The sequence below is a fragment of the Ochrobactrum sp. SSR genome, from assembly GCF_030067775.1.
Lineage (GTDB): Bacteria > Pseudomonadota > Alphaproteobacteria > Rhizobiales > Rhizobiaceae > Brucella > Brucella teleogrylli.
Map to the genome: position 1 here is coordinate 285,928 of NZ_CP125969.1, position 226,844 is coordinate 512,771.

Sequence of the window (226,844 nt, forward strand, 5' to 3'; positions counted from 1 at the left end):
CGCGAAACGCCGGCCTCGTTTGCAATCAGATCGATGCTGGCGCCCTGAAACCCGTCGCGCGAGAAAACACGCGCCGCAGAACACAGGATGAAATCGCGCTTCATGCACTGCCCAGGCTTCATGGCGGCAGTGTTTGCAGCGGCATTCAGCCCTTTTCCGGTGGTGCTACGCTTCACCGGCGGGGCGGCCATTTCGATTATGTCAGTAGGTTTCATAAGCCCAACATAAGATGACTTGACGTTTTGGACAATGGTGTCTAATTTGACATCAATGTCAAATTCCTTTTGGCATTTCGTCTAGACAAGAGACTGTGACAGTCATTTCAGAAGTCTGGTTTGCCCGTTTAAGCGCGTATATCCCGGATATCATCTGAAAAGCCATAGCAGTTACATAGAGTTATTCAATCCAGTACCGGTTTTGCGAGCCCAGCGATCCACCCTCCCAAGCGAAGTTGGCGATCCGAAACCGGTGCGGGCACCTCACGAAACATTGATGAAAGCGCGTCTCCCATGGCTTCGAGTCTTGTGCGCAATGCGATTGTTCTTGGTCTTCTTTCCGCCGTCGGTCCCTTCGCGATCGACATGTATCTCCCTGCCTTGCCGACGATTGCCGCCGACCTCCATGCGGAAACCGGCGCGGTGCAGATGAGTCTGCTTGCCTTCTTCATCGCCTTGGCGATTGCCCAACTTTTCTGTGGGCCTCTGTCGGACATGGTCGGGCGCAAAGTCCCGCTTTACGGTGGGCTGATTCTGTTCGCCATCGGCAGCGTCGGCTCCGCGCTGGCGACCAACATTGATGTGCTGGTGCTGTTTCGCTTCCTGCAGGGGTTGGGTGCTGCGGCGGGCATGGTGATTCCGCGCGCTGTGGTGCGTGATCTGCATACCGGCGTCGAAGCGGCGCGGCTGATGTCGCTGTTGATGCTGGTCTTCTCCATTTCGCCGATTCTGGCGCCTCTCACGGGCTCGGTCATTATCAGCTTCTTTGGCTGGCGCGGCGTGTTCTGGGCTGTTCTGGTCGCGGCGATTATCGGCCTTGTGCTGCTTGCGACGGCCCAACAGGAAACGCGAACGCGTGAAGCGCGGCTTGAAAGCAGCGTTGGGAGCGCGCTGCGCGGCTATGGCCGCTTGCTCAAGGACCGCTATTTCCTAGGGCTGGTTTTCGTCGGCGGCTTTGGCATTGCCTCGTTCTTCGTTTATCTGGCCAATTCATCCTTCGTGCTCATCGATCACTACGGTCTGACCCCGAACGAATATGCGCTGGCTTTCTCGGCCAATGCGGTGTCGTTCTTCGGCGTTTCCCAGCTGAATGGTTGGCTGGGTGCGCGATTCGGGCTGCGCCGTGTAATGCGCTTTGCCGTATCCGGTTTCGCTGCCGCCATGCTCGCTATGTTCGCAGCCGTACTGATGGGGCATCAATCGCTCTGGCTGATCGCAAGTTTCCTGTTCGTCGGTTACGGCTTCCTCGGGCTGGTTATACCGACCACGGCGGTTCTGGCGCTGGAAGATTATGGCGCGATTGCCGGTACGGCTTCGGCGCTGATGGGAACGCTGCATTTTGTGATTGGCGGTCTGGCGATTGGCATTACCGGTTCGTTCTTCGACGGAACGGCTGTGCCTATGGTCGGCGGAATCGCCGGTTGTGCGCTGACCGCATTCGTGCTGACGCAGATCGTTCTCTCCCGCAAAGCGAGCGATCTCGATACGGAAGCAGCAGCAGCCTGAATTGAAGAGGGAAAGTGGAGGCTTCTGTTGCCAGGTGCCTCCGAACCCCGCCTTAAGGTGCTAACCCTAAGGGCTTTAGAGTGGGTTTCCCGCACCGCCATTAGGCAGCGAGAGCATAACCCTGAGCTTTGTTGTCATTTGCAACTACTCAATTGACCCGATAACGGTGGTATCATGCCGAGTAAAAGAGCGATCTTTACACCCTTGTCGATCCTATTTCGCCCCCGCCACAGCACAGACCAATCATAGAGCCTGTGTTCTGGTGGAGGCGCCGGGTACCGCCCCCGGGTCCAATGGGTTTATTACACCGTCCGTTTATCACCATAGCTGGCTTGCGCCAGCGAGACGTATATAGGCGCGGTCGATCCATATTGGAAGAGGGGCGGTTATATTTGTCAGGGGCAAATTTACTCCTGAATTTTCTGAAATATGAATAGGGCAGCTCGTTTCGTCGCTTCGGGAAGCGAAGCAACTTCAAGCGTTTCATGCTCGGTATGTGCGCCCGAACCCCATGGCCCCAATCCGTCAATGCCCGCTTTTACATAAGGCGTGATATAGGAAATATCCGCGCCGCCACGCTCATCAGGGGCTACAGCCTTCAGCGCAGGGCCGCCAAGTTGCTGCGATATGGCGCTATATTGCAAGAGCAACGCATAATTGGCGTTGGTTGCTGGCATTGCTGGCATGATATCCTGAAACTCGACCTTGCTGTGTGTCCCGGAAAGCGGCTGCGCTGTGATCTTTTGCAGGGAGGCTTCAATCGCGTCACGTTCATCCTTCGTCATGAAGCGCAGATCGCCATGCGCCAGTGCATTGGGCGGAACGATGGTCTTGCGCCCGCTGGCGGTCCCGGTTCCCTGATCAATATCCTCGTGGACCTGCTGCCCGCCGAGGAGAAGCCCTACATTCATGGTGATATCGGGCGTTTTCGTTAGTTCCATACGCAATGCATCAATCACTCTGGCTATTTCATAAACAGCGCCAAAGCCGACATTGGGCTGGAAAATCTGCGAGGAATGTGCGGCATTTCCGGTGGCGGTCAGAAACCACTCGGACAGGCCGCGTCTGGAGACGACCAGTTCATCGGGGGCAAGTGCAAATTCAAACCCCAGCGCGATATCGCTTTGTTTCGCGGCGTCCATCAGAACTTTCCGGGAGAGGCTCGTCGGTCGCGCCGCCAGTTCCTCGTCGCCGGTCATGACGATTGTGATATTCGCATTTTTGAGCGCATCGGCGTTTTTAAGCGCCTTCATCGTATAGAGAATGGTGACCAGCCCGCCCTTGTCATCGATGACGCCGGGGCCGCTTGCCTGTTTTCCGTCATGAGAAAGGGTGAAGTGCTGGAACTTGCTTGTTGGCGGAAACACCGTATCCAGATGCGCGATCAGGAGAATGCGCGTCTTCGCGTTTCCGGTATGTCGGGCGACCAGTGTGCCCGCATGTTTCAAGTCTGCCGGAAGATCATGCCATCGAACATCAAAGCCAAGCGCTTCGAATTCCGGTTTCAGAAGATTCCCGATCTGTTTCACGCCGTCGGCGTTTGCGGTTCCACTGTTGATATTGACCAGTTTTTCAAGGAGCAACAGCTGCTCATTTTTATGATCTTGAATATAACCCGCAATATCTTTCTGCGAAATGTCCGCTGATGCCGAATAGGCATGAGCTGGATAAAGAAAAATATGCAATGCAGTGATAATAGATAAGGATCGAAACATAATAAAACCTGTCGTAAAATTGGAAGTAGATTTCAAATTTTTATCAAATAGGCGTTATATGCGTGAAGAAATTTTTATACCGAGATTATGTTAAGTTAGATTTTGTTCTTTGCAGGACAAAAGCTCATTCTCATGGGTTGTTTCTCATAATTGCCGTTGACAGCTTGCTCTCACTGGTCAATCTTGGTCGCATATATATTGGAAAGGCTGGAGTTTTCTTCCGGTCTATCCGGAATTGCGGTTTAGACTGGGCGGTGTGCCCCACTGAAGGAGAGCCGATATATGAGTGAATACCTCGCAGATGTCCGTCGCTACGATGCCGCCGCCGATGAAGCGGTTGTCGAGAAGATCGTCAAGCATCTGGGCATTGCGCTACGCAATCGCGACTCCTCGCTCGTTTCGGCGACCGATCCGGAAGAACTGAAGCGTGTGCGCGACAGCTGGGTTGGCAAGAAGCTCGGCGTGACCGATGCCGCCAAGGCAGAAGAAGTGGTGAACCACGTCGCCGAAGTCATGAAGGGCGACCGCAACAAGCACCGCGTGACCTTCTATTATCTGGTGGCAAAGCAGCTCGGCAAACTCGGCGATCTCTGATCGGTGCATATTGCCTGTGGAATTCGAACCCCGGTGCCCCGCGCCGGGGTTTTTCCTTATAGTAGGGTCGAAACGAATCGATCTCGAAAAACCCTATCCGGGAACATCCCATGCGCACCTATCTCGATCTTCTCCAGCATGTGCTCGACAACGGCACCGATCGCGGCGACCGCACGGGAACGGGCACGCGCTCGGTTTTCGGCTATCAGATGCGCTTCAATCTGGAGGAGGGCTTTCCGGTCCTGACCACCAAGAAGCTGCATCTGCGCTCGATCATCTATGAGCTGTTGTGGTTTCTGAAGGGCGATACCAATATTGCCTATCTCAAGGAAAACGGCGTTTCGATCTGGGATGAATGGGCGGATGATAAGGGCGATCTCGGCCCAGTTTACGGCTATCAGTGGCGCTCCTGGCCAGCGCCGGATGGTCGCCATATCGACCAGATCGCCAATCTCATGAAGATGTTGCATGGCAATCCGAATTCCCGCCGCCTGATCGTATCAGCCTGGAACCCGGCGCTGGTCGATGAAATGGCGCTGCCGCCATGCCATTGCCTGTTCCAGTTCTATGTCGCAGACGGAAAACTGTCCTGCCAGCTCTATCAGCGCTCGGCGGATATTTTCCTTGGCGTGCCGTTCAACATCGCTTCCTACGCGCTTTTGACCATGATGATCGCGCAGGTGGCGGGCCTCAAGCCCGGCGAATTCATCCATACGCTGGGTGACGCGCATATTTATTCCAACCATTTCGAGCAGGCGCGGCTGCAATTGACGCGCACGCCGAAAAAGCTGCCGGTCATGCGCATCAATCCGGATGTGAAGGACCTGTTTGCCTTCCGTTACGAGGATTTTGCGCTGGAAGGCTATGAAGCCGATCCGACGATCAAGGCGCCGATTGCGGTATGAGTGAGAGCGTGAACACGGATAAGCCGGTCGTTTCGATTATCGTGGCTGCAGCCGAGAATGGCGTGATCGGGCGCGACAACGATATGCCATGGCGGCTTTCGACGGATTTGAAGCGCTTCAAGGCGCTGACGCTCGGCAAGCCGGTCATCATGGGGCGTCGCACATGGGAGTCGATCGGGCGACCCTTGCCGGGACGACCGAACATCGTCGTGACCCGCGATGCGAATTTTCAGGCTGAAGGCGTACATATCGTCGGCTCGCTGGAAGAGGGCATTGCGCTTGGGCGCAAGCTTGCCGAAGAGCTCGGCGCTGGCGAGGTCTGCATCATTGGCGGCGGCAAGATTTATGCGCAGGCTTTGCCACTGGCGGACCGCGTGCATCTGACGCGGGTTCTGGCGGCAATCGATGGGGACACACATTTCCCGGAGATTAAGTCTGATGGGTGGCGTCTGGTCTCGTCGGAAGACGTGCCAGCCGGCGATAAAGACAGCCATCCGACCCGCTATATGGTTTACGAAAAGCGTGTTGCGTAAAGCATAACATAGGAATTTTATTGCGCTTCCGTTGAAAGCGCGCCTCCCGATGCCTATAAAACGGTAACATTAGTTGATGACGGGGGTTTGCGCCTTGCTTTCCCGTCTTCCGGGAGCATCTCCGTTAAAAGCGCTGAGGCGTTTTTTGCCGGAGATGCGGGAAACAGAAGCTTAGAGGTGAGGATGCCCTGGAGCAATCAGAATGGCGGCGGCGGCCCATGGGGTGGCGGCGGCGGTGACAACAATAATAACAACAATAATAATGGCCCCTGGGGACAGGGCCCGAAGGGCCCGCGCGGGGGCGGCCAGAATACGCCACCTGATCTCGAGGATATTTTGCGCAAAGGCCAGGATCGCCTGAAGCAGGTGTTCCCCGGCGGCGGTGGTCGCAGCGGCGGCAATCGCCCGATCTATTTCCTGATCGGCGCGGCCTTGCTCGGCTTCTGGGTTTTCCAGTCCGTCTATACAGTACAGCCGGATGAACTGGCGGTTGAACTTCGTTTCGGCAAGCCGAAGGCTGAAGTTTCCGAACCTGGCTTGCATTTCCATTGGTGGCCGATTGAAACCTATGAAAAGGCGCAAATCGTCGAAAAGCAGATCAATATCGGCGCTCAGGGTTCCCGTACTGCGACGCAGGGTCTGATGCTGACCGGCGACCAGAACATCGTGAATGTCCAGTTCTCGGTTCTCTATCGCGTTTCTGATCCGCGCGCTTACCTGTTCAATGTCGACAGCCCGGATGCGATGGTGCAGCAGGTTTCGGAAAGCGCGATGCGTGAAATCGTCGGTCGCCGCCCGGCGCAGGACGTTTTCCGCGACAATCGTGCCGAGATTGCGCAAAGCGTGCGCGCTATCGTGCAGCAGACACTCGACACCTACCAGGCCGGTATTCAGGTCAATGCCGTGTCGATTGAAGACGCATCGCCGCCGCGTGAAGTGGCCGACGCCTTCGACGAAGTGCAGCGCGCCGAACAGGACGAGGATCGATTCATCGAGGAATCGAACCAGTATTCCAACCAGAAACTCGGTCAGGCCCGCGGTGAAGCCGCTCAGCTTCGCGAAGAAGCGGCAGCCTATAAGAACCGCGTCGTTCAGGACGCCGAAGGTGAAGCGCAGCGTTTCAGCTCGGTTCTCGGCCAGTATGAAAAAGCCCCGGAAGTGACCCGTAACCGTCTCTTCCTCGAAACCATGGAACAGGTGCTTAAAAGCACCAAGAAAGTCATTGTGGAACCAGGAAAGGACGTCGTGCCCTATCTGCCGCTGAACGAATTGATGCGCCAGCAACCGCGCGCAGGCGCAACTCCGGGTGCAACCGTGACCACGACCCCCTCGACCGGCGGAGGTGCACAGTAATGGCTCAGAACAGACTTCCGATCATTGCCGGCATTATCGCTGTCCTCGCCTTCCTGCTTTATTCCGCGACGTTCATCGTTTCGGAGCGCCAGCAGGCAATCGTTCTTCGTTTCGGTCAGATCGTCAGCGTGAAGACCGAGCCTGGCATCTACTTCAAGTTGCCATTCGGCTTCCTTGACGCCGATACGGTGCAGATGATCGATGACCGTTTGCTGCGTTTCGATCTGGACGACATCCGCGTTCAGGTTTCGGGCGGCAAGTTCTATGACGTCGATGCGTTCCTCGTCTATCGCATCACCGATGCCCGCAAGTTCCGTGAAACGGTTTCGGGCAGCACGCTCCTTGCCGAACAGCGCTTGCGCACCCGTCTCGATGCATCGCTGCGTGGTGTCTATGGTCAGCGTGGTTTTGAAGCCGCTCTTTCTGAAGAGCGCGGCGACATGATGCGTGAAGTGCGCGATCAGCTTCGTCCTGATGCGACTTCGCTCGGCCTGACCATCCAGGACGTGCGTATCCGCCGTACCGATCTGACGGCAGAAGTCTCGCAGCAGACCTATGAGCGCATGAAGGCGGAACGTCTGGCGGAAGCCGAGCGTCTGCGTGCCCGTGGCCGTGAAGCCGCCCAGCGTATCCGCGCCGTGGCCGACCGTCAGGTTGTGGAAACGATTGCCGAAGCGCGCAAGGAATCGGAAATCCTTCGCGGTGAGGGCGATGCGCAGCGCAGTGAAATCTACGCAGCCTCCGCATCGAAGGATCCGGGCTTCTTCGCCTTCTATCGTTCGATGGCCGCTTATCGCGAAGCGCTCGAAACGCCGGATACGACGCTGGTTCTCTCGCCGGATTCGGAGTTCTTCAAGTTCTTCCGTGATGCTGGCGGCAAGCTGGCAACGCCTTCGCAGTAAAGTGCGGGAACAGCTCTCATGAGCGATTTTCTAGCCGCCGTAGGACTTCTCTTCGTTATCGAGGGGCTGCTCTACGGCGGCTTTCCTTTTTTCGCCAAGAAGCTCGCCCGGGAGGCGAGCGAAGCACCGGAAGGCATGTTGCGCATTGCCGGTATAGCGGCGCTTGCCATCGGCGTCGGCATCGTCTGGCTTGTCAGGGGATAAGCACCTCTGGTTCCGTTATTTATGGCCCTCTGCCTATACGGGGCCGTAAACAGGCCTTAATTTGCGGCGATCTAACCTTTAGGTTATTTGCGTAGATATTCAGGATCGGAGCAGAGCTTTATGGCAATCGTACCGAAGGCGGGATTCGCTCGCACCCTATTCGCAACCGTGGCAATGGGCGCGCTGGCTGTCACCGGAACGCTGACGGTCGCAACGCCGCCTGCCTTTGCTCAGGACGCTCCCGTGAAAGGCATTCAGGGGCCGGGTTCTGTCGCTGATCTCGCAGAAGGGCTGCTGGATGCGGTGGTGAATATCTCCACCTCGCAGACCGTGAAAGACGATGGCGGCGAGGGCGATGGCCCCGTTCCGATGCCGAAAGTGCCGGAAGGCTCACCGTTTCAGGAATATTTCAAAGACTTCTTCAACAACAAGGACGGCGAACAGAGCGACGAGTCGCGCAAGGTGCAGTCGCTTGGATCGGGCTTCGTCATCGATGCCGAAAAGGGCTTCATCGTCACCAACAATCACGTCATTGCGGATGCCGACGAGATTGAAGTCAATTTCAACGACGGCACCAAGCTGAAAGCCGAGCTGGTCGGCAAGGATATCAAGACCGATCTGGCTGTCCTGAAAGTCGATCCGGCCAAGCACAAGCTCAAGGCCGTGCAGTTTGGCAATTCCGACAAGGCGCGTATTGGCGACTGGGTTCTGGCCATCGGCAATCCGTTCGGGCTTGGCGGAACCGTGACCGCCGGGATCATTTCGGCGCGCAAGCGCGATATCAATTCCGGCCCCTATGACGATTTCATCCAGACGGATGCTGCCATCAATCGCGGCAATTCGGGCGGCCCGCTATTCGACATGAGCGGCCAGGTGATCGGCATCAACACGGCGATTATTTCGCCGTCCGGCGGCTCCATCGGCATCGGCTTTGCCATTCCGGCTGAAATGGCAGTCGGCGTGATCAACCAGCTGAAGGAATTCGGCGAGGTCAAGCGCGGCTGGCTCGGCGTTCGCATCCAGCCGGTGACGCAGGATATTGCCGACAGTCTTGGTTTGAAAGAACCGAAGGGCGCGCTGATTGCCGGGCTGATCGAGAATTCCGGCGTGGACAATACGGCGCTGAAGGCTGGCGATGTGGTTATCCGCTATGAAGGCAAGCCAGTGGATACCGCCCGCGATCTGCCCCGCCTCGTGGCCGAAAGCGCGGTCGGCAAGGATGTGGAAATCGTCGTTGTCCGTGACGGTGCGGAACAGACCGTCAAGGTGAAGCTCGGTCGTCTTGTTGAAGACGACAAGAGCACTGAAGCTGCTACCGAAGATCAGGCGCCGGTTCCGGATGGAGCGGAGGGTGAGGATGGTGAGGAAGCGCCAGCTACCCCGAAGCAGGAGCAGAAGAGCGAAGCCACCGGCCCGTCCGTGCTCGGCATGAGGCTTTCTGCGCTCAACGACGATGTGCGTGGCGAGTTCGGGATTGCCGAAGACGTGCAGGGCGTGGCGATCCTCTATGTCGCTCCGGGTTCGGCTGCGGGCGACAAGCGCGTTGAAACCGGCGATGTCATCGTCGATATCAACCAGGTCACGGTCAAGGCGCCCGAAGACGTAAAGAAGCGCATTGATGCGCTGCGACGGGAAGGGCGCAAGAATGCGCTGTTCATGCTGGCGTCGCGCTCTGGCGAACTGCGTTTTGTGACGGTTCGGATCGACTGAACGCCTGTGCGAAATGAACCTGGAACGGCGCTGCGGATCATCCCGCAGTGCCGTTTTCATTTGCGATTTGAATCAAATAGCGGCAAGTGCTGAGAACGAGATTCAATGCCCGATTGGGTGGTGGAGTGGTGCGGGTTTGGAAACTGTCGATATTGTCGTGATAGGCGCGGGCGCAGCCGGGATGATGTGCGCCATCGAAGCAGCCAAGCGCGGTCGTTCCGTGCTGGTTGTCGATCATGCCAGGACGGCAGGTGAGAAAATCCGTATCTCCGGGGGCGGGCGGTGCAACTTCACCAATATCCACGCCAGCCCGAAAAACTATCTGTCGCGCAATCCGCATTTCTGCATCTCCGCTTTGAGCCGCTATACGCAGCGCGATTTCATCGCATTGGTCGAGAGGCATCGCATTGCCTATCATGAAAAGACGCTTGGCCAGCTTTTCTGCGATGGGTCGGCAACGCAGATCATCGACATGCTGCTTGGCGAGATGAAGCGCCACGGCGCGCGGTTGAAAACCTCCTGCGGTGTCGAGAGTATAGCCAGAATACTAGGAGAAGGGTTTGAGCTGCGGCTGATGGAAGGCGGCATCCGCACGACAGTCAGATGCCGTTCCGTGGTGGTCGCCTGCGGTGGCAAATCTATCCCCAAGATGGGCGCAACCGGCTTCGGCTACGACATCGCCGAGCAGTTCGGCTTGCGGCTGGTCGAGACACGCCCGGCGCTGGTCCCGCTGACTTTTGAACCGAATACGCTGGAACGGTTGAAGCCGCTGGCCGGTATCGCCGTCGATGCGGTGGTGGCCTGCGGCAAGACGAGTTTTGCCGAGGCCATGCTGTTCACGCATCGCGGCATCAGTGGTCCATCGATTTTGCAGATATCGTCCTACTGGAAAGAGGGCGATGAAATCCGCATCAGCATGTTGCCCGGTACGGATCTGTTCGAAGCCTTGCGTGCGCAGCGCACGACAAATGGAAAGCAGGCCCTGCAGACAGCACTCGGCCTGTACCTTCCGAAGAAACTTGCACAGACAATCGCCGAGGAAAACGGTGCCAGCGGGCATCTCGCCGATATGTCCGACAAGCTTTTTCGGCGTGTGGAAGCTGCCGTCAACGACTGGCGCATCAAGCCCGCCGGATCGGAAGGCTATCGCACGGCGGAAGTGACGCTGGGCGGTGTCGATACACGCGATCTCGATTCGCGCACCATGGAGGCCAAGTCGGTGCCCGGCCTCTATTTCATTGGCGAAGTGGTCGATGTCACCGGCTGGCTCGGTGGCTATAATTTCCAGTGGGCATGGTCTTCTGGCTGGTGCGCCGGTCAGGTCGCATGAGCGCGATAAACGACGTGGCGTTTCAGTTGGGGCGTTTCGTCCGGTACGCGCGGATGATCGAAATCACTTGAAGGATCGCGCACCATGCCAATGCGCTGCATGACGTTCGTGGAGCGATCATTGTTGTGTACGGCGAAAGAAACCACCTCAGACAGGCCCAGAGAACCGAAGGCGTAGTCAAGAAGAGCTTTGGCGGCTTCGGTCACAAAGCCCTTTCCCCAGAAAGGGCGGGCTAGTCGCCAGCCGATTTCCACTGTTCCATCCGGCAAATGCGGCTCAAGATTGGTGCGGGCAAGACCGGCAAAGCCGATGCATTCACCGCTTGTCTTTTCTTCGAGAGCATAGAAACCAAGGCCGGTTTTCGAAATCATGGTGCGCAGCCGGGTGAAAAGTTCGTCCGACTGTTGCCGGTCGTGCCGGAACGGGAAGAAATGCATGACATCTTCGTCGGAATTGATCGTGTGAAAGAGGTCGCGGTCGCGATCCTCCCAATTTCGAATGATGAGCCTTGGCGTTTCCAGAATGATCATTCGACGAAATCCGTTATCCTGTAACCCTGAATGTAGAGAAGTGCAGTCAGGTCGCCATGGTCGATGCGAACCTTGGCTTGCGCTGCCACCGCCGGTTTGGCGTGCAGGGCAACGCCGGTTCCCGCCAGCTGGATCATGCCGAGATCGTTGGCGCCGTCGCCGACCGCAATCGCATCCTCGGGCGTCAGCCCAAGACGGTCTGCAATTTCTTCCAGCCGTTCCACCTTGGCTTCGCGACCAAGAATCGGTTCCGCGACAACGCCGGTCAGCTTGGCGCCATCATCCAGAAGGAGATTGGCGCGGTCTTCATTGAAGCCGATCATTTCGGCAATACGGTGGGTGAAAGACGTGAAACCGCCCGAGACGAGCGCGGTATAGGCGCCATGCTTGCGCATGGTGCGCACCAGTTCCGGCCCGCCGGGGGTGAGTGTGATGCGGGTGGCGATCACCTTGTCGATAACCTGAAGCGGCAAGCCTTTCAGAAGGGCAACGCGCTCGCGCAAGGCTGGTTCAAAGGCGATTTCACCATTCATAGCTCGGGCGGTGATAGCGGCCACATGGTCGCGCAAGCCTGCCTCTTCGGCCAGTTCATCAATGCATTCCTGCTGGATCATGGTGGAATCCATGTCGGCGATCAGGATTTTCTTGCGGCGACGATCCTGCTCCTGCACAACCACGTCGACGGGTGCGCCATCCAGCGTAGCGCGCAGCGCAGCGTCAGCTTCTTCGGCGCTCAAGCCGATTGGCAGGGGGATATCGCAGGCAATACCATCTGCAAGCCAGTAAAGTCCTGTTGCATTCACTGCCGCTGACGCTTTAATCCCGAGCGACGGAACAAGAGCGGCCTTGGCCGGGTTGGCGATCAAAGTGGCAATGAGCGAAGCGGATGCGGACATGAGGGAGCGATTCCTGCGATGAGTGAGGAGGCGATCAAGAATGCCATCCTGATAGCTGGCCCGACGGCCAGCGGCAAGTCGGCACTTGCTGTTCATATGGCAAGGGAGACTGGCGGCTTTATCGTAAACACCGATTCCATGCAGGTTTATGACGTGCTCGATCTGCTGACGGCGCGTCCCGGCGCAGACGATCTGGCTTCCGCCGAGCATCATCTCTACGGTCATGTTTCGCCGTCTGTGTCCTATTCCACCGGCAAATGGTTTGCCGATGTGGCATCCCTTCTGGCGCAGCCCAAGCTTGAAGGACGGACGCCGATTTTCGTCGGCGGAACCGGGCTTTATTTTCGCGCTCTGCTGGGCGGCTTGTCACAAATGCCGGAAGTTGCGCCCGATGTGCGCAATCATTGGCGCGCCCGCATGGAAACAGAAGGTGCTGAAACCCTGCATCGGGCGCTGTCGGAACGCGATCCGCAAATGGCCGCGACGCTTCAGGCGACCGATAGCCAGCGCATCGTACGGGCGCTGGAGGTGATCGAAAGCACCGGAAAATCCTTGAGCGAGTGGCAGCAAAACAAGGGCCATGTGCTGGTGGATGACCAGTCGGCTCGGAAAATTGTGCTTTTGCCGGAACGGGGCTGGCTTTCCGAACGTATCGCGCGGCGCTTCGCACTGATGTGGAACAATGGCGCAATTGACGAAGTGAAGGCGCTGCTGTCTTTGCAGCTTGATCCGGCGCTGCCCGCGATGAAGGCCATCGGCGTTCGGGAAATCACCGCTTTTCTTGATGGCGCCATGACCGAAGACGAGGCCATTGAACGATCCGTCATTGCAACGCGGCAATATGCCAAGCGCCAGTCGACCTGGTTTCGCAATCAGCTGGATGCAAGCTGGAATTTTTTAAGTAATTCTGATGAAGCACTACTTCAATTAACGTCACCGAAATAACTAGCAGGCTATCTTCTGACAGGAGAGGCGGGCGCGAAACATGCGGTTTCATAAATCGGAGCGGGCATTTTTCATTCTGATTATTTTAATGTGCGGGATAGGCATTTTGCTTTATCGCGTGCATGTCGATTTGGGCTTGCTTGAAGCGACCTCTCTTGATGCCTCCGCTGCCGAAATCGCAACTTCTCTCGGGCGGCTCAATCATGCGGCGATCTGGGTTCTCATTGCCTCCATCGTCTGCGGGCTTTTGCTGATCTATCCGCAAATCCGCACCGAGGCGCTGGATCGCGGCAAATTGCAGATCATCACGCAGGATTTGTCCGAACGGTCGCAGACGCTCGAACATGCCGCGCTCACCGACAGCCTCACCGGCATGCAGAACCGTCGTTATTTCGACGAAGCGTTGAAGGAATATCTAGTCCAGTTCGACCGTATCCAGCGGCCCGTCGGCCTGATGATTATCGATCTGGATCACTTCAAGGCGGTCAACGACAACCACGGACACGATATTGGCGACGTGGTGTTGCAGGAAGTCGCGCGCTGCCTGCGTGATTATACGCGATATCACGATGTGGTTGCGCGGCTTGGCGGCGAAGAATTTGCAGTACTCGCTCCCAATATGGATGCAGAGTTGATGATCAAGCTCGCCAATCGTATCCGAAAGGCCATTGCCGGGCTGGAAATCGATCTCGGCGATGTGAAGCTGACGGTCACCGTCAGTATCGGGCTTGCGGTCTGGGACCGGCGCGAAACGTCAAAGGACCTTTATCGTCGCGCTGACAAGATGCTCTATGCCGCCAAGAATATGGGGCGCAATCGCGTCTGCGCCTGATGCCGGGTGGTTAAAGGCGTCCCGTCAGCTCTCATAATCCTTGCGGAAATTGCGCACCAGATCGCCTAGCTTCTTCATGCTTTGGGCTGTCTCGCTGTTATGCGAGACGATGGGAGCAGGTCTTTCCGTTGCAAGTGGCGCTGCCGCGACGGTTGTAAGCCTGCTGATCGTCGAAGGCTTTTTCAATAGATCGCTGTCGTCGGTCGGCTTTTCCGGCGCGCCGGGATGCGCGTTGTTTTCGAACGAACGCAGCCGGTCCACGATACGATCCAGCGCGATTCTGTCATCGACCTGCAAGGATGATGTCAAGCTTTCGGCTTTGCGCCGCCCGGGCAGCTGATGCGCTGGAACCGTTTCGAAGGTCAGCCGCATCGGTGTCGAAAACGCTTCGCCGAAGGCAATGGCTTCGCGATTGGCAATCGACGAGAGGAAACCGGCCATGCTGCGCGCACCGCCGCGCAGCGCGCCCTTGATGATTTCCTGATCGCGCTCATTGCCGAGACGCATCGCGAAGATCGAATTGCACTGCGAAAGAATGGTGGCGTCCAGCTCGCCGGGGCGCTGGCTGATCACGCCGAGATAAGAGCCGTATTTGCGCCCTTCCTTGGCGATGCGGGCAATCGCCTGCCGCGTCGGCCAGAAGCCAGCATCCTTGTCGGCTGGAATATAACGGTGCGCTTCCTCGCAGATGACGAGGGTTTGCAGGCTGCCTTCGCTCGACATGGCGATGTCGAAGGAGAGGCGGCACAGAACCGAAGCAACGGCATTCACCACTTCGGACGGGAGGCCCGCAAGCTGGAAGGTGCAGATCGGCTTGCCATTATGCGGAATGCGGAAAATGCGCGCGATAGCCTGACGCATGGTTTCCGGCCCGCCGGTGACGGCAAACATGAAGCGGAAACGCGGATCGCTGGCGATCGACTCCAGTCTTGCTTTCAGGTTGCGCAGATAGGGGCGCTCCGCCTTGCTGTCGAGAAGGCCGATCCTGTCATCGATCAGCGTCAGGAGATCACGCAGGCGATAGGCAATCGGCGTATCGACGCTGACCGTCCTGTCCGAAAGCTTGCGCCGCAGGCTGTGGCGTCCGCCGGTTTCGCTGTCACTGGTTTTTTCGCGCGCAAGCTGCACGAGGTCGCGCAATATGTCGTATTCCGTCGGCTCCGGCGTGCGGCCGCGAAAAATAACATCGGCAAATTCGTCCAGTCGCAGCATCCAGAACGGCAATTCGATATTGGTCTGGTCCACTGCAATGGCGAGGTCTGGAAACGCGCCCGCAAATTCATTGTGCGGGTCGAGGATCAGGATGCGCAAATCGGGCCGTTGCAAGACGATGCGGCGCAAGAGCAGCATGACGGCGCTGGATTTGCCCACGCCCGTGGTGCCGACAACGGCAAAGTGGCGCGAGATGAGGTCTTCAACCGAAACATAGGCCGGGACGGAGGCGTCCTGGGTCAGCGCGCCGATGGGTACGCTTGTCTGGCCCATCTGGGCATAGACTGCGGAAAGGTCGGAGGCGCGGATACGGTGGGCGATGGCGCCGGGATAGGGATATCTGGAAATGCCGCCGCTGAACGACATATGGCCATCGGGTTCGCCGCGCACTTCGCCCAAAAAATTCGACATGGACATGGACGATGTTGTCGCCGCCGCGCGTCCAGGCATTATCGGGCACGGTGACATTGTGGACGAGGCCAACCAGGCGGTTGCCGCCCGACTGGATGGAGATCAACTGACCGACGGTCCAGTAGTCATCGGACGCAGTGGAGGAGGGGCCGGACAAAGCCGCAATGATGGCGCGCTCGCCGTCGCACTGGATGACATGACCTTCCGTGCGGTTGCGCTGTACAAAGCCGCGGCCCTTCATCTCGGCACTGCCGTCAATATCCCCGCCCGTGTTCATTTCGCCAACTTTCATAAGAGCTATCTGATGAAGCTAGCAAATCCGGGTTGAAATAAAGTTATCGAGAGGGTGGGGTGAATCTTAAGAAAATATCACAGGGCTCGTATTTATGCGTTGACGGCTTCTTTTCAGGCGATTAGTGTCCCGCCCCATGAACACGTTTATTATTCTTGTGGTACGGGCGCGCATGGGCAGGATGGTGTAACCATCCGGCGAAAGCTCCCATGCGCGAAAGACAGGCTCCCTCGGGGGCCTTTTTTATTATCCAAAAAAGCCCGATGCGGCTAAATCTGACACCGAAATACAGACTAGACGGGAAGAGAACGATGACTGCAGGTAAACAAGAGGCGGAAGCGACCGCCGCAGGATCTCAGGAAACAAGCCATCCACGCGAGATGACCGGCGCGGAAATGGTTATTCAGGCCATGATCGATCAGGGCGTGGAGAGCATTTTCGGTTATCCGGGCGGCGCAGTGCTTCCGATCTATGACGAACTGTTCCAGCAGGACAAGATTCAGCACATTCTCGTGCGTCACGAACAGGGCGCAGGCCATGCCGCCGAAGGCTATGCCCGCTCCACCGGCAAGGTCGGTGTGCTGCTGGTGACATCCGGCCCCGGCGCAACCAATGCGGTCACCCCGCTTCAGGATGCGCTGATGGATTCCATCCCGCTCGTCTGCATTTCTGGTCAGGTCCCGACCTCGTTGATCGGTTCCGATGCCTTTCAGGAAGCCGATACGGTTGGCATCACACGCCCCTGCACCAAGCACAACTGGCTGGTGAAGGACGTCAACGACCTGTCGCGCATTCTGCATGAAGCCTTCCATGTTGCATCCACGGGCCGTCCGGGTCCGGTTCTGGTCGATATTCCGAAGGATATCCAGTTTGCCAAGGGCATATACACGCCGCCGCAGACCACGCCGCGCACCACCTACCGTCCGGTTCTCGACGGCAATGCGCAGGCAATCTCCGACGCCGTCCGTCTGCTCGCCACGGCCAAGAAGCCCGTCATCTATTCCGGCGGTGGCGTGATCAATTCCGGCCCGGCAGCTTCCCGTCTGCTGCGCGAGCTGGTTGAACTCGGCAACTTCCCGATCACCTCGACCCTGATGGGCCTCGGCGCCTATCCGGCATCGGGCAAGAACTGGCTCGGCATGCTGGGCATGCACGGCACTTACGAAGCGAACATGACCATGCATGATTGCGATGTCATGCTGTGCGTTGGCGCGCGCTTCGACGACCGTATCACCGGTCGCCTCAATGCCTTCTCGCCGAATTCGAAGAAGATTCATATCGATATCGATCCGTCTTCGATCAACAAGAATGTCCGCGTGGATGTGCCGATCATCGGCGATGTTGCGCATGTTCTGGAAGATATGGTTCGCCAGTTCCGCGCTTCCGAAAAGAAGCCGGAAAAGAAGGCCATCGCCGCCTGGTGGGAGCAGATCGACCGCTGGCGCGCCCGCAATTCGCTGGCCTATACGCCGAACAAGGACGTCATCATGCCGCAATATGCCATTGAGCGGCTGTATGAACTGACCAAGGATCGCAAAACCTACATCACCACCGAAGTCGGCCAGCACCAGATGTGGGCGGCACAGTTCTATGGCTTCGAAGAACCGAACCGCTGGCTGACCTCGGGTGGCCTCGGCACGATGGGCTATGGCCTGCCTGCCGCGCTCGGTGTGCAGATTGCGCATCCGGATGCGCTGGTTATAGACATTGCCGGGGACGCATCGATCCAGATGTGCATTCAGGAAATGTCGGCAGCGATCCAGCACAATGCGCCGATCAAGATCTTCATCCTGAACAACCAGTATATGGGCATGGTGCGCCAGTGGCAGCAATTGCTGCATGGCAACCGCCTGTCGCATTCCTATACGGAGGCGATGCCGGATTTCGTCAAGCTGGCAGAAGCCTATGGCGCGCACGGCATTCGCTGCGAAAAGCCGGGCGATCTCGACGCCGCCATTCAGGAAATGATCGACATCGACAAGCCGGTCATCTTCGACTGCCGCGTTGCCAATCTGGCGAACTGCTTCCCGATGATTCCGTCCGGCAAGGCGCATAATGAAATGCTGTTGCCCGACGAAGCCACCGACGAAGCCGTCGCCAATGCCATCGACGCCAAGGGCCGCGCGCTCGTCTGATCCGGAGGATTTGAAATCATGAATGCACAGAACCTAGCTTCCGGATCGGCCTACTTCATCGCAGCCGAAACCCAGACCCCGGAAACCCATACGCTTGCCGTCCTCGTCGATAACGAGCCAGGTGTCCTTGCCCGCGTGATCGGATTGTTTTCCGGTCGCGGCTATAACATTGAAAGCCTGACGGTTTCGGAAACCGAGCACGAAAAGCACCTTTCGCGTATTACCATTGTGACGCGTGGTACACCGCACGTGCTTGACCAGATCCGCCACCAGCTGGCGCGCATCGTTCCGGTTCACCGCGTGGTTGATCTCAGCCACCGTGCGAGCGAACTCGGGCATGATCGCCCGATCGAGCGCGAGCTGGCGCTGGTGAAAGTGGCTGGCAAGGGTGAAGCCCGCGCCGAAACGCTGCGTCTCGCCGATGCGTTCAAGGCCAAGGTGGTCGATGCGACGACCGATCACTTCATTCTGGAAATCACCGGCAAGACCGCGAAGATCGACCAGTTCATCTCGATTATGAAGCCGCTTGGCCTCGTGGAAATCTGCCGCACCGGCGTGGCGGCGATGAACCGGGGTCCTGAAGGCATGTAAGTCGTGTTTCTCTGCCAAGAGCAGGGATCGATACAATAAGGCTCCAAACCGGCACAATGTTTCGATTGTGCCGGTTTTTTTATTGAGCTAATTTGTGCGGGTAAGAGCCTCACTCAAAAAGCGGCATGTGGGGGCGAAAATGGCGATTTTCGAGTACCGGAGCGGAGCGTACTTTTGGGTACGTGAGCACCGGAATGGAGAAAATTGCCATTTGCAGCCACACAGGGCGACTTTTGGAGCAGGCTCTAAATCGGGTTCATCACATGTCTGTCGAAGTATTTTTGGCGCTGATCGCCTTCGCTTTTGTGTCTTCCATCACACCGGGGCCGAACAATCTAATGCTGCTGGCATCGGGGGTTAATTTTGGCTTTCGGCGCACGATCCCGCATATGCTGGGTATCGGTGTCGGGTTTTTCGGCCTGCTTCTGGCAGTTGGCTTCGGTCTTGGCGTGCTGCTTGAAACGGTGCCTGCCTTCTACACCAGCCTGAAATTCGCGGGCGGCGCTTACATGCTCTATCTGGCATGGAAAATCGCAATGTCGCGTTCGATCGGTGAAGCGAAGGGTACTGGTGATGGCAAGCCGATGACGTTCATGCAGGCGGCAGCCTTCCAGTGGGTCAATCCCAAGGCGTGGGTGATGGCCGTCACCGGCATTGCCACCTATGCCACGCATGACAATTACTATCTGGCCGTTTCGCTGGTGAGCGTTGCCTTCGCGCTGGTCAACCTGCCGAGCGTTTCGGTCTGGGCAGGCTTTGGCATGTTGCTGCGCAACTGGCTGGATGATCCGGTGCATCTCAAATGGTTCAATATCTTTATGGCCTTGCTGCTGATCGCGAGCCTCTGGCCGATGCTGAAGTAGCTCAATCGGAGCATCAAAATGCGTGCACTTCCTACCTATGACGATGTGGTTTCCGCCGCCGGACAGATCGAGGGCCATGCGCTTCGCACGCCGGTTCTGACCTCTGCGGCGCTCGATGCCGAGACCGGCGCACAATTCTTTTTCAAGGCCGAAAATCTTCAGCGCATCGGTGCGTTCAAGTTTCGCGGCGCGTTCAATGCGCTTACCCGTTTCAGCGATGAGCAAAAGAAGCGCGGCGTGATTGCATTTTCATCGGGCAATCATGCGCAGGCGGTGGCCTTGTCGGCAAAGCTGCTTGGCATTTCCGCCACCATATTGATGCCGGAAGATGCGCCGCAGTCGAAGCTGGAAGCAACGCGCGGCTATGGCGCCAATGTCATCACCTTCAATCGGTATAAGGATGACCGTGACGCCCTGACGAACCGTCTGGCGGAGGAGGGCGGTCTCACCCTGATTCCACCCTATAACCACCCGCATATCATTGCCGGGCAGGGCACGGCGACCAAGGAGTTGATCGAGGAAGTGGGGCCGCTTGACGCGCTGTTCGTCTGCGTCGGCGGCGGCGGGTTGATTGCCGGATCGGCGCTGGCCGCCAAGGCGCTTTCGCCCGATTGCGCCGTTTATGGCGTCGAGCCGGAAGCAGGGAATGATGTCCAGCAATCCTTGCGGGCGGGCAAAATTGTGCGCATCGACACGCCGCAGACGCTGGCCGATGGCGCGCAGACGCAGGCGCCGGGCGACCTGACCTTTGCCATCATCCGCGAGAAGGTCACGGATGTTCTGGCCGTTAGCGATCAGGCCCTTGTCGACGGCATGAAGTTCTTTGCTCGTCAGATGAAATTGGTGGTCGAGCCGACGGGTTGTCTGGCTTTCGCCGGTGCCCGCCAGATGGCGGATCAACTGCGCGGAAAGCGCGTCGGTGTCATCGTCAGCGGCGGCAATGTCGACCTCTCCCGCTATACGGCTCTGCTTAATACGGCTGTTTGATCACGGTTTGATCTTGTTTTCAGGTCGCGAATCCTGTCTGAAAGAGCCATGCAGTTTTCACCGGAACAGGATCAGGCGCTCAAGGCCGTCGGACAATGGCTGAAAGAGGGGCGTAGTCCCATTTTCAGGCTGTTCGGTTATGCCGGAACGGGCAAGACGACACTGGCGCGCTATTTCGCGGAACATGTCGATGGCGATGTGCAGTTTGCCGCCTTTACCGGCAAGGCCGCGCAGGTTTTGCGGTCCAAGGGCGCCAGCAATGCGCGCACGCTGCATTCGCTGATCTATCGTCCGCGTGGCGAGGAAGCCGTTGAGGACGAGACGACAGGCAAGACGTCCATCGCGCCGACATTCTCGCTCAATCGGCAAAGCCCGGTCGCCAAGGCGGCGATGATCGTGGTGGATGAGTGTTCGATGGTGGACGAGGCGCTTGGGCGCGATCTCATGAGCTTCGGAACGCCAATCCTCGTGTTGGGCGATCCGGGCCAGTTGCCGCCGATTTCCGGCGGTGGGTTCTTTACCGAGCATGAGCCGAACTATCTGCTCACCGAAATTCACCGTCAGGCGCAGGACAATCCGATTATCCGCATGGCGCTTGACGTGCGCGAAGGGCGCGAGCTGCCCTATGGTGATCACGGTGCGGCAAAGGTCATCAGCAAGAACGAAGTCAATCAGGACATGGTTCTGAAGGCCGATCAGGTGCTTGTCGGCACCAATCGCACGCGGCGGCGTTATAACCAGCGCCTGCGCGAGCTGAAGGGCTTTACGGCGGATTATCCGCAGGCGGGTGACAAGCTGGTCTGCCTGCGCAACGATCCGGCCAAGGGCCTGCTCAACGGGTCGCTTTGGAAGGTCATGACCTCCTCCAAGGAAACCGTGAAGCCCGGGATCAATCTGCTGGTTGCGCCGGAAGACGATGATCGCGGCGTTGCCAAGATCAAGCTTTTGAAGGCGCAGTTCGAGGACCCGGATAGCGAAATTCCGTGGCAGACCAAGAAGCGTTACGACGACTTCGACTATGGCTATGCCCTGACGGTGCACAAGGCTCAAGGTTCGCAGTGGGATGATGTGGTATTGTTCGATGAAAGCTATGCTTTTCGCGATACGCGCGAGCGCTGGCTCTATACGGCCATTACCCGTGCAGCAGAACGCCTGACGATTGTAAAATAATCAGCTTTCAATTGGTTTGGCGCTCAGCCACTCCCATGCGTCCTGTTCTTCGTCGGCTTCGAAGGAGCGCATTTCTATCGAGAGGAAGGGCTGCATCAGGGTGATGCTGGCCTGTATCCATAATGGACCGCCTACAATCGCATAGCGGCGCAGATGCTTGAGCGATTTTGAGCGCATTGAAAGCATGCTTTCGGAAAAAGCCGCGGTCCAGTCCACGCCCTCATAGCCGGTCAGGCGGATCAGCAGATCAATCTCGTCATATTGCTCATAGGCTGCGTCGAGCAGCCCATAAAGGTTCTCCAGCGATGAATCGTCCAAATGCCCTTCAATGGCAAAGGCGAATACATCATTCCGGTCCGTGGGAATGCGGCGGACGACGGGGATGTCCTCATTGCGCATCATCGGTCTCCAAGCGTCTTCTATGACCAATCGTCAATTCGTGCCCCTGTCAGGACAGGATTCAAACGTCCAAACCGGGCGAAAGGTTGCGGATTGTTGTTCCAAATTCGGCAAGGAATAGCTTGGCCTATGCTCCAAAGACGGGAAACGGCAACATTTGGGGATGGGTCATCAGGTGCGACGGGAAAACACTCACACTTTCCTGCGGCGGGCGATATAAGAGCCTGACTCAAAAAGCGGCATGTGTGTGCGAAAATGGAGAAAATCGGCATTTGCGGCCACACAGGACGGCTTTTGGAACAGGCTCTAAAGCGAAAACCGATCATGGGAGAAATGCCTCCATGCCTGCGAAATTATCTGTCAATCTCAATGCCATCGCCATGCTACGTAACCGTCGCGATCTGCCCTGGCCGAGCGTCACCGGTCTCGGGCGAATTGCACTCGCGGCGGGGGCGGCAGGATTGACGGTGCATCCGCGCCCGGACCAGCGCCACATCCGCTTTTCCGATCTTGGCGATATTCGTGCATTGATCGATGATGAATTTCCGCAGGCCGAATTCAATATTGAAGGCTTTCCAAGCGAGGCCTTCCTCGATCTGGTAGAAAAGCACCAGCCGGAACAGGTGACGCTGGTGCCGGATGATCCGACACAGGCCACTTCCGACCACGGCTGGGATTTCCTGTCCAAGGCCGATTATCTGGCGCCCATCGTGGCGCGGTTGAAGAAGGGCGGCATGCGCGTTTCGCTGTTCGCCGATCCCGATCCGCTGGGTTATGAAAAGGCCAAGGCCATCGGCGCTGACCGGTTGGAATTCTATACCGGTCCTTATGGCGCGACCTATGACGATCCGGCAGCGGCAGCGCGCGAGCTGGACCGTGTTGGCAAGGCCTCGGATGCCGCAACGGCGCTCGGTCTTGAAATCAATGCCGGTCACGATCTGACGGTCGAAAATCTCCCGGCACTGGTCAAACGCATTCCACAATTGAAAGAAGTTTCCATCGGACATGGATTGACGGCGGACGCTTTGACGTATGGTATGGCGGCGACAGTGGGACGTTTTAACGCTGCTTTGGCTGGGTAATTGGCACGTTCAATGCGCAAAATGCATAGCTTTGACCTGAGCTTTGCGAAAAGCGCATTTGTGCCAAAGCTCAACAAGCTATAGGCGTCCGCGGCTGGTTCATCCGCGTCAGGAGCGCGCAGGGACGTATGAGGGAAGCATTGATACGGTTTTCCGAAATCCGCATTCCACATCGAAGTGCCCCGGCGTGCTTTGCCTTCGGGGCATCATCGGAGCAGCGCGTATGCACCGCTCGGTTCGGTGATGATGTTTGAACCGGATTGGGGCAAAGATGCGGCACGGTTGTTGCAATCCGCAATCTTTTGCGGGTGTACCTGTGAGTGGACTCCACACAATATGATTTCCAGCCAGAATGATTTCAGGATGTTGCGAGGTGTCGGCAAATGAGCGACGAGCTGAACGGCCAGAACGCGCAATCGCAATCCTCCGCGCCGGATGCGGCGGTCACGCCGCTTGTTGGCAGTGTTGGCGCTGAAACCGGATATATCGGCGAAGAAAACGATCATCATAGCGACAGCATGAAGACGCTGGTCTTGGGCGCGCTCGGTGTGGTCTATGGCGATATCGGCACCAGCCCGATCTACGCTTTTCGTGAGGCGCTGCACACGGCGGCCTCTGACGGCGTCCTGTCGCGCCCGGACATTCTTGGCGTCGTCTCGCTGATATTCTGGGCGCTGACGCTGGTTGTCACGATCAAATATGTTCTGTTCGTGCTGCGGGCCGATAATAACGGCGAAGGCGGCATCCTATCGCTGATGGCGCTGGTGCGCGGCGCTCTGAAAGGACGTCCCAATCTCATTCTGGCCGTCGGTATATGCGGCGCAGCGCTGTTCTTTGGCGATGCCGTGATTACGCCTGCCATTTCCGTGCTTTCCGCGATGGAAGGCCTGGAAATCGTCGCGCCCAGCCTCACGCCTTTCGTGGTGCCCATTACGGTCGTCATCCTTGTGACGCTGTTTTCGGTACAAAAGCTCGGCACCGGCAAGGTTGCCATCGTATTCGGGCCGATCATGGCGATCTGGTTTCTGGCGCTGGGCGCGTCGGGCCTCTGGCACATATTCGACGATCCAACCGTCATTTATGCGCTCAATCCCTATTATGCAGTGCGCTTTCTGGCCATTAGCCCCGGTATTGCCTTCATCACCGTTGGCGCGGTTTTCCTCGCCATGACGGGTGCCGAAGCGCTCTATGCCGATCTTGGCCATTTCGGGCGCAAGCCCATCGTGCGCGCCTGGCTGTGGATCGTGTTTCCATGTCTGGTGCTGAATTATTTTGGACAGGCCGCCTTCATCCTGTCGCATGGCGAAGCAGCGGCATTGCCGTTCTTCCAGATGCTGCCGAATTTCGCGCTGCTGCCGATGGTGCTGCTGGCGACGGCAGCAACAGTGATCGCCAGTCAGGCCGTTATCACCGGTGCCTTTTCCGTGGCGCGGCAGGCGGTGCAGCTCAACATTCTGCCACGCCTTGAAATTCAGCACACGTCGGAGAAGCTGCACGGGCAGATCTATATCCCGCGTGTCAATCTGCTGCTCGGCCTGACCGTGGTCATTCTGGTGCTGGGCTTTGAGAAGTCGACCAATCTGGCCGCAGCCTATGGTATCGCAGTGACCGGCAACATGCTGGTGACGACCGTGCTGCTCTATATTGTCATGACGCGGATCTGGAATTGGCAGGTCAGTCGTGCGCTGCCTTTGATGCTCGGTTTCCTGCTGATCGACATCATGTTCTTCAGCGCCAACATCATCAAGGTGCATGAAGGCGGTTGGGCTTCTATCGGCATTGCCGCAGTGCTTGTGCTCATCATGTGGACATGGGTGCGCGGCACCCGGCACCTGTTCCTCAAGACACGCAAGGGCGAAGTGCCGCTCGATCTCATCGTCGAGCAGATGGCCAAGCGCCCGCCAACGATTGTGCCGGGAACGGCTGTCTTCCTGACGGGCGACCCGAAAAGTGCGCCAACCGCGCTGATGCACAGTCTGAAGCATTATAAGGTGCTCCATCAGAACAATGTCATCCTGACCGTCGTGACCGCTTCGAAGCCGTGGGTCTCCAGCGCAGACCGCGCGCGTGTCTCGCAATATAACGAGCGCTTTATGCAGGTGACGCTGAAGTTCGGCTATATGCAGCAGCCGAATATTCCGCGCGCGCTTGGCCTTTGCCGCAAGCTTGGCTGGAAGTTCGACATCATGACGACCTCGTTCTTCCTGTCGCGCCGTTCGCTCAAGGCTTCGGTGCATTCCGGCATGCCTCTGTGGCAGGACAAGCTGTTTATCCTGTTGGCGCGCACGGCGTCGGACGCGACCGAATATTTCCAGATCCCAACCGGACGCGTGGTAGAAATCGGTACGCAGGTGAATATCTGATCGGGAATTCGCTTTAACAGACCGTGTTTTATCAGGGCGTTATCTGAGAATTTGATTCCGGATGGCGCCCTAATTGTTTGTTTTTCCTACTATTTTTGCGCAAGTACATAGTTCAATCGCGCTATCGGCAAAGGCATCTTTAGTACACGCCTTACCATCCGAATTTTTCAAAAATCTCGCTTGACCGCCTATGCGGCAAGGGCTAATAGAATGGGAACCGTACCGTACGGTACAAGAGGAGGAAGTGCCCCGTGACTGATGGTAGCGACGAATTGCAGGCTCAAAAGCAGCAGGCTCTTTCGCCGCGTCAGAACGATGTTCTGGAGCAGGCGTTGCGCCTTCTTGTCGAAGGCGGAGACCGCGCTTTGACGACGGCGAGCATTGCGCGTGCCGCCAATTGCTCCAAGGAAAGCCTCTATAAATGGTTTGGCGACCGTGACGGTCTTCTGACGGCGATGGTTCGCTGGCAGGCCTCCAAGGTTCGCGTTGTGCCGCTGGCGCGCGAGAAGCTTGACGCGGAATCGCTGTTTTCAAGCCTGGAACACTTTGCCCGCGACTGGCTGCTGGTGCTTTCGGGCCGCACGTCGATCGCGCTTAACCGTCTGGCTGTCAGCCATGCGGCATCGGGCAAGTCGGCGCTGGGCGATATCGTTCTCTCCAACGGGCCGGTGGCCATGGCCAAGCGCCTGAAGCCGATCCTTGAAATGGGGATGGAAGCCAAGCTGCTGGCTTTCGACGATATCGATGAAGCATTTCGCACGTTCTTCGGGCTCGTCGTCCGGGACATGCAAATCCGGTTGCTGTTGGGCGACCGGCTGGAACTGACTGACGACGTGGTCATCCGGGACGCCCGGCGCGCCACAAAGCAGTTTTTCGCTCTGTACGGGGCTTAGTCACATCGGCTGACGCAAGAAGGCCAGAGAATAAACTGAAACGAAGGGAATAGGAAATGCGCGTTTATTACGACCGGGATGCAGACGTTAACCTGATCAAGTCGAAGAATGTGGTTATCGTCGGCTACGGCAGCCAGGGCCGAGCCCATGCGCTGAACCTGAAGGATTCCGGTGCTGCCAATGTGCGCGTCGCCCTTCGAGAAGGTTCCGCAACCGTCAAGAAGGCGGAAGCAGACGGCTTTCAGGTGATGAACGTTGCTGATGCCGCCAAGTGGGCCGACCTCATGATGATGGCGACTCCGGATGAACTCCAGGCCGACATCTACCGCGACCACATCCACAGCAACCTGCGCGACGGCGCTGCGATTGCTTTCGCACACGGCCTCAATGTTCATTTCGGCCTCATCGAGCCGAAGAAGTCGGTCGACGTCGTCATGATCGCACCGAAGGGCCCAGGCCACACGGTTCGCGGCGAATACCAGAAGGGCGGCGGCGTGCCTTGCCTGATCGCCATCCATCAGGATGCATCGGGCAATGCCCATGACCTCGCTCTGTCCTACGCTTCGGGCGTTGGCGGCGGCCGTTCGGGCGTCATCGAAACCACCTTCAAGGAAGAGTGCGAAACCGATCTGTTCGGTGAGCAGGCTGTTCTCTGCGGCGGCGTGGTTGAGCTGATCCGCACCGGTTTCGAAGTTCTGGTTGAAGCCGGTTATGCGCCGGAAATGGCCTATTTCGAATGCCTGCACGAAATGAAGCTCATCGTGGATCTGATCTACGAAGGCGGCATCGCCAACATGAACTACTCGATCTCGAACACCGCTGAATGGGGCGAATACGTCACCGGTCCGCGCATCATCACTGCCGAAACCAAGGAAGAAATGAAGCGCGTTCTGAAAGACATTCAGACCGGCAAGTTCACTTCCGATTGGATGCAAGAATATCGTGCAGGCGCTGCTCGCTTCAAGGGCATCCGCCGCAACAACGATGCGCACCAGATCGAAGAAGTTGGCGAAAAGCTCCGCGCCATGATGCCATGGATTGCCGCCAACAAGCTGGTGGATAAGGCTCGCAACTAAAAATCAGCGATATTTAGGTTCTGGCTGTCTGCAAATGGCACTTCCTTCCGCTTCCGGTGCTCATGTACCTTTAAGTACATTCCGCTCCGGTTCTCAGAAAGCACCAGTTTCGACGGACCAGAACCAAAATCTCATCTGATTTTGGGAGCTTCCACGACGAGCAAAAAAAGGGGGCGTTTCATACGCCCCTTCATTACTTGGCGCTGGATGGTGGGATTGATCGCGATTAAGCCGCGAACGAAAAGAACCAAAACTCTGCGTCAGCTTTCCGTTTCATGCACTTCGACGGCCAAAAGAATTTCGAATAGCTTTATTCCATAGAAGCATGGGAAAAGCTGTTCTCGTTGGTCTAAAATTGCGCTAGAGCTTCGCCCTATTAGCTGGGGTTTGAGGAGATCTGGCTAATACGAATTCCATCAGATGGATGGTTAAGTCTAATTGAGGAGATTTCCCGTGTTGGACTGGGAAAATGTTTTTGCAACGCGCTCCAAACGCATGCGCGCATCGGAAATCCGCGAACTTTTGAAGCTTCTGGAACGTCCGGACATCATTTCATTTGCCGGTGGCATTCCCGATCCGGCGCTGTTTCCGCATGACGCCTTTCAGGCTGCCTACAAGGAAACCCTGACGGGTGCGGAAGCCAATGCCGCGCTGCAATATTCGGTATCGGAAGGCTATAAGCCGCTGCGCACCTGGCTTGTCGGCGAACTGGCCAAGATCGGCATTCCCTGCACCGAGGACAATGTTTTCATCACCTCCGGTTCGCAGCAGGCGCTCGATTATCTCGGCAAGCTGTTCATTTCGCCCAATGATACCGCGCTGGTGACTGCGCCGACCTATCTCGGCGCCTTGCAGGCATTCAATGCCTATGAGCCGACCTATGACACGCTGGCGATCAAGGGCAACCGCACGCCTGAATCCTATGTGCAGGCCGCTGAAAAGGCTGGCGGCAAGGTGAAGTTCAGCTATCTTTCTGCCGATTTCGCCAATCCGACCGGCGAGACCGTCGATCTGGCTGGCCGTCAAAAGCTTCTGGCAGAAGCCGATGAGCTGAATATCCCGATCATTGAAGACGCAGCCTATCAGTATCTGCGCTACAATGGCGAAGCCATCCCGCCGATCCTTTCGCTCGACATCGCCCGCAATGGCGGCGACATCGAAAAGACCCGCACCATCTATTGCGGCTCGTTCTCGAAGACCCTCGCACCGGGGCTGCGCGTCGGCTACGTGGTTGCCTCGAAGGATGTTATCCGCAAGCTCGTTCTCATGAAGCAGGCGGCGGACCTTCATTCCTCGACCATCAACCAGATCGCGATCTATCATGTCGCGACGCATGGCTTCGATGCACAGGTCGCCAAGGTCGCCAAGGTCTACAAGCATCGCCGTGACCGCATGCTGGAAGCCCTTGCCAAATATATGCCGGAAGGCACCAGCTGGACCAAGCCTGAAGGCGGCATGTTCATCTGGGTCACGGTGCCGGAAGGCATGGATGGCGCGCAGCTGCTTGCATCGTCCATTGAGACTGAAAAGGTCGCTTTCGTTCCCGGCAAGGCGTTCTTTGCCGATGCCACCGGCGCGAACACGCTGCGCCTTAGCTATTCTTGCGCCAATGACGAAATGATCGATGAAGGCATCATGCGGCTTGGCCGCCTGATCCGCACGCACAGCAAGTCTGCTGCTGCATAAGAACTGGGAACAAAAAGCAAAGGCCGGGAAATTTCCCGGCCTTTCTTTATTGAAATGGCGAGTTGCAGCTGGTGCGCGGCCCGGCGAGGGGCTGATAGGTATCATCGGAGCTGCGATAGCTGCGATAGCGGTTTGAGCACCACTGCATGTGATTGACGCTCGGCCCGAAGCGCTTAACCTGCGGGCGGGTGGATGGGCGCACGTCCAACGGCTCGCCGTTCTTGTAACGCAACACACCCTGACCGGAGATATAGTTTTCGCTGTTGCGGCAGGTGACGGAGCCGTAGCATCCCGGCGAATTCGGGCCGGGTCGATTGGTATTCGAATTGGGATTGACGACTGGCGGTCTGGTCGGCTGCAACGATGGCAGATAGGGCGTTTTGCGCAGTTCGACCGCCACGGCGGGCGCAGCGAAGCCAACGGCAAACAGACTGGAAATCATCGCTGCGCACAGGGTTTTCTTGAGCATTACGACTATTGCCTTTCATGTATGGGAGGCGGGCATTCGCTGTCGTCATACACTTAATATGGGTGTTTCATCTTCCAAAATCATCCGTTCGGGGAAAATTCCCGGCGCGGCCAAGAAGTCCTTGCCAATCGCGATGCAACTGGCGAGATTGCTCGCACATGTTTACGATAGCCACATTCAATGTCGAGAATCTGATGCGCCGGTTCGATTTTTCGGGCTTCCGCAATGAATTGCATCAGGACCGCAGCCTGCAATTGTTCGAAATCGGTGACGAGGCGCAATACCGTCTGCTGGAGCAGGCGCGTGCTGTCGCCCATGCCGACGACACAAGGCAGATGACGGCGCTCGCAATCGCCGAAACGCGCGCCGACATACTGTGCCTGCAGGAAGTCGATAATCTGGCCGCGCTCAACGCCTTCGAATATGGCTATCTTTTCAAGATGATCGGCCATGGCTACCGGCACAAACATCTGATCGACGGCAATGACAGCCGGGGCATCGACGTGGCCGTCATGATCCGGGACACGACCCGCGACGGCCAGCCTATAGAGGTGGACGAGGTCACGAGCCACGCGCATCTGACCTATAATGATTTCGGCCTGTACGAGCCTGTTCTGGCAGAACTTGGCATTGAGCCGCATGACCGCATTTTCAAGCGGGATTGTTTGAATGTGGATTTGCGTATTGCGGGCAAGCCGCTCTCGCTTTTCGTGACGCATCTCAAATCCATGACCGGCGCGCGCAACGGCTTTGACGGGCGCACCGCTTCATCCCCGGTTCGCAAAGCCGAGGCGAAGGCGATCCGCCGCATCATCGAAGACAAGTTCGGACCGGCCAAGGCTGCCAATCGGCGCTGGCTGATCTGTGGCGATTTCAACGATTATCGCGAGCGCATCGTCATTGGTGGCGATGAATGGAACGGCTATGACTTCACGCCCGTTCAGGAAGAGGACAGCGCGCTCGATGTGCTGCTTGGCGATGGTTTTGCCGTCAATCTCGTGGAGCGCCGCCCGATCATGGATCGCTGGACGTTGTATCATACGCGCGGACCACAGGAGCGACATCTTTGTCAGCTTGATTACATCCTGGCGTCACCATCATTTGCTTTGAAAAACGAAAGCGCGGTGCCGCAGATTGTCCGGCGCGGCCAGCCATGGCGCACGGTGTTTCCACGGGATCAGCAGGTGGAGCGCTATCCGCGCACGGGCTGGGATCGGCCCAAGGCCAGTGATCATTGCCCGGTCGCCGTGACGCTGAATATTGTCTGAGAGGCAGGATAGAACCACGATGGATCATGTGCGGGAAAATACGGTTCATGTCATCGATGATGCCGATGTCCGTGTCGTTCCAGGGCCGCTTGAATATACGCAGCAGCATCAGCAGATAATTGCGCTGAACTGGAAGCGTGAGCAGGCCGCAAAGCCAGCTTTGTTCGATGGCGAAATCTTTTTGGCGCCGGAAGCGCGGCTGGCCGATGGTGTCTTGAAGGCGGGTTTCAAGCGCAGCAGCTTTGCGACGCTGATGCATTGGCGCAACGACCCGGAGCCAGTTCGTCCATGGCATATCTTCGGCGTGGGCGTCATTGTTTCATGCGAGGGACATCTGATTGCGGCCCGTATGGGCATGCAGAATGCCGGTGGGGGGCGCATCTATTTTCCGGCAGGCTCAATCGACGATAACGACATTGTAGACGGGCGGGTGGACTACGTCGCCAATATGCAGCGCGAGGTGCGTGAAGAAACCGGTCTCAATCTGGCCGACGCTGAGGGCGAGGTGCAGCTCAATCTGGTGACTGGCAATCGCAGCATCGCGCTGTTCCGCCGCTATCGCTTCGATGCGCCGTCGCGGGAGCTGGTTTCCGGCATCGAAAATTTCGTATCTGCGCAGGCTGAGCCGGAACTGGCCGAGATTATCCCGATCAAGGCAGCGGGCATGATGGGCGATGCCACACCGTCTTATGTTCGTGCTTTTGCCGACTGGCATTTCAGACAGTGAACAAATAAGCCAGACTGGCAGTGACAGGGCCGATAAATTGGCTATGCTCGCACAGAATTCTATTAAGATGATGGTTGAATATAAAGACACTGATCATAGTTTCCAGAAAAGTGTCGAGGGGAGATTGAGGGATGAGCGAAGCCGCTGTTTCCGGCCGTTTCTATGAGGTTTTCGACGTTTTTGCCGAGAAAGCTCTGGCCGGAAATCCTTTGGCCGTCGTCCATGACTGCGAAGGGCTGAACGATGCCCGCATGCAGGCCATCGCCCGCGAGTTCAATCTTTCCGAGACGGTTTTCATTTTTCCGCCTTCCAATCCCGCCCATGAGGCTGCGGTTCGGATTTTCACGCCCGATTACGAATTGCCTTTTGCCGGTCATCCGACGGTGGGCGCCGCCGTTTCGCTGGCGCGCCGTCGCAACACCGGCGATGAGGCCGACCGGCTTGTCGCGCTGGAAGAAAAGGTGGGCATTGTGCGCTGTGGCGTCATTCTGGGTGACAACAGCGCCTTTGCCGAATTCGATCTTCCGCGCTTGCCGGAAAAGATCGACATACGCATCGAGAAAGAAGAAGCAGCCGCCGCCATCGGGCTTGGAACGCATGAGATAGGCTTCGAGAATCATGTGCCCGGCATCTGGAGCGCGGGAACGCCTTATCTTCTCGTGCCGGTTCACAATCTCATCGCTGCGGCCAAGGTGTCGATCGATCCGGTCTATGTCACGGAGAACCTGCCACATGTCGATGGGCGTCCGCTGCCGATCTATGTCTATTGCCGCGAGACGATTCTGTTCAACAGCAATTATCATGCCCGTATGTTCGTGACCGGGGCGAATGTCTATGAAGACCCGGCGACGGGTTCGGCGGCTGCAGCCTTTGCCGGAATGATCCAGCAGAACGATAAGCCGATGGACGGCAGTTCGCAATGGTGGATCGAGCAGGGCATGGAAATGGGGCGTCCGTCGCTCATCCGTCTTGAACTCGACGTCAACGGGCAGAAGCTGACCGGCGCGCGCATTGGTGGAACGGCGGTCAAGATCGCCGAGGGGCGGCTTTTCATCTGACGCAAATCCTTTCGTCTCCTTGATCTCTGTCAAGGCAAGCTCACCGCCCTATGTATTAGGAGTATGGGGAAGCTTTTTCAGGAGACGATACGCCATGTTGATCAAGGAAATGTCGGACTACGATCTTCGGGACATGATTCAGAATTCGCATATGGGGCGGCTGGCTTATATTCTGGATGACCGCCCGGTTATTGTGCCGATGAGTTTCCGCTTCAATGGCGGGTCGCTTTATTCCTTCACGACCGATGGGCAGAAGACCGAAGCGATGCGCAAGAACAATGCTGTCTGCATCCTCTTCGACCACATTCTATCCCGCACCGAATGGAAAACCGTGGTGCTGCACGGTCGCTATCGTGAGATCGCGCGGGAAGACGAGAAGGCGGCCATCGTCAGTATCATGTCTGCTGAGCCGACTTGGTGGGAACCGGCCTATACCAAGACCATCACCAAGGAAGGCGACACCCGCAAGCTGGAGCCGGTTTTCTTCCGGGTGGATATTGAGAGCGCCAGCGGTCATCAAACAAGCTGATCGCCGCGACTTCGATCATCCTTCACTTATCGAACGACAAGCACCGGAATCGTGCTGCGGGTAACGACTTCATAGGTCTGGCTGCCGAGCAGCAGGCCCTTGAAACCGCGCCGTCCGTTGGATGCCATGACGATCAAATCGCTGCCCAGTTCGGTCGCGGATCCGATGATGGCTGTTGCCGGGTGCTGCTCGACCACATGCAGCGTGTGGACTTCGCAGCCAGCCTCGACTGCCAGTTCGCGCGCGCGTATCAGTGTCGTATCGGCGAAATCCTTCCATTCCTGTTCGAAACGTTCGATGAAAGCCGGACTGTCGGTCCAACCGCCGGGCAGGCCGGACACGGAATAAGGTGCGGTGACCGTCACAACCGTAACCTTGGCCCCAACGGCCTTGGCCAGCTGGAATGCATGCACGAGACCACGCTCGGCGAATTCCGATCCATCGGTCGTGGCGATAATATTCTTGTACATGTTTCCTCGCTTCTCCAGATTCTGCTTTAAGCTAACGCCTATAAGAACCATATCCAAGCCTTGGCCGCATTGTTTGCGGCTGGAAATGCAAAATCAAAAGCGGAATGCCCATGCCTCTCGACATATCGCCGCCCATATCACCCCATTGCGATGCGTTTCAGGCAAGCTGGATCGCCACGGTTCTCAATCTCGACTGGCCATCGCGGGCGTCAACGAAAATCGAAAATGACGATGAACGCATCCGGCGGCAAAAACAGGAGCTGGCGAACCTCTTCAACGAGGCGTCGGAACACGGAATCAATGCGGTGGTGTTTCAGGTGTCGCCAGCAGCGGATGCATTCTATGCGTCATCCTATCTGCCGTGGTCGTCCTATCTGACCGGGACGCTCGGCAAAAACCCCGGCTTTGATCCGTTGCAGTTTGCCATTGAGCAGGCGCACAAGCGCGGCATCGAACTGCATGCCTGGCTCAATCCCTATCGGGTTTCGATGGACGTCAAGGCATCCACGCGCAAGGAATTGAAGAACTCGTCCAAGGATCCGCCGCCGAGCGTCTACAAGACGCATCCAAGCTGGGTCGGCGTGTCGGCGGATCGCTATGTTCTCGATCCCGGCATTCCCGCCGTTCGCCAATGGGTGACGAACATCACCGCCGAGGTCGTGCAGAAATACAATGTCGATGGAATCCAGTTCGACGATTATTTCTATTATGAAACCGCGTCCTCGCCTCTCGATGACGACAAGACCTATGCGCGTTTCGGTACACGCTTTGCCAGCAAATATGACTGGCGACGTTACAATACCTATACTTTGGTTCAGGAAATTTCCGACAAGATCAAGTCGATCAAGCCGAATGTGCGCTTTGGCATCAGCCCCGGTGGGGTCTGGCGCAACAAGGCCGACGATCCGCTAGGGTCTGCCACGCGCGCGGGCAAGACGAATTATGACGGCGATTTCGCCGATACGAGACGCTGGGTCAAGGACGGCCTGATCGATTATATCGCGCCGCAGGTTTACTGGTCGTTCGGACGCAAGGCCGTGTCCTACGACACGATCGTCAAATGGTGGGCGGATACGGTGCGCGGCACCAAGACTGATCTTTACATCGGCATGGCGCTTTATCGCGCCGGAACCGCAACCGCGTCGGAGCCGGGCTGGCAGGCAGGTGGCGGCTTAAGCGAGATCAAGCGCCAGCTGGAACTGAACCAGTCGCTGCCGGAAGTGAAGGGCAGCATCCTGTTTCGACAGGGATTTCTGTCCGACCCAAAACTGAAGAACGTATCGGATTATTTGAAGAAGACGTGGGGCAAGTGCGGCCAGAAATAGCGCGTTTCACCGCGCATCTTTGATCCTGATCAAAGTGCGCTTCCCGCAGAGTTGCTAATGCTTCTGCCGTTGCTGGTTTCCACCAGAATCGGCGACCGGGATGTCCGGCCCTAAATGGCATCCCGGCCTTCATCAAATCTGTCGAGCGCATACCAGCGCGATCTTTCGTAACGCCGTTTTCGACAGCCAGCGGGTGCTGTCGGCGTTGCCCTCTATTTCACCAAATCGGCACCCGCGCTTCTCGTCGGTCGAGTATTTTGAAGAAATTGCCAGTATTTTAGCGTCTATTGATCAAGGTCAAAGCGATTGAAATTCGCGGCCTATAAGCAGGGCCGCAACGGCATTTACTTTATCCCGCGTTTATTAGCATTCGCTGGTTGTCAACCTGTGCAGTTGTTCCATATCCTCAACCATATGGTTCTCCGATGACTATCGAGCGGGGCGGTGGGATTGCGAACAGCCCGACAATGGGGATCGCCTGCCAATGCCTTGAACTAACTCGGGAATAATGCCGGCATTGTCGTAGATATTGCAAAAAGGGTGTTTCGCATGAGTTCCAACCGCAAGCAATGGATTGTGGCTGCAGTGGTGGTGGCGCTGGCTGCTGGTGGTTACTATGCCTGGAAGGCGCTGAACGGCAGCGGATTGCCCGATGGGATTGCCTCGGGCAATGGCCGTATCGAAGCAACCGAGATCGATATTTCGACCAAGAGCCCCGGTCGTATCCGCGAAATACTTGCCAATGAGGGTTCATTCGTCAAACAGGGCGATATCCTTGCGCGCATGGATACCGATCAGCTGGAAAGCCAGCGCGCACAGGCGGAAGCGCAATTGCGCCGGGCGCAGATCGGCATCGAGACGGCGCAGAGCCTCGTCATACAGCGACAGGCGGAATTTGCCGCCAATCAGGCGACGGTCGCCCAGCGCAATGCGCAACTCGATGCGGCACAGCGGCGTCTGGCACGTTCGCAGGCGTTGACCCAATCGCGAACCGTCTCCGAACAGGTTCTCGATGATGACCGCGCCAGTGCGCAAGGCGCGCAGGCAGCGGTCGAGGCTGCCAAGGCGCAGCTTGCGGCAAGCGACGCGGCCATCAATGCCGCCAAGGCGCAGGTTGTCGATGCCGAGGCATCGGTGGAAGCCGCCAAGGCGGCGATTGCCAGCATCATGGCGGATATCAACGACGCAACGCTGGTCGCGCCAACGGCGGGGCGGGTGCAATATCGTGTTGCCCAGCCCGGCGAAGTCCTTTCGGCTGGCGGTCGCGTTCTCAACCTCGTTGACCTTGGCGATGTCTATATGACGTTTTTCCTGCCGACCGCGCAGGCCGGTCGTGTCGCAATCGGCGCCGAAGCCCGCATCGTGCTGGATGCTGCGCCGCAATATGTCATTCCAGCCACGATTTCCTTCGTGGCCGATGTGGCGCAGTTCACGCCGAAGACGGTTGAAACCGAGGAGGAACGCCAGAAGCTGATGTTCCGCGTCAAGGCAAAGATTTCGCCGGAACTGCTTCAGAAATATATCCAGCAGGTGAAGACCGGGCTACCGGGCATGGCCTATGTGAAGCTTGACCCCGCTGCTGAATGGCCGAAGAACCTCGCGGAAACCGTAAAATGAGTGACGCTTCGGTCCAGTCTGAGGCGGGAGGCGACAGTTTTGTCGTTCGCGCAAAGGGCGTAAAATTGTCCTATGGCGCTGCGCAGGCGCTGCGCGATGTTGATCTCGATATCCCCGCAGGGCGCATGATCGGCCTGATCGGTCCCGACGGCGTCGGCAAATCGAGCCTGCTGTCGCTGGTTTCAGGCGCGCGCAGCATGCAGGAAGGCCACATTGAGGTGCTGGGCGGCGATATTGCCGATCGGAAGCATCGCGAATCTGCCTATCCGCGCATCGCCTATATGCCGCAAGGTCTTGGCAAGAACCTTTATCCGACGCTCTCGGTTTTCGAGAATATTGATTTTTTCGGACGGTTGTTCGGCCATGACAGGCAGGAGCGGGAGCGACGCATTGCCGATCTTCTGGCGCGCACTGGCATGTCACCCTTTGCGGATCGCCCGGCAGGCAAGCTCTCGGGCGGCATGAAACAGAAGACGAGCCTCTGCTGTTCGCTGATCCACGATCCTGATCTGCTGATCCTCGATGAACCGACCACTGGCGTCGATCCCCTGTCGCGCCGGCAGTTCTGGGAACTGATCGACGATATCCGCAAGGACCGTCCGGGGATGAGTGTCATCGTCGCGACCGCCTATATGGAGGAAGCGGAGCGTTTTGACTGGCTTGTCGCGATGAATGACGGGCAGATATTGGCAACGGGCACGCCGCGGGAGCTTCTCGAACGCACTAAAACGCCCAATCTCGATGCGGCCTTCATCGCTTTGCTGCCGGAGGAATTGCGGCAGGGGCACAAGGAAATCGTCATTCCGCCGCGCGCGCCGGGTGCCGATGCCGAGATCGCCATTGAAGCCGAACATGTCACGGTTCGGTTCGGCAATTTCACGGCGGTCGATAATGTGAGCTTCCGCATTCCACGCGGCGAAATTTTCGGGTTCCTCGGTTCGAATGGCTGCGGCAAATCCACCACCATGAAGGTGCTGACCGGCCTTCTGCCCGCCAGCGACGGCATTGCACGGTTGTTCGGGCGCGAGGTCGATCCGAAGGATATCGATATCAGGCGGCGCGTCGGCTACATGTCGCAGGCCTTTTCGCTTTATTCCGAGCTGACGGTTCTCCAGAATCTGGAACTGCATGCCAAGCTTTTCGGCATGGAGCCGGAACTGACCGCGCGGCGCATCAAGGAACTTTCCGAGCGTTTCGATCTGTCCGGAGTGATGGACGAATTGCCGGATTCCATGCCGCTTGGTATTCGCCAGCGCCTGTCTTTGGCGGTGGCGCTGATTCATTCGCCGGATATTCTCATTCTCGATGAGCCGACTTCCGGTGTGGACCCGGTGGCGCGTGATGCTTTCTGGGAAATTCTGGCCGACCTGTCGCGCAAGGATAATGTGACGATTTTCGTCTCGACCCACTTCATGAATGAAGCGGAGTTGTGCGACCGCATTTCATTGATGCATGCGGGCAAGGTGCTGATCAGCGACACGCCGAAAGCGATCACGGCAAGCCGCAATGCGGCGACCTTGGAAGAAGCCTTTATCGCCTATCTGACCGAAGCCATCGGCGAGACGCCGCAACCGGCAGCACCTGTTACGGAAGAGGCACCAGCGCCGGTTCAGGCTGCCGTCAGTCCTCCCAAGCCTCAACCGAGTTGGCTTCCCAATCCGCGCCGCATGCTGGCTTATACACGGCGCGAGGCGCTGGAATTGAAGCGCGATCCAATCCGCGCGACACTCGCCATTCTTGGTACGGTGATTTTGATGTTTGTGATCGGTTACGGCATCAATCTCAATGTCGAAAACCTGACATTTGCGGTTCTGGACCGCGACGATACGACGGTCAGCCGCGATTATACGCAGCAGATTGCCGGGTCGCGCTATTTCACTGAAATGCCGCCGATTACCGATTATGACGATCTCGACCGGCGGATGCGCAACGGCGAGATTAGCCTTGCCATCGAGATACCGCCACGTTTCGGCGCAAATATCGCGCATGGGCGGCCTGTCGAGGTGGCGGCCTGGATCGACGGTGCCATGCCCACCCGCGCTGAAACGGTGCGCGGCTATGTGCAAGGCATGCATGCCAACTGGCTGACGCAAAAGGCGCGCGAGCTTTATGGCAATGCGGCGACGGTCGGCAATTTCAATCTGGAAATTCGCTATCGCTACAATCCCGATGTCCAGAGTCTGGTGGCGATGGTTCCAGCAGTCATTCCAATGCTGCTTTTGATGATCCCGGCCATGCTCGCGGTTTTGAGCGTGGTGCGCGAAAAGGAGCTGGGCTCTATCATCAATTTCTATGTGACGCCGGTGACCAAATTCGAGTTCCTGTTCGGCAAGCAATTGCCCTATATCGCACTCGCCTTCCTCAACTTCCTGATGCTGACAGCCTTTGCTGTCTTCATCTTCCGGGTGCCGTTTACCGGCAGTTTCCTCACCTATGCAGCGGCGGCGCTGCTCTATGTCATCATCGCGACCGGCATGGGTCTGGTGCTTTCCACCTTCATGAGCAGCCAGATTGCCGCCATTTTCGGGACGGCCTTGCTGACACTCATTCCGGCGGTGCAATATTCCGGCATCATCGATCCGGTTTCGTCATTGCAGGGTGCGGGCGCATTCATCGGCAAGATTTACCCGACGACCTATTTCGTGACCATCTCGCGCGGGGTTTTCTCCAAGGCGCTTGATTTTGGCGATCTTGCCGGGTCGTTCATACCCTTGCTGATCGCCATTCCGGTGCTGATGGTGCTGGCCATTCTCCTTCTCAAGAAACAGGCGGGCTGAGATGCGGATAGCCAATATATTCCAGCTCGGTATCAAGGAATTGCGCGGTCTCGCCCGCGATCCTATGCTTCTGCTGCTGATCGTCTATGCGTTTACGCTTGCGGTCTATACCTCTGCCCGGGCCCAGCCCGAAAATCTCAGCAATGCGGCTATCGCGATTGTCGATGAAGACCAATCGCCGGTCTCAAACCGTATCACCTCGGCTTTCTACCCGCCTTATTTCGTGCCGCCCAAACTCATTTCTTCCTACGAGATGGACAGCCGCATGGATGAAGGGCTCGACACTTTCGCGCTGAACATTCCGCCGAATTTTCAGCGCGATCTGCTGGCCGGGCGCTCGCCGACCATCCAGCTCAATGTGGATGCAACTCGCATGAGTCAGGCCTTTACGGGCGGTGGCTATGTTCAGTCCATCGTCTCCAGTGAGGTGAACGAGTTCCTGAACCGTTATCGCGGCACGGCGGATACGAAGGTCGATCTCAATTTGCGATCCCGCTTCAATCAGGATCTGAACAAGAGCTGGTTTGGCGCGATCAACAATGTCATTTCGTCGGTCACCATGCTGTCGATCATCCTGACGGGTGCTGCGCTGATCCGCGAGCGCGAGCATGGCACCATCGAGCATTTGCTCGTCATGCCGGTGACGCCGGTTGAAATCATGGTCAGCAAGGTCTGGTCCATGGGGCTGGTCGTGCTGGTCGCTTCGGCCTTTGCGCTGATCTTTGTAGTGCAAGGTCTGCTAGCGGTGCCGATTTATGGATCGGTTCTGCTGTTTCTGGCTGGCGCCGCATTGCAGCTTTTCGCAACCACCAGCCTCGGCATTTTTCTGGCAACGGTTGCAGGCTCCATGCCGCAGTTCGGCATGTTGCTGATGCTGGTGCTAATGCCGTTGCAGGTGCTTTCCGGCGGCATGACGCCACGGGAAAGCATGCCGGACATCATCCAGAACATCATGCTGGTAGCTCCAAACACGCATTTCGTCATATTGGCGCAGGCGATCCTGTTCCGAGGGGCAGGGATCGGCGTGGTATGGCCGCAATTTCTGGCCCTGATCGTCATCGGTTCGGTGCTGTTTTACTTCGCGCTGCAACGCTTCCGGGCATTCCTGCGATAGAGCGGTGGGAACCGCTCTATCCATTCGTTTTGACGCATTATCCTGCGCATCGGAGCGGGATCAGAAATCAGTCCATTGAACCGATTTCCCCGCGTAGGCGCTGCGCACTTTGGCTGGAAATGCTCTAACCAAAGATGTTTGAAAACAATGCCCTGAATCGCTTCGTTGAGAATGCGATTCAGGGGAGCGCGCTTTTTGGCGCATTGCGAATCCGCCTCGGCCTTGCTAGGGCTCGTTTCAGGAAACGGTTTCGCTGTAAAAGGCGGATGAAAAGGGAACGCGGTGAGGCCATCTGGCCAATTCTGCGACTGCCCCCGCAACTGTAACCGGAGAGCTATCTTCCACAATCGCTCAGGCGATCAAGCCACTGAGAGCAGTTTTTGCACTCGGGAAGGCGGAAGAACAGCGGCGACCCGGAAGTCAGGAGACCTGCCGCATCCGGTCACCTAGTTTCGACGCGGGGCGTGTCGGGGCGCGGCTTTCCGTAGCGGTGACATTGGACAAATGTTGCCGCCGGAACGGGAAAAGGGTATCCCCCATTTCTTCGACCTGCGGTCAGGCGATATCGCCTTGCAGGAGACGATACAGGTGCATATTCCAAAATTATCCATTTTGCTGACGGCTGCTTTTGCGGCTGCAAATCCGCTTGCCGCATCGGCCCAAACCGCCAGCGGCGCGGGCGATGCCAATGCAAGCGTGGTTCTCGATACGATTGTTGTCACGCCGCTTCGTCGCGCAACGTCGTTGCAGCGATCCACCTCGTCGGTAACGGTCATCGACACGGCTGAAATCGAGCGTTCGGCGGCCCCCGATCTGCAATCACTGCTGAAATCCTATAGCGGGGTTTCGATCAAGGCGAATGGCGGGCAGGGGTCGAAGTCGGACATCTATATGCGCGGCATGTCGTCCAAGCAGACGGTCGTACTAGTCAATGGCGTCCGCACGGCATCGGCTACGGACGGAACCACGGCGCTGGCCAATATACCGCTGACGTCCATCGAGCGCATCGAGATCGCCAAGGGCGGCCATTCGGCCCAATATGGTGCGGATGCGATGGGCGGCGTCATCAACATCATCACCAAGCAGGGCGGGGCTTGTGGCGAGCGCTCATGGTGCGGCAGCCTGTCCACGGGCGTCACCCATCCCTGGGGCGGCTATGCTTCCGGTTCGGTGCAAGGGCAGAGCGCTGCGGGTGTCGATTATGCCTTTGGTGCGGCGATCACCGGCACCGAGGGCTATGATTTCACCAGCCCCGATGCGTGGGGACACGAACCGGACCGGGATGGTTTCCTGCAAGGCTCGCTCAACTTCTCGCTCGGAAAAGATTTTGACTGGGGCAGGATCTATGCGGACGGGCTTTTGAGCCGGGGCCGCAATCAGTATGATTCCGAATATCCGTCCGCCGATCAGGGCTACAGCACAGCCTTTTCTGGCAAGATCGGCACGCGGATCGATCACGCGGATGACTGGTCTTCGACAGTCGAGTTCAGCTCGGGCATCGATAGCAGCCGTGATTTCCGCAAGGGCGTCTCCGGCTCCGACCGTTATGAAACCAAGCGCTACGGCGTTTTCGCGTCCACCGAGAAAAGTTTCGAAACGGGCAAGGCAAAGCATGTCGTGACCGGCGGTGTCGAAGCCTATCGCGAGACGATCGATTCCACCGTCGCCTATGACGAGACGGGGCGCAATCTGGCGGCGGTGTTCGGGCAGTATTCGCTGGAATATGAAGCGCTGCGCGTCGATGGCGGTGTGCGTTACGACCACAACCAGCAATTCGGCGACGTGACGACATACAATATTGGTGCGAGCTATGAGATTGTACCCGACCTCGTTGTGCGGTCGTCCTATGCGACCGGATTTCGTGCGCCGACATTCAACGAGCTTTATTATCCCGGTTTCGCCAATCCCGATCTGCAGCCGGAAAAGTCACGCTCCTATGAAGTGGGGCTGAACTGGCAGATTTCGGCGGCGACCAGCCTTGATCTTGCGCTTTATCGCAATGAATTGCGCGATGCGATCATGAGTACCGCGCCTTCTTATCTGCCCTATAATGTGGCGCGCGCTCAGGTGACAGGTTTCGAGGCGACGCTGGCGCATCGCTTCGATGACCAATGGGGCGTGAAGGGGGTGCTGGACTTCAAGCGACCCATCGATGAAGAAAACGACACCGATCTTGCCTATCGCGAACGTTTCAAGGCGACCGCCGAAGTGAACTATACGCCGTTCGAAGGTCTCGACCTGACGGGCCGCGTCTTCTATGGCGGTTCGCGCTATGCCGATGCCGCAAATACGCGGAAGCTCGGCAGCTATGTGACCGCCGATTTCGTGGCGCTTTATGCCGTCGACAAGCAGTCAAAGCTGAAGTTCTCGGTCGAGAACATCTTTGACAAGGACTACCAGACGACCTCCGGTTATATTGCGCCGGGCCGTACCTTCAACATCGGTCTGACGCGGAATTTCTGAGGGTTTATCGACGGATGACGAGAGCGACGATCCTTGGCGCAAACTGGCTTATGGCGCTGGCAGCCATGGTTTCGGTCGCTCTTTCTTCTGCCAAGGCTGCACCGCCACAGCGCGTGGTGTCGATCAATGTCTGCACCGATCAACTGGCCATGCTTCTGGCCGCGCCGGGACAGTTGCGGTCGGTTTCCCGTCTGTCGCGCGATCCGCAGCTTTCCGTGCTGGCTGTGCAGGCGGCGACAATACCGGTTAATCGGGCTGAAGCAGAGGAGATTTTCCTCATGAAGCCCGATCTGGTGCTGGCGGGCACATTTTCATCGCAGGTGACGGTCGATCTTCTGCGCAGGCTTGGCCTGCATGTGGAACAGTTCACGCCTGCGCGCTCGTTTGACGATATCGAAGCGCATCTAAGGCGGATGGGCGCGTTGCTTGGACGCGAAGAACAGGCGGAAGCGCTGGTCGCCTCCATGCGATCTAGACTTGCGGCAATAGAAAAGCCGCAGCAACGCAAGACCGTCGCGCTTTATTTCGCCAATAGTTACACATCCGGGCGCGGCACATTGATTGACGAGGCGGTCAAGCGGGCAGGGCTGGACAATATCGCCGACCGCGCTGGCGTGAACGGACCTGCGGCGCTACCTCTCGAAATGCTGGTGATGGAAAAGCCAGATATGCTGGTCCTCAGTGCAAGCGAGCGCGCACCGGGGCTGGCTTTCCAGAATTTCCGGCATCCGGCTTTGCAGGCGCTGGAGCGCGAGGCGAAAGCAATGACGCTTCCCGATAATCTGACCGTTTGCGGCGGGCCGTTCAGTGTTGAGGCGGTGGAAAAACTTGGCGAGGCGGCGCGTGACTGAAAACACTCGTTTCGTGCTTTTGCTCGTCAGCCTTACCGTGCTTGTGGCGGTCCTTTTCGCGTGGTCGCTGCTGACCGGGCCAGCCAATATTGCGGTGAGCGACAGTCTCCGGGCGCTGTTCAGCGGCGAGGGCGATGCCATCGTGCTGGTGATGCGTGAGATCCGCCTGCCGCGCGCCTTGCTGGCTTTGCTGATCGGCGCGTCGCTGGGGCTTTCTGGGGCGGCCCTGCAAGGCTATCTGCGAAACCCGCTGGCAGAACCCGGATTGCTCGGCGTCAGCGCTTCGGCTTCGCTTGGCGCAGTCATCGCCATTTATACCGGGCTGTCGCTGCTGTTTCCCTTGGCCCTGCCTTTGCTGGCGCTGGCCGGTGCATTCGCATCGGTCTTTCTCGTCAAGCTTCTGGCCGGGCGCAATGCCGGAACATTGGCGGTCATTCTGGCCGGTGTCGCGGTGACCAGCCTAGCCGGAGCGCTGACTGCTCTGGCGCTCAACCTTTCGCCCAACCCCTTCGCAGCGATGGAAATCGTGTTCTGGATGCTCGGCTCGCTGGCAGACCGCTCGATGACCCATGTGATGCTGGTGGTTCCGTTCATCATCATTGGCTGGATCATGCTTCTGTCGCTGGGGCGGGCGCTCGACAGCCTGACGCTCGGTGCCGATGCAGCGGCCAGCATGGGTGTCAGTCTGGCCCGCGCGCAGCTTCTGGCCGTGTTGGGCACAGCGCTTTGTGTCGGTGCTTCGACGGCAGTGGCGGGCGCTATCGGATTTGTCGGTCTTGTGGTGCCGCATCTGCTGCGACCGCTGGTCGGGGCGCGACCATCGCGGCTGCTTGTCGCGAGTAGCTTGGGCGGTGCGGCTTTGCTGCTTGCTGCCGATATAGTGGTGCGGGTCGCCATGCCGGGACGGGAACTGAAGCTCGGCGTCGTCACGGCCCTGATCGGCGCGCCATTCTTCCTGTGGCTGGTGTTCAAATATCGCAGGCAACTCGTATGACGGTGCTCTCGGTTCAAAATATCAGCGTGTCGCTGGGCGGGAAAACCGTGCTGGATCGCGTCAGCTTCGATGCAGGCCCCGGCGAGTTCATCGGCCTGATCGGACCCAATGGCGCAGGCAAAACCACGCTTTTGAAAGCAATGCTCGGCCTTGTTCGGGCAGATGGCGCGGTTTCACTCGATGGACGAGGAATAGCCAATTTCAACGCCCGCGACAAAGCTGGTGCGGTTGCCTATCTGCCGCAGGAGCGCGATGTCGCCTGGCCGGTTTCCGCGCATATGCTGGTGTCATTGGGACGGTCGGCGCTGAAGCCAAGCTTTGCTTCGCTGGACGCTGGCGATGAAGCGCTGATCCGTTCGGCGATGCAGCGCATGGATGTGGAAGCCTTTGCCGAGCGGCCAGCCAACGCGCTTTCCGGCGGTGAACTGGCGCGGGTGCTGATCGCCCGCGTTCTGGCGCAGGATACGCCTGTGATCCTCGCCGACGAGCCGGTCGCCGGGCTTGATCCGTCGCATCAACTGGCCTTGATGGAAAACTTTGCCGCAATTGCGCAGGAAGGCCGAACGGTGATCGCCTCGCTGCATGAGCTTGGCCTTGCGGCACAATATTGCACGCGGCTGATCATTCTCGAGAACGGGCGTCTTGCGGCGGATGGCCCGCCGCAGGACGTGCTGACGCCGGAGCGGCTGCGGCAGGTTTACGGGATCGAGGCGCATATCCTGCATATCGACGGGCAGTTCATCGTGCAGCCGAAGTCCCGCGCTTAAACTCTGCGCCACTGGCGTTCCCGCGCCGAACCGTAGATCGTTTCCAGCGTCTTTTGCACTTCATAACCTTCACGGAAATCGGCATGTCCGGTTTTATGGCCAGCAATAGCCAGCAGGAAGTCGCGCACTTCGATGGTCTTGAGGTCGTTGAAACCGATCTGGTGTCCCGCCGCCACGCAGAACGAACCATAGGGTTCGTGGTCGGGACCGGCAAAAATCTTGCGAAAACCCTGCTGGCCTTTTTTGTCGGCATGAAGAAACAGGTCCAACTCGTTGAACCGCTCCTGCGTGAAAAAGATCGCGCCTTTCGAGCCGGAGATTTCGAAGTCATGCTGCATTTTGCGCCCGCTGGCGATCCAGCTTGCTTCCAGCGTCCCGGTCGCCCCATTGGAAAAACTGATCATGGCATGGCAGACATCGTCCACTTCAACCGGCTTGCTTTGTGAAGGATCGGCGCTGTCCGGGCGCTCGCGAATGGCGGTGACGGTCTTGCCCATGACTTCGGCAATCGGGCCGACCAGATAGCGCGCGGCAGCGATGATGTGGCTACCTATATCGGCAAGGGCACCGCCGCCGCCAGCCGGGTCCAGTCGCCATGTCCATGGAATGCGCGCATCGGCCATGAAATCTTCCGCATGGATGCCGCGAAAGTTCCGGACCTCTCCAATTTCACCGCTGTCTATAATGTCTTTCGCCAGCCGGATCATCGGGTTCTTGAGATAGTTGAAACCAACGGCTGTCTGGACACCTTTCTTCTCCGCCGCGAGCGTCATTTCCAGACAATCGGCTGCGCTGGGGGCAAGTGGCTTTTCGCAATAAACATGCTTGCCTGCTTCAATCGCCGCCAGCGCCATTTCCTTGTGAAATCGGTTGGGCGTGGTGATATCGATAAGGTTGATTGTCGGATCGGCAATCAGGTCGCACCAGTTGCCGGTCGCATGGGCAAAGCCCAGTTGTCTTGCGGCTTTCTCAGCGGTTGTTTCATCGATATCGGCCAGCGTGTGCAACTCGACCTGCAAAGGCAGGTCGAAGATGCGATTGACGTTGGCAAGCGCCAGCGCATGGGTCTTGCCCATAAAGCCGGACCCGATCAGACCTGTAACGACTGCCATGCCTTCCTCCCAAGCGCTGACACCATACATGCTGGCAAAGTTCTGCCCGCAATACGCATCATCCAGTCGGAAAATATGCGTTTCGGGGAGAGCTTATCCGATTGACATGGGCTAGCAGAAATGGAATTATAATTCCACGAGAATTTTCTAATGATTGTTTCATTCTATTGAATAGCCGAAGTCGCTTTATTTGCGGGTCATGACTTGGAGGAAGTCACCGTGATGATACCGACAAGGCTGAAAATCGAGAAAACCGGCGGGGAGCGTCGGACAATGGGAGGAGTGAACATGAAATCTCTTTTGAAATCGGCAGTCGCTGGCGCGGCCCTCATGGCTGCGTCATTCGCTGCACATGCGGCTGACATCAATATCGTTGTCGTCAGCCATGGTCAGGCATCGGACCCGTTCTGGTCCGTGGTGAAGAATGGTGTGGCGGAAGCTGCCAAGGATACGGGTGCCAAGGTTGACTATCGCGCGCCGGAAACCTTCGACATGGTGCAAATGGGCCAGCTTATCGATGCGGCCATCAACCAGAAGCCGCAAGGTATCGTCGTATCGATCCCGGATGCCGATGCGCTCGGGCCGTCGATCCAGCGCGCCGTCGCCGCTGGTATTCCGGTCATATCGATGAACTCCGGTTCCGATGCTTCCAAGAAACTCGGCGCGCTGCTGCATGTCGGTCAGGATGAATTCGATGCGGGCAAGGTCGCCGGCGAAGCCTTGAAAGAGGCCGGCGGCAAGAAAGGTATCTGTGTCAATCAGGAAGTGGGCAATGTCTCGCTTGACCAGCGTTGCGCCGGTTTCAAGGAAGGCTTCGGTGACGTGACCGTTCTGCCGACCTCCACTGATCCGGCGGAAAATGAAGCCAAGGTGCGCGCGGCGCTCGCCTCCGACACAGCGGTCGATACGATCCTGACCCTTAACGCGACGCTTGCCGGTGAGCCTGCCGTGAAGGCGGCAGCAGAAAGTGGCCGCAGCGGCATTCATGTTGCAACCTTCGATATGTCGGCAGGCTTCCTTGAAGCCGTCGAGAAGGGGCAGGCAGACTTCGCCATCGACCAGCAGCAGTTCCTGCAAGGTTATCTGCCGGTTTCGTTCCTGGCGCTCAATGCGAAATATGGCCTGATGCCCGGCGGCAATGTGCCTTCCGGCCCGAACCTGATCACCAAGGACAAGGCTGCCCAAGTAGTCGAGCTTTCCGCCAAGGGCATCCGTTAGAACCGGCAATATTTCGGCTCTGGCGGCCTGCAAATGGCACTGTTTTGCGCTTCCGGTGCTCATGTACCCAAAAGTACACTGCGCTCCGGTTCTCAAACCGCACCATTTTCGGCTCGTCAGAGCCAAAATTTCCTCCGGTTCTAAAAACACTTTCCATGACCCGCCCATAGCGATGGGCGGGAACGGGTGGTTGCACCCGAAGCTCGACAGCTGGGCATGAAGCAGCTGCGATGAGGCCTCAGGAGAAAATCATGAGCGAACCCATGTCCGAACCGAAGCCCGCGACGATTGCGGAGCAGCGAGACGAACGGCTGAAAACGGCAAGTCCGATCCAGCGGCTGCTCAGTCGCCCCGAACTTGGTGCGGTTTCCGGGCTCATTCTCATCACGGCTTTCTTCCTGACTACGGCCAACCCGGCAATGTTCACGGCGGCGGGCATCATGAATTTCATGGCGCCTGCATCGCAACTTGGTATTCTCGCGGTCGCCGCCGCGTTGCTGATGATCGGCGGTGAATTCGACCTTTCCATCGGCTCGATGGTGGCGTTTGCCGGTCTGATTTTTGCTGCGGCGCTTGTCGTCTGGCAATTGCCGCTTGGAGTGGCGATCATTATCACGCTTGTCTTTGCGGCGCTCGTCGGAACGGTCAATGCGCAGATCGTGATCAGGAGCGGCTTGCCGTCCTTCATCGTGACGCTGGCTTTTCTGTTTATCCTGCGTGGCCTGTCGCTTGTCGGCCTCAAATGGGCAACCGGCGGCGCGACGCAGCTTCGCGGCGTCAAGGAAGCAGTCGGCAACAGCGCGCTTGCGGGCTTGTTTTCAGGCGATGCGTTTCAGGGGCTGTTCGCCTGGATGGCCGAGCGCGACCTGATTGCCAAGTTCCCGAATGGCGAACCGACCGTAAAAGGCGTTCCCGTCGAGGTGCTATGGTTTGTCGGTGTGGCGCTGATCGCCACCTATGTTCTGGTGCGCACCCGCTTCGGCAACTGGATTTTCGCAGCGGGCGGCGATGCGCTGGCGGCGCGAAATTCCGGCGTTCCCGTGCGCCGCGTCAAGACCACACTCTTCATATGCACGGCCATGGCCGCAGCGCTGGTCGCCATTCTCACCGTGCTCGATGCCGGATCGACCGATGCGCGGCGCGGTTTCCAGAAGGAGTTTGAAGCGATCATCGCGGCTGTCATCGGCGGGTGCCTGCTGACAGGCGGTTATGGTTCGGCCATTGGTGCTTTCTTTGGCGCAATCATTTTCGGCATGGTGCTGATCGGCCTGACCTACACGCAGATCGATCAGGACTGGTATCTCGTCTTCCTCGGCGGAATGCTGCTGATCGCCGTTCTCTTCAATAATTTCATTCGCAAGCGCGCCACGGGCGAGCGCTGAGCCGGGAGGTTGCCATGACAATGACAACGACGATGCCGACGATTGAAATCCGTAATCTTGTCAAACATTTCGGGCCGGTTATTGCACTGAATGGCGTTTCGTTGAGCGTCGAGCCGGGGCAGGTTCATTGCCTGCTGGGCGACAATGGCGCGGGCAAATCAACGCTGATCAAGACGCTGTCCGGCGTGCACAAGCCGACGAGCGGTGACTTCCTTGTTGAAGGCAAACAGGTTGCGTTCAATAGCCCGCGCGATGCACTCGACCACGGGATCGCGACCGTCTATCAGGATCTGGCGATGATCCCGCTCATGTCGGTGATGCGGAACTTCTTTCTGGGTCGCGAGCCGACCAAGGGGGTTGGCCCGCTGCGCTGGTTCGACACGCAGTTTGCTGAAGACGTGACCCGTGAGGAAATGCGCCGGATCGGCATCGATGTGCGCGATCCACAGCAGGCCGTGGGCACGCTGTCCGGTGGCGAACGACAATGTGTGGCCATTGCCCGCGCTGTTTATTTCGGGGCGAAGATATTGATCCTCGATGAGCCGACCTCCGCGCTCGGTGTTCGCCAGACCGCGATGGTTCTCAAATATATCAATCAGGTGCGCGCGCGGGGTCTGGGTGTGATCTTCATCACGCACAATGTTCGCCATGCCCATGCGGTGGGCGACAAATTCACCGTGCTTAATCGCGGTGTGACGCTTGGCACCCGCACCAAGAGCGAAGTCGATATGGATGAATTGCAGAGCCTGATGGCTGGCGGTCAGGAATTGTCCGACCTGTCAGCCGAATTGGGCGGCAGGGTTTGATCGGGTCTCGGAGTTTGCGATGAGCGAGCAATTGAAAGGCAAGGTTGCTGTCATTACCGGCAGTACACAAGGGCTGGGTGCGGCCACGGCAAAGCTGTTTGCAGAACGTGGCGCCGCCGGTCTGGTTATCTGCGGACGGTCCGTGGAAAAGGGACGGGCGCAGGTCGATCTGCTGGAGAAGATCGACGCGCGCGCGGTCTTCGTTCAGGCCGATCTGGAAAATGTCGAGGATTGCAGAAAGATTTTAGCCGAGGCTGACCGGGCTTTCGGACGTCTCGATATTCTGGTCAATGCGGCGGGACTAACCGACCGCGGAACTATACTGGATACCTCGCCGGAGCTTTTCGATCGGCTGTTTGCTGTCAATACCAGAGCGCCTTTCTTTCTTATTCAGGAGGCCATCAAGCTTTTCCGGCGCGATGGCGTGGAGGGCGCGATTGTCAACATTTCCTCTATGTCGTCGATGGGCGGGCAACCATTCATCGCCGCTTATTGCGCCTCCAAGGGCGCGCTCGACACGTTGACCCGCAATGTTGCCTATTCGGTGCTGCGCAACCGTATCCGCGTCAACTGCCTGAATATCGGCTGGATGGCGACGGACGGTGAAGATCGCATCCAGCGCGAATTTCATGGTGCGCCTGCCAACTGGCTCGATGACGCCGCCAGAGCGCAACCCTTTGGGCGCCTGATCGATCCTGCGGAAGTTGCGCGCGCAATTGCGTTCCTGGCTTCGGAAGAATCGGGGCTGATGACCGGAGCAATCGTCAATTTCGATCAGTCGATCTGGGGCGCCTACGATGGTTCTCCGCACCCACAAGCACCGCTCTGAGTTGCATTACTGTGGCGTTTCTAACGCGATCTACTGAAAAACCACCTGTTTTATTGGGAGTATGCCGAAAAATCAGGCAGCAATCGCCATTCCTGCTTGCGCGCACAATTACAGGTAGTTAGAGCACCTTATTGCCTGTTTGATTCAGGCAGGGTGCTCTAAGCTGTTGTTTTAGCCGTGTTTCTGTAGACCATGATTTTCCGTTTGGTTGCATGATCCTTAGGCTGCGACGGCGGGCACCGACAACCGTTTCAATTGCGCTGAAAGGACGAATATCGTGGAGCAGGCAAAGAACGGGACCGGCAAGGGTGGACGCAAGGCGCTTTGGGCCGCCGTTGCGGTCATCGCGATAGCTGCCGCTGGTCTGTCCGGATACAAGATCACGCTTCAGAACACCATCACGTCACAACTGGAAAAGCGTGGCGGCAAGGCTGCTTCCGTCGAAGCCGATTTCCTTGGGCGCATTCATCTGCGCGACGTGACGCTGCCGCTCAAGAACGGTTCTGATGTGCGCATAGGCTCGATCGAAGGCCGTCCGAAATTCCTGTTTCTGACCGGTATGCTAGATGCATCCGACATCAACACGCAGGTCGCCAATTACAAGATCTCCATTCCCCATGTGAAGATCGACGATGCGAGCTTTGATATTTCCACATTGCGCGAAACCTTTGGCAACAGCCAGCTGACCTTGCCGGAGCGCGTCGGTCGCTTCTCGGCCAAGAGCGTCGTCGCACCGGAAATCAATCTGGTTCAGACCATTGCGGGCAACGAGCAGAAAATCGTCTACAAGGACGTGAAGCTCAATGACATCCAGCAAGGCCACGTCGCCAGTTTTTCCGCCGCAAATACGACCTTTGAGTTTGCGTTCGACGCGCCCAAAGAGGACGGCGAAACAGTCCGCGACCAGATGCAGGGCTCAATCGGCCAGACGGAAGGCAAGGACATTGACGGTGTTTATCTGACGCGCCTTTATACGGAAAAGGCCGGACCGGACGACAAGGACGCCAAGCCGGTTTATGGCCCGTTCTCTGCCAAGAATATCGTCATGAAAAGCAGCGAAGCGAGCTTCGGCTACGACGAAATTCGCAGCAATGGTTTCAGCATGCGCATGCCTGCCGAACCGCTTCTGGAAACGGTTCAGAAACTCGAGGCGGTGAAGAACCCCGACGACCTGACGCCCGCAGAACAGCGCGAATTCTTCCTGCGCGTGCTGTCGATCGTCGATATGATTGGCAAGGGCGACATGGAGATGCTCGGCCTCAAGATCGAGCCCGCCGACGGCACCAAGGGCAAGGGCGACATTGCTCAGATTTCGATTGCGTTCGACACCAGCAAGGTGGACGCCACCGTGAAGGGCGTCAATATCGGCAACGGCACCGACTATATGAAAGTCGATGAAGTTTCCATGCAGGGCTTTTCCTGGGCACCGACTATGGAAGCCTTGAAGAAGTTCGCCGCGCTTAGCGATGAAGAGGCCGAAAACTTCCCCTTTACAACGCTTTTGCCTGAATTCGGCACCACGCGCGTTTCCGGTGTCGATGCTGATCTGCCTTATGAACCGGAAGCGGTTGATGATGTGACCGGCGCTGACGAAACCACAGACGATGCGACCGATCAGGAAACCGTCGATGCGGCGGGCGATGATGCAGCCGCCGCGACGGACGATCAGGGTGTCGATATCGCGGGTCCGGCACAGGATTCCACGGAAGAGCCTGCGACCGAAGGCGAAGAGGCGCAGCCGGAAGCTGCTGAAGAAGCAACGGTTCCAGCAGTTCCAGAGCGCATAAAATTCTCCATGAAGAATTACGAAGTCGCGCTCACCAAGCCGCAGAACGGTATCCCGTCCGATATTCGCGTAAGCTATGAGGATATGACGCTTCCGGTTCCGCATGGCAGTGACCAGATTTACGATCACCTGCGCAAGCTTGGCTATGACACGGTGACGATCTCCTCCAACATGGCGATGAACTGGGATGAAGCGAACCAGAATCTCGTCATTTCGGATATTTCCGTCAGCGGCAAGGACATGGGCCGCGTTTCGGTCAATGGCCTGATGGGCGGCTTCACCAAGGAGTTCTTCTCGGGCGACAAGGTGATGACGCAGGTTGCCGCTCTTGGCCTCAAGGCGCGTGAAGTGAAGGTGAAGGTTGAGGAAAAGGGCCTGCTCGCCAAGGCGCTCAAGCTTTATGGGGAAGAAAACGGCATGACGGAGGACGAAGTACGCAGCAACTTCTCCCTGATCGCCGCCGCCTTCCTGCAGGAACTGGCGACTGATCAGCCGAAGCTACAGGACGCGGTTACCGCATTCTCAAACTTCCTCGCCAAGCCGAATATTTTCGAGCTGACGGTCACGTCGAAGGCGGAGAAGGGCATTGGCGCGCTGGATATGATCGCGGCGTCGCAGGACCCGCTGTCGCTGCTCGACAAGGTGAATATCGAAGCCAAGGCCGAGTAAGCCATCTCTCCGGAACCATCGAGAAAAAACGCCGGCTGCATCGCAGCCGGCGTTTGCATATGGACCGCCGTTTGAATAGATTTTCGCATCGAAAACGCCTCCAATCTGGAATCAGACACTATGCTGAAAAATATCAATCCGTTGCTGACCGGCTCGCTCCTCTCCATTCTCGCAGATATGGGGCATGGAGACGATCTCGTCATCGTGGACGCAAACTACCCGGCGCAGGCTTCCGGCGTGCCCGTGCTGGATTTTCCGGGCATCAGCGCCACGGCCATGGCCGAAGCCGTGTTGTCGGTTCTGCCGCTCGATGATTTTGTCGACATGCCAGCGGCTGTCATGCAGGCGCCGAACGAGACGCCAGCCATCTATGGCGAGTTTGAAGAGGTCATCGCTGTGGCCGAGGGGCGCAAGATCGCCGTCGATCCGGTGGAACGCTTTGCGTTCTACGCCCGCGCCACCGAAGCTTTCGCTGTGATCCGCACCGGCGAGCGCCGGCTTTACGGCAATATCATTTTCAAGAAGGGCGTTATCCGCTCCTGATCGTCGAAGACGAACCAATAAAAAGCCCGGGCCGTTGCGCCCGGGCTTTTGTTTCAGGAATTATTCCTGCGGCTTTTCATTCTGGCCCTTCATTGGACCGTGGGAGCCTTTTTCGCCGCCCTTATGGTGCTGTCCCATGCCGTGACGGCCTCCATGTGGACCTTTGCCACGGCGGTCCATATGGGCAGCGCGCATTTCGCTGCGGTCGAGCTTGCCGTCTTCGTTACGATCCAGCGCGGCGAATTCCTTCTTGCGCTGGTTTTCGATGGCCGTCAGGGTGATGTTACCGTCGCCCTTGACGTCGAGACGACGTTCCAGGCGGTCGGCTTCGCGCTTCACGAAACGCTTGAGCGCCAGCGCTTCAATTTCATCGCGAGACAGGGTGCCGTCGCCATTGGTGTCGGCGGCCTTGAGCTCTTCCATGCGGGAAAACTTTTCCAGATCGATTGGCCCGCGCTTGGTCTTGACGTCCTTATCCTGTGTAGCAGCCGCTTCCGTTGCTGGCTTTGGTGTATTCGCGTTGCTGCTTTCTTGTGCCAGTACAGGACCAGCAAGCATAGTCGATGCGATTACAGCGAGAAGTGCGGTTCTATATTTCATGGTTGCTTGACTCCATTACTCTTTACAGGGCGCCGTCAATTGGCGTGTGAGTAATGTGTGTCTTTTTAGATGAACCGCATATGAATGGGCCAATTAATTATATTTAATGAAACTGTAATGTACTCGCGACACGGTGTACGAGGTTGCAGCGAATGCGGACATATCCAGATGAACGATGAGGTTTATGAGGGGAAGATAATCGAAATTTTGATGCGATCGCAGGATCACTTCGTCGCCGTTCGTTACGGTGTCAATCAGCGGAAGCGTTTGTTTTCAAAAGAGAAAATGGTGGGTGATGTAGGGATCGAACCTACGACCCGCTGATTAAGAGTCAGCTGCTCTACCAACTGAGCTAATCACCCACTCGCTTTGCCGAGGCAGCGGCCCCGGTGAAGTGAGCGGGTGTATACCGGTCGATTTTCCAGCTGTCTACCCTCCAATAGAAAAATTTCGAAAAAAACTTGCGTCTTTGTGCAAAAGCCCGGAAATGCGGTGTTTTGGAAAATCCGGCTTTGCACCTTTTCCGGGAATATCGATCATTCATCCGCCAAAGTTGCGATTGCTTGAGCGAATCCCGAAGAATCGAATGCAAAAAGAATCTTGTTTTGATTCATTTTTTTGCTCTTCCAGCGTTGTAAGCGCGCCTGGCCGACTCCATATTCGCGAAATACTGGATTCGTGCTTGCGGATGTGTCCGCGCGGGAGGCGAAACAGGTTACGGCATCGGGGCGTATGCAAACGCTTCAAATGTCGCAGCCATGTCATCATTTTTTGATGCTTGTCTGAGAAGTTAGAGCATATAAATGTCTTGATCAGCGGATATTAAGTCCTCGATCAAAAATCTTCGCTGATCGATCAGCAAAACAAGCTCGAGCAAGGCGCGTCATGCACCGGATAGCCTTTGCGGAGAAAACCGAGGCGGGTAAACCGCTTCAAGATCCGGTTCGCGGCATTTGAGGAAAGCATGGAAAGCATTATCAGCGATCTCGGGCAGTTCATTTCCGATCATCGGGCATGGGCCGGACCTATTGTTGGTATCATTGCCTTCGGCGAATCTCTCGCGATCATTGGAATGTTCATTCCCGCCACCCCGATAATGATTGCCATTGGCGGCCTTGTCGGCGCTGGAATCATCGAGCCGCTGCCGGTTATTATCGGCGCCATCATCGGCGCGGTAATCGGCGATATCATCTCCTATTTCCTCGGCTGGTGGCTGGGCCGTAACATCATTCACAAATGGCCTCTCAATAAACATCGCAGCGGTGTGGCGCGTGCGCGCCTGCTGTTCCGCCGCTATGGCTTTTCTGCCGTCTTCCTCGGTCGTTTTTTCGGGCCGGTTCGCTGCACGGTGCCAATGGTCGCGGGCATGATGTCGATGGACCAGACGCGCTTCCAGACTGCAAACGTGCTGTCGGCACTGGTTTGGGCGCCGCTGATGTTCCTGCCCGGCTGGCTGGCTGGACGTGGCGCGGGCATCTTCGCCAAGATGGATGGCGACCATATGTTCTGGTTCGCCATCGGAATCACCGTGCTGACTCTGATCGTCACGGTCATCGGTGTGCGTTTCTTCAAGGCGCGTCCGCGCCGCGAGCGCAAATCGCGTCGGGTGCAAGTGTCGCCCGCCGAATAGGAATGAGGCAGACGCACTTGCCTGACCGGCGATCGTCTGCATAATAAGAGTGAAGCTGGCAGCGGATCGAAGCTTTTGCCTGCCAGCCTTTTGAATATATTGCGAACAACAACCGTATGTTTCGTATGGCAATTGGTGCCCGAGGTCGGCGAGAAAGCCGATACAGCGCCCTATAAAAGGTTCATCGCGCTTAATGCCCGACGACAGTTCTGACGATTCGTCTTACCGAAGTACCGGTTCCCTCGCGGGAACCTTTCACTTCATAGGCCTGAAGCCTCTCTCCGCCGCTTGTGGATTTTTTCGGCTGGATCGCGATTTTGCGTTCCGGCCCGAAAGCGTTTGCGCCGGTATCTCTGAATTCCGCTTTTTCTGACCCGTTTGGACGCTGTCTTTTTGATTCAGGTCAGCGATCTAAACATTTGTTTGTACTCACATATTGCCCGAAAATAGTCTTCGGGTTGTGTTCTAAAGGAGCCGACATATCATGGACTGGTCCATGGACTGGATTGCCGACCCCAATGCCTGGATAGGTTTGGTGACATTGGTGGTGCTTGAGATCGTTCTCGGCATCGACAATCTCGTCTTTATCGCCATTCTGGCCGATAAATTGCCCCCGCATCAGCGCAATCGCGCCCGCGTCATCGGTCTCGCTCTGGCGCTTCTCATGCGCCTTGTCCTGCTTGCATCGATTTCGTGGATTGTGACGCTGCGCGAACCGCTGATCGAAGTGATGGATATGTCGTTCTCCGGACGTGACATCATCATGTTGATCGGTGGTCTGTTCCTGCTGGCCAAGGGCACGATGGAACTGCACGAACGCCTGGAAGGCGCGCATGGTGCGAAAACCTCCCGTGTCGTCCATGCCGTGTTCTGGCAGGTCATTGTCCAGATTGTCGTCCTCGATGCGGTGTTCTCGCTGGATAGCGTGATTACGGCTGTCGGCATGGTGCAGCATCTGCCGGTGATGATGATCGCCGTCATTATCGCAATCGGCGTCATGATGCTGGCTTCCAAGCCGCTGATGGACTTCGTCAACAAGCATCCGACGGTGGTTATCCTCTGCCTTGGCTTCCTGATGATGATCGGTTTCAGCCTCGTGGTGGAAGGCTTTGGTTTTCACATTCCGAAGGGCTATCTCTATGCGGCCATCGGCTTCTCGGTGTTGATCGAAGCGGCCAATCAGGTCTCGCGCCGCAATCGTGAAAAGCTGGTGACGACCAACGATCTGCGTGAGCGGACGGCGGGCGCGGTTCTGCGCCTGCTCGGCGGCGGGCGCGGCGAGAATCCGCTTTCCGATACTGTTGACGTGATCGCCCAGCAGACAGCTGCCAATGACGTCTTCCTTCCGGAAGAAAAGGAAATGATCCGTGGCGTTCTGGATCTGGCGGATCGCCCGGTGCGTTCGATCATGTCACCGCGCAATGAAATCGAATGGCTCGACATCGATGAAAGCGAAGAGGATTTGCATGAAGCGATTCGCAAGCTTTCGCACTCGCGCGTTGTTGTTGCCCGCCGTCAGGTCGACGAATTTGTCGGCGTCGCTTCGGTTCGCGATCTGCTGCTCGACATGACGGACAAAAAGTCCATCGATTGGGATCAGGTCGTCAAGCAGCCGCTTGTCGTACACGAAAGCGCCAATGTGTTGCGTGTGATGGAGCAGCTGCGTGTCTCACCGGTGCAGCTTGCCGTCGTGGTCGATGAGCATGGCTCATTCGAAGGCGTCGTTACGCCGACCGACGTGCTGGAAGCGATTGCCGGGGAATTTCCCGATGAAGACGAGGAAGCATCTGTTGCCGAATCGGACGGGCAGGGCGGTTATATCGTCGACGGCTTTGTTGATATTCGCCGCCTGAGTGGTCTTCTGGAGCGCGATCTGGTGGATGACAGCGACCGCTATACGACGCTGGCTGGCTACGTGCTCTGGCACCTTGGCCACCTGCCGCTGGGCGGTGAAAGCTTCGTCGCGGATGGCTTCGAATTCAGGATCGACGCCATGAAGGGGCGCAATGTGGACAAGGTCCATATCAAGCCCGTCAATGACTACGAGGTGTAAGCTGGTATGATTTTGCGGGCGGCGGCTTGTCGCTCGCAAAATATTTCACTCTGTTAACTCCGATAAAATAAGTCGGTTATTGACATCTGCGCGGAAGCCTTCAAAATTAACCCATCGTTCATTGTTACGGCGAAAGCGTGTCTGGATTGAAGACGTGCTTTAAGGTCGGAAGCTTTGAGATGGGGACGCGACAACGCGGATAGGAGGCCTGGTTTAATGCAGAACTTGCAGGTGCTGACCACCGGAGTGAAAAACGCCTTCTTGGGCATTCCTGCGTTTTTGGCGCAGCCATGGCGGGAAATGAAATTGAGCGCTGAAGAAATCGCAGCGCGTCGGCGCAGCCGGTTGGAGCGCAGTGAGCATAATTTTCTGTGGTGCTGGCAGCATCGCGGTTTCTGGTAAGATTTTACGCAGAATAAAATATGGGCCGGGGGCGAAAGTCTCCGGCTTTTTTGTTGTGCTGTTTCTGATTTTTGACGCTTGAAGGAATAATTTTCTAACGCGCTTAGGCCGCTTGGGCGCATGTTCCAAGGACTCCGCAGAAAGTAGTTTATTGATTTAAATCAATGATTTAGGTTGATTTTGAATCACCTTTCGGTAGATTTTCTTTCCAAGTTCAATCGTCTGTATGAACGCTTTGCAGGTGCAGGGCGGTGGGGATGGGTCTAATGCGAAAAATTTTTCTCTATGCGGCTGTCGCGCTCGGTCTGGGCGCAGCGCCGGTCAAGGCTGAAGAGCCGAAGGAAATCCTGAACGTTTCCTACGATATCGCCCGCGAGCTTTATGAGCAGGTCAACAAGGCGTTCATCGCCGACTGGAAGACGAAGACCGGTGATGAGCTGACCGTCAACCAGTCGCATGCCGGTTCGTCCAAGCAGGCCCGCTCCATTCTGGAAGGCCTTGAAGCCGATGTGGTGACTTTCAATCAGGTGACCGATGTGCAGGTTCTGCACGACAAGGGCGATCTGATTCCGGCGGACTGGCAGAAGCGCCTGCCGAACAATTCGTCGCCTTATTACTCGTTTCCGGCGTTTCTGGTGCGTGCGGGCAACCCGAAAAACATCAAGAACTGGGATGATCTGGCCCGCGACGATGTGAAGGTGGTTTTCCCGAATCCGAAGACCTCGGGCAATGCGCGCTATACCTATCTGGCGGCGACCGCCTATGCGAAGGAAGCCTTCAACAACGATGACGCCAAGGTGCGTGAATTCGTCGGCAAGATCTTCAAGAATGTACCGGTTTTCGACACGGGCGGTCGTGGCGCGACGACGACCTTTGCCGAGCGCGGTATCGGCGATGTGCTTGTTACATTTGAAGCGGAAACCCGTGGCACGCAAAAGCAGCTCGGTGCGGATAAATACGACGTTGTCGTTCCGCAAGTCAGCCTTTTGGCCGAATTCCCGGTCACGGTCGTAGACAAGGTGGTGGACAAGCGCGGCTCGCGCAAGATCGCGCAAGCCTATCTGAACTATCTCTATGCGCCGGAAGGTCAGGAGATTCTCGCGCAGAACTTCAACCGCGTGCATAACAAGGCGGTCATCGAAAAGCATAAGGATATCTATCCCGATGTGCGTCTCGTGACGGTCGAGGATGTCTTCGGCGGCTGGGACAAGTTGCAGAAAGAGCATTTTGCCGAAGGCGGCGTGCTTGATCAGCTCTTCACCAAGAAGTAAGCGGTTATTTAGCTCATATGCAGGAGCGTGCGGCGACGTGCGCTCCTGCCGTCATATGGAATGATTCAGTGTCGCTTCTCAGCATGAAACGCAATTCGGTGTTGCCGGGGTTCGGTCTGACCCTCGGCTGCACTTTGTTTTATCTGACGGTTATCGTGGCTCTGCCATTGCTTGCCATGATCATGAAGACTGCGAGCCTCGGCTGGAGCGATTTCTGGTCCATCGTCACCTCCGACCGCGCGCTGGCCACCTATCGCATCACGCTCGGCACTGCGGCACTGGCAACCGTGTTCAATGGTCTGTTCGGGCTGCTGCTGGCATGGGTTCTGACGCGATATGAGTTTCCCGGCAAGCGTCTGATGGATGCGGCCGTCGATCTGCCTTTTGCGCTGCCCACGGCAATTGCGGGTCTGGCACTGGTGACGGTCTTTGCACAGAACGGCTGGTTCGGCCAGTTTCTGGAACCGCTCGGCATCAAGGTCGCCTATGCGCCGCTCGGTATTTCCATCGCCATGGCGTTCACCAGCATTCCCTTTGTCATCCGCACGGTGCAGCCGGTGCTGGAAGATATGAGCGCCGATGTCGAGGAAGCCGCGCGCAGCCTCGGCGCAAAGCCATGGCAGATTTTCGCCCATATCATCTGGCCGACGATCTTCCCGGCCTTTCTAGCGGGCGCATCGCTGTCGTTTGCGCGCAGCCTCGGCGAGTTCGGTTCCATTGTTTTCATTTCCGGCAATCTGCCATTCGAAACGGAAGTGACATCGCTTCTGATCTTCATCCGGCTCGACGAATATGATTATCCAGCAGCGGCAGCGCTGGCCTTCGTCATGCTGGTTACAGCATTCCTGATGCTGCTCATCACCAATCTCATTCAGGCAAGGCAGCTTCGTTATGCAGAGCGCTAGTGTGGCGCGCAACGCGCCGGGGGCCGTTCGCAGCCTGTTGATCTGGCTGGCCAGCATTCTGTCCATCCTGTGCATCGGCGCGCCGCTGGCGGTCATTTTCGCTTATGCGTTCAGCAAGGGCGCGGGCGCGTTCTTTGGCGAAATCCTGAAGCCCGATACGCTGCATGCGATCTGGCTGACTGTGCTGGTCGCCATCGTGGTCGTGCCGATCAATATGGCGTTCGGCGTCTGTGTCGCCTGGCTGGTGACGAAGTTTCGTTTTCCGGGACGCAGGCTGCTGATTACCTTTGTCGAGATTCCCTTCTCCGTCTCGCCGATTGTGGCGGGCGTGACCTATCTCTTCCTCTATGGCTCGCAGGGCCTGCTCGGACCTTTGCTTGAAAGCTATGATCTGAAGATCATGTTCACGGTCCCGGCGATCTTTCTGGTTAGTCTGTTCGTGACCTCGCCCTTCGTGGCGCGGGAATTGATACCGCTGATGGAAGTGCAAGGCAGCGACGAGGAAGAAGCGGCGATGACGCTCGGCGCCAATGGCTGGCAGACATTCTTCTATGTCACGCTTCCCAATATCAAATGGGCGCTGCTCTATGGTGCGGTGTTGTGCAATGCGCGTGTGATGGGCGAATTTGGCGCGACCTCGGTGGTTTCCGGCGCTATTCGCGGCAAGACGAACACTTTGCCGTTGCAGGTGGAGCTACTGTTCAATGACTATAATGTCGCCGGCGCCTTTGCTGCGGCTTCCACACTCGCATTGATTGCCGTTCTGACGCTGGTTTTGAAATTCCTGCTGGAGCGCAAGCAACACGCTTGATGCCGTGCGTCCGAAAGGACGCACGGCGCGCGAGCGGTCAGGCGGCCAGTTGGGCAGCTTGGGAGGATGCTGCTGTTTGTGGCTCCCTTTGCAGGGAAGAGGCGAGAATGACGCCTTCCGGCCAGCGGCTGAACCCGCTCGCGACATTGATGTGACCGGCATGGCCAAGGTCGACGAAGCCCGAACCCCAGACATTCGCCAATGCCTCTGCCTTGGCAAAGCGCATATAATCGTCATTGCGGCTGGCGACGACGATGGACGGGAAACCCAGCTCATGGCGCGGCAACGGCGCGAAGCTCTGGAAGCGGTTGTCCCTGGAGGCCATGGTTTCCGCATCAGCCGGGGCGACCAGAAGTGCGCCTGCTACGTGGGCAGCAGCCGGACGGCTTGCCAGATGGGCAACCAGCACACAGCCGAGGCTATGGGCAACCAGAACCGCGCCGGGATTTTCGGCCAGTTTTGCTTCGAGCGCATGCATCCAGTCGGATAGCACTGGATAATGCCAGTCGTCCTGTTCAACCAGTAATGCTGACGGATCGTCATGCAACCATTGGCGCTGCCAGTGGCCTGCTTCCGATCCCTTGTAGCCGGGGATGATAAGTGTCGCAGGCATGCGTTGTTTCCTTTTCAAGCAATTGCAGCAAAAGTGCAAAGCGGTTTTGCGTTCGCAATTGCGATAGAGATCAGAGCCTTGGGAGGGCTTTTCTGTTTCGCTTTTCGTCCCGATATCGAGGCGACTTGCGAAGCAGTTTCCAAAATAAGCCCTGAAACCCGCAACTTTAAGGAAAAGGAATTCAAATTCAGGCGGATAAGTGAAAATTATTCTCCGCCTGAATGGGGTCTCACTTATTATGCTTTTCGTTCCAGCGCAGCAGGAACTGCGATTTCTCGAAAACCAGCACCACCACCAGCGACATGGCGAAGGGGATCAGGAGATAGAGCAGGCGGAACACAATCAGTGCTGCCAGCACATCCGCCTGATGCATATCCGGCAGGCCGGTCAGGAAAACCAGTTCAAGCACGCCAAGGCCGCCCGGCGCGTGCGAGATAAGCGCTGCCGAGAAGGAGACGAGGAAAATGCCGAGCACGATCAGGAAGCCCGGATTGCCCGCTTCCGGCAGCGCGAAATAGATGATGCCCGCAGCGCCGATCAGCTCCAGCGGGGCCACGATCAATTGCTGCACGACAACCGACATGCGCGGATATTCCAGTCGGAACTTGCCGATCTGTAGCGGACGCAGCTGCATCCAGCTGCCGAAGACATAGAGCAGCACGAAGGCCAGCATGATCACGGCAATGACCATGGCCACGGTGGGTGTCAGATCTTCGTTGAAGCGCATGAGGACATGCGGCTCAAGCAGCAGCACGACACTTGATGTGATGATGACACCGAGAATGAATGTGAATGAGCAAAACGCGATGAGAACAGCAATCTCGCTGCCGGGCATGCCTTGCGAGGAATAGGCGCGGTAGCGAACAACAGCGCCGGAGACGACCGATGCGCCGATATTGTGCGACAGGGCATAGGTGGTGAAGGAGCAGAGCGCGATGAAAAGCCAGGAAATCTTGCGTCGCAAATGGAGAAGCGCGATACGGTCGTAACCGGCAAGCGAGCTATAGGCGAGAAGGGCTGCCGCCGCTGCCAGTACCCAGTGATGTGCGCGAATGGCGTAGAGGCTGTCCAGAACATCGTCGAGCGATATGCTGCGAAGTTCCCGATAGAGAAGCCAGACTGAAACGCCCACAGCACAGACACCGATGACTGGCCAGATATAATCCTTTGCTTTCATTAACCGATTACCGCCCCTTCAATTTTCATCTGTGTTCCCCCTTATATAGCCTGTGCTTCGCCATCAGCGGCAGTCACAGAACTGTCGTCCTGTGCCTGAATATGCCGCTGTGGCTGCCGGGCAGAAGCATTGCCGCCCGTATTCGAAACGTCTGCGCCGATTGCCTTGGCCATTGCCTTTGCAATTTCCTCTTCGCCAAGAATGACGGCGGTTGCACCAAGATCGGTCAGATATTGTGCTTCGGCCTGCGAACTGGCCTGCGCGACGATGTGAATATCCGAGTTGGCCGCATGGGCCAGAGCGGTTGCGCGTCCTGCCTCGAAGGCATTCGGAATCGCAATGACCAGATTTTTGGCAAGCCCCGGATTCGCCGCATTCAATATTTCGGTATCGGAGGCATTGCCCGCAATAGCTTCGATGCCTTTTTCCCGCAAAGCGGTGCAGATTTTCGGCGAGTCATCGATGACGAGGAACGGCATCGCATGTTCCTGCAAACTGGTGGCCAGCCTGCTGCCGATATGTCCGTAGCCAGCAATGATCGTGTGGCCGGTCAGAAGCGTGTGAGGCAATGGTTCCGGTTCGGAAACATCGATGGCTGCGCTGCCCGTTGGTTCGTTTGCTGCTTCGCTTGCGCTGCGCTTTTCGATCCAGGGCCGCATCCGTTCCGCGACGATGAACATCACCGGATTGAGGAAGATGGAAAGGATTGCGCCAGCGAGAATCAGATCGCGTCCGGCGGGTGGCAATAGATTGAGGCTGACGCCAAGCCCGGCGAGAATGAACGAGAATTCGCCGATCTGCGCCAGACTTGCCGAAATCGTTAGCGCCGTGCTGACCGGGCGGCGGAAGGCCCGGACGATAAAGAAGGCCGCTACGGATTTGCCGATCAGGATGATCGCAAGCGTGGCCAGAAGGGGCAAGGGGTCTTTCAAAAGGCTCATCGGGTCGAACAACATGCCGACCGAAATGAAGAACAGCACTGCGAAGGCGTCGCGCAAGGGCAGGGATTCTTCAGCTGCGCGGTGACTAAGCTCGGATTCGCTCATCACCATACCGGCGAAGAATGCGCCGAGTGCGAAGGACACGCCGAAGAGATGCGCCGCGCCGAAAGCCACACCGAGCGCAATGGCCAGAACGCCAAGACGAAACAATTCGCGCGAGCCGGTCTGTGCGACGACGTTGAGAAGCCAGGGAATGACCTTGCGCCCGACCACCAGCATCAGGGCGACGAACAGAACCACCTTGGCGATGGTCAGGAGAATGATGCCGCCAATGCCGAGGCCAAGCCAGGCCGCAAGCGGGTCGCTTGCTGCGGCACTGGTCGCGCGTCCCGTGACACTGGCGACGGCGGGCAGCAGGACCAGCGCCATCACCATGGCGAGATCTTCAACGATCAGCCAGCCGACGGCAATGCGGCCGCGTTCGGTGTCGATCAGGCGGCGCTCCTGCATGGCACGCAACAGAACGACGGTACTGGCGGTGGATAGCGCAAGGCCGAAGACCATGCCTGCTTCAACGTCCCAACCGAGCGCAAGGCCAAGGCCGGTGCCAAGGGCGGCCGCGGTGGCGATTTGCGCCAACGCGCCCGGAACGGCGATGGCTTTAACGGATAGCAGGTCTTTCAGGGAAAAATGCAGACCGACGCCGAACATCAGCAGGATGACGCCGATTTCGGCGAGCTGCAAAATGAGGTCCTGATCGGCAACGAAACCGGGTGTGTGCGGACCGGCAATAACGCCAGCCAGAAGATAGCCAACCAGTGGAGAGATTTTGAGGCGGGTGGCTACAGCACCGAAGATGAAGGCAAGGCATAACCCGATGACGATTGTCGCTATCAAAGGCGTGTCATGGGGCATAGGGTGCCGTTTCCCTCTGTTTTAGCATGTCCTTGTCCCAAAATCGGTTTCCACTTTCGGGGAACATGCTTCTGTCAATTCATTGTGGGAGCCGGGCAAGACGGAAATCCTGCCCGGCGATTGGATTACTTCTGCGCGATGGCCTTTTCTTCAGCAGGCTTGTGAGCCTCCTTGTGGTGCTGCCACCAGTCGCCCAGCAGAAGCAGGATCGGCGCTGCGATGAAGATCGACGACGACGTCGCAATGACGATACCGAACAGCATCGGCACGGCGAAATTATGGACGGCGCTGCCGCCCCAGATCGCCATCGGGAACATACAGAGGAATGTCACCAGCGATGTGTAGATACAGCGCACGAGCACCTGATTGATACTCATGTCGATGATCTCGCGCAGCGGCTTCGACTTGTAGAGGCGCATGTTTTCACGCATGCGGTCATAGACAACCACCTTGTCGTTCACCGAATAGCCGATGATCGTCAGGAGAGCAGCGATTGCCGTCAGGTTGAAATCGAGCTGCATCAGCGCGAAGAAGCCGACGATCTTGGTCGTATCCAGCACAAGGGTTATGATCGCGCCGAGCGCGAAGAACCACTCGAACCGCCACCAGAGATAGACCAGCATGCCGAGTGCGGAGAGCACGACCGCTATGAAGCCGGAACGCGCCAGTTCGCCGGAGACTTTCGGTCCCACGACTTCTGTTCGTTCGATCTTCACGCCCGGATCAAGCTCGGTAACGGCTTCGCGCATCTTGTTGACAGCAACCGTCTGCGCTTCCTCGCCACCATCCTGACGCTGGATGCGGATGAGCACTTCATTCGGGCTGCCTGCGCTCTGGAGCGCCACTTCACCCAGTTCCAGCGAACCGAGCTTGGCGCGAAGCTGCGCAAGGTCGGCGGGCTGCGACGTGGTGATTTCGGCCTGGATACCGCCCTTGAAGTCGATGCCGTAATTGAGGCCCGGCTTGAAGAACAGCACAATCGAGGCAATCGACAGCACGATGGACACGCCGATACCGGCGAAGCGCGCGTTCATGAAGCGGTAGTTGGTGCCTTCCGGCGCAAACTTCAGGATCGGCTCGATATGCAGAACCTTCAGCTTGCGACGACGCACGAACCAGCCCATCGCCATGCGCACGAGCGTCACGTCGGTGAACATCGAAATCGCGATGCCGAGCATCATGGTGATGGCGAAGCCGCGAACCGGGCCTGTGCCGAACATGAACAGAAGCAGCGTCGAGATCAGCGAGGTGACGTTAGAGTCGACGATGGTTGCAAAGGCGCTGTGGAAGCCCTTGTCGAGCGCCGCCATCGCGCCGAGGCCTTTACGCGTTTCTTCGCGGATACGTTCGTTGATGAGAATATTCGCATCGACCGCGATACCGATACCTAGAATAATACCGGCGATACCGGGCAGGGTCAGCGTGGCCCCGATGAGGCTCAACGCGGAGAAGGTCAGCAATGTGTGCAGAAGAAGCGCCACATTGGCGATCATGCCCCAGAGGCCGTAAAGCAGAACGATGAACACGGCCACCAGCGCGAAGCCGATGATGCCGGTGACAAGGCCCATCTTGATGGCGTCGCCGCCAAGGTCGGGACCGACGGTGCGTTCTTCAATGACAGTCAGCGGCGCGGGCAGGGCGCCTGCGCGCAGCAGGGCGGACAGAACGACAGTGTCCTGAACGGTGAAGCTGCCGCTGATCTGGCCCGAACCGCCGGTGATCGGCTCACGAATAACCGGTGCGCTCAAGACCTTGCCGTCGAGAACGATGGCGAAAGGACGGTTCACGTTCTTCGTGGTGATATCGGCGAACTGACGTGCGCCAAGGCTGTCGAAACGGAAGGAAACGATCGGCTCATTGGTGCGCTGGTCGAAACCGGCGCGGGCATCGGTCAGGCGTTCACCCGAGAGCGCGATCTGGTCTTCGATCGGATATTTGATATTCGCATCCTTGGAATCCGGCATGATCGTCACGCCCGGAGGCGGCGTATCGTTCGGATTGACATCGGCGACCATGTGGAAGCTCATCTTCGCCGTGCTTCCGAGAAGCTGGCGAAGCTGAGCCGGGTCCTGGAGGCCCGGAAGCTGAACCACGATACGGTCGGAACCGACGCGCTGGATCGACGGTTCGGCAACGCCGACCTGGTCAACGCGCTGGCGGATGATTTCGAGGCTCTGCTGCAGTGCTGCGTCGAGGCGGTAATTGAAGCCCGCTTCGGTCAGCGTCAGGCGGACCTGATTATCGGTCGAGTTGACGTCGATATCATTGATCGCCGTGCCGAAACCGCTGGTGTTGACCTGCGAGATGAGCGTGCGAAGCGCCGTTTCCGCCTTGGCGCGCTGGTCGGCATCGGGAATTGCCACGATGACGGCATCGCCCACGGCGCGGATCGACTGCGGCTGGATGCGCTCAGCGCGCAGCTTGCTGCGGGCATCGTCCAGCAGCGCACGCAGGCGGTCCTTTTTAAGGCCGGCTGCGTCCACTTCCAGCACGAGATAGGAGCCGCCGCGCAGGTCGAGACCGAGCGTCACCTGACGCTTCGGGAACCAGGATGGCATCGCATCCAGCTGTTTTTGTGTGAAGAAGTTGGGCAAGGCGATGATAAGCCCGATCACGACGATCAGGCTGTACAGCGCTACGACCCATTTCGAAGTACGCATGGATTGTGGTTCCGAGTCTGCGCGTCATCTCAAAATCCCGACAGGCTGACCGGAATGGAAAGCCACAATCTGTGTGGGGGCGGATGACGCTGTTTTACGTAAAAGTGTTGGGGACTGGAGAAAGCCAGTCTTCCGATGGTGCCTATTATGCGCTTACAGGAGGTGCGCGGGCAAAACCAAAATATTGCTGGGCAGCCGTAAAATGCTGAAAATCGCGCCCGGCCTCTGCAGATTTCGCATTGGCAAAGGGATGACCGGCTCGGGCAACGGCGAGTGCCGTGTCACCACCCAGCGGAAAAGCTGCTTTGATTTTCGCGGCCATGGCTTCGACGAGAATGGCGCGCATGGGCTGCGGTGCGGGTGCCGATTGCTGCCGGACAGGAGCTGTCGGCGTGCTTTCAGCCTGTCTGGCGGCAAGCATTTTATGAAGGCTGCGAGATGTATCGTCGCCAGTCTTGTCGTTCAGTGCAGAGAAGTCCACGGCGAACAATAGTGCTGCAAAAGACAGCACGCATGCCATCAACAGCATGAAACCATGCTGTCTATGCTGCCCTGTGCTGTTCATGCCTATCATAAAACTGCCCAGACTTTCGTTAGAGTCTCGCTCAGGATTCGAGCCAGTTTCTGCACTGTTCACGAATCCTCATTAGCCATTTGTGCCGGTGCGAACAAGGAAATACTGGCGTTTTGCCGTGGTTTCATTGTCGCCTCGCAACAAGTGGCGGGCGAAAAGCACCGTTCATGCCATTGGGGAGCACGTGGGATTCTCTCTTGCAACCTGCCTTGCTTCCGTTCTACGGCGCTTTATGTTGAAACAGTGATCTTCATAACGGCAGATTTGAAATTGGCCCATTTATCGACGTTTCGGTTCGTTGCATTTTCTCTTTTGATTGGCGCGCTTTCGTTGGGCAGCATAGCGCCCGCCAGCGCACAGGATAACAAGCCGCAAGCGCAGCAGGCTCCTGCCAGTCAAGCGCCTGCCAGCCAGTCGAACGATGGTGCTCAGGCAGCGCCGGAAGATGGCGACCAATCTCAGCCGCCGGTATCGGCCATCGTGCAGCAGCAAAAGCCGATCATTGACGATCTGAAGCAGCAGGCCGACAAGCTCAAAGAACAGCTGCAGAAAGCTGAAAACAGCGACGAAGCGCTGGCAAACCTGAAGCTTCAGTTCGACGCACTGTCCAAAAAGCTTCTTGATGCGGGTGTCGCCTTTCGTCCACGACTGACCGAGATCAATACGCGTCTGGAGCAGCTTGGCCCCGCGCCATCGGGCGATGCGACAGAGCCGGGTATCGTGACGGATGAGCGCAAGCGCCTCACCGCCGAAAAGGCGCTGATTAACGCGATGATCGGCGACACGGAAGATACCTCGCTCAGCGTCAACCAGATGTCGGCGAAGATCGGCGATCTGCGTCGCGACCTTTTTGCGAAGACGCTGTCGCAACGCGTCAATCTCGATACCGCGCTCGGCACGGAGGTCGCTTCAGCGGCGAATAATCAGGTCATATCGCTGTGGCGCATCATCCAGTCCTGGTGGCGCTTCGTCGTCACCTTCAAGCTAAACTCGTTCCTGGCAGCAGCATTTTTCGCATTCGTCGGTGCGCTGGTGATCCAGCTCGGTGCGCGGCGTTTGCTTGGTACGCTATATCAACGAGACCCGACCATCGAGTCGCCGTCCTACCTTAGCCGCCTTCTGGTCGCCTTCTGGTCCACGGTCATTCCGTCTGCAGCACTCGGCGTCTTTCTGGCGACGACCTATTTTTTCCTGAACTATTTCAATGTTCTAAGAACGGACGTTGCGTCGATATTGGAATCGCTGTTCATCGTCCTCGGTCTCGTCTTCTTCATTCATCGTCTGGCCGCTGCCTGTATCAGTCCCGACATGCCGCAATGGCGCCTCGTACCGGTCGCGCCGCGTCCGGGGCGGATTCTGGGCTTGCTGATAACCGCGACAGCGCTGACGACGGGCGTCGATTCTTTTATCGGTACCGTCAACAAGCTACTGTCGTCGCCCTTGTCGCTCACCATGGCCCAAAGCCTGCTGGCGACTGTCATGGTGGGCATTCTCATTCTGGCAATCGCCTTCCTGAAACCCGTAGTGCGGCGGGATGACGAGCGCGTGCGGTCATGGCCGCGTCTCTTCAAGATATTTCTGATCATATTGGGATTGCTGCCCATTCTGGCCGCCCTCTTCGGCTATATCGGCATGGCGCGCTTTCTGTCACAGCAGATCGTCGTGACCGGCGCTTTTCTGGTGACGATGTATCTGGGCTTCCTGACGGGGCGCGCCATTTCCGAAGAACAGGCATTTGCGTCAAGCAAGGTCGGCGCGAGCTTGCGCGAGCGTTTCCACTTTGACGATGCGACGCTCGACCAGCTGGGGCTTGTCGCAGGCATTCTCATCAATCTAGTCGTAGCACTGATCGGCATTCCGCTGGTGCTGATGCAGCTCGGCTTCCAGTGGGCCGAGCTGAAAAATGCATTCTTCAAACTGATGACCGGCTTTGAAATCGGCAATATGTCGGTTTCGCTGATGGGGCTGCTCACCGGCATTTTGCTGTTCGTCATCGGCTATCTGCTGACGCGCTGGTTCCAGAACTGGCTCGACAACAGCGTCATGGCGAGGGGCCGCGTCGATTCCGGCGTGCGCAATTCCATCCGCACGGTGATCGGTTATGTCGGTCTCTGTCTCGCCGCCCTGATGGGCGTCTCGGCGGCCGGGTTCAATATGTCCAATCTGGCGCTGATCGCCGGTGGTCTTTCACTTGGTATCGGTTTTGGTCTCCAGAACATCGTCCAGAATTTCGTTTCCGGTCTCATTCTTCTGGCGGAACGCCCGTTCAAGGTCGGTGACTGGGTGGAAGCAGGCACGGTCAGCGGCATCGTCAAGAAGATCAGTGTGCGCGCAACGGAAGTGGAAACCTTCCAAAAGCAATCGATCATTGTGCCGAATTCGACGCTCATCAACGGCAATGTCGGCAACTGGACGCATCGCAACAAGCTTGGCCGCATCGATATCAATGTTCAGGCTTCCTATACGGAAGACCCGCGCCGTGTGCACACGCTGTTGCTGGATATCGTGCGCGGCCATCCGTCCATTCTCAAGAATCCAGAACCGTTCGTCGCTTTCCAGAGCATGACCGATTCACTGATGGTGTTCGACATCTATGCGCATGTCGCAGACATCACTGCGACCGGCGGCATCAAGAACGAGTTGCGGTTCCAGATCGTGGAGCGCTTCCACGAAGAGGGGCTGCATCTGTCGTCGTCTTCGACCGATCTCGTGCTGGGGCTGCCGGAAATCGAAAAACTTTCCGAGATCATGCAAAAGGCGCCGACAGCGTCGCCAAAGAAGAAGGTGCGCGAAGAGAAGGCAAAGGCAACGGACGACAACGACGATAAAGCGTGATCACGCCTCGTTCAGTTGCAGTTCAGTTTTGTCCTTTTATAAAAGAGCTACGAACGGCGGGTCGTTCATCGAGGATGGAAGCAAGGCTTGCTTCCATCAGGGTTGTAGAAGCGGGAGCGGTGGAAACACCGAAACGATATGAACGTAATTCAGATCAACAAGTTTGCTACGATCGGTCTTGGCGCAGTCGTCATGCTTGCCGCTTCCATGGGCGGTTCTTACGCCGCCAAGATTTCCAACAAGGACAGCGCCGCGCAGACGATCGTGGTCACCGAAGGTGCTTCAAAGCGCGAGATGGTTGTGGCGCCGGGCGACACTGTCGATTTCTGCGCCGCAGGCTGCTTCGTCACTTTTCCGAACGGCGACCGCGAAGCGCTGACCGGTGATGAGACGATCACCATCACCGGCGGCAAGGCGACGCTGAAATAAGTCTGCCGCATTATTGAATTGAAAAAGCCGGGCGTTGTGCCCGGCTTTTTTGTTGGCCTCACCGCTGGCTCAACTGCGCGGCTTGAGGTTTTCCGGGTCGTAAAGCGGCTTATAGCCAACAGACGCTACCTCGACCGGATAGGTTTCGCCGAAATATTCGACGGTCAGCTTGCGGCCTTCCTGACAATGGCTCCATGGCAGATAAGCAAGCGCGATATTCTTGCCGATGGTCGGGCCGAAAGCGACCGACGAGGTGAACGAGCGGCGGCCCAGTTCATCGACCAGCGTTTCGCCGGTTTCCGGCTCCATGACCGGCATGATGCCGACCGGGAAACGGGCGACGCCCTTCGAATCGATATTGTCGGTCATGACCAGCGTGCAGAGCATAGCGGGCTGATGTTCCCGGGCGCGATATTCGACATGTTTGGCCTTGCCCCGGAAATCGGCCTCCTTGACCTTCGGGCGCGCCAGATCTGCTTCAAGGAGATTATACTCGGTCAGCAGGTCGGCGTTCTGAAGGCGCAGGCTTTTCTCCATGCGGCGGGTATTGGCATAGGTTTCGACACCCACGGCAATCGTGCCGGTGGAGCGCAGCGCATCCCAGACGGCGAGGCCATCTTCATAGCGCATATGCAATTCCCAGCCCTGTTCACCAACATAGGAAATGCGGAAGGCGGTCACGTCCTTGCCCGCAATCCTGATCGGCTTGATCGCCGCAAACGGGAAGTTTTCGGCATTGAGACCGTCAGGATTCTCAACGACTTTCTTGAGATTTTCGCGGGCATTCGGGCCCCAGATGCCGATGGTGACATATTTCTCCGTCACATCGGTGATGGTGACGTCAAAGCCCTTATCCTCGGCCACGCGGCGCATGTAATGGAAATCGCGGGGGCCAGCATCGGCACCGTTGATCATGCGGATGCGGTCCGCCATGCGTATTGCCGTGAAATCGGCGCGCACCATGCCTTCATCGTCGAGGAAATGCGTATAGATGCCCTTGCCGATATTGGCGTCGCCGCCGATCTTGGCCGCACAAAGCCATTCCATCAGCTCGACATGGTCCGGGCCTTCAATGTCAACAATCGCGAAATGTGAAAGATTGATGATGCCGCAATTTTCGGTCAGTTCGAGATGCTCGGCATTGGAAACGCGCCAGAAATGGCGGTTGTCCCATTCATTTTCACGCACGGGTACGCGGTCGCCGTATTTTTCCAGCAGGTGTTCATTGGCGGCATAGCCATGCGCACGCTCCCAGCCGCCGAGTTCCATGAAATAGCCGCCAAGCTCCACTTCGCGTTCATAGAAGGGTGAACGGCGGATATTGCGGCCCTTGGAGAAAGGCTCACGGGGATGCACCGCCGGGTTATAAACCTTCATTGCCGTTTCGGTGCAGCGATCCCAGATGAACTGTTCGGTCATCTGGTGCGGATAGAAACGGGAATAGTCGATGGCGTGATGGTCGATGGATGTGCGGCCATCGGTCATCCAGTCGGCAATAAGCTTGCCCATGCCGGGGCCGTCCTTGACCCAGATGGCCACCGCATACCAGAGGCCGCGCACCTTCTGGCTTTCACCCATGGATGGGCCGCCATCGGTGGTGACTTGCAGGAAACCGTTGAAGGAATGGCTTTCATTATAGCCAAGCTCGCCGAGGATCGGGGTCAACTCGATGGCGCGTTCGAGCGGTTCCAGAACCTGTTCCATATCGAGGTCGCGCTGCGATGGCGAAAGGCGCGCTTCGTGCTTTTCCAGAAGATCACGCGGGTGGCAGAGGCGCGGATTGGTCTCTTCGTAATAGCCCCATTCGATCTGGCCACCTTCGGCGGTCTTCGGATCGCCGGTGTCGCGCATATAGGCCGAATTGCCCTGATCGCGCATCAACGGCCAGCCGATTTCCTTGCCGGTGCCTTCGAATTCATTATAAGGACCAAAGAATGTCAGCGGATGGTCAATCGGCATGACAGGCAGATCTTCACCGACCATTTCGGCAATCAAACGTCCCCAGAGGCCAGCGCAGATCACCACATAATCGGCTTCAATCGTGCCGCGATGGGTGACAACACCCTTGATGCGACCGTTTTCGACCAGCAGCGACTGGGCGGGTGTATTGGCAAAGCTCTTCAACTTGCCAGCGGCTTCCGCCTGATCGATCAGTTTGCCAGCAACCGTCTGCGAACGTGGGATGACCAGACCGGCATCCGGGTCCCACAGGCCGCCCTGAACCATGCTTTCTTCGATCAGCGGAAATTTTTCCTTGATCTCTGCCGGTTCCATCAGGCGGGCGCGGGTGCCAAACGCCTTGCCCGATGCGACCTTGCGCTTGATTTCATCCATGCGGCCATCGTCGCCCACACGCGCAACTTCAATTCCGCCGACGCGGGCGTAGTGCCCCATCTTCTCGTAGAAATCGATGGAATAAAGCGTGGTCCAGCAGGAGAGGAAATCGTGGCTGGTTGCATAGCAGAAATCCGACGCGTGGGCTGTCGAGCCGATATCGGTCGGAATGCCCGACTTGTCGATGCCGACGATGTCGTCCCAGCCCCGTTCGATCAGGTGGTGCACGACGGATGCCCCGACGATGCCGCCGAGCCCGACGATTACGACCTTCGCCTTCTTAGGAAACTCTGCCATTTTATGTGACCCTGGTTGGTATTTGACAGAACCATAATCGCTGACGGGGCAGGATATTTGCCTTTATACGACATATTCGCTGCCTGACACGACTGCGTCTGCCACCGGGCAAAGCCGGGGTTATTCGCAACAAGCCTGTTCTGCAAGCGACATGCCGGTACGAGCGTCACCCGATCTTGCGAAACTGATTCCGAAAGACGCTTTACGATACTGATTTTCTTAGTCTTTTACACGAGGATCGGACTGCTTCATCCAGCGGGCATTCGATCTGTCGCAATGATCCAGCCTATGCTGCGATGAGCATTTTGCGATCTGCGCGTTCCTGCTGCGGCGAGCGTCCATAGAGTTCGCGATAGCATTTGGAAAAATGCGACGCGGAAACGAAGCCACAGGCCACCGCCACTTCCACCACCGGCATGGACGATTGCAAAAGCAGGTGCCGTGCTCGGTCGAGGCGGATTTCCAGATAATAGCGGGCGGGAGAGCGCCCCATTTCCTGCCGGAACAGACGCTCGACCTGACGGCGCGACAGGCCGATGGTATGGGCGACATTGATCAGCGCCTGCGGCTCGGAGAGGTTGGCCTCCATCATCTCGATGATCGTTAGAACTTTCGAGTTCTGGATGCCAAGGCGCGCGCGCAGCGGCAGACGCTGCCGGTCTTGCGGGCTGCGGACGCGGTCGGTCAGCGCCTGCTCGCAGATTTTGTTGACCAGATTGGCGTCGAAATCATCGCCGATGAGCTTCAGCATCATGTCGAGCGAGGCTGTTCCGCCTGCGCAGGTGTAGATATTGCTGTCGAACTCGAACAGGTCGGCATAGACTTCCGCCTTCGGAAACGCCTCGGCAAAGCCCGGCAGGTTTTCCCAATGAATGGCGCAACGCTTGCCGGAAAGGAGGCCGGCTGCCGCAAGGATATGCGCGCCGGTGCACAGGCCGCCGACCGCGACGCCGCGGTTATATTCTTCGCGCAGCCAGGCGAAGACCGACTTGTTGCGGAATTCCTCGACATAGACGCCGGAACAGACGAACACCATGGACGGGCGCTGCTCGCGTTGCAGATAGCGTCGTTCGTCTTCCAGCGAGGCATTGGCGGCGCAAACCACGCCGTTCGATGCCGTTACTGGCTGGCCATCCGCCGACGTCAGACGCCAGCGATAGGCTTCGTAACCGAGCATGCGATTGGCGATGCGTAACGGCTCGATGGCGGTCGCAAACGCGATCATCGAGAAGTTCGGCACCAGAAAAAAGACAATAGACCGCTTAACCGATGAAGCCTGGTTCATAACCGGACCGTTCCCACTTTATGAAGCACGCGCTGCGGTTCCCGACGCGGCGATGCTTCCGTCTCCGTCACGACTGCGGGGCCTGTTTTTGCCCCGCTTTTTTGCCGGTCGCTATCAGACCGGCGATCCCGGCATCATTGCCCGCAAACACTAGGGGAGAGCAATGACGCAAACGGGACAGTGCTTTATTGAGACACAGAACGGTTAGGTTGCAAAGTGCGGCTAAATGCCTGCCGCGAGAAGGTATTTTCATGTCGTGAAAATGAGGGCGAGACAGGCTCGCCCTCATTGGAAAAGAGATGTTTGTCGCAAATCAACCGTTGTGGAGCGTGTTGGCACGCGTGGGTTGGCTCGGTCGGGTCATCGGAAGGCGGTCATCGATTGCGGGCCAGCCGATGTCCTGCCGAATATGTTCCGGCAAATTCTGGATCGAGAGGCGCGTGCGTGCAATTTTGCGGTCGAGCATCCACTGTTCGATCTGGCTTCTTATTTCAGAGTGGGCCTGACGCAGCCATGTAAAGATCGAAGGCGATTCCGACGTCGCTGAACGACGGTCGCGGGCTGCTGTCTGGCTTAGGGCTTGGCCCATAGTTTGGCATTGTGCGGTCATTTTCGGTCTCCTCGGGGCGAGAATGGATTGGTTTGAATGCCTGCTGCAGCGGGATGGGTGTTTTCGATGTGCTTAATGTGCGCTGTGCTTGACGTTCAATCAAACGAAATATAAAAAAGGCTTAAGATCAGAAAATTTGATTTATCATCACCGGAGTTCCGTCATGACAGCGCCCGTCCAGCATCCTTTGCCAATGCTCGATATCGATGTCCTTCGCACCTTTGTGGCGATTGCGGACACCGGCAGTTTTTCATCCGCAGCCAATGCGGTGTTTCGCACGCCATCGGCCGTATCGATGCAGATCAAGAAACTTGAAGAGCAGATCGGCGTCGCCGTGTTTGACCGCGATGCCCGTTCGGTGACACTCACCAGCGATGGCGAAGTTCTGCTCGGTTTTGCGCGTCGCCTTCTGGCGCTCAACCGTGAAGCGGTTTCGAAATTTGTCGCGCCGACTGTCACCGGCGTGGTGCGGCTGGGCTCGCCCGACGATATCGGCGAATGTGTTTTGCCGCTCGTCTTGAAGCGTTTTGCCGAAACCCATCCCGGTGTGACCGTCGATGTGGTGATCGATCAGAGCAGCAATCTGCGCAAGCGCCTGGATGAACGGCGTCTCGATGTAACGCTGGTGAACATGTCGCATACGGTGCCCGGCAAGGGGGACACGGAAGTTCTGCTCGATGAGGAACTCGTCTGGGCCGGGGCGAAATGTGGAACGGCTTATCGTCGCGATCCGCTGCCGCTTTCCATCTGGGAAGAGGGCTGCGCCTGGCGCGGCAATGCTCTGGAAGCGCTTGAAAGCTCGGGGCGTCCCTATCGCATCGCTTATATGAGTTCGCATTCTACCGGGCAGCGCGCCGCCATCATGGCCGATCTCGCCATCGCGCCTTTCGCGAAGACCTTGCTTGGCGAAGGCATTGTCGCGCTGGGTTCGGAACATGGCCTGCCGGAACTGGGGCGCTATCAGCTTGGCATGATCATAAAGCCGGAAGCCGGACCACATATCCATGCAGTGGCGGAGAACTTGCGCAATGTGTTCGAAGCTTATCGTCGGACGGGCCGCTTCGAGACTTTTCGTTCTTGCTGATACATCTCACAAGAACTTGTGGGTCTAAGTAATCCCGTCTCTTGTCAGGCCGAAATGTTGCGCTAGATTTCCTCTATGACAGCCGGATGAAACGGCTTCATCGCCAGCTGACAGAGGCGGGGTCCGGGGTGGGCCGATGGAATGCTGGCACGATACAAGCATGTGTGCCCATTGGTTTGGGCTGTAACGACATCCTTATTCGGAGAGACCGCTATGAAACTGACCCGCCTTGTCCCGGTTGCTATTGTTCTCTGTGCCTTCACACTGGCTTCTTGCGCCAATACGGTTCGCGGCGTCGGACGCGATGTAAAAGGCACTGCAAATGCCGTTCAGGAAACGGTTGAATAAGGTTTTAAGCAAAAGGCCCGGGATATGCTCCCGGGCCTTTTTCGCGACGCGCATTATTGCGCGTTGACCAGAAAATAACCCACCTGCATCTGCATATCCGGGCGTGTTTTATAAGCGATGCTCGTCGTGAAGATGCCCGTCGTCGGCAGCGCGATATCGGCATTCGCCAGAAGATTCGCAATGTGGGCGTTGGGCGTAGCGTCGCCAAACCACATGACCAGAATTGGCGCTGTGATTTGCTTGGCCCCATCGGGCGTTTCCGGGTGGACAACTTTCAGCGACGGATCGAAGAGCCGGAAATTGCCCGGTATCTGCGCATTATCGGCCACGATGGTCCTGAAATGTCCGTGGCTGCTGATTTCCGTATAAAGCTGACGATAATCCAGCTGACCGTAGGGCGGCATGCTGGAGCCGTAGACCAGATAATAGGACAGGACCGGCGGAACCAGCAGCGCAACCAGCGCGCCCATTGCTGCATATTCGATGACTGGGCGCTTGCCGATACGGAAGCGCTCCAGACGAAATGCCAGCACAGCCGGCAACAGAAACAGCACTGGCTGAAGCCAGCGGTCCTTGACGTCATTGGCGCCGGTAGCAACGACGCCGACGAAAACCACGAGCAAGCCGACAAGCACGAGGCGACGCATGAATGTCTCGCCGGGCGTGTAGGGCGTGGTTGGCTTTGTGCGCTTTTTGTAATGGATCAGCGCGATGATAGCCGCGATTGCCAGGGCGAGCACAGAGAACAGGAAGGCCGCTTCCACGAAGCTTTCAATGCCGTTCAGCCGGTCGAAGATCGGATTGCCCGATGCGCCCATCTGCAACTTGCCGGAACGGGCGATGACGCTCGATTTGTGCGCGAACATCCATGTTGCCGTCGGGCCGACACAGATCGCGAAGGCAAGCAGGGTGACAGCCGAAAGTTTCGACAGCAGCACAGTTCGATATTCGGGCACTGAAAGCCCAGTTATGATCACCATGATGAGGAAGAACGACGCGTTGAACTTGCCCAGAAGTGCAGCGGTCATGGCAACGCCAAGAAGGGCAGCCGAAATAACGCTGCGCTTGCGCATATGCCAGGCAAAGGCAAGGAAGGTCCATCCGCAACCCGCCGTGCCAGCCACCGAATGGGTCAAGGCGCGCTGCGATTCCCAGCCGATTTGCGGAATGAGAAACAGGCCGAGCATGCTGGCCGAGGCCACGGCGCGCGAAAACCCTAAAAGCCGCATCGCGCCAAAGACGCTGAGGAACAGGCTTGCCAGCATGCCGAACTTCACGATTTGAAGCGTCAGCATCGACGTGCCCAGCACGGAGGCGGCAAGATTGGTCGTCCAGGTATAGAGTGGTGGCTGCGAACCGCCATAACCCCAGTCGAGATAGCCTATATTGGCGAGCTGTTCCGCGTCATCGAGCCCGGCACCGTTGGAGATATAAGTCACCAGAACGGCCTGAAGCACGAAATAGCACACTATAAAAAGAACGGCCCAAGGCAGTCCCAATATTTCTTTGTCTGCGGTAGACGCGGTTTGTCTTAATGCGGTCAAGCTTGAAGTCCCGATGCTGAACGAAATGCCCGGATGGGCGCAAACAGGCTGCTACATGTCACAGGATTATGTTCGGATTTCAATCCGGGTAGCGCCAATCAATCGAAATATGAGGACAATATTTGATAAAATTTTCGTTTACGGCAAAAACCGCGCTGCCTTTCGGCGCACGGTTTTGCCAACTACGCATGGCAATCTCACCGGACTAAACGCTGGTGAGAGATACATAAAGCTCCGGTACGCAATACCAGATCCGGAGCATCGAGAGAGGCTCAGCCTGTCTCGAGCTCCTTTTTATCCGAACATCGTTACCGTACGGTTAGCAGACGATTAAGCAAATCTAAACATTGCCTTTTTTGGGCAAGTTTTTCACGGATGTGATGTTTTTTTACTTGGCGTCGGATTTTGCCCGCAAATGATTGATGATGCCGGAGAAATCTTCGCCACCATGACCTTCACCGTCGAAAAGCGCGTAAATCGCTTCGGCATGGGCACCAAGCGGCGTTTCCGCGCCCGCACTTTTCGCCGCTTCCTGCGATAGCTTGAGGTCTTTCAACATGAGTGCTGCGGCAAAGCCCGGTTTGTAGTCGCGATTGGCGGGGGAGGTCGGCACCGGCCCCGGGACAGGGCAATAAGTGGTGAGCGACCAGCATTGGCCCGACGAGGTTGAGGCCACGTCGAAAAGCGCCTGATGCGAAAGGCCGAGCTTTTCGGCCAGCACGAAGGCCTCGCTGACGCCGATCATCGAAATGCCGAGAATCATATTGTTGCAGATCTTGGCGGCCTGTCCGGCTCCATCGCCGCCGCAATGCACAATCTTGCCAGCCATTGGCTTGAGGATCGGTTCGCCACGCTCGAAGGCCTTGTCGCTGCCGCCCGCCATGAAAGTGAGTGTGCCTGCGGCTGCACCGCCGGTGCCGCCCGAAACCGGCGCATCGATGGAGAGGTGACCGTGGCTGGCAGCGAGAGCATGCGCCTTGCGTGCTGAATCGACGTCAATCGTGGAGCAATCAATGAAAAGCGAGTCTTTACGGGCCGTAGGCGCGATTTCCTCATAAACGGCGAGAACATGCTTGCCTGCGGGCAGCATGGTTATAACTGCGTCTACGTCGGCCACGGCTTCCACCGCGCTCGCGGCGATCTGCAATCCATTGGCGCGGGCTTCTTCAAGATGCTGCGGCAACAGATCGAAGCCGCGCACCGTATGTCCGGCCTTGACCAGATTTGCCGCCATCGGGCCGCCCATATTGCCGAGGCCGATGAATGCGATAGTGGCCATGATAAACTCCTCCGTATAAGTGCTGTTCAGCGCCCGATCATATGCCTTGCAATGATCACGCGCATGATTTCGTTGGTGCCTTCCAGAATCTGGTGCACGCGCAGGTCGCGAACCAGCTTTTCGATCCCATAATCGTGAAGGTAACCATAACCGCCAAAAAGCTGCAGCGCTTCATTGGCGACATTGAAGCCCGTGTCGGTCACAAACCGCTTGGCCATCGCCGACCATTTGCCAGCATCGTGGGTTTTGCGGTCGAGCTTGCTGGCGGCGGCATAAAGCAGCAGGCGCGCTGCCGAAAGTTCCGTCTCCATGTCCGCAAGGCGAAACTGCAGGGCCTGAAAACGGTCGATCGTTTGTCCGAAGGCTCTGCGTTCACCGCAATATTCCAGCGCCTTGTCGAGCGCGGATTGCGCGCCACCAAGCGAACAGGCACCTATATTCAGACGCCCGCCGTCAAGACCCGCCATGGCGATCTTGAAGCCGGTGCCTTCATTGCCAAGCCGATTTTCCACCGGCACGCGGCAGTTGTCGAAAATGACGGTTCGCGTCGGCTGACAGTTCCAGCCCATCTTGTATTCATTGGCGCCAAACGACAGGCCGGGTGCATCTTTCGGCACAATGAGGGTGGAAATACCCTTCGGACCGTCCTCGCCGGTACGCACCATGGTGACGTAGATGTCAGTCTCTCCGGCGCCGGAAATAAACTGCTTGGCGCCGTTGATGACATATTGATCGCCGTCCCGCGTCGCACGGGTGCGAAGGGCGGCGGCGTCCGAGCCGGACCCCGGTTCGGTCAGGCAGTAGCTGGCAAGCCAGTCCATCGCTGTCAGCTTGGGCAGAAACTGCTGTCGTTGCGCTTCGTTGCCGAATGTGTCGATCATCCACGCAGCCATGTTGTGGATTGAAACAAAGGCCGAGAATGACGGGCAGGCCGCTGCGAGCGCTTCGAAAATAAGCACTGCATCCATGCGTTTCAGCGCTGATCCGCCAACATCTTCGCGGACGTAAATGCCGCCCATGCCGAGCGATCCGGTCTCGCGGAGTGCATCAACCGGGAAATGCTTGTCGCGGTCCCATTGCAGCGCGTGGGGTGCAATCCGGTCGCTGGCGAAGCCGCGCGCCATTTCCTGAATGGCAAGCTGTTCTTCATTCAGCTCGAACTGGTTTTGTTCGGCAGCATCCATGGTTTCCTCCCTCAGCTTTGAAAGTTGAGTACCACTCCTCTGTTGTGGACTAGAGCATAAGACCGGATGGCTGCCAACGCTCTATTGGAATAATCTTGCTCACATTTGTAATAAACTGATGCGCATTTTTGCATAGAAGGTGTGTCGTTGAACGCTTCGGATGTGCTGTAAAGCATAGGCTGCGACCCAGATTGCCATGGCTTGCCGTTTCGGCTACGCAGGTCCTATGGTACGGGCAATTATGTTTCAGGGAACGGGGTCTGATGTCGGCAAGAGCGTGCTTGTCGCTGGGCTCTGTCGTGTGGCGCGCAATCGCGGATTGAAGGTCCGCCCGTTCAAGCCTCAGAACATGTCGAACAACGCTGCTGTCAGTGACGACGGCGGCGAAATCGGTCGTGCCCAATGGTTGCAGGCACTGGCGTCGGGCGTGCCATCCTCGGTGCATATGAACCCGGTTTTGCTTAAACCTCAGACAGATATGGGCAGCCAGATCGTGGTGCAGGGTCAGGTGCGTGGCGAGGCACGCGGGCGCTATTATCAGGAATTGAAGCCGCAGTTGATGGCGTCGGTGATGGAGTCCTTTTCCATCGTCAGTGAAGGCGCTGATCTCGTGCTGATCGAAGGTGCGGGGTCGCCCGCGGAAATCAACCTTCGGGCGGGCGACATTGCGAATATGGGTTTCGCAACGCAGGCAGATGTGCCGGTGGTGCTGGTCGGCGACATTGATCGGGGCGGGGTGATCGCCTCTCTGGTCGGAACCCATACAATTTTGTCGGACGAAGACCGCGCCATGGTGCGCGGTTTCATCATCAACAAGTTTCGTGGTGATATTTCTCTGTTCGATGACGGGCTGGAAGCAATCGAACGCTTCACCGGCTGGCGCTCGTTCGGTGTGGTTCCGTGGCTAAAGGCGGTTTCCAGATTGCCTGCCGAGGATTCGGTGGTTCTGGAGCGCGCCGTGCGCAGTGCTGACAAGGCGCTAAAAGTTGCGGTGCCGATGTTGCCGCGCATCGCCAATTTTGACGATCTGGACCCGCTGAAAGCCGAGCCTGCGGTGGAGGTGGTCATGGTGCCGCCCGGTACGTCTCTTCCGCCCGATGCCGGGCTGGTTGTACTGCCGGGAACGAAATCCACGATCACCGATCTGCTGGCTTTCCGTGAAAACGGTTGGGATCGCGATCTGGTACAGCACGTGAAGCGGGGCGGACATGTGCTGGGTATCTGCGGCGGGTTTCAGATGCTGGGGCGCAGCATCCATGACCCGCACGGTATCGAAGGGCAGGTGCGCGAAGCAGAAGGGCTGGGGCTGCTCGACATCGAGACGGTCATGGAGCCGGAAAAAGTCGTCCGCAATGTGAAGGCGACTTCGCTGCTCTATGATGCGCCGCTCGAGGGATATGAAATTCATGTTGGCCGCACGACAGGTGCGGATATGTTCAGGCCTTTCGCGCGCATCGAAAATCATGATGACGGTGCGATATCTGCCGATGGCCGCATCATGGGCACTTATTTACATGGTGTTTTCGGTGCGGATCGTTTTCGGCAGCAATTTCTCGCAGCGCTAGGTGTTGAGGGCGGAATAGGCAATTACCGCCTGAGCGTCGAAGCGGCGCTGGATGAACTGGCGGAAGGGCTGGAAGCCTGTCTCGATATCGATGCGTTGTTTTCGCTGATCTGACACAACTGTACTCGTTCAGTCTCGATAGTTTCACGTATCAGGGCTATTTTTTGGTCTGATATGACAATAAATCTTAATTATATATAAATTTCAGATAATTCTAATATACTGTATCGTATAAAAATTTATACTGGCATTTTTACCATCTCGTTTCATTCAAAATATATTTAAAATTATAATGAGGCTATTTTGATATTGAGGTTTTTATATCAAAATCATCATATTGTTTTTCGCCGTCATCTCTACGTATATTCACTCTTGGCGGTCAATGCATTGTTCATTGTTTCGCCTCAGGTCGATTTGATTACCAGCCGATATTTTTTCAAACACGGGGATTTTTCCGCGTCGAATTCACCGGCTTGGGTCGCCCTTAGGGATTTCCACCGTGTCAGTCAGTGTTGGTTGCTGGCTGCAATGCTGGTTTTGATCGGTTTCTACGCGTTGTGGCGGCGCCCCATCCTTTCTATCGCCCCTCACAAGGTGCTTTATGTGCTTCTGACCTTTGCGCTTGGCCCAGGCATCGTAACGCAAAGCCTGAAGTTGCTGATCGGAAGAGCGCGGCCACGACATCTGCTGGAATTTGGCGGCTCAATGAATTTTACACCGGCCTGGCAGATGGCTGCGACATGTAGCAAAAACTGCTCATTTCCGTCGGGAGAGGGCGCTGCTGCGGCTGCGATGCTGTCGCTTTTAATATTCGTTCCTGAACGCTGGCGCGTTATGTCCGCCGCGATTTTCATTCCAATCCTCATGCTGATTTCCATGAACCGTGTTTTCATGGGCGCGCATTTTCTATCGGATGTGGTGATCGCATGGAGTTTGGTGGTGGGCGTGATGTTGTGGCTCTGGCCCAGGATCAATGCCAAGGCGGAGACCATCGACCGCTGGGTTCGGCGCAAGGGGCAATTTCTGCGCCCTCGCGCTGATTGACGGCCTATCAGCAAAGGCTTAATGTCCGCGCATGTGACAGGTTTTCGCCGGACGAATCTGGTGAAACCAAGAGGGAATGCGAAGGACGGACCCAATCAGGGCGTTTCTATCGCAGCCGACCCCGCGACTGTAGAGCGGAGAGGAATGAAGCCAAGCCGGGCAACCGGCAGCCACTGGAACATCACGTTCCGGGAAGGCGGTGACATTACCGACGACCCGCGAGCCAGGAGACCTGCCTGTTGCAGAAGGGTATTTTACCCGCGCCCCATGGGAGGTTTTTCCCTGCTGCCTGCACGGAGGTTGTCATGGCTGCACGTATGAATAATTCTGTCTCCGCTACTATTCCCCTGCCTTTGGCTGCGCGCCTCGGTACGGCGGTGGTCTCCCTGCTTCTCGGCGCGTTTCTTATCTATGGCGTTGGCATTGCGCATTCGGATGCGCTGCACGATTCAGCGCATGATACCCGCCATTCTTACGGTTTTCCCTGCCATTGATGCTTTGCATCGACATTGTGAGCCGCGCCCTTGGCCGGTTTGCATGGGGAAATGACCATATGTCTGTTTTTCTAGGAAGCTGACATTGCAGAGCGTCGGATAGCGTTTGCTACCGACGGGCTTTGCAGCTGGGGAATTGAAATGTTGATCCGTTATCTCTTGGCCACGCTTGCTGCGGGCCTTCTGGCAGGGCTTCTGGTGACGCCTGCCATGTATCTCAAAACCGTGCCGCTGATCATTCAGGCGGAAGTTTACGAAGAGGCGGGCGGCGGCCATAGCCACGGACCGGCGGAAGCCGCGCCGCATGAACACGCCGCTGAGACGCCTGCCCATGACCATGCGGCAACTGCCGCGCCGGAGGAAGAAGGAGCCGGAGCAGAACTGCCTTTCGGTCGCCTTGGCAATACAATCCTCGCCAATCTTGTTGCGGGTGCCGGTTTTGCACTGCTGCTTGGCGGTATCGCGCTGCTGATTGGTCGCCCGATCACCGTGCAGAACGGGCTTTACTGGGGCATGGCCGGTTTCTTTGCGGTGGCATTCTTGCCTGCGCTCGGTCTGTCGCCGGAACTGCCAGCCATGCCTGCCGACGATCTTGCAGAGCGCCAGCTTTGGTGGATTTCGACGGTTGTTCTCAGCGGCGTCGGCCTTTATCTCATCGTGCTGCGCGGAGAAATCTGGGCAAAACTGCTCGGCCTCATCGCCATTATTGCGCCGCATCTCTATGGCGCGCCGCATCCTGAGGATATTGCGTCGCCTATTCCGTCGCTGCTTGCGTCGCAATATGCGGTCGCCTCGCTGGCGACGAACCTGTTCATGTGGGCGGTGATTGGTCTGGCGCTTGGCTGGTTCATCCAGCATTACGCCTCATCGGAACTGGAAGGCTGAAAGCATGGCTCTGCCCGGAAAAATAACCTTTGTTCTTGGCGGAGCCCGTTCAGGCAAATCGTCCTATGCCGAAAAACTGGTTGAAGCCTCCGGGCTTCAGCCGGTCTATCTGGCGACTGGTCGGGCCTTCGACGGAGAAATGGAAAGTCGCATCGCGGTGCATCGCGACCGGCGCGGCACGCAATGGCAAACAGTCGAAGAGCCGTTCGAGCTGAAGGGCGCGCTTTTGCAACAGGCACAATCGTCCAGATTTGTGCTGGTTGACTGCCTGACCTTGTGGGTCACCAATCTCATGATGGCCGAACGCGACATTGCTGCGGAAGGGCGTGATCTGGTGACCGCGCTTTCTGAGCTGGGCGGGCCGGTTGTTTTCGTCTCCAACGAGGTGGGTCTTGGCATCGTGCCGGAAAACCGCATGGCGCGGGAATTTCGCGATCATGCAGGCTTTTTGCATCAGGCCATCGCTGCGGCGGCAGACGAAGTTTATTTCATGGCGGCGGGCTTGCCGCTCAAGATGAAGGGATAATTTTATGCAGGGCCAAAAGATACCGGCGACCGTGATTACCGGGTTTCTCGGATCGGGGAAGACCACGATGATCCGCAATCTGCTTGAAAACGCCAATGGCAAGCGCATTGCGCTGATCATCAATGAATTTGGCGATCTTGGTGTCGATGGCGGTATTCTGAAAGGTTGCGGCATCGAAACCTGCCGCGAGGAAGATGTGATCGAACTCAACAATGGCTGCATTTGCTGCACCGTTGCGGACGATTTCATCCCGACCATGACCAAGCTGCTCGACCGCGCGGATCGCCCGGATCACATCGTCATCGAGACCTCCGGCCTCGCTTTGCCACAGCCGCTTGTGGCTGCCTTCAACTGGCCGGAAATCAAGACGCAGGTGACTGTGGATGGTGTGGTCACGGTGATCGATGCCGCCGCTGTCGCCGAAGGCCGCTTCGCTGATGATCATGACAAGGTGGATGCGCAGCGCGCCGCCGATGAATCACTGGACCATGAAAGCCCGCTGGAAGAGCTGTTTGAAGATCAGATTCATGCGGCCGACTTGATCGTGCTCAACAAGGCCGACCTGATCGATGCCTCAAGCCTCGATAGCGTGAAGGCGGATGTTGCCGAGCGCTCGTCGCGCCGCGTCAACATGGTGCCTGCAAGCTTCGGCAAGCTTGGCGCTGATGTGCTGCTTGGTCTTGGCGTTGGTACGGAAGACGATATCGCCAACCGCAAGTCGCATCATGAAATTCATCATGCCGATGGTCACGAGCATGATCATGATGAATTCGAGAGCTTTGTGGTCGAGGCCGGTTCCGTGTCGGACCCGAAGGCTTTTGCCGAAGAGCTGAAGACCATCATCGCCGACCATGATGTTCTGCGCCTCAAGGGCTTTGTCGATGTGCCCGGCAAGCCGATGCGTCTAGTGGTGCAGGCTGTCGGCCCGCGTATCGAGCATTACTTCGACCGCCCATGGGGCAAGGATGAAGCCCGTTCGACGCGTCTCGTTGTCATCGGCCTGCATGAGATCGATGAAACCGCCATTACCAAGGCCGTGAAAGACGCAGTTTTGTAATGCATCTTCTGCTTGCCCAGAAAGGAACGATCAGCGACGGCAATGAGGCCGTCGATCTCGGCCAGACGCCCGGTGACATTCTGTTCCTTTCCGCCGCCGACACGGAGCTGGCCAGTCTTGCGCAGGCGCACCGCGCTGAGCCAAACGGGCCAAGCCTGCGGCTCGCCAGTTTTCTGAGCCTGACGCATCCTATGTCCGTCGATGCTTATGTCGAGCGGACGGTGCGTCATGCAAAGCTGATTGTCGTGCGCATTATCGGCGGTGAAACCTACTGGCCCTATGGGCTGGAAGCACTTCATGCCTGCGCTGTGAACAACGGCGTCAAGATCGCGGTGCTTCCGGGCGACGACAAGCCGGATCATGGGTTGGATCGCTTTTCGACGGTTGCAAACGCTGACCGTGACGCGTTGTGGCGCTATCTGATTGAGGGCGGCGCTTCCAACATGCGCGCTTTCCTCGATTATTGCGCCGCGCTGATCCACGGCGGCGAAAAGCCAGCCGAAGCCGCGCCACTGCTCAAGGCGGGGCTTTGGTGGCCGGGCGAGGCGGTGGTTTCGCTCGATCTCATCAGCAGTCGTTGGATCGAGAATGCACCCGTTGCGGCAATCGTCTTCTATCGCGCGCTGGTGCAAAGCGGCCAGACTCAGCCGGTTGAAGCACTAATTACGGGTTTGCAGGCGGAAGGCATCAACCCGCTGCCTCTGTTCGTCTCCAGCCTCAAGGACCGGCTGTCCGCTGCCGTGGTGGACGGTGTTTTCGAAGATTGCGCGCCGGATATCGTGCTGAACGCGACCGGCTTTGCCATTTCGTCGCCAGGTGCTGAGCGCAAGCCGACGGTACTCGACAAGCGCGGCAACATGGTTTTGCAGGTGATTTTTTCGGGCACGCCAAAGGCGGTCTGGCAGGCATCGCAGCAGGGACTGCTGGCCCGCGATCTCGCCATGAATGTTGCCTTGCCGGAAGTGGACGGGCGCGTCCTGTCGCGTGCGGTTTCGTTCAAATCGGCGCGGCAGTTCGATGCGGCGGTGGAGGCGAATATCGTCACCCATGAGCCCGATGAAAACCGCGTGACTTTTGTTGCGAAACTCGCGGCGAACTGGGTCCGACTGAAGCGGAAGAAGGCCGGGGAACGCCGTGTGGCGTTAATCCTCGCCAACTATCCCAACCGTGACGGGCGGCTTGGCAACGGTGTCGGTCTGGATACGCCTGCCGGAACGGTTGAGACGCTCAGGGCCATGGCCGATGCGGGCTATCAGACTGGCGAAGTGCCTGCTGATGGCGATGCGCTGATGCAGCTTTTGATGGCAGGGCCGACCAATGCCGCGCGCGATGGGCGCGAGATTCGCGAAACCATTTCGCTCAATCAATACAACGACTTTTTCAAAAAGCTTCCCAATGCGATTCAGGCGGAAATCACCGCCCGCTGGGGCGAGCCGGAAAGCGATCCATTCTACGACCGGGAACGCATTGCTTTTGCGCTGCCGCTGATGCGGCTTGGCGAAACGCTGACCGGCATTCAGCCCGCCCGCGGCTACAATATCGATCCGAAGGAAAGCTATCATTCGCCGGATCTGGTGCCGCCACATGGCTATATCGCATTCTATGCTTATTTGCGCGCCGTGGCGAATGTCGATGCCATTGTTCATATGGGCAAGCACGGCAATCTCGAATGGCTTCCGGGCAAGGCGCTGGCGCTGTCGGAACACTGCTATCCGGAAGCTGTGTTCGGGCCCACGCCGCATATCTATCCGTTTATCGTCAACGATCCGGGCGAGGGCACACAAGCGAAGCGCCGTGCGGGTGCGGTGATTATCGATCACCTGACGCCGCCTTTGACCCGCGCCGAAAGCTACGGCCCGCTGAAAGATCTCGAAGCGCTGGTCGATGAATATTACGAAGCCTCGGGCGTCGATCCACGCCGTTTGTTGCGGCTCAAGGGGCAGATTCTCGATCTGGTGCGCGATATCGGCCTCGACCGCGATGCGGGCATTCACGACCATGACGATGAAGATATGGCGCTGCAAAAGCTCGACGCCTATCTCTGCGATTTGAAGGAAATGCAGATCCGCGACGGGCTGCATATTTTCGGGCAAGCGCCTCAAGCGCGGCTTTTGACCGATCTTCTGGTGGCGCTGGCCCGTGTTCCGCGTGGTGTGCCGGTTTCGCTTGGCGGGAGTGCCGGTGACCAGAGCTTGCAGCGCGCCATTGCGGCTGATGCGGGGCTGGATGAAGGTTTCGATCCGCTGGATTGCAACATGGCCGATCCGTGGACAGGGCCGAAGCCGGAATTGCTGGCCGAGGTTAGTCCGGCGACTTGGCGCATCACGGGCGATACGGTGGAACGTATTGAACTTCTGGCAGCAAAGCTTGTCTCGGGCGAGCAGGCTTGTCCGCAAGACTGGCAACAGACGGGTGCCGTGTTGCAAGCGATCGTCGATCATCTGCGCCCCAGCGTTCTTGCCTGTGGCCCCGCAGAAATCGAAGGACTGTTGGCTGCGCTCGATGGGTGCTTCGTGCCGCCGGGACCATCCGGCGCGCCAACGCGCGGACGGCCCGATGTCTTGCCAACAGGGCGTAATTTCTTCTCGACTGACAGTCGTGCGGTGCCAACACCTGCCGCGTGGGAACTCGGACGCAAATCGGCGGAACTGTTGGTTACCCGCTATACGCAAGACCATGGCGAATGGCCGACCTCCTTCGGTCTCACGGCTTGGGGCACATCCAATATGCGCACTGGCGGCGACGACATTGCGCAGGCGCTGGCGCTGATCGGCGTCAAGCCGGTCTGGGATATGGCCTCGCGGCGCGTCACCGGCTACGAAATCGTGCCGCCCGCTATGCTTGGGCGTCCGCGTGTGGACGTGACCTTGCGCATATCGGGCTTTTTCCGTGATGCGTTTCCCGAACAAGATCGCCTTGTTCGACAAGGCCGTGCGTGCGGTGGGAGCGCTCGCCGAAGACGCGGAAGACAATCCGATTGCGGCGCGCATGGCGGCAGAGCAGGTGCGTCTTGTGGCCAGTGGAGTCGATGAAAAAGACGGCGCAACGCCGTGCAGGCTATCGCGTGTTCGGCTCGAAGCCCGGTGCCTATGGCGCTGGATTGCAGGCGCTGATCGACGAAAACGGTTGGGTTGGGCGCAACGATCTGGCGGAAGCCTGGCTTGTCTGGGGCGGCTATGCCTATGGCGCGGGCGAGGAGGGGCAGGCAGAGCGTGGCCTTCTCGAAGAGCGCCTGCGTTCGGTGCAGGCCGTCGTGCAGAATCAGGACAATCGCGAGCATGATCTTCTCGACAGCGACGACTATTACCAGTTCGAAGGCGGTATGGCCGCGACGGTGGAAAACCTGACCGGTGCCATGCCAACGGTTTATCACAACGATCATTCGCGACCGGAAAAGCCGGTGATCCGCACGCTTGAGGAAGAGCTTTCGCGGGTGGTGCGCGGACGCGCCTCAAACCCGAAATGGATCGCGGGCGTGATGCGCCACGGCTATAAGGGGGCGGCGGAAATCGCAGCGACGGTCGATTATCTGTTCGCCTTTGCGGCGACCACCGGAAAAGTCGGGAACCATCATTTCGAGGCGGTCTATCAGGCCTATATCGCCGACAAGGCGGTGCATGATTTCATGGCTGAAAAGAACCCGGCAGCGCTGGCGGAAACCGCCGCGAAGCTGAACGATGCCATCGAGCGCGGTTTCTGGACGCCGCGTTCGAATTCAGCGCGGTTCATATTGGAAAATCTTCAGAAGTTGAATCCGGAAAGGGCGACAAATGGCTGAGAAATCTGAAAAACTTCTGTCGATGACGGAAGAAGAGCTGAATGCGCGCCATGCCGACAAGATGCGCAAGAAGAAGGCCGCGCGCGACAAGATACAAGCCACCAAGACCGAGGAAAAGGGTCTTGTGATTGTCCATACCGGCAAGGGCAAGGGCAAATCCACTGCCGGTTTTGGCATGGTGTTCCGCGCGCTCGGTCACGGTATGAAGATCGGCGTTGTGCAGTTCGTCAAAGGATCGTGGGACACCGGCGAACGCTGGGTTCTGGAAAAATTTCCCGATCAGGTGACGATTTCGGCACTGGGCGAAGGCTTTACCTGGGAGACGCAGGATCGCAGCCGCGATATTGCCATGGCGCGTGGCGCATGGGAGCAGGCCAAGGCCATGATCATGGACGAAGAGATCGACATGGTGCTTTGCGACGAACTGAATATTGTTCTGCGCTATGATTATCTGCCCGTGGAAGAGATCATCGAAGTGCTGAAAGCCAAGCCGGAAATGAAGCACGTCATCGTGACTGGTCGGAACGCAAAAGATGAGCTGATAGAGGTGGCCGACCTTGTCACGGAGATGGAAATGATCAAGCATCCGTTCCGTTCGGGCGTGAAAGCCCAGAAGGGGATAGAGTTCTGATCATGTTAGCAAGCTGGCAGTTCTGGGCGTTGATGTCGGCGGTATTCGCCGCGCTGACCGCGATTTTCGCAAAGGTCGGCATTCAGGGCATCAATTCGGACTTTGCAACACTGGTCCGCACCTTTGTTATTATCGGCGCGCTGTGCCTGTTTCTGACGATCACCGGCCAATGGCAAAGGCCGGGTGAGATTTCTGCCAGGTCGTGGCTGTTTCTCGTCCTGTCCGGTCTGGCGACTGGCGCGTCCTGGCTTGCCTATTTCCGCGCCTTGCAAATTGGCGATGCGGCGCGCGTCGCGCCGGTCGACAAGCTTTCGGTGGTGCTTGTTGCGCTGTTCGGCGCTGTGTTTCTCGGTGAGCGCATGTCGACTATCAACTGGTTCGGCATCGTGCTGATCGGCTGTGGCGTGGTGCTGGTGGCGCTACGGGTTTAGAACCCAACCCATTGCCGGAGCGGATTGGTCGGGTCCATCAGAAGGCGCACAGCCAGAGCGAGGCTGACCACGATCAACAGCGGCTTGATCATGCGCGATCCAACCTTCATCGCCAGACTTGCGCCAATCTGCGCGCCGATGAACTGCGCAATGCCCATGCAGATACCGATTTTCCAGTTGATGACGCCGACAGCCGCAAAAGTCGCAAAGCCGCCGACATTGGAGGCGCAGTTCAAAAGCTTCGTATGGGCTGTCGCTTTCAGCACGCCGTAGCCCGCCAGCGCCACGAAAGCCAGCATGAAAAACGATCCGGTGCCCGGACCGAACACGCCGTCATAAAAGCCGATCAGCGGCACGATGGTCATGCCGAACAGGAACGGGCCGATGCGGCGGGAACGGTCGATATCGCCGATATTTGGTTTCAGCGCGAAATAAAGGGCGATTGCCATCAACAGCAGCGGCAGCGCGGCGCGCATGATTGCGACCGGCAGAACTGTTGCGAGCAGTGCGCCGAAAACCGAACCGACGAGTGAAGCAAGCGCTTCCTGCCATTGCTCGCGAATGTTCACGTAACCCTTGCGGGCATAGGCGATTGTCGCCGAAGACGAGCCGAACAGACCCTGCAACTTGTTGGTGCCAAGCGCTTCCACCGGAGGAATGCCCGCAAGCAGCAAGGCGGGAATGGTAATCATGCCGCCACCGCCGGCAATGGAATCGATGATGCCAGCGATGAACGCGGCAGCCGTCAGGAGCAGGGTGAGTGTATCGAAGAATTCTAGCATGGAGAGGGTCCGGGAACTGATGTCGCAACATAACGTTGTTTTCCCGATCCGCCAGCATTAATGATGTGCTTCTAACCACGAACCCGGAGGGGCGCCTATGAGCGAAAGCATCTTCGACCGCATTAGCGCATTTTTGAACAAGAAGAGTGCCGTGCAGCGTGTTGCCGATGATCCGGCGCTGGCTTCCGAATTGCTCCTGCTTCTGCACGTTGTGTTCGCCGATGGCGACCAGCATCCGGCGGAAATTGCTGCCTTCAAGGAAATCGCCTTCAAGAATTTCGGCATCGCGGCGGAAGATATTCCGGAAGTGGCCGAATATCTGAAGGATTTCGCTTACGAAACCACCACCAAGCAGGCCGCCAACATGCTGGCCGAAATGGCGCCCGAACGGCGTCTGTCGTTGTTGCGCGATCTGATGACGATTGCCTGCGCCGATAATCGCATCGATAAATCGGAAACGGTGCTGATCCAGCGTGTTGCCGATGTGCTGGGCATCAAGCGCGAGGAATTGCAGCAGGCGCAACGGGGCTCGCCCTGTGGGGCGTGAGGCGCGGCTTGCCGTTCTGGGGATGGGCAGTTCTTCAGGGGCGACGCTTGGCGAACTGATGGCGCTTGCGGGCACTGTCCTATCCCAGTGTGGTCTGCGCAAACCCGATATGATCGCGACACTGGCATCGAAAGCCGGTGATTCCGTTTGGGCGGAACTTGCCGCTCATTACGATTGTGCTTTGCGCTTCTTCGAGGCGGGGCGTCTGGAAGAAGAAACGCCGCGTCTCGTCAATCCTTCCGAAGCAGTGTTCCGGACTGTCGGATGCCATGGCGTGGCGGAAGCTGCCGCGCTTGCCGGGGCGGGGCCGACGGCAAAGCTCGTCGTTCACAAGACCGGCCTGCTGCACGCCACCGCTGCGCTGGCTGTGGCGGGACAAGAAAACAGGTAAGACAAGTGACCGTTCATTTCATTGGCGCCGGTCCGGGCGCGGCAGATCTCATCACTGTGCGCGGCCTGCGGCTGATCGAAAAATGCCCTGTGTGTATTTATGCAGGATCGCTGGTGCCAAAAGATGTGGTTGCTTCCGCTCCCGCCGATGCGCGCCTCGTCGACAGCTCATCCATGACGCTCGATGAAATCATCGCGGAAATGGCGGCAGCCCACGCGAAGGGGCAGGATGTCGCCCGCGTTCATTCCGGTGATCCGTCAATTTACGGCGCGGTCGCCGAACAGATGCGCAGGCTCGACGCGCTGGGCATTCCATATGATGTGACACCGGGCGTTCCCGCTTTTGTCGCCGCCGCCGCCGCGATGAAACAAGAACTGACGATCCCGGAAGTCAACCAGACGATCATTCTCACCCGCACGTCGATGAAATCCTCGGCGATGCCGGAGGGGGAAGACCTCGCCACGCTTGGTCGTTCCGGGGCCACCTTGGTCATTCATCTGTCGATCCGCAATCTTGGCAAGATCGAACGCGAACTGACGCCGCTTTATGGTGCGGATTGCCCGGTTGTGGTGGCTTATCGCGTCGGTTGGCCGGATGAACTCATCCTGCGCGGCACGCTGTCGGATATTGCCGGAAAGATCGAAGCAGCCGATTTGAAGCGGACCGCGATGATTTTTGTCGGGCGCGGGCTCGATCCGAAGAATTTTCGGGATTCGGCGCTCTATCACGAAGCGCACAGCCATGCGGCGCGCTCAAAATCCGAAGTGTAAGCGAATAAGCCGGATTGTTTCTTCCACTGTCTCCGTGACATGTTCAGCCATGACCGGAGGGCGGGCGATCATCATGACGGGCAAAGCGAGATCGCGCGCGGCCCTGATCTTGGCATAAGATGTGTCGCCACCGGAATTGCGACAGACAATCAGCCCGATGCGCTTTTCCGTCAGAAATTGCGTTTCCTGCGCGTGAGTGCCCGGTCTGGCCAGAACAATTTCACACGTCTTTGGTAAGGGCGCGTCGGTCGGGTCGATCATGCGCATGATGAAATGCGCGTCGGCACGGGTTGCGAAAGGCGCGATATGCTGACGCCCGAGCGCGAGGAACACGCGTTCGCCCGCCGGGATCAGTCTTGCAGCTTCTTCTTCATTGGCCACAGTGATCCACTGGTCGCCATTCTGCTGCACCCATTGCGAGCGCTCAAGCCGGAGCAGGGACGTGCCGGTCAATGCGGTTGCCGTCACCGCATTTTGAGAAATGCGCGCGGCATAGGGATGCGTGGCATCAATGACGTAGTCGATTTTCTCAGCCGTGATATAGGCGGCAAGACCGTCAGCGCCGCCGAAACCGCCGCTGCGCACCGGACCGGGCAGAGGTGCCGGATTGGCGGTGCGCCCCGCAAGAGAGGTCATGACTGCAACCGGCCAGGTCGAAAGCTCCTGCGCCAGCTGTGCAGCTTCCGTTGTGCCGCCCAGAATGAGAACCTTGGGTTTAGACACGGGCAAGGATTGTTCCCGCCCGGTCAGTCACGATGATTTCCACATCGACAGGTGCGCCACGGAGAGTCGCGAGCGCGGTTTCCTTCGCCTTGACGGCAATCGGCGTGGCGATATCGATGCCGATTGCCTTTGTCATATCAAGCACTTCCTTGGCGGTGTTCGCAAAGAGAATCCGGTCCTTGAGGTTTCCCGGTGCGCCAGCCTGTTCGGCGATCTCTGCCAGAAAGCTCATGTCCACCTGACTGCGTGCCGAATGCAGGTCGAGCGCACCCTGCGCCAGCTTGGTGAGCTTGGCGAAGCCGCCTGCGATCGTCAGCCTGTCGATCGGGTGATCGCGCAGATATTTAAGCACGCCGCCTGCAAAATCTCCCATATCGAGAATGGCGAAATCCGGCAGATCGTAGATCGCCTGCGCGGCATCTTCCGATGTCGATCCCGTCGCGCCAAGCACATGCCTTTGGCCTGCCGCCCGCGCCACATCGATACCGCGATGAATGGAGTGAATCCAGGCAGAGCATGAGAAGGGATGCACGACGCCGGTGGTGCCGAGGATGGAAATGCCGCCGACAATGCCAAGACGCGGGTTCCACGTCTTCTTGGCGATTTCCTCGCCGTCGGGCACAGAAATGGTGATGACGAGATCGGCAGGGAGGCCGTATTCGGCGCAGATTTCCTCGCAGATTTCGGTCATCATGCGGCGCGGAACGGGGTTGATCGCGGCTTCGCCCGGTGGAATGGGCAGTCCGGCCCGCGTCACGGTGCCAACACCTTCGCCAGCGCGAAAGACCACGCCGGTTCCGGGTGGAGCGGGAAAGACGGTGGAAATGATCGTCGCGCCATGGGTGACATCGGGGTCGTCGCCCGCATCCTTGACGATACCCGCCATGGCGTAACCTTCGCCAAGTCCTTCATAGGCCAGCTGGAAATAGGGCACTTCCCCCTTCGGCAGGATGATTCCAACCGGGTCGGGAAATTCGCCGGTAATAAGCGCCGTCAGCGCCGCCTTGGTGGCAGCGGTTGCGCACGCGCCCGTGGTCCAGCCACGTCTAAGCTCGCTTTTTCCAAGCTTTTTATTGGGGTCTGCGGTTTCGTCACTCATGGATGCCTTATAAAGTATCTGATAGCAGTGCCGCCAGATTTATTAATGGTTGAAGCGAATGAGCGGAATCGGATCGACGACAGAACGGGGCATTGCCCTGCCAGCGATGGAGCCGGGCCATGTCTGGCTGGTTGGCGCCGGGCCGGGCGACCCGGGTTTGCTGACGCTCCATGCCGTCAATGCGCTGCAACAGGCGGATGTCATCGTCTATGACGCGCTGGTGGACGAAGCCTGTTTGTCTCTGAAAAACGAACAGGCGGTGCTGGAATATGCGGGCAAGCGGGGCGGCAAGCCGTCGCCCAAGCAGCGCGATATTTCACTTCGGCTTGTGGAACTGGCGCGGCAGGGCAAGAAAGTCCTGCGCCTCAAGGGCGGCGATCCTTTTGTTTTCGGTCGTGGAGCGGAAGAAGCGCTGACGCTGGTGGAACATGGCGTGCCGTTTCGCATCGTTCCCGGTATCACGGCGGGGATCGGCGGACTGGCCTATGCGGGCATTGCCGCCACGCATCGCGATATCAACCAGTCGGTGACGTTCCTGACCGGACACGATGCGACGGGATTGCTGCCCGACCGCATTAATTGGAATGGCATCGCAAAATCGTCACCGGTTATTGTCATGTATATGGCGATGAAACATATCGATCTCATCACGGCGCGGCTGATCGCTGCCGGACGTTCGCCAGACGAACCGGTCGCTTTTGTCTGCAATGCCAGCCTGCCAGAACAGACCGTTCTCGAAACGACGCTGGCGCGCGCGGCCAGCGATGTTGAGGCTGCGGGGCTCAAGCCGCCTGCCATCGTGGTGGTGGGAGAGGTGGTCCGGTTGCGCGGTGGTCTCGATTGGATCGCCGCCGCACAAGGCCGCCAGCTCGTCAGCGATCCCTTGGATATCAGACGCGGAGGCGAAAGCGCATGAAGGGTTTTATGATCGCCGCGCCCTCGTCCGGTTCGGGCAAGACGACGGTAACGCTTGGTTTGTTGCGCGCCCTGAAGCGGGCCGATGTGGCGCTTGCGCCAGTCAAGACGGGACCAGATTATATCGATCCCGCCTATCACAAGGCGGCAAGTGGCGTGGAATGCTTCAATCTCGATCCATGGGCGATGCGCATGGAACTGATCAGCGCCCTGTCGGCACGGATGACCGAAGGTGGAAAGGTGCTGATCGCCGAGGGCATGATGGGTCTCTTCGATGGCGCGCTGGACGGGCAGGGCTCTTCCGCCGATCTGGCAAGGCTGCTCGATTTGCCGGTGGTGCTGGTGGTGGATTGCGCGAAACAGTCCCATTCCATCGCAGCTTTGGTTTCCGGTTTCAGCCGGTTCCGCAAGGATGTTTTCGTTGCGGGAGTTCTGCTTAATCGTGTCGGCAGTGCGCGCCATGAGGCCATGTTGCGTGATGCCCTGAAGCCGCTCGGCATTCCCGTTTTGGGTGCATTGCCGCGCGATGCAGCGCTGGCTTTGCCGGAACGCCATCTGGGGCTTGTGCAGGCGGGCGAACATGCCGATCTCGAACGCTTTCTCGATCACGCCGCCGATAGGATTGAGGCGCATGTCGATCTTGCTGCTCTGCAGCGCATCTGGTCGGCACCGAAACGCTTCGATCCGATGGCCAACGTGCCGCGTCTTCTGCCGCTCGGCAGTCGCATTGCGGTTGCGTGTGATGATGCTTTCGCCTTTGCCTATACGCATCTTTTCGAGGGCTGGCGCAGGCGCGGGGCGGAAATTTCCTTCTTCTCGCCTCTGGCTGATGAAACCCCGTCGCCAGACGCCGATGCGGTCTATCTGCCGGGCGGCTATCCTGAACTCCATGCGGAACGGCTTGTCGCCGCGCAGAATTTCCAGAACGGTATCAGGGCTGCGGCAGCGCGCGGCGTGACGATCTATGGCGAGTGCGGCGGCTATATGGTGCTGGGCGAGACGCTGGAAGATGCCAGCGGCAAACAGCATCCAATGCTGGGTCTTTTGCCGCTGGAAACCAGTTTTTCCAAACGCAAGCTGCATCTGGGCTATCGCGTTCTGGAGCCATTGAGCGGGTCGCCCTGGCAGGTGCCGCTGAAAGGCCACGAATTTCATTATGCCAGCACCACGCACGAAGGCGCGGCGGACAGGCTGTTTAAAGTCCGCGATGCAGCGGGGGTTGATGTGGGCGATGCCGGGCTGCGGGTCGGATCGGTCGCTGGTTCCTTCATGCATGTCATCGATTTTTCCGGAGACCGTGCGTGACATCCAGCATTGAACATGGCGGCGCGCTCGACAAGGCGATTGCGCGTTTTGGCGGCACATCGGGCGATTGGCTCGACCTTTCGACCGGGATCAATCCCGAGCACTATCCCTTGCCGTTCATTTCAGCCGAGGTCTGGAACCGCTTGCCGGATGAAGGTCTGCTGCGCCAGACGCTTGAACTTGCACGAAACTATTATCGCATACCGGCAGGCGCACCTATCGTTGCCGCACCCGGCACGCAAGCGCTGATCCAGATTATTCCGACTCTGGCGCAACCTGCGACGGTCGCCGTTTTGACGCCGACTTATCAGGAACATGCGGCTTCATTCGCCGCCTCTGGCTGGCAGGTCGCGGAATGTGCTGGCATTGCCGATATTCCCGACAGTGCGACGGTTGCGGTCATCGTCAATCCCAACAATCCCGACGGAAGGGTAATTGCTGCAGATGAGCTGCGCGCTCTGGCCCGGACTTTGGGCGCGAGAGGTGGTTTTCTGGTGGTGGATGAGGCTTTTGCCGATCCGCATCCCGAAGTCAGCGTCGCGGCGCTGGCCTCCGACGAGCCTCTGATCGTACTGAAATCCTTCGGCAAGTTTTTCGGCCTGGCTGGCGTGCGTCTGGGGTTTGCCGTCGCGCAGGCTCGAATCGTCGACACGATCACGCGGCGCTTGGGTCCTTGGGCCGTGCCGGGACCGGCGCTTGTCATCGCTTCCGACGCTTTCGCGGGTGGCGAGACATTGCAGGCGTTTCGCAGGCGGATAGACATTCGGCGTCGGGAACTTTCCGATGTGCTTGCGCGATGCGGATTGTGGGAAGTCGGCGGCACCGCGCTGTTCTCGTTGGTCGCGCACGACAATGCGCACGGATTGCACGGGGCATTGTGCGAAAACCATATTCTCGTCCGCAAATTCGCCTATGCTCCGCATTGGTTGCGCATCGGCCTTGCCAATGACGATGCAGATCTTGCGCGTCTGGAACATGCGCTCATTCAATGTCTCGGAAAAGCAGCTTGAAAAAGTGATTCATGAATCTCGGTTAAATCCATGGAAATAAAGCTGATTATCCTGTCGCTGGCGCTCATCCTCGACCGCGTCGTCGGTGATCCGCCGCAGCTGTGGCACAGGCTGCCGCATCCGGTGGTGCTGTTCGGCAAGGCAATTTCCTGGGGTGAGAAGCGTTTCAACGACCGCACGCTGCCGGACGCGGTCCTGCGCCGGAACGGTATGTGGCTGACCATCGCGCTGGTCGCGGCCTGTATTCTGCTGGGGCTGGCGATCGAAAGCCTGCTGCCCTTTGCGGGCTCTGCCGGGGCCGTGGCGGAAATTCTCATCGTGGCGGTGCTTCTGGCGCAAAAGAGCCTCGCCGATCATGTCGGGGCGGTTGCGCGCGGGCTGCGCGACGCGGGCATCGACGGCGGGCGCAAGGCGGTTTCGATGATCGTCGGGCGCAATCCCGAGCAGCTGAGCGAAGGCGGTGTCAGTCGAGCGGCCATTGAAAGTCTGGCGGAAAACGCCTCGGACGGCATTGTTGCTCCGGCATTCTGGTTTCTTGTTGGCGGTCTGCCGGGACTGTTCGCCTACAAGATGATCAATACCGCCGATTCGATGATCGGCCATCTCAATGATCGCTATCGACACTTCGGGCGTTTCGCTGCAAAGCTGGACGATGTTGCCAATTATATTCCGGCGCGCTTGACTGGCCTTCTGGCCGCGCTTGCAACTGCACCGACCCGGAGCAGGGGAGCAGCAAAGGCAGCGTTTTCGGTCATGCGCAGCGATGCGCGCCTGCATCGTTCGCCCAATGCGGGCTGGCCGGAATCCGCTTTTGCCGGTGCGCTTGATCTGGCGCTCGCCGGTCCGCGTCAATATGGCGAAGAGAAAGTGGAAGGGCCGATGCTCAATGCATCGGGCAAGCGCGAAGCCAACGCGGCCGATATCGACGCGGCGCTGGACCTTTTCTGGGCGACGATGAGCCTGCTGACTAGCCTCGTTATCGTCGCAAGCCTCGCCGGACTTATCTATCGGCTGGTATGAAGCGCGAACCCTCGTAGCGCTGCAAGCGGTTCGGATTGTCTGTCCGCATGCCGTTGCCGTCGAACTTGATCGTGCCAAGCACCGTTTCGAAGGATGTATGGCGCAGCGTGTCGAGCACTGGCTGCTTTTGCTCATCGGCTTTGCTGACGGCATCGGCGGCGATCTGCACCGTTGCATAGCCGGTGATCGCATAGGCTTCGACAAAACGACCCGCCTGATGAAGCGCGTCGATTGCCGGTTTCGCGGTTGGCAAATCCTGCGGCTTCAGCGGCGCGGTCATCAATGTGCCTTCGCTCAAGCGTTGTGCGCCGGGTGCGGCGTCCAGCAGGCTGCTGCCTGCAATGACCAGCGGATAATTGAGCGAAGCAGCACTTGCGCCAATCGCGGCAATGTCGTCGCGTTCGCCGCCGACGTAGACATGGGTGGCGCCAGCGCGCTTAAGGCGGGCAACCAGCGCGTTTTGGTTTTCCAACCCGGGGCGATAGGTATCGGTGAAAACCGGCTGTAGCTGCTGCTCTTTCAAGCTGGCAAGAACCCGGCTTGCGCGCTCACGGCCTTCAATGGTGCCATCATCGATCACCGCGAAGGGCTGGGCGCGCCACAGACTGCCGAGAAAACTCGCCGTCGCCTGCGTTTCCTTTTCCAGTCCCGTGCTCAGGCGGAACACCGGCAGGGGCGTTGCGGCGCGGCGCTCGACAAGGGTTTGTTCGCTGACGCCGGATATGATCACCGGAATGTTGCGTTCGGCCAGAAGCGGGGCTGCGGCTTCGAGAGATTCGGCGCAGAGAAAGCCCGATGCGATGCGGACATTTTGCGCAATGAAGCGTTCTGCCGCCTCCTTGCCACCTTCCGCGTCGCAACGGTCATCGAAAATGACCAAGTCTGTGCTTCGTGTTTCGGCAGCCGCACGCGCGCCCTGCGCAAGCTGGTTGCCCAAGGGGGCGAAAGTGCCCGTCAAAGGTGCCGCCAGACCGATCCGGATGTTATCCGCATACGCCAATCCCGATCCTGCCAGCAACAGCATGGCAAGGCTTGTCAGAGTGGCAATGGGAAGCTTCCCAGACTCAATCACGTTATCGGTCTTCTTTATACAATTCGTGGCAATGTGATCGAAAAGTGGGTAGCGGTTTCCGCGCCTTTGTGCAATGCCCGTAATCTATGCCAGTATTTCGGCTAAATATTACGGTCGGCAACGGATCGATTCTGACGTGCAAACGATAAATAACATCATCTCCAGTGCGGCATCTGTGGAGCCCAAGGCTTACCGCGATGCCATGAGCCACTATGCAGGCGCGGTGCAAATCGTGACGACCGATGGCCCGGCAGGACGGCGCGGCCTGACATTGACGGCGGCCTGTTCGGTATCCGACGCTCCCGCGACAGTTCTGATCTGCCTTCAGAAGGTTCATGAAGACAATCGCCTGTTCATCGAAAACGGTGTCTTCGCAATCAACACGCTGGCTGGAACACATCAGCAACTGGCCGATGCCTTTTCCGGGCGCATCGGGTTGACACAGGATGAGCGCTTCGAACTGGCGACGTGGGACAGGCTTGCCACCGGCGCGCCGGTGCTGAGCGATGCGCTGGCGGCTTTCGACTGCCGGGTTGTCAGCATTCAGGATCATTCGACGCATCATGTGCTGTTTGGCGAAGTGATCGGCCTGCGGTCCAATGCCGATGCATCTGCGCTCATCTATCTGAACCGGCGCTATCACACGCTCGAATTGTGATCGGCTGACTGGAGGGGAGGAGGCAGAATGAAAATGCGATTGAACGCAACAGCGCAGGCTGGACTTGGGGGCATGGCAGCGCTGCTGTTGTCGGTGTCCGTAGCTTGGGCACAAGGGCCACTGCCGCCTTTCAAGGATGATGCCTTCGCCTATCCCGGCGTGTTGAGCAGCGCCGATGGCGGCGACTATAAAATCATTGATTACAACGAGATGCGCGACATCAATGGTCGCGATAGCGTGCCGGAAAAGCGCGTCAAGGACAGCTATGTCTCGCTGAAAGCGCGCGCCTATCAAAAGGATGTCACCTTTCAGACCGCGGCGGGGCCTGTGAAGGCCATGGTCGCTGGCAAGCAGCAGGGGGCATCCTTCATCGTAATCTATCTGCACGGTCGCGGCGGTAATCGCTTGCAGGGGATGAATGATTTCACCTTTGGCGGCAATTTCAACCGCGTCAAGAATTTGGCCGCGCTGAATGGCGGTCTCTATGTCACGCCGGATTTCAAGGATTTCGCGACTACGGGCGAAGCGCAGATTGCGGGGCTGATCGAGGCCTTGAAGGCGTCGTCGCCTTCCGCACCGCTGATCCTGTCCTGCGGTTCGCAGGGTGGTTCGCTTTGCTGGCGCATCGCGTCCAATGAAAAGGCTGGCGGAGAGCTTGCCGGGCTCATTCTGTTGGGTTCGCTGTGGGACGACGGTTTCTTCACATCGGCGACATTCAAGCGGCGTGTGCCGGTCTTCTTCGGACATGGCAGCCGCGATCCGGTTTTCGCTATTGACCGGCAGGAAGCTTTCTATGGGGAAATTCGCAAACGCGCGCCGGGCTATCCGGTACAGTTCCGGCGGTTCGAGTCCGGCAATCACGGTACGCCCATCCGCATGACCGACTGGCGGGAGATGGTAAACTGGATTCTCGCAAAACAGTGACGACAGTTTTGTGGATGCGAATCGAAATTCCGGCTCTGTGGCGTTCCTGCCACTCGACAATCGGCTAAAACCGAATAGTTATCGAAATTAAAATTTTACCTATCCAGCAGACCTAATGAGGAAGACCATTATGTACGGACGAGTCCGCACCGGAGCCCGTTTCCTTGCAATCGCCATGTTGGCCCCGCTTGCTGCCGCCTGTACGACGACCGCGCCGGTTGCCATCACCCCCGGCAAGACCGATTCCCCGGTGCCAGCGGCCAGCTCCTCGCTGCCAAGCTTCATTCCGACTCCGGTTAAGACGGTCGACTATTCCCTGGCGCAGCCTTGCATCACTGCCGCCGCCAACAAGTATTTCCTGCCGGAACGCGTGATCAGCGCTGTCGATTCCCGTCCGGGCGCCAATGGCGGTACGGATGTGGACCTGAAGGTCGATCTGCGCACCGCAGTCTGCCAGCTGACCGCCAAGGGCGGCGTGCGCGCGGTTATCGACACTTCGCCGAAGAGCGCCGATCAGGTTGCCGCTGAAGCTGCTGCCGCCAAGGCCGACGCAGCCGCAGCTGTCGCGCCGAAGAAGGCCAAGGCAAAGAAGAACTGATTCATTAAACTTAAATAAGTTACGAAAAAGGCAGGGATTTCCCTGCCTTTTTGTTTGATCATTTGTCCGGCTTTACGCCGTACCAGCGTGGCGTATAGACCCATTCGCCGCCTGTTGCGCGGTCAAACCGTTGCGTATGAGACGAGCCGACGATCACCACCGTGCGCATATCCACATCGTCGGGCGTCAATTGCCCAAGCGTGGTGACGCGCATTGTCTCCGCCGGTCTGCCGATATCGCGGCCTAGCACAACCGGCGTTTGCGGTGCGCGATGCTGGCGCAGAATTTCCAGCGCACGGCCCAGCTGATGCGGGCGGGCTTTGGAAATAGGATTGTAAAAAGCCATGGCGAGATCAGCTTCTGCGGCCAGCGCCAGCCGCTTTTCGATCACGTCCCATGGTTTCAGATTATCGGACAGCGAGAGAATGCAGAAATCATGGCCGAGCGGTGCACCGCTGCGGGACGCTGCTGCCATCGCAGCCGAGATGCCCGGCTGAATGACCAGTTCCACACCATGCCATGCAGGGTTGTCGGTTTCGTGCAGCGCCTCGACCACGGCAGCCGCCATGGCGAAAACGCCGGGATCGCCAGACGAAACCATCGCCACCGTGCGGCCTGAGGCGGCCAGTTCGAAGGCATGGCGCGCGCGCTGCATTTCCTCGCGATTATCGGTCATATGCACGGTCTGACCGGCATGAAACGGCCCGGCCATGTGCACATAAGTCTCGTAGCCGAGAATATCTTCGGCCTGTTCGAGTTCGCGCTGCACGGCGGGCGTCATCAGATCCCGTGATCCGGGGCCAAGCCCGACCACGACCAGCTTTCCGCGTTTGCGCCCAATCCGCAGCACGTCAGCAGGGGCAGGAGCGACGGCCAGCACGAGGCCGCCCGCTTCGATCAACCGCAGCGGCTGCTCGACTGAAAGATGAGCAAGTGAAAGCGCAGTGTCAGCCGACGGCACAAAGCGTAGCTCTGCGCCGAGTGCGCCTGCCGCTTCATGGATTTGCTGCACAGCGCAGTGACGTTCATGGGCCAGCAGCAGCGCGAGCGATGATCGTGCGAGGCCCGTTTCGTCGAACGCCCGTGTCATTGCTTCCGCAAGATCGTCGGTCGGCTGGTCGATGGCGACGGCCACGACCTGCGGATGATAGATGAGTTCATCCGGCAGCGGCGTGCGCTTTTCTGGCGTGATGCTGACGGTGAGCCTGCCATCGTCGGCGAAAGGCAGCTTCGACGTCTGTAGCCAGCGGGAACGTCCGTTGAGGCGCAGTTTCGCACCTGCCAGAAGATCGGACGTGAAGGCTTTCGCCGCATCCGGATTGGCGAGCGTCAGTTCCGCTGGCGGGTGCAGGAGATTGATTCCGAAGCGCAATTCGCCGGAGGTAGTGATCGCCGGGGCGATTTCAAGTGCGGCGGCGATGGTTCGCGCCATGTCATTGACGCCGGACAGCCCGCCAAGAAGCGGCACTACGGCGCTGCCGTCTTCGGCAATCACCAGAACGGGCGGCTCTATGCGCTTGTTCTGCAAAAGAGGCGCCAGTGCGCGGATGACAATACCGGCGGCGCAGAGCGCTACGACCGGTCGGCCTTCTTCATAGAGGGCGCGTATGGTGTCGCCGAAATGGGCAAATGTCCTGTCGGCACCCGTGACGCGATCCTGAAGTCCAAGCACCTCGGCCTGATCGAGCACGGCGGCAATGCGGCGTGCTGTTACGGTCGCCGCTTCCGCCAACACAACGATAGCCGGCTTCATGCGCCGTTCCATTTCTGGCCGGGAACAAGGATGATCGAGAAATAGGGGCAATCGCTGCCGCTGACGTCCGACAGCGGCACGATGCGCTGATTGGCCATGGTGGCGCGCTCGACATAAAGCGCGCGGTCCATCAGGCTAAGATCGGTCAGCACATCGCGAACCTTGTCGAGATTCTTGCCGAGTTTCATGATGGCGGCGGCACCAGTATCGGCCAGCCTGCGCTTCAATTCGCCGGCTTCCATGACGCCGGAAAGGATCGACAATGTCTGGTTGCGATAGACAAGCGGCGCGCCAAGCACAGCCGAAGCGCCGAGCACCGAACAGACGCCCGGAACCACTGTGGTTTCATAGCTTTCAGCCAACCGGTCATGAATATACATGAACGAGCCATAGAAGAACGGGTCGCCTTCCGCGATCACGGCCACATCCTGTCCCTGATCGAGATATCCGGCGATTGTCGTGGTGATCTCGCCGTAAAAATCGCTGACGATCTGCTCATAATCCATGTGCGCGGGCAGTTTTTCCGTAGTCACCGGATAGATGAGCGGCACCAGAACCTGTTCCGGCGAGAGATAGTCCTCAACAATGGTAAGGGCATTGCCCTTCTTGCCCTTGGCAGCGTGATAGGCCACCACCGGCGCTGATTTTAGCAGCCGAAGCGCCTTCAGTGTGATGAGTTCAGGATCGCCGGGGCCGACACCCAGACCGAAAAGCTTGCCTTTTGTCGTCATTATTCGCGCTCCGAAGCCAGAGCATTGACCGCCGCCGCGGTCATGGCACTGCCGCCGCGTCGTCCGCGCACGATGACATAGGGCACGCCGCGACTATTGGCGGCGAGTTCGTCCTTCGATTCCGCCGCACCGACAAAGCCGACCGGCATGCCGATGATAAGCGCTGGCTTTGGCGCACCGGCATCCAGCATTTCGAAAAGCCGGAAGAGGGCGGTTGGGGCATTGCCGATGGCGACGATGCTTCCTTCGAGATGCGGCAACCACAAATCGAGCGCGGCGGCAGAACGGGTGTTGCCGATTTTCTTCGCCAGTTCAGGAACGGAAGGGTCGTTCAGCGTGCAGATGACCGGGTTGTCGGCAGGCAGGCGCGAGCGGGTGATACCTTCGGCAACCATGCGTGCATCGCAGAGAATCGGTGCGCCTTTGGCAAGCGCCTGTTTGCCAGCCAGACCTGCACCTTCCGAAAAAGCGATGTCGCTCACTACATCCACCATGCCTGAAGCATGGATGACGCGCACGGCGAGTTTTTCGAGATCGGCAGGGATGCGGCTCAGATCCGCCTCGGCGCGGATGATGGCGAAGGAGCGGTCATAGATGGCCTGCCCGTCGCGAATGTAATCAATCATGGTTTCCGCTCTGGTGAGTTGAGAAGGCGCGCGGCAGCGTCAATAGTCACGTCAGTCGCCAATAGCCGCCCGAAACGGGATGGTCCAGCCTTGTCTGCAAAAAAGACATCGTAGCGGCCCGGAGCGCGCGCCAGAAGCGTGTGCGGAAGCGGCGCAAGCGCGGCGCAGGACTTGGCGCAGCCAGTGAGATGGACCGCGTCCGGGCTATCGACGTCAAGGAGCGAGGCCAGTTCTCTCGCGTCGGTCTGTGTGTCGGAGAGGGCAGAGGCGCAACCCTTTGACCCGGTACAACTGCGCAGTCGTGATTGCGGTGCCTGCGCATCGGTCGCAAGGCCGAGCGTATGCAATTGCCGGAGAACTTTGTCGCAATGTGCTGCATCGACATTTGGCAGGATCACGCCCAGCCAAGGCGTCAGGCGGATTTCCCCGCCGCTGACCTTTTGTGAAAGGGCACCGAGTGCCCGCAGTTGCGTCGTATCGAGCCGCCCCAGAAGCGGCATGGCGCCGATGTAGAGCCGTCCGTCAACCTGAACGTGGGCTCCCAGATGGGCGCATGGGCGGGGTTGCCGCCGTTGCCAATTGGCAGCGGAATCGACCGGAAACGGAAGGCTGGCAATCAGTTCTTTCAAAAACTCTTCGACAGCAAGGGTTTCGAAGAGTTGCTTCATTCGCGCCGCGCCTTTGGAGTGGGCAAGAAATAATCGCAGCGCTGCTTCTATAAAGGGCAGCGCATCATCGATTTCCACGCTTCCCAATGCGGTTCCATCGGGCGACGAAGCAAAGCCGAAAGCAAAAATACGACCGTCATCTGTTGCGGATAGCCAAATGTCACCCGGATGAGCAATCATGGCGCAAGCTTCGCCGCCATCGATCTGGAACGAGAATTTTGGCGACAGCGCATGATGGTCGGCGTTGTTCTCAAGCGCTGCCAGCAATTGCCGCGCTAGCGGCGTGACATCGCAAGCTTGATCGCGGTCTATACCGGATGTGGGGCTGACCATGACGTTGCGAATGTCATCCGCAGCGGGGTTATCGGCACCAAAACCTGCTTGATAAAGTGCTGTGACTGCTTGTTCCCAGTTCTCAGGCGCGATGGCGCGCAGCTGGATATTGGAGCGAATCGAAAGTTCCACAGCGCCGGGACCGAATTTTTCGGCAATCTCGGCCAGCGCAAAAGCCTGATCGGCGGTGAGCCGTCCGAGCGGCAGTTTGATGCGCGCAATGGCACCGTCGAGCGCCATAACCATGCGCGACAGGCCCGGACAGGCATTTCGCCTGTCAAACGGTTCGATCTTTGTCGCGGTGGTCTGCTGGTTCAACATGATTGCCTTATACGCCGCCCGTGCCGGGCCGGAAAGTAGGAACCGCCTTTGGGACTTGCGCTTGTCACCGTCGCACCCTACGAACGAAGAAAACGGAGCAAAGAGCATGGCTTGCTGGCTGACGGTCATCGGCATCGGCGAAGACGGTTTGAATGGGCTTGGCGAGACTGCGCGGCAGGCCCTTGCTTCGGCTGATTTGATTTTTGGTGGCAAGCGGCATTTGGGGCTCATCGGTGAAACACCCGGTGCCCGGCAGATTGCATGGCCTTCGCCCTTCGATGATGCTTTTCCGATGATTGCTGCCGAGCGCGGCAAGTCAGTCGTGGTTCTGGCCAGCGGCGATCCGATGCATTACGGCATGGGCGCTTCGCTGACCCGGCATTTTTCTCCGGATGAAATGCTTGTCTTGCCTTATCCGTCGTCATTTTCGCTGGCTGCGGCGCGTGTGGGCTGGTCGCTGCAGGACGTGTGTTGCCTCAGCGTGCACGGGCGTCCGCTGGACGTGCTGGCAAAGCATATTCTGCCCGGCATCAAATTGCTGATCCTCAGCAATGACGGCACCACGCCTGAAAAAATCGCAACGATGCTGGCGGCACGCGGTTTTGGATCAAGCCGCATCGATGTGCTGGAACATCTGGGTGGCCCCAAAGAAACGCATAAGCGCGGTATTGCAGGTGCATGGACAGTTCCCGCCGGTGCCGATCTGAATGTCGTCGCCGTGGAATGCATTGCAGAGCCGGATGCGAAAATTCTTCCCAGCGTGATAGGCCTGCCTGATGAAGCCTTCGAAAATGATGGTCAACTGACGAAGCGCGATATTCGCGCCGTGACACTGTCGCGGCTGGCGCCGCTGCCTGGCGAAATTCTGTGGGATGTCGGCGCGGGGTGCGGCTCCATCGGTATCGAGTGGATGCGCACCCATGCTTCCTGTCGTGCCATCGCCATCGAGGCGCATGAAGAGCGGCAAGGCATGATCGCCCGCAATCGCGATGCGCTGGGCGTACCCGGTTTGCAGATCGTTTCCGGTGAAGCGCCGGGCGCTCTCGCAGGACTGGAAACGCCGGACGCGATTTTCATCGGTGGCGGCGTCACGGATGAAGGCGTGTTGCAAGCCTGTTGGGATGCACTGAAACCCGGCGGACGGCTGGTTGCGAATGCCGTGACCTTGCAAAGCGAAATGCAGCTTTTCGGCTGGCGGCAGCGCTTTGGCGGAGAACTCGTGCGGCTTTCCGTGGCACAAGCCGGTGCGCTTGGCTCGTTCGATGTATGGCGGCAGGCACTGCCTGTCACGCTATATTGCGCGATCAAAGACAAATGATGACTTGAATTGTCATCTTATATTCGGGTAAGGCTGACGCATCATTTCATCCGATGGAGGATGGGTCGTGTCCGAACTCAACGCCAATACCCGTTTCACGCTGACCAATGCTGGTCACATCGTCAATCAACTGCTCGATCATTTCGTCGAACATGCTGATGTGCAGCGTGACGAGACGCATGCGAAACTCGTTTTGAGCTTCGGTCAGGCCGATGTTCAATGGGATAACGAGACGGTCAGCGTCGATGTCAAAAGCGATGATGAGACCGGCCTTGCCTATATGAAATATTCCATCGCTGAGCATGTGCTGGAATTTCTGGAGAAGGGCAGCCCCACGCCGAAAATCATCTGGCAGGGCGATGGCGCGGCGGGACTGCCGCTGCCTTACTTCCGCGAAATGCAGGTGGTGGCGGTGTCCAATGTCACGCCGCATATGCGTCGCGTGCGCCTGAAAGGCGACAACCTCCAGCGGTTTTCGCATACCGGGCTGCATATCCGCCTTCTGTTCCCGCCAAAGGGGCTGGCAAAGCCACAATGGCCGGTGACGGGTGAGGACGGGCGTCCGGCATGGCCGGAAGGCGATGCCAAGCTTGCAACCCGTGTCTATACCATCCGCAATATCGATCCTGAAGCGGGCTGGGTCGATATCGACATGGTTGTGCATGGTGATGATTGCGACGCTCCGGGTTCGGGTTGGGCGCTTAACGCCAAGCCGGGCGATATTGTCGGCATGACTGGTCCGGGCGGTGGCGATGCAGGCGATGCCAAATGGTATCTGCTCGCAGGCGACGAAACCGCGCTGCCCGCCATCGGGCGCATTCTCGAACGACTGCCTGAAGATGCAAAGGCCGTTGTGCGCATTGAAATCGGCGATCAGGCCGAGGAACAGAAGCTTGTCTCGCGTGCAGATCTCGATGTGCAATGGCTGAACCGCAATGGCGCCGAAGCTGGCACCACCACGCTGTTGCAGGATGCGGTGCGCGCGGTCGAACTGCCGGAAGGCGAGGAAGACATTTATGTCTGGGCGGGTTGCGAGTTCAATGCCTTCCGCAATATTCGCAGCTATATGCGCAAGGAGCGTAACGTTCCGAAGAATCGCCAGCTGATTGTCGCCTATTGGCGGCGCGGCCAGGACGGGGACAATGCCCGCAAAGCTTCTGAGGAATAAAAAAGGGGACCGAAAGGTCCCCTTTTTGTTGTGTCATGCGGCTGGTTTCAGCGCCGGAAACCTTCACTCGCGCGCATCAGGTTTTTGGTATAGTCGGCGTGAATATTGCCGGTGACGAGATCGCCAGCCTGTAATTGTTCAACCACTTCGCCGTTGCGCATCACTGCAAGGCGGTCGCACATATGGGTGACGACACCAAGATCGTGGCTCACCATGATGAAGGTGAGGTTGCGGTCACGGCGAACCTGTTCAAGCAGGTTCAGCACTTCCGCCTGTACCGATGCGTCGAGCGCCGAAGTTGGTTCGTCGAGCAGCAGAATGCTCGGTTCCACGATCAATGCGCGGGCAATGGCGATGCGCTGGCGCTGACCGCCCGAAAGCTGGTGCGGATAGCGGAAGCGGAAGCCCGAGCCGAGCCCCACTTCATCCAATGCGCGCACGATGCGCTGTTCGGCATCGCCGACACCATGAATGGCGAGCGGTTCCAGCAAAAGCCGGTCCATCGTCTGGCGCGGATGCAGGGAGCCATAAGGGTCCTGAAACACCATCTGCACCTTGCGATAGAAGGCCTTGTCGCGTGGTGTCTTGAGAGGTGCGCCGTCGATACGGATTTCGCCATCGTCAATCGGCGCAAGCCCCGCGACTGCGCGCAGAAGTGTGGACTTGCCCGAACCGGATTCGCCGACGAGACCATAGGATTCGCCCTGCGCCACATGGACGCTGACCGACTTCAACGCATGGAAATGGTCGAAATAGACATCAATATTGTCGACGCTCAGTGCTGGTGCCGTACTCATAGCTTCCAGGCCTCCTCACGCTGCAAGGTGGGCAGAGGATGGCGGTCGGCTCCGATTTTCGGCATGCAGTTCAGCAATCCTTGCGTATAGGGATGTTTCGCATTGGCAAGATCCTTGGCCGCGATCTCTTCGACGATGCGGCCCGCATACATCACGATGACGCGGTCGCAGAAGGACGAAACAAGGCGCAGGTCATGGCTGACGAAGATCAGCCCCATGCCGCGTTCGGCCACCAGCTTGTCGAGAATGCCCAGCACTTCGAGCTGCACCGTCACGTCGAGCGCCGAAGTCGGTTCGTCGGCAATCAGCAGTTCCGGCTCGGCCACGAGCATCATGGCGATCATCACGCGCTGGCCCATCCCGCCCGAAACCTCGTGCGGATAGAGTTTCATGACGCGTTCCGGATCGCGGATCTGCACCGCTTCCAGCATGGCCATCGAGCGCGTGCGAATTTCTCCGCTGCTGTATTTGCCGTGTGCTTTCAGCGTTTCGGCAATCTGCTTGCCGATGGTCATCACAGGATTGAGCGAATATTTCGGGTCCTGCAACACCATGGCGATGCGGCCGCCGCGTAAGGAGCGGCGTTCACGGGCCGAAATGTTGAGGAGATCGATGCCGTCGAAATTAAGCGTCTTGGCCGTAATCTGCGCGTGGAGTGGCGTCAGACCCATGATGGCGCGCCCGGTCTGGGACTTGCCTGAACCGGATTCGCCAACGATGCCAAGGCGTTCGCGGCCCAGCTCAAAGCTGACACCACGGACAGCCTCGATGGCCCCCGTGCGCGTCGGGAAGGTGACGCGCAGGTCTTCTACTGTCAGAAGCGGCTTCATTGGTTGTTACCCCGCGGATCAAGCGCATCGCGCAGACCATCGCCCAGCAGGTTGAAGCCGAGGCTGACGATCAGGATCGCAATGCCGGGCATGGCGGCAACCCACCATTGGTCGAGGATGAAACGGCGACCCGATGCGATCATCGCGCCCCATTCCGGCAGTGGCGGCTGTGCGCCGAGGCCGAGGAAGCCCAGGCCCGCTGCCGTTAGAATGATGCCCGCCATGTCGAGTGTCACACGGACGATCAGCGACGAGGTGCAAAGCGGCATGATGTGGCGCACGACAATGCGGATCGGCGAAGCACCCATCAGGCGGACCGCCGAAATATAGTCGGAATTGCGCACCGTCAGCGTTTCGGCGCGCGCGATGCGCGCATAAGGCGGCCATGAGGTGATCGCGATGGCGATGATGGCGTTTTCGATGCCCGGTCCCAGCGCCGCCACGAAGGCAAGCGCCAGAATGAGTTTCGGGAAGGCCAGGAAGATGTCGGTGATGCGCATCAGCACGGCATCGACCCAGCCGCCCGCATAACCGGCCACTGTGCCGACCAGCAGGCCGATTGGGGCCGCAATGATCGCAACCAGCAGCACGACATAGAGCGTCAGGCGGGAACCGTGAATGAGGCGCGAAAGAATATCGCGACCCTGATCGTCGGTGCCGAGCAGATAGCCGGGGCTTCCCGGCGGCAGCAGGCGGGCATTGGCCAGATCGCCGACAACCGGCGAATGCGGCGCCAGCACATCGGCGAGCGCTGCAACGACCAGCAGTCCGATGATGATCAGGAGGCCGAGAACGGCCAGCTTGTTGGCGGTGAACCGCCGCCAGACCATATAGGCGCGACCGAGGCGGGCCTGCGTACGTGACTGGGGCCGCTCGGTAAGCAGCCATTCACGCCAAGAGAGGTTGGAATTATCTGTCATTTGGCTCATCGTGCGCGCGTCCTTGGATCGAGAAGCCGATAGAGAAGATCGGACACGAGGTTGAGCGCGATAAAGACCGACCCGATAACAATGGTGCCACCGAGAACGGCATTCATATCAGCGTTTTGTAGCGAATTGGTGATGTAGAGACCAAGGCCCGGCCAGGAGAAGATGGTTTCGGTCAGAACCGAACCTTCCAGAAGCCCGGCATAGGAAAGCGCAATCACGGTCACCAGCGGCACGGCGGCATTGCGCAAAGCGTGGCCCCAGATGATGCGGGTTTCCGAAATGCCCTTGGCGCGCGCCGCGACGATATATTCCTGATCAAGCTCGTTGAGCATGAAGGAACGCGTCATGCGGCTGATATAGGCAAGCGAGAAATAGCCAAGCAGTGCCGATGGCAGGATAAGGTGGGAGACAATATCCTTGAGGGCTGGCCAGTCGCGCTGAAGGATCGCGTCGATCAGGTAGAAGCCGGTGATCGGCGTGAACGTGTATTCGAATGTAATGTCGATGCGTCCGGGACCGGAGGTCCAGCCGAGACGGGCATAGAAGATCAGCAGCGCAAGCATGCCGAGCCAGAAGATCGGCACGGAGTAACCGACAAGGCCGATAACGCGCACGATCTGGTCAATGATGCTGCCGCGTTTGACGGCTGCGAGCACGCCGAGCGGAATGCCGAACACGGCGCCGATGATCGTGCCGAGTGTGGCCAGTTCCATCGTGGCCGGGAATACGCGGCGAATGTCGGTCATGACCGGATTGGTCGTGAGCACCGAAGTGCCGAAATCGCCTTGCAGCACGCCTTTCACGTAAAGAAAGAACTGCTGGTAATAGGGCAAATTGAAGCCCATTTCCTCGCGCACGCGGGCGACGACATGCGCAGGCGCGCGGTCGCCGACGATGGCCAGCACAGGGTCAATCGGCACGACGCGACCGATGAAGAATGTTACGGCCAAAAGGCCCAGATAGGTCGTGACGACGATGACCAGAAAACTGGCTATCGACGCGGCAAGGGCCGATGAACGCCGCGGCGCTCGCCTAACCTTTTTGGTGGTTTCAGTGTTACTCAATGTTTTGACCGCTTCCGATGATGAGTGCGTTCAGAACAGGGTCCGGTCTGACGCTCGATCATCTTTGCTTGAAAAAAGCTCTGGAGCGGCTTTCCTTTTTGATTCAGAAAACCGCTCCATCTCCTTGTTTTAAAGCCGGTTAGGCACATTCATGCGCCGAGGCTTGGCCGACTATTCCTTGGTGATGTTTACCAGCGGATTGGAGTCGAAGGTCGGGCCGAGCTTGTAACCCTTCACATTGCCCGCGATACCGGCTGTTTCGATCTGCTGGAACAGCATCACGAACGGGCTCTGGTCGAGCGCTTCCTGCTGAAGCTTCTTGTAGATCTCGGCGCGCTTTTCGTTGTCGCGTTCCAGAAGAGCAGACTGCGTCTGCTTGGTCAGCTCAGGAATGTCCCAGGCGTTGCGCCACGCAAGCGTCTTGTTGGCGGCGTCGTCCTTATTATCCGGATTGCTCGTGAAAGCTTCGGCATTGGAATTCGGATCCCAATAGTCCATGCCCCACTGGCCGATATACATGTCGTGGTTACGCGCACGATATTTGGTCAGGGTCTGCTTGCCATCGCCCGGGATGATTTCGATCTTCACGCCAGCCTGAGCAGCGCTCTGCTGGAAGGATTCGGCAATGCCGGTCACCGGCTGCGTGTTGCGCACGTCGAAGGTCACGGAAAGACCGTCCTTCAGACCTGCCTTGGCGAGAAGTTCCTTCGCCTTTGCAACGTCGTATTTGTAGGGTGCAGCATCGAGCGCGCCCAGAACGCCCTTAGCCTGATAGGTCTGGCGGATTTCGCCAATGCCTTTGATGAGGGTCGAACCGATTGCATCATAATCGACCAGATATTTGAACGCTTCGCGAACTTCCGGCTTGGCTAGGTTCTCGTTCTTCTGGTTGAGGCTGATATAGTAGACCGTACCCTTCGCGGCGCTGGTCGTCGTCAGCTTGTCGTTTTTCTGAACGGCTTCGTAGTCGCCGGGTTCCAGATTACGCGCCACATCGACGTCACCCGATTCAAGCATCAGGCGCTGTGTCGCGCTTTCCTTGACGTGACGATAGAAAACGCGCTTCAGCTTGGCCTTTTCGCCGTAATAATTGTCGTTGCGTTCCAGAATGACGACTTCATTGGCGCGCCATTCACGGATGGCGAACGGACCGGAGCCTGCCGACTTGGTCTTCAGCCATGCATTGGCATAGTCGGTGTCGTATTTGTAGTCGTCGGTCGGTGTGACCTTTGCGGCATGCTCTTCGAGAAGCTTCTTGTCGACGACTGCGGCGACGGTCGCGGTCAGGCAGTTCAGCACGAAGCTTGGTGCGTATGGCTTGTCCACGGTGAAGACGAAAGTCGTGTCGTCTACGGCTTTCGCCTTTTCGTTGACATTATCCTTGGTCAGGCCGAACTGGGTCAGGATGAAGGCCGGGCTCTTGTCCAGACGCACGGCGCGTTCGAAGGAATAAGCCACGTCAGCAGAGGTAATCGGGTTGCCGGAAGCGAACTTGATGTCCTTTTTCAGCTTGAACGTGTAGGTCAGGCCGTCGTCGGAAACGGTCCAGCTTTCCGCCACGCCCGGCACGACTTTCGACGTGTCGTTGATGTCGAGGCGAACGAGCATGTCATAGGCATTACCGATGAATTCAGCCGGGCTGAGTTCGAAGGATTCTGCCGGGTCGAGCGTGATGGTGTCATCAATCGCCCATGCCTGGACGAGCGTGTCGGCTGGCGTGGCCGACAGGGCCGGATTGGCAGCCATAACGGCAGCAAGTGCTGCACCAGCGGCGAGGATGCGAAAACGTCCGAAATGCATCATGATTGAGTTCCCTTTCTGTATTTTTGTTGGGATTTTGTTGAATTGTATTTGTATCTCAGGCTTCGTGCCATGCCTGTTTCAGAACCCTGATCCAGTTGTCCCGGCAAAGCTTCGCCAGTTCCTCATCGTTATATCCGGCCTCTCGCAAGGCCGTGACGAGGTTCTGCGTTCCGGCGGCATCGGAGATTTCGGCTGGGATGGTCGCGCCGTCATAATCGGAACCGAGCGCCACGCAGTCGATCCCCATGCGGTCAACCATGTAATCGATGTGGCGAACCATATCGGACATCGGCGTGTTGGCATCTTCCTTGCCATCGGCGCGCAGCATGGTGGTGGCGTAGTTGAGACCCGCAAGCCCCTTGCTTTCGCGGATGGCATCCAGCTGCTTGTCCGTCAGATTCCGGGCCACGGGCGTCAGGGCATGGGCATTGGAGTGGCTGGCGATCAGCGGCTGGTCGCTGAGTTCAGCCACATCCCAGAAGCCTTGCTCGGTGATATGGGCGAGATCGATCAGAATACCCTTGCGGTTGCACGCCTTGACGAGACGCTTGCCCGCTTCCGTGAGACCGGGACCGGTATCCGGGTTCATCGGGTAAGAGAAGGGCACGCCGTGACCGAAAATATTGTTGCGGCTCCACACAGGGCCAAGCGAACGCAGGCCAAGCGCGTAGAAGACATCGAGCGCGGCAAGATCGGCGTCAATCGCCTCGCAGCCTTCCATGTGCAGAACGGCGGCAAAGGTGTCGCTGTTCAGCGTTTCATCGAGCTCGCGGCCATTGCGGCACAGTTTCCACGCGCCAGCTTCTTCAAGGCGGAGTGCGATGGATGCGATTTCGATGGCGATGTCGAGGGAAGGAGGGCGCTTGAGCGGCGGAGAAAGCGGCGTGTCGTAATGGCCATTGGCGTCGGGTTTGCCAAGTTCGATATGATGGCCGGACGGCACATAGATGGCGCAAATGCCGCCAGCGAGACCGCCTTTGCGGGAGCGCGGCGCATCAATGTGGCCGGTTTGCGTTCCGTCGATGAATTCCCGGATGGGATCGTCGCCGTTTCTGGAGTTTTCCCAGAGCCTCAGAAGGACATCGTTATGCCCATCGAAAACACGCTGCATGCTATCTTCCTGGCTGAGTGATAAAGCGTTGTTTTAGCACTCGATTAAATAAAATCACGCAACGGGAAGAATTTGTATCGGCATATTTGCATAAAATTTAAACACAATAGCCACGCGCCTAATCCCCAATCGCACATCCCTATAAGATAGGAGCCGGTGCCGGAGTCAAGAGATACGAAAGCGGACGAACTCTTTTGAAAGCAAAGAAATCGGTGCAAAAAGAAAGGGCTACGGTTGACCCGCAGCCCTTGTGCAAAAATGGAATTGCCTTATGCAGAAACGGTATAGGGCTTATATCGCTTTAGAAGCGATAGTTCAGACCGGCCTTGATGGCGTGGTTCTTGAGGTTGTTGCGCTGCGAAACGCCGTTGACCTCAGACTTCACGTCGCCGAAACGCTGGAAGTCGTATTCAGCCTTCACCGAAAGCGGGCCGGTCAGGGCCTGTTCGACGCCAGCACCAACCAGCGCGCCGCCTTCCCAGCCTGGACCTGACGTGGTGTTGTCCTTCGCCTTGAAGCGCGTTGCGCCATAGCCGAGAGTGCCATAAACCAGCGTCTTGTCGAAGGCGTAACCGGCTTTGACCTTGGCATTGGTGTTCCAAGACTGCTGGAGGCTGCCGCCATTACCGATGCGGTGTTCGGCTTCCGCGAAATTGGCTTCGACTTCACCGCCAACGACGAAATTGCCGCTCTGGATGTTCTTACCGGCGACAACGCCACCGAGCACACCAGCGCGATTCTGTAAACGGGCCGGGGATCTTCGAGGACGATGCACCGACCTGTGCGCCGACATAATTGCCGGACCAGTCGTGCGGGCCTTCGGCAACCGGCTCGTTGTAGGAATAATCGTTCGAACCCATCATATCGGCAGCGAATGCCGGGGCTGCGATGGCCATGATGCTGGCGCTGAGCGCCACTGCGGTAAAGGTACGCTTCAACATTTTATACTCCGTTTTCCCATCCGGAACGCTGATGGAAAATATGCAAGATCTGTTTGGCAAAGACGGGCCTTCCCGTCTTCGGTTCGGTTGCCTTCTGTTGGGTGATTGTGACTAAATTTAAGAAAATTCGAGCGAATTCCACCCGTCGCACAGCCATTCTTCGCACTATGCTTAACAAGTGGTAACGATCTCCAACAGGCCAGCCCTGACGGCTTCACATCAGGTTCTGCTTTCTGAAGCTGATGCATTTTTCCTTGCCGACAATGATGTGGTCGTGCACCGCGATTTTCAAAGGTTTGGCAGCCGCAATCAACGCATGTGTCATCTCGATGTCGGGTCGCGACGGCGATGGATCGCCTGAAGGGTGATTGTGGACGAGAATGATCGCCGTTGCCGCAAGCTCCAGCGCCCGGTGAACCACTTCCCGTATATAGACCGGCGTATGGTCGACCGTGCCTCGCTGCTGTACCTCATCGGCAATGAGCCGATTCTTCTTGTCCAGAAACAGAATGCGGAATTGTTCGCGTGTCTCATGCGCCATGGCGGCAGCGCAGTAGTCGATCACCTTTTCCCAGACTGTGAAAACCTCGCGCTTCATAACCTTGCTGCGCGCACTGCGTTTGTAAACGGCTTCTATGATCTTGAGGTCGCGCGCCACGGAGGGGCCCGCGCCCGGTACTTCGGCGATGAGCGTTTCGGAAGCGCCGAGCACTTCCGCAAGCGTGCCGAAGCGGGTCAGCAAGGCCTTTGCGATGGGTTTGGTATCCGCACGCGGGATAACGCGAAAGAGCAGGAGTTCAAGCAGTTCATAATCGGCAAGCGCATCGGGCGCGGTCTGAAAGCGTTGCTTCAGGCGATCCCGGTGGCCGACGTGATGCGGCTGCTTCGCCACTTTCGGCGTCAGCTGGAGCGTGTCGCTGAAACCGGGAATGTTGTAGCTCCCCGGTCTATCCGTCTTCCTTGTCATTCTGTTTAAACCCCCGCAAAAACAGATGAGACTATAGTTTCAGTTTTATCGCATTGATGCCGGGCCAAACATATTGGCCGGTGACAATGTGAATATTTCGCAGCCGTCCTTGGTAACGCCAACCGTATGTTCATACTGGGCGGTCAGCGAGCGGTCACGCGTCACGGCAGTCCAGCCGTCCGCCAGCACTTTTACATGCGGCTTGCCGAGATTGATCATCGGCTCAATGGTGAAGATCATGCCTTCCTTGATTTCCACGCCTTCGTTCGGCGTGCCGTAATGAAGGATATTCGGCGCGTCGTGGAAAAGCTGACCAACGCCATGGCCGCAGAAATCACGCACCACGGAGCAGCGCTCGCCTTCGGCATAGGTCTGGATTGCAGCGCCGATAGCGCCGGTCTTCACGCCCGGCTTGACGACCGCAATGCCGCGCAACAGGCTTTCATAGGTGACTTCCAACAGACGTTCGGCAGCGCGCTTGATCTCGCCCACCGCATACATACGGCTGGAATCGCCATGCCAGCCGTCGAGCAGATAGGTCACGTCGATATTGACGATATCGCCTTCGCGCAGTGGCTTGTCGTTCGGGATGCCATGGCAGACAACGTGGTTGATCGACGTGCAGGTCGATTTGGTATAGCCACGATAGTTGAGCGTCGCCGGGAAGGCGCCTTGATCCATGCCGAATTCGAAAACGAAGCGGTCGATTTCATTGGTGGTCACGCCGGGCTTCACGATGTCGTTCAGCGCATCGAGGCAGCGTGCGGTCAGGTTGCACACCTTGCGCATCGCCTCGAAGGCGTCCGGGCCATAAAGCCTGATCTGGCCGGTATATTTCATGGGGGCGCTTGTCGCTTCGATATAAGTTACCATTACTAGATCCGTCTTTGTCTATTCAATTGGCACCAGCTCGGTGGCGACAATGCTTTTGTCCGTTATGTGGCATCGAACGGCCCATGCCTCAACCCCGGATGCGACGGCGCGCTCAAAAGCGCGTGCATATACAGGGTCGAGATCGCCGGAAATGCTGAATTTGCTGCAATCGCTTCGCTGGATAATAAACAACATCACACCACGATGACCAGCGGCAACACTGTCGGCCAGCTCATTGAGATGTTTTGTCCCGCGCGCGGTCACCGTATCGGGAAATTCCGCAAGGCCAGCCGTGCGGGTGAAGTGCACGTTTTTGACTTCCACGTAGGCGCGGGGCAGGGCACCTTCGTCGAGCAGAATGTCGATGCGGGAATTCTGTCCGTATTTCTGCTCACGCTTGAGGCTGGCATAGCCGCCGAGGCTCGGAATGAGACCGGCGAGTATCGCCTCTTCGGCGATTCTGTTCGGCAACCCGGTGTTGACGCCGACCAAAGTGCCGTCAGCTTCGATGATCTGCAGCGTGTGGGCATATTTGCGGTGGGGCGCATCGGAAACGCTGAGCCAGGCGCGAGAGCCGGGCGTCGTCAGGCCGAGCATGGAGCCGGTATTGGGCACTGCCGCCGTAATGAAGCGGCCATCGTCGAGCGTTACGTCTGCGAGAAATCTTTTATAGCGGCGTTCGAGCCTGCCGGAGACAAGGGGTGTTGGGAATAACATAAAGCTTTCTGAACAGTTTGGACGGAATGGCGAAATGTTTGTCCGCCTAACGCCGCAAAAAGTCAAAAGCACAATCGTTGCTTGTTATCGCTCGTTTCAGAAAAGAGCCTTGATAACATCTGCCCAGCTCAGATCCGCACCAAGCGCCATTGCTGCGGCGACAAAGCCTGCACCGAGAAAGGTGAGGGTGGTTCTGGTTTCGCTGGTCATCATATCTTTCCCCATCAAATCGGTCGCTTGAAGTTGTGAGGAATGTCGCGGGTGAATGAGCCCGGAATGTGATGCGATAATGGCTATTCCGGGCATTTTGCAGGCAATTTGCGGATAAGGTAAATGGCGGCTCTTAGGCCTGCGTCTGCTGCCAGTTGAACACCAGTTCCTCGCGGAAGGCAAAGCGGACGATGTGATTGACCACGACGTCCTGAAGCCGGTCGAGATTTTCGGCTGAGGTCTTCACGGTGGTGGTCAGTTTTTCCGCATCGGCGTCGAGAATCACCAGCCGGTCGTCGCCGAGATCGATCTGGCCGTGTTCGGGTGTGAATTCGACGGCAAACTTATGCGCCCAGTGTTTGCAGAGCTGCTGCAGATAACGGCTGGCATGGGCGGTGGGAACGATGGCTGTAGCTTGCGACATACGCAGTAATTTCCCTTTGAATTGCGAAATGGGTGCAGCTGCGCGTAGCAACATACTGGGAGAACGACCAGTATTAATTCCATCAATTTTTCGGGAAAAGAAAACCCAGCAAGTGGTACGCCCAAGGGGAATCGAACCCCTGTCTGCGCCGTGAAAGGGCGCTGTCCTAACCGCTAGACGATGGGCGCCTGCTGGTGTGGGGCGCTTATAGTCAGGATAATTCAGACATGCAAGCCCCTTTTTTCAGCATCTGTGAAATAAATTCAGATGGTGCAAAACGGCGCGCGAAGGACCGCTCTCGGAGCGCTAAAGCTTTGATATGTCGGGAAAAAGAAAAACCAGCAAGTGGTACGCCCAAGGGGAATCGAACCCCTGTCTGCGCCGTGAAAGGGCGCTGTCCTAACCGCTAGACGATGGGCGCCTGTTGCTGGTGTGAGTGGGCTTATATTCAGGTCGATGCTGACTCGCAACCCCCTAAAATCAGTTTTCTGAAAAAAGTCGCATAAGCACCTATTCCGTAGGACGCAGCCTGTGGATTTCCAGGCTATGGCTTTGAAATCGATGACAAAAAGAAAGGCTGGCTCCAATGGGGCCAGCCTGTTCATTCAAGAGAATTGGGGCGCAGAGGTTCAGATCAGCCCTTGCATTTCCAGTTCCAGTCGCGTTCCGGCCCGATATCCACATGGACGGATGACGTATGGCAATAGGTGCCGACGCCGCCGCGTCCCGGCATTGATCGCGCAAAGCGGGCCATTTCCCACTTGGAAACACCATCGATCTGAATATCGGCTGCGGCACAGATCATATGGAGCGATTTGCGTGCGCCGTTGACCTTGCGGTTATAGGACGGGCTGCGATAGCCAGACGTCACCATGACCGGGCGGCGGAAGTGCCGTTCCATGGTCTTCAGCATGGCGACGAGCTGTGGCTTGAGGCAGGCAACATCCACGGTCTGGCGCTGCACCTTCAGGCCGTTCGGCGCGAGCCGGGCGAGGCCGGGCGCCGAAGCAAGCGTGACATTGGGAGAATCATCATATTCGTTCGCATCAATGTCGGTGTCGTCATAGAGACTATTGCGATGCTTGATCTCGATGCCGCCATTCGCGCGCACACCTGGCAATGTATAATTATACTCATGCTTCACGGCAGGCGAGACAGGCTTTGCCATCGCCAGCTTCTTGTTCTCGGTACGGTCGGAACGTGAATTGGCCGATTCGTCGGAGAAAAGCCGCGAGATGCTGCCCTGCGATGCGGTCGGGCGCTGAGGTGTCGCATAGGCATTGGCATTCTTCGGTGTGCCGAAAAGCGAAGCGACCTGAACCGGCTTTTCCGGCTGGGCCGGTTTGGCGGCTTCCGGCTCGTTCGCCTTCGCGACTTCAACGGCAGGCGCTTCGGCCTCGGTTGCAGGCTTTGCTTCAGCGGTCTCAGCCTTGGGCTTCTCGGCGCTGGCCGTTGCGGCTGGCTGTTCGGTCGCTTCGGCTGGCTTCGATCTGCTGGAACCACTTCCGCCAAACAAGCCGAACAGCGAATTGCTCTTCTTTTCCGGTGCCGCCGCTGCCACTTGGGTTGGCTGCGCTTCGGTTGCCGCGTTTTCCGCAGTTGCGGTCGCGGCTGCATTTTTCGCATTCTCTTTGGCCGGGGAGGCGGCAGATGTAGCGCTAGGATTGGCCGCCGTTGCAGCGGCTGCGACCTGTTTGGCCTCGCCGGGCTTTTCTTCCGTCTTTGTCTCTGCGGTCTTTGCTTCTGCGCCAGCTTCGGCGGCGACAGTCTGGTCGGCAGCACTTTGCAGCGTCTCGGTCAGCATCGAGCCATTGGCCGTCATCTGCAGTGGCTTGCCGTCAGGACCGGTCCCCGTCGATGTACAGGACGACACCAGAAGCGCGAGCAAAGCCACGCTGCCTGAAAGTAGTCGGCCGGTTGTCCGGTGCGCAGAAGGTACAAATTTCAATAGTCCGCTCCAGCTCGATTTCCCTGACCAGTTTGGCGAACCGGACGTGTCCGAACCCACCTGGTTTCGGGAGATCGGCTCTCCCGTGTGGGTGGAACCAATCACAAAAGTGATTTCTCCCACAGTCCCCTGTCAAAGCCCAATAGAAGCTTAGGGAAACAAACTCCATTATATCAATGCGTTAAAGTGGCTTTCCCAGTTTCTCAGTGAGCCAATTTTAGCAGTGTGCAAATCACCTGATCTGCAATTGTTGCCAATTTTTAAGTTTTTTATGCCGTGAAGGCAACTATCGAAGTGCATTTTATACGACAGGCACTATGCATTATTCCGTGGGGTTAAGGATTAACCCGTTAGTAACGAAATATTACTTTGTGTAATCTTTTGAGGATCAGAGCGCTGCTCCTATCGAAATAAGCGGCTTCGGCAGGCCAAATGTCGGAATTGGGCCAATCGCTTGTTGACATAATGCATCGACTTGGTGCTATCCCTTCGGAAGTATATTCTGTCGCGACTTGTGCGGCAGCCTCAACGGCAGAACCGGGATCAGACATATGACCAAGAGCACGCGGCAGATCGCCCATCTCATGCTGGCATTAACCGCCGCAGCGATGCTCACTGCCTGTGCCGGTGGGAAGGAATTTCAGGGCGTTCCGCAGGAAGGCGCATTGCGCACCGGCGTCTATCCGACATTCGGTCGTATGCCGAAGGCTGCAACCGAGCAGATCACACCGGAAGAAAAGCAGCAGATGACTGCAAAACTCGATTCCGATCGCACGCGTCTTGCGGCATCGAGAACGTCTGGCGGCGGTTTTACCCCCGCACAGGCTGAGGCCATGCGCAAGCAAGCGCAGGCTGAATCGGAAGCTACCCTGAAGCAGATCGAATCCGGGGAAGAATAAGCCCTTCATCGGCACGGAAGGCCACGTTCGAAACGGCGCGGCAAGAAGTCTCGACCCGATCTCGATAACAGGTGTATAGCTCCACCCACGGCGCAATAATGCGTCCTATCGTTAACTCTCCTTTTGGAACAGGATCATGTCGGAAGAATTCCATAAAGTCCGTCGCTTGCCCCCTTATGTCTTTGAACAGGTCAATCGCCTGAAGGCATCGGCGCGAGCGGGCGGGGCCGACATCATCGATCTTGGGATGGGAAATCCCGATCTGCCGACGCCGCAGAATATCGTCGACAAGCTGTGCGAGGCTGTTCAGGACCCGCGCGCGCATCGTTATTCCTCGTCGAAGGGCATTCCGGGGCTGCGCCGTGCGCAGGCGCAATATTATGCCCGCCGTTTCGGCGTGAAGCTCAACCCGGACACGCAGGTTGTCGCCACGCTTGGCTCCAAGGAAGGCTTCGCCAACATGGCGCAGGCCATCACGGCGCCGGGCGATGTGGTGCTTTGCCCGGACCCGACCTATCCGATCCATTCCTTCGGCTTCATCATGTCGGGCGGCGTGATCCGTTCAATTCAGGCCAAGCCGGATGACAACTTCATCCCGGCACTGGAGCGGGGCGTGAAGCACTCGATTCCAAAGCCGATTGCGCTGATCCTCAATTTCCCGTCCAATCCGACGGCTTATGTGGCAACGCTCGACTTCTATAAGGATGTCGTGGCCTTTGCGCGCAAGCATGACATCGTCATCCTGTCGGATCTGGCCTATTCGGAAATCTATTTTGACGGCAATCCGCCCCCGTCCGTACTCGAAGTGCCGGGCGCCATGGATGTTGCGGTCGAGTTCACCTCCATGTCGAAGACATTCTCGATGCCGGGCTGGCGCATGGGCTTTGCGGTCGGCAATGAACGCCTGATTGCTGCTCTGACGCGTGTGAAATCCTACCTCGATTACGGCGCATTCACGCCGATCCAGGTGGCGGCAACCGCTGCGCTTAACGGCGACGGTTCCGACATTGCCTATGTTCGCGATGTGTATAAGCAGCGCCGCGATGTGCTGGTTGAAAGCTTCAGCCGTGCAGGCTGGGATGTTCCGCCACCAGCAGCGACGATGTTCGCCTGGGTGCCGATCCCGGAACGCTTCCGCGCTCTTGGCTCGCTCGAATTCTCCAAGCTACTGGTGGAAATGGCCGATGTGGCCGTTGCTCCGGGCATTGGCTTTGGCGAGCACGGCGATGATTATGTGCGTATCGCTCTGGTCGAAAACGAACATCGCATTCGTCAGGCAGCGCGCAACATCAAGCGTTTCCTCGCCACCAAGGACGAAAACCTGCACAATGTGATCCCGCTGGAAGGCCGCCGCTAAGCGCCATTCCGGGTTCTTCCTTTCTGGCCGTGACAAGCGCGCGGCCAGAACTCCCACCTACCAAAAATCCACTACATCCACACAATCAGAGTCAGAAGGTCGATATAATGAGTGATGCATTGCGGATCGGCGTTGCGGGGCTTGGCACCGTTGGCGCTTCAGTGTTGCGTATCCTGCGTGACAAGTCCGAAATGCTCACCCGCCAATGCGGTAAGCCGGTGACTATTACCGCCGTCAGCGCCCGAGATCGCTCGCGTGACCGTGGCGTTGACCTGAACGGTATCGACTGGTTCGACGATCCAGTTGAACTGGCCAAGTCTGCCGATATCGACGTTTATGTCGAGCTTATCGGTGGTGATGATGGCCCGGCCAAGGCTTCTGTTGAAGCCGCTTTGCGCGCTGGTCGTCATGTCGTGACCGCCAACAAGGCGCTTCTGGCACGCCATGGCGTCGCTCTGGCGAAAATCGCCGAAGACAAGGGCGTTCTTCTCAACTTCGAAGCGGCGGTCGCCGGTGGCATTCCGGTCATCAAGGCGATGCGTGAGTCGCTGACCGGTAATACGGTTTCGCGCGTCTATGGCATCATGAACGGCACTTGCAACTACATCCTGACCCGGATGTGGGAAGAGGGCATTTCGTTCGAGGCCTGCCTGAAAGACGCGCAGCGTTTGGGCTATGCCGAAGCCGACCCGACTTTCGATATCGAAGGCAACGACACGGCGCACAAGCTTGCGCTGTTGACCAGCCTTGCCTTTGGTACGCAGATTGCTGCCGACGATATTTATCTTGAAGGCATCAGCAATATTTCGCTCGCCGATATTCGCGCCGCCGATGAACTGGGTTACCGCATCAAGCTTCTGGGGGTGGCGCAGAAGACCGATACCGGCATTGAGCAGCGCGTGCATCCGACCATGGTTCCAACCTCGTCGGTGATTGCGCAGGTGCATGGCGTGACCAATGCGGTTGCCATCGAGACCGATCTTCTGGGCGAACTTCTTCTGTCTGGTCCGGGTGCGGGCGGCAATGCGACGGCGTCCGCAGTCATCGGCGATATCGCGGATATCGCCAAGAGCCGTCCGGGCTTCCAGCATGGTCCTGTTTTCGGCACGCCTGCCAAGGCCTTGCAGCCTTATAAGCGCGCCAAGATGCGCAAGCATGCGGGCGGTTATTTTATTCGTCTGACGGTTCTTGACCGCATCGGCGCCTTTGCCGGTATCGCCAAGCGCATGGCCGAAAACGACATTTCGCTTGAGTCGATCGTGCAGCGTCCGCCGATGGGCGACATGCAGCAGGAAGGCATCAAGACTGTCATCCTCGTCACGCATGAGACGACGGAAGCAGCCGTCAAGAAAGCGCTGGAAGCGATCCTCAAGGACGACCATCTGGTGGATAAGCCGCAGATGATACGTATCGAGCGCGCAGGCTAAATCGAGTGTCGCGCTGTGCGATCTGCCATGATTATTCGTGGCCGATTGCACCATGATGTTGCGCAGGCCAGTTCACGCCCGGCCATGACATGCAACGAAGCGTGTAGTCCTTAAATCGATTAAGCAATTGAGCGCACATAGTTTTTAGCTTTCGGGCTCTTGCAGGGCACCGGGGACTTTGACAAAAGGTTCGCATACTGTCGCTATAAACGCGGCACGGCGCCCCTTGTGGCGCATCAACGCAATTCGAATTCAGGACTTGTTCAAATGGCCAACACCGCAGAGCAGCACCCCCACGGACTGGATCGCATTCTCACACTGGAACTGGTCCGTGTAGCCGAACGCGCAGCAGTGGCAGCAGCGCGGCTGCGGGGGCGTGGTGACGAGATGGCTGCCGATCAGGCTGCTGTTGACGCCATGCGTCAGGAACTGAACCGTCTGCCGATTTCCGGCACTGTGGTGATCGGCGAAGGCGAGCGCGACGAAGCGCCAATGCTCTATATCGGTGAAGAAGTCGGCACCAAGCAGGGGCCGGATGTCGATATCGCGCTCGATCCGCTGGAAGGCACGACGATCTGCGCGAAGAACCTGCCGAACTCGCTGGCGGTCATCGCCATCGCCGAGAAGGGCAATCTGCTTTATGCGCCCGACGTCTACATGGAAAAGATCGCCGTTGGCCCGGGCTATCCGAAGGGCGTTGTCGATCTCGACGCCAGCGCAACGGAAAACATCAACTCCATCGCCAAGGCGAAGGGTGTAAAGCCGCATGAAATCACGGCTTGCATCATGGACCGCCCGCGCCACGCACGCCTGATCGAAGAAGTGCGCGCGACAGGCGCTGCAATCCGCCTGATTGGCGACGGCGACGTTGCAGGCGTGATGCACACGACCAATCCGGATGAAACCGGCATCGACATTTATATCGGCATCGGCGGCGCACCGGAAGGCGTGCTGGCTGCGGCAGCTCTGCGCTGCATCGGCGGCCAGATGCAGGGCCGTCTCCAGTTGAACACGGACGAGAAAGTCGCCCGTGCGCTGAAGATGGGCATCTCGGATCCCAAAAAGGTCTACACGATGGAAGAAATGGCCAAAGGCGACGTGCTCTTCGCCGCCACCGGCGTGACGGACGGCAACATGCTTTCTGGCGTGAAATTCGCCCGTGATTACATCCAAACGCATACTATCGTGATGCGCTCGAGCTCGCAGACCGTGCGCGAAATCAAGGCTCGCCATCAGGATCTGTCGAAGTTCTAGAGCATTTCCAGCAAAAGTGCGAAGCGGTTTTGCGTCGGATAATGCGATAAAATAAAGAACCCAATCGCGTCGAACATCACGACGAACCGGCAAATCCCGAAAAGCCCCGCGCTTTTCGGGATTTCTGTTTATGGAGCCTTGCGCAGATGCTTTGGCCAAAGATTTGTCATTTTGATCGCGACTGTGTTCAATCACCTTTGATGAAAAAATGGAGTGGGCATGACCGAAACGCCGAACAAGCTACGGATCGCGGTACTCTTTGGCGGGCGTTCCGCCGAGCATGAGGTGTCGGTTCTTTCCGCAACAAATGTCATGACTGCGTTGGATCCCGCGAAATATGAAGCCATTCCGATCTATGTCACCCATGAGGGGCAATGGCTTTTGGCGAGTTTTGCAGGCGGCAAGCTGGAACGGCCCGAACACGGTACTGAAGTGTCATTGCTGCCGGGCGGCAAGGGACGCGCTGTTGCGCTGCCCGAAAACGGTTTGCCTTATGAACTGGCGCGGATCGATATCGTCTTCCCGGTCTTGCACGGGCTTCACGGCGAGGATGGCAGCGTGCAGGGGCTGACCGAAGTGGCGCGTGTGCCGATGGCGGGTTGCGGTATCTGTGGTTCAGCCAATGCGCTCGACAAGGATATTGCCAAGCGCCTGCTGTCCGAAGCGGGCATCCCGGTGGCGCGCGCCATGACGATTACGCGCGACACGGTTCCATCCTTCGATGTGCTGATCGAAGCACTCGGCCTGCCGATCTTCATCAAGCCCGCGCGCCAGGGGTCATCTGTCGGTGTCAGTAAGGTTCAGACAGAAGCCGATTATCAAAAGGCGCTGGCGGAAGGTTTCAGGCACGACGCCAAGCTTCTGGCGGAAGAGTTCATACAAGGCCGCGAAATCGAATGCGCAGTGCTGGAGGACGAGAATCACGGCCTGTTCGTGTCGCGAACGGGCGAGATAGTCCCGGCAGAAAGCCACGGTTTTTATAGCTATGATGCCAAATATATTGATGAAGACGGTGCGGCGCTGAAAGTCCCGGCAGAGTTGCCGGCGGATATCGAGACCGAACTTCAGGCGGTCGCGGCGCGGGCGTTTCGAGCGCTCGGTTGTGACAGCATGGCGCGTGTCGATTTCTTCGTGACGCCGGACATGCGGTATTTGATCAATGAGCTGAATACCATACCGGGCTTCACCAATATCAGCATGTATTCGAAAGTCATGGCGGTGAGTGGCGTCAGCTATCCCGAGGTCATTGACCGGCTCGTGGCGCACGGACTGGCCCGGGCAGCGCGCGACAATTAAGGTTGGGCACGGCTGATAAATTGCGGGCGGCATTGCAAAGATGCCGCCTTTTGTGTCTTTAAGAGTTTATGACGACAGAGCGCCTTTTCCTTGGAATAAAACAATCTGCAACCGGCCAGAAATGGGTGGATCGACTGGGCTTGCGCGAGATCCAACACCGCGCTTGCCATTGCCCAGCATCACGGCATTTCCGATCTGGTGGCGCGGGTTCTGGCGGGGCGGGGCGTAACGGTGGAAGGCGCGCCGGAATTCGTTGATCCCACACTGCGCAATCTCATGCCCGACCCGGCCACGTTGACCGATATGGAGAGCGCGGCAGGCCGCATTGCCGATGCCATCGAGCGCCGCGAGACCGTTGCGATCTTCGGCGACTATGACGTGGATGGTGCCTGTTCATCGGCGCTGATGGCGCGTTTTCTGAAGCATTACGGCATCCAGCATTCGATCTATATTCCTGACCGGATTTTCGAGGGTTACGGCCCAAATCCCGATGCCATGCGCGAGTTGGTTTCCAAAGGCGCGAGCCTGATCGTCACCGTGGACTGCGGCACGAACAGCGTGCCCTCAATCAGTGCAGCCAAACAGGCTGGGGCGGATGTGGTCGTGCTCGATCACCATCAGGTGGGCGGCGATCTGCCGGAAGATGCGGTGGCCATCGTCAACCCGAACCGCGAAGACGATATTTCGCAACAGGGCCATCTTTGCGCTGCGGGCGTTGTGTTCCTGACGCTGGTACAGGTCACCAAGATATTGCGCGAGCGCGGCAAAGGTGCTGCACCTGATCTGTTGTCGCTGCTTGATCTCGTCGCGCTGGCAACGATCTGCGATGTGGTGCCGCTGCAAGGCGTCAATCGCGCCTTCGTCGTCAAAGGTTTGCTGGTTGCGCGAGCGCAGAGCAATGCCGGATTGGCGGCGCTTGCGCGGGTGTCCCGTATCGGCGAGCCGATCAATGTCTTCCATCTTGGCTATCTCATCGGTCCGCGCATCAATGCGGGCGGTCGCATTGGCGATGCCGGACTGGGCGCAAGGCTGTTGACGCTCGACGATCCATCGATGGCAGATCGCATCGCCATCGAACTCGACCGGCTCAATCAGGAACGTCAGGCGATGGAAGCGGAAATGCTTCTGGAAGCCGAAGCGGAAGCATCGCTTGAGATTTCCGGCGGTGCAGGCGCTTCGGTGATCGTGACGGCCAGTGAACGCTGGCACCCGGGCATCGTTGGCCTGCTGGCATCGCGATTGAAGGAAAAGGCACGGCGACCTGCCTTCGCTATCGCTTTCAATGCCAATGGCGTCGGCTCCGGTTCGGGGCGCTCGATCAGCGGTCTGGACCTTGGCAGACTGGTGCGCGGCGCGATGGAGCGCGGGCTGCTTGTCAAGGGCGGTGGCCACGCCATGGCGGCCGGCATCACCATTGAACGGGCCAAGCTTGGCGCGCTTCGTGCCTATCTGGAAGACGAATCCGCCCATATCGTTGCGCGTCTCCGTGAAAATCAGAGCCTTTCCATCGATGGCGCGCTTGCCGCTTCCGGCGCGACTGTTTCGCTTTATGAAGCCTTGCAGAAGGCCGGACCTTACGGTTCCGCCCATCCGCAGCCAACTTTGGCCCTACCGCATCATGTGCTGGCCGATGTGCGTGGTGTCGGTCGCGACCATGTGCGCGTCGTCTTACGCGGCGCCGATGGCAAGCGGGTCAATGCCATTGCGTTTCGTGTGGCGGAAGGCGATCTCGGGCGCTTTCTGTTCAACAATATCGGGCAGAGCGTTCATGTGGTCGGCAACCTGTCGCTCAACCATTGGAACGGTTCGGTCTCGCCGCAAATCCAGATTCTGGATGCGGCAAAGCCGCTTTGACCGCATTTGAAATTTCTCGATTTTTTTTGAGTTCACGCCCTTGTGAAGAACGGGGGGCAATTCCCATATGTGCAATGATTTAAACATTCAGTCATGTCTCTAAATGGGAGTAAACAATGCCGGGTTTCGGAAACCGCCTGACAAAACTGACCGCCGCGATGGTTCTGGGCCTGATCGCCTCATTCGCCGCTGTCGATTTCGCCGAGGCTCGCCGTGCAGGCGGAGGCGGTTTTGGCAGCCGTGGGGCGCGTACCTATCAGGCGCCTGCGCCGACGCGCACCGCACCGAATAATGCAGCACCAATTGAACGTTCAATGACGCCGAATACCGGCGCAACGCAGACGACCCGTCCTGCCGCCGCTGGCGCGCAGAATGCGGCTCCGGCACGTGCGGGTGGCATGTTTGGCAATTTCGGTCGCTCCATGTTGGGCGGCCTGCTCGTTGGCGGTCTGATCGGTATGATGCTCGGTAACGGCCTCGGTGGTCTCGCTGGCATGTTCGGTCTTCTGTTGCAGGTGGGCGTGATTGCGCTGATCGCAATGTTCGTCATGCGCATGTTTGCCAATCGTCGTCAGGGCGCGACCGCAACGGCAGGCGCTGGCAATGCCAACGCTCAGCCTTTTGGTTCAGCGCAGCCTTTCGGCGCAGCCAAGAGCGCCGCGCCACAGCAGGCTGGCAACTTCGGCGGTCGCACGCCTTCGGTCAATCCATTCGGCGCGGGCGCCAAGCAGGCTGAAGAGCCGGTGGCTCAGGCTGTTGAAGATGAACCGATGGATGTCGGACAGGAAGAGCTTGATCGTTTCGAGCAGATGCTTTCGGAAATCCAGAGTGCCTATGGCCGCGAGGATTACGCAGCGCTCCGCAAGCTGACCACGCCGGAAGCCATGTCCTATCTGGCGGAAGAACTGGGTGAAATTGCTTCCAGCGGTATGCGCAACGAAGTGAAGGACGTGAAGCTGCTTCAGGGCGATGTTTCGGAAGCCTGGCGTGAAGGCAATGTCGAATATGCCACCGTGGCGATCCGCTACTCCGCAATCGACCTCATGCTTGACCGCAACACGGGCGCGGTTGTCGAAGGCAACCCGAACGAGCCGGTCGAAAGCACCGAAATCTGGACCTTCACCCGCGTTGACGGCGGAGATTGGCTGCTCGCAGCCATTCAGGGAACGGAATAAGCGTTCTAATCAAAAAAAAGCCCGGTCGCGAGACCGGGCTTTTTTCGTTTAAGCATTTCTCGCGAAACTGCGAAGCGGTTTTCGCGCAGGATAATGCGTGCAAGCAGAGTGTTTTACCAGCTGCCGACATTCTCGGCGGAAGCCCATGGCTCCTGCGGTGCGAGGCGCTCGCCCTTCTGGATCAGTTCGATGGATATGCCATCCGGCGACTTGATGAAAGCCATGTGGCCGTCGCGTGGTGGGCGGTTGATGGTGATTCCGGCATCCTGCAGCTTCTGACAGGTGGCGTAGATATCGTCCACTTCATAGGCGAGGTGGCCGAAATTGCGCCCGCCCGTATAGGCTTCCTGATCCCAGTTATAGGTCAGTTCGATGGTCGGTGCGCGCTCTGACTTGGCGCGTTCAGCATCGCCCGGAGCGGCAAGAAAGATCAGCGTGTAGCGCCCTTTTTCGTTTTCGATGCGACGGGTTTCTTCAAGGCCGAATTTATTCACGTAGAAATCGAGTGATTCGTCGATGTCGCGGATTCGAACCATCGTGTGCAAATAGCGCATTTTATTCTCCTGAAGCATTTCCAGCATGTGGCGAAGCGTTTGGGGCTCGCGAAGGGATATAGCAAATAGCGGGCGCTTTTCCACTTTCCTCTTTGGGTTTTGATTTCTGGTAAGGTGCAGTCACGCGCAATGTCGGCAAAAAACATCAATTGGGGAATTGCCCTCGAGCGTCGTTGCCATATGTCCCGAAATGAAGCCGGTTTCGAGGCTTTGCGGCAGGTGCGCTAACCATGGAAACACAAAGTCTGTGATGATCTCGGGGGAGAACAAAAGTTTAGGCTTGCCGCCTCCGGTTAAGGAAGTGTTATTCTTTGGACAAGAATCAGCTTTGAATCGCAACGGAAGAATAGAGGAGGGGCGAACGCATGGCGGACAAGTCTGTGTCGAATGACCAGTTTCACAGCCAGCACGCCTCGGAAGAGCTGGGCGATATCATTGAAATATCGGGCCATATCAAATGGTTCGACGTGGCCAAGGGCTACGGTTTCATTGTGCCGGATCAGCCGGGCCTGAACGATATCCTGCTTCATGTGACGTCGCTTCGTCGCGATGGCTTCCAGACGGCGCTGGAAGGCGCACGTATCGTCTGCGAAGTTCGCAATGGCGATCGCGGCCTGCAATGTTTCCGTGTTCTCTCGATGGACACATCCACAGCGGTTCATCCGGCGCAGATGCCGCCGCAGCGCACCCATGTGACGGTTACCCCGTCGAGCGGCCTTGAGCGTGTCATCGTCAAGTGGTTCAACCGTACCAAGGGCTTCGGCTTTCTCACCCGCGGTGAGGGCACCGAGGATATTTTCATCCATATGGAAACGCTGCGCCGTTTCGGCATGATGGAACTGCGCCCGGGTCAGGTTGTGCTTATTCGCTTCGGCACGGGCGACAAGGGCCTGATGGCTGCTGAAATTCACCCAGATATCGGCACGGCTATCCCGGTTTCGCACTGATTTACATCAAATTGAGCATGTCATCCCACAGTGAAATCCTTTGGGAGCGGCTATGTGTGGAGACAATCCACATCGCCCTGTGAACTGCCCTTGACGTTCTCGGTCAAAAGGCGGTGAGGGGTGGGTCTTCGTCTCTTGTCCCCATTATACCGCGTTGATAATCTCCCCGCCCGAATTGCAGGTTTTTGGCGTGGGTTGAGTATGGCTCGATTATTTTTTGTTATCGCATTTTTATTTGGAGCTTTTGGCGCGCAGGCGCAGGAAAAGCAGCCGATGCGGCTGCCGGTGGATGCCGCGCCGCTGACCTTCATTACGGCCAAGGGCAATAAACTCCCCTTCGCACTGGAAGTGGCGGATTCTGACGATGCGCGTGTGCGCGGGCTGATGTGGCGCACCGATTTTCCCAAGGACCGCGCGATGATCTTCATCTTCGGTGAGATGCGCCGCGTCATGATGTGGATGCAGAACACCCCGCTGCCGCTCGACATGGTTTTCCTTGACGAGAAGGGCCGTGTCACGGCAATCCATGAAAATGCGGTGCCCTATTCGGAAGATATCATTTCATCCGAGGTTCCCGCAGCCTTTGTTGTCGAGCTTCTGGCCGGTACGGTAAAGCGCACGGGCATCAAGAAGGGCGACAGAGCTGTCCATCGCGTGATATGCGGCGCGTGTCGATCCTGAAATCGCGCCGAACACCGCCGACGGAACAATCATAAGGAATAAACAGTTGAGTGCCCTCGATATCGAATATTTCGACCATGACGGCTTGCGTCTTGCATATCGTCAGGATGGAGAAGGCGATCCGATCCTGCTGATCCACGGCTTTGCGTCGTCGAGCCTTGTCAATTGGGTTTCGCCCGGCTGGTTCCGGACTCTGACCGAGGCAGGCTATCGCGTTATCGCCATCGACGATCGCGGACATGGGTTTTCGGCCAAAAGCCACAACGCGGATGATTATACGCCGACCAAGATGGCAGGCGATGCAGCAGCGCTGCTCGATCATCTGGGCATCGAAAAGGCGCATGTGATGGGCTATTCGATGGGCGCGCGGATCACCGCTTTTCTGGCTATCGAGCATCCCGAGCGGGTTCACAGCGCAATCTTTGGCGGATTGGGCATCGGCATGGTCACCGGCGCTGGCGACTGGGAGCCGATCGGCGAGGCGCTTCTGGCCGAAGATCCGACGACGATCACCCATCCGCGCGGGCAGATGTTCCGCAAATTCGCCGACCAGACCAAGAGCGACCGCATCGCGCTGGCCGCCTGTGTGATCACCTCGAAGGAACTGGTTCCGGCGGAAGCCATTGCGCGCATCATGCAGCCGGTGCTGGTTGCCGTCGGCACGACCGACGACATTGCCGGTAATCCGCAGGAACTGGCGGATTTGCTGCCGAACGGTCAGGCGCTCGATATTCCGGGGCGCGACCACATGCTGGCTGTCGGCGACAAGGTCTACAAGAAGGCGGTTCTGGAGTTTCTCGCGGAAAATCCGCTCTGATCTTCCTTTGAGGCCTGTGTCAATTTCTGCGGTGTCAAGGCAAAGCATTTTCAGTTATGCTGCGCGCCGAACTCGTATTGCGGCGCGGAGCCATGCCGGAAATTCGGCTTTCGTCTGGCCTGCGCGGTGCAAAACCGGAGTATATCTATGTCTATTCGCTCAACTGCTAAAGTGAATGCCAGCCTTGGGCAAGTTGATCCAATCTGGCACTCGGTCCGCGCTGAAGCGGAGGAAGCCGCCAAGTCCGATCCCGTGCTTGGAGCCTTTCTTTACGCGACTATCCTTAATCAGCCGAGCCTTGAAGATGCGGTCATGCACCGCATCGCGGAACGCCTCGGTCATGCCGATTTGAGCGCCGATATTCTGCGCCAGACATTCGATGTGATGCTGGACGCCAATCCGGAATGGTCGCAGACTGTTCGCGTGGATATTCAGGCCGTTTACGACCGCGACCCGGCCTATAGCCGTTTCATGGACCCGATCCTCTACCTGAAAGGCTTTCATGCAATCCAGACGCACCGTCTGGCGCATTGGCTCTATCATCAGGGCCGCCGGGATTTTGCCTTTTATCTCCAGAGCCGTTCGTCTTCGATCTTCCAGACCGACATTCACCCGGCAGCGCAATTGGGCAGCGGGCTTTTCCTCGATCACGCGACCGGGCTGGTCGTCGGCGAGACCGCGGTGATCGAAGACAATGTGTCGATCCTGCATGGCGTCACGCTCGGCGGCACCGGCAAGTCGAGCGGTGATCGTCATCCCAAGATTCGCCATGGCGTTCTAATCGGCGCGGGCGCGAAGATTCTCGGCAATATCGAAGTGGGGCATTGCTCGAAGGTCGCGGCGGGTTCTGTCGTCGTCAAGCCTGTACCGAATAATGTCACGGTTGCCGGTGTTCCTGCCAAGATCATCGGTGATACGGGCTGCGCTGAACCGTCCCGCGTCATGGACCAGTTGCTGGGCGACGGCGTGCTGGGTGACGGCATTTAATCGCGCAAACGCCGAATGCACAGAATCCGGGCCGCTTGCTGGTTTTTCTCCGCGAGCGGCCTATATTTTGTCGAAAGCGGTGGTTAGGCGCTAAAACCCCGAGGGACTACTCCCCCAGGGGTTTACATCACAAAAGCCCGGGTGCAATAAACCGGCTTGAATTCAATATCAGGAGAAGCCGGTTGAAACCCGAAGAACTAAAAAAAAACTGGACGCCTATTTCAAACGGACCTTCAACAATCAGGGCCTTCAGGTGAAGGCGCGCCCGCGCAAGAACGACTCGGCCGAGCTTTATATTGACGACGAGTTTTTGGGCCTGATCTACAAGGATGAGGACGAAGGCGAACTGTCCTACAATTTCTCGATGGCTATTCTCGACGTCGATCTCTAAGGCGCGGCTTGGGAAAAATCGCGAGATTTTTCGAGAGTTGTCCATGATGATCCGTCACAGCCCGACGATCTGACGCCCTTTCCGCTTTGCGGAGAGGGCGTTTTGTTTAGTCATTCCCCAACAAGTGCCCGGTTGCGAACTGTCGCATGGCTTCATCGAGTGTTTTCCACTCGGCCAGCATATCGCGGGGAAAACGATAGAGAATCTGCAGCCCTTTTCCAAACTGGATATCGCGCTCGCAGGCGTTGAAATTTTCCGCTGATGCATCGCTCATGCAACGGGCGACGAAGGCCGGATTACCGCTTGCGATATCGGAGAGGACCAGTTCTTCTCCGGTATAACCACTGCCTTCCAGAAACCGGTGGACCATCAGTCCTCCCGGGAGAGATTCACCCTCCGGATCGATCAGCGCAGCATAGATCGGCAGATAGCGTCCGCTCATGTCGCGGGACATGGTGCGCTCTTCAATCGACATGAATAGCAATTGGCGCTTCGGCGTGAGCAGATTGAAGATTGCCCGGTCTGCTTCCGTATAGCCGGTCAGTCCGGGCCAGCGCGCGTAGAGATCGAGGCGCGTTGTCAGACCGTCCCGCCGCTGATTGGAAAAGCGGATCATATTGGCTGGCATTGACAGGACATTGTTGCCGATCAGCACTTTATAGAGATGCGTGCTGTCGGAATGGCCGCCGCGCGCGATCATTGGGCCAAGCAGGCGACCACCAATATTGATCGCAACGGAAGCCACAACAAGCACGACAACAACCAGCAAGATGCGGACGAAGAGCCGATTGCCATCTTTTGTCGTGGTAGTTTCGATTGCGCTGTCCATTGGCGGGAAGGCCATGCTGATGATATTGCAGCGATTATTGGTCTTTTATGGTTAACGGAGGGTGAAGCCGCGCTTGTCCCTCATCCAAAAAAAGCTTAGCTCTTTTCATAAAGACATTCTGATGGAGGAGCCCACATGCCGATATATGCTTATAACGGACACAAGCCGCAATTCGCAGACCGCGCCAGCAACTGGATTGCACCGGATGCGACACTGATCGGCAAGGTCGTCGTGGGCGAAAATGTGGGCTTCTGGTTCGGCGCCGTCCTGCGCGGCGATAATGAGGTGATTGCCATCGGCGACGACACCAATGTGCAGGAACTTTGCGTCATGCATACCGATATCGGCTATCCGCTGACGATTGGCGCGGGCTGCACCATCGGCCATCGGGCGATCCTGCATGGCTGCACCATCGGTGAGAACACCCTGATCGGCATGGGAGCCATTGTGCTCAATGGCGCGAAGATCGGCAAGAACTGCCTTATCGGAGCCGGGGCTCTGGTGACGGAGGGCAAGGAAATTCCGGACAACTCGCTGGTTGTCGGCTCGCCAGCGCGCGTTTTGCGTGGACTGGACGAGGTTGCGGTGGAAAAGCTGAAGCAATCCGCCAAGCATTATGTGGAGAAGGGGCATTCCTTCATGCGCGGCATGGAACCGGCCTGACGGTTTGATATTTAAAAAGGACGGGGCCAGAGGGAGACTGGCGACCCGTCCTTTGAACTTCATCGGTGTCTGATCAGTTTTTGATGCTGCCGACGAGAATGTCGCGGTCATCCTTGATCGAAACCCAACTGCCGCTGTTCGCGGTCGACTGACGCTTCAGGTAGGTGTAGTCGGTCTTGTTCCAGGCCAGAACGCGCTCATCGAGATTGTCGAGAATGAAATCGCCGCGGTCGGTGCGAAGCGTCAGGACGGCGTGGCCATCGCCATTCGGCTGGCGAACGACGGTGAACAGAAGCGTGTTGGCAGGAATGCCAAGCGCCATCAGTTCGCGCTGCTTTTCCAGCATGTAGTCGTCGCAGTCGCCGGCGGTTACCGGATATTCCCAATATTCTTCGCGACCCCAGACTTCCATGTCGGTGGCTGGCTTGATTCGCGTGTTCACGCTGTCATTGACGGCAATGATCTGCTGCCAGAGCTTCGGCGTCAGCTTGAGAGCATTGGTGTTGCGGCTGACGATCTTGCACTCAGCCGGGTAGCGCTCGCAAAATTCATAATGCCCGATTGGCTGCGAGGTGCGTTCGCCGGTGCTCATCCATGGCGATTTTGATGCCGGGTTCGCTGCTTGCGCCAGTCCGACGCCGAGCAGCAGAAGGATCGCTGCGATGATGGTTTGCTTGGTCATTCTTTTATCTCCCTGTTGGAGATCAAAATGACCGGGACAATTTGAAGGCGCGCAAATTTGAGCGCGAAAATGCGAGTCAAATTCGATTAAAACTGCGCGGAATATTGAAAGTTTTTGTAAAGAAAGCGGCCAATTCAGCCCGAAAACGCGGGTTTTCGCGATATTTTACTGTTTATACCCGCGCGGGCGGTTTGCCAATCCGTAACCTTGACGCGCGTTCATCTTTTCAGCCGTACAAAGTTTAGCTGAAAAGACTGTCGAGCGTCGTGCTGGTCTGGATTGTGGCGAACTCGATGGCGAAACCGTCTGCGAAATGGCGCACGACCCGTCCGCGGATCGGCCCAAGCAGGACGCCGCTCTTGATCGCCGGTTTGACATCGCATTCGATAGCCGCGCCCGAAAGCGACAAGTCGGCGATGCGGCAGAGCAATTGGGTGCCATCCGGGAAGGTGACATTCTGATGCGACTTGCGCGGAACGACACGCTCATGGCGGCGATCTTCCGGCAGCGAGAGTTCATGCCGATTGGCAAGCCATGTCAGCTGCGCCGAAAGCTTGTCCTTCTTGGTCGCGGTATTGGTGAGGAGAAGATGAAAGCCTTCCGCCGAAATCTGGTAGGCCGTACCTTCGATGCGCCCGACATGATCGATATAGGCAATGATACGCTCGCCATTACGCGGCGTGGCGATACCGGTCATCAAGGCAGTGCCGGGCGACATGCGCTTCAGGACACAAGGATACTCGTTGCGATTTTCGAGCATATAGCGACCGTTGAGATCAACGTTCACGGCATTGAAATTATCCTGCCGCCCGCTGTTTGCAGGTGATGCCGCCGCGAATCCCCTCATTGAAGCTGGCCCATCTCAGTCTTTCGCCAATAAGCTGTTATTTATATTATACTTAAAGCAGTTCGGCGCAAAAGAGAAACGCGATTTCAAGCTTTGCCGCCATTGATGACGCGCAGATGCGGCGCCTTGCGCATGGGTGGTGTTGCCAATCGGGTTTCCGTCCACTGACGGGTGCGATTCGATGCATTGACCGTAAAGATCGCCGCCTTTACCGCTTCGTCGGCAAGCGCCACATCCGGTGCAATCGGCTCGATGTGATTGAGATGGCCGAGCACCAGAGGGTCGGCACCCGCCCAGGTCACATTGTCCAGAACGGCGATGCTGCCCATCAGGCCCAAGCGACCGTTGCTCGCTTCTAAGGGCGCGAGCAGCATTTCAAAGCTGAGACTGCGGCCCGAAAGGCTGATTCCATCATGCAGGCTAAGTGCGGGGATCTGCATTGCGCTGACATTCTGCGCCAGTTCGCTGAGGGCAGGGCGGTCGCGCTCCGGCCACAGGGATAAAAGGCGCACACCTTTCAACTCGCGACCGAACAGGGTGCAGATTCGTGTACCGCCAAGACGAAAGACAAGTTCGCCATTTTCATCGGCTTCTACGAAAAAAGATCGGACAAATGCCGTCCAAGCCGACGCGGTTCGATATCGGTCCGCTGCGGCGCTTGAAAGCCGTGCTCCAGATCGTCATTGCGATCAAAGGCCAGTCGCTGCCATTCGCTGAATATCGCGATCGTGCTGCGGTGTTTCATCGTGCGCCGTTCGTTTGATTCTGGGTGAATTGGGACTGTTGATCGATTTCGAAGCGCCGTGGCTCCGTCTCACGACCATTAAAATAGTATTAACGGCGCGGATGCCAGCTTAACCCTTTCTTCATCCACGGCGCTCAGCTGTTAAGGTTAACGGCAAGTAACTGTTGCAATGGCAAGAGCACAGGCGTTTGATGAACACATCAGATGAAGCCGTTGTCTTGATTTGTGTTTTTCTGAGATCCAGTCGTTAATTTTGCGGATCTCGCTGGTTCGCATCAGGGCCGGTGGTTGACCTCCACTGGCCTTTATTTTTAACGATTTCTATCTTATCAAATGTTGGTTTCGCCACGGGAACGGTCCGAGCGGGCCGATTTTCGTTTCCGGGCCTCATTGGCCCCATCGCGGTTTCGCAATCTGGAAAGCAGTGTTCATGGTCCTTCCGCAACCGGAAATGCAGGATAATCGCGGTCGTTCCGGCGGAAGTGAGCCGATCTTCAATATTCCAGGCGTGGTGATCGCGCTGATCGGCATCTGCGTGGCGGTCTATGTTTATGAGAACTACCTGATCAGCGAGCAGCAGAACTATGAGTTCATGCTGAACTTCTCACTGATCCCGGCGCGGTTCTCAATGGCTGGCGGTTTTTCTGACCCGGCAGGCCTGTTCACTTTGATCAGCTATTCCTTCATGCATGGCGGTATCGAGCATATCGTGGTCAATATGATCTGGCTCGCCGCCTTCGGCTCTCCGCTCGCCGGGCGAATCGGAACCGCGCGCATGATCATTTTCTGGATTTTCACGGCGATCATCGCCGGATTGACCCATTACGCGATTTATCCGGATAGCGTGACGCCGCTGGTTGGAGCATCGGGCGCGATTTCCGGCATGATGGGTGCTTCGGCGCGCTATGGGTTCAGGCGCGTGAATGCTGGACGACGCGCGGAATTTGCCGGTCCTGTGCTGCCGGTCGGCTTAACGCTGACGCTGAAACCGGTCATCACCTTCGTTGGCGTCTGGTTCGTGATCAATATCATCACCGGCATTTACACGACCGGCGGGGCTGATCTGTCGGGCATCGCCTGGGAAGCACATATTGGCGGTTTTATCGCCGGTTTCTTCGGGATTTCGCTGCTGGATCGTCCGCGCAGCTATGACGCGGTTCTAAGGCGTTAGAAGAGTTACCTCCCAGTTTTATGGTACTTGCTAATCGGGCAATCAAAGCGCACCATCATGGAACGCGGCGGGAGGAGCTGCGTTCTGTTTTCAGGTGTTTGAGCGCCTGAAACAGCGAATGCTAAATCTTTGGAGGGACTTGGCATGACAGTAAGATCGATTCTCGAACATAAGGGCAGAGACGTTGTCGTCATCGCACCTGCCGACACGCTTTCCCACGCCGTCGCCATGTTGAACCAACACAAGATCGGCGCTCTGGTGGTTTGCGACGAGGCCGGTCATATCAAAGGCATTCTTTCCGAACGCGACGTGGTCCGGGCGCTGTCCCTCAAGGAAAGCGGCGCGATGGCCATGCCGGTTGCCGAGGTCATGACCGCAAAAGTGCAGGTCTGCCGGGAACATCACACGATCAATCAGGTCATGGAAATCATGACGCGTAGCCGTTTCAGACATATGCCGGTTGAAGAACACGGCAAGCTTGTCGGAATCATCTCCATCGGTGACGTCGTGAAACGGCAGATCGAAGATGTGGAACGCGAAGCCGAAGAAATTCGCACCTATATTGCGACCGCTTGAATCAGTTCGTTCGCAAACTCCATGCGCCGGTCGGGATTGCCGATACGGCGCATGAAAACCGAATCAACGATTGCGCAGATAACGCTCCGCCGCATAAAGCGAAATCGCTGCGGCGTTTGAGACGTTCAGCGATTTGATTTCGCCGGGCATGTCGAGGCGGGCAAGCGCGGTCACTGTTTCCCGCGTCTTCTGGCGCAGGCCTTTGCCTTCCGCGCCGAGAACCAGTGCGATTCGTCCACCGGCAAGCGCTGCTTCCATTTCCTGCGGGCCTTCCGAGATCAAGGCCGATGGTCTGGAAACCCAGAGCGTGTAGCTCTTCAATCGCTTCGGCGAGGTTTCTGACCTCAATATGTGGAATCATTTCCAGCGCGCCGGAGGCAGCCTTGGCCAGAACGCCAGTTTCCTGCGGACTGTGGCGGCTGGTTGTGATCAGCGCACCCGCGCCAAAAGCCACAGCAGAGCGCATGATGGCGCCGACATTATGCGGATCGGTTACCTGATCGAGCACCAGCAAAAGCGGGCTTTCCCGCAATTCAGAGAGTTTCTTGGCGCGCAGCGGCTCGGCTTCGATCATCACGCCCTGATGCACGGCGTCGGAACCGGTTTCCTTGTCGATATCCTTCGGGTCGACAATCTCGACCGGGAAGGGGAGCAGATCGGCTTCTCCGATTTCAAGCCGCGCAAAACCATTGCGCGTCGCGCGCATACGCAGAATCCTGCGGGCAGGGTTTTCAACGGCTGCGCGCACCGTATGCAGCCCGTAAAGGCGCACGGTGCCATCCGCGACGGCGCTGGCTGAAATAGACGGGCGCTGTGGTCTGTGCGGTGCCTTGCCTTCTGCGAGGGCCTTCTGGTCGCGATGCTGGCGGCGCAGGCGCGCATAATGTGTATCTTTAGGGGTGCGGGGCGTGTTTTGATCGGTCATGGCGCGCTTATAACTCTTATAGGAGAGGGAAGATAGCTGTTTGCCCTGTAAATGCTATCAGGCTGTTATGGCTGCCTATTAAGAGGCGAAAGCCCGCATATCCCGATTTTTCCGCATGTCGGAATGCATGGGCGAGCCCGGTCTTCCGGAATGCTTTGGCCAAACTGTGGATAGGCATGCATTCTTTTCGCTTTTACCCTGTTGACAGGGGAAGCGCTTATCGTCATAAGGCCCCCCGTGGAGCGACGGCGCGGCCAACAGCCAACCGACTGCTTCACGAAAATGCCTAGTTACTCGACTCTGCTGATAGTGATATTAGGAGGAATGCCCGAGCGGTTAAAGGGGACGGACTGTAAATCCGTTGGCTAAGCCTACGTTGGTTCAAATCCAACTTCCTCCACCACTGTCGGATCAGAGTTTAGAGTATGCGGGTATAGCTCAATGGTAGAGCAGCAGCCTTCCAAGCTGAATACACGGGTTCGATTCCCGTTACCCGCTCCAGTTTTCAAGAGCGGATAGGCGTGTAAGGAATCATCGACGGGCGGTTCGCCGTTCCGTTTTGGCATAAATGCTGGCCCCGAAGCCGATCGGCTTTTGCGCTGGCGCTTGAGCGGTTCTAGAACGAAGAGAACAACGGCGATGGCTAAGAGCAAATTCGAACGTACGAAGCCCCACGTTAACATCGGCACCATCGGTCACGTTGACCATGGCAAGACCTCGCTGACTGCAGCGATCACGAAGTTCTTCGGTGAATTCAAGGCGTATGACCAGATCGACGCTGCACCGGAAGAACGCGCCCGCGGTATCACGATCTCGACGGCTCACGTTGAGTACGAAACTGCCAACCGTCACTACGCACACGTCGATTGCCCAGGCCACGCTGACTATGTGAAGAACATGATCACCGGCGCTGCACAGATGGACGGCGCGATCCTGGTTGTTTCGGCAGCTGACGGCCCGATGCCGCAGACCCGTGAGCACATCCTGCTCGCTCGTCAGGTTGGCGTTCCGGCAATCGTTGTGTTCCTGAACAAGTGCGACCAGGTTGACGACGCAGAACTGCTCGAACTGGTTGAACTGGAAGTGCGCGAACTTCTCTCGAAGTACGACTTCCCGGGCGACGAAGTTCCGATCATCAAGGGCTCGGCTCTTGCAGCTCTCGAAGATTCCTCGAAGGAACTCGGCGAAGACGCAATCCGCAACCTGATGGACGCTGTCGACAACTACATCCCGACCCCGGAACGTCCGGTTGACCAGCCGTTCCTGATGCCGATCGAAGACGTGTTCTCGATCTCGGGTCGCGGTACGGTTGTGACGGGTCGCGTTGAGCGCGGTATCGTCAAGGTCGGCGAAGAAGTTGAAATCGTCGGCATTAAGGCAACCTCGAAGACGACGGTTACCGGCGTTGAAATGTTCCGCAAGCTGCTCGATCAGGGCCAGGCTGGCGACAACATCGGTGCACTGGTTCGCGGCGTTGGCCGTGACGACGTTGAACGCGGTCAGGTTCTCTGCAAGCCGGGTTCGGTCAAGCCGCACACCAAGTTCAAGGCAGAAGCTTACATTCTGACCAAGGACGAAGGTGGTCGTCATACGCCGTTCTTCACCAACTACCGCCCGCAGTTCTACTTCCGTACGACTGACGTGACCGGTATTGTGACCCTGCCGGAAGGCACGGAAATGGTTATGCCTGGCGACAACGTTACCGTTGACGTTTCGCTGATCGTCCCGATCGCCATGGAAGAGAAGCTCCGCTTCGCTATCCGTGAAGGTGGCCGCACCGTCGGTGCAGGCATCGTCGCTTCGATCATCGAGTAATGAATTATCATTGATCGGCGGTTCGCCGCCGGTCATTATGACGCCTAGCGTCATATAGGGGTATAGCTCAGTTGGTAGAGCGACGGTCTCCAAAACCGTAGGTCGCGGGTTCGAGCCCTGCTGCCCCTGCCATTTTTGATACGGGTGTATGCGGCTTGACTGCATGCGCCCGTTTTCTATATAAAGAAAAGTCTGGCGGCGTTTGCGCTGCCTTAACTTTTTCAGTTTTGTTCGTGTCGAGCGCTTTATGAGCGGTCCATGACATTGCTGGAAAACGATAATTCCCTGGCGGATATGTTGGCCGGGCAGGGAAGGCCGTAATCACACGATTGAATGGTGTGATAGAGCGGTGTGTGCAAGGGTCGGGTTTCCGACAAGCCTGTATGGTATTCTTTTAACCTTTGGGCTTGTGTTTTGTGGGAATCGATTCTATGTAACGTCAACAGACACGCGGTGCGTGGGGCTGATAATTCAGCTTTGCGCGCCGTATACGCGTGGGTTCCGGCTTCTGATTCGCTGATTGATATGATTGGCAGTTCAAAGTTTGGAGGTCGCGCTCGATCAATGACAGAGCGGCAGATGGCATCCAAAACGAATCCGATCACCTTTCTTCAGCAGGTCCGCGCCGAAACGGCAAAGGTAACCTGGCCGACCCGGCGTGAAACGGTCATCTCCACTATTATGGTGGTGATTATGGCGTTTCTGGCTGCTGCGTTCTTTTTCCTTGCCGACCAGCTTATGGCCTATGGCGTAGAATTTATTCTCGGCCTTGGTCGATAAGTCAGGATTGGGGAGTTTTTAGATGACGGCGCGCTGGTACATCGTTCACGCCTATTCAAATTTCGAAAAGAAGGTAGCTGAGGATATCGAAGCCAAAGCTGCGCAGAAGGGTCTGTCCAATCTGATTGAACAGATCGTTGTGCCGACCGAAAAGATCGTTGAAGTGCGCCGCGGCCGCAAGGTCGATGCCGAGCGCAAGTTTTTCCCGGGTTACGTGCTCGTGCGTGCCACGCTGACCGACGCTGTCTTTTCGCTGATCAAGAATACGCCGCGCGTCACCGGTTTCCTCGGTGACTCCAAACCGGTCCCGGTTTCCCAGAAGGAAGTCGATCAGATTCTGAACCAGGTTCAGGATGGCGTTGATCGTCCGAAGACTTCGGTCTCCTTCGAAATCGGTGAGCAGGTTCGCGTTTCCGATGGTCCGTTTGCATCGTTCAACGGTATCGTTCAGGAAGTCGACGAAGAGCGCGCGCGTCTCAAGGTCGAAGTTTCCATCTTTGGGCGCGCGACGCCTGTGGATCTGGAATACGGTCAGGTCGATAAGCTCTGATCGTTTGCCCATAAGGGCATTTCACTCCGGAGCGAGATCCTGAATTGAGCCTGAGGGCATAAGCGGGATCAAAATTCCAACCGGAGTGGAAGTGGTGGAAGGGAAGGTGGCTTAGCCGGTCGTCGATCTCCGCACCACCGAACTGCCCGCCAGTCCGACATTTGTCTGGTTGGCGTCAGTCGAAAGCCGGGTTTCCCGGCGTCAATCGAGAAGCCGGTTTTCCGGCATTGTAAAAAAGGCAGAAAGTAATGGCTAAGAAAATTGCAGGCCAGCTCAAGCTGCAGGTAGCAGCCGGTGCGGCCAATCCGTCGCCTCCGATCGGCCCGGCTCTGGGTCAGCGCGGCATCAACATCATGGAATTCTGCAAGGCGTTCAACGCTGCCTCGCAGGAAATGGAAAAGGGTTCGCCGATTCCAGTCGTGATTACCTATTACCAGGACAAGTCTTTCACTTTTGTGATGAAGACCCCTCCGGTGACCTACTTCCTCAAGAAGGCCGCTAACCTGAAGTCCGGTTCGAAGACCCCGGGCAAGGCAAGCGCCGGCACGATCTCCCGCGACAAGGTTCGCACGATCGCTGAAGCGAAGATGAAAGATCTGAACGCCGCTGACATTGAAGCAGCGATGCGCATGATCGAAGGTTCTGCCCGTTCGATGGGCCTGGAAGTGGTGGGCTGAGACGATGGCGAAGATTTCCAAGCGCATTAACAAGATCCGCGAAGGCGTTGATCGTAACAAGCTGTACGATCTGTCGGCTGCTATCGGTCTCGTCAAGGAACGTGCTGTCGCAAAGTTCGATGAAACCATCGAAATCGCGATGAACCTCGGCGTTGATCCGCGTCACGCTGACCAGATGGTTCGCGGCGTTGTCAACCTGCCGAACGGCACTGGCCGTACGGTTCGCGTTGCTGTTTTCGCACGTGGCGACAAGGCTGAAGAAGCCAAGAAGGCTGGCGCCGACATCGTCGGTGCGGAAGAACTGTTCGAAATCGTCAATGGCGGCAAGATCGATTTCGATCGCTGCATTGCAACCCCGGACATGATGCCGCTCGTCGGTCGTCTCGGTAAGGTGCTCGGCCCGCGTGGCATGATGCCGAACCCGAAGGTTGGCACCGTCACCACTGACGTTGCTGCTGCTGTTGCTGCTTCCAAGGGCGGTGCAGTCGAATTCCGCGTCGAAAAGGCTGGTATCATCCATGCCGGTATCGGCAAGGTTTCGTTCGACTCGCAGAAGCTCGAAGAAAACATCAAGGCTTTCGCTGACGCCGTCATCAAGGCAAAGCCGTCGGCTGCCAAGGGCGAATACGTCAAGCGCGTTTCGCTTTCCTCGACCATGGGCGTTGGCGTCAAGGTCGATCCGGCAACCGTCAAGGTCGTCGCTTAATTTATCTGGGCTCCGGTTCGCCGGAGCCTAAGCCTTTCCTTCGGGGGAGGTGAAACGGTGGCACGCCGGGGATGCGAAGGCAGACCGAAGTGCAAGAATTCCGGATCGCAAGATCCGGATAGCCGGACGAAAGTCCGGTTATCCTGTCCGAGATTGCAGGCGGATCATCATCTTCGGGTGATAATCCTTAAACATACGGCCTGCATGAGACGTGGAATAACCCTGTTTCGCACGAATGTGCATGCAAGGTTTGAACCGTAGTTGCCTTTGAGTGATGCCTGGTTTCCAGGATAGCTGAAGGGGACAGGATCCTCGAGCGCCGGACCAACTGTGAAGTTTGTTCGGCAAAGGCAACCGGCAGGGCCATGTGGTCCTGCCTACTGGAGAGAGACAGTGGATAGAGCGGAAAAACGCGAATTTGTCTCGTGGCTGAACGGCGCTTTTAAAGAGTCCGGTTCGGTCGTCGTGGCCCACTATACCGGTCTCACCGTTGCGCAGATGAGCGATCTTCGCTCGAAGATGCGTGATGCAGGTGGGTCCGTTAAAGTCGCGAAAAACCGCCTTGCCAAAATCGCTCTTCAGGGCACGGAATCGGAAGGCATTTCTGATCTGTTTACAGGTCAGACGGTTGTTGCTTATGCAAACGACCCGATTGCTGCTCCGAAAGTAGCCGTCGAATTCGCCAAGGCTAACGACAAGCTCGTTATCCTCGGTGGTGCAATGGGTGCAACGACGCTTAACGCCGATGGCGTCAAGTCGCTTGCTTCGCTCCCATCGCTCGACGAACTGCGCGCAAAGCTGGTTGGAATGATCCAGACCCCGGCTCAGCGTCTCGCAGTACTTACCAGCGCACCAGCGGGCCAGATCGCTCGCGTTATTGGCGCGCACGCCCGGAAGAACGAGGCGGCGTAAGGCCGTTTTTCGCTGTCAATTGTTCAAACCTTGAAACTAAGGAAATACCAAAATGGCTGATCTCGCAAAGATCGTTGACGACCTGTCGGCACTGACCGTTCTCGAAGCTGCTGAGCTTTCGAAGCTTCTCGAAGAGAAGTGGGGCGTTTCGGCTGCTGCTCCTGTAGCAGTTGCTGCTGCTGGTGGCGCTGCTCCGGCTGCTGCTGCTGAAGAAAAGACCGAATTCGACGTCGTTCTCGCTGACGGCGGCGCTAACAAGATCAACGTGATCAAGGAAGTGCGCGCAATCACCGGTCTCGGCCTCAAGGAAGCCAAGGACCTGGTCGAAGGCGCTCCGAAGGCTGTCAAGGAAGGCGCTTCGAAGGACGAAGCTGAGAAGATCAAGGCACAGCTCGAAGCTGCTGGCGCCAAGGTCGAACTCAAGTAAGTTCGGACTATTCTGGCGGATGGTTTCCATCCGCCAGTTTCCGCCCGTGAAACGGTGGATCGACTGACTGGAAACCCTTTTTCTGAACGCCAGAACGGCTTTCAGAAAACGGGTTTTAGCCCGATAGAGCGCCACGCGTCGGTACGACGCGTAAAGGCCGCTCTAATTTGAGAGTTTGCGCATGATCCTTTCTTCAAATCTATCCGATTTGAAGGGTTATGCGCTTGAAGGACCGCCGAAAGGCGGCGCACGATAAAGGCCGCAAGGCGTGAGCAAGCCGCAAGGCTATAGAACGAGGAGCGACGATGGCTCAGACCCATTCATTCAATGGTCGCAAGCGCGTACGCAAATTTTTCGGCAAGATCCCAGAGGTCGCCGAGATGCCGAACCTTATCGAGGTTCAGAAGGCATCTTACGACCAGTTCCTAATGGTTGAAGAACCATCCGGTGGGCGTCCTGACGAGGGTTTGCAGGCGGTTTTCAAGTCTGTTTTCCCTATCCAGGATTTCTCCGGCGCTTCCATGCTCGAATTCGTCCGTTACGAATTCGATCCACCGAAGTTCGACGTTGACGAATGCCGTCAGCGCGACCTGACCTATTCCGCGCCGCTCAAGGTGACGCTGCGTCTTATCGTATTCGATATTGACGAAGATACCGGCGCGAAGTCCATCAAGGACATCAAGGAGCAGGACGTGTACATGGGCGATATGCCGCTCATGACCGACAACGGCACCTTCATCGTCAACGGTACGGAGCGCGTGATCGTTTCGCAGATGCACCGTTCGCCGGGCGTCTTCTTCGATCATGACAAGGGCAAGACCCATTCTTCGGGCAAGCTCCTGTTCGCTGCTCGCGTCATTCCTTACCGTGGTTCCTGGCTCGACATCGAGTTCGATTCCAAGGACATCGTCTACGCGCGTATCGACCGTCGCCGCAAGCTGCCGGCAACGACGCTGCTCATGGCGCTCGGCATGGACGGCGAAGAGATTCTGTCGACCTTCTACAAGACCGTCACCTATTCGCGTGATGGCGACAACTGGCGCATTCCGTATTCGGCCGAACGCTTCAAGGGCATGAAGATCATTTCTGATCTCATCGACGCGGATACGGGCGAAGTTGTTCTGGAAGCCGGCAAGAAGCTCACGGCCCGTTCGGCCAAGCAGCTCGCTGAAAAGGGTCTGAAGGCCATCAAGGCCACTGAAGACGACCTGTTCGGCGCTTATCTGGCGGAAGACGTCGTCAATTACGCAACCGGCGAGATCTATCTCGAAGCTGGCGACGAAATCGACGAGAAGGTCCTCAAGACGCTGCTCGACACCGGTGAAACCGAGATCAACATCCTGGACATCGATCATATCAACATCGGCGGTTACATCCGTAACACGCTGGCTGTCGATAAGAACGAAAGCCGTCAGGATGCACTGTTCGACATCTATCGCGTGATGCGTCCGGGCGAACCGCCTACGATGGATTCCGCCGAAGCGATGTTCAACTCGCTGTTCTTCGATGCAGAACGTTACGACCTTTCGGCCGTCGGTCGCGTCAAGATGAACATGCGTCTGGACCTTGATGCGGAAGACACCGTGCGCGTGCTGCGCAAGGAAGACATCCTGGCCGTGGTCAAGATGCTGGTCGAACTGCGTGACGGTCGTGGCGAAATCGACGACATCGACAATCTCGGCAACCGCCGCGTGCGTTCGGTCGGCGAGCTGATGGAAAATCAGTACCGCGTCGGTCTGCTCCGCATGGAGCGCGCGATCAAGGAACGTATGTCCTCGATCGAAATCGACACGGTCATGCCGCAGGATCTCATCAACGCGAAGCCCGCAGCGGCTGCCGTTCGTGAATTCTTCGGTTCGTCGCAGCTGTCGCAGTTCATGGATCAGACCAATCCGCTTTCGGAAATCACCCACAAGCGCCGTCTTTCGGCTCTTGGACCGGGCGGTTTGACCCGTGAGCGCGCTGGCTTCGAAGTCCGCGACGTGCATCCGACCCACTATGGCCGTATCTGCCCGATTGAAACGCCGGAAGGCCCGAATATTGGTCTGATCAACTCGCTTGCAACCTTTGCCCGCGTCAACAAGTACGGCTTCATCGAGAGCCCGTACCGTAAGGTGATCGACGGCAAGGTAACGAACGACGTTGTCTATCTGTCGGCCATGGAAGAAGCCAAGCACTCGGTTGCCCAGGCAAACGTGGAGCTGGACGAGCAGGGCGGTTTTGTTGACGAATTCGTCATCTGCCGTCATGCCGGCGAAGTGATGATGGCCCCACGTGAAAACGTGGACCTGATGGACGTTTCGCCGAAGCAGCTCGTTTCGGTTGCAGCAGCGCTCATTCCGTTCCTTGAAAACGACGACGCCAACCGTGCTCTCATGGGCTCGAACATGCAGCGTCAGGCTGTGCCGCTCGTTCGCGCTGAAGCGCCGTTCGTCGGTACGGGTATGGAACCGATTGTGGCTCGCGACTCTGGTGCAGCAATTGCAGCGCGTCGTGGCGGTATTGTCGATCAGGTCGATGCGACCCGTATCGTTATCCGCGCTACGGAAGATCTCGATCCGTCCAAGTCGGGCGTCGATATCTATCGTCTGCAGAAGTTCCAGCGTTCGAACCAGTCGACCTGTATCAACCAGCGTCCGCTCGTTCGCGTCGGCGATCCGATCGGCAAGGGCGACATCATCGCTGACGGTCCGTCGACCGATCTCGGCGATCTGGCTCTCGGCCGTAACGTGCTCGTCGCGTTCATGCCGTGGAATGGTTACAACTACGAAGATTCGATCCTTCTCTCGGAAAAGATCGTTTCGGACGACGTGTTCACCTCGATCCATATCGAGGAATTCGAAGTTGCCGCCCGTGACACCAAGCTTGGACCTGAGGAAATCACCCGCGATATTCCGAACGTTTCGGAAGAAGCGCTGAAGAACCTCGACGAAGCCGGTATCGTCTACATCGGTGCTGAAGTGCATCCTGGCGACATTCTTGTCGGCAAGATCACGCCGAAGGGCGAAAGCCCGATGACGCCGGAAGAAAAGCTTCTGCGCGCCATCTTCGGTGAAAAGGCGTCCGACGTTCGTGACACCTCCATGCGTATGCCGCCCGGAACCTACGGTACGGTTGTGGAAGTTCGCGTTTTCAATCGCCACGGCGTTGAAAAGGACGAACGCGCCATGGCTATCGAGCGCGAGGAAATCGAGCGTCTCGCCAAGGACCGTGACGACGAACAGGCTATCCTGGACCGTAACGTCTATGGCCGTCTGGCCGACATGATCGATGGCAAGGTTGCCGCTGCCGGCCCGAAGGGCTTCAAGAAGGGCACGACGATCAGCCGCGAGCTCATGACCGAGTATCCGCGTTCGCAGTGGTGGCAGTTTGCCGTTGAAGACGAAAAGCTTCAGGGCGAGTTGGAAGCGCTGCGTGGCCAGTACGACGAGATCCAAGAAGCTGCTCGAAGCACGCTTCATGGACAAGGTCGAAAAGGTACAGCGCGGCGACGAGATGCCTCCAGGCGTCATGAAGATGGTCAAGGTCTTTGTCGCTGTGAAGCGCAAGATCCAGCCAGGCGACAAGATGGCTGGCCGTCACGGCAACAAGGGCGTGGTTTCGCGCATTCTGCCAGTCGAGGACATGCCGTTCCTCGAAGATGGTACGCATGCCGACATCGTGTTGAACCCGCTTGGCGTTCCGAGCCGTATGAATGTGGGCCAGATTCTGGAAACCCACCTCGGCTGGGCATGCGCTGGCATGGGCAAGAAGATCGGTGAGCTTCTCGACGTTTACCGCAAGACGGCCAATATTGAGCCGCTGCGCGAGACGCTGGAGCACATCTATCCGGACAACGACCGCAACGAACCGATCCGGTCTTATGACAACGATTCCGTTGTCATGCTGGCTAATCAGGTGAAGCGCGGCGTGTCGATCGCAACCCCGGTCTTCGACGGTGCCGTCGAAGCCGACATCAATGCGATGCTGACGGATGCCGGTCTTGCGACCTCGGGTCAGTCGACGCTTTACGATGGACGTACGGGTGAGCCGTTCGACCGTCAGGTGACCATGGGCTACATCTATATGTTGAAGCTCCACCACCTGGTCGACGACAAGATCCACGCACGTTCGATCGGACCTTACTCGCTCGTTACGCAGCAGCCTCTGGGCGGCAAGGCCCAGTTCGGTGGCCAGCGCTTCGGCGAAATGGAGGTCTGGGCACTGGAAGCATATGGTGCGGCTTACACGCTGCAGGAAATGCTTACGGTCAAGTCGGACGACGTGGCAGGCCGTACCAAGGTCTACGAAGCCATCGTGCGCGGAGACGACACGTTCGAAGCGGGCATTCCAGAGAGCTTCAACGTTCTCGTCAAGGAAATGCGCTCGCTCGGCCTCAATGTCGAACTCGACGACACGCGTGATGCTGAACAGCCGGCCCTGCCGGACGCTGCAGAGTAAAAATATCGAGGCGCGCCATGGTCTTGCCGTGGCGCGCTCGTATATTCGTTTCATCAGAGTGGTTTTCTGAGCCGCTGGAGGGAACGAGACTACGGCAAGCCAGTTCAAAAACTGAGTAGTACCGCGATTTCTTTTCCAGATGGCAGGGATTTTCAGCCTGTCATCGACGACACACAGGGCGGCGGATCGCCCTTAAGGAGAACGGCATGAACCAAGAGGTCATGAATCTTTTCAATCCTCAGGCTCCAGCGCAAACGTTCGATTCCATCAGAATCTCGATCGCCAGCCCTGAGAAGATTCTGTCCTGGTCATACGGCGAGATCAAGAAGCCGGAGACGATCAACTACCGCACGTTCAAGCCAGAACGCGATGGTCTCTTCTGCGCGCGCATCTTCGGCCCGATCAAGGACTATGAATGCTTGTGCGGCAAGTACAAGCGTATGAAATACAAAGGCATCATCTGCGAAAAATGCGGTGTGGAAGTCACGCTCTCTCGCGTTCGTCGCGAGCGTATGGGCCATATCGAACTCGCAGCTCCGGTTGCTCACATCTGGTTTTTGAAGTCGCTGCCGAGCCGTATCGGCACGCTGCTGGACATGACGCTCAAGGATATCGAGCGCGTCCTGTATTTCGAAAACTACATCGTGACCGAACCGGGCCTGACCTCGCTGAAGGAGCATCAGCTTCTTTCGGAAGAGGAATACATGATCGCCGTCGATGAATTCGGCGAAGATCAGTTCACGGCTCTTATTGGTGCAGAAGCTATCTACGAGCTTCTGGCTTCGATGGAACTCGAAAAGATTGCCGCCGATCTGCGCGTCGATCTGGCCGAGACCACCTCGGACCTGAAGCAGAAGAAGCTGATGAAGCGTCTGAAGATCGTCGAAAACTTTCTGGAGTCGGGAAACCGTCCGGAATGGATGATCATGAAGATCGTGCCGGTCATCCCGCCGGATCTGCGTCCGCTCGTGCCGCTGGACGGCGGTCGTTTCGCGACGTCGGATCTGAACGATCTGTACCGCCGCGTCATCAACCGTAACAACCGTCTGAAGCGTCTGATCGAACTGCGCGCACCGGGCATCATCATCCGTAACGAAAAGCGCATGCTGCAGGAAGCTGTGGACGCGCTGTTCGACAACGGTCGTCGTGGCCGCGTGATTACGGGCGCCAATAAGCGTCCGCTGAAGTCGCTGTCCGACATGCTCAAGGGCAAGCAGGGTCGCTTCCGTCAGAACCTGCTCGGCAAGCGCGTCGACTATTCTGGCCGTTCGGTTATCGTGACCGGTCCAGAACTGAAGCTGCACCAGTGCGGTCTGCCGAAGAAGATGGCGCTCGAACTGTTCAAGCCGTTCATCTACGCTCGCCTTGACGCCAAGGGCTATTCGTCCACCGTCAAGCAGGCGAAGAAGCTGGTTGAAAAGGAACGTCCGGAAGTCTGGGATATCCTTGACGAAGTGATCCGTGAGCATCCGGTTCTTTTGAACCGCGCTCCGACGCTGCACCGTCTCGGCATCCAGGCCTTCGAACCCACTCTGATCGAAGGCAAGGCAATCCAGCTGCATCCGCTCGTTTGTACGGCTTTCAACGCCGACTTCGACGGTGACCAGATGGCTGTTCACGTGCCGCTGTCGCTTGAAGCCCAGCTTGAAGCACGCGTGCTGATGATGTCGACCAACAACATCCTGCACCCGGCCAACGGCGCGCCGATCATCGTTCCTTCGCAGGACATGGTTCTCGGCCTCTATTATCTGTCCATCGTGGCAGACAAGGAGCCGGGCGAGGGCATGATGTTTGCCGATATGGGCGAACTTCAGCACGCTCTGGAAACCAAGGTCGTCACGCTGCACACCAAGATCAAGGGTCGTTTCAAGACGGTCGATGCCGAAGGCAAGCCTGTGTCGAAGATTTACGACACGACGCCTGGCCGCATGATCACGGGTGAACTGCTGCCGAAGAACGCCAATGTGCCGTTCGATATCTGCAATCAGGAGATGACCAAGAAGAACATCTCCAAGATGATCGACCACGTCTACCGCCATTGCGGTCAGAAAGAGACGGTTATCTTCTGCGATCGCATCATGCAGCTCGGCTTTGCCCATGCCTGCCGTGCGGGTATCTCGTTCGGTAAGGATGACATGGTCATTCCGGACACCAAGGCGAAGATCGTTGCGGACACCGAAGCGCTCACGACCGAATACGAACAGCAGTACAATGACGGCCTGATCACTCAGGGCGAAAAGTACAACAAGGTCGTCGACGCCTGGGGCAAGGCAACCGATAAGATCACCGAAGAGATGATGGCGCGCCTGAAGGCCGTCGAATTCGATCCGGTGACCGGTCGCCAGAAGCAGATGAACTCGGTCTACATGATGTCGCATTCGGGTGCCCGTGGTTCGGTCAACCAGATGCGTCAGCTTGGCGGTATGCGCGGCCTGATGGCCAAGCCGTCAGGTGAAATCATCGAAACCCCGATCATCTCGAACTTCAAGGAAGGCCTTACCGTTAACGAGTACTTCAACTCGACCCACGGTGCCCGTAAGGGTCTGGCAGACACCGCCTTGAAGACGGCTAACTCGGGCTACCTGACCCGTCGTCTCGTTGACGTTGCACAGGATGCGATCATTTCGGAAGTCGATTGCGGCGCCGAAATCGGTCTCACCATGCAGCCGATCGTCGATGCCGGCCAGATCGTGGCTTCGATTGGTCAGCGCGTTCTGGGCCGAACGGCTCTTGATCCGATCCTGCATCCGGCAACCGGCGAAGTCATCGTCGAAGCTGGCCGCATGATCGAGGAAAAGGACGTCGAGATCATCGAGAAGGCTGGTATCCAGTCGATCCGCATCCGTTCGGCACTGACCTGCGAAACCCGTAACGGCGTTTGCGCCAAGTGCTACGGTCGCGACCTCGCACGCGGTACTCCGGTCAACCAGGGCGAAGCTGTCGGCGTTATCGCCGCTCAGTCGATTGGCGAGCCGGGCACCCAGCTCACCATGCGTACCTTCCACTTGGGCGGCACGGCACAGGTTGTCGACTCGTCCTATCTGGAAGCTTCGTATGAAGGCACCGTCAAGCTGCGCAACCGCAATGTGGTTCGCAACTCCGATGGCAACCTCGTAGTGATGGGCCGTAACATGGCTGTGCTGATCCTCGACAACACGGGCAAGGAACGTGCGGTCCATCGCGTGACCTACGGTTCGCGTCTGTTCGTTGACGAGGCCGACACGGTCAAGCGCGGTCAGCGTATTGCCGAGTGGGATCCGTATACCCGTCCGATCATGACCGAAGTTGAAGGCTACGTTGAGTTCGAAGATCTCGTCGATGGTCTTTCGGTTTCGGAATCGGCTGACGAGTCGACCGGTATCACCAAGCGCGTCGTTATCGACTGGCGTTCGACCCCGCGCGGTTCGGATCTCAAGCCTGCCATGGTCATCAAGGACAAGGCCGGCAAGATCCTCAAGCTGTCGAAGGGTGGTGATGCCCGCTTCATGCTCTCGGTGGAATCGATCCTTTCGGTCGAACCGGGCGCGCATGTGAAGGCTGGTGACGTTATCGCCCGTCTGCCGATGGAAAGCGCCAAGACCAAGGACATCACCGGTGGTCTGCCGCGCGTTGCCGAACTGTTCGAAGCACGTCGTCCGAAGGACCATGCCGTCATCGCAGAGATCGATGGTACTGTTCGTTTCGGTCGCGACTACAAGAACAAGCGTCGCATCATCATCGAGCCGAACGACGACACGGTCGAGCCGGTCGAGTACCTCATTCCGAAGGGCAAGCCGTTCCATCTTCAGGACGGTGACGTCATCGAAAAGGGTGAGTACATCCTCGACGGCAACCCGGCACCGCATGACATTCTGGCGATCAAGGGCGTCGAAGCTCTGGCTTCGTACCTCGTGAACGAAATCCAGGAAGTCTATCGTTTGCAGGGCGTTTTGATCAACGACAAGCACATCGAAGTGATTGTCCGTCAGATGCTGCAGAAGGTCGAGATCACCGAATCCGGCGATACCGGTTACATCACCGGCGATCACGTGGATCGTATCGAACTCGACGAGATCAACGAACGTCTGGTCGAAGAAGGCAAGAAGCCGGGTTACGGCAATCCTGTCCTCCTCGGCATCACCAAGGCTTCGTTGCAGACTCCGTCCTTCATCTCGGCTGCGTCGTTCCAGGAAACGACCCGCGTGCTTACCGAAGCTGCGGTTGCCGGCAAGATGGACACGCTGCAGGGGCTCAAGGAAAACGTCATCGTCGGCCGTCTTATCCCGGCCGGTACTGGCGGCATGACCAACCAGATCCGTCGTATCGCGACAGCTCGCGACGAGCTGATCATCGACGAGCGCCGCAAGTCTTCCGGTTCGTCGGAAGCCAATGCGATGCTGGTGGACATGACCAACAACGCTGCCGAGTAATCGGTAGATACAAAACTGAAAAGGCCGCCCTTCGAGGCGGCCTTTTTGTTTGTCCCTTTGAGCAGGAGATGGGGCGCTATGAAAGCAAAAGAAAAAGGCGCATCCGGTTTTCGGAATGCGCCTTGTTCACGGAAGCATTTTCCGCGGAGTGCTTCGCACCCGTACCGGAAACGCTTTCGCTAAATCTTACTCTTCTTCTTCGTCGTCGCCGTCAAATTCGATCAGCGCGACTTCACCGCTCAGAGCGGTTGCCCATGCACTTTTGTGCGGCTCTTCAGCAGGCTCTTCGGTGAGGGTGCCCATCTCAAGAAGTTCGGCTTCATGATAACCTTCCTCAGCGAGAATGCCGAGAACGGTCTGAACCAGATCTTCGTCTTCGTCCGCCTTCAAGAGCAGATGCACTTCGACGGGGGATTCTTCACCCTCGTTCCAGACGTCGGCGATGACCAGGTGGACGGTTGGCGAATCGTCGCCGGTGGATGCAGTGGTGGAAGACATTGAGAATCTCTTAATATTGGGTTGCGTTTCGACTCGGATGTGTTTCAATAACGGCTCACGGGCGCCAACACCATGGTGCCACGTGAAAATGACGGTTTTGATCGCGAAATAAGTGCGATTTCGCGCCGATTACAGCGCAATAACCTGTCCGGCGAAGGCCGAAACGCCGGTTTCCTGCCCTTTGGCGAAGAAACTTGGCCCAACTCCCTTGACGAAACGTCGCTAAAGACGTATCAGCAGCCCATCTGAGCCGATGTGAGGCAGGCTTGTTCGGGACGACGCGTCCTGAAGTTCGTCTCAAACAGGGTTCGTTTTACGATCGAAATGCAATTTGCCGTTCGCATGAAGCGTCAGCTTCCTCTGCTTTTGTTCGGGGTGGTCACCGGTTGTCGTGACTTGTCCCGAATTCGTGCATCAGCATGGCGGTGAAACGGCCCATATGGGCGTGGATACGAGATTTTTTATAGAGGAAGGTTGTATGCCAACCGTAAACCAGCTTATCCGCAAGCCGCGCATTGCGCCGGTAAAGCGCAATAAGGTTCCTGCACTGCAGGCAAACCCTCAAAAGCGCGGCGTTTGCACCCGCGTGTATACGACGACCCCGAAGAAGCCGAACTCGGCTCTCCGTAAGGTTGCCAAGGTTCGTCTGACGAACGGCTTCGAAGTTATCGGTTATATCCCTGGTGAAGGGCATAACCTGCAGGAGCACTCGGTCGTCATGATCCGCGGCGGTCGTGTAAAGGACTTGCCGGGTGTGCGTTACCACATCATCCGCGGCGTTCTCGATACCCAGGGTGTCAAGAACCGCAAGCAGCGCCGTTCGAAGTACGGTGCAAAGCGTCCGAAGTAAGATTTTCCGGGGATACCGGCCGCCAGAAGGCGAGCTGAGCCCGATGTAATTGAAAGAAGAGACGAAATGTCCAGACGCCATAAGGCTGAGAAGCGTGAGATTAATCCGGATCCAAAGTTCGGCGATCTCGTTATCACGAAGTTTATGAATGCAGTCATGCTGCATGGCAAGAAGTCGGTTGCTGAAAGCATCGTTTACGGTGCGCTCGATTCAATCGAAGCCAAGGCGAAGTCCGAGCCGGTCGCGCTGTTCCATCAGGCGCTCGACAACGTAGCTCCGCACATCGAAGTCCGTTCGCGCCGCGTTGGTGGTGCAACCTATCAGGTTCCGGTCGATGTGCGTCCAGAACGCCGCCAGGCGCTTGCCATCCGTTGGCTCATTAATGCTGCTCGTGGCCGTAACGAGACGACAATGATTGATCGTCTGTCCGGTGAGCTGCTTGATGCTGCTAACAACCGTGGTTCTGCTGTGAAGAAGCGTGAAGACACGCATCGCATGGCTGAAGCCAACCGCGCCTTCTCGCATTACCGCTGGTAATCGTCGAAACCTATTCAAAGAGCGACTATCATGGCCCGCGAATACAAAATCGAAGACTACCGCAATTTCGGTATCATGGCTCACATCGACGCCGGTAAGACGACGATGACCGAGCGCATCCTGTTCTATACCGGTAAGAACCATAAGATCGGCGAAACCCACGATGGTGCGTCGACCATGGACTGGATGGAGCAGGAACAGGAACGCGGTATCACCATCACGTCCGCTGCTACGACCACGTTCTGGCAGGGCCGGGATGGCAAGAAGCGCCGCTTCAACATCATCGACACTCCGGGCCACGTCGACTTCACGATTGAAGTTGAACGTTCGCTCCGCGTTCTCGACGGCGCGATCGCGCTGCTCGACGCCAACGCTGGCGTTGAGCCTCAGACGGAAACCGTGTGGCGTCAGGCTGAAAAGTACCACGTCCCCCGTATGGTCTTCGTCAACAAGATGGACAAGATCGGTGCTGACTTCTACCGTTGCGTAGAAATGGTTGGCTCGCGTCTTGGCGCTGTTGCACTTCCGGTTCAGCTGCCGATCGGCGCTGAAAACGAGTTCACCGGCGTTATCGACCTGATCGAAATGAAGGCCCTGACCTGGGATGGCACCATCGGCGCAGCTGCCGAAGTTGGCGAAATTCCTGCAGACCTCAAGGACAAGGCTGAAGAATACCGCGAAAAGCTCATCGAGCTGGCCGTGGAAATCGACGAAGCCGCGATGGAAGCATATCTGGAAGGCACCATGCCGACCAATGATGAGCTGCGCGCGCTGATCCGCAAGGGCACGATCGACGTCAAGTTCCATCCGATCCTCTGCGGTACCGCATTCAAGAACCGTGGCGTTCAGCCGCTTCTTGACGCTGTTGTCGAGTTCCTGCCGGCTCCGACCGACGTTCCTGCCATCAAGGGCATTGACGTCAAGACGGAAACCGAAACGACCCGCGAATCTTCGGATGAAGCTCCGCTGTCGATGCTTGCGTTCAAGATCATGAACGACCCGTTCGTCGGTTCGCTCACCTTTGCTCGTATCTACTCTGGCAAGCTGACCAAGGGCGTTTCGCTGGAAAACACCGTCAAGGGCAAGCGTGAGCGTATCGGCCGTATGCTGCAGATGCACTCGAACAGCCGTGAAGACATCGAAGAAGCCTTTGCTGGCGACATCGTTGCTCTGGCTGGCCTCAAGGAAACCACCACTGGCGATACGCTCTGCGATCCGCTGAAGCCGGTTATCCTTGAACGCATGGAATTCCCGGATCCGGTTATCGAAATCGCGATCGAGCCGAAGACCAAGGCCGACCAGGAAAAGATGGGCATCGCGCTCAATCGTCTGGCAGCTGAAGATCCTTCGTTCCGCGTAAAGTCGGATGAAGAATCCGGTCAGACCATCATCGCCGGCATGGGCGAACTTCACCTCGACATTCTCGTCGATCGCATGAAGCGCGAATTCAAGGTTGAAGCCAACGTCGGTGCTCCGCAGGTTGCTTACCGTGAATCGATCACCCGTCAGGCTGAAATCGATTACACCCACAAGAAGCAGTCGGGTGGTTCGGGTCAGTTCGCTCGCGTGAAGATCATCTTCGAACCGCATGATGGCGACGATTTCATCTTCGAATCGAAGATCGTCGGCGGATCGGTTCCGAAGGAATACATTCCGGGTGTCCAGAAGGGTATCGAAAGCGTCATGGGTGCGGGTCCGCTCGCCGGCTTCCCGATGCTCGGCGTGAAGGCCACCCTGATCGACGGCGCGTACCATGACGTTGACTCGTCTGTTCTCGCCTTCGAAATCGCGTCCCGTGCAGCGTTCCGTGAAGGTGCGCAGAAGGCTGGCGCTCAACTCCTCGAGCCGATCATGAAGGTCGAGGTTGTTACGCCGGAAGATTACGTTGGTGACGTTATCGGCGATCTGAACTCGCGTCGCGGTCAGATTTCCGGCACCGAAGCCCGCGGCATCGCCACGGTCGTCAATGCAAACGTTCCGCTGGCCAACATGTTTGGCTACGTGAATTCGCTGCGTTCGATGTCCCAGGGCCGTGCACAGTACACGATGCAGTTCGACCATTATGAGCCGGTTCCGACGGCGGTCGCACAGGAAATCCAAAAGAAGTTTGCGTAATCGGAGCGCATGTCTCCCGGAAGTGGATACCGGTTCCGGGAGAAAGACATGCGTAATCTGAAGGTTACGCTCCCAATCAAAAGAATGCCTGAGCAGGCTAAATTTACGGAGAGCTCAAATGGCAAAGAGTAAGTTTGAACGTACGAAGCCCCACGTTAACATCGGCACCATCGGTCACGTTGACCATGGCAAGACCTCGCTGACTGCAGCGATCACGAAGTTCTTCGGTGAATTCAAGGCGTATGACCAGATCGACGCTGCACCGGAAGAACGCGCCCGCGGTATCACGATCTCGACGGCTCACGTTGAGTACGAAACTGCCAACCGTCACTACGCACACGTCGATTGCCCAGGCCACGCTGACTATGTGAAGAACATGATCACCGGCGCTGCACAGATGGACGGCGCGATCCTGGTTGTTTCGGCAGCTGACGGCCCGATGCCGCAGACCCGTGAGCACATCCTGCTCGCTCGTCAGGTTGGCGTTCCGGCAATCGTTGTGTTCCTGAACAAGTGCGACCAGGTTGACGACGCAGAACTGCTCGAACTGGTTGAACTGGAAGTGCGCGAACTTCTCTCGAAGTACGACTTCCCGGGCGACGAAGTTCCGATCATCAAGGGCTCGGCTCTTGCAGCTCTCGAAGATTCCTCGAAGGAACTCGGCGAAGACGCAATCCGCAACCTGATGGACGCTGTCGACAACTACATCCCGACCCCGGAACGTCCGGTTGACCAGCCGTTCCTGATGCCGATCGAAGACGTGTTCTCGATCTCGGGTCGCGGTACGGTTGTGACGGGTCGCGTTGAGCGCGGTATCGTCAAGGTCGGCGAAGAAGTTGAAATCGTCGGCATTAAGGCAACCTCGAAGACGACGGTTACCGGCGTTGAAATGTTCCGCAAGCTGCTCGATCAGGGCCAGGCTGGCGACAACATCGGTGCACTGGTTCGCGGCGTTGGCCGTGACGACGTTGAACGCGGTCAGGTTCTCTGCAAGCCGGGTTCGGTCAAGCCGCACACCAAGTTCAAGGCAGAAGCTTACATTCTGACCAAGGACGAAGGTGGTCGTCATACGCCGTTCTTCACCAACTACCGCCCGCAGTTCTACTTCCGTACGACTGACGTGACCGGTATTGTGACCCTGCCGGAAGGCACGGAAATGGTTATGCCTGGCGACAACGTTACCGTTGACGTTTCGCTGATCGTCCCGATCGCCATGGAAGAGAAGCTCCGCTTCGCTATCCGTGAAGGTGGCCGCACCGTCGGTGCAGGCATCGTCGCTTCGATCATCGAGTAATTAAGGTTTGTGCAGGAGCGTCTCTCCGGAGACGCTCCGCGTAACAAGGAACAGATGAAATGAACGGTCAAAATATCCGCATTCGCCTTAAGGCGTTTGATCATCGGATCCTTGACGCTTCGACGCGGGAAATCGTGTCGACTGCCAAGCGTACCGGTGCAAATGTGCGCGGACCGATCCCGCTTCCAACACGGATCGAGAAGTTCACGGTAAACCGGTCGCCGCACATCGACAAGAAGAGCCGCGAGCAGTTCGAGATGCGCACGCACAAGCGTCTTCTCGATATCGTTGACCCGACCCCGCAGACTGTTGACGCGCTGATGAAGCTCGATCTGTCCGCCGGTGTCGATGTCGAGATCAAGCTTTAATCGGCTTGAGGACGGAAGGAACGAACCCGATGCGTTCAGGTGTTATTGCACAGAAGCTGGGCATGACCCGCGTCTATAACGACGCCGGCGAGCATGTGCCGGTGACGGTTCTCCGCATGGAGAATTGCCACGTGGTAGCTCAGCGTACAGTTGAAAAGAATGGTTACACGGCTGTTCAGCTTGGCGTTGGTATCGCCAAGGTAAAGAACACGTCCAAGGCTATGCGCGGTCATTTCGCGAAGGCCGAGGTCGAGCCCAAGGCGAAGCTTGCGGAATTCCGCGTTTCTCCGGACAACCTCCTCGAAGTCGGCGCGGAAATCACCGCCGAACACTTCGTCGCCGGCCAGAAGGTCGACGTGACGGGTACTTCGATCGGTAAAGGTTTTGCCGGTGTTATGAAGCGTCACAATTTTGCTGGTCATCGCGCCTCCCACGGTAACTCCATTACCCACCGCGCTCACGGCTCGACCGGTCAGCGTCAAGACCCGGGTAAGGTGTTCAAGGGCAAGAAGATGGCTGGTCATATGGGCCAGACCCGCGTGACCACGCAGAATATTGAAGTTGTCTCGACGGACACTGATCGTGGCCTCATTCTGGTCCGCGGTGCGGTTCCGGGCTCCAAGGGCGCCTGGATCATCGTCCGCGACGCAGTCAAGGTCTCGCTGCCTGAGAACGCGCCGAAGCCGGCCGCTCTGCGTGCAGGTGCCGCCAAGGCTGAAGCCGCCGCGACTGAGGGAGCCGAATAATGGATCTCACGATTACAACTCTTGAAGGCAAGGATGCCGGCAAGGTCAAGCTGAACGAAGATATCTTCGGCCTCGACCCGCGTGACGACATTCTTCAGCGCGTTGTGCGCTGGCAGCTGGCTCGCCGCCAGCAGGGCTCCCATCAGGCTCAGGGCCGTGGCGACGTAAGCCGCACCGGCGCGAAGATGTACAAGCAGAAGGGTACGGGTCGCGCTCGTCACCATTCGGCTCGTGCTCCGCAGTTCCGCGGTGGTGGTCAGGCTCACGGACCAGTTGTCCGTAGCCATGAACACGACCTGCCGAAGAAGGTTCGCGCTCTTGGCCTGCGTCATGCTCTTTCCGCCAAGGCAAAGGCATCCGACCTGATCATCATCGATGATCTGGCGGCTTCCGAAGCCAAGACGAAGCAGCTTGTTTCTCAGTTCGCCAAGCTCGGTCTTGAAAATGCACTGCTCATCGGCGGCGCAGAGATCGACGTGAACTTCCAGCGTGCGGCTTCGAACATCCCGAACATCGACGTTCTGCCAGTGCAGGGCATCAATGTTTACGACATTCTTCGCCGTGGCAAGCTCGTGCTTTCCAAGGCGGCTGTCGAAGCCCTCGAGGAGCGTTTCAAATGACTGATCTTCGCCATTACGACGTGATCGTCAGCCCGGTTATCACCGAGAAGTCTACTCTGGTTTCTGAACACAACCAGGTCGTCTTCAACGTAGCCCGCAAGGCAACGAAGCCGGAAATCAAGGCTGCAGTCGAAGCGCTGTTCGGCGTCAAGGTTACCGCAGTCAACACTGCAGTGCGCAAGGGTAAGGTCAAGCGGTTCCGCGGCATTATCGGGCGCCAGAGCGACGTCAAGAAAGCGATCGTTACTTTGGCTGAAGGCCAGAGCATCGACGTTTCGACCGGTCTCTGAGAGGCCTTGGAGTAAGAAACAATGGCACTCAAGCATTTTAATCCGACCACGCCGAGCCAGCGTCAGCTGGTCATCGTGGATCGCTCGGAACTCTACAAGGGCAAGCCGGTCAAGTCCCTGACCGAAGGTCTGTCCAAGAAGGGTGGCCGTAACAACACCGGTCGTATCACTGTTCGCTTTCAGGGCGGTGGTCACAAGCGTTCGTACCGCTTCATCGATTTCAAGCGTCGCAAGCTTGACGTCGTGGGCACCGTCGAACGCCTGGAATACGATCCGAACCGCACCGCGTTCATCGCGCTGATCCGTTACGAAGACGGCGAACTCGCATACATCCTGGCTCCGCAGCGTCTTGCTGTCGGCGACAAGGTGATTGCTGGTAATTCCGTCGACGTTAAGCCGGGCAACGCAATGCCGCTTGCTTCGATGCCAGTTGGCACGATCGTCCACAACGTCGAACTGAAGCCTGGTAAGGGCGGTCAGATCGCACGTTCGGCTGGCACCTACGCCCAGCTCGTCGGTCGCGACCAGGGCATGGCGATCCTGCGCCTCAACTCTGGTGAACAGCGTCTGGTTTCCGGCGCCTGCTTCGCTTCGGTTGGTGCAGTTTCGAACCCGGATCACGGCAATATCAACGACGGCAAGGCCGGTCGTTCGGTATGGCGTGGCAAGCGTCCGCACGTTCGCGGTGTTGCAATGAACCCGGTCGATCACCCGCATGGTGGTGGTGAAGGTCGTACCTCGGGTGGTCGTCACCCTGTCACTCCGTGGGGCAAGCCTACGAAGGGCAAGAAGACGCGCTCGAACAAGGCGACTGACAAGTTCATCATGCGTTCGCGCCATCAGCGCAAGAAGTAAGAGAGGTAGTCTAAAGTGGCTCGTTCAGTTTGGAAAGGTCCGTTTGTCGACGGCTATCTTCTCAACAAGGCTGAGAAGGTACGCGAAGGCGGTCGTAACGAAGTTATCAAGATGTGGAGCCGCCGCTCCACCATCCTGCCGCAGTTTGTCGGTCTGACTTTCGGCGTCTACAACGGCAACAAGCATGTGCCGGTGTCGATTTCGGAAGAAATGGTCGGACACAAGTTCGGTGAATTCGCGCCTACGCGTACCTACTACGGTCACGGCGCGGACAAGAAGGCAAAGAGGAAGTAACGATGGGCAAGGCCAAGGCTCCCCGCCAGCTTAAGGATAACGAGGCGAAAGCCGTCGCCCGTACGCTCCGCGTCAGCCCGCAGAAGCTTAACCTTGTCGCGAGCATGATTCGCGGCAAGAAAGTGAATGCGGCACTTGCCGATCTGACGTTCTCGCGCAAGCGGATCGCCGATACGGTTAAGAAGACGCTAGAGTCGGCGATTGCAAACGCTGAAAATAATCACGACCTCGACGTCGATGCTTTGATCGTCGCCGAAGCCTATGTGGGCAAGTCGATCGTCATGAAGCGCTTCCACGTCCGTGGCCGTGGCCGCGCGAGCCGTATCGAGAAGCCGTTTTCGCATCTCACCATTGTTGTCCGCGAAGTCGCGGAAAAAGGGGAGGCCGCATAATGGGTCAGAAGATTAATCCGATCGGTCTTCGTCTCGGCATCAACCGCACCTGGGATTCGCGTTGGTACGCAAATACCGGTGAGTACGGCAAGCTGCTGCATGAAGATGTGAAGATCCGCGAGTTCCTCACCGAGGAACTCAAGCAGGCTGCGATTTCGAAGATCGTAATTGAGCGTCCGCACAAGAAGTGCCGCGTGACGATCCACTCGGCTCGTCCGGGCATCATCATCGGCAAGAAGGGTGCAGACATCGAAAAGCTCCGCAAGAAGCTTTCCGAGATGACCAATGCCGATACTTCGCTCAACATCGTTGAAGTTCGCAAGCCGGAAATCGACGCTACGCTGATCGCTCAGTCGATCGCTCAGCAGCTCGAACGCCGTGTGGCATTCCGTCGCGCCATGAAGCGTGCCGTTCAGTCGGCAATGCGTCTTGGAGCCGAAGGTATCCGTATCAACTGCTCGGGTCGTCTGGGTGGTGCGGAAATCGCTCGCATGGAATGGTACCGTGAAGGTCGCGTTCCGCTTCATACTCTGCGCGCCGATATTGACTACGGCACAGCAGAAGCGAAGACCGCTTATGGTATCTGCGGCGTGAAGGTCTGGGTCTTCAAGGGCGAGATCCTTGAACACGATCCGATGGCTTCCGAACGTCGTGCGGTCGAGGGTGACAATCAGGGTTCCTCGTCGAACCGCCGCCGCGAAAACGCTTAAAAAGCGGGCCGCGGGCGAGAAATTTGGAGTAGAGAACAATGATGCAGCCTAAGCGCACCAAGTTCCGCAAGCAGTTCAAGGGCCGTATCCACGGCAACTCGAAAGGCGGCACGGATCTGAATTTCGGTGCTTTCGGTCTGAAGGCTCTCGAGCCGGAACGCGTCACCGCACGTCAGATCGAAGCGGCTCGCCGCGCGATCACCCGTCACATGAAACGTGCCGGTCGCGTGTGGATCCGCATCTTCCCTGACCTGCCGGTAACTTCGAAGCCTACCGAAGTCCGTATGGGTAAAGGTAAGGGTTCGGTTGACTTCTGGGCATGCCGTGTGGCACCAGGTCGCGTGATGTTTGAGCTTGACGGCGTACCCGAAGATGTGGCACGCGAAGCCCTCAGACTCGGCGCAGCAAAGTTGCCGATCAAGACGCGCTTTATCCAGCGCATTGCTGAATAAGGAGAGGCAACGATGAAAGCCGCAGACGTTCGGGCGAAAAGCACCGATCAGATGAACGACGAGTTGGCCGCACTGAAGAAAGAACAGTTCAATCTGCGCTTTCAGAAGGCTACCGGCCAGCTCGAAAAGACCGCGCGCGTGAAGCAGGTTCGCCGCGACATCGCGCGTATTAAGACTATTGCCCGCCAGAAGGCGGCCGAAAGCAAGGCATAAGGAAAAAATATCATGCCTAAACGCGTTCTGCAGGGCGTTGTCGTCAGCGATAAGAACGACAAGACTGTTGTGGTTAAGGTTGAGCGTCGCTATTCGCATCCGCTCCTCCAGAAGACCGTGCGTCAGTCGAAGAAGTACAAGGCGCATGACGAAAACAACCAGTTCAAGGTTGGTGATTCCGTTTCCATTCAGGAATCGGCTCCGATCTCGAAGGACAAACGCTGGGTCGTTCTGACGAACGAAGCAGCGGGCTAAATTACAAACACGCAGCTTAGGTAGGGCAGGAGCCCTTAACCAGCTGAAGGAAAAGAAGGCGGCCAGTCATGATTCAGATGCAAACAAACCTCGACGTGGCGGATAACTCCGGCGCACGTCGTGTCATGTGCATCAAGGTGCTGGGCGGCTCGAAGCGGCGTTATGCTTCCGTTGGCGACATCATTGTGGTGTCGATCAAGGAAGCTATTCCGCGCGGCCGCGTCAAGAAGGGTGACGTGATGAAGGCGGTTGTTGTACGCACCGCCAAGGACATCCGTCGTCCGGACGGCAGCGTAATTCGTTTTGATAACAACGCAGCTGTTCTCATCGATAACAAGAAAGAGCCTATCGGCACGCGTATCTTCGGACCGGTTCCGCGCGAACTTCGCGCAAAGAACCACATGAAGATCATCTCGCTGGCTCCGGAAGTTCTGTAAGGAAGCACAACGATGCAAAAGATCTCGCAAAGGCGACAGCGTTGTCGTGCTGTCCGGTAAGGACAAGGGCCGTAAGGGCGAGGTTCTTAAGGTTATGCCTAAGGACGAGCAGGCGCTCGTTCGTGGCATTAATATTGTGAAGCGTCATCAGCGCCAGACCCAGACCCAGGAAGCCGGCATTATCTCCAAGGAAGCGCCGATCCACCTGTCCAACCTGGCAATTGCTGATCCCAAGGATGGCAAGCCGACCCGCGTCGGTTTCCGCGTTGAGGACGGCAAGAAGGTTCGTGTCGCAAAACGTTCTGGAGCGCTGATCGATGGCTGAAGCTAAGGCACTTCCACGCTTCAAGAAGCTTTATCAGGATAATATCCGTAAAGCGCTCCTTGAAGAGTTCAAATACGACAACGAGATGCAGATTCCACGCATCACGAAGGTTGTCCTCAATATGGGCGTTGGCGAAGCCACCGGCGATCTGAAGAAGCCTTCGGTTGCCGCTGAAGACCTCAGCCAGATTGCCGGCCAGAAGGCCGTCATCACACGCGCCCGTAACTCGATCGCAACCTTCAAGTTGCGTGAAGGCATGCCGATTGGCACGAAGGTTACCCTTCGCCAGGACCGCATGTATGAATTCCTTGATCGTCTGGTGACGATCGCTCTTCCTCGCGTTCGCGACTTCCGCGGCCTGAACCCGAAGAGCTTCGACGGACGTGGCAACTACGCCATGGGCATCAAGGAGCACATCGTGTTCCCCGAAATCAACTACGATAAGGTTGATCAGATCTGGGGCATGGACATCATCGTTTGCACGACCGCCAAGACGGATGATGAAGCGCGCTCTCTTCTGCGTGCATTCAACTTCCCGTTTCGGCAGTAACGGCAAGCGTAGCGAGGTATAGATAACATGGCCAAGACTAGCGCAGTCGAAAAAAACAAGCGCCGCGAAAAGTTGGTTAAGCGTCATGCTGAAAAGCGTGCACGTCTGAAGGCGATCGTAATGGATCAGGGCCTTCCGCTGGAGGAGCGCTTCCGCGCCACTATCCGGCTTGCCGAACTGCCGCGCAATTCGTCGAAGGTTCGTATTCGCAATCGTTGCGAAGTATCGGGCCGTCCGCGTGGTTATTACCGTAAACTGAAGATGTCGCGTATTGCGCTGCGTCAGTTGGGTTCGCTCGGACAGATTCCGGGCGTCGTCAAGTCGAGCTGGTAAGGAGTAGCATATGTCTGTGTCAGATCCTCTCGGCGATATGCTGACCCGTATCCGCAACGCAGTAGGCCGCAAGAAGACCAAGGTTACGACCCCGGCTTCGAAGCTGCGCGCTCGCGTTCTCGATGTTCTTCAGTCTGAAGGTTACATCCGCGGATACTCGCAGAGCGAATTCGTGAACGGCAAGGCCGAGATCGAAATCGAGCTGAAGTATTATGAAGGTGTTCCGGTTATCCGTGAGATCAGCCGCGTATCGAAGCCTGGCCGTCGCGTTTATGTGTCGGTCAAGTCGATCCCGCAGGTTGCAAACGGCCTCGGCATCTCGATCCTCTCCACGCCGAAGGGCGTAATGGCGGATCATGAAGCCCGTGAACAAAACGTTGGTGGTGAGCTGCTCTGCCGCATCTTCTGATGCGGTTGACAGCGAACAGATAAAAGACAGGTATTAAAATGTCTCGTATCGGTAAAAAACCCGTGCCGGTCCCGGCAGGCGTGACCGCCAGTGTTGATGGGCAGATCGTCAAGGCCAAGGGCGCGAAGGGTGAACTCTCCTTCGTCGTGCACGATGAAGTTCTGGTCAAGATGGAAGACGGCGCTATCAGCGTCGATCCGCGCGACCAGTCGAAGGAAGCTCGTTCGAAGTGGGGCATGTCCCGCACGATGATCTCCAACATTTTTGTTGGCGTGAAGGACGGCTTCGAGAAGAAGCTCGAAATCAGCGGCGTCGGTTACCGCGCTGCCATGCAGGGCAAGAACCTGCAGCTTTCTCTCGGCTTCAGCCATGAAGTGGTCTATGACGTGCCTGCTGGCATCACTGTTGCCGTGCCGAAGCCGACGGAAATCGTCGTCACCGGTATCGACAAGCAGCAGGTCGGTCAGGTCGCGGCTGAGATCCGCGAATATCGCGGCCCCGAGCCTTACAAGGGCAAGGGCGTCAAGTATGCTGGCGAGAAGATCGTCCGCAAAGAAGGCAAGAAGAAGTAAGGGAAGCGCGTCATGGCATCGCCAAAAGAAACTTTGCAGCGTCGCGCTGCTCGCGTGCGCCGTCAGCTCAAGTCTGCCGCCAACGGCCGACCACGCCTCAGCGTACACCGCTCTTCGAAGAACATCTACGCCCAGATCATCGACGACGTCCGCGGCGTTACGCTTGCGGCCGCTTCGACCCTCGATGGCGACCTCAAGGGCAAGCTCAAGACCGGCGCAGACCAGGCAGCAGCAGCTGCCGTTGGCAAGCTGGTTGCTGAGCGCGCCGTCAAGGCTGGCGTTAAGGACGTAGTGTTCGACCGTGGTGCATTTATTTTCCACGGCCGCGTGAAGGCTCTCGCCGAAGCTGCCCGCGAAAGCGGCCTCAGCTTCTAATAGAAGTTTGTGCTTCCGGAAAAGAAAAAAGGAAATCAGGATATGGCACAGAGAGAACGTAACCGCGAAGACCGCGGTCGCGAGGAGCGCGACAGCGAGTTCGTTGACAAGCTCGTTCACATCAATCGCGTAGCCAAGGTCGTCAAGGGCGGCCGTCGCTTCGGTTTTGCTGCTCTCGTCGTCGTTGGCGATCAGAAGGGCCGCGTAGGCTTCGGTCATGGCAAGGCACGTGAAGTGCCGGAAGCTATCCGTAAGGCTACCGAAGCTGCCAAGCGCGACATGATCTTCGTTCCGCTGCGTTCGGGTCGTACTCTGCATCATGACGTCGAAGGCCGTCACGGTGCTGGCAAGGTTCTGCTCCGTGCAGCTCCTGCCGGTAAGGGTATCATCGCCGGTGGTCCGATGCGTGCAGTGTTCGAAACGCTCGGCGTTCAGGACGTTGTCGCCAAGTCGCTCGGTTCGTCGAACCCATACAACATGGTTCGCGCGACGTTTGATGCTCTCAAGCATCAGATGCATCCGAAGGATATCGCGGCACAGCGCGGCATCAAGTACTCGACCCTTCAGGCTCGCCGCCATGATGTGGTCGGTTCGGAAGAATAGCCGATAGTTTGTGTTAGTCCGGGGTCTGACAGTTTCTGCAAGAATTTGCATTCGACACTGAAACAGGCCACCGGATACGCCATAGACAAAGGATTTGAGTGATGGCTGAGAAGAAGGGTAAGACGGTTACGGTCGAACAGATCGGAAGCCCTATCCGTCGTCCAGCCGAACAGCGTGCAACGCTGATCGGCCTCGGACTTAATAAAATGCACCGCCGCCGCACGCTGGAGGATACTCCTTCGGTTCGTGGCATGATCGCCAAGGTTCAGCATCTCGTCCGCATCGTGGACGAGGCCTGATAACGCAGGGGATAGAGACATGAAACTCAACGATCTGCGTGACAAGCCAGGTTCCGTCAAGGCGCGCAAGCGCGTTGGCCGTGGTATCGGCTCGGGCACAGGTAAAACCGCTGGCCGCGGCGTCAAGGGTCAGAAGTCCCGTTCGGGCGTCGCGATCAATGGCTTCGAAGGCGGCCAGATGCCAATCTACCGTCGTCTGCCGAAGCGCGGCTTCACCAACATCTTTGCAAAGAGCTTCAACGTTGTGTCGCTCGGCCGTGTTCAGGCCGCTATCGACGCCGGCAAGCTGGACGCCAAGGCTGTTGTGAACCTCGAAGCGCTGAAGGCTGCTGGTGTGATTCGTCGCGCCAAGGACGGCGTTCGCATTCTTTCGGATGGCGAACTGAAGGCAAAGGTAACCTTTGAGGTTGCTGGCGCTTCCAAGTCGGCAGTCGAGAAGATCGAAAAGGCTGGCGGTAGCATTAAGCTTCCTGAAGTAGCAGCTGCCGAATAAGGCTTCTGCATCAAAATTATAAGCGGCGGCCCAGGGCAATTCCGGGAAAGATGCAGTGCATTTTTCCATTTGGAACTGCGATAAAAACTGGGCCGCCGCTTGCACATTTATGCCAATGCGCATATCTGGGTTGGGTCTTCTTGTCCGGAAGGACGCGGGTTGATTAAACGCGTGTCGATGGGAGTAGGGGACCGGAGACTTTTCACCGGAGAAATTTAATGGCATCGGCTGCTGAACAGCTAGTTTCCAATCTCAATTTCTCGGCTTTCTCGAAAGCTGATGAACTCAAGAAGCGCATCTGGTTCACACTGGGCGCTTTGCTCGTATATCGGTTCGGCACCTATATTCCGCTTCCGGGAATCAATCCTGACGCTCTTGCGCAGGCTTTCCAGCAGCATAGTCAGGGTGTACTCGGACTTTTCAACATGTTCGCCGGTGGCGCCGTTGGTCGTATGGCCATTTTCGCGCTCGGCATCATGCCTTACATCTCGGCTTCCATCATCGTGCAGCTCATGACGTCGGTTGTTCCGTCGCTTGAAGCGCTGAAGAAGGAAGGCGAGGCGGGTCGCAAGATCATCAATCAGTATACGCGTTACGGCACCGTGCTTCTGGCGCTTGTGCAGGCCTATGCCATTTCGGTGGGCTTGCAGTCGGGTAACGGCATTGTCATGAATCCGGGGCCGTTCTTCATCGTTTCATCGGTGATTACGCTCGTTGGCGGCACCATGTTCCTGATGTGGCTCGGTGAGCAGATCACGGCACGCGGTATCGGCAACGGTATCTCGCTCATCATCTTCTCCGGTATCGTCGCGAACCTTCCGCATGCCATTTCCGGCACGCTGGAACTGGGCCGTACCGGCGCTCTGTCGACGGGCCTCATTCTGGGCGTCATCGTGCTCGCAATCGCCTTGATTGCGGTCATCGTGTTCGTCGAGCGCGCTCAGCGCCGTCTTCTGATCCAGTATCCGAAGCGTCAGGTTGGCAACCGTATGTTCCAGGGCGACACGTCGCATCTGCCGCTGAAGCTCAATACTGCAGGCGTCATTCCGCCGATCTTCGCATCGTCGCTGTTGCTTCTGCCCGCGACCGTTGCTGGCTTTGCCAACACGACGGAAATGCCTGCCTGGGCTACCACGGTTCTCAACGCATTGGGCCATGGACAGCCGCTTTACATGCTGTTCTACGCTGGCTTGATGGCGTTCTTCTGCTTCTTCTACACGGCCATCGTGTTCAATCCCAAGGACACGGCTGACCAGCTCAAGAAGCATTCCGGCTTCATCCCGGGCATTCGCCCCGGTGAGCGGACTGCCGAATATATAGACTATGTGTTGACCCGCATCACGGTTGTCGGCGCCATCTATATTATGCTTGTCTGTCTTCTGCCGGAATTCCTGATTTCCGCGACCGGCGTGCCGTTCTATCTTGGCGGTACATCGCTGCTAATTGTCGTGAGCGTTACGCTCGATACGGTTGCGCAAGTTCAGGGACATCTTATCGCCCATCAGTATGAAGGGCTGATCAAGAAGTCCAAACTCAGAGGTGGGAAACGCAATAAATGAGACTGATACTTCTTGGGCCGCCCGGAGCAGGTAAGGGGACGCAGGCTGGACTTCTTACCAAGAAGCATGGAATTCCGCAGCTTTCGACTGGCGATATGCTGCGTTCGGCAGTCGCTCAGCAGAGCGAAGTCGGAAAGCGCGCCAAGGCGGTCATGGATGCCGGTCAGCTGGTTTCCGACGAGATCGTCAACCAGATCGTGTCGGAGCGCATCGACGCTCCGGATTGCGCGAACGGTTTCATTCTCGACGGCTACCCGCGTACGGTTCCGCAAGCTGAAGCTCTCGGCGGAATGCTCGCAAACAAAGGCCTGAAGCTCGATGCAGTCATCGAGTTGAAGGTTGATGAGAATGCCCTGGTCAAGCGGATGGAGAGCCGCGTGGCCGAAACGATCGCCAAGGGCGGTCAGGTGCGTTCGGACGACAATCCGGAAGCTTTCCGCAAGCGTCTGATCGAGTATCGCGAAAAGACCGCGCCGCTTTCGAGCTATTACGCCGGAACCGGTGAACTGCGTGTCCTCAACGGCATGGCGCCGGTTGAAGAAGTGACTGCCGAAATCGAGAGAATTCTCGTTCCGGCGTGAAGGCTTGGACGAACGCATCGGCCCAAAAAATCGGGATCGTTTTTTGGAAAGCACGATGCGCAGATTCAAACACGGGCAGAAAAGCGGTTAGCGTTTTCTGCCCGTTTATTGCTTCCAGAAGTCGATTCGATTGTCTGTAAGGCCGGTTTAACGGCTTTACGAACGTTTAAGAGTTGACTTTTTCGGGCGATTCCGTCAAAGACTGCGCCACTTCATTTGGTTTTGAATGGCAGGTAGCGGCGGAAATCGAAAAGAGGCCGATACCGGTCATTTTATGCTGTCTGGGGGATTAGTCTTTCAGGCGGAAGTGATTAACATTAAGGAGAACAGACGTGGCACGTATCGCTGGCGTCAACATCCCGACGAACAAGCGCGTTGTTATTGCGCTTCAGTACATCCACGGGATTGGACCGAAATTTGCTCGGGAAATCGTAACGAAGGTTGGCATTGCCGACGAACGTCGCGTTAACCAGCTGACGGATGCTGAAGTCCTTCAGATCCGCGAAGCAATCGATGCTGACTACCAGGTCGAAGGTGACCTGCGTCGTGAAGTTTCGATGAACATCAAGCGCCTGATGGACCTGGGTTGCTACCGCGGCCTGCGTCATCGTCGTTCGCTGCCGGTTCGCGGCCAGCGCACGCATACCAACGCACGCACCCGTAAGGGTCCGGCGAAGGCTATCGCAGGCAAGAAGAAGTAATTTCGACGGAACGTATTCGTTCCGTCGGGCCTTTCCGGTGCGCCGGTTGGGTTTGATACTGGTCCTTTCGTGAGGACCGGTGTAGCCGCTGGAATTACGGCGGTGTAGAGATCGATTGAAAGGACTATCATGGCCAAGGAAGCCACGCGCGTTCGCCGTCGCGAGCGTAAAAACATCTCGTCGGGCGTTGCCCACGTAAATTCGACGTTCAACAACACCATGATCACCATCACGGACGCTCAGGGCAATGCGATTGCCTGGTCTTCCGCAGGTGCTCAGGGTTTCAAGGGTTCGCGTAAGTCGACCCCGTTTGCCGCACAGATCGCTGCCGAAGATTGCGCCAAGAAGGCTCAGGAACACGGCATGCGCTCCCTCGAAGTCGAGGTTTGCGGACCGGGTTCTGGCCGTGAATCCGCGCTGCGCGCCCTTCAGGCTGCCGGCTTTGTGATCACGTCGATCCGCGATGTTACGCCGATCCCGCACAACGGTTGCCGTCCGCGCAAGAAGCGCCGGGTCTAATCCTCGTTCACATGCCGCACGAACCCTGGAGAAATCCAGGGTTCCTCTGCGGTTTCTACACTTGATCGCTACGATAGGATGGTAGCGACGATTGATAGAGGGATACTTACATGATCCAGAAGAACTGGCAGGAACTGATCAAGCCGAACAAGGTGGAATTTATCACCCACGGCTCCCGCACGCATGCAACCGTCGTTGCTGAACCGCTGGAACGCGGTTTCGGTCTGACGCTCGGCAATGCTCTGCGTCGCGTGCTTCTGTCGTCGCTGCGCGGCGCTGCCGTGACCGCCGTACAGATCGACGGCGTTCTGCATGAATTCTCTTCTATTCCGGGCGTCCGCGAAGACGTTACGGATATCGTTCTGAACGTCAAGGAAATCGCCATCCGTATGGAAGGCGAGGGCCCGAAGCGCATGGTCGTCCGCAAGGAAGGCCCAGGCGTCGTTACGGCTGGCGACATTCAGACTGTCGGCGATGTCGAGATCCTCAACCCGGATCACGTCATCTGCACGCTGGACGAAGGCGCTGAAATCCGCATGGAATTCACTGTCAACACCGGCAAGGGCTATGTGCCTGCCGACCGCAACCGTGCGGAAGATGCTCCGATTGGGCTTATCCCGGTCGACAGCCTGTATTCCCCGGTTCGCAAGGTGTCGTACAAGATCGAGAACACCCGTGAAGGCCAGGTTCTCGATTATGACAAGCTGACGCTGAACATCGAGACCAACGGTTCGGTCACGGGTGAAGACGCAGTGGCTTATGCTGCTCGTATTCTCCAGGACCAGCTGGCGATCTTCGTCAACTTCGAAGAGCCTCAGAAGGAAGCTCCGCAGGAACAGGTTGCGGAACTCGCTTTCAACCCGGCTCTGCTCAAGAAGGTGGACGAGCTCGAGCTGTCTGTCCGTTCGGCAAACTGCCTGAAGAACGACAACATCGTCTACATCGGCGATCTGATCCAGAAGACGGAAGCCGAGATGCTGCGGACTCCGAATTTCGGCCGCAAGTCGCTCAACGAGATCAAGGAAGTTCTCGCGTCGATGGGGCTCCATCTTGGTATGGAAATCCCGTCCTGGCCGCCTGAAAATATCGAAGATCTCGCAAAGCGCTACGAAGACCAATACTAAGCATTTCCAGCGAAAGTGCGAAGCGGTTTCGCGTCGGACAATGCGTTAATCGAAAATAAGACCGGCATATCCCGGTACGTTACGAATTAAAGGAGAAGGCCATGCGCCACGGTAATGGACAGCGTAAGCTGAACCGCACTGCCTCGCATCGCAAGGCAATGTTCGCCAACATGGCGGCTTCGCTCATCGAGCACGAACAGATTGTGACCACGCTTCCGAAAGCCAAGGAAATCCGTCCAATCGTTGAAAAGCTTGTCACGCTCGGCAAGCGCGGCGATCTGCATGCACGCCGTCAGGCTATCTCGGCTATCCGCGACGTTAAGGTCGTGGCTAAGCTGTTCGATACGCTGGCTACGCGCTATGCAACCCGCAACGGCGGCTACATCCGCATCATGAAGGCTGGCTTCCGCGCTGGCGACAACGCGCCTCTGGCCGTTGTTGAATTCGTGGAACGCGATGTCGATGCAAAGGGCAAGGCTGACCGTGCCCGCGTCGAAGCTCAAGCTGCTGCTGAAGCCGACGCAGCGTAATTCACGCTGATAAAGATTTAAAAAGGGCCGCCTTGTGCGGCCCTTTTTATTTGCGCTGCTGCTTGCATATGCAGCCACACGTTGATGTGACGGAAAATTGCACCGGCTTTTTGCATGTGGTCACAATGTGGCCCTTTATCCTTGGCCTCACTTCATTACATATGGACAACGAGTCCCGTATTCCTCCATTGGGAGTTGAACGGGAAGGCTGGGAAAGCGCGGAGTTTGTGCATGAATTGGCGACGTTTCGGAATCACGGGCATCATTCTGGCATCGATTGGCATGGCAGGCCTGCCAGCCATAGCGCAGGATGCGCCAGCACCGGCAAAGCAGATACCGCTCAACCGGGCTGATATGCAGCTTTCCTTCGCCCCTTTGGTCAAGGAAACCACACCCGCCGTTGTCAATGTCTACGCTGCGCGACAGGTGCAGGCTCAGGCGCAGTCGCCATTTGCGGGCGATCCCTTCTTTGAGCAGTTCTTCGGCAGGCAGTTTCGCGACACCAAGCCCCGCATCCAGCAGTCGCTCGGCTCCGGCGTTATTGTCGACGCGTCGGGAATCGTCGTGACCAATAATCACGTCATCAAGGACGCGGACGAAATCAAGGTCGCACTGTCCGATGGCCGCGAATTCGAAAGCAAGCTTCTGCTGCGCGATGAAACCACTGATCTGGCCGTCTTGAAAATCGAATCCAAGGAGAAATTCCCGGTCCTGTCGTTGGGTAATTCCGACGAAGTGGAAGTGGGCGACCTTGTGCTTGCTGTCGGCAACCCGTTTGGCGTCGGTCAGACCGTGACGAGCGGAATTGTCTCGGCGCAATCGCGCACGCAGGTCGGTATTTCCGATTTCGATTTCTTTATCCAGACAGACGCAGCGATCAATCCCGGCAATTCCGGCGGTGCTCTGGTGGATATGCGCGGGCGGCTGATCGGGATCAATACGGCGATCTATTCGCGTTCCGGTGGTTCTATCGGCATTGGCTTCGCCATTCCGTCCAATATGGTGCGCGCTGTGATTCAGGCCGCGCAAAGCGGCAGCACCAGCTTCGAACGCCCTTATATCGGTGCGACCTTTCAGGGCGTGACGGCGGATATAGCCGAAGGCCTCGGCATGGAGAAGCCTTATGGCGCCCTGATTACGGCGGTTGCCAAAGGCGGACCGGCTGAAGCCGCAGGCTTGAAGGTTGGCGATGTGGTACTTTCCGTGCAGGGTACGCGCATCGATAATCAGGATGTGCTCGGCTATCGTCTTTCGACCGCCGGGATCAATAGCACGGTTTCCATTGCGATCCTGCGTGGTGGCGAAAATCTGACCCTTCCGGTCAAGCTGACCAAAGCACCCGAGGTGAAGCAAACCGCGCCTCTGGTTATTGAGGGTGATAACCCTTTTGCCGGTGCCGCTGTGCAGGAGCTGACGCCGTCCACCGCCGCAAAATTGCGCCTGAAGCGCGATGCAAACGGCGTGGCGGTGATGGATGTCTACTCCGGCTCGCCAGCCGCACGCCTGGGCTTACGCCCCGGCGATATCATTCGCAACCTGAATGGCAATGTGATCCGCAGCGTAACCGATCTTTCTTCGGTCCTGAATGCGGGCCGCGGTCTGGCATGGCGTATGGAAATCGAACGCAACGGCACGCTCCTGCGCCAGTTCGTTCGATAAACCGGCTACAGAAAGTTGCATGCCGCTTCAGGTAAGCTTATGCCTTCGTGTCTGATCCAAAAGTCGCCATACCGGACTGTAAATGGCAATTTCTGCGCTTCCGGTGCTCACGTACCCTAATGTACGCTGCGCTCCGGTTCTCGAAATCACGATTTTCGCCACGGCCTGCCGCTTTTTGATTCAGACACTGAAGCGGCATTTATTTTTCGACAGAGTCATCGAATGAGCGATCTATTTTCATCGGCGTCAGACCCGAATGCGGACCGTAATCGTCCGCTGGCCGACCGTCTGCGTCCGAAGCATCTGTCTGAGGTCACCGGTCAGGAACATCTGACCGGGCCGGAAGGCGTGTTGACGCGCATGATCGCATCCGGCTCGCTCGGTTCGATGATTTTCTGGGGGCCGCCCGGTACAGGCAAGACAACGGTAGCCAGACTGCTTGCAGGCGAAACCGATCTTGCCTTCGAGCAGATTTCTGCAATCTTTTCCGGTGTTGCCGATCTCAAGAAAGTTTTTGAGACGGCCCGCGCGCGGCGGATGTCGGGGCGGCAGACCTTGCTGTTTGTCGACGAAATTCATCGCTTCAATCGTGCGCAGCAGGATTCCTTTCTGCCGGTGATGGAAGACGGCACCGTCATCCTGATTGGTGCGACCACCGAAAATCCATCATTCGAACTTAACGCCGCTCTTTTGTCGCGCGCACGGGTGTTGACCTTTCATCCGCACGACGCGGAGAGTATTGCAACGCTGCTGATCCGCGCCGAAGAGCAGGAAGGCCGTCCGCTGCCGCTGGATGAGGAGGCGAGGGCGAGCCTTATCCGTATGGCCGACGGGGATGGCCGTGCTGCATTGACGCTGGCCGAGGAAATCTGGCGTGCCGCAAGGCCAGACGAGGTCTTTACGGTAGAAAAACTTCAGGATGTGGTGCAGCGTCGTGCGCCGGTTTACGATAAGAGCCAGGACGGGCATTACAATCTGATCTCGGCGCTGCATAAATCGGTGCGCGGGTCTGATCCCGACGCGGCGCTTTATTATTTGTCGCGCATGTTCGATGCAGGGGAAGACCCGCTTTATCTCGGGCGGCGCCTCGTGCGTATGGCGGTTGAAGATATCGGGCTGGCCGATCCGCAAGCGCTCGTCATCTGCAACGCCGCCAAGGATGCCTATGACTATCTGGGTTCGCCGGAAGGTGAACTGGCGCTGGCGCAGGCCTGCGTTTATCTGGCAACCGCACCAAAGTCGAATGCTGTCTACGTGGCTTATAAAGCCGCGATGCGGGCAGCCAAGGAACATGGTTCGCTGGTGCCGCCAAAGCATATTCTGAACGCTCCCACCAAGCTGATGAAGAACGAAGGCTATGGCGACGGTTACGCCTATGACCACGATCAGCCCGATGCTTTTTCGGGTCAGGATTATTTCCCCGAAAGTCTGGGACGGCAGAAGTTTTACGACCCGCCGGAGCGCGGCTTTGAGCGCGATATCCGCAAGCGGCTCGACTACTGGGCACGTCTGCGCCAGGAGCGTCAGGGCAGGAACCGATAAGAACTGCCCGCTTGTGGCTCAATGCAATAGTGCAGCATGCCGAACAGGATTGCCGTGATCGTAATCGCAAAGGCCGGGTGCCAGCCGCGATAGCTAGGCAAGCATGCGCCCCTGTATCATGCCGCGAACCAGCACTTCTTCCGCAAAAGCGACGAAGACGAGATTGTTGACAGCCCAGATACCCAAATAGGGCATGATCTTCGGGTCGAACTTCATATAGCCGATCGCCAAGGCGAGAGGAATCACGGTTATAAGGCAACCACTCAACATCATTCCGATGATGTTGAGTGTTCTGGCCGTTCCCGCCGCGCAGTCCGGTTAATAGGACGTTTACTTTTACATTTTATCAATCTTTATAATTTGACGAGGTTTCCCATGATGCGCGTTTTGTGTCTCGTAGCGCTCGTGATCCTTGGAGGCTGTGCGACCGCCCCGCGGCAGGTCAGCAATGTATGCGCAGTCTTCGATCAGCGTGACGGTTGGTTTAACAATTGGCAGAGTGCCGCCACGCGCGTTTCGCGTGAATTCGGCGTGCCGGTTCCGGTTTTGATGGCGACGATCTATACGGAATCGGGCTTCCAGCCCTATGCACGACCGCCCCGCACGAAGATTCTCTGGATCATTCCATGGAAGCGCGCATCCAGCGCCTATGGCTATTCGCAAGCGCTCGACGGGACCTGGGATCGCTACAAGCGGGAGACTGGGCGCTGGACCGCTTCGCGCACCAATTTTGCCGACGCTATCCATTTCATCGGCTGGTATCACTATCAAAGCTATCAGAAGAACGGCATCAACCGCGCGGATGCGTATAGCCTCTATCTGGCTTATTACAGCGGCCATGGCGGCTATGCGCGTGGGGCCTGGCGTGGGAATGCGACGGCGCTCAATGGCGCGAAGAGGGCCCAGGCCATGGCCAATCGTTATGCGGCACAGTTGCGTTCCTGTGGCGGGATTAGCTAAAAGGTGAGGACGGGGGATTCAAATACGAAATTTGGAACACCGTCCGGCCTTAATCGCAACTATCATGCGCGCGGAATCGCAAATTGAGGATGACCTTTGCATGTTGAAAAAAATCGGTATCGGCCTGATTGGAGCCACCTTGCTGGCGGGCTGCACCACTGACCCTTATACGGGCGAACAGAAGATGTCGAACACGGCGGGCGGTGCTGCTATCGGCGCTGCCGTCGGCGCTTTGGGTGGCCTCATGGTTGGCGGTTCCAGCCGTGCACAGCGCAACGCCGTGCTGATCGGCGCAGGTATTGGCGCGCTCGGTGGCGGCGCTATCGGCAACTATATGGATCGCCAGGAAAATGAGCTGCGCGCGCAGCTTCAGGGCACCGGCGTATCCGTGACGCGTAACGGCGATCAGATCATCCTGAACATGCCGTCGAGCATCACCTTCGATACGGATCAGGATCAGGTGAAGAGCCAGTTCTATCCGACGCTGAACTCGGTGGCCATCGTGCTGCGCAAGTTCAACCAGACCCTGGTTGACGTCCTGGGTCACACCGACTCGACGGGTAGCGCCAGCCATAATCAGGATTTGTCGCAGCGTCGTGCCGGATCGGTGGCAAGCTATCTCGGTTCGCAGGGCATCGACCCACGCCGCTTTGCGATCATCGGTTATGGCGCAAGCCAGCCGGTCGCGACCAATGCGACGCCTGAAGGTCGTGCTCAGAACCGTCGCGTTGAAATTCAAATTTCACCGCTGCGGGGCGCAAGCTAACCCTTGGGCAGACAGAATCGGGCCGCTGTGGTCCCATCTAACGAACGCAGTTCCTCGCGAGAGGGCTGCGTTTTTCTATGTTCGGGCCGAATCGTTGCTCCGCCGAAAGTGGCGGAGCTGCTTAAAGCGTGGATAGGCTTTTTATTTTACGTCTCTCTAATTATAGAGAACAATAATGGAACAAAATAGTAATATTGTTTTATTTCAGACTGTTAGCCTTATTGCCAAACGAGAACAAAACAGATACAAATAGATATTGGCGATGAGCCTGCCGGGCTTCTAGCGGGACAAGAGGATGGTGTAAGATGTCTCAGAATTCATTGCGACTTGTTGAGGATAATTCAGTGGACAAGACTAAGGCACTTGATGCGGCGCTGTCACAGATCGAAAGAGCGTTCGGCAAAGGCTCGATCATGCGCCTGGGTCAGAACGACAAGGTGGTCGAGATCGAAACCGTATCGACCGGCTCGCTCTCTCTGGACATCGCGCTGGGTGTAGGCGGCTTGCCCAAGGGCCGCATCGTCGAAATTTACGGGCCGGAAAGCTCCGGTAAGACCACGCTCGCGCTACACACCATTGCTGAAGCGCAGAAGAAGGGCGGCATCTGCGCATTCGTTGACGCTGAACATGCGCTCGACCCTGTCTATGCACGTAAGCTTGGCGTGGATTTGGAAAACCTGCTGATCTCGCAGCCGGACACCGGCGAGCAGGCGCTTGAAATTACCGACACGCTCGTGCGTTCCGGTGCCATTGATGTTCTCGTCGTGGACTCCGTTGCAGCGCTGACGCCGCGTGCGGAAATCGAAGGCGAGATGGGCGATTCGCTCCCCGGTCTCCAGGCCCGTCTGATGAGCCAGGCGCTGCGCAAGCTCACCGCTTCGATCTCGCGTTCGAATTGCATGGTCATCTTCATCAACCAGATCCGTATGAAGATCGGCGTCATGTTCGGTTCGCCTGAAACGACTACCGGCGGTAATGCACTGAAGTTCTACGCTTCGGTTCGTCTCGATATCCGTCGCATCGGTTCCATCAAGGAGCGCGATGAGGTTGTCGGCAACCAGACCCGCGTGAAGGTTGTGAAGAACAAGCTTGCTCCTCCCTTCAAGCAGGTTGAGTTCGACATCATGTATGGCGCCGGTGTTTCCAAGACGGGCGAACTGGTCGATCTTGGCGTGAAAGCCGGTGTGGTCGAAAAGTCCGGCGCTTGGTTCTCCTATAATTCGCAGCGTCTCGGTCAGGGCCGTGAAAACGCGAAGCTTTACCTCAAGGAGAATCCTGAAGTAGCGCGCGAAATCGAAACGACGCTTCGCCAGAATGCCGGTTTGATCGCGGAACAGTTCCTTGAAGATGGCGGCCCGGAAGAAGATAGCGGGTCCGACGCTGCGGAGATGTAATCTCCGCTGTTGGTTCGGTTCGAACCTCAAGTTCCGCTTGAAAGTTGGAGGCCCTGTGCTGTTGCGCAGGGCTTCACTTTTTTCAGTCGCAGCTTGATAGGGATTCAACCGCACCGGCAAAAGCTGGTTTCAGGTGCTGAATTTGCCTTTATGGCGCACGCTGCTTATCTGGACAGAAAAGCAGCACATCGTTAAAAGCGGTCAACCGAAGAACTCCACTTCACGTCTTTGTAACGCGGGGAGGGAGTAATGCCTGCGGTTTCCGTTATTTAATGCGGTTTGCAGGTGCAAAAGACAATCGATGCTGCCTGTTAACAGGCTGCATCAATGCAGGGCAGGAAAAGCCCAAGGGTGAATTATGGCTGGCGTCAACGAGATTAGGTCCACATTCCTCGATTACTTCCGCAAGAACGGACATGAAATCGTTCCGTCGAGTCCGCTCGTGCCGCGCAACGATCCGACGCTCATGTTCACCAATGCGGGCATGGTGCAGTTCAAGAACGTTTTTACCGGGCTGGAACATCGCGCCTATAATCGCGCAACCACCTCGCAGAAATGCGTGCGCGCCGGCGGCAAGCATAACGATCTCGACAATGTCGGCTACACTGCGCGTCACCACACTTTCTTTGAAATGCTGGGCAATTTCTCGTTCGGCGATTATTTCAAGGAAGACGCTATCAGCTTCGCCTGGAACCTGATCACCAAGGAATTCGGTCTGCCGAAGGACAAGCTCCTCGTCACCGTCTATCATACGGATGAGGATGCGGCGAATTACTGGAAGAAGATCGCCGGCCTGAGCGATGACCGTATCATCCGTATTGCCACCAGCGACAATTTCTGGGCGATGGGCGATACCGGCCCGTGTGGCCCTTGCTCGGAAATCTTCTTTGATCACGGCGATCATATCTGGGGTGGACCTCCCGGATCGCCAGACGAAGACGGCGACCGTTTCATCGAAATCTGGAATCTCGTTTTCATGCAGTTCGAGCAGGTGACGCCCGAGCAGCGCATCGATTTGCCGCGTCCTTCGATCGATACCGGCATGGGTCTGGAACGCGTAGCCGCCGTGCTACAGGGCGTGCATGACAATTACGACATCGACCTGTTCAAGGCGCTGATCCGCGCATCGGAAGAAGCGACAGGCGTCAAGGCTGAGGGGGATTTCCGTGCCAGCCATCGCGTTATTGCTGACCATCTGCGCGCTTCGAGCTTCCTGATTGCCGATGGCGTTTTGCCGTCGAATGAAGGTCGCGGCTACGTGCTGCGCCGCATCATGCGCCGCGCCATGCGTCATGCCCAGCTTCTGGGTGCCAAGGAACCGTTGATGTGGCGTCTGCTGCCTGCGCTCATTCGGGAAATGGGTCAGGCCTATCCGGAACTGATCCGCGCCGAAGCGCTTATTTCCGAAACATTGAAGCTGGAAGAAACCCGTTTCCGCAAGACACTGGAACGCGGTCTCGGCCTCTTGTCCGACGCCTCCGAAAAGCTGGTCGAAGGCGACCGCCTCGACGGTGAAACGGCTTTCAAGCTTTACGACACTTATGGCTTTCCGCTCGATCTGACACAGGATGCACTGCGCCAGCGTGGTATTACTGTCGATACCGACGGCTTCTCCACTGCCATGGAACGCCAGAAGGCAGAAGCGCGCGCCAATTGGGCCGGTTCGGGCGAAGCCGCAACCGAAACGATCTGGTTCGGTATCAAGGACAAGGTCGGCGCGACAGAGTTCCTGGGTTATGAAACCGAAAGCGCTGAGGGCGTTATCGCCGCCCTGGTGCGCGACGGCTCGGAAGTGCAGTCGGCGTCCGAAGGCGAGACCGTATCGGTCGTGGTCAACCAGACGCCGTTCTATGGTGAATCCGGCGGCCAGCAGGGCGATACCGGAACGATTTCCGGCGAAGGTTTTGTCATTACCATCAAGGACACGCAGAAAAAGGGCGAAGGCGTCTTCGTTCATATCGGCGAAGTGACCAAGGGCACTGCGAAAACCGGCGAAGCCGTCGAATTGAAGGTCGATTCGGATCGTCGCACGCGCATTCGCTCTAATCACTCGGCAACCCATCTTCTGCATGAAGCGCTGCGCGAAACGCTGGGCAGCCATGTGGCGCAGAAGGGTTCGCTCGTTGCGCCTGATCGCCTGCGCTTTGACTTCTCGCATCCGAAGCCGATTTCGGCTGAGGAGCTGGCCAAGGTTGAAAACATGGCCAATGAGATCATTCTCCAGAACGCGCCGGTTTCCACCCGCCTGATGGCTGTGGACGATGCAATTGCTGAGGGCGCGATGGCGCTGTTCGGTGAAAAATATGGTGATGAAGTGCGCGTCGTGTCGATGGGCATGGCCAAGCATGGTCCGAAGGCTGGCAAGTCCTATTCGGTCGAACTTTGCGGCGGCACGCATGTGCGCCAGACAGGCGATATCGGTCTGGTCCGCATCGTTTCGGAAGGTGCGGTTGCAGCCGGTGTTCGTCGTATGGAAGCGCTGACGGGCGAGGCTGCGCGCCTTTATCTCGAAGAGCAGGACGAACGCGTGAAAGCAATCGCCAGCGCGCTGAAGACCACGCCTGCCGAAGCGCTTGAACGCGTCAACGCCCTGATGGACGAGCGCAAGAAGCTTGAGCGCGAATTGTCGGATGCACGCAAGAAGCTCGCGCTCGGCGGCGGTTCATCGGAGGGCGGCAGCGCGGTTGAAGCTGTGAATGGCGTCAACTTCCTCGGCAAGGTTGTGACTGGTGTATCGCCGCGCGATCTGGAAGCCATTGGCCGACGAAGGCAAGAAGCAGGTTGGTTCCGGCGTGGTGCTGTTCATCGGCGTCGGGGAAGATGGCAAGGCCAGTGCCGTTGCTGCCGTGACGGAAGATCTGGTCGGTCGTTTCAGTGCCGTGGATCTGGTGCGCGCTGCTTCGGCAGCACTTGGCGGCGCCGGTGGCGGCGGCCGCCCGGACATGGCGCAGGCCGGCGGGCCGGATGGCGACAAGGCGGATGCTGCGATTGCAGCGGTCAAGGCGCTGATCGCCTGATTTAATAGCAATAAGGCCGGGGAAACCCGGCCTCAGCCTGCTGACAAACCCCTGGCTATGCCGGGGGGTGTGATTCTCTGGGTCATGTTGAAGAAACCAGCCGCAGAACAGACCGCGCTCGAGATGGTGACGCTCGATCAACTGGTCCCGAAAGATCATCTGCTTCGCAAGATCGATGCGGTGATCGACTTCTCTTTCATCCATGACCGGGTTGCCGGGCTTTATTGCCCCGACAACGGCCGTCCTCCGCTCGATCCGACCTTGATGTTCAAGGCGCTGTTCATTGACTACCTGTTCGGCGTGCGCTCGGAGCGTCAGCGGGTGCGCGAGATCGAGGTCAATGTCGCCTATCGCTGGTTCCTGCGCCTGAAGCTGAGCGATGCGGTGTTCGACGCCTCGACACTGAGCCAGAACCGGCGGCGGCGCTTTAACGACACCTCGGTCGCCCAGGACATTTTCGACCATATCGTCGAACAGGCGATCCGGCACGGACTGGTCGATGGGACAGTGCTTTATACCGACAGCACACATCTGAAAGCCAATGCCAACAAGGGCAAATACGACCTTGAGATGATCGCCAGATCCCGGGCCGACTATTGGGCTGATCTTGATCGGGCCATTGATGCGGAACGGGCACTGCACGGCCAGAAGCCGATGAGGGACAAGCCGCGTGAGCGGGAGGTGAAGGAAACCAAGGTCAGCCGCACCGATCCGGAAAGCGGCTATATGGTGCGCGACGGCAAGCCGAAGGGCTTCTACTATCTCGACCACCGCACGGTGGATGGAAAGCTGGCCATCATCACCGATATCCACGTCACGCCGGCCAATGTGCATGACAGTCGCGTCTATCTCGACCGTCTGGATCGGCAACGCCGGCGCTTTGACTTCGAGGTTGGCGCGGTCGGGCTGGATGCTGGCTATGCGACAGCGGCCATTGCCCGGGGTTTGGAAGATCGCCATATCCTTGGCGTTACCAGCTACCGCACTCCAACGCCGCCCAGGGACGGCATGATGCGCAAGTCGAAGTTCGCATTCGAAGCGGATGCCGATGGCTATCGCTGCCCTGAGGGCCAATTGCTCCCCTATGCCACGACCGACCGCAACGGTTACAAGCATTATGTATCTGATCCGGCCATCTGCCGGACCTGCCCGCTGCTCGCATCCTGCACGGCCAACGCCAAGTCCATCCGTACCATCACCCGCCATGTCTGGCAGGACGCCCGCGAACGCACTGACGCCCACCGGCTCACAGCTTGGGGAAAAGCGATCTACAAGCGGCGCAAGGAAACGGTGGAATGCTCCTTTGCCGACGCCAAGCAGCTGCACGGCCACCGCTACGCCCGCTTTCGAGGCCTTGTCCGCGTCGCCTGCCAATGCCTGCTGCAAGCCGCCGCACAGAACATCAAGAAGATCGCCATGGTCCTGACAAAGACCCCAAAGGCAGCCAGCGTATGAGCGGCTGCAGCCGCTTGCAACTCCTTACTAATGCAGTCACAAAACGCGCCCCTCTCAAAAACAAAACCCGCCGAAAAATATCGGCGGGTTTGTCAGCAGCCTGAGGCCGGGGAAACCCGGCCTTATCATTTTAAGCGGCGTGTGCTTTGCGGCTGTCATCGGGCGCTTCGGCCCGTTCATCAAGACCGTAGTCGCGAACCACGCTGGCGACCCGCAAGCGGTAGTTTTCAAAGACACCGCCACGACCCTGTGCCTGTGCAATGCGATGCGAGGGCAGGTTGCGCCATGCGCGGACGGCGTCTTCATCGCGCCAAAATGAGAGCGACAGCAGCTTGTCCGGCTCCACGAGGCTCTGGAAACGCTCGATTGAGATGAATCCATCGATGCGGCTGAGATCGTCCCGTAGGCCCGCCGCTATATCGAGATATTGTCCGCGCCGCTCATCATCGGCGGGCCAGACTTCAAAGATCACCGCGATCATGGTTTTACCAGCTCCGCATGAGGTCCCGATTGCGGCTTGAGGAACATGCGATCCTCAGATCGAATGAATTGCTCTCGGCGCGCAAATTCATAATTCTCGCGTCCGAGCGGATCGGCGGCAAGTCGCGCGCGATAGGCTTCATATGCGGCGAGGTTTTCCAGCGAATAAACGCCATAGGCCGTGGTAGCAGAGCCTTCATGCGGGCCGAAATAGCCGATCAGTTGCGCGCCGCAACGCGGAATGGCTTGGCCCCAATTGCGCGCATATTCGGCAAAAGCATCCGCTTTGAACGGGTCGATCTGGTAGCGGATGAAACAGGTGATCATGCGGGGTCTCCTTGATATGTATGCTTTCGATGGAAACACTGTAGCGGTTGAAATGCAGGCATAGTTCGGTTAGCATCGAAGTATGAAAGATGGACCGATCATAGCATCCGTCGCTGCTCTTCTCGGCGATCCGGCACGTGCAAACATGTTGACGGCGCTGATGGATGGACGCGCCTTGACCGTCAGCGAGCTGGCGTCTGCGGCGGGCGTCACCTTGCAGACTGCCAGCGGGCATCTGGCCAAGCTCGATGCGGCCAATCTGTTGATTGCTGAAAAGCAGGGGCGTCACCGTTATTTCCGCCTATCGGGCGCGGATGTGGCGCAGGTGCTGGAAGGGCTGATGGGCCTTGCCCAGCGAACGGGAGCGGTGCGCGTGCGCACGGGGCCGAAGGAGGAGGCATTGCGCAAGGCGCGCATCTGCTACGATCATCTGGCGGGCGAGCGCGGTGTTGAGATGCTCGATGCCGCGCACAGGCTTCGCCTCATCGATAATGCCGAAGAACCCGTGCTGACGGATGAGGGCAAATCGTTTTTCACCTGCCTGGGTGTGGACGTGGCAGGACTCGAACACGGCAAGAGACCGGTGTGCCGCCATTGTCTCGACTGGAGCGAACGGCGCAATCATCTGGGTGGTGCGCTTGGCGCGGCGCTTCTGAAGAATTTTATCGCGCGTGGTTGGGCCAGACGCGCCGAGGGGCGGGTGATCGCCTTTTCACCCACCGGCGCGCAAGCCTTCAAAAACGCGTTCTCAATTGAAGCGCAGCCGACTTGAAGTCGACACCTTAGCTCGCGGCCTTGACGGCAGCGTCATCCAGTTCAGCTGCACGTTTTGCGGCAGGACGGGCTTGCAGCCGTTCCCAATAGGCATCAAATGCCGGGCGGTGCGGCAAGCTTCCGAACATCATGCCCCAGCCTATATGAGAACCGACATAGACATCGGCTGCCGTGAAGCGATTGCCGGTAATATAGGGATGGCGCGATACCGCCTTTTCCAGCGTGGCGACGACGCTGTCGTAATTGCCATAGCCCATCATGCGCTCGTGCTCTGGCGGCACTTCAAAGCCCATGGAGCGATTTGATAGCGCCGCTTCCAGCGGCCCTGCGGCAAAAAACATCCAGCGATAGAAATCGGCGCGCTCGTCGGGATGGGGCGCAAGTCCTGCTTCCGGAAAGGTGACAGCCAGATAAGCGCAGACGGCTGCGGCTTCGGTGACGATAGCTTCGCCGTGGCGCAATGCGGGCACTTTGCCCATGGGGTTGACGGCACAAAATTCAGGGCCTTTCATCGGAGGGCCAAAATCGAGAATTTGAACGTCGTAGGGCTTGCCCGTCTCCTCCAGCATCCAGCGGGCGATACGTCCACGCGACATGGGATTGGTGAAAAGCGTCAGGTCAGCCATTTTATCCTCCTTGAATGGATGGATGCAGAATGCGCGTTTTCCCATATGAAGCAAATCAAAAAGAAAACGGCGGGAAAACCCGCCGTTTCGCATTCTTATGAAAGCTGCTGCTGATTAAGCAGCCATTGCCTTCTTGAGGTTTTCGTCGATCTTGTCGAGGAAGCCGGTGGTGGAGAGCCACGGCTGATCCGGACCGATCAGCAGCGCCAGATCCTTCGTCATGAAGCCGCTTTCCACGGTGTCCACGCAGACCTTTTCCAGCGTATCGGCAAAGCGCTTCAGCTCGGCATTGTCGTCGAGCTTGGCGCGATGTGCGAGACCACGGGTCCATGCGAAGATCGAAGCGATCGAGTTGGTCGAGGTTTCCTCGCCCTTCTGATGCTGGCGATAGTGACGGGTCACGGTGCCGTGTGCAGCTTCAGCTTCGACGGTCTTGCCATCCGGCGTCATCAGAACCGAGGTCATCAGGCCGAGCGAGCCAAAACCCTGAGCCACGATATCCGACTGAACGTCGCCGTCGTAGTTCTTACAAGCCCAGACATAACCGCCCGACCATTTGAGCGCCGAAGCGACCATGTCGTCGATAAGGCGATGTTCGTACCAGATCTTCGCTTCCTTGAACTTTTCGGCGAATTCGGTCTGGTAGACTTCTTCGAAGATGTCCTTGAAGCGACCGTCATAGGCCTTGAGAATGGTGTTCTTGGTCGAGAGATAGACCGGGTAGTTGCGCTGCAAGCCGTAGTTCAGCGAGGCGCGTGCGAATTCGCGGATCGATCCGTCGAGGTTGTACATGGCCATTGCCACGCCAGCCGCCGGAGCCTGATAGACTTCGTGTTCGATGGTTTCGCCGTCTTCACCGACGAACTTGATCGAAAGCGTGCCCTTGCCCGGGAACTTGAAATCGGTCGCGCGGTACTGGTCGCCGAATGCATGACGGCCAACAATGATCGGCTGGGTCCAGCCCGGCACGAGGCGCGGAACGTTCTTGCAGATGATCGGCTCGCGGAAGATCACGCCGCCGAGAATGTTGCGGATGGTGCCGTTTGGCGACTTCCACATCTTCTTGAGCTTGAATTCTTCAACGCGCGCTTCATCGGGGGTGATGGTTGCGCACTTTACGCCGACGCCGTGTTCCTTGATGGCGTTTGCTGCATCGATGGTGACCTGGTCATTGGTCGCATCGCGGTTTTCAACCGACAGATCGTAATATTTCAGATCGACGTCGAGATAGGGATGGATCAGCTTGTCCTTGATGAACTGCCAGATGATGCGGGTCATCTCGTCGCCGTCGAGTTCAACGACTGGGTTCGCAACCTTGATTTTTGCCATGGATGAAGCCTCTTTTTAAATGCGTCTTGAATGCGTTGGGCCCCTATAGCACCCGCAGGGAATAAGGCAAAGCTCTCAGGCCTCATTCTTTGGCCTATAGGTGGAATTGGCAGTCAAAAAATCGCGAAGGGCGGGGTCAGGCTGCGTGGTGCGTTGCCGGCTCGCTGTTGCGTGGCTTCTTCCAGCTCTCCTGCTGCTGGCGGTAATTTTCCTGTTCGCGCGCCAGAATGGCGTCAGCGTCGAGCGCGGAAATGGCGGCCGCCTTGTCGGTCGGCACGAGGCCGCTCAGTTGCAGGGAAAGATAGCGCCCGCAGCAGACGCGCAGGAAAGAGGCGAAATTGTCGAGGTCGTGGCCTTCTTCGCGGGATTCGCCATAAAGCTTGCTGATCAGTCGGCTCACGCTGAGACCGTCGCGGGAAGCAACATCTTCCAGTGTCCACCAGAAGAAGTTTTCAAGCCTAACGCTGGTGACGACGCCATCAATGCGCAGTGAGCGTGTTACGCTCTGCCAGAGTTCTGGATTGGCACCGATGAACAATCTGCACATGATTTTCTCCCGGATAAAGCTCCGTGGATAGTGTTGCGCAATATGAAGCTGCCTGCAACCGATGATGATTGCAGGCAATATCCATTATGCTCAAGCGTGCGTGATCTTGGTGCCGAGCACGGCGAGGAACTGCGATAGCCATGCCGGATGAGCGGGCCATGCGGGCGCGGTGACGAGGTTTCCGTCTGTTACGGCTTTATCGACGGGAATATCGGCATAGGTGCCACCGGCGAGTTCGACTTCCGGGCGGCAGGCCGGGTAGGCTGAACAGGTGCGGCCTTCCAGCACGCGGGCGGCTGCAAGCAGCTGGGCGCCGTGGCAGACGGCGGCGACTGGTTTGTTTGCTTCGAAGAAGTGTTTTACGATCGCAATCACCTTGTCATCGAGCCGCAAATATTCTGGCCCGCGACCACCAGGAATGACCAGCGCGTCATAATTTTCAGCCTTCACATCGGCGAAACTGGCATTCAGCGTGAAATTATGGCCGGGCTTTTCCGAATAGGTCTGGTGACCTTCGAAATCGTGAATGGCGGTCGCGACCTGATCGCCCGCTTTCTTGCCGGGGCAAACCGCGTGAACCGTGTGGCCGACCGCAAGCAGGGTCTGGAACGGGACCATGGTTTCATAGTCTTCGCCGAAATCACCGCACAGCATGAGAATTTTTTTAACGGACATGGCTTCCTCCCTGAATCCTGATTTTCCGTACGGTTAATCTGGCATGGATGCGGCGAGGGCAGGTGTTATTCAGATACTACACCTGTTTTTTGCGGACGAACGTAAGGGGAATCTTTGCGATTTTACGTCAATTATGTCAGGGAAACGCCACGATTATATCTATGACGGAAAGCATCATGGCAGGAACAGACAAGCAGCGCCCCTTTATCGCGGAAGGACCGGCAATCGTGCTGGTGGAGCCGCAATTGCCGGAGAACATCGGCATGGTGGCGCGTGCCATGGCGAATTTCGGTCTGGCTGAATTGCGGCTCGTCAATCCGCGTGAGGAGTTTCCCAGCGAAAAGGCGAGGGCCGCCGCCAGCAAGGCCGATCATGTCATCGACAATGCGGTGGTTTATGACGACCTGCCGTCGGCGATTGCCGATCTCAATTTCGTCTATGCCACCACGGCGCGTGAACGCGATGGCTTCAAGCAGGTGCGCAGCGCCGTCGAGGCCGGTAATGAATTGCGCACGCGTTTTCGAAGCGGCGAAAAGACGGGCATCCTCTTCGGTCGTGAACGCTTTGGTCTCAGCAATGAAGAGGTCGGGCTTGCCGATGAGTTGGTGACTTTTCCGGTCAATCCGGCCTTCGCCTCGCTCAATATCGCACAGGCCGTGCTGCTCATGTCCTATGAGTGGATGAAGTCCGGTCTCGAGACCGAGACGGAAACGGTTTTCCGTGGACCAGAGATGGAGCTTGCGCCGAAGCACGAATTGCAGGGCCTGTTCAACCATCTGGAAGAAGCCCTTGATGTCAGAGGCTATTTCCGGCCCGAAGCGCGCAAGGAAATTATGGTCAATAATCTGCGCGCCGTGCTGACGCGGGCCGGTTTCGCCTCAGCGGAATTGAAGCTCCTGCGCGGGGTTGTCACCTCGCTTGATGTGTTTACGCCCAAGAAGCCGCGTGGCTCCGGCGCGCCGGAAGGTCGCGCCCGCAAGCCCGCTCCAGAGGATAAGGCAGAATGAAAGACGCGCCCGTCGCCAGCTTTTCCGCTTCCGCAACAACCGACAACGAAAGACCTATATTGGTCTTCGACAGCGGTATCGGCGGTTTGACGGTGTTGCGCGAGGCGCGGGTGCTGATGCCGGACCGGCGTTTCGTCTATATCGCCGACGATGCCGGTTTTCCCTATGGCGGCTGGGAAGAAGAGGCGCTTCGGGCGCGTATCGTTGAACTGTTCGGCGGTTTCATCGCAACGCACAATCCTGAAATCGCGGTCATCGCCTGCAATACGGCCTCGACATTGGTGCTGGACGATTTGCGCCGCGCCTATCCATCGGTGCCTTTTGTGGGGACCGTGCCTGCGATCAAGCCCGCCGCCGAGCGCACATCGTCCGGGCTGGTTTCCGTGCTGGCGACGCCCGGCACGGTGAAGCGCGCTTATACCCGCGATCTCATCCAGTCTTTCGCCTCGCAATGCCATGTGCGGCTGGTCGGCGCTGATCGGCTGGCGAGCATTGCCGAGTCGCATATTCGCGGCGAGGAGATCGATGAAGCGCTGGTCGTGGAACAGATCGCGCCGTGCTTTATCGAGAAGGATGGCAACCGCACGGATATCGTGGTGCTTGCCTGCACCCACTATCCGTTTCTCGCCAATGTGTTCCGCCGTCTGGCACCATGGCCGGTGGATTGGCTCGATCCGGCGGAAGCGATTGCGCGCCGCACCGTATCGCTGCTGACGCCGCGCAAGGGCGATGTTGAATTGCATCACCACGACGATCTTGCGGTCTTCACCTCACAGAAGCCGGATTATGCCATCCGCAGGCTGATGCAGGGATTTGGGCTGCAATTCGCATAAGATATCATGCTTAAGGCCTTGTATTTTCCTGATCTTACGTGATCATGCTTGTGATCCGTCGATAAGGAAAAAGAGATGACCGGCACGATACCGCAGATCAAGCTTCCGTCAGGTCAGAACGTTCCAGCGCTGGGACAAGGCACCTGGTATATGGGTGAGAACGCCGGGGAGCGTCACCATGAGGTTGAGGCGCTTCGATACGGTATCGAGCTTGGCATGACGCTGATCGACACGGCGGAAATGTATGCCGATGGCGAAGCTGAGGAAGTTGTCGGCGAAGCCATAACAGGTCGCCGCGACGACGTGTTTCTGGTGAGCAAGGTTCTGCCCTATAACGCATCTCGGACTGGCACGATCGAGGCTTGCGAGCGCAGTCTGGAACGTTTCGGTACGGATCGCATCGATCTTTATCTCCTGCACTGGCGCGGGCGTCATCCGCTGGCTGAAACAATTGCTGCTTTCGAGGAATTGCAGCAGGCAGGCAAGATCGTCGCTTGGGGTGTCAGCAATTTTGATGCAGGCGATATGCAAGAGCTGTTCAGCGTCACGGGCGGTCAGGCTGTCGCGAGCAATCAGATTCTCTATAATCTCACACGGCGCGGGCCAGAATTCGACCTCATGCCCTGGTGCGGTCAGCATGGCATTCCGCTGATGGCCTATTCGCCTATCGAACAGGGCCGTTTGCTCGGCAATCGCGCTTTGGCGGAGATCGCTGCGGAATATAGCGTGACGCCTGCGGCGGTGGCGCTGGCATGGATCATGCGCAAGGGCAACGTGGTTGCTATTCCAAAATCATCGAACCTGCATCATGTTCGCGACAACAGAAAAGCCGCAGATTTGCGGCTTTCCGAAGAGCAATTGGCGCGTCTTGACCGCGCCTTTGCGCCGCCTTCGCGAAAAGTGGCGCTGGAGATGCTTTGAAATGGCTCTGTGATTGAATCAAAGAGCCGTTTTAAGCTGTTGTTTATAATCAATTTTCACAGGGTGTGGCTAGCGGGCGTCTTTCTTCGCCTGTTTGACACTTGCGGTCTTGCGGTTACGCCCGCGATCGGCAAGCCGCGTGAAAGTGCTGTACTTTTCATTTGGAACATTTCGCATACCGAAATGGGCATGACGCGTATTGAAGGTTTTGGCAGCCTTTTCGCTGGCGAGCTTTGCTGCAAGCGCTTTCTGGGCGTTGGCGATCAGATCGCTGGCAGCTGCCATCTGTTCACGGCGCTCGACTTCGCCATTGATGCGCGCCACGGCAGTCGCGAGAACGGCAACCTTCAGGTGAGAGCCTTCATCGGCCTTTGAAGCCGTCGCGCCACGGGCCGCCGATTTGCCGCGCATTTCACGGCGGCGCTGGTTGGCTTGATCGCGCGCCTTCTTGCGGCGCTCGCGGATCAGCTTTGCCAGTTGGGTGAGTTCCTCGTCGGACACTTCCTGCAAATGCGGATGCTGGGTCTTTTCCACCAGCTCCTTCTCTTCTGCATTAAGCGCGCGCGCCTGGTCCTTTCTGCTGACGGCCATGGGACATCCTTTCCTTGAAAAGCAATTTCCGCAAAAATCCCTATAGGGATATAGGCTCGGCTTTTGTCCGGGGAAGAGCGTAGTTGAAGTTTTCGTGTCACGCTTTTTATAGCGGTGTTCCTGCGGGCCGGCATGGAACTATTACGACCGATTTCCGTTATCCCGCAGTCGGAAAAAGCGCGGAGATCAGCATATGGAAATCGTCGAAACCCGCATCGGCTCGATAGGCGGCTTCAAGCTCTATACGGTCGAGTTTATTGCCGAGGGTGATGAAAAGGTATCCGTGATTTTTGAAAACGAAACCGGGGTGGAGTTGAATCGCGACGATGCCATTCGGCGTGCAGCAGCCAAGCTTGGTGCGGCGCTCGGCGTTGCGTCCATGGAATGTGGAATTGAACCCGACACCTTGCTGACGCGCCCCAGCGCAAGGCGGGCAGGTGACCGGGCCGAACTGGAACGTCAGCTGGAGGAAGGGCTGGAAGATACCTTTCCCGCGAGCGATCCGGTTTCGGTGACGAGTTCCGCGATACCGGCATCCGCGGACCCGAAGTCGTAAGGCGATACAAAGAGAAAAGCCGAAGCGTATGCTCCGGCTTTTCATGTTCATAAAATGAATCGCTTTTTTGATTTAACCCTTTGATAAATCAAAGATTGCGGCGTTTCCCTTCCAGAATGTCCAGAACGGCGCGTGCACAATCCAACACATTCGAGCCGGGGCCGAATACCGCTGCGACGCCGTGGTCGAACAGATATTGATAGTCCTGACGCGGCACCACTCCACCGCAAACCACGACGATGTTTTCAGCACCCTTGGCTTTCAGCGTATCAACGAGCTGCGGCAGCAGGGTCTTGTGACCGGCAGCCAGCGACGACACCCCAATGACGTGCACTTTCGACTTGATGGCCATATCAGCCGCTTCGTCGGGTGTCTGGAATAATGGTCCGGCCAGAACTTCGAACCCGATATCGCCGAAAGCTGACGCGATGATCTTGGCGCCGCGGTCATGCCCGTCCTGTCCAAGCTTGGCGACCATTACCTTTGGCGTTTCGCCGCTCTGCTTGGAAAACTCCTCCAGCCGCGACACCAGCGTCTGATATTCAGGCTCGTCCTGATAGGCATCGCCATAGACCTTGCGGATGACTTTCGGTTCTGCGGCGTGGTCGCCAAAAGCGCGGCGCATGGCGTCGGAAATTTCGCCGACCGTGGCGCGAGCGCGGGATGCCTCGACGGCTGCGGCAAGAAGATTGCCTTCCCCGCTGGTCGCCACTTCTTCGAGAGCGGCGAGGGCGGCTTCGACCTTTGCCTTGTCGCGGGTCTGGCGAATGCGCTCGATGCGCGCGATCTGCGACTGACGCACGGCGGTATTGTCGATTTCGAGAATGTCGATCTCGTCTTCCTGTTCCAGCCGGAACTTGTTGACGCCGACAATGACTTCCTCGCCCTTGTCGATGGCAGCCTGACGCTTGGTGGCGGCTTCCTCGATCAGCCGCTTCGGCAGGCCGCTTTCGACGGCCTTGGTCATGCCGCCCAGTTCTTCCACTTCCTCGATCAACGCCCAGGCCTTCTCGGCCAGTTCGTTGGTCAGGCTTTCGATGTAATAGGAGCCGGCCAGCGGATCGACCACCTTGGTCACGCCGGTCTCGTTCTGGAGAATGAGCTGCGTGTTGCGGGCGATGCGAGCGGAAAATTCCGTCGGCAAAGCAATGGCTTCGTCGAAAGCGTTCGTGTGCAGCGATTGCGTGCCGCCAAGGGCCGCCGACATGGCCTCGAATGCCGTGCGCACGACATTGTTGTAGGGGTCCTGTTCCTGCAAAGACACGCCAGAGGTCTGGCAGTGGGTGCGCAGCATCAGGGAACCCGGCTTTTTCGGCTCGAATTCCTTCATGATGCGCGTCCAGAGAAGACGGGCTGCGCGCAGCTTGGCGATTTCCATGAAGAAATTCATGCCGATGGCGAAGAAGAACGATAGGCGACCGGCAAAGTCATCGACATTGAGGCCTTTTTGCAGGGCCGCACGCACATATTCGCGCCCGTCGGCCAGCGTGAAGGCCAGTTCCTGCACCAGCGTCGCGCCAGCTTCCTGCATGTGATAGCCGGAAATGGAAATCGAGTTGAACTTCGGCATTTCCGTCGCCGTATAGGCGATGATATCCGCAATGATCCGCATGGAGGGTTCGGGCGGATAAATATAGGTGTTGCGGACCATGAACTCCTTGAGAATGTCGTTCTGGATGGTGCCGGAAAGCAGGTCGCGAGAGACACCTTGTTCTTCGCCTGCAACGATGAAATTGGCGAGGATCGGGATCACCGCGCCATTCATGGTCATCGACACGGAAACCTTCTCAAGCGGGATACCATCGAAGAGGATTTTCATGTCTTCGACGGAGTCGATGGCCACGCCCGCCTTGCCGACATCGCCGACGACACGCGGATGGTCGCTGTCATAGCCGCGATGGGTGGCAAGGTCGAAGGCGACGGACACGCCCTGCTGTCCGGCGGCCAGCGCCTTGCGGTAGAAGGCGTTGGATGCCTCGGCGGTGGAGAAACCAGCATATTGGCGGATGGTCCACGGACGTCCGGCATACATGGTTGCGCGCGGGCCACGCACGAACGGTTCGAAACCCGGCAGGCTGTCGAGATGGCCGACATTTTGCAGGTCGTCCGCCGTATAAAGTGGCTTCACATCGATGCCTTCCGGCGTATGCCAGACAAGGCTGTCTGCCGGGCGCTTCAGTTCCTTTTCGGCCAACGCTTCCCAATCCGCACGGGTTTTCTGCGTCATTGGCTTATTCTCCATCCCATATCGTCCTCATGCCCAGCTTCCCCGTCCTTCGAGACGCACCCTGCGGGCGCTCCTCAGGAGAGGGAAGCTTGCACCTGCACCTTGAGCCGGTGCAAAGCACCGCGTTGCAGGCTTATTCGAATTCCATAATCAGTTCGTCGACGGCAAGGCTTTCTCCGGCCTTGACGGCAACGCGCTTGACGGTGGCGCGACGTTCGGCGCGCAGCACGTTTTCCATCTTCATGGCCTCGACCGTCGCAAGTGGTTGTCCGGCTTCCACCGTAACGCCTTCCTCTGCCAGAATCGAGGTGATGACGCCCGGCATCGGGCAGAGCAACATTTTCGATGTATCCGGCGGCAGCTTGACCGGCATCAGCTTTGCCAGTTCCGCGATGCGGGGTTTTCGCACATGCACGGTCAGGTCCATGCCGCGCCAGCGCAGACGCCACCCGGAGCCTGCGCGGGCGACCTTCACGCTCACCGGCTTGCCGCCGACGGTGAATGTGGCGAGTTCGCGCCCTGGATGCCAGTCGCTGGCAATGGTGAGGCTGCCGCCATCGGCGAAATTCACCGTTGCGCCGCCTTCGCCGTCGGCAAGGCGAACCGGCAGAAGATGGTCGCCGATCTTGACCACCCAGTCGTTGCCGGGCTTGAGGTCCTGCCCGGAAAGACGACCGGAAATCTGTCCGTCGCGGGTGACAACGGTGAGATTGATATGTACAGCGACTGCAGCCAGAAGGCGCGCATCATCTTCCGATGGCGCAACACCCGAGAAACCATCCGGATATTCCTCTGCGATGAAGGCCGTGGTCAATGCACCGGCTCTGAAGCGCTGGTGATCCATGACCGCGGACAGGAATGGCAGATTGTGGCCGATGCCTTCCACTTCGAAGGCGTCGAGCGCGTTGCCCATCGCGTCGATTGCGGCAAGGCGATCCGGCCCCCAGGAGCAAAGCTTGGCGATCATCGGATCGTAATACATCGAGATTTCGCCGCCCTCGAACACGCCGGTATCGTTGCGGATGACCGTTCCGTCGTCGCGACGACCTTCCACCGGAGGCCGGTAGCGGGTGAGGCGACCGATGGAGGGCAGGAAGTTGCGATACGGGTCTTCGGCATAGAGACGGCTTTCCATGGCCCAGCCGTTGAGCTTCACGTCGGCCTGACCAAAGCGCAGCGTTTCACCGGCGGCAACGCGGATCATTTCTTCCACGAGATCAATGCCGGTAATGAGTTCCGTCACCGGATGCTCCACCTGCAAACGCGTATTCATTTCGAGGAAATAGAAATTGCGGCTGCCATCGACGATGAACTCAACCGTACCGGCGGAAAAATACCCAACCGCCTTGGCAAGTGCGACGGCCTGTTCGCCCATGGCCTTGCGGGTCGCTTCGTCGAGGAAGGGTGAGGGCGCTTCCTCGATCACCTTCTGGTTTCGGCGCTGGATGGAACATTCGCGTTCGCCGAGATAGACGACATTGCCATGCTGGTCGCCAAGCACCTGAATTTCGATATGGCGCGGCTGCGTGACGAATTTTTCAATGAAAATGCGGTCGTCGCCGAAGGAGGCTTTTGCCTCGTTGCGCGACAGTTGAAAGCCTTCGCGGGCTTCGTCGTCGTTCCACGCAATACGCATGCCCTTGCCGCCACCACCGGCAGACGCCTTGATCATCACCGGATAGCCGATGGAACCAGCGATCTTCACCGCTTCGTCAGCGTCTTCGATCAGGCCCATATGGCCGGGCACGGTGGAAACGCCCGCTTCCGCCGCCAGCTTCTTGGAGGTGATCTTGTCGCCCATCGCATCAATGGCGTTCACCGGCGGTCCGATGAAAGTGACATTGGCCGCCTTCAGCGCTTCGGCGAAACGGGCATTCTCCGACAGGAAGCCATAGCCCGGATGCACGGCGTCCGCCCCGGTCTGCCTGATGGCATCTAGAATCTTGTCGATGACGATGTAGGACTGGTTCGACGGCGCCGGGCCGATATGCACGGCCTCGTCGGCCATTTTCACATGCAGCGCATTGCGGTCGGCATCGGAATAAACCGCAACCGTAGCAATGCCCATCTTCTTTGCGGTCTTGATCACACGGCAGGCGATTTCGCCGCGATTGGCAATGAGGATTTTCTTGATCATCTTTATCTACTCAACTGAACCGGATCACAGCGGAATGGTGTCGTGCTTTTTCCAGGGCGCGCTTTGTTGCTTGTTGCGCAGGCTGGCAAAAGCGCGCGCAATGCGGCGGCGCGAGGAATGCGGCATGATCACCTCGTCGATGAAGCCACGCTCGGCGGCGACGAACGGATTGGCGAAGCGTTCCTCATATTCGCTCTGGCGGGCGGCAATCTTTTCGGGGTCGCCCAGTTCCGAGCGATAGAGGATTTCCGTTGCGCCCTTGGCACCCATCACGGCGATTTCCGCCGTTGGCCAGGCATAGTTGATGTCCGCGCCGATATGCTTGGAGGCCATCACGTCATAAGCGCCGCCATAGGCTTTGCGCGTGATGAGCGTGACCATCGGAACCGTTGCCTGACTATAGGCGAACAGCAGCTTTGCGCCGTGTTTGATGACGCCGCCATATTCCTGCGCCGTGCCCGGCAGAAAGCCCGGTACGTCCACGAGGGTCAGAAGCGGGATCGAAAAAGCATCGCAGAAGCGTACGAAACGTGCGGCCTTGCGCGAGGAATCGATATCGAGGCAGCCTGCAAGCACCATGGGCTGGTTGGCGACGACGCCGACTGTCTGGCCTTCGATACGAAGGAAGCCGGTAATGATGTTCTTGGCGAAGGCTTCCTGAATTTCGAAGAACTCGCCTTCGTCTGCCAGCGCGTGGATCAGTTCCTTCATGTCATAAGGCTTGGTTGCGCTGTCGGGGATCAGCGTATCGAGCCGCATTTCCAGCCGCGACGGATCGTCATGCACCGGACGGACCGGTGGCTTGTCGCGATTGTTGAGCGGCAGGAAATCGAACAGAATGCGCACCTGTTCCAGCGCTTCGATGTCGTTTTCATAAGCGCCATCAGCGACCGACGACTTGGCGGTATGCGTGCGCGCGCCGCCCAGTTCTTCCGCCGTGACGATCTCATTTGTCACGGTCTTCACCACATCCGGGCCGGTAACGAACATGTAAGAACTGTCGCGCACCATGAAGATGAAGTCGGTCATCGCCGGTGAATAGACCGCGCCGCCCGCGCAGGGGCCCATGATGACGGAAATCTGCGGAATGACGCCGGAGGCATCGGCATTGCGCTTGAACACGTCGGCATATCCCGCCAGCGAAGCGACGCCTTCCTGAATGCGCGCGCCGCCGGAATCGTTGAGCCCGATGACAGGCGCGCCGTTCTTCATCGCCATATCCATGATCTTGCAAATCTTCTGGGCATGGGTTTCCGACAGCGAGCCGCCGAGCACGGTGAAATCCTGACTGAACACATAGACCTGACGGCCATTGATCGTGCCCCAGCCGGTGACGACGCCATCGCCTGCCACTTTCTGCTCCGCCATGCCGAAATCGGTGCAGCGATGCGTGACATACATATCGAACTCCTCGAACGATCCTTCGTCGAGAAGCACTTCGATACGTTCGCGGGCGGTCAGTTTGCCTTTGGCGTGCTGGGCATCGATACGGCGTTGGCCACCGCCGATACGCGCTTCGGCGCGGCGGGCTTCGAGCTGTTCTAGGAGTTCCTGCATTATTGCGGCCTTCGAAAGTCGGTTATGAAACTGAAATGATAGGCATTTTTAGATGCGTTTTCTAAAATGCTTAAAGCGCTTGTGAGCCGTGTAGAAAAGCTTGAAAAGGTGCGATTGTGTAAGTTATAAATTTGCAAATAGCAAAATGCGAAATTGCGAAAATGGCACCTAAAAAACTCTATGTCGGCAGGAAGATACGTCAAATCCGCGAGCAGCATAAGGCCACGCAGTCGGCCTTTGCTGAACGTCTCGGTATTTCAACGAGTTATCTGAACCAGATCGAGAACAACCAGCGCCCCGTTTCGGCAGCCGTCCTGTTGGCGCTGGCCGAGAATTACCAGATCGATATTGGTGCGATCTCGCTTGGCGATGATGATCGGTTGTTATCGGCGGTTTCCGAGGCGCTGGCCGATCCTGTATTCGATAATTACAAGCCGAACCTTCAAGAGCTGAAACTCATCACCCAGAATGCGCCGGGACTGGCGCATGCCCTGATCGCCTGCCATCAGGCTTATCGGCGCAACAGCGAGCAGCTTGCCAGTCTCGATAACCAGCTGGGGCGCGCGCCTTCGATAGCCGAGCCTGCGCCTTATGAGGAAGTCCGCGACTTCTTTCATTTTATCGACAATTATGTGCATGAGATTGATGTTGCAGCAGAAAAGCTTGCCGAGCGGCTGGATATTCCCGGTCGGGATATCGGTGTCGCCCTGCCGCAATATATGGAAGACCGCCACCGCGTGCGGCTGGCAAGGTCCGGTTCAGACGAGGCGGTTCTGCGTCGCTTCGATGCGCAAGCACGGGTTCTCTATCTCAATCCCTATTCGCCGGCTTCGACGCGCCATTTCCAGATCGCATTTCAAATCGCCGAACTGGAAATGGAAGAACTGGTCAATGCGATAGCAAGGCGGGCCGATTTCAGGTCGGTCGAAGCAGTCGAGATTTGCAAGATCGGCCTGCGCAATTATTTTGCCGGCGCGCTGGTCATGCCGTACCAGACTTTTCTGTCGGCGGCGAAGGAACTGCGTCACGACCTCGAATTGCTGGCCTCGCGCTTCGGAGCCAGTCTGGAACAGGTCGCCCACCGGCTGAGCACTTTGCAACGTTCGGGCCAGCGCGGCATTCCGGTTTTTTTCGCGCGTATCGACCGGGCAGGCAATATCACCAAGCGACACAGTGCCGCCAAGCTGCAATTTGCGCGTTATGGCGCCGCCTGTCCGCTCTGGAATGTGCATCAGGCATTCGAAATGCCAGGAAGGATTATCCGTCAGTTGGCAGAAACGCCTGATGGTGCCCGCTATCTCTGTGTGGCCACGGAACTGACGAAAAGCGAGGGTGGTTTCAACGCCCCGCAGCGGCGCTATGCCATCGCCCTTGGCTGTGAAGTGGGCTACGCGCATGATTTCGTCTATGCGGATGGTCTCGATATCACGGCGCGGTCAGCCTTCGATCCCATTGGCGTTTCATGCCGGATTTGCGACCGTGCGGAATGTGTGCAGCGTGCCGTGCCGCCGCTCAAAAGCAGGCTGGCGGTCGATCACGACCGCCGTGGCATCCTGCCTTACAGGTTGATGTAGTCAGAAACCTGCATGTTCCTTGAGGAAGTCGGCTTCGTCTTCCGTGGTTGCGCGGCCCAGCACCTTGTTGCGATGCGGGAAACGGCCGAACTGCTCGATGATGTTGTGGTGGTCGCGGGCAAAGCCGAGCGAATATTGGTCGCCGAGCCTTTCATAAAGCTCGACGCAGCGGCGCTGGTGGTCCAGATTTTCGCTGTGCATGAAGGGCAGGTAGAAGAACTGCCGCTCATCGGCGGAAAGCTGCCGGTCGAAATCGTGGTCGAGCGCCTGCATGGCCACATCCAGTGCCAGACCGTCACTTTCGAAGGATCGCGGTGATCCGCGGAACATATTGCGCGGAAACTGGTCGAACAGGATCGTCAGGGCCAGCGCGCTTTCCGGCTGTTGCTTCCACGATTCCAGCTTGCCGGCGCGTGCATCTGCATAGGCGACAGCGAATTTCTCGCGAATCTCATTGTCGATATCGTCGCTTTTCGTGAACCAGTTTTCACGCATCTTGGGCGAAAACCAGAATTTGAGCACATCTTGCGGTTCGATAGCCATCTGGGGCCTCCCTTTATCGTTTCAGGCTCAACACCTATTGGGTCTTGGGTGGAGCCTGATCCGGCTGCGGGCAGGGTGGCTCTCCCTTGAAGTTGCGGGACATACAGCCGAATCGGTCAAAACTCTTGCCCGTATCCATGGCAGCCTTTCCCGCGCCACCGCAGCCTGTGAGGATGATGCCGGATAACAGGGCGAGCGAGACAAATATACCGGGTCGTTTCATGATGTTTTTCCCGAAAATGGACAGGCGCTGTCGGTTGAACAGATAATAGGGACGGGGTGAAGGTAGGACAATAGAGCCGCTGGATTTGCCGTGTGTTCACAAAGTTTCACATTCTTGCCCGATACTTGTGGTTCAGTTGAGGCCATTAACCGGTCAGCAAGTTCTGCGATCTAGGAACGATCGGCAATGGCCTCGTGGCGGAATGCAACGCAGGGAGCCTGCAAACTCCCCTGTCCTTGGTTCAAACCCAGGGCGAGGCCTCCATCATCCTCTTCCGCGATAATTCTGCACGCCCTGTTCAGGAATCCAGACATCCTGCGGCGCTGCACCGGTCTGGTAAAAAACGTCGATCGGGATGCCTCCACGCGGATACCAGTAACCGCCGATGCGCAGCCATTCCGGTTGCAGCAAATCGACCAGACGCTTGCCGATAGTAACAGTGCAATCTTCGTGGAAAGCGCCGTGATTGCGGAATGAAAACAGGAAAAGCTTGAGCGATTTGCTTTCCACCAGCCAGCGGTCCGGAACATAGTCAATCACCAGATGCGCGAAATCCGGCTGCCCGGTCATGGGGCAGAGCGATGTAAATTCCGGTGCCGTAAAGCGCACACAATAGCGCGTGCCATGCTGCGGATTGGCGACCTTTTCGAGAACGGCTTCTTCCGGCGAGGTGGGGACGCCGGTGGTCGATCCCAGTTGGGTAAGGCCGAAATATATTGTATTTTCTGACATTTAAGCGCCTTTCGTCAAGTTACGGCGCAGCCAGTTTCGCGCTTATGCGCGTAGCACAAGCATTGCTGCTTGGCTCTTGTCCTTGTTTTGACCGGGTAGGCTGCGACCGGTGGCAAAATTGCCGATGCAGCTGCACTATCAGGCAGCTGAGCAGGCGTAAAGGGAAATAGATACAGGAAGGCCCGCGCGAGGGGGCGGCGCGGGCCTTCCTTAAACCGGCTTCAATCGGCTTGCTACAAAGCAAATCCCGAAAACCGTACCAGACGTTTCAGGATGTACTCTAGCGGCGATCCGAAATCGCGCATCCGATGGCAACGCCGATCAGAATGCCGAGAATGCCGGCGGTCCCGAACAGCGTGGTCGCCGTTCCGGGATTTTCACGTATCGTCTCCGCCACCACTTGTCCGCGATCGCGCACAGCCTGTGCCGTGTGCCGCAGCCGACCCGATACGTCATCCATCGCGTCTTCCGCACGATCCCGGAATTCTCCAGACTGGGAGGCAAGCGAGCGGGAAAGACGTTTCAGCTCACCGCGCATATCGGCGATCTGCTTTTCCAAAGCCTGCTGGATATCGTTGGTGGTCTTGTCTTCGGCCATTTGTCGTCTCCGTTGATTGATGCAAGGAAAACGTGCGGAACGCCGTTCGGTTCCATTCGATTTCAGAGCCGGGTGGAGCTTATGGTAAACGGATCATAAACCATTTTAATTTACCAATTTTGAATACAAAGAACTGTCTGGAGCGGGGCCAGAATGTATATCGAAAATGGTGCGCCAATCAGCCGAACCGAGCCGGTTTCAGCACGTATCGTCAAAGCTGCAGCGCTTGCGCAACGCTGCATTGACCAGCAGGAGCCGCAGCAATCTCGTGCCTTCGCTGAAGCAAGCCTGACGTTGATGCTCGACGATCCGTCGCCTAAAGTGCGCATTGCCATGGCCGATGTTTTGTCCACCAGCGCGCATTCTCCCTTGCATATCCTTACGGCGCTTGCAGCCGATCAGCCGGAAGTGGCTGGCTATATCATCGCGCGCTCGCCGCTGTTGAGCGAGGCGGACCTTATCGACCGCGTTTCCTTCGGCGCGCCGTTGATCCAGTTGCTGGTCGCGGCCCGTCCGCATGTTTCCATCGCATTGGCCGCTGCCATTGCAGAAGTCGGCTCATTCGAATCGGTGACCGAACTTCTCCGCAACAGTTGCGCGCGGATTGCGCCGCTGTCATTCCGCCGGATTGCAGAGCGTTGTGGACATGAGCCACAAGTGCGTGAGGCACTGTTGGCGCATCCGCAACTGCCTGCCGATTGCCGTCATTTGCTTGTGGTGAAGGTCGGCGACGCCCTGCGCCAAATGCCGCTGGTCAATCGTCTCCTTGGCGAGAGACGCGCCGCGAAGCTCGTCGGCGATGCGTTCGTGCGGGCTTCCATCGACATAGCCGAAGCTTGCACGCAGCAGGAATTGCCCGCAGTCGTCGAACATCTGCGACTGCGCGGGGAGGTGACGACCGCTTTCATCATCCGCGTTGTCGCGGGCGGTCGCATTGATCTGTTCGCGGCCCTGATGGCGTCGCTGTCCGATCTCGATGAAGAACGCATTTGCTCGATCATTTCGCACGGACGCCCGGCGGCAATCGTCGCTTTGCTGCGATCCGCCGGATTGAGTGATGCTACCCACGCCGCATTGATTGCGGCCATCGAGGCATGGCGCGCTGTTGCCAACGGACGCAGCAAGTTCGGCCCGGTCGAAGTCTCTGCTCTGATGCTTGAAACCACTGGCAAAAGCAGACAACTGGCTGCAAACGACGATCTCTTCGCGTTGCTGCGTTCAATCCATCAGGAATTCATGCGACAGACCGCCCGCGACAGGCTGAGCCTGATGTCGGTGGCCTGATTTGATTTAGGACTGCCGAAAGATGGGCAGTCTGCTCAAAAGATAGCCCGCGGTCGTTCCACAGACAGCACCCACGGCCTTGAAAAGAAAATCCGCCATTTCCCCGTGACGTCCGGGCGCAAGACGCTGCAACAACTCGAATGCACCCGCGCAGCCGACTGTCAGCAGCAAAACAGATAGCCAGTGGCGGGGATAAGCGAGGGCAAACAGCGTGCCCACCAGAAAGAACGCGCCGAAGCGCTCCACATCCGCAGGTTCGCCGCTGATCGGGCGCAGGCTGATCGGGCCGACTGTGACGATGAGAATGGAGGCGAGGACCAGCCACGCAAAAATGCGTAAAAAACGCTTCATGGAAGTATGTCCTCTGTTCGGCTCTATTCTTCGCTGTGATCGCCCTCAGCTTCGTCCTGCCGGGGATCTCCGCATCGCGCATACATACGGTCTGTGACGGATTTTTTTCAGATTATTGCCGAACGGCAATTCGTAATGCGAGATGACATCGACGCCCATACACCATTTAACATCGTGCGGCGAGAGGCCGTAATTGGTTTCCAGAAAAGCGGTCACATATTCAACGCCGTCTTCGCAGGTGTCCGTTTTGCAAAACTTGCCGTCGCGCGCGAGTTGGCGAATCGATCCTTCGCCGAGCTTGACCACGAGCGGCTCGATTGCAAATGGAAGCGCACCGCCGATTGCGATGACGATAAGGCCTGCCAATGTGTATTTTATCGAGCGCCGCATAAATTGCCGTCATGCTGGTTTCAGGATGGGCTATAACGCACGATCGGCAATATCATGGCAAGAGAGCGCAGCCGCTAATAACTCTATATCGCTGTTTTAATGCGCTTTTCCGATAACGTATCGTACATTTTCCGTGTTATTCGACTGTTATAAGCCCAAGTTTGCGGCTCCTAAAAGAGTGTCAATATTTTAGGATGTGACGGATTGATATTGACTTTTACGTAAATGCGGTTGCACAACATTCAATCACTCAAGGTGAGGTGCAATGCCGTGGTGCGCGAATATTATACGATTACGGAACTGACGCGGGAATTCGGGATATCAACCCGTACCTTGCGTTTTTACGAGGATGAAGGACTGATCGCGCCTGTGCGGCGTGGCCGGACCCGCTTGTTCCGCCCGTCGGACCGCCACCTTCTCAAGCAGATTCTGCGCGGCAAGCGACTGGGCTTTTCCATCGCCGAGATTCACGAGATCATCCAGATGTATCGCGAGCCGCCCGGCGAGACCGGTCAGCTCAAGCTTTTGATGAAGCGCGTCGAAGAAAAACGTGACGATCTGCGCCAGAAGCGCCGCGATATCGATGAAACCGTCGGCGAACTGGATCAGATCGAAGAAGCTTGCATTGAGCGGTTGGCGGAGCTTGGCGTTAGCACCTGACGCCACCTATTCCGGTTGTGTATCGGGAACAGGCGAACACATATTCGCGATTTCCCGCACCGTACTGTTGTTCTGTTGATCAGCCTTGCCGGTAAAGACGTCATCGAACAGTTGCGCCTTGTCAAGCTCGGTCACGACACAGCCGCAGAACGCCTTGCAAAGCGCTTCGCTGCCGGTTTGCGAACAGGCGGCCACGCAGGACTGCGTGAAGGCTTCTCTTGGCGCTGGTCGCGCAGGCGGCGCGATTTGCGCGAAGACATACACCAGAGAAATAAGTACCGGCTGGTGAATGAGGTAGAAGGCAAGGCTGTGCCTGCCGATAAAAGTGAGCGGCTTTTGCAGAAAGCGGGGCTTGATGCCTCCGGAAAGCAGCGGAAGCAAATTGTAGCGCTCGGCGATGCGCGACGCGGCAATTCCCAACAGAACAGCGCCAAACCATGGAAATAGCGGCACAAAGTCGTTGGATCGTATTGTGACGGTCGAAAGACCGAGGAAAGCCAGTGCCGGATGGTTGAAAATATCGGCTCTGGCAAAATGGGGCGCAGCAATGACCAGGATGGCCGCGCAAAGGGTCACGATCCATGGCAGTCGCAAGAAAAGCAGGCCCAGAACGCTTGCGAGCGCAATTTGATGCAGGATGCCGAAAAAGATGAAGCTTTCCGGTGACATCAAATAGGTGACGCCGGTGATGGCCGCAGCCGCAACGACGATCTGGACAAGACGTATGCCCATTGAACGCCAGCGTAAGCCGCGACCATGGGCCAGAACCAGGCTGAACCCAACGAGAAACAGGAAGCTGGAAGCAATGCAGCGCGCGAACAGTTTCCAGCCGCCTTGTGCCGTCGTTGCCGGGGCCATATAGCCGAAAAACTCCAGATCCCAGCCAAAGTGATAGATCGCCATGGCGATCAGCGCGATTCCGCGCGCAATATCGATGCGTCCGAGACGAGGACGCGAGGCAGCGGGTGACAGTTCCGTTTCAGCGGTGTTCTGCATGATGCTTTCCGGTTTCGATTCCTCGCAAATCTCTAACACAGGCTGATCCAAGGCTATAGTATGGAGATGCGTGGGATTCGGCCCCGTGTGGATCGGTTCGCTTGGGGTTTCAGAGTGTTCTACAGTTTTTCAAAGCTTTTCTGGCTGTTCTTTCAGCCGCTTACGATCATTTTCCTGTTCGTTTTGCTAGGTATTGTGACCATATGGGCCGGTTTTCGCAAAACCGGCCTTTCTGCATTGGGGCTGGCCGCACTCATTCTGTTTGTCAGTGCTTTCACGACACTCGGCGCTCTGTTTCTGGCCCCACTGGAAGACCGCTTCCCGAGGGCTGCTTTGCCGGATAAGGTCGACGGCATTGTCGTTCTGGGCGGTTACATGAATGGCGACATCAATGCGGGACGGCCCGGTTTTGAATTGAACAGCGCGGCTGACCGCATTGTCGAGACGATGCGGCTTGCGCGGCTTTATCCCAATGCGAAGATTATCGTTTCCGGCGGCGAGGGTGCTTTTTTCGAGCAATCCACCAGCGAAGCCGACACAACGCGCGCGCTTCTGGACGATCTCGGCTTTTCCGGAGACCGCTATATCTACGAGAACAAGTCGCGCAATACGGTTGAGAATGCGGTTTTATCGAAGGAACTGGCTCAGCCCAAAGCGGGAGAAAAGTGGCTGTTGGTGACCTCCGCCTATCACATGCCACGCGCGGTCGGCTGTTTTCGCAAGGCGGGTTTCGACGTGATCGCCTGGCCAGTCGATTACAAGACGCGATTGAACGAAGAATTCTCCATCTATCTGGAGTCGCCCAACGATGCCCTTTCGCGCTTCAGCGTCGCCATGCGCGAGTGGGTGGGACTTGCGGCTTACCGGATTACCGGCAAGACAGATATGTTCCTCCCACAACCCTGATGCCGCATTTTCGCCGCCACTGTAAAGCTTTTGTTAATGAAAAAATTTTGTAAGCTTTTGATACGGAATGGATTTTTAAAGTGCGGTGCTTGCAGTTTTGACAGGTTGCCGCATTTCAGCCGCTTTTCACCGTTGCATTTCGCACTTCACGGGGCTATATGAGCGGTAACAGTGACGTGATCAAAACCACTGTTTGTCAGACCGATACACAATAGGGTTATGAAAAGTTCCATGGACGAAACAGTTCAAAAATCCTGCTGGGGCGTTACGCTCTGGGCAGTCATTGGGCTCGCCGCTATTATTCTCATGGCCTACCTCTTCTCTGTTTGATCGATCAGGCGCTGGGGTCTGAAAGATCCGGCAGCAGCGCAGAAACAGAGCTACGCATTCCGGAAAATTGATGCCGCATTTCGGCAATCCGTTTGCGTTATTCCTTTCTTACACTATCTGATATGAATGTACCGCAACGCGTGTTGTATTCGCTCGCGCATACAACCGTCTGGATAGGACGGGCGTTGGGTCAAAGCTTGGTCAGCTCCGTTCAGTCGAAGCTGCAGAAGGTGTGGAATGTTTCTGTCGGTTTTCGATCTCTTCAAGATTGGTATTGGGCCTTCCAGCTCCCATACGATGGGTCCCATGACGGCTGCGCGGATGTTTCTCAATGAGATCATCAGCGGCAACTGGCCACGGCCTGCGCATTCCAAAATCGTTCGCCTGAAGGCGAGCCTGCATGGCTCGCTGGCTTATACCGGCGTCGGTCATGCGACGGACCGCGCGGTGATCCTTGGCCTTTGCGGTTTTCTGCCCGACACGATCGATCCCGATATCATGGATTCGGAAGTAGAAAAGGTTCTGGCGGCCAAGAAAGTGCAGCCGGGAGGCCATCCCGCCTATCAGTTTGATCCGGCGGTCGATCTTGTTCTCGACCGCAAGACGCCGCTCCCCGGCCATGCCAACGGCATGGCGTTTTCCGCTTACGATCACGACGACAATCTTTTGTTGCGTCGTGCTTATTTTTCCATTGGCGGCGGTTTCGTCGTCACAGAGGAAGAATTGAGCCGCGTCCAGCGCAGCGGTGCGAAGCCGGATGACAAGGCCGACGTGCCTTATCCTTTCCGCAATGCCGCTGAAATGCTGGTCATGGCCCATGATAGCGGGCTGTCGATTGCCGAAATGAAGCGCGCCAATGAAGAAGTGCATATGTCGCGTGAGGAACTCGACGCGGGGCTGGATCGCGTCTGGGGCGCCATGCGCGGCTGCATCGAACGTGGCTTGAGCCGGGAGGGCATCATGCCGGGCGGGCTGGGCGTCCGTCGTCGGGCACGGCACATTCATGATAAGCTTCAGGATGACTGGCGCAACAATCGCAGCAATCCGTTGCTCGCCAATGACTGGCTGTCGGTCTATGCCATGGCGGTCAATGAAGAAAACGCTTCGGGCGGCAGGGTGGTTACCGCGCCGACCAATGGCGCCGCGGGCGTGGTGCCTGCGGTGCTACGCTATTATCTGCATTTCCACGATGATGCCGACCAGAAGGGCATTCGCGATTTTCTGCTGACGTCGGCAGCCATTGGTGGAGTCATCAAGCACAATGCGTCGATTTCCGGCGCAGAGGTTGGCTGTCAGGGCGAGGTCGGTTCCGCTTCTGCAATGGCGGCAGCGGGGCTTGCCGCTGTTCTCGGCGGTTCGCCGGAGCAGATCGAAAATGCCGCTGAAATCGCGCTTGAGCATCATTTGGGCATGACGTGCGATCCGGTCGCCGGTCTGGTTCAGGTGCCTTGCATCGAACGCAATGCGCTGGGTGCGGTGAAGGCGGTGACAGCTGCATCGCTGGCCGTGAAGGGCGATGGCAAGCATTTCGTGCCGCTGGATGCCTGTATTGAAACCATGCGTCAGACTGGTCACGATATGAGCGAACGCTACAAAGAAACCAGTCAGGGCGGTCTTGCGGTGAATGTCGTAGCCTGCTGAGTTCTCAACTTTAGGAGAACGCGATTCTTCTTGCTTGAAGCGGTCGCATCCCTTGGTTAAACCGCTTCCATGGCTCTCAATCTCGTCAAGCTTTGTGTCGGTTGCGATAGTATCGAAGATCTCGCAGCCTGGATCGATTTCCGCCTCGCTGAACAGCGGGGCGCGGGGCTTGTGCCCGAACAAACCCACACGACGCGGATGGTGCCGAAACGCATCGACGAGCTTCTGGAGGGCGGTTCGCTCTACTGGGTCATCAAGGGCAATATCCAGTGCCGCCAGCGTTTGCTTGATGTGAGGCCCTTTACGGATGAAGCGGGTATCAGCCGTTGCCATTTCGTGCTGGAACCGAAGATCGTTCCAACGGAATGGCAGCCGCGCCGCGCTTTTCAGGGATGGCGTTATCTGAGCGAGAACGAAGTGCCGCGTGATGAAGCGGCTGGAAAGTCGGGCAGGGCAGCGCTCCCTGCGGAACTGCGTCAGGAGTTGGCAGCACTCGGCCTGCTCTGAGCAATTTTCCCGGAATCAAAAAGGCCCACCAAAAATCGGCGGGCCTTTATTTTATTCAGCTAATTGCGTTCAGTTTTCAATCGTCACACGAACGGTGATCGTGTTGGAATTGACTGGCAGCGTCATGCGCATCCGGGCACGTGGTTGGGCGATGCGTTTGTTACGAGCGGCATGGCTGACCAGCAGGCCAACGAGATCGCGGGTTTGAAACCCCGTGCCGCGACGCACATCGGCAATCCGCAATGCAGCCTGTTTGAGCGTCTGTACCGAGAACAGACCGCCCAGCGAAGGCACACGTTTTTCTTCATGAGACCAAATGGTGGTCTTCAGCGGCGGTACGAATGTGTCTTTCATATTGGACATCTCGAAACCCTCTACGCTTAACAAAATTCGGGTTTGAAGCTGTTGCGAGGAGAAAAAATCTCCTCGCGATTGATCAGTTGGCGACGGCATAGCAGCCGAAGCTCTTCTTTTTGAGAGAAGCGCAAGCGTCCCATGCAGCCTGCTTCGAGGTGAAGCCGACGAAACGGGCGCGGTAGAATGTGGCGTTACCCTTGTTGAAGGTTTCCGTGTAGGGCGATGCGCTGCGCAGCGCGCCACCGACAGACGACGACGCCTTGGCAAGCATGTCGCGGGCCTGACCTTCGCTCGGCAGAGAACCGATCTGGATCGCCCAGCCGCCAGCAGACGGGGCCGACGCGGTGGTGACCGGGTCTACATCCTGTGCCTGCGCTTGGGCCTGAGCCTGCAGGGTGCCGGATGGGATTTTGGCCTTCGGTGTCGGGCGAATGGCGGCCTGTGCTGCGAGCGCAGCCGGACGGGCTGTTGGAGCGGCCAGTGCAAGCACCTGCGGCTGTTCCGCGTCACCTTCACCGGATTCGTTGTTGATGACTTCGTTGACCGATCTCGACACGGGCAACCGGCACAGGCGCTTGTCTCGCCTTCGGCAGATCGACGGCGGCGACAGTCTGCGGAACGTCATTGGTTGCGGCAATGAGAGCGTCGGTGCTGCGACCGCGCTTGGCCTGCGGGAGATATTTGTTGATCAGCTGCGCCATATGGGCGTCGCGGCTTGCGCCTGTATTGCCGCCCATGACCACGGCAACGATGCGGCGGCCATCGAGATTGACCGACGAAACGAGGTTGTAGCCGGAAGCATTGGTATAGCCGGTCTTGATGCCGTCCACGCCTTCGATGCGGCCCAGCAGGCGGTTGTGACCGTTGATGGTCTGACCGCGATAAACAAAGCTGCGGCGCGAGAAATAGGAGAATTCACGCGGGAAATGCTGACGAAGCGCCATGCCGAGGATAGCCATGTCGCGCGCGGTGGAATGCTGCGCCATGTTCGGCAGGCCTGATGCGTTGCGGAACGTGGTGTTGCGCATGCCGAGACGGCGCGCCTTGGCGGTCATCATCTGGGCAAAGCGCTCTTCCGAACCGCCGATATATTCGCCGACCGCCGCCGCAACGTCATTGGCGGACTTGGTGATCATGGCGAGCGCCGCATCTTCGGCGCGGATGGTCTGGCCCGGGCGGAAGCCGATCTTTGTCGGTGGACGCGAACGGGCATAGGCTGACACGGGGATGGGCGTATCCCTGCTGATCCGTCCGGCCTGCATGGCTTCGAAGAGCATATAGAGCGTCATCATCTTGGTCAGCGAAGCGGGATAGCGCTGCGCGTCGGCGTTTGAAGCAAAAAAGCGTCTTGCCCGTATTTGCATCGACCACGATCGCAGCATATCTGTCGCTGGCGGCAATCGCCGGTATCGTGGTGGATGCTGTCGAACAGCCCGTAACGGTCGCGAGAAGAAGTGTAGCTTGCGCCGCTTTTTTCAGGGCATATGCGACTTTACTGAATGCCATACGCACGATGATGACCCTACCTGTATTCCGGAATTTTTTAAGCTGCGGCGCAAAAGGCACACAGCAATCTAATTCCACCACCCTAATGTCATCAGCGTTACCAATCCGTTTATGGTAAGCGCGTCGTTCATAATTTTCTGAAAATTTTTGCGGTCACTCGGCCTTGGTCGCAGCTTTGATCACGCATTTATGAAGTTTTTTCGCAGCTGCGCGATGCCCGTTCCGTCAAAAAACAAACGCCACTTTTGGCAGAAAGCTTTAGCAAACGGGGGCTTGACCTATATTAGTTGTGTCAAGGGGCTCGCTGGTAATAAGTCTCGGTTGCAAGTGCCACTGAAGGGCTTAAAATCAGAACGAAAAGACCTACATATTGAGGCAGGGCGGGGTCGGCAGATGGGCATTTGGGTACAGGTTTCATGAGGCATTTCAATACAGTCATGCAAAGCAAGACCGATGGCGGGAACGGGCCGGAAAACGGCACCGTTGTGGTCACACGCACGCAGCCCAAAACCAAGAAGCCCAGCCTCTACCGTGTCCTGCTACTAAACGACGACTACACCCCCATGGAGTTCGTCGTACATGTCCTGCAGCGTTTTTTCCAAAAAAGCCTTGATGATGCCACGCGCATCATGCTGCATGTTCACAATCACGGTGTCGGTGAATGCGGAGTATTTACATACGAAGTCGCCGAGACCAAAGTGAGCCAGGTCATGGATTTTGCCCGCCAGAATCAGCATCCGCTGCAATGCGTGATGGAGAAAAAGTGAGGTCTTATGCCATCGTTCTCTCCCAGCCTTGAAAGGGCACTGCATCAAGCCCTGACCATCGCAAACGAGCGGCATCACGAATATGCTACGCTCGAACATCTTTTGCTTGCCCTGATCGACGATCAGGATGCCGGCGCAGTGATGCGCGCCTGCAACGTCGATCTGGAGCACCTCAAGCGCGTCGTTACCGATTATATCGACCGCGAACTGGACAATCTCGTCACCGGCTATGACGAGGATTCCAAACCGACGGCCGCCTTCCAACGTGTGATCCAGCGCGCTGTCATTCACGTTCAATCTTCGAATCGCGAGGAAGTTACGGGCGCCAATGTGCTCGTCGCCATCTTCGCGGAACGGGAAAGCCATGCTGCCTATTTCCTTCAGGAACAGCAGATGACCCGTTACGATGCCGTGAACTATATTTCACACGGCATTTCCAAGCGTCCTCAAAGCGGCGAAACCCGTTCGCCGCGCGGTGCCGAGAGCCCGAGCGAGGAGCAGCGCCCCGGTGGGGAGCAGGAGGAGGGACCGAAGAAGAAGCAGGACGCCCTGTCTGCTTACTGCGTCAACCTCAATGACAAAGCCAAAGCCGGTCGTATCGATCCACTGATCGGTCGCGACAGCGAAATCAGCCGGACGATTCAGGTTCTGTGCCGTCGCTCCAAGAACAACCCGCTTTATGTGGGCGATCCCGGTGTCGGCAAGACGGCCATTGCCGAGGGGCTCGCGAAACGCATCGTGGAAGGACAGGTTCCTGAAGCACTTGCCGACGCGACGATCTTCTCGCTCGACATGGGCACACTTTTGGCCGGAACACGCTATCGCGGTGACTTCGAAGAACGTCTGAAGCAGGTCGTGAAGGAACTCGAAGAGTTTCCGGGTGCGGTTCTGTTCATCGACGAAATTCACACGGTCATCGGTGCCGGTGCGACTTCGGGCGGCGCGATGGATGCATCGAACCTGCTCAAGCCAGCACTGTCGTCCGGCGCAATCCGTTGCATCGGATCGACGACCTATAAGGAATATCGTCAGTTCTTCGAAAAAGACCGCGCGCTTGTGCGTCGTTTCCAGAAGATCGACGTCAATGAGCCGTCGATCCCGGATGCGATTGAAATCATGAAGGGGCTGAAGCCTTACTTCGAGGATTTCCATAAGGTCAAATACACGGTCGACGCCATCAAGTCGGCGGTGGAACTGTCAGCGCGCTATATTTCGGACCGCAAGCTGCCCGACAAGGCCATCGACGTGATCGACGAAACGGGCGCCAGCCAGATGCTGCTGCCGGAAAACAAGCGCAAGAAGACCATCGGCGTGAAGGAAATCGAAGCGACTATCGCGACGATGGCCCGTATCCCGCCGAAGTCTGTTTCCAAGGATGACGAACAGGTTCTGTCGCATCTCGATGCGGAACTGAAGCGCGTTGTCTATGGCCAGGATCTGGCTATCGAAGCGCTGTCGGCCTCGATCAAGCTGGCTCGTGCGGGTCTGCGTGAACCGGACAAGCCAATCGGCTCCTATCTGTTCTCCGGCCCAACGGGTGTCGGTAAGACGGAAGTTGCCAAGCAGCTTGCCGCTTCGCTTGGTGTGGAACTCCTGCGTTTCGACATGTCGGAATATATGGAGCGCCATACGGTTTCGCGGCTTATCGGCGCGCCTCCCGGCTATGTCGGCTTCGATCAGGGCGGTCTTTTGACCGATGGCGTGGACCAGCATCCGCATTGCGTGCTGCTGCTCGACGAAATCGAGAAGGCCCATCCGGACCTTTACAATATTTTGTTGCAGGTCATGGATCATGGCTCGCTGACCGACCATAACGGCAAGAAGATCGATTTCCGCAATGTGATCCTGATCATGACCACCAATGCCGGTGCGTCGGATATGGCCAGAGCGGCAATCGGCTTTGGTTCCACGCGGCGTGAAGGCGACGATATGGAAGCGATCAACCGGCTATTCACGCCGGAGTTCCGCAACCGTCTCGATGCGATCATTCCGTTCGGTCCGCTGCCGGTTCCGGTTATTCATCAGGTTGTGCAGAAGTTCGTTCTTCAACTCGAAGCCCAGCTTGCCGAACGCGGTGTAACCTTTGAACTGACCGAAGGCGCAATCGCATGGCTGGCCGACAAGGGCTATGATGAGCGCATGGGCGCGCGTCCGCTCGGACGTGTCATTCAGGAACACATCAAGAAGCCGCTGGCCGATGAAGTGCTGTTCGGAAAGCTCAAGCATGGCGGTACGGTACGCGTCGATGTGATCACCAAGGCAGACGGCAAGACCGATCTGTCGCTGGAATCCGTCGCCGAGCAGCCGGTGAAGCCGAAGAAGGATATTCCGGCCGAGAAGAAGATTTCTCCGCGCCGGAAGGCCGCGCCGAAGAAGGCTGAAAAGGAAAAGGTTCTGGCCGGCAAGGACGAACCAGCTCCGAAGCCAGCTGCAAAAGCGGCGCCGAAAGCTTCAAGCGCCAAATCGTCGGTGCCGAAAGTGCCGCGCAAGAAATAAATGCATGAACAGACGGCCCCTCTTCGGAGGGGCCGTTTTCGTTTGAAGTTTAAACTTATCGATCCTCGGTCAATTCTATTCTAACGTGGCTTCATGCCAGCGACTCATCTTCCAGATAAGCCTCCACATCAGGACATTGCGCCAGCGCATAGCGGCCAGCATTTTCGCTGGTTTCTGCGTGGTTGCAGCCGCATTTTCAGCATTCCGGCCATCTTGCTGATGAGTTCGTTTGTCGGCTTTGCCGGGCTTGCGATTGAAAGCGGCATTTCGGTCGGGCAGGCGGTGTTCATGACGCTGACCATCTGGGCACTGCCCGCCAAGGTCGTGCTGATCGGTGCCGTCAGTGCAGGCGCAACACTGCCTGCCGCTGCGCTCGCTGTCGGACTGTCCTCGGTGCGCCTCATGCCGATGGTAGTGGCGCTTCTGCCGGAACTCAAAGGGCCAAAAACGCGTAAGCTGACGCTAGCGGTGCTCTGCCATTTCGTGGCGGTGACGGCCTGGGTCATGGCGATGGAGGAGTTGCGCAATATTCCGCGTGACATGCGCACCAGCTATTTTGCCGGGATCGGCTCGGTTTTGGTTGGAACCAATGCGCTGGTGGTGGCGATTGTCTATATGCTGTCGTCGTCCTTTCCGCCGGTTGTGTTTGCAGCCCTTTTCCTGCTGACGCCAATGTATTTTTTGACCTCGCTCTGGCGCTCGGCCCGCGAACGGGCAGGGCAGGTCGCGATGGCGTCCGGTTTGCTGCTGTTTCCGCTCTTTCACCAGTTCATGCCGGGATATGACCTGCTCTGCACGGGCATTGTGGGTGGCCTGATCGCCTTTGGATTCCACAGAAAGCGCAGCATGACGAAGGAGAAGGCGCTATGAACTGGGACAGTTTTGACAGCCAGTGGGGGCCGTTCGTCTTCATCATTCTGGCGGGATCGCTGCCGACCTATATTTTTCGCGTCATGGGCGTGATCGTCGGCGGGCGAGTGCGCGAGGATCCTGAGTTTCTCGTGCTGGTGCGCTGTGTGGCAACCGCGCTGGTCGCGGGCGTGATTGCACAGCTTATTCTTTATCCGAACGGCGCACTTGCCGATTCGCCGATATGGCTTCGGGTCGGAGCCGCCGGTGCAGGATTTGCCGCCTATCTGATGGCTGGCAAGCGTTTGCTTGTCGGTATCGCGGTTGCGGAAATCCTGCTGATTGCCGGTCTGTTGACGCTCTAAGAGTGAGTCTTATCAGAGCGCTGCGCGGATTTTTTCAGCATTTGCTGAAAGAACGGCTGCGTCTTCCATCTGGCCAGTATGCGGCTTGAGAGCGACGCCTTCAAAACGCGGAATGACGTGGAAATGCAGATGATAGACGGTCTGGCCGGAAGCCGGTTCGTTGAACTGCATCACGGTGACGCCATCGGCATTGAAAGCCTTCTTCACGGCCTGCGCGATTTTCTGCACGGCTGCAATGACGACGGCCAGCGTTTCCGGCTTGGCGTCGAGCAGATTGCGCGACGGCGCCTTCGGCACAACCAGCGTGTGGCCGGTGCCCTGCGGCATGACATCCATGAAGGCGACGACATCGTCGGTTTCGTAGACGCGGGTGGACGGAATTTCACCCCGCAGGATTTTCGCGAAGATGTTGTTGTCGTCATAGGTGGCAGACATGCGATTCTCTCCAATGCTGGACTTTGCCAAATTTGACCGCATAGAGAGGCGTTAGGCAAGCTTCGTGGGGGCAGCTTCGTGGCGGTAGGGTGTGTGTTCCTCCAGTGCCTCATGAATTTGCTCGACCTCGTGCCGTTCCTGAACGAGATAGTCGCTCACCGCATTTCGGAAACTTTCATTGACGATGTAATGCGCGGAATGGGTCGTTACTGGCACATAACCGCGTGCAAGCTTATGTTCGCCCTGCGCGCCTGCCTCCACCACGCGCAGCTTGCGCTCGATGGCGAAGTCGATGGCCTGATGGTAGCAGACCTCGAAATGCAGATAGGGGTGGTCCTCGATGCAACCCCAGTGTCTGCCGAACAGCCTGTCCCCACCGATGAAATTGATGGCACCGGCAATATAGCGTCCGGCGCGTTTTGCCATGACCAGCAGAATATCCTCGGCCATGGTCTGGCCGATCAGCGAATAGAATTCTCGATTGAGATAGGGGCGGCCCCATTTGCGGCTGCCCGTATCCATATAGAAAGCAAAGAAATCGTCCCAGACAGCTTCCGTCAGGTCGCTGCCGGTCAGCCAGACGATTTCAATGCCATCGGACAGCGCTTCGCGGCGTTCCTTTTTGAGCGCCTTGCGCTTGCGCGAAACAAGTTCACTCAGAAAGTCATCATAATTGGAAAAGCCGTTGTTTATAAAATGAAACTGCTGGTCCGTCCGGTGCAGAAAGCCCGCGCGTTCCAGCGCTTTAATCTCGTCGGGCAGGGCAAATGTCACATGCGCCGAGGATACGCCTGCCTGATCGGTCAGCTCGCGCAAACCGCCTGCCAGTGCCAGCCGCACGGCTTCGCCATCATAGGCAATATGGTTGAGAAGGCGCGGCCCGGTTGCGGGCGTAAAGGGAATAGCCGCCTGAAATTTCGGGTAGTAACGCCCGCCAGCCCGCTCGAAAGCATCGGCCCAACCGTGGTCGAACACATATTCGCCCTGGCTGTGCCCTTTCAGATAATTCGGTACAGCGCCGAGCAATTCGCCACGATTGTTTTCAAGACGCAGATGGCGCGGCAGCCAACCTGCTTTTCGGGAAACGGAACCCGATTCCTCCAGCGCGGACAGGAAAGCGCGGGTCGTGAAAGGATTATAGTTCGCGTCCTGCCGGGAGGCCCCGGCAAGACTGCTCCACTCGTCTTCCGTAAACTCGTTGATATTTTCAACGATGCGAAGAACGAAGCTTTCTTCACTGTGCGGATCTTCGTCGTTCACCGCAAATCCTTTGCTCTCAGGCGACCAGTGAGCGAGGGTCGAACCCTTCGAACGTGATCTGTTCGACATTGAGTTCGCTGTGCTTCTGCATTTCCCGGTCGCGCACTGTCCAGCTGATGACCGGCATATGCAGCTTTTCCCGCACGAAGGTGACGAACGGGTTCGGCAGATGATGCACATTATAGGATACGAAGGAAATGCCATGCGCGAGCATGGAAAAATGCGCTTCGAAATCCTGCGTGCGGGTGCCTTCTGCCGTCAGCCCGCCCGGAATGCCAGGCGCGTCGCTTGCAAAGCGGCGGATCAGGTGATGATCGAACGACATGATGGCCGCTTCGCCCTTATATTCGCCAAGCTCGCGGGCAACGGCTGCGACCAGCCCGTCATCGCGACCTTCGATGCCCTTGAGTTCGATCACTAGAGGAACACGACCATCGACCAGATCGAGCATCTGGCGTAGCGTCGGGACGCGCTCGGCGGTGCCGCCAACATGAAGCGCGGTCGCTTCGGAGAGCGTGAGGTCGCTGATGCGACCCTCGCGCCCGGCAAGACGTTGCAGGTCGTCATCGTGGAAAACGACCACGCCGCCGTCTTTCGTCAGATGCACGTCGCACTCGATAGCAAAGCCCGCCTTGGCGGCAGCTTCAAAGGCGGCGAGCGTGTTTTCCCAGCGGGTTTTGTTCAGATCGTGCAATCCGCGATGCGCCACCGGGCGCTTTGCGAGCCAGTCGATGGAGGACATTATGCAACCTCGATAATCGCTTCGACTTCAACCGGCGCGTTGAGCGGCAGGCTGGCGACGCCGACGGCGGAACGCGCATGTTTGCCAGCATCGCCCAAAACGGCGACGAGCAGATCGGACGCGCCATTGGCAACGAGATGCTGTTCAACGAAATCAGCGGTCGAGGACACAAAAACGGTGATCTTCACGATGCGCTTGATTTTTTCCAGATCGCCGAGCGCAGCCTTGGCCTGTGCCAGAATGTTCACGGCGCAGGCGCGCGCCGCAACCTGGCCATGGGCAACCGTCAATTTGTCGCCAACCTGGCCAGTGTGCACAAGTTTGCCATTTTCCAGCGGCAGCTGGCCCGAAGTGAGCAAAAGCGAGCCTGTTTCAGCAAAGGGGACATAGTTTGCAGCCGGTGCCGCGGCTACGGGCAGGGATATACCCAGGTTTTTCAAGCGGCTTTCGATCGTGTCGGTCATTGCATTAATCCTTGCTTGCAAAGGGACTTCTCCGTCACCCTATAGGCAGAATCGGTGAAGCTTTTGGGAAGGGTGCGTTTTTTGCCTCGCTTCCGCCACGAGTTTTTTTATCATGCTTGTCAACTCATCGGGAGATTCATGTATGCGTTTTTTGAAGCCGGGTTTTAAAGTGGTTGTTGCTGCAAGTGGAACCGCCGCCTGTGTGTGGGCAGGACTTGCGAGCGTGGCCCAAGCGGCTTCGACGGTAACGCTGGTGCCGCATCGCGCCGTTTACGATTTGACGCTGGACCGCGCCGATGAAAAGTCAGGCATCAGCGGTCTGACCGGGCGCATGGTCTATGAGTTCAACGGTTCGGCCTGCGAAGGCTATACGACGAACTTCCGGTTCGTGACCCGAATCGACATGGAAGAGCAGCCGCAGCGCGTCACCGATCAGCAGACGACGACCTTCGAAGGCAGCGACGGCAAGAGCTTCCGCTTCGTCAACAAGACCTTTGTCGACAAGGAACTTGTCAAGGAAGTGCGCGGCGATGCCAAACTTGAAGGTGGCAAGACGGTGGTGGAACTGTCGAAGCCGAAGGAAAACAAGATTGATCTGCGCGGGACGCAATTTCCGACCCAGCATATGGAAGAGCTGATCGGCAAGGCGGAAGCGGGTCAGAAGTTCTATCAGACATCGCTGTTCGATGCGTCGGAAGACGCCGACCGCGTGGTCGCCACCACAGTCGTTGTCGGCAAGGGGCAGACCCCGTCGGATGATGAAACCAAGTTCATGGGCCCTTTTTCCAAAGACCCGGTCTGGCCGGTAACGATTGCTTATTTCGATGACAAGGAAAAGCAGGACGGGCTGCCGATCTATCGCATCAACTTCAAACTTTACCGCAATGGTATCACCCGAGACCTTACTATGGACTATGGCGACTTCGCCATGCGTGGCAAGCTCGTGAAGCTGGACGTATTCGATGCGGCCAAGGAAAAGGCCAAATCCTGCAATTGAGGATGCCCAGATACGCCGTTTGGCGTTATATTGGCTGGATGACTTGCAATTCATGGCGTGATCGGTTAACAGCGCGCCTATTCCACACACGGGATTGGGCTTTTGCCGGGAGAAATCCGGCAAGAACCTCCGGTGGCGAGCAATCGCCTCAGCCCGTGGAGGTTAAACCGGAAAAGGAAAATAAAGATGGCATTGCCTGATTTCAGCATGCGCCAGCTTCTGGAAGCTGGTGTTCACTTCGGCCACCAGACCCACCGCTGGAACCCGAAGATGGCGCCTTTCATCTATGGCGCTCGTAACAACATCCACATCATGGACCTGTCCCAGACCGTTCCTCTGCTGCACAACGCGCTGAAGATCGTTTCGGACACCGTTGCTCGCGGCGGTCGCGTTCTGTTCGTCGGCACGAAGCGTCAGGCTTCGGACATCATTGCCGATGCAGCAAACCGTTCGGCTCAGTACTACGTCAACGCCCGCTGGCTCGGCGGCATGATGACCAACTGGAAGACGATCTCCAACTCGATCCAGCGTCTGCGCAAGCTCGACGAACTTCTGGCTGGCGAAGGCCAGGGCTTCACCAAGAAGGAACTTCTGAACCTTCAGCGTGAGCGTGAAAAGCTTGACCGCGCACTCGGCGGTATCAAGGACATGGGTTCGGTTCCTGACCTGATCTTCATCATCGACACCAACAAGGAAGCAATTGCTATCCAGGAAGCCAAGCGTCTTGGCATTCCGGTTGTTGCCGTGATCGATTCGAACTGCGATCCGGACCAGATCGACTACCCGATCCCGGGCAACGACGACGCTGCACGCGCTATCTCGCTCTATTGCGATCTGGTTGCACGCGCTGCTCTCGACGGTATTGCTCGCCAGCAGGGCGCAATGGGCATCGACATCGGTGCGCAGGCTGAAGCTCCGGTTGAGCCAGCTCTCGAAGCTCCGGCTGAAGGCGCTTAATCAGCGTTTGATTTCATCCATCCGTCATATCTCTGATAGAGGCGGATGGATAATCTCGTTTCATTCCGGCGCGGACGCGTGATTCCGAAGCACGTTTGACGGTTTTCGGGCAAATTCACGCTTCGTCAAAATGGCGCCGGTTCAAAGTTGGCACACCCATTCGGTGTGCCTTCGCTTTCGTGAAAGGCGACACAATGAGCATTTCCGCATCTCAGGTTAAAGAACTCCGCGAACTGACCGGCGCTGGCATGATGGACTGCAAGGCTGCTCTTGCAGAAACCAACGGCGACATCGAAGCTGCTGTCGATTGGCTGCGCGCCAAGGGCATTGCAAAGGCTGACAAGAAGGCTGGCCGCACGGCTGCTGAAGGTCTGGTTGGCGTTGTATCTTCCGGCAACAAGGCTGTTGTCGTTGAAGTCAACTCCGAAACCGACTTCGTTGCCCGCAACGACGCTTTCCAGGATCTGGTCCGCAAGATCGCTCAGGCTGCCCTGACCACCGACGGTTCGGCTGAAGCTGTGGCCAACGCCAACATCGACGGCAAGACCGTTACCGAAACTGCGAAGGACGCAGTTGCAACCATTGGCGAAAACATTGGTTTCCGTCGTTCGGCTGCTCTGTCCGTTCCGCAGGGTGCAGTTGCAACCTACATCCACAACGGCGTTGCTGACGGTCTCGGCAAGCTCGGCGTTCTGGTTGCTATCGAAACCGCAGGTGACGCAGAAGCTGCAAACGCATTCGGCCGTCAGGTCGCCATGCACGTTGCCGCTATCAACCCGCTCGCTCTGACCGCTGAAGAACTCGACCCGGCTGCTGCCGAGCGCGAAAAGGCGATCTTCATTGAGCAGGCTCGCGAATCCGGCAAGCCGGACAACATCATCGAAAAGATGATCGAAGGCCGTATGCGCAAGTTCTACGAAGAAGTTGTTCTTCTTTCGCAGGCTTTCGTCATCAATCCTGACCTGACGGTTGCAGCTGCCCTCAAGGAAGCTGAAAAGGCCATCGGCGCTCCGGCCAAGATCACCGGCTTTGCCCGTATCGCACTTGGTGAAGGCATCGAAAAGGAAGAAAGCGATTTCGCTGCTGAAGTCGCTGCCGCAGCCAAGGGCTAATTGGCTCTGGTCTTCCTCTGACAGCGTATTTGCGCTTTCAGAACATGCTTTAGCCTGAAAAGGCTTTTGATTATGAAGGGCATCGCGTG

Annotated in this window: 213 protein-coding genes, 6 tRNA genes, 1 other RNA gene, 12 pseudogenes and 2 riboswitches (1 of these 234 running past the window's edge); of the genes and pseudogenes, 156 read left to right on the plus strand and 76 right to left on the minus strand. The window is 57.5% G+C overall.

Annotated features, from left to right (window positions below; translation table 11 throughout):
* Positions 1–215: the 5' portion of a TetR/AcrR family transcriptional regulator gene (locus QLQ11_RS01305; protein ID WP_109369386.1), read on the minus strand. It extends 523 nt beyond the left edge of the window; the window shows 215 of its 738 coding nt (coding positions 1–215); its start codon is at positions 213–215; its stop codon lies beyond the left edge, outside the window.
* Positions 216–509: 294 nt separating this feature from the next.
* On the opposite strand from QLQ11_RS01305, the gene QLQ11_RS01310 reads away from it, so the two are divergent.
* The gene (locus tag QLQ11_RS01310) at positions 510–1,721 is read left to right on the plus strand and encodes a multidrug effflux MFS transporter (protein WP_109369385.1); all 1,212 of its coding nucleotides are present in this window, start codon (positions 510–512) and stop codon (positions 1,719–1,721) included.
* Positions 1,722–1,734: 13 nt separating this feature from the next.
* Here the strand turns inward: QLQ11_RS01310 and ssrA are convergent.
* Positions 1,735–2,102, minus strand: a transfer-messenger RNA (tmRNA) gene (gene ssrA, locus QLQ11_RS01315).
* Positions 2,103–2,128: 26 nt separating this feature from the next.
* Complete coding sequence (locus tag QLQ11_RS01320; RefSeq protein WP_209445957.1) at positions 2,129–3,304, minus strand: M20 family metallopeptidase; 1,176 nt, start codon at positions 3,302–3,304, stop codon at positions 2,129–2,131.
* 414 nt (positions 3,305–3,718) lie between these two features.
* Here QLQ11_RS01320 and QLQ11_RS01325 point away from each other — a divergent pair, with 414 nt between their 5' ends.
* The 8 genes from QLQ11_RS01325 to QLQ11_RS01360 all read left to right on the plus strand — a co-directional run bounded on the left by QLQ11_RS01325 (position 3,719) and on the right by QLQ11_RS01360 (position 10,967).
* Complete coding sequence (locus tag QLQ11_RS01325) at positions 3,719–4,030, plus strand: DUF2853 family protein (RefSeq protein ID WP_109369383.1); 312 nt, start codon at positions 3,719–3,721, stop codon at positions 4,028–4,030.
* Positions 4,031–4,140: 110 nt separating this feature from the next.
* Entirely contained in the window at positions 4,141–4,935 is a 795-nt protein-coding gene (locus QLQ11_RS01330; RefSeq protein ID WP_109369382.1) for a thymidylate synthase, read from the plus strand.
* Between the two features lie 83 nt (positions 4,936–5,018).
* Positions 5,019–5,468: a dihydrofolate reductase gene (locus QLQ11_RS01335; protein ID WP_371831120.1), complete on the plus strand. Its 450-nt coding sequence runs from the start codon at positions 5,019–5,021 to the stop codon at positions 5,466–5,468.
* Positions 5,469–5,651: 183 nt separating this feature from the next.
* A complete protein-coding gene (hflK, locus tag QLQ11_RS01340) occupies positions 5,652–6,821 on the plus strand; it encodes an FtsH protease activity modulator HflK (protein WP_235891956.1) in 1,170 nt (389 codons plus the stop codon).
* Entirely contained in the window at positions 6,821–7,723 is a 903-nt protein-coding gene (gene hflC / locus QLQ11_RS01345; protein WP_109369381.1) for a protease modulator HflC, read from the plus strand. Before hflK ends, hflC begins: the two co-directional genes overlap by 1 nt.
* An 18-nt stretch (positions 7,724–7,741) precedes the next feature.
* Positions 7,742–7,927: a DUF2065 domain-containing protein gene (locus QLQ11_RS01350; RefSeq protein WP_109369380.1), complete on the plus strand. Its 186-nt coding sequence runs from the start codon at positions 7,742–7,744 to the stop codon at positions 7,925–7,927.
* Positions 7,928–8,047: 120 nt separating this feature from the next.
* The gene (locus tag QLQ11_RS01355) at positions 8,048–9,637 is read left to right on the plus strand and encodes a Do family serine endopeptidase (RefSeq protein ID WP_109369379.1); all 1,590 of its coding nucleotides are present in this window, start codon (positions 8,048–8,050) and stop codon (positions 9,635–9,637) included.
* A gap of 136 nt (positions 9,638–9,773) precedes the next feature.
* On the plus strand, positions 9,774–10,967 hold the full coding sequence (locus tag QLQ11_RS01360; RefSeq protein WP_109369378.1) for an NAD(P)/FAD-dependent oxidoreductase: 1,194 nt from the start codon (positions 9,774–9,776) through the stop codon (positions 10,965–10,967).
* On the opposite strand, the gene QLQ11_RS01365 is transcribed toward QLQ11_RS01360, so the two are convergent.
* Positions 10,955–11,497, minus strand: a complete 543-nt coding sequence (locus tag QLQ11_RS01365; RefSeq protein WP_109369377.1) for a GNAT family N-acetyltransferase — start codon at positions 11,495–11,497, stop codon at positions 10,955–10,957. The two genes, QLQ11_RS01360 and QLQ11_RS01365, sit on opposite strands and share 13 nt — an antisense overlap.
* Positions 11,494–12,393: a phosphoserine phosphatase SerB gene (gene serB, locus QLQ11_RS01370; RefSeq protein ID WP_109369376.1), complete on the minus strand. Its 900-nt coding sequence runs from the start codon at positions 12,391–12,393 to the stop codon at positions 11,494–11,496. The genes QLQ11_RS01365 and serB overlap by 4 nt, the downstream gene beginning before the upstream one ends.
* Positions 12,394–12,411: 18 nt before the next feature.
* Between serB and miaA the strand changes: the two genes are divergently transcribed.
* Both miaA and QLQ11_RS01380 read left to right on the plus strand, forming a co-directional pair.
* Entirely contained in the window at positions 12,412–13,338 is a 927-nt protein-coding gene (miaA, locus tag QLQ11_RS01375; RefSeq protein ID WP_109369375.1) for a tRNA (adenosine(37)-N6)-dimethylallyltransferase MiaA, read from the plus strand.
* 40 nt (positions 13,339–13,378) lie between these two features.
* Positions 13,379–14,170 carry a GGDEF domain-containing protein gene (locus QLQ11_RS01380; protein ID WP_109369374.1) on the plus strand — a complete coding sequence of 264 codons (792 nt, stop codon included), beginning with the start codon at positions 13,379–13,381 and terminating at the stop codon, positions 14,168–14,170.
* Positions 14,171–14,194: 24 nt separating this feature from the next.
* Here QLQ11_RS01380 and QLQ11_RS01385 read toward each other — a convergent pair whose 3' ends face one another.
* Positions 14,195–15,799 (minus strand): ATP-binding protein, encoded by a 1,605-nt coding sequence (locus QLQ11_RS01385; protein WP_371835888.1) that lies wholly within the window; start codon positions 15,797–15,799, stop codon positions 14,195–14,197.
* Between QLQ11_RS01385 and QLQ11_RS01390 the strand changes: the two genes are divergently transcribed.
* The 6 genes from QLQ11_RS01390 (at position 15,798) to QLQ11_RS01415 (ending at position 21,831) form a co-directional block, all read left to right on the plus strand.
* Positions 15,798–16,121, plus strand: a complete 324-nt coding sequence (locus QLQ11_RS01390; RefSeq protein WP_371835889.1) for a hypothetical protein — start codon at positions 15,798–15,800, stop codon at positions 16,119–16,121. The two genes, QLQ11_RS01385 and QLQ11_RS01390, sit on opposite strands and share 2 nt — an antisense overlap.
* A 275-nt stretch (positions 16,122–16,396) precedes the next feature.
* The gene (locus QLQ11_RS01395) at positions 16,397–18,220 is read left to right on the plus strand and encodes an acetolactate synthase 3 large subunit (RefSeq protein ID WP_121536362.1); all 1,824 of its coding nucleotides are present in this window, start codon (positions 16,397–16,399) and stop codon (positions 18,218–18,220) included.
* 18 nt (positions 18,221–18,238) lie between these two features.
* Complete coding sequence (gene ilvN, locus QLQ11_RS01400; protein WP_078339370.1) at positions 18,239–18,811, plus strand: acetolactate synthase small subunit; 573 nt, start codon at positions 18,239–18,241, stop codon at positions 18,809–18,811.
* Between the two features lie 263 nt (positions 18,812–19,074).
* Complete coding sequence (locus tag QLQ11_RS01405; RefSeq protein WP_121536360.1) at positions 19,075–19,674, plus strand: LysE family translocator; 600 nt, start codon at positions 19,075–19,077, stop codon at positions 19,672–19,674.
* Positions 19,675–19,692: 18 nt separating this feature from the next.
* Positions 19,693–20,661, plus strand: coding sequence for a threo-3-hydroxy-L-aspartate ammonia-lyase (locus QLQ11_RS01410; protein WP_109369371.1), 969 nt, complete (start codon positions 19,693–19,695; stop codon positions 20,659–20,661).
* Between the two features lie 48 nt (positions 20,662–20,709).
* Complete coding sequence (locus tag QLQ11_RS01415) at positions 20,710–21,831, plus strand: ATP-dependent RecD-like DNA helicase (protein ID WP_109369370.1); 1,122 nt, start codon at positions 20,710–20,712, stop codon at positions 21,829–21,831.
* Here the strand turns inward: QLQ11_RS01415 and QLQ11_RS01420 are convergent, their stop codons facing one another.
* Positions 21,832–22,230, minus strand: coding sequence for an STAS/SEC14 domain-containing protein (locus tag QLQ11_RS01420; RefSeq protein WP_171318318.1), 399 nt, complete (start codon positions 22,228–22,230; stop codon positions 21,832–21,834). It abuts the gene before it with no gap.
* Positions 22,231–22,571: 341 nt separating this feature from the next.
* Here QLQ11_RS01420 and QLQ11_RS01425 point away from each other — a divergent pair, with 341 nt between their 5' ends.
* From QLQ11_RS01425 to QLQ11_RS01445, 5 genes are all read left to right on the plus strand, one after another.
* A complete protein-coding gene (locus tag QLQ11_RS01425; protein ID WP_109369368.1) occupies positions 22,572–23,312 on the plus strand; it encodes a pyridoxine 5'-phosphate synthase in 741 nt (246 codons plus the stop codon).
* A 383-nt stretch (positions 23,313–23,695) separates the two neighbouring features.
* Entirely contained in the window at positions 23,696–25,675 is a 1,980-nt protein-coding gene (locus QLQ11_RS01430) for a potassium transporter Kup (protein WP_109369367.1), read from the plus strand.
* Between the two features lie 251 nt (positions 25,676–25,926).
* Positions 25,927–26,568: a TetR/AcrR family transcriptional regulator gene (locus tag QLQ11_RS01435; RefSeq protein ID WP_078339363.1), complete on the plus strand. Its 642-nt coding sequence runs from the start codon at positions 25,927–25,929 to the stop codon at positions 26,566–26,568.
* Positions 26,569–26,624: 56 nt separating this feature from the next.
* Positions 26,625–27,644, plus strand: a complete 1,020-nt coding sequence (gene ilvC / locus QLQ11_RS01440) for a ketol-acid reductoisomerase (RefSeq protein WP_109369366.1) — start codon at positions 26,625–26,627, stop codon at positions 27,642–27,644.
* A 453-nt stretch (positions 27,645–28,097) separates the two neighbouring features.
* A complete protein-coding gene (locus QLQ11_RS01445) occupies positions 28,098–29,330 on the plus strand; it encodes a PLP-dependent aminotransferase family protein (protein ID WP_109369365.1) in 1,233 nt (410 codons plus the stop codon).
* Between the two features lie 46 nt (positions 29,331–29,376).
* Here QLQ11_RS01445 and QLQ11_RS01450 read toward each other — a convergent pair whose 3' ends face one another.
* Positions 29,377–29,799, minus strand: a complete 423-nt coding sequence (locus QLQ11_RS01450) for a BA14K family protein (protein ID WP_109369364.1) — start codon at positions 29,797–29,799, stop codon at positions 29,377–29,379.
* A gap of 158 nt (positions 29,800–29,957) precedes the next feature.
* Between QLQ11_RS01450 and QLQ11_RS01455 the strand changes: the two genes are divergently transcribed.
* From QLQ11_RS01455 to QLQ11_RS01470, 4 genes are all read left to right on the plus strand, one after another.
* Positions 29,958–31,067, plus strand: a complete 1,110-nt coding sequence (locus QLQ11_RS01455) for an endonuclease/exonuclease/phosphatase family protein (protein ID WP_109369363.1) — start codon at positions 29,958–29,960, stop codon at positions 31,065–31,067.
* 19 nt (positions 31,068–31,086) lie between these two features.
* Positions 31,087–31,794, plus strand: coding sequence for an NUDIX hydrolase (locus QLQ11_RS01460; protein ID WP_109369362.1), 708 nt, complete (start codon positions 31,087–31,089; stop codon positions 31,792–31,794).
* A 131-nt stretch (positions 31,795–31,925) separates the two neighbouring features.
* The gene (locus QLQ11_RS01465) at positions 31,926–32,852 is read left to right on the plus strand and encodes a PhzF family phenazine biosynthesis protein (protein WP_109369361.1); all 927 of its coding nucleotides are present in this window, start codon (positions 31,926–31,928) and stop codon (positions 32,850–32,852) included.
* A 94-nt stretch (positions 32,853–32,946) separates the two neighbouring features.
* Positions 32,947–33,381, plus strand: a complete 435-nt coding sequence (locus QLQ11_RS01470) for a pyridoxamine 5'-phosphate oxidase family protein (RefSeq protein ID WP_109369360.1) — start codon at positions 32,947–32,949, stop codon at positions 33,379–33,381.
* A 26-nt stretch (positions 33,382–33,407) separates the two neighbouring features.
* Here QLQ11_RS01470 and QLQ11_RS01475 read toward each other — a convergent pair whose 3' ends face one another.
* Positions 33,408–33,851, minus strand: a complete 444-nt coding sequence (locus QLQ11_RS01475; protein WP_371835890.1) for a universal stress protein — start codon at positions 33,849–33,851, stop codon at positions 33,408–33,410.
* Positions 33,852–33,961: 110 nt separating this feature from the next.
* Here QLQ11_RS01475 and QLQ11_RS01480 point away from each other — a divergent pair, with 110 nt between their 5' ends.
* From QLQ11_RS01480 to QLQ11_RS01520, 9 genes are all read left to right on the plus strand, one after another.
* A complete protein-coding gene (locus tag QLQ11_RS01480) occupies positions 33,962–35,176 on the plus strand; it encodes a glycoside hydrolase family 10 protein (RefSeq protein WP_371835891.1) in 1,215 nt (404 codons plus the stop codon).
* A 100-nt stretch (positions 35,177–35,276) separates the two neighbouring features.
* Complete coding sequence (locus QLQ11_RS01485; RefSeq protein ID WP_371835892.1) at positions 35,277–35,486, plus strand: hypothetical protein; 210 nt, start codon at positions 35,277–35,279, stop codon at positions 35,484–35,486.
* 239 nt (positions 35,487–35,725) lie between these two features.
* Positions 35,726–36,793, plus strand: a complete 1,068-nt coding sequence (locus QLQ11_RS01490; RefSeq protein WP_109369357.1) for an HlyD family secretion protein — start codon at positions 35,726–35,728, stop codon at positions 36,791–36,793.
* Positions 36,760–39,570, plus strand: coding sequence for a ribosome-associated ATPase/putative transporter RbbA (rbbA, locus tag QLQ11_RS01495; protein WP_371830790.1), 2,811 nt, complete (start codon positions 36,760–36,762; stop codon positions 39,568–39,570). The genes QLQ11_RS01490 and rbbA overlap by 34 nt, the downstream gene beginning before the upstream one ends.
* 1 nt (position 39,571) lies before the next feature.
* Positions 39,572–40,684, plus strand: a complete 1,113-nt coding sequence (locus QLQ11_RS01500; protein WP_109369355.1) for an ABC transporter permease — start codon at positions 39,572–39,574, stop codon at positions 40,682–40,684.
* A 228-nt stretch (positions 40,685–40,912) separates the two neighbouring features.
* A riboswitch (cobalamin riboswitch) is annotated at positions 40,913–41,136 on the plus strand.
* A 136-nt stretch (positions 41,137–41,272) separates the two neighbouring features.
* A complete protein-coding gene (locus QLQ11_RS01505; RefSeq protein WP_109370259.1) occupies positions 41,273–43,147 on the plus strand; it encodes a TonB-dependent receptor domain-containing protein in 1,875 nt (624 codons plus the stop codon).
* Between the two features lie 14 nt (positions 43,148–43,161).
* Positions 43,162–43,998: an ABC transporter substrate-binding protein gene (locus QLQ11_RS01510; RefSeq protein WP_109369354.1), complete on the plus strand. Its 837-nt coding sequence runs from the start codon at positions 43,162–43,164 to the stop codon at positions 43,996–43,998.
* Positions 43,991–44,992 carry an iron ABC transporter permease gene (locus tag QLQ11_RS01515; protein ID WP_109369353.1) on the plus strand — a complete coding sequence of 334 codons (1,002 nt, stop codon included), beginning with the start codon at positions 43,991–43,993 and terminating at the stop codon, positions 44,990–44,992. The genes QLQ11_RS01510 and QLQ11_RS01515 overlap by 8 nt, the downstream gene beginning before the upstream one ends.
* Positions 44,989–45,759, plus strand: coding sequence for an ABC transporter ATP-binding protein (locus QLQ11_RS01520; protein WP_121536352.1), 771 nt, complete (start codon positions 44,989–44,991; stop codon positions 45,757–45,759). Before QLQ11_RS01515 ends, QLQ11_RS01520 begins: the two co-directional genes overlap by 4 nt.
* Here the strand turns inward: QLQ11_RS01520 and QLQ11_RS01525 are convergent.
* Positions 45,756–46,871, minus strand: a complete 1,116-nt coding sequence (locus tag QLQ11_RS01525; RefSeq protein WP_109370258.1) for a Gfo/Idh/MocA family protein — start codon at positions 46,869–46,871, stop codon at positions 45,756–45,758. The genes QLQ11_RS01520 and QLQ11_RS01525 overlap by 4 nt on opposite strands.
* Positions 46,872–47,159: 288 nt before the next feature.
* Here QLQ11_RS01525 and QLQ11_RS01530 point away from each other — a divergent pair, with 288 nt between their 5' ends.
* The 6 genes from QLQ11_RS01530 to QLQ11_RS01555 all read left to right on the plus strand — a co-directional run bounded on the left by QLQ11_RS01530 (position 47,160) and on the right by QLQ11_RS01555 (position 54,104).
* Positions 47,160–48,089 carry a sugar ABC transporter substrate-binding protein gene (locus QLQ11_RS01530; protein WP_109369351.1) on the plus strand — a complete coding sequence of 310 codons (930 nt, stop codon included), beginning with the start codon at positions 47,160–47,162 and terminating at the stop codon, positions 48,087–48,089.
* Between the two features lie 251 nt (positions 48,090–48,340).
* Positions 48,341–49,471 carry an ABC transporter permease gene (locus QLQ11_RS01535; protein WP_109369350.1) on the plus strand — a complete coding sequence of 377 codons (1,131 nt, stop codon included), beginning with the start codon at positions 48,341–48,343 and terminating at the stop codon, positions 49,469–49,471.
* Between the two features lie 20 nt (positions 49,472–49,491).
* Positions 49,492–50,277 (plus strand): ATP-binding cassette domain-containing protein, encoded by a 786-nt coding sequence (locus QLQ11_RS01540; RefSeq protein WP_371830792.1) that lies wholly within the window; start codon positions 49,492–49,494, stop codon positions 50,275–50,277.
* Positions 50,278–50,296: 19 nt separating this feature from the next.
* Positions 50,297–51,106, plus strand: coding sequence for an SDR family oxidoreductase (locus QLQ11_RS01545; RefSeq protein WP_109369348.1), 810 nt, complete (start codon positions 50,297–50,299; stop codon positions 51,104–51,106).
* Positions 51,107–51,383: 277 nt separating this feature from the next.
* On the plus strand, positions 51,384–53,561 hold the full coding sequence (locus QLQ11_RS01550) for a hypothetical protein (RefSeq protein WP_283735915.1): 2,178 nt from the start codon (positions 51,384–51,386) through the stop codon (positions 53,559–53,561).
* A gap of 120 nt (positions 53,562–53,681) precedes the next feature.
* Entirely contained in the window at positions 53,682–54,104 is a 423-nt protein-coding gene (locus tag QLQ11_RS01555; RefSeq protein ID WP_109369346.1) for an RbsD/FucU family protein, read from the plus strand.
* Between the two features lie 60 nt (positions 54,105–54,164).
* On the opposite strand, the gene QLQ11_RS01560 is transcribed toward QLQ11_RS01555, so the two are convergent.
* Positions 54,165–54,704 carry an EF-hand domain-containing protein gene (locus QLQ11_RS01560; RefSeq protein WP_109369345.1) on the minus strand — a complete coding sequence of 180 codons (540 nt, stop codon included), beginning with the start codon at positions 54,702–54,704 and terminating at the stop codon, positions 54,165–54,167.
* A 286-nt stretch (positions 54,705–54,990) separates the two neighbouring features.
* Positions 54,991–55,066: transfer RNA gene (locus QLQ11_RS01565), tRNA-Lys, on the minus strand.
* 602 nt (positions 55,067–55,668) lie between these two features.
* On the opposite strand from QLQ11_RS01565, the gene QLQ11_RS01570 reads away from it, so the two are divergent.
* The 6 genes from QLQ11_RS01570 to cysW all read left to right on the plus strand — a co-directional run bounded on the left by QLQ11_RS01570 (position 55,669) and on the right by cysW (position 61,776).
* Positions 55,669–56,334 carry a DedA family protein gene (locus QLQ11_RS01570; protein ID WP_109369313.1) on the plus strand — a complete coding sequence of 222 codons (666 nt, stop codon included), beginning with the start codon at positions 55,669–55,671 and terminating at the stop codon, positions 56,332–56,334.
* A gap of 484 nt (positions 56,335–56,818) precedes the next feature.
* Positions 56,819–58,387, plus strand: a complete 1,569-nt coding sequence (locus QLQ11_RS01575; protein ID WP_109369312.1) for a TerC family protein — start codon at positions 56,819–56,821, stop codon at positions 58,385–58,387.
* A gap of 216 nt (positions 58,388–58,603) precedes the next feature.
* Positions 58,604–58,789 carry a hypothetical protein gene (locus QLQ11_RS01580; protein WP_109369311.1) on the plus strand — a complete coding sequence of 62 codons (186 nt, stop codon included), beginning with the start codon at positions 58,604–58,606 and terminating at the stop codon, positions 58,787–58,789.
* 266 nt (positions 58,790–59,055) lie between these two features.
* Complete coding sequence (locus QLQ11_RS01585; RefSeq protein ID WP_283735912.1) at positions 59,056–60,060, plus strand: sulfate ABC transporter substrate-binding protein; 1,005 nt, start codon at positions 59,056–59,058, stop codon at positions 60,058–60,060.
* 83 nt (positions 60,061–60,143) lie between these two features.
* Entirely contained in the window at positions 60,144–60,965 is an 822-nt protein-coding gene (gene cysT / locus QLQ11_RS01590) for a sulfate ABC transporter permease subunit CysT (RefSeq protein ID WP_109370257.1), read from the plus strand.
* The gene (gene cysW, locus QLQ11_RS01595) at positions 60,952–61,776 is read left to right on the plus strand and encodes a sulfate ABC transporter permease subunit CysW (protein ID WP_109369309.1); all 825 of its coding nucleotides are present in this window, start codon (positions 60,952–60,954) and stop codon (positions 61,774–61,776) included. Before cysT ends, cysW begins: the two co-directional genes overlap by 14 nt.
* Positions 61,777–61,813: 37 nt before the next feature.
* Here the strand turns inward: cysW and QLQ11_RS01600 are convergent, their stop codons facing one another.
* The 5 genes from QLQ11_RS01600 to QLQ11_RS01620 form a co-directional block, all read right to left on the minus strand.
* Complete coding sequence (locus QLQ11_RS01600) at positions 61,814–62,389, minus strand: alpha/beta hydrolase (RefSeq protein ID WP_109369308.1); 576 nt, start codon at positions 62,387–62,389, stop codon at positions 61,814–61,816.
* Positions 62,390–62,618: 229 nt separating this feature from the next.
* Positions 62,619–63,566: a lysylphosphatidylglycerol synthase domain-containing protein gene (locus tag QLQ11_RS01605; RefSeq protein ID WP_109369307.1), complete on the minus strand. Its 948-nt coding sequence runs from the start codon at positions 63,564–63,566 to the stop codon at positions 62,619–62,621.
* Positions 63,567–63,607: 41 nt separating this feature from the next.
* On the minus strand, positions 63,608–65,422 hold the full coding sequence (ybaL, locus tag QLQ11_RS01610; protein WP_109369306.1) for a YbaL family putative K(+) efflux transporter: 1,815 nt from the start codon (positions 65,420–65,422) through the stop codon (positions 63,608–63,610).
* Between the two features lie 125 nt (positions 65,423–65,547).
* Complete coding sequence (secD, locus tag QLQ11_RS01615) at positions 65,548–68,082, minus strand: protein translocase subunit SecD (RefSeq protein ID WP_109369305.1); 2,535 nt, start codon at positions 68,080–68,082, stop codon at positions 65,548–65,550.
* A gap of 145 nt (positions 68,083–68,227) precedes the next feature.
* A complete protein-coding gene (locus tag QLQ11_RS01620) occupies positions 68,228–68,656 on the minus strand; it encodes a hypothetical protein (RefSeq protein WP_109369304.1) in 429 nt (142 codons plus the stop codon).
* 270 nt (positions 68,657–68,926) lie between these two features.
* On the opposite strand from QLQ11_RS01620, the pseudogene QLQ11_RS01625 reads away from it, so the two are divergent.
* Both QLQ11_RS01625 and QLQ11_RS01630 read left to right on the plus strand, forming a co-directional pair.
* Positions 68,927–71,414 (plus strand): annotated as a pseudogene (locus QLQ11_RS01625) (mechanosensitive ion channel domain-containing protein); the annotation flags it as partial.
* Positions 71,415–71,629: 215 nt separating this feature from the next.
* Positions 71,630–71,920 carry a hypothetical protein gene (locus QLQ11_RS01630; protein WP_109369303.1) on the plus strand — a complete coding sequence of 97 codons (291 nt, stop codon included), beginning with the start codon at positions 71,630–71,632 and terminating at the stop codon, positions 71,918–71,920.
* Positions 71,921–71,989: 69 nt separating this feature from the next.
* Here the strand turns inward: QLQ11_RS01630 and QLQ11_RS01635 are convergent, their stop codons facing one another.
* The 3 genes from QLQ11_RS01635 to QLQ11_RS01645 all read right to left on the minus strand — a co-directional run bounded on the left by QLQ11_RS01635 (position 71,990) and on the right by QLQ11_RS01645 (position 76,446).
* Positions 71,990–74,551 carry an FAD-dependent oxidoreductase gene (locus QLQ11_RS01635; protein WP_109369302.1) on the minus strand — a complete coding sequence of 854 codons (2,562 nt, stop codon included), beginning with the start codon at positions 74,549–74,551 and terminating at the stop codon, positions 71,990–71,992.
* 286 nt (positions 74,552–74,837) lie between these two features.
* Positions 74,838–75,836, minus strand: coding sequence for a GlxA family transcriptional regulator (locus tag QLQ11_RS01640; RefSeq protein WP_109369301.1), 999 nt, complete (start codon positions 75,834–75,836; stop codon positions 74,838–74,840).
* A 313-nt stretch (positions 75,837–76,149) separates the two neighbouring features.
* Entirely contained in the window at positions 76,150–76,446 is a 297-nt protein-coding gene (locus QLQ11_RS01645; protein ID WP_124916210.1) for a DUF1127 domain-containing protein, read from the minus strand.
* A gap of 163 nt (positions 76,447–76,609) precedes the next feature.
* On the opposite strand from QLQ11_RS01645, the gene QLQ11_RS01650 reads away from it, so the two are divergent.
* Together QLQ11_RS01650 and QLQ11_RS01655 are read left to right on the plus strand one after the other, a co-directional pair.
* Positions 76,610–77,530: a LysR family transcriptional regulator gene (locus tag QLQ11_RS01650; RefSeq protein ID WP_109369299.1), complete on the plus strand. Its 921-nt coding sequence runs from the start codon at positions 76,610–76,612 to the stop codon at positions 77,528–77,530.
* Positions 77,531–77,743: 213 nt separating this feature from the next.
* Entirely contained in the window at positions 77,744–77,878 is a 135-nt protein-coding gene (locus tag QLQ11_RS01655; RefSeq protein WP_010659830.1) for an entericidin A/B family lipoprotein, read from the plus strand.
* Positions 77,879–77,931: 53 nt separating this feature from the next.
* On the opposite strand, the gene QLQ11_RS01660 is transcribed toward QLQ11_RS01655, so the two are convergent.
* From QLQ11_RS01660 to QLQ11_RS01670, 3 genes are all read right to left on the minus strand, one after another.
* Entirely contained in the window at positions 77,932–79,317 is a 1,386-nt protein-coding gene (locus tag QLQ11_RS01660) for a glycosyltransferase family 39 protein (RefSeq protein WP_235858884.1), read from the minus strand.
* Between the two features lie 493 nt (positions 79,318–79,810).
* Complete coding sequence (gene mmsB, locus QLQ11_RS01665) at positions 79,811–80,701, minus strand: 3-hydroxyisobutyrate dehydrogenase (RefSeq protein ID WP_109369297.1); 891 nt, start codon at positions 80,699–80,701, stop codon at positions 79,811–79,813.
* Between the two features lie 26 nt (positions 80,702–80,727).
* Positions 80,728–81,885: an isobutyryl-CoA dehydrogenase gene (locus tag QLQ11_RS01670; RefSeq protein ID WP_109369296.1), complete on the minus strand. Its 1,158-nt coding sequence runs from the start codon at positions 81,883–81,885 to the stop codon at positions 80,728–80,730.
* 226 nt (positions 81,886–82,111) lie between these two features.
* On the opposite strand from QLQ11_RS01670, the gene QLQ11_RS01675 reads away from it, so the two are divergent.
* The 9 genes and pseudogenes from QLQ11_RS01675 (at position 82,112) to QLQ11_RS01715 (ending at position 92,295) form a co-directional block, all read left to right on the plus strand.
* A complete protein-coding gene (locus tag QLQ11_RS01675; protein ID WP_121536348.1) occupies positions 82,112–83,563 on the plus strand; it encodes a cobyric acid synthase in 1,452 nt (483 codons plus the stop codon).
* A gap of 189 nt (positions 83,564–83,752) precedes the next feature.
* Complete coding sequence (locus tag QLQ11_RS01680; RefSeq protein WP_124916209.1) at positions 83,753–84,493, plus strand: phosphatase PAP2 family protein; 741 nt, start codon at positions 83,753–83,755, stop codon at positions 84,491–84,493.
* A 21-nt stretch (positions 84,494–84,514) separates the two neighbouring features.
* Positions 84,515–84,748: riboswitch (cobalamin riboswitch) on the plus strand.
* Positions 84,749–84,798: 50 nt separating this feature from the next.
* Positions 84,799–84,987 (plus strand): CbtB domain-containing protein, encoded by a 189-nt coding sequence (locus tag QLQ11_RS01685; RefSeq protein WP_109369293.1) that lies wholly within the window; start codon positions 84,799–84,801, stop codon positions 84,985–84,987.
* Positions 84,988–85,128: 141 nt separating this feature from the next.
* Positions 85,129–85,872: a CbtA family protein gene (locus QLQ11_RS01690; RefSeq protein WP_109369292.1), complete on the plus strand. Its 744-nt coding sequence runs from the start codon at positions 85,129–85,131 to the stop codon at positions 85,870–85,872.
* A gap of 4 nt (positions 85,873–85,876) precedes the next feature.
* The gene (gene cobU / locus QLQ11_RS01695) at positions 85,877–86,398 is read left to right on the plus strand and encodes a bifunctional adenosylcobinamide kinase/adenosylcobinamide-phosphate guanylyltransferase (RefSeq protein WP_109369291.1); all 522 of its coding nucleotides are present in this window, start codon (positions 85,877–85,879) and stop codon (positions 86,396–86,398) included.
* A 4-nt stretch (positions 86,399–86,402) separates the two neighbouring features.
* Positions 86,403–87,455 carry a cobalamin biosynthesis protein CobW gene (cobW, locus tag QLQ11_RS01700; protein WP_121536344.1) on the plus strand — a complete coding sequence of 351 codons (1,053 nt, stop codon included), beginning with the start codon at positions 86,403–86,405 and terminating at the stop codon, positions 87,453–87,455.
* Positions 87,455–91,233, plus strand: a pseudogene (gene cobN / locus QLQ11_RS01705) (cobaltochelatase subunit CobN). Before cobW ends, cobN begins: the two are co-directional and overlap by 1 nt.
* Positions 91,226–91,864 (plus strand): cob(I)yrinic acid a,c-diamide adenosyltransferase, encoded by a 639-nt coding sequence (gene cobO / locus QLQ11_RS01710; RefSeq protein ID WP_109369288.1) that lies wholly within the window; start codon positions 91,226–91,228, stop codon positions 91,862–91,864. The pseudogene cobN and the gene cobO overlap by 8 nt, the downstream one beginning before the upstream one ends.
* A 2-nt stretch (positions 91,865–91,866) precedes the next feature.
* Entirely contained in the window at positions 91,867–92,295 is a 429-nt protein-coding gene (locus tag QLQ11_RS01715; protein WP_109369287.1) for an EamA family transporter, read from the plus strand.
* On the opposite strand, the gene QLQ11_RS01720 is transcribed toward QLQ11_RS01715, so the two are convergent.
* Positions 92,292–93,077 carry a TSUP family transporter gene (locus tag QLQ11_RS01720; RefSeq protein WP_109369286.1) on the minus strand — a complete coding sequence of 262 codons (786 nt, stop codon included), beginning with the start codon at positions 93,075–93,077 and terminating at the stop codon, positions 92,292–92,294. The two genes, QLQ11_RS01715 and QLQ11_RS01720, sit on opposite strands and share 4 nt — an antisense overlap.
* Positions 93,078–93,174: 97 nt before the next feature.
* Between QLQ11_RS01720 and QLQ11_RS01725 the strand changes: the two genes are divergently transcribed.
* The 3 genes from QLQ11_RS01725 to cobM are packed head-to-tail and all read left to right on the plus strand — an operon-like array spanning position 93,175 to position 94,785.
* Positions 93,175–93,624, plus strand: coding sequence for a TerB family tellurite resistance protein (locus tag QLQ11_RS01725; protein ID WP_109369285.1), 450 nt, complete (start codon positions 93,175–93,177; stop codon positions 93,622–93,624).
* 22 nt (positions 93,625–93,646) lie between these two features.
* Positions 93,647–94,015 (plus strand): cobalamin biosynthesis protein, encoded by a 369-nt coding sequence (locus QLQ11_RS01730; RefSeq protein ID WP_109369284.1) that lies wholly within the window; start codon positions 93,647–93,649, stop codon positions 94,013–94,015.
* 5 nt (positions 94,016–94,020) lie between these two features.
* On the plus strand, positions 94,021–94,785 hold the full coding sequence (cobM, locus tag QLQ11_RS01735) for a precorrin-4 C(11)-methyltransferase (RefSeq protein WP_109369283.1): 765 nt from the start codon (positions 94,021–94,023) through the stop codon (positions 94,783–94,785).
* Here cobM and QLQ11_RS01740 read toward each other — a convergent pair.
* Together QLQ11_RS01740 and QLQ11_RS01745 are read right to left on the minus strand one after the other, a co-directional pair.
* Positions 94,768–95,514: a cobalt-precorrin-6A reductase gene (locus QLQ11_RS01740; RefSeq protein ID WP_109369282.1), complete on the minus strand. Its 747-nt coding sequence runs from the start codon at positions 95,512–95,514 to the stop codon at positions 94,768–94,770. The genes cobM and QLQ11_RS01740 overlap by 18 nt on opposite strands.
* A complete protein-coding gene (locus QLQ11_RS01745; protein WP_109369281.1) occupies positions 95,501–96,607 on the minus strand; it encodes a cobalt-precorrin-5B (C(1))-methyltransferase in 1,107 nt (368 codons plus the stop codon). The genes QLQ11_RS01740 and QLQ11_RS01745 overlap by 14 nt, the downstream gene beginning before the upstream one ends.
* Positions 96,608–96,665: 58 nt before the next feature.
* Here QLQ11_RS01745 and cobA point away from each other — a divergent pair, with 58 nt between their 5' ends.
* Genes cobA through cbiB form a run of 4 tightly spaced genes read left to right on the plus strand, consistent with a single transcriptional unit; the run spans position 96,666 to position 100,857 of the window.
* Positions 96,666–97,523 carry a uroporphyrinogen-III C-methyltransferase gene (cobA, locus tag QLQ11_RS01750; RefSeq protein WP_109369280.1) on the plus strand — a complete coding sequence of 286 codons (858 nt, stop codon included), beginning with the start codon at positions 96,666–96,668 and terminating at the stop codon, positions 97,521–97,523.
* Positions 97,520–98,827, plus strand: a complete 1,308-nt coding sequence (locus tag QLQ11_RS01755) for a cobyrinate a,c-diamide synthase (protein WP_109369279.1) — start codon at positions 97,520–97,522, stop codon at positions 98,825–98,827. The genes cobA and QLQ11_RS01755 overlap by 4 nt, the downstream gene beginning before the upstream one ends.
* Complete coding sequence (cobD, locus tag QLQ11_RS01760; protein ID WP_109369278.1) at positions 98,824–99,837, plus strand: threonine-phosphate decarboxylase CobD; 1,014 nt, start codon at positions 98,824–98,826, stop codon at positions 99,835–99,837. Before QLQ11_RS01755 ends, cobD begins: the two co-directional genes overlap by 4 nt.
* Before the next feature lie 30 nt (positions 99,838–99,867).
* On the plus strand, positions 99,868–100,857 hold the full coding sequence (gene cbiB, locus QLQ11_RS01765) for an adenosylcobinamide-phosphate synthase CbiB (protein ID WP_109369277.1): 990 nt from the start codon (positions 99,868–99,870) through the stop codon (positions 100,855–100,857).
* Here cbiB and QLQ11_RS01770 read toward each other — a convergent pair.
* Positions 100,838–101,929: a branched-chain amino acid ABC transporter substrate-binding protein gene (locus QLQ11_RS01770; RefSeq protein WP_371830789.1), complete on the minus strand. Its 1,092-nt coding sequence runs from the start codon at positions 101,927–101,929 to the stop codon at positions 100,838–100,840. The genes cbiB and QLQ11_RS01770 overlap by 20 nt on opposite strands.
* 136 nt (positions 101,930–102,065) lie before the next feature.
* Here QLQ11_RS01770 and QLQ11_RS01775 point away from each other — a divergent pair, with 136 nt between their 5' ends.
* From QLQ11_RS01775 to QLQ11_RS01785, 3 genes are all read left to right on the plus strand, one after another.
* The gene (locus QLQ11_RS01775) at positions 102,066–102,587 is read left to right on the plus strand and encodes a flavin reductase family protein (protein WP_109370255.1); all 522 of its coding nucleotides are present in this window, start codon (positions 102,066–102,068) and stop codon (positions 102,585–102,587) included.
* A gap of 33 nt (positions 102,588–102,620) precedes the next feature.
* A complete protein-coding gene (locus QLQ11_RS01780) occupies positions 102,621–103,511 on the plus strand; it encodes an alpha/beta hydrolase (protein ID WP_109370254.1) in 891 nt (296 codons plus the stop codon).
* Positions 103,512–103,641: 130 nt separating this feature from the next.
* Positions 103,642–104,109 carry a hypothetical protein gene (locus QLQ11_RS01785; RefSeq protein WP_109369275.1) on the plus strand — a complete coding sequence of 156 codons (468 nt, stop codon included), beginning with the start codon at positions 103,642–103,644 and terminating at the stop codon, positions 104,107–104,109.
* Between the two features lie 58 nt (positions 104,110–104,167).
* Here the strand turns inward: QLQ11_RS01785 and cobJ are convergent, their stop codons facing one another.
* From cobJ to cobG, 4 genes are read right to left on the minus strand one after another with little or no spacing between them, the layout of a single operon-like run.
* On the minus strand, positions 104,168–105,862 hold the full coding sequence (gene cobJ, locus QLQ11_RS01790; protein WP_181376096.1) for a precorrin-3B C(17)-methyltransferase: 1,695 nt from the start codon (positions 105,860–105,862) through the stop codon (positions 104,168–104,170).
* Complete coding sequence (locus tag QLQ11_RS01795) at positions 105,859–106,593, minus strand: precorrin-2 C(20)-methyltransferase (protein ID WP_109369273.1); 735 nt, start codon at positions 106,591–106,593, stop codon at positions 105,859–105,861. Before QLQ11_RS01795 ends, cobJ begins: the two co-directional genes overlap by 4 nt.
* Positions 106,593–107,219, minus strand: a complete 627-nt coding sequence (locus tag QLQ11_RS01800; protein ID WP_109369272.1) for a precorrin-8X methylmutase — start codon at positions 107,217–107,219, stop codon at positions 106,593–106,595. The genes QLQ11_RS01795 and QLQ11_RS01800 overlap by 1 nt, the downstream gene beginning before the upstream one ends.
* Positions 107,216–108,541: a precorrin-3B synthase gene (gene cobG / locus QLQ11_RS01805; protein WP_109369271.1), complete on the minus strand. Its 1,326-nt coding sequence runs from the start codon at positions 108,539–108,541 to the stop codon at positions 107,216–107,218. The genes QLQ11_RS01800 and cobG overlap by 4 nt, the downstream gene beginning before the upstream one ends.
* A gap of 106 nt (positions 108,542–108,647) precedes the next feature.
* Here cobG and cbiE point away from each other — a divergent pair, with 106 nt between their 5' ends.
* The gene (gene cbiE, locus QLQ11_RS01810) at positions 108,648–109,859 is read left to right on the plus strand and encodes a precorrin-6y C5,15-methyltransferase (decarboxylating) subunit CbiE (RefSeq protein WP_371835893.1); all 1,212 of its coding nucleotides are present in this window, start codon (positions 108,648–108,650) and stop codon (positions 109,857–109,859) included.
* 67 nt (positions 109,860–109,926) lie between these two features.
* The gene (locus tag QLQ11_RS01815) at positions 109,927–111,027 is read left to right on the plus strand and encodes a DUF2218 domain-containing protein (protein WP_371835894.1); all 1,101 of its coding nucleotides are present in this window, start codon (positions 109,927–109,929) and stop codon (positions 111,025–111,027) included.
* 47 nt (positions 111,028–111,074) lie between these two features.
* Here QLQ11_RS01815 and QLQ11_RS01820 read toward each other — a convergent pair whose 3' ends face one another.
* From QLQ11_RS01820 to QLQ11_RS01885, 14 genes and pseudogenes are all read right to left on the minus strand, one after another.
* A complete protein-coding gene (locus QLQ11_RS01820; RefSeq protein ID WP_124915999.1) occupies positions 111,075–111,824 on the minus strand; it encodes an ABC transporter ATP-binding protein in 750 nt (249 codons plus the stop codon).
* Complete coding sequence (locus tag QLQ11_RS01825) at positions 111,821–112,654, minus strand: ABC transporter ATP-binding protein (RefSeq protein ID WP_109369267.1); 834 nt, start codon at positions 112,652–112,654, stop codon at positions 111,821–111,823. The genes QLQ11_RS01820 and QLQ11_RS01825 overlap by 4 nt, the downstream gene beginning before the upstream one ends.
* Positions 112,651–113,583 (minus strand): ABC transporter permease, encoded by a 933-nt coding sequence (locus QLQ11_RS01830; RefSeq protein WP_121536336.1) that lies wholly within the window; start codon positions 113,581–113,583, stop codon positions 112,651–112,653. Before QLQ11_RS01830 ends, QLQ11_RS01825 begins: the two co-directional genes overlap by 4 nt.
* Complete coding sequence (locus tag QLQ11_RS01835) at positions 113,580–114,647, minus strand: ABC transporter permease (RefSeq protein ID WP_109369265.1); 1,068 nt, start codon at positions 114,645–114,647, stop codon at positions 113,580–113,582. The genes QLQ11_RS01830 and QLQ11_RS01835 overlap by 4 nt, the downstream gene beginning before the upstream one ends.
* A gap of 171 nt (positions 114,648–114,818) precedes the next feature.
* Positions 114,819–116,450 (minus strand): ABC transporter substrate-binding protein, encoded by a 1,632-nt coding sequence (locus QLQ11_RS01840; RefSeq protein ID WP_109369264.1) that lies wholly within the window; start codon positions 116,448–116,450, stop codon positions 114,819–114,821.
* A gap of 55 nt (positions 116,451–116,505) precedes the next feature.
* On the minus strand, positions 116,506–117,561 hold the full coding sequence (locus tag QLQ11_RS01845; RefSeq protein ID WP_121536334.1) for a dipeptidase: 1,056 nt from the start codon (positions 117,559–117,561) through the stop codon (positions 116,506–116,508).
* A 301-nt stretch (positions 117,562–117,862) separates the two neighbouring features.
* Positions 117,863–118,502: pseudogene (locus QLQ11_RS01850) on the minus strand (outer membrane protein).
* A 214-nt stretch (positions 118,503–118,716) separates the two neighbouring features.
* Positions 118,717–119,469 (minus strand): DNA repair protein RadC, encoded by a 753-nt coding sequence (radC, locus tag QLQ11_RS01855; protein WP_121536332.1) that lies wholly within the window; start codon positions 119,467–119,469, stop codon positions 118,717–118,719.
* A gap of 45 nt (positions 119,470–119,514) precedes the next feature.
* On the minus strand, positions 119,515–120,342 hold the full coding sequence (map, locus tag QLQ11_RS01860; RefSeq protein WP_109369260.1) for a type I methionyl aminopeptidase: 828 nt from the start codon (positions 120,340–120,342) through the stop codon (positions 119,515–119,517).
* Between the two features lie 18 nt (positions 120,343–120,360).
* Positions 120,361–121,059 (minus strand): DNA/RNA nuclease SfsA, encoded by a 699-nt coding sequence (gene sfsA, locus QLQ11_RS01865; RefSeq protein WP_109369259.1) that lies wholly within the window; start codon positions 121,057–121,059, stop codon positions 120,361–120,363.
* A gap of 343 nt (positions 121,060–121,402) precedes the next feature.
* Positions 121,403–121,693, minus strand: a complete 291-nt coding sequence (locus QLQ11_RS01870; protein ID WP_109369258.1) for a DUF2218 domain-containing protein — start codon at positions 121,691–121,693, stop codon at positions 121,403–121,405.
* A gap of 113 nt (positions 121,694–121,806) precedes the next feature.
* Positions 121,807–121,881, minus strand: a tRNA-Glu gene (locus QLQ11_RS01875).
* 158 nt (positions 121,882–122,039) lie between these two features.
* Positions 122,040–122,114, minus strand: a tRNA-Glu gene (locus QLQ11_RS01880).
* A gap of 213 nt (positions 122,115–122,327) precedes the next feature.
* On the minus strand, positions 122,328–123,641 hold the full coding sequence (locus tag QLQ11_RS01885; protein WP_371835895.1) for a D-Ala-D-Ala carboxypeptidase family metallohydrolase: 1,314 nt from the start codon (positions 123,639–123,641) through the stop codon (positions 122,328–122,330).
* Positions 123,642–124,192: 551 nt separating this feature from the next.
* Between QLQ11_RS01885 and QLQ11_RS01890 the strand changes: the two genes are divergently transcribed.
* The 7 genes and pseudogenes from QLQ11_RS01890 to QLQ11_RS01920 all read left to right on the plus strand — a co-directional run bounded on the left by QLQ11_RS01890 (position 124,193) and on the right by QLQ11_RS01920 (position 132,903).
* Positions 124,193–124,540, plus strand: coding sequence for a hypothetical protein (locus QLQ11_RS01890; RefSeq protein WP_109369256.1), 348 nt, complete (start codon positions 124,193–124,195; stop codon positions 124,538–124,540).
* A 136-nt stretch (positions 124,541–124,676) separates the two neighbouring features.
* A complete protein-coding gene (locus QLQ11_RS01895) occupies positions 124,677–125,897 on the plus strand; it encodes an LL-diaminopimelate aminotransferase (RefSeq protein WP_109369255.1) in 1,221 nt (406 codons plus the stop codon).
* A 107-nt stretch (positions 125,898–126,004) separates the two neighbouring features.
* A complete protein-coding gene (locus tag QLQ11_RS01900) occupies positions 126,005–127,324 on the plus strand; it encodes a homoserine dehydrogenase (RefSeq protein ID WP_109369254.1) in 1,320 nt (439 codons plus the stop codon).
* 267 nt (positions 127,325–127,591) lie between these two features.
* A complete protein-coding gene (glpX, locus tag QLQ11_RS01905) occupies positions 127,592–128,578 on the plus strand; it encodes a class II fructose-bisphosphatase (RefSeq protein WP_109369253.1) in 987 nt (328 codons plus the stop codon).
* Between the two features lie 219 nt (positions 128,579–128,797).
* Complete coding sequence (locus QLQ11_RS01910; RefSeq protein ID WP_109369252.1) at positions 128,798–129,874, plus strand: D-alanine--D-alanine ligase family protein; 1,077 nt, start codon at positions 128,798–128,800, stop codon at positions 129,872–129,874.
* A gap of 68 nt (positions 129,875–129,942) precedes the next feature.
* Positions 129,943–131,728, plus strand: a pseudogene (gene recJ, locus QLQ11_RS01915) (single-stranded-DNA-specific exonuclease RecJ).
* A gap of 116 nt (positions 131,729–131,844) precedes the next feature.
* A complete protein-coding gene (locus tag QLQ11_RS01920) occupies positions 131,845–132,903 on the plus strand; it encodes a Tim44 domain-containing protein (RefSeq protein WP_109369250.1) in 1,059 nt (352 codons plus the stop codon).
* Between the two features lie 113 nt (positions 132,904–133,016).
* Here the strand turns inward: QLQ11_RS01920 and gloA are convergent, their stop codons facing one another.
* Positions 133,017–133,457 carry a lactoylglutathione lyase gene (gloA, locus tag QLQ11_RS01925; RefSeq protein ID WP_109369249.1) on the minus strand — a complete coding sequence of 147 codons (441 nt, stop codon included), beginning with the start codon at positions 133,455–133,457 and terminating at the stop codon, positions 133,017–133,019.
* A gap of 365 nt (positions 133,458–133,822) precedes the next feature.
* Between gloA and QLQ11_RS01930 the strand changes: the two genes are divergently transcribed.
* The 5 genes and pseudogenes from QLQ11_RS01930 (at position 133,823) to QLQ11_RS01950 (ending at position 137,280) form a co-directional block, all read left to right on the plus strand.
* Entirely contained in the window at positions 133,823–134,404 is a 582-nt protein-coding gene (locus QLQ11_RS01930; protein WP_109369248.1) for a cold-shock protein, read from the plus strand.
* A gap of 201 nt (positions 134,405–134,605) precedes the next feature.
* Positions 134,606–135,085 (plus strand): DUF192 domain-containing protein, encoded by a 480-nt coding sequence (locus QLQ11_RS01935; RefSeq protein ID WP_109369247.1) that lies wholly within the window; start codon positions 134,606–134,608, stop codon positions 135,083–135,085.
* 46 nt (positions 135,086–135,131) lie between these two features.
* Positions 135,132–135,902 (plus strand): alpha/beta fold hydrolase, encoded by a 771-nt coding sequence (locus QLQ11_RS01940; protein ID WP_109369246.1) that lies wholly within the window; start codon positions 135,132–135,134, stop codon positions 135,900–135,902.
* Between the two features lie 147 nt (positions 135,903–136,049).
* Complete coding sequence (gene cysE / locus QLQ11_RS01945) at positions 136,050–136,889, plus strand: serine O-acetyltransferase (protein WP_109369245.1); 840 nt, start codon at positions 136,050–136,052, stop codon at positions 136,887–136,889.
* A 182-nt stretch (positions 136,890–137,071) separates the two neighbouring features.
* Positions 137,072–137,280: pseudogene (locus QLQ11_RS01950) on the plus strand (DUF3126 family protein).
* 106 nt (positions 137,281–137,386) lie between these two features.
* Here the strand turns inward: QLQ11_RS01950 and QLQ11_RS01955 are convergent.
* Complete coding sequence (locus QLQ11_RS01955) at positions 137,387–138,109, minus strand: hypothetical protein (protein WP_109370253.1); 723 nt, start codon at positions 138,107–138,109, stop codon at positions 137,387–137,389.
* 135 nt (positions 138,110–138,244) lie between these two features.
* On the opposite strand from QLQ11_RS01955, the gene QLQ11_RS01960 reads away from it, so the two are divergent.
* Entirely contained in the window at positions 138,245–138,772 is a 528-nt protein-coding gene (locus QLQ11_RS01960) for a gamma carbonic anhydrase family protein (protein WP_109369244.1), read from the plus strand.
* Positions 138,773–138,845: 73 nt separating this feature from the next.
* Here the strand turns inward: QLQ11_RS01960 and QLQ11_RS01965 are convergent, their stop codons facing one another.
* The 3 genes and pseudogenes from QLQ11_RS01965 to QLQ11_RS01975 all read right to left on the minus strand — a co-directional run bounded on the left by QLQ11_RS01965 (position 138,846) and on the right by QLQ11_RS01975 (position 141,046).
* Positions 138,846–139,454, minus strand: coding sequence for a transglutaminase-like cysteine peptidase (locus QLQ11_RS01965; RefSeq protein ID WP_109369243.1), 609 nt, complete (start codon positions 139,452–139,454; stop codon positions 138,846–138,848).
* A 241-nt stretch (positions 139,455–139,695) separates the two neighbouring features.
* Positions 139,696–140,301: a PilZ domain-containing protein gene (locus tag QLQ11_RS01970; RefSeq protein ID WP_109369242.1), complete on the minus strand. Its 606-nt coding sequence runs from the start codon at positions 140,299–140,301 to the stop codon at positions 139,696–139,698.
* Positions 140,302–140,387: 86 nt separating this feature from the next.
* Positions 140,388–141,046: pseudogene (locus QLQ11_RS01975) on the minus strand (PAS domain-containing protein).
* Positions 141,047–141,476: 430 nt separating this feature from the next.
* Between QLQ11_RS01975 and QLQ11_RS01980 the strand changes: the two are divergent.
* Both QLQ11_RS01980 and QLQ11_RS01985 read left to right on the plus strand, forming a co-directional pair.
* Positions 141,477–142,217 (plus strand): rhomboid family intramembrane serine protease, encoded by a 741-nt coding sequence (locus QLQ11_RS01980; RefSeq protein ID WP_109369240.1) that lies wholly within the window; start codon positions 141,477–141,479, stop codon positions 142,215–142,217.
* A 144-nt stretch (positions 142,218–142,361) separates the two neighbouring features.
* Positions 142,362–142,793 carry a CBS domain-containing protein gene (locus QLQ11_RS01985; RefSeq protein ID WP_371835896.1) on the plus strand — a complete coding sequence of 144 codons (432 nt, stop codon included), beginning with the start codon at positions 142,362–142,364 and terminating at the stop codon, positions 142,791–142,793.
* Positions 142,794–142,856: 63 nt separating this feature from the next.
* Here the strand turns inward: QLQ11_RS01985 and rlmB are convergent.
* Positions 142,857–143,718: pseudogene (gene rlmB, locus QLQ11_RS01990) on the minus strand (23S rRNA (guanosine(2251)-2'-O)-methyltransferase RlmB).
* A gap of 318 nt (positions 143,719–144,036) precedes the next feature.
* On the opposite strand from rlmB, the gene QLQ11_RS01995 reads away from it, so the two are divergent.
* The 12 genes and pseudogenes from QLQ11_RS01995 to rpoC all read left to right on the plus strand — a co-directional run bounded on the left by QLQ11_RS01995 (position 144,037) and on the right by rpoC (position 158,434).
* A tRNA-Tyr gene (locus QLQ11_RS01995) sits at positions 144,037–144,121 on the plus strand.
* A gap of 24 nt (positions 144,122–144,145) precedes the next feature.
* A tRNA-Gly gene (locus tag QLQ11_RS02000) sits at positions 144,146–144,219 on the plus strand.
* 138 nt (positions 144,220–144,357) lie between these two features.
* Positions 144,358–145,533, plus strand: a complete 1,176-nt coding sequence (gene tuf, locus QLQ11_RS02005) for an elongation factor Tu (protein ID WP_109369229.1) — start codon at positions 144,358–144,360, stop codon at positions 145,531–145,533.
* Between the two features lie 56 nt (positions 145,534–145,589).
* A tRNA-Trp gene (locus QLQ11_RS02010) sits at positions 145,590–145,665 on the plus strand.
* A 447-nt stretch (positions 145,666–146,112) separates the two neighbouring features.
* Positions 146,113–146,313, plus strand: a complete 201-nt coding sequence (gene secE, locus QLQ11_RS02015) for a preprotein translocase subunit SecE (RefSeq protein WP_109370252.1) — start codon at positions 146,113–146,115, stop codon at positions 146,311–146,313.
* 22 nt (positions 146,314–146,335) lie between these two features.
* Positions 146,336–146,863, plus strand: a complete 528-nt coding sequence (gene nusG / locus QLQ11_RS02020) for a transcription termination/antitermination protein NusG (RefSeq protein WP_109369237.1) — start codon at positions 146,336–146,338, stop codon at positions 146,861–146,863.
* Between the two features lie 248 nt (positions 146,864–147,111).
* Positions 147,112–147,540, plus strand: coding sequence for a 50S ribosomal protein L11 (rplK, locus tag QLQ11_RS02025; protein ID WP_010659903.1), 429 nt, complete (start codon positions 147,112–147,114; stop codon positions 147,538–147,540).
* 4 nt (positions 147,541–147,544) lie between these two features.
* Positions 147,545–148,246 (plus strand): 50S ribosomal protein L1, encoded by a 702-nt coding sequence (rplA, locus tag QLQ11_RS02030; protein ID WP_109369236.1) that lies wholly within the window; start codon positions 147,545–147,547, stop codon positions 148,244–148,246.
* A gap of 393 nt (positions 148,247–148,639) precedes the next feature.
* Positions 148,640–149,158: a 50S ribosomal protein L10 gene (rplJ, locus tag QLQ11_RS02035; protein ID WP_010659905.1), complete on the plus strand. Its 519-nt coding sequence runs from the start codon at positions 148,640–148,642 to the stop codon at positions 149,156–149,158.
* A gap of 52 nt (positions 149,159–149,210) precedes the next feature.
* A complete protein-coding gene (gene rplL / locus QLQ11_RS02040) occupies positions 149,211–149,585 on the plus strand; it encodes a 50S ribosomal protein L7/L12 (RefSeq protein WP_010659906.1) in 375 nt (124 codons plus the stop codon).
* Between the two features lie 305 nt (positions 149,586–149,890).
* A pseudogene (rpoB, locus tag QLQ11_RS02045) lies at positions 149,891–154,025 on the plus strand (DNA-directed RNA polymerase subunit beta).
* Between the two features lie 206 nt (positions 154,026–154,231).
* Positions 154,232–158,434: a DNA-directed RNA polymerase subunit beta' gene (gene rpoC / locus QLQ11_RS02050; protein ID WP_109369233.1), complete on the plus strand. Its 4,203-nt coding sequence runs from the start codon at positions 154,232–154,234 to the stop codon at positions 158,432–158,434.
* 186 nt (positions 158,435–158,620) lie between these two features.
* Here rpoC and QLQ11_RS02055 read toward each other — a convergent pair whose 3' ends face one another.
* Positions 158,621–158,932 (minus strand): hypothetical protein, encoded by a 312-nt coding sequence (locus QLQ11_RS02055; protein ID WP_109369232.1) that lies wholly within the window; start codon positions 158,930–158,932, stop codon positions 158,621–158,623.
* A 72-nt stretch (positions 158,933–159,004) separates the two neighbouring features.
* Here QLQ11_RS02055 and QLQ11_RS02060 point away from each other — a divergent pair, with 72 nt between their 5' ends.
* The 34 genes and pseudogenes from QLQ11_RS02060 to QLQ11_RS02225 all read left to right on the plus strand — a co-directional run bounded on the left by QLQ11_RS02060 (position 159,005) and on the right by QLQ11_RS02225 (position 181,534).
* On the plus strand, positions 159,005–159,181 hold the full coding sequence (locus tag QLQ11_RS02060) for a hypothetical protein (RefSeq protein ID WP_167836016.1): 177 nt from the start codon (positions 159,005–159,007) through the stop codon (positions 159,179–159,181).
* 229 nt (positions 159,182–159,410) lie between these two features.
* On the plus strand, positions 159,411–159,782 hold the full coding sequence (rpsL, locus tag QLQ11_RS02065; RefSeq protein WP_006471111.1) for a 30S ribosomal protein S12: 372 nt from the start codon (positions 159,411–159,413) through the stop codon (positions 159,780–159,782).
* A gap of 66 nt (positions 159,783–159,848) precedes the next feature.
* On the plus strand, positions 159,849–160,319 hold the full coding sequence (rpsG, locus tag QLQ11_RS02070) for a 30S ribosomal protein S7 (protein WP_109369231.1): 471 nt from the start codon (positions 159,849–159,851) through the stop codon (positions 160,317–160,319).
* 30 nt (positions 160,320–160,349) lie between these two features.
* The gene (gene fusA, locus QLQ11_RS02075; RefSeq protein ID WP_109369230.1) at positions 160,350–162,434 is read left to right on the plus strand and encodes an elongation factor G; all 2,085 of its coding nucleotides are present in this window, start codon (positions 160,350–160,352) and stop codon (positions 162,432–162,434) included.
* Between the two features lie 118 nt (positions 162,435–162,552).
* The gene (gene tuf / locus QLQ11_RS02080; RefSeq protein WP_109369229.1) at positions 162,553–163,728 is read left to right on the plus strand and encodes an elongation factor Tu; all 1,176 of its coding nucleotides are present in this window, start codon (positions 162,553–162,555) and stop codon (positions 163,726–163,728) included.
* Positions 163,729–163,787: 59 nt separating this feature from the next.
* Positions 163,788–164,096: a 30S ribosomal protein S10 gene (rpsJ, locus tag QLQ11_RS02085; protein WP_002964363.1), complete on the plus strand. Its 309-nt coding sequence runs from the start codon at positions 163,788–163,790 to the stop codon at positions 164,094–164,096.
* 29 nt (positions 164,097–164,125) lie between these two features.
* Complete coding sequence (gene rplC / locus QLQ11_RS02090; protein ID WP_109369228.1) at positions 164,126–164,842, plus strand: 50S ribosomal protein L3; 717 nt, start codon at positions 164,126–164,128, stop codon at positions 164,840–164,842.
* On the plus strand, positions 164,842–165,462 hold the full coding sequence (rplD, locus tag QLQ11_RS02095) for a 50S ribosomal protein L4 (protein ID WP_078340772.1): 621 nt from the start codon (positions 164,842–164,844) through the stop codon (positions 165,460–165,462). The genes rplC and rplD overlap by 1 nt, the downstream gene beginning before the upstream one ends.
* Positions 165,459–165,752: a 50S ribosomal protein L23 gene (locus tag QLQ11_RS02100; RefSeq protein ID WP_078340773.1), complete on the plus strand. Its 294-nt coding sequence runs from the start codon at positions 165,459–165,461 to the stop codon at positions 165,750–165,752. Before rplD ends, QLQ11_RS02100 begins: the two co-directional genes overlap by 4 nt.
* Positions 165,753–165,773: 21 nt before the next feature.
* Positions 165,774–166,607 (plus strand): 50S ribosomal protein L2, encoded by an 834-nt coding sequence (gene rplB, locus QLQ11_RS02105; RefSeq protein ID WP_109369227.1) that lies wholly within the window; start codon positions 165,774–165,776, stop codon positions 166,605–166,607.
* Between the two features lie 15 nt (positions 166,608–166,622).
* Positions 166,623–166,901 (plus strand): 30S ribosomal protein S19, encoded by a 279-nt coding sequence (gene rpsS / locus QLQ11_RS02110; RefSeq protein WP_109369226.1) that lies wholly within the window; start codon positions 166,623–166,625, stop codon positions 166,899–166,901.
* A 2-nt stretch (positions 166,902–166,903) separates the two neighbouring features.
* Positions 166,904–167,293, plus strand: a complete 390-nt coding sequence (gene rplV / locus QLQ11_RS02115) for a 50S ribosomal protein L22 (RefSeq protein ID WP_109369225.1) — start codon at positions 166,904–166,906, stop codon at positions 167,291–167,293.
* Entirely contained in the window at positions 167,293–168,003 is a 711-nt protein-coding gene (gene rpsC / locus QLQ11_RS02120) for a 30S ribosomal protein S3 (protein WP_006467024.1), read from the plus strand. Before rplV ends, rpsC begins: the two co-directional genes overlap by 1 nt.
* Before the next feature lie 38 nt (positions 168,004–168,041).
* Positions 168,042–168,455 carry a 50S ribosomal protein L16 gene (gene rplP / locus QLQ11_RS02125; RefSeq protein ID WP_109369224.1) on the plus strand — a complete coding sequence of 138 codons (414 nt, stop codon included), beginning with the start codon at positions 168,042–168,044 and terminating at the stop codon, positions 168,453–168,455.
* Between the two features lie 12 nt (positions 168,456–168,467).
* Entirely contained in the window at positions 168,468–168,668 is a 201-nt protein-coding gene (gene rpmC / locus QLQ11_RS02130; protein ID WP_078340776.1) for a 50S ribosomal protein L29, read from the plus strand.
* A 12-nt stretch (positions 168,669–168,680) separates the two neighbouring features.
* Positions 168,681–168,923 carry a 30S ribosomal protein S17 gene (gene rpsQ / locus QLQ11_RS02135; RefSeq protein ID WP_109369223.1) on the plus strand — a complete coding sequence of 81 codons (243 nt, stop codon included), beginning with the start codon at positions 168,681–168,683 and terminating at the stop codon, positions 168,921–168,923.
* Positions 168,924–168,991: 68 nt separating this feature from the next.
* Positions 168,992–169,360, plus strand: a complete 369-nt coding sequence (rplN, locus tag QLQ11_RS02140; RefSeq protein ID WP_004683923.1) for a 50S ribosomal protein L14 — start codon at positions 168,992–168,994, stop codon at positions 169,358–169,360.
* Between the two features lie 16 nt (positions 169,361–169,376).
* Positions 169,377–169,685, plus strand: a pseudogene (gene rplX / locus QLQ11_RS02145) (50S ribosomal protein L24); the annotation flags it as partial.
* Positions 169,678–170,235, plus strand: a complete 558-nt coding sequence (rplE, locus tag QLQ11_RS02150; protein ID WP_371835897.1) for a 50S ribosomal protein L5 — start codon at positions 169,678–169,680, stop codon at positions 170,233–170,235. The pseudogene rplX and the gene rplE, both read left to right, overlap by 8 nt.
* A 27-nt stretch (positions 170,236–170,262) precedes the next feature.
* Positions 170,263–170,568 (plus strand): 30S ribosomal protein S14, encoded by a 306-nt coding sequence (rpsN, locus tag QLQ11_RS02155; protein WP_109369221.1) that lies wholly within the window; start codon positions 170,263–170,265, stop codon positions 170,566–170,568.
* 10 nt (positions 170,569–170,578) lie between these two features.
* Positions 170,579–170,977: a 30S ribosomal protein S8 gene (gene rpsH, locus QLQ11_RS02160; RefSeq protein WP_078340781.1), complete on the plus strand. Its 399-nt coding sequence runs from the start codon at positions 170,579–170,581 to the stop codon at positions 170,975–170,977.
* Between the two features lie 38 nt (positions 170,978–171,015).
* Complete coding sequence (gene rplF / locus QLQ11_RS02165; RefSeq protein ID WP_109369220.1) at positions 171,016–171,549, plus strand: 50S ribosomal protein L6; 534 nt, start codon at positions 171,016–171,018, stop codon at positions 171,547–171,549.
* A gap of 12 nt (positions 171,550–171,561) precedes the next feature.
* On the plus strand, positions 171,562–171,924 hold the full coding sequence (rplR, locus tag QLQ11_RS02170; protein ID WP_078340783.1) for a 50S ribosomal protein L18: 363 nt from the start codon (positions 171,562–171,564) through the stop codon (positions 171,922–171,924).
* 42 nt (positions 171,925–171,966) lie between these two features.
* Positions 171,967–172,527 (plus strand): 30S ribosomal protein S5, encoded by a 561-nt coding sequence (gene rpsE / locus QLQ11_RS02175; protein ID WP_006467009.1) that lies wholly within the window; start codon positions 171,967–171,969, stop codon positions 172,525–172,527.
* A 101-nt stretch (positions 172,528–172,628) separates the two neighbouring features.
* Positions 172,629–172,826: a 50S ribosomal protein L30 gene (gene rpmD, locus QLQ11_RS02180; RefSeq protein ID WP_078340784.1), complete on the plus strand. Its 198-nt coding sequence runs from the start codon at positions 172,629–172,631 to the stop codon at positions 172,824–172,826.
* 19 nt (positions 172,827–172,845) lie between these two features.
* On the plus strand, positions 172,846–173,319 hold the full coding sequence (gene rplO, locus QLQ11_RS02185) for a 50S ribosomal protein L15 (protein WP_283735908.1): 474 nt from the start codon (positions 172,846–172,848) through the stop codon (positions 173,317–173,319).
* A gap of 218 nt (positions 173,320–173,537) precedes the next feature.
* Entirely contained in the window at positions 173,538–174,878 is a 1,341-nt protein-coding gene (gene secY / locus QLQ11_RS02190; protein WP_109369218.1) for a preprotein translocase subunit SecY, read from the plus strand.
* Positions 174,875–175,459 carry an adenylate kinase gene (locus tag QLQ11_RS02195; protein ID WP_109369217.1) on the plus strand — a complete coding sequence of 195 codons (585 nt, stop codon included), beginning with the start codon at positions 174,875–174,877 and terminating at the stop codon, positions 175,457–175,459. The genes secY and QLQ11_RS02195 overlap by 4 nt, the downstream gene beginning before the upstream one ends.
* Positions 175,460–175,791: 332 nt before the next feature.
* Positions 175,792–176,160, plus strand: coding sequence for a 30S ribosomal protein S13 (gene rpsM, locus QLQ11_RS02200; protein WP_109369216.1), 369 nt, complete (start codon positions 175,792–175,794; stop codon positions 176,158–176,160).
* Positions 176,161–176,289: 129 nt separating this feature from the next.
* On the plus strand, positions 176,290–176,679 hold the full coding sequence (gene rpsK, locus QLQ11_RS02205; RefSeq protein ID WP_002964339.1) for a 30S ribosomal protein S11: 390 nt from the start codon (positions 176,290–176,292) through the stop codon (positions 176,677–176,679).
* Positions 176,680–176,789: 110 nt separating this feature from the next.
* Positions 176,790–177,803 carry a DNA-directed RNA polymerase subunit alpha gene (locus tag QLQ11_RS02210; protein WP_109369215.1) on the plus strand — a complete coding sequence of 338 codons (1,014 nt, stop codon included), beginning with the start codon at positions 176,790–176,792 and terminating at the stop codon, positions 177,801–177,803.
* A 101-nt stretch (positions 177,804–177,904) separates the two neighbouring features.
* Complete coding sequence (gene rplQ, locus QLQ11_RS02215) at positions 177,905–178,333, plus strand: 50S ribosomal protein L17 (RefSeq protein ID WP_109369214.1); 429 nt, start codon at positions 177,905–177,907, stop codon at positions 178,331–178,333.
* 231 nt (positions 178,334–178,564) lie between these two features.
* Entirely contained in the window at positions 178,565–179,992 is a 1,428-nt protein-coding gene (locus tag QLQ11_RS02220) for a DegQ family serine endoprotease (RefSeq protein WP_371835898.1), read from the plus strand.
* 222 nt (positions 179,993–180,214) lie between these two features.
* Complete coding sequence (locus tag QLQ11_RS02225; RefSeq protein ID WP_283735907.1) at positions 180,215–181,534, plus strand: replication-associated recombination protein A; 1,320 nt, start codon at positions 180,215–180,217, stop codon at positions 181,532–181,534.
* A 93-nt stretch (positions 181,535–181,627) separates the two neighbouring features.
* On the opposite strand, the gene QLQ11_RS02230 is transcribed toward QLQ11_RS02225, so the two are convergent.
* Positions 181,628–181,750 (minus strand): hypothetical protein, encoded by a 123-nt coding sequence (locus tag QLQ11_RS02230; RefSeq protein ID WP_283735906.1) that lies wholly within the window; start codon positions 181,748–181,750, stop codon positions 181,628–181,630.
* Between the two features lie 159 nt (positions 181,751–181,909).
* On the opposite strand from QLQ11_RS02230, the gene QLQ11_RS02235 reads away from it, so the two are divergent.
* The 5 genes and pseudogenes from QLQ11_RS02235 to QLQ11_RS02255 all read left to right on the plus strand — a co-directional run bounded on the left by QLQ11_RS02235 (position 181,910) and on the right by QLQ11_RS02255 (position 189,126).
* Positions 181,910–182,494 carry a transglycosylase SLT domain-containing protein gene (locus QLQ11_RS02235; RefSeq protein WP_121536272.1) on the plus strand — a complete coding sequence of 195 codons (585 nt, stop codon included), beginning with the start codon at positions 181,910–181,912 and terminating at the stop codon, positions 182,492–182,494.
* Between the two features lie 100 nt (positions 182,495–182,594).
* Positions 182,595–183,260, plus strand: coding sequence for an OmpA family protein (locus QLQ11_RS02240; protein ID WP_109370251.1), 666 nt, complete (start codon positions 182,595–182,597; stop codon positions 183,258–183,260).
* A 305-nt stretch (positions 183,261–183,565) separates the two neighbouring features.
* A complete protein-coding gene (gene recA / locus QLQ11_RS02245) occupies positions 183,566–184,654 on the plus strand; it encodes a recombinase RecA (RefSeq protein WP_109369210.1) in 1,089 nt (362 codons plus the stop codon).
* A 358-nt stretch (positions 184,655–185,012) separates the two neighbouring features.
* Positions 185,013–187,671: pseudogene (gene alaS / locus QLQ11_RS02250) on the plus strand (alanine--tRNA ligase).
* 84 nt (positions 187,672–187,755) lie between these two features.
* Positions 187,756–189,126 (plus strand): IS1182 family transposase, encoded by a 1,371-nt coding sequence (locus QLQ11_RS02255; RefSeq protein ID WP_109370250.1) that lies wholly within the window; start codon positions 187,756–187,758, stop codon positions 189,124–189,126.
* 130 nt (positions 189,127–189,256) lie between these two features.
* Here the strand turns inward: QLQ11_RS02255 and QLQ11_RS02260 are convergent, their stop codons facing one another.
* Both QLQ11_RS02260 and QLQ11_RS02265 read right to left on the minus strand, forming a co-directional pair.
* Positions 189,257–189,607, minus strand: a complete 351-nt coding sequence (locus tag QLQ11_RS02260) for an antibiotic biosynthesis monooxygenase (RefSeq protein WP_109369208.1) — start codon at positions 189,605–189,607, stop codon at positions 189,257–189,259.
* Positions 189,604–189,933 (minus strand): NIPSNAP family protein, encoded by a 330-nt coding sequence (locus tag QLQ11_RS02265; protein WP_109369207.1) that lies wholly within the window; start codon positions 189,931–189,933, stop codon positions 189,604–189,606. Before QLQ11_RS02265 ends, QLQ11_RS02260 begins: the two co-directional genes overlap by 4 nt.
* Before the next feature lie 82 nt (positions 189,934–190,015).
* Between QLQ11_RS02265 and QLQ11_RS02270 the strand changes: the two genes are divergently transcribed.
* Complete coding sequence (locus QLQ11_RS02270) at positions 190,016–190,705, plus strand: helix-turn-helix transcriptional regulator (RefSeq protein WP_109369206.1); 690 nt, start codon at positions 190,016–190,018, stop codon at positions 190,703–190,705.
* A 10-nt stretch (positions 190,706–190,715) separates the two neighbouring features.
* On the opposite strand, the gene QLQ11_RS02275 is transcribed toward QLQ11_RS02270, so the two are convergent.
* The 4 genes from QLQ11_RS02275 to QLQ11_RS02290 form a co-directional block, all read right to left on the minus strand.
* Positions 190,716–191,333 carry a glutathione S-transferase family protein gene (locus QLQ11_RS02275; RefSeq protein WP_283735905.1) on the minus strand — a complete coding sequence of 206 codons (618 nt, stop codon included), beginning with the start codon at positions 191,331–191,333 and terminating at the stop codon, positions 190,716–190,718.
* 114 nt (positions 191,334–191,447) lie between these two features.
* Positions 191,448–192,662, minus strand: coding sequence for an NADP-dependent isocitrate dehydrogenase (locus QLQ11_RS02280; RefSeq protein ID WP_371835899.1), 1,215 nt, complete (start codon positions 192,660–192,662; stop codon positions 191,448–191,450).
* Positions 192,663–192,798: 136 nt separating this feature from the next.
* Positions 192,799–193,209 (minus strand): ribbon-helix-helix domain-containing protein, encoded by a 411-nt coding sequence (locus tag QLQ11_RS02285; protein WP_283735904.1) that lies wholly within the window; start codon positions 193,207–193,209, stop codon positions 192,799–192,801.
* Between the two features lie 90 nt (positions 193,210–193,299).
* Positions 193,300–193,884 carry a DJ-1/PfpI family protein gene (locus tag QLQ11_RS02290; protein WP_171318336.1) on the minus strand — a complete coding sequence of 195 codons (585 nt, stop codon included), beginning with the start codon at positions 193,882–193,884 and terminating at the stop codon, positions 193,300–193,302.
* A 176-nt stretch (positions 193,885–194,060) separates the two neighbouring features.
* Here QLQ11_RS02290 and QLQ11_RS02295 point away from each other — a divergent pair, with 176 nt between their 5' ends.
* The 3 genes from QLQ11_RS02295 (at position 194,061) to QLQ11_RS02305 (ending at position 196,645) form a co-directional block, all read left to right on the plus strand.
* Positions 194,061–194,891: an RNA methyltransferase gene (locus QLQ11_RS02295; RefSeq protein WP_109370249.1), complete on the plus strand. Its 831-nt coding sequence runs from the start codon at positions 194,061–194,063 to the stop codon at positions 194,889–194,891.
* Positions 194,888–195,724: a glutamate racemase gene (murI, locus tag QLQ11_RS02300; RefSeq protein ID WP_109369201.1), complete on the plus strand. Its 837-nt coding sequence runs from the start codon at positions 194,888–194,890 to the stop codon at positions 195,722–195,724. The genes QLQ11_RS02295 and murI overlap by 4 nt, the downstream gene beginning before the upstream one ends.
* A 75-nt stretch (positions 195,725–195,799) precedes the next feature.
* Positions 195,800–196,645: an aldo/keto reductase gene (locus QLQ11_RS02305; RefSeq protein WP_109369200.1), complete on the plus strand. Its 846-nt coding sequence runs from the start codon at positions 195,800–195,802 to the stop codon at positions 196,643–196,645.
* Between the two features lie 69 nt (positions 196,646–196,714).
* Here the strand turns inward: QLQ11_RS02305 and QLQ11_RS02310 are convergent, their stop codons facing one another.
* Positions 196,715–197,236 carry a hypothetical protein gene (locus QLQ11_RS02310; protein WP_109369199.1) on the minus strand — a complete coding sequence of 174 codons (522 nt, stop codon included), beginning with the start codon at positions 197,234–197,236 and terminating at the stop codon, positions 196,715–196,717.
* A 193-nt stretch (positions 197,237–197,429) separates the two neighbouring features.
* Here QLQ11_RS02310 and QLQ11_RS02315 point away from each other — a divergent pair, with 193 nt between their 5' ends.
* Positions 197,430–197,792 (plus strand): hypothetical protein, encoded by a 363-nt coding sequence (locus QLQ11_RS02315; RefSeq protein ID WP_109369198.1) that lies wholly within the window; start codon positions 197,430–197,432, stop codon positions 197,790–197,792.
* A gap of 88 nt (positions 197,793–197,880) precedes the next feature.
* Here the strand turns inward: QLQ11_RS02315 and scpA are convergent, their stop codons facing one another.
* The 3 genes from scpA to QLQ11_RS02330 form a co-directional block, all read right to left on the minus strand.
* Complete coding sequence (scpA, locus tag QLQ11_RS02320; protein ID WP_121536268.1) at positions 197,881–200,019, minus strand: methylmalonyl-CoA mutase; 2,139 nt, start codon at positions 200,017–200,019, stop codon at positions 197,881–197,883.
* A gap of 133 nt (positions 200,020–200,152) precedes the next feature.
* Complete coding sequence (locus QLQ11_RS02325) at positions 200,153–202,156, minus strand: acetyl/propionyl/methylcrotonyl-CoA carboxylase subunit alpha (protein ID WP_283735903.1); 2,004 nt, start codon at positions 202,154–202,156, stop codon at positions 200,153–200,155.
* Between the two features lie 24 nt (positions 202,157–202,180).
* The gene (locus QLQ11_RS02330; RefSeq protein ID WP_109369195.1) at positions 202,181–203,713 is read right to left on the minus strand and encodes an acyl-CoA carboxylase subunit beta; all 1,533 of its coding nucleotides are present in this window, start codon (positions 203,711–203,713) and stop codon (positions 202,181–202,183) included.
* 161 nt (positions 203,714–203,874) lie between these two features.
* Here QLQ11_RS02330 and QLQ11_RS02335 point away from each other — a divergent pair, with 161 nt between their 5' ends.
* Entirely contained in the window at positions 203,875–205,287 is a 1,413-nt protein-coding gene (locus tag QLQ11_RS02335; protein WP_283735902.1) for an XRE family transcriptional regulator, read from the plus strand.
* Here QLQ11_RS02335 and QLQ11_RS02340 read toward each other — a convergent pair whose 3' ends face one another.
* The 4 genes from QLQ11_RS02340 to QLQ11_RS02355 all read right to left on the minus strand — a co-directional run bounded on the left by QLQ11_RS02340 (position 205,288) and on the right by QLQ11_RS02355 (position 207,383).
* Positions 205,288–205,830, minus strand: a complete 543-nt coding sequence (locus QLQ11_RS02340; RefSeq protein WP_140025062.1) for a DUF924 family protein — start codon at positions 205,828–205,830, stop codon at positions 205,288–205,290.
* 34 nt (positions 205,831–205,864) lie between these two features.
* Positions 205,865–206,053, minus strand: coding sequence for a hypothetical protein (locus QLQ11_RS02345; RefSeq protein ID WP_140025061.1), 189 nt, complete (start codon positions 206,051–206,053; stop codon positions 205,865–205,867).
* 264 nt (positions 206,054–206,317) lie between these two features.
* Positions 206,318–206,785 carry a preQ(1) synthase gene (gene queF / locus QLQ11_RS02350; protein ID WP_283735901.1) on the minus strand — a complete coding sequence of 156 codons (468 nt, stop codon included), beginning with the start codon at positions 206,783–206,785 and terminating at the stop codon, positions 206,318–206,320.
* Between the two features lie 280 nt (positions 206,786–207,065).
* Positions 207,066–207,383 carry a YqjD family protein gene (locus QLQ11_RS02355; RefSeq protein ID WP_283735900.1) on the minus strand — a complete coding sequence of 106 codons (318 nt, stop codon included), beginning with the start codon at positions 207,381–207,383 and terminating at the stop codon, positions 207,066–207,068.
* A gap of 153 nt (positions 207,384–207,536) precedes the next feature.
* Here QLQ11_RS02355 and QLQ11_RS02360 point away from each other — a divergent pair, with 153 nt between their 5' ends.
* Positions 207,537–208,667: a DUF2336 domain-containing protein gene (locus tag QLQ11_RS02360; protein ID WP_371835900.1), complete on the plus strand. Its 1,131-nt coding sequence runs from the start codon at positions 207,537–207,539 to the stop codon at positions 208,665–208,667.
* A gap of 6 nt (positions 208,668–208,673) precedes the next feature.
* Here the strand turns inward: QLQ11_RS02360 and QLQ11_RS02365 are convergent, their stop codons facing one another.
* A complete protein-coding gene (locus tag QLQ11_RS02365; RefSeq protein WP_121536260.1) occupies positions 208,674–209,018 on the minus strand; it encodes a VanZ family protein in 345 nt (114 codons plus the stop codon).
* Positions 209,019–209,041: 23 nt separating this feature from the next.
* A pseudogene (locus tag QLQ11_RS02370) lies at positions 209,042–209,408 on the minus strand (hypothetical protein).
* Between the two features lie 273 nt (positions 209,409–209,681).
* Here QLQ11_RS02370 and QLQ11_RS02375 point away from each other — a divergent pair.
* Positions 209,682–210,068 carry a MerR family DNA-binding transcriptional regulator gene (locus tag QLQ11_RS02375; protein WP_078340841.1) on the plus strand — a complete coding sequence of 129 codons (387 nt, stop codon included), beginning with the start codon at positions 209,682–209,684 and terminating at the stop codon, positions 210,066–210,068.
* Positions 210,069–210,074: 6 nt separating this feature from the next.
* Here the strand turns inward: QLQ11_RS02375 and QLQ11_RS02380 are convergent, their stop codons facing one another.
* Positions 210,075–211,064 (minus strand): heparan-alpha-glucosaminide N-acetyltransferase, encoded by a 990-nt coding sequence (locus QLQ11_RS02380; protein WP_140025058.1) that lies wholly within the window; start codon positions 211,062–211,064, stop codon positions 210,075–210,077.
* Positions 211,065–211,178: 114 nt separating this feature from the next.
* On the opposite strand from QLQ11_RS02380, the gene QLQ11_RS02385 reads away from it, so the two are divergent.
* The 3 genes from QLQ11_RS02385 (at position 211,179) to QLQ11_RS02395 (ending at position 214,448) form a co-directional block, all read left to right on the plus strand.
* Positions 211,179–211,970 carry a YdcF family protein gene (locus QLQ11_RS02385; RefSeq protein WP_371835901.1) on the plus strand — a complete coding sequence of 264 codons (792 nt, stop codon included), beginning with the start codon at positions 211,179–211,181 and terminating at the stop codon, positions 211,968–211,970.
* Positions 211,971–212,537: 567 nt separating this feature from the next.
* A complete protein-coding gene (locus QLQ11_RS02390; protein WP_109369184.1) occupies positions 212,538–213,941 on the plus strand; it encodes an L-serine ammonia-lyase in 1,404 nt (467 codons plus the stop codon).
* A 69-nt stretch (positions 213,942–214,010) separates the two neighbouring features.
* Positions 214,011–214,448: a DUF1489 family protein gene (locus QLQ11_RS02395; protein ID WP_140025055.1), complete on the plus strand. Its 438-nt coding sequence runs from the start codon at positions 214,011–214,013 to the stop codon at positions 214,446–214,448.
* A 69-nt stretch (positions 214,449–214,517) separates the two neighbouring features.
* On the opposite strand, the gene QLQ11_RS02400 is transcribed toward QLQ11_RS02395, so the two are convergent.
* Positions 214,518–214,811: a hypothetical protein gene (locus tag QLQ11_RS02400; RefSeq protein ID WP_283735897.1), complete on the minus strand. Its 294-nt coding sequence runs from the start codon at positions 214,809–214,811 to the stop codon at positions 214,518–214,520.
* A 73-nt stretch (positions 214,812–214,884) separates the two neighbouring features.
* Positions 214,885–216,317 (minus strand): annotated as a pseudogene (locus tag QLQ11_RS02405) (SPOR domain-containing protein).
* 410 nt (positions 216,318–216,727) lie between these two features.
* Between QLQ11_RS02405 and clpS the strand changes: the two are divergent.
* The 4 genes from clpS to QLQ11_RS02425 all read left to right on the plus strand — a co-directional run bounded on the left by clpS (position 216,728) and on the right by QLQ11_RS02425 (position 220,788).
* Entirely contained in the window at positions 216,728–217,078 is a 351-nt protein-coding gene (clpS, locus tag QLQ11_RS02410; protein ID WP_109369180.1) for an ATP-dependent Clp protease adapter ClpS, read from the plus strand.
* 6 nt (positions 217,079–217,084) lie between these two features.
* The gene (clpA, locus tag QLQ11_RS02415; protein WP_371835902.1) at positions 217,085–219,574 is read left to right on the plus strand and encodes an ATP-dependent Clp protease ATP-binding subunit ClpA; all 2,490 of its coding nucleotides are present in this window, start codon (positions 217,085–217,087) and stop codon (positions 219,572–219,574) included.
* A gap of 219 nt (positions 219,575–219,793) precedes the next feature.
* Positions 219,794–220,444 carry an AzlC family ABC transporter permease gene (locus QLQ11_RS02420; protein WP_349496902.1) on the plus strand — a complete coding sequence of 217 codons (651 nt, stop codon included), beginning with the start codon at positions 219,794–219,796 and terminating at the stop codon, positions 220,442–220,444.
* On the plus strand, positions 220,441–220,788 hold the full coding sequence (locus QLQ11_RS02425; protein WP_371835903.1) for an AzlD domain-containing protein: 348 nt from the start codon (positions 220,441–220,443) through the stop codon (positions 220,786–220,788). The genes QLQ11_RS02420 and QLQ11_RS02425 overlap by 4 nt, the downstream gene beginning before the upstream one ends.
* Before the next feature lie 12 nt (positions 220,789–220,800).
* On the opposite strand, the gene QLQ11_RS02430 is transcribed toward QLQ11_RS02425, so the two are convergent.
* From QLQ11_RS02430 to QLQ11_RS02445, 4 genes are read right to left on the minus strand one after another with little or no spacing between them, the layout of a single operon-like run.
* Positions 220,801–221,223 carry an HIT family protein gene (locus QLQ11_RS02430; RefSeq protein ID WP_371835904.1) on the minus strand — a complete coding sequence of 141 codons (423 nt, stop codon included), beginning with the start codon at positions 221,221–221,223 and terminating at the stop codon, positions 220,801–220,803.
* Positions 221,224–221,274: 51 nt separating this feature from the next.
* On the minus strand, positions 221,275–222,483 hold the full coding sequence (locus tag QLQ11_RS02435; RefSeq protein ID WP_283735893.1) for a GNAT family N-acetyltransferase: 1,209 nt from the start codon (positions 222,481–222,483) through the stop codon (positions 221,275–221,277).
* A gap of 16 nt (positions 222,484–222,499) precedes the next feature.
* A complete protein-coding gene (locus tag QLQ11_RS02440) occupies positions 222,500–223,225 on the minus strand; it encodes a glycerophosphodiester phosphodiesterase (RefSeq protein WP_283735892.1) in 726 nt (241 codons plus the stop codon).
* Positions 223,225–223,689 carry a RidA family protein gene (locus QLQ11_RS02445; protein ID WP_109369174.1) on the minus strand — a complete coding sequence of 155 codons (465 nt, stop codon included), beginning with the start codon at positions 223,687–223,689 and terminating at the stop codon, positions 223,225–223,227. The genes QLQ11_RS02440 and QLQ11_RS02445 overlap by 1 nt, the downstream gene beginning before the upstream one ends.
* Before the next feature lie 142 nt (positions 223,690–223,831).
* On the opposite strand from QLQ11_RS02445, the gene eipB reads away from it, so the two are divergent.
* The 3 genes from eipB to tsf all read left to right on the plus strand — a co-directional run bounded on the left by eipB (position 223,832) and on the right by tsf (position 226,755).
* The gene (eipB, locus tag QLQ11_RS02450; RefSeq protein ID WP_109369173.1) at positions 223,832–224,686 is read left to right on the plus strand and encodes a cell envelope integrity protein EipB; all 855 of its coding nucleotides are present in this window, start codon (positions 223,832–223,834) and stop codon (positions 224,684–224,686) included.
* A gap of 186 nt (positions 224,687–224,872) precedes the next feature.
* Positions 224,873–225,643 carry a 30S ribosomal protein S2 gene (gene rpsB, locus QLQ11_RS02455; RefSeq protein WP_109369172.1) on the plus strand — a complete coding sequence of 257 codons (771 nt, stop codon included), beginning with the start codon at positions 224,873–224,875 and terminating at the stop codon, positions 225,641–225,643.
* 194 nt (positions 225,644–225,837) lie between these two features.
* Positions 225,838–226,755: a translation elongation factor Ts gene (gene tsf / locus QLQ11_RS02460; RefSeq protein ID WP_283735890.1), complete on the plus strand. Its 918-nt coding sequence runs from the start codon at positions 225,838–225,840 to the stop codon at positions 226,753–226,755.
* The last annotated feature ends 89 nt before the right edge of the window (positions 226,756–226,844 follow it).

Excerpts from the sequence above, each read along its gene's own strand:
- QLQ11_RS01720 (WP_109369286.1), bottom strand. The coding sequence starts at position 93,077 with ATGCTAGAATTCTTCGATACACTCACCCTGCTCCTGACGGCTGCCGCG.
- QLQ11_RS02265 (WP_109369207.1), bottom strand. The coding sequence starts at position 189,933 with ATGATCACCTGTTTCATCCGCTACCAGATCGACCCGTTCAAAGCGGAT.
- QLQ11_RS02280 (WP_371835899.1), bottom strand. The coding sequence starts at position 192,662 with ATGGCAAAAATCAAGGTTGCGAACCCAGTCGTTGAACTCGACGGCGAC.
- QLQ11_RS02290 (WP_171318336.1), bottom strand. The coding sequence starts at position 193,884 with ATGTCCGTTAAAAAAATTCTCATGCTGTGCGGTGATTTCGGCGAAGAC.
- QLQ11_RS01985 (WP_371835896.1), top strand. The coding sequence starts at position 142,362 with ATGACAGTAAGATCGATTCTCGAACATAAGGGCAGAGACGTTGTCGTC.
- rplF (WP_109369220.1), top strand. The coding sequence starts at position 171,016 with ATGTCTCGTATCGGTAAAAAACCCGTGCCGGTCCCGGCAGGCGTGACC.
- miaA (WP_109369375.1), top strand. The coding sequence starts at position 12,412 with ATGAGTGAGGAGGCGATCAAGAATGCCATCCTGATAGCTGGCCCGACG.
- QLQ11_RS01520 (WP_121536352.1), top strand. The coding sequence starts at position 44,989 with ATGACGGTGCTCTCGGTTCAAAATATCAGCGTGTCGCTGGGCGGGAAA.
- QLQ11_RS01330 (WP_109369382.1), top strand. The coding sequence starts at position 4,141 with ATGCGCACCTATCTCGATCTTCTCCAGCATGTGCTCGACAACGGCACC.
- QLQ11_RS01470 (WP_109369360.1), top strand. The coding sequence starts at position 32,947 with ATGTTGATCAAGGAAATGTCGGACTACGATCTTCGGGACATGATTCAG.
- QLQ11_RS01385 (WP_371835888.1), bottom strand. The coding sequence starts at position 15,799 with ATGTCCATGTCGAATTTTTTGGGCGAAGTGCGCGGCGAACCCGATGGC.
- QLQ11_RS01800 (WP_109369272.1), bottom strand. The coding sequence starts at position 107,219 with ATGATTGATTACATTCGCGACGGGCAGGCCATCTATGACCGCTCCTTC.
- QLQ11_RS02390 (WP_109369184.1), top strand. The coding sequence starts at position 212,538 with ATGTTTCTGTCGGTTTTCGATCTCTTCAAGATTGGTATTGGGCCTTCC.
- cysW (WP_109369309.1), top strand. The coding sequence starts at position 60,952 with ATGCAGAGCGCTAGTGTGGCGCGCAACGCGCCGGGGGCCGTTCGCAGC.
- recA (WP_109369210.1), top strand. The coding sequence starts at position 183,566 with ATGTCTCAGAATTCATTGCGACTTGTTGAGGATAATTCAGTGGACAAG.
- rplV (WP_109369225.1), top strand. The coding sequence starts at position 166,904 with ATGGGCAAGGCCAAGGCTCCCCGCCAGCTTAAGGATAACGAGGCGAAA.
- QLQ11_RS01490 (WP_109369357.1), top strand. The coding sequence starts at position 35,726 with ATGAGTTCCAACCGCAAGCAATGGATTGTGGCTGCAGTGGTGGTGGCG.
- rpsB (WP_109369172.1), top strand. The coding sequence starts at position 224,873 with ATGGCATTGCCTGATTTCAGCATGCGCCAGCTTCTGGAAGCTGGTGTT.
- secE (WP_109370252.1), top strand. The coding sequence starts at position 146,113 with ATGGCATCCAAAACGAATCCGATCACCTTTCTTCAGCAGGTCCGCGCC.
- cbiB (WP_109369277.1), top strand. The coding sequence starts at position 99,868 with ATGGAAATAAAGCTGATTATCCTGTCGCTGGCGCTCATCCTCGACCGC.
- QLQ11_RS01920 (WP_109369250.1), top strand. The coding sequence starts at position 131,845 with ATGCCGGGTTTCGGAAACCGCCTGACAAAACTGACCGCCGCGATGGTT.
- rpsE (WP_006467009.1), top strand. The coding sequence starts at position 171,967 with ATGGCACAGAGAGAACGTAACCGCGAAGACCGCGGTCGCGAGGAGCGC.
- QLQ11_RS02360 (WP_371835900.1), top strand. The coding sequence starts at position 207,537 with ATGTATATCGAAAATGGTGCGCCAATCAGCCGAACCGAGCCGGTTTCA.
- QLQ11_RS01755 (WP_109369279.1), top strand. The coding sequence starts at position 97,520 with ATGAAGGGTTTTATGATCGCCGCGCCCTCGTCCGGTTCGGGCAAGACG.
- QLQ11_RS01460 (WP_109369362.1), top strand. The coding sequence starts at position 31,087 with ATGGATCATGTGCGGGAAAATACGGTTCATGTCATCGATGATGCCGAT.
- fusA (WP_109369230.1), top strand. The coding sequence starts at position 160,350 with ATGGCCCGCGAATACAAAATCGAAGACTACCGCAATTTCGGTATCATG.
- QLQ11_RS01785 (WP_109369275.1), top strand. The coding sequence starts at position 103,642 with ATGTACGGACGAGTCCGCACCGGAGCCCGTTTCCTTGCAATCGCCATG.
- QLQ11_RS01425 (WP_109369368.1), top strand. The coding sequence starts at position 22,572 with ATGCCTGCGAAATTATCTGTCAATCTCAATGCCATCGCCATGCTACGT.
- QLQ11_RS01930 (WP_109369248.1), top strand. The coding sequence starts at position 133,823 with ATGGCGGACAAGTCTGTGTCGAATGACCAGTTTCACAGCCAGCACGCC.
- rplB (WP_109369227.1), top strand. The coding sequence starts at position 165,774 with ATGGCACTCAAGCATTTTAATCCGACCACGCCGAGCCAGCGTCAGCTG.
- QLQ11_RS02220 (WP_371835898.1), top strand. The coding sequence starts at position 178,565 with ATGAATTGGCGACGTTTCGGAATCACGGGCATCATTCTGGCATCGATT.
- QLQ11_RS01620 (WP_109369304.1), bottom strand. The coding sequence starts at position 68,656 with ATGATAGGCATGAACAGCACAGGGCAGCATAGACAGCATGGTTTCATG.
- QLQ11_RS01455 (WP_109369363.1), top strand. The coding sequence starts at position 29,958 with ATGTTTACGATAGCCACATTCAATGTCGAGAATCTGATGCGCCGGTTC.
- sfsA (WP_109369259.1), bottom strand. The coding sequence starts at position 121,059 with ATGTTATTCCCAACACCCCTTGTCTCCGGCAGGCTCGAACGCCGCTAT.
- QLQ11_RS01420 (WP_171318318.1), bottom strand. The coding sequence starts at position 22,230 with ATGCGCAATGAGGACATCCCCGTCGTCCGCCGCATTCCCACGGACCGG.
- rpsC (WP_006467024.1), top strand. The coding sequence starts at position 167,293 with ATGGGTCAGAAGATTAATCCGATCGGTCTTCGTCTCGGCATCAACCGC.
- rplC (WP_109369228.1), top strand. The coding sequence starts at position 164,126 with ATGCGTTCAGGTGTTATTGCACAGAAGCTGGGCATGACCCGCGTCTAT.
- mmsB (WP_109369297.1), bottom strand. The coding sequence starts at position 80,701 with ATGGCCACTATCGCATTCATCGGCCTCGGCAATATGGGCGGCCCGATG.
- QLQ11_RS02335 (WP_283735902.1), top strand. The coding sequence starts at position 203,875 with ATGGCACCTAAAAAACTCTATGTCGGCAGGAAGATACGTCAAATCCGC.
- QLQ11_RS01480 (WP_371835891.1), top strand. The coding sequence starts at position 33,962 with ATGCCTCTCGACATATCGCCGCCCATATCACCCCATTGCGATGCGTTT.
- cobU (WP_109369291.1), top strand. The coding sequence starts at position 85,877 with ATGGCTCTGCCCGGAAAAATAACCTTTGTTCTTGGCGGAGCCCGTTCA.
- QLQ11_RS01350 (WP_109369380.1), top strand. The coding sequence starts at position 7,742 with ATGAGCGATTTTCTAGCCGCCGTAGGACTTCTCTTCGTTATCGAGGGG.
- rpsJ (WP_002964363.1), top strand. The coding sequence starts at position 163,788 with ATGAACGGTCAAAATATCCGCATTCGCCTTAAGGCGTTTGATCATCGG.
- QLQ11_RS02060 (WP_167836016.1), top strand. The coding sequence starts at position 159,005 with ATGGTGCCACGTGAAAATGACGGTTTTGATCGCGAAATAAGTGCGATT.
- rplD (WP_078340772.1), top strand. The coding sequence starts at position 164,842 with ATGGATCTCACGATTACAACTCTTGAAGGCAAGGATGCCGGCAAGGTC.
- QLQ11_RS01895 (WP_109369255.1), top strand. The coding sequence starts at position 124,677 with ATGTCGGAAGAATTCCATAAAGTCCGTCGCTTGCCCCCTTATGTCTTT.
- cobW (WP_121536344.1), top strand. The coding sequence starts at position 86,403 with ATGCAGGGCCAAAAGATACCGGCGACCGTGATTACCGGGTTTCTCGGA.
- QLQ11_RS01745 (WP_109369281.1), bottom strand. The coding sequence starts at position 96,607 with ATGAGTGACGAAACCGCAGACCCCAATAAAAAGCTTGGAAAAAGCGAG.
- QLQ11_RS02100 (WP_078340773.1), top strand. The coding sequence starts at position 165,459 with ATGACTGATCTTCGCCATTACGACGTGATCGTCAGCCCGGTTATCACC.
- QLQ11_RS01570 (WP_109369313.1), top strand. The coding sequence starts at position 55,669 with ATGGAAAGCATTATCAGCGATCTCGGGCAGTTCATTTCCGATCATCGG.
- QLQ11_RS02365 (WP_121536260.1), bottom strand. The coding sequence starts at position 209,018 with ATGAAGCGTTTTTTACGCATTTTTGCGTGGCTGGTCCTCGCCTCCATT.
- QLQ11_RS01510 (WP_109369354.1), top strand. The coding sequence starts at position 43,162 with ATGACGAGAGCGACGATCCTTGGCGCAAACTGGCTTATGGCGCTGGCA.
- QLQ11_RS02400 (WP_283735897.1), bottom strand. The coding sequence starts at position 214,811 with ATGTCCAATATGAAAGACACATTCGTACCGCCGCTGAAGACCACCATT.
- QLQ11_RS01935 (WP_109369247.1), top strand. The coding sequence starts at position 134,606 with ATGGCTCGATTATTTTTTGTTATCGCATTTTTATTTGGAGCTTTTGGC.
- QLQ11_RS01410 (WP_109369371.1), top strand. The coding sequence starts at position 19,693 with ATGCGTGCACTTCCTACCTATGACGATGTGGTTTCCGCCGCCGGACAG.
- QLQ11_RS01820 (WP_124915999.1), bottom strand. The coding sequence starts at position 111,824 with ATGAGTACGGCACCAGCACTGAGCGTCGACAATATTGATGTCTATTTC.
- QLQ11_RS02430 (WP_371835904.1), bottom strand. The coding sequence starts at position 221,223 with ATGTCTGCCACCTATGACGACAACAACATCTTCGCGAAAATCCTGCGG.
- QLQ11_RS01380 (WP_109369374.1), top strand. The coding sequence starts at position 13,379 with ATGCGGTTTCATAAATCGGAGCGGGCATTTTTCATTCTGATTATTTTA.
- rplO (WP_283735908.1), top strand. The coding sequence starts at position 172,846 with ATGAAACTCAACGATCTGCGTGACAAGCCAGGTTCCGTCAAGGCGCGC.
- QLQ11_RS02235 (WP_121536272.1), top strand. The coding sequence starts at position 181,910 with ATGATGCGCGTTTTGTGTCTCGTAGCGCTCGTGATCCTTGGAGGCTGT.
- QLQ11_RS01475 (WP_371835890.1), bottom strand. The coding sequence starts at position 33,851 with ATGTACAAGAATATTATCGCCACGACCGATGGATCGGAATTCGCCGAG.
- cobA (WP_109369280.1), top strand. The coding sequence starts at position 96,666 with ATGAGCGGAATCGGATCGACGACAGAACGGGGCATTGCCCTGCCAGCG.
- rplE (WP_371835897.1), top strand. The coding sequence starts at position 169,678 with ATGGCTGAAGCTAAGGCACTTCCACGCTTCAAGAAGCTTTATCAGGAT.
- QLQ11_RS01670 (WP_109369296.1), bottom strand. The coding sequence starts at position 81,885 with ATGGATGCTGCCGAACAAAACCAGTTCGAGCTGAATGAAGAACAGCTT.
- QLQ11_RS02355 (WP_283735900.1), bottom strand. The coding sequence starts at position 207,383 with ATGGCCGAAGACAAGACCACCAACGATATCCAGCAGGCTTTGGAAAAG.
- rpsG (WP_109369231.1), top strand. The coding sequence starts at position 159,849 with ATGTCCAGACGCCATAAGGCTGAGAAGCGTGAGATTAATCCGGATCCA.
- hflC (WP_109369381.1), top strand. The coding sequence starts at position 6,821 with ATGGCTCAGAACAGACTTCCGATCATTGCCGGCATTATCGCTGTCCTC.
- rpsH (WP_078340781.1), top strand. The coding sequence starts at position 170,579 with ATGTCTGTGTCAGATCCTCTCGGCGATATGCTGACCCGTATCCGCAAC.
- QLQ11_RS01600 (WP_109369308.1), bottom strand. The coding sequence starts at position 62,389 with ATGCCTGCGACACTTATCATCCCCGGCTACAAGGGATCGGAAGCAGGC.
- QLQ11_RS02445 (WP_109369174.1), bottom strand. The coding sequence starts at position 223,689 with ATGACCGACACGATCGAAAGCCGCTTGAAAAACCTGGGTATATCCCTG.
- QLQ11_RS01780 (WP_109370254.1), top strand. The coding sequence starts at position 102,621 with ATGCGATTGAACGCAACAGCGCAGGCTGGACTTGGGGGCATGGCAGCG.
- QLQ11_RS02325 (WP_283735903.1), bottom strand. The coding sequence starts at position 202,156 with ATGATCAAGAAAATCCTCATTGCCAATCGCGGCGAAATCGCCTGCCGT.
- QLQ11_RS01830 (WP_121536336.1), bottom strand. The coding sequence starts at position 113,583 with ATGAGCCAAATGACAGATAATTCCAACCTCTCTTGGCGTGAATGGCTG.
- cobO (WP_109369288.1), top strand. The coding sequence starts at position 91,226 with ATGGCTGAGAAATCTGAAAAACTTCTGTCGATGACGGAAGAAGAGCTG.
- hflK (WP_235891956.1), top strand. The coding sequence starts at position 5,652 with ATGCCCTGGAGCAATCAGAATGGCGGCGGCGGCCCATGGGGTGGCGGC.
- QLQ11_RS01335 (WP_371831120.1), top strand. The coding sequence starts at position 5,019 with ATGCCATGGCGGCTTTCGACGGATTTGAAGCGCTTCAAGGCGCTGACG.
- QLQ11_RS01560 (WP_109369345.1), bottom strand. The coding sequence starts at position 54,704 with ATGAAATATAGAACCGCACTTCTCGCTGTAATCGCATCGACTATGCTT.
- QLQ11_RS01725 (WP_109369285.1), top strand. The coding sequence starts at position 93,175 with ATGAGCGAAAGCATCTTCGACCGCATTAGCGCATTTTTGAACAAGAAG.
- QLQ11_RS01310 (WP_109369385.1), top strand. The coding sequence starts at position 510 with ATGGCTTCGAGTCTTGTGCGCAATGCGATTGTTCTTGGTCTTCTTTCC.
- QLQ11_RS01900 (WP_109369254.1), top strand. The coding sequence starts at position 126,005 with ATGAGTGATGCATTGCGGATCGGCGTTGCGGGGCTTGGCACCGTTGGC.
- QLQ11_RS01630 (WP_109369303.1), top strand. The coding sequence starts at position 71,630 with ATGAACGTAATTCAGATCAACAAGTTTGCTACGATCGGTCTTGGCGCA.
- QLQ11_RS01430 (WP_109369367.1), top strand. The coding sequence starts at position 23,696 with ATGAGCGACGAGCTGAACGGCCAGAACGCGCAATCGCAATCCTCCGCG.
- rpsQ (WP_109369223.1), top strand. The coding sequence starts at position 168,681 with ATGCCTAAACGCGTTCTGCAGGGCGTTGTCGTCAGCGATAAGAACGAC.
- cobJ (WP_181376096.1), bottom strand. The coding sequence starts at position 105,862 with ATGAAGCCGGCTATCGTTGTGTTGGCGGAAGCGGCGACCGTAACAGCA.
- ilvC (WP_109369366.1), top strand. The coding sequence starts at position 26,625 with ATGCGCGTTTATTACGACCGGGATGCAGACGTTAACCTGATCAAGTCG.
- cobG (WP_109369271.1), bottom strand. The coding sequence starts at position 108,541 with ATGTTGAACCAGCAGACCACCGCGACAAAGATCGAACCGTTTGACAGG.
- rplL (WP_010659906.1), top strand. The coding sequence starts at position 149,211 with ATGGCTGATCTCGCAAAGATCGTTGACGACCTGTCGGCACTGACCGTT.
- QLQ11_RS01500 (WP_109369355.1), top strand. The coding sequence starts at position 39,572 with ATGCGGATAGCCAATATATTCCAGCTCGGTATCAAGGAATTGCGCGGT.
- murI (WP_109369201.1), top strand. The coding sequence starts at position 194,888 with ATGAAAGACGCGCCCGTCGCCAGCTTTTCCGCTTCCGCAACAACCGAC.
- rpmD (WP_078340784.1), top strand. The coding sequence starts at position 172,629 with ATGGCTGAGAAGAAGGGTAAGACGGTTACGGTCGAACAGATCGGAAGC.
- QLQ11_RS01540 (WP_371830792.1), top strand. The coding sequence starts at position 49,492 with ATGACAACGACGATGCCGACGATTGAAATCCGTAATCTTGTCAAACAT.
- QLQ11_RS01870 (WP_109369258.1), bottom strand. The coding sequence starts at position 121,693 with ATGTCGCAAGCTACAGCCATCGTTCCCACCGCCCATGCCAGCCGTTAT.
- QLQ11_RS01585 (WP_283735912.1), top strand. The coding sequence starts at position 59,056 with ATGCGAAAAATTTTTCTCTATGCGGCTGTCGCGCTCGGTCTGGGCGCA.
- eipB (WP_109369173.1), top strand. The coding sequence starts at position 223,832 with ATGCGTTTTTTGAAGCCGGGTTTTAAAGTGGTTGTTGCTGCAAGTGGA.
- QLQ11_RS01730 (WP_109369284.1), top strand. The coding sequence starts at position 93,647 with ATGGGCAGTTCTTCAGGGGCGACGCTTGGCGAACTGATGGCGCTTGCG.
- QLQ11_RS01390 (WP_371835889.1), top strand. The coding sequence starts at position 15,798 with ATGGACGATGTTGTCGCCGCCGCGCGTCCAGGCATTATCGGGCACGGT.
- cbiE (WP_371835893.1), top strand. The coding sequence starts at position 108,648 with ATGGCTTGCTGGCTGACGGTCATCGGCATCGGCGAAGACGGTTTGAAT.
- QLQ11_RS02330 (WP_109369195.1), bottom strand. The coding sequence starts at position 203,713 with ATGCAGGAACTCCTAGAACAGCTCGAAGCCCGCCGCGCCGAAGCGCGT.
- QLQ11_RS01395 (WP_121536362.1), top strand. The coding sequence starts at position 16,397 with ATGACTGCAGGTAAACAAGAGGCGGAAGCGACCGCCGCAGGATCTCAG.
- QLQ11_RS01580 (WP_109369311.1), top strand. The coding sequence starts at position 58,604 with ATGCAGAACTTGCAGGTGCTGACCACCGGAGTGAAAAACGCCTTCTTG.
- QLQ11_RS01640 (WP_109369301.1), bottom strand. The coding sequence starts at position 75,836 with ATGAACCAGGCTTCATCGGTTAAGCGGTCTATTGTCTTTTTTCTGGTG.
- QLQ11_RS02210 (WP_109369215.1), top strand. The coding sequence starts at position 176,790 with ATGATCCAGAAGAACTGGCAGGAACTGATCAAGCCGAACAAGGTGGAA.
- cysE (WP_109369245.1), top strand. The coding sequence starts at position 136,050 with ATGTCTATTCGCTCAACTGCTAAAGTGAATGCCAGCCTTGGGCAAGTT.
- QLQ11_RS02305 (WP_109369200.1), top strand. The coding sequence starts at position 195,800 with ATGACCGGCACGATACCGCAGATCAAGCTTCCGTCAGGTCAGAACGTT.
- ilvN (WP_078339370.1), top strand. The coding sequence starts at position 18,239 with ATGAATGCACAGAACCTAGCTTCCGGATCGGCCTACTTCATCGCAGCC.
- QLQ11_RS02340 (WP_140025062.1), bottom strand. The coding sequence starts at position 205,830 with ATGGCTATCGAACCGCAAGATGTGCTCAAATTCTGGTTTTCGCCCAAG.
- nusG (WP_109369237.1), top strand. The coding sequence starts at position 146,336 with ATGACGGCGCGCTGGTACATCGTTCACGCCTATTCAAATTTCGAAAAG.
- QLQ11_RS01795 (WP_109369273.1), bottom strand. The coding sequence starts at position 106,593 with ATGACGACAAAAGGCAAGCTTTTCGGTCTGGGTGTCGGCCCCGGCGAT.
- QLQ11_RS01840 (WP_109369264.1), bottom strand. The coding sequence starts at position 116,450 with ATGATGCATTTCGGACGTTTTCGCATCCTCGCCGCTGGTGCAGCACTT.
- QLQ11_RS01965 (WP_109369243.1), bottom strand. The coding sequence starts at position 139,454 with ATGACCAAGCAAACCATCATCGCAGCGATCCTTCTGCTGCTCGGCGTC.
- tuf (WP_109369229.1), top strand. The coding sequence starts at position 144,358 with ATGGCTAAGAGCAAATTCGAACGTACGAAGCCCCACGTTAACATCGGC.
- QLQ11_RS01405 (WP_121536360.1), top strand. The coding sequence starts at position 19,075 with ATGTCTGTCGAAGTATTTTTGGCGCTGATCGCCTTCGCTTTTGTGTCT.
- QLQ11_RS02275 (WP_283735905.1), bottom strand. The coding sequence starts at position 191,333 with ATGGCTGACCTGACGCTTTTCACCAATCCCATGTCGCGTGGACGTATC.
- QLQ11_RS01415 (WP_109369370.1), top strand. The coding sequence starts at position 20,710 with ATGCAGTTTTCACCGGAACAGGATCAGGCGCTCAAGGCCGTCGGACAA.
- rplP (WP_109369224.1), top strand. The coding sequence starts at position 168,042 with ATGATGCAGCCTAAGCGCACCAAGTTCCGCAAGCAGTTCAAGGGCCGT.
- ybaL (WP_109369306.1), bottom strand. The coding sequence starts at position 65,422 with ATGCCCCATGACACGCCTTTGATAGCGACAATCGTCATCGGGTTATGC.
- QLQ11_RS01845 (WP_121536334.1), bottom strand. The coding sequence starts at position 117,561 with ATGCAGCGTGTTTTCGATGGGCATAACGATGTCCTTCTGAGGCTCTGG.
- QLQ11_RS02315 (WP_109369198.1), top strand. The coding sequence starts at position 197,430 with ATGGAAATCGTCGAAACCCGCATCGGCTCGATAGGCGGCTTCAAGCTC.
- clpA (WP_371835902.1), top strand. The coding sequence starts at position 217,085 with ATGCCATCGTTCTCTCCCAGCCTTGAAAGGGCACTGCATCAAGCCCTG.
- QLQ11_RS02295 (WP_109370249.1), top strand. The coding sequence starts at position 194,061 with ATGGCAGGAACAGACAAGCAGCGCCCCTTTATCGCGGAAGGACCGGCA.
- QLQ11_RS01650 (WP_109369299.1), top strand. The coding sequence starts at position 76,610 with ATGACAGCGCCCGTCCAGCATCCTTTGCCAATGCTCGATATCGATGTC.
- glpX (WP_109369253.1), top strand. The coding sequence starts at position 127,592 with ATGGCCAACACCGCAGAGCAGCACCCCCACGGACTGGATCGCATTCTC.
- rpoC (WP_109369233.1), top strand. The coding sequence starts at position 154,232 with ATGAACCAAGAGGTCATGAATCTTTTCAATCCTCAGGCTCCAGCGCAA.
- rpsK (WP_002964339.1), top strand. The coding sequence starts at position 176,290 with ATGGCCAAGGAAGCCACGCGCGTTCGCCGTCGCGAGCGTAAAAACATC.
- serB (WP_109369376.1), bottom strand. The coding sequence starts at position 12,393 with ATGTCCGCATCCGCTTCGCTCATTGCCACTTTGATCGCCAACCCGGCC.
- tuf (WP_109369229.1), top strand. The coding sequence starts at position 162,553 with ATGGCAAAGAGTAAGTTTGAACGTACGAAGCCCCACGTTAACATCGGC.
- QLQ11_RS01970 (WP_109369242.1), bottom strand. The coding sequence starts at position 140,301 with ATGAGGGGATTCGCGGCGGCATCACCTGCAAACAGCGGGCGGCAGGAT.
- rbbA (WP_371830790.1), top strand. The coding sequence starts at position 36,760 with ATGGCCGAAGAACCTCGCGGAAACCGTAAAATGAGTGACGCTTCGGTC.
- tsf (WP_283735890.1), top strand. The coding sequence starts at position 225,838 with ATGAGCATTTCCGCATCTCAGGTTAAAGAACTCCGCGAACTGACCGGC.
- clpS (WP_109369180.1), top strand. The coding sequence starts at position 216,728 with ATGAGGCATTTCAATACAGTCATGCAAAGCAAGACCGATGGCGGGAAC.
- QLQ11_RS02440 (WP_283735892.1), bottom strand. The coding sequence starts at position 223,225 with ATGTCCTCCATCGACTGGCTCGCAAAGCGCCCGGTGGCGCATCGCGGA.
- QLQ11_RS01605 (WP_109369307.1), bottom strand. The coding sequence starts at position 63,566 with ATGAAAGCAAAGGATTATATCTGGCCAGTCATCGGTGTCTGTGCTGTG.
- map (WP_109369260.1), bottom strand. The coding sequence starts at position 120,342 with ATGGTAACTTATATCGAAGCGACAAGCGCCCCCATGAAATATACCGGC.
- rplN (WP_004683923.1), top strand. The coding sequence starts at position 168,992 with ATGATTCAGATGCAAACAAACCTCGACGTGGCGGATAACTCCGGCGCA.
- QLQ11_RS01635 (WP_109369302.1), bottom strand. The coding sequence starts at position 74,551 with ATGGCAGAGTTTCCTAAGAAGGCGAAGGTCGTAATCGTCGGGCTCGGC.
- QLQ11_RS02055 (WP_109369232.1), bottom strand. The coding sequence starts at position 158,932 with ATGTCTTCCACCACTGCATCCACCGGCGACGATTCGCCAACCGTCCAC.
- rplK (WP_010659903.1), top strand. The coding sequence starts at position 147,112 with ATGGCTAAGAAAATTGCAGGCCAGCTCAAGCTGCAGGTAGCAGCCGGT.
- QLQ11_RS01910 (WP_109369252.1), top strand. The coding sequence starts at position 128,798 with ATGACCGAAACGCCGAACAAGCTACGGATCGCGGTACTCTTTGGCGGG.
- QLQ11_RS02225 (WP_283735907.1), top strand. The coding sequence starts at position 180,215 with ATGAGCGATCTATTTTCATCGGCGTCAGACCCGAATGCGGACCGTAAT.
- QLQ11_RS01890 (WP_109369256.1), top strand. The coding sequence starts at position 124,193 with ATGACCAAGAGCACGCGGCAGATCGCCCATCTCATGCTGGCATTAACC.
- QLQ11_RS02425 (WP_371835903.1), top strand. The coding sequence starts at position 220,441 with ATGAACTGGGACAGTTTTGACAGCCAGTGGGGGCCGTTCGTCTTCATC.
- QLQ11_RS01825 (WP_109369267.1), bottom strand. The coding sequence starts at position 112,654 with ATGAAGCCGCTTCTGACAGTAGAAGACCTGCGCGTCACCTTCCCGACG.
- radC (WP_121536332.1), bottom strand. The coding sequence starts at position 119,469 with ATGACAAGGAAGACGGATAGACCGGGGAGCTACAACATTCCCGGTTTC.
- QLQ11_RS02230 (WP_283735906.1), bottom strand. The coding sequence starts at position 181,750 with ATGAAGTTCGACCCGAAGATCATGCCCTATTTGGGTATCTGGGCTGTC.
- rpmC (WP_078340776.1), top strand. The coding sequence starts at position 168,468 with ATGAAAGCCGCAGACGTTCGGGCGAAAAGCACCGATCAGATGAACGAC.
- rplR (WP_078340783.1), top strand. The coding sequence starts at position 171,562 with ATGGCATCGCCAAAAGAAACTTTGCAGCGTCGCGCTGCTCGCGTGCGC.
- QLQ11_RS01450 (WP_109369364.1), bottom strand. The coding sequence starts at position 29,799 with ATGCTCAAGAAAACCCTGTGCGCAGCGATGATTTCCAGTCTGTTTGCC.
- secY (WP_109369218.1), top strand. The coding sequence starts at position 173,538 with ATGGCATCGGCTGCTGAACAGCTAGTTTCCAATCTCAATTTCTCGGCT.
- QLQ11_RS01535 (WP_109369350.1), top strand. The coding sequence starts at position 48,341 with ATGAGCGAACCCATGTCCGAACCGAAGCCCGCGACGATTGCGGAGCAG.
- rplQ (WP_109369214.1), top strand. The coding sequence starts at position 177,905 with ATGCGCCACGGTAATGGACAGCGTAAGCTGAACCGCACTGCCTCGCAT.
- gloA (WP_109369249.1), bottom strand. The coding sequence starts at position 133,457 with ATGCGCTATTTGCACACGATGGTTCGAATCCGCGACATCGACGAATCA.
- QLQ11_RS01545 (WP_109369348.1), top strand. The coding sequence starts at position 50,297 with ATGAGCGAGCAATTGAAAGGCAAGGTTGCTGTCATTACCGGCAGTACA.
- QLQ11_RS01645 (WP_124916210.1), bottom strand. The coding sequence starts at position 76,446 with ATGACCGCACAATGCCAAACTATGGGCCAAGCCCTAAGCCAGACAGCA.
- QLQ11_RS02195 (WP_109369217.1), top strand. The coding sequence starts at position 174,875 with ATGAGACTGATACTTCTTGGGCCGCCCGGAGCAGGTAAGGGGACGCAG.
- QLQ11_RS01485 (WP_371835892.1), top strand. The coding sequence starts at position 35,277 with ATGTCCGGCCCTAAATGGCATCCCGGCCTTCATCAAATCTGTCGAGCG.
- QLQ11_RS02285 (WP_283735904.1), bottom strand. The coding sequence starts at position 193,209 with ATGTGCAGATTGTTCATCGGTGCCAATCCAGAACTCTGGCAGAGCGTA.
- rpsN (WP_109369221.1), top strand. The coding sequence starts at position 170,263 with ATGGCCAAGACTAGCGCAGTCGAAAAAAACAAGCGCCGCGAAAAGTTG.
- QLQ11_RS02255 (WP_109370250.1), top strand. The coding sequence starts at position 187,756 with ATGTTGAAGAAACCAGCCGCAGAACAGACCGCGCTCGAGATGGTGACG.
- QLQ11_RS01685 (WP_109369293.1), top strand. The coding sequence starts at position 84,799 with ATGGCTGCACGTATGAATAATTCTGTCTCCGCTACTATTCCCCTGCCT.
- QLQ11_RS02345 (WP_140025061.1), bottom strand. The coding sequence starts at position 206,053 with ATGAAACGACCCGGTATATTTGTCTCGCTCGCCCTGTTATCCGGCATC.
- QLQ11_RS01955 (WP_109370253.1), bottom strand. The coding sequence starts at position 138,109 with ATGGACAGCGCAATCGAAACTACCACGACAAAAGATGGCAATCGGCTC.
- QLQ11_RS02380 (WP_140025058.1), bottom strand. The coding sequence starts at position 211,064 with ATGCAGAACACCGCTGAAACGGAACTGTCACCCGCTGCCTCGCGTCCT.
- QLQ11_RS02270 (WP_109369206.1), top strand. The coding sequence starts at position 190,016 with ATGAAAGATGGACCGATCATAGCATCCGTCGCTGCTCTTCTCGGCGAT.
- QLQ11_RS01675 (WP_121536348.1), top strand. The coding sequence starts at position 82,112 with ATGGTACGGGCAATTATGTTTCAGGGAACGGGGTCTGATGTCGGCAAG.
- QLQ11_RS01655 (WP_010659830.1), top strand. The coding sequence starts at position 77,744 with ATGAAACTGACCCGCCTTGTCCCGGTTGCTATTGTTCTCTGTGCCTTC.
- QLQ11_RS02310 (WP_109369199.1), bottom strand. The coding sequence starts at position 197,236 with ATGGCCGTCAGCAGAAAGGACCAGGCGCGCGCGCTTAATGCAGAAGAG.
- rpsL (WP_006471111.1), top strand. The coding sequence starts at position 159,411 with ATGCCAACCGTAAACCAGCTTATCCGCAAGCCGCGCATTGCGCCGGTA.
- QLQ11_RS02395 (WP_140025055.1), top strand. The coding sequence starts at position 214,011 with ATGGCTCTCAATCTCGTCAAGCTTTGTGTCGGTTGCGATAGTATCGAA.
- QLQ11_RS01960 (WP_109369244.1), top strand. The coding sequence starts at position 138,245 with ATGCCGATATATGCTTATAACGGACACAAGCCGCAATTCGCAGACCGC.
- QLQ11_RS01690 (WP_109369292.1), top strand. The coding sequence starts at position 85,129 with ATGTTGATCCGTTATCTCTTGGCCACGCTTGCTGCGGGCCTTCTGGCA.
- QLQ11_RS02240 (WP_109370251.1), top strand. The coding sequence starts at position 182,595 with ATGTTGAAAAAAATCGGTATCGGCCTGATTGGAGCCACCTTGCTGGCG.
- QLQ11_RS01715 (WP_109369287.1), top strand. The coding sequence starts at position 91,867 with ATGTTAGCAAGCTGGCAGTTCTGGGCGTTGATGTCGGCGGTATTCGCC.
- QLQ11_RS02260 (WP_109369208.1), bottom strand. The coding sequence starts at position 189,607 with ATGATCGCGGTGATCTTTGAAGTCTGGCCCGCCGATGATGAGCGGCGC.
- queF (WP_283735901.1), bottom strand. The coding sequence starts at position 206,785 with ATGTCAGAAAATACAATATATTTCGGCCTTACCCAACTGGGATCGACC.
- QLQ11_RS01525 (WP_109370258.1), bottom strand. The coding sequence starts at position 46,871 with ATGGCAGTCGTTACAGGTCTGATCGGGTCCGGCTTTATGGGCAAGACC.
- scpA (WP_121536268.1), bottom strand. The coding sequence starts at position 200,019 with ATGACGCAGAAAACCCGTGCGGATTGGGAAGCGTTGGCCGAAAAGGAA.
- QLQ11_RS02420 (WP_349496902.1), top strand. The coding sequence starts at position 219,794 with ATGAGTTCGTTTGTCGGCTTTGCCGGGCTTGCGATTGAAAGCGGCATT.
- rplA (WP_109369236.1), top strand. The coding sequence starts at position 147,545 with ATGGCGAAGATTTCCAAGCGCATTAACAAGATCCGCGAAGGCGTTGAT.
- cysT (WP_109370257.1), top strand. The coding sequence starts at position 60,144 with ATGAAACGCAATTCGGTGTTGCCGGGGTTCGGTCTGACCCTCGGCTGC.
- QLQ11_RS01555 (WP_109369346.1), top strand. The coding sequence starts at position 53,682 with ATGCTGAAAAATATCAATCCGTTGCTGACCGGCTCGCTCCTCTCCATT.
- QLQ11_RS01465 (WP_109369361.1), top strand. The coding sequence starts at position 31,926 with ATGAGCGAAGCCGCTGTTTCCGGCCGTTTCTATGAGGTTTTCGACGTT.
- secD (WP_109369305.1), bottom strand. The coding sequence starts at position 68,082 with ATGCGTACTTCGAAATGGGTCGTAGCGCTGTACAGCCTGATCGTCGTG.
- QLQ11_RS01355 (WP_109369379.1), top strand. The coding sequence starts at position 8,048 with ATGGCAATCGTACCGAAGGCGGGATTCGCTCGCACCCTATTCGCAACC.
- QLQ11_RS01575 (WP_109369312.1), top strand. The coding sequence starts at position 56,819 with ATGGACTGGTCCATGGACTGGATTGCCGACCCCAATGCCTGGATAGGT.
- QLQ11_RS01365 (WP_109369377.1), bottom strand. The coding sequence starts at position 11,497 with ATGATCATTCTGGAAACGCCAAGGCTCATCATTCGAAATTGGGAGGAT.
- QLQ11_RS01980 (WP_109369240.1), top strand. The coding sequence starts at position 141,477 with ATGGTCCTTCCGCAACCGGAAATGCAGGATAATCGCGGTCGTTCCGGC.
- QLQ11_RS01325 (WP_109369383.1), top strand. The coding sequence starts at position 3,719 with ATGAGTGAATACCTCGCAGATGTCCGTCGCTACGATGCCGCCGCCGAT.
- QLQ11_RS01530 (WP_109369351.1), top strand. The coding sequence starts at position 47,160 with ATGAAATCTCTTTTGAAATCGGCAGTCGCTGGCGCGGCCCTCATGGCT.